The following is a 230,686-nucleotide window of genomic DNA, read 5'->3' on the forward strand; positions in this document are numbered from 1 at the left end:
CGAGCTTGCTCGCCGCGCGGTTCGGGAATTCATTCACGCACCGCATCTCCAAAAGAGCTCCCCAAAGTGAGATAGTTCAACTAGGAATTCTCTTGCCCAAGGCAGACATCACGGCGAGCAAGCTCGTCGGCTAACGACTCTCCACATAATGGCCAACCACTCGCGCAATTGGTTCTCTTGAACAACACTCCCGGCACTCATCACCTCGCGATCGGCACCGAATGTTGCGAAAAGTTCGAAGCGATACGCAAAGTGCTCAGCGACCGTGAGTGCTTGCTGGCACGGAGTGAATTGGGCTTTTCTCGCATCAACGTTGAGCATCAACTCATAGTGCCACCGGCTCAGGGTTTGGCGATGCTACGTTTCCTGCGCATTCTTTAGGTACCCCTCGAACGAGTTGTAGTATATTGGTGGTTGCCGGCCACTTGTGAGGGTTCGACGAGTCGGAGAGATGTAGTATCAGCTTGTACTATTGAGGGCAAAGCGATGAAGTCAATCTTACCATTGAGTCAGACCGTCCGAGCGGGTGTTGCAGTCGTGTCTCTGTTGCTCGCTCATGGACAAGAAGCCGATGCTGCGTTTACCGAACACGGAGCCACGGTACTTGGCGGGGCAAATTTTAATTCTCGCAGCGCTTCGCTGGCCGATATCGACAACGATGGCGATCTCGACGTCATGTTTCAGGGAGTTCCCGGCGCTCAGCAACTCTTTCGCAACAACATCATCGGCAGCGGATCGCTTTCGTTTACCAACATCTCCAACGCATTGCCCGCTGGTTTGGGGTCCTCCTGGAGCGCCGCCTGGGGCGACTACGACGGCGACGGCAACATGGATGTCTTCGTTGGTCAATCCAATCCTAGTAACGATACGGGTGATGTACTGCGCGGCGACGGCTTGGGAGGCTTCACAAACACGAGCGTCGCCGTTGGGTTAGACGATCCCGGCTTCCACCAAAATATTGCCTGGGTCGATATCGATAACGACCGCGACCTGGACCTGATCTTTGGTATGGAAGGTCCCGAGAAGCATGAAATCTACTTGCAAGGCTCAGGAGGTTCGTTCACGCCGGTTGGTGCTGCGGTCGGATTTCAAGAACCGTTCGGAGCTAAAGGCTATGGCATGGCCGTTGGAGATACGGATGGCGATGGAGATCTCGACATTTATATTTCAACCTGCATTTTTGGCGGCAACATCCGCAATAACTTCTATGAGAATCAGCTGGCACAAACCGGCTCGTTGAGCTTCATCGATATTGCCGACGGCAATGGCACACAGTATTTGGAAAATAGCTACGGCTCGGAGTTCTACGACTTCGACGACGATGGCGACCTCGATCTGTTCATGGTCGGGGCCGATGCCCAAGACAGCAAGATTTTTCGCAACGATGGCAGTAACCAGTTTACGGACGTAGACAGCCTCACGGGGCATCCCCTGCTGAGCGATAACGGCGGCGACCTCAACGGCGGCAAAGCGATCGATTACGACAACGACGGCGACCTCGATCTGTTCTTCCACGATCACCGGCCTGGCTCAGGTAGGGACGTGGCACGCAAGCTCTATCGCAACGACGGCAACTGGAGTTTTACCGATGTCACGATTCTCGAAGGTCTCAACGAAGCGAATGAAGGGGCGTACGACAGCACTTGGGCGGACATTGACATGGATGGCGATCAAGATCTCATTGCGCCCACTGACGGCGGCTCCAGCGAACGCGTTTACCTCAGTGATGCATCGACCAACGACAATCACTGGCTCGCGATCAACTTGTCTGGCCCGTCGGACAACACGAGCGGCATCGGAGCAGTCGTTTACGCGACCCTCGACGAAGGCACACCGGAGCAACGCACGCTACGCCGTGAGGCGAACACCAATGCAGGCACGTTCAACCAAAGCGATGTGCCGGTACACTTTGGCTTGGGTGACGAGACACTCATCGACGAGTTGAAGATCGCGTGGCCCGACGGGACCGTGCAGATCATAAACGACGTGACCGTGGATCAATTCCTCGACGTCAAGACGCCCGGCGATTTTGATGGCGACCACCAAGTCGACCTCGACGATCTGGCCCAGTGGCAAGCCGACTATGGAATCGGCCCCGGCAGCGACTCCAACCTCGACGGCTTGAGCAATGGCTTCGACCTGCTCGCTTGGCAGCAGCAATTCGGCAACGGTGTGAAACCTCCGACGGCTACGCAAGTTGTGCCTGAGCCTTCGATCGCAATACTTCTGCTGCTATTGGCCGCGGCAGCGGTGGCCTGCGGTAGGCGAAACTTGGCAGATAACTTTTCTTAGCCGTCGCCCTTGCTGGCCGCGCGGGTTGAGTTCTTGCAATCGACTTGACAACTGGCTTACGCATGAACAAGAAACTTAGCAGGAGAAGAGCACGACTTCAAAAGGCGAGCATTTTCCTAATCTGCGTCGTTGTATTTATTGGTGTGCCTATGTGCATTCGGAATTATGTGAGGACAGGGGACGCCTATAGCCTTGTCAATCTCGCAGCTGTGTTGGCAGCTGCTATCGTTTTGTGTGTCAGGGCTTTTCGTCGTCAATAGCAGGCTTTGGCTGTTCTCTACTTTAGATATCGCGGCAGCAAGCCCGTCGGCTAACTTCTCGCTCCACCACAGCATGCCTTTTCATGCAACGGGCTCGTTCGAGCAACACGCCTGGCAAGCATCTGCTAGGCACCACACCGATGCTCCCAGTAGTACAAAGTCTTTCAAGACGAACTGCCCCGGGGCGACCGATAGTGCAGGGAAGCCGCCGAGGGATTCTTCCCAGATGCCGGGCGTGGTGAGTAGGAAGCTGAGTGTGGTGAGGAACATGCCGATGGCGAGTAGGCTTCCCAGGGCGGCCGCTCGCGCGGAGAAGGGGCGGAGGGCGAGCAGCAACGCGATTATGATTTCGACGACCCCGAGGGCGGTCGAAAATCCGCGCACGCTCATCACAGAATACGCCCAACTCATCAGTGGGCTGTTCTTCACGAAGCCGGAGATTCCTTCCGCTTCGTACTGGGTGAATTTCATGCCGCCGATCCAAAGGACGACAATCGCCAGGCCATAGAAGGTAAGATAGCGGCCGAGGTTTTAGAGCTTGCTGAGTCTTGCGCTGTTACAGAATTGATTGGTAGTTTCGAGATTATTCATGGGGTAAACTCACTGATGAGGGGGTTGGTTCTATTGCTAGGCTCGCCTTCTCGAGCGAGTCCCGTAGTAGATTAGACTCCTGGTGTGATACGACTCTTACTTTGAAAAACGGATTCTTTCTCTCGATACTTGGTAATACCTGCCTCAGAAACCGCGTCAGAAGGAAGTAGCCGGCACGACGACCATGAAACTTGCCAACCAGCAGTGGATTGCACGACTTCGAGAGGAAGGTCCGCAGTGTGATGCTGCGTTGGCAGAGCTACGACAACTGTTGTTGCGTCGATTGCAGAATACGTTTCGGGCGCGCCCTGACTTGACTGGCAATTTCGCCGAGGACATGGCGCAGGAGGCGCTCCTCAAGATATTGAAGAGCCTCGATACCTTTGAAGGACGTAGCCAGTTTACTACGTGGGCAACCACGATTGCCATTCGCACGGCCTACTCTGAGCTACGCAAACGGCAGTGGAAAGATGTGTCGTTGGAGCAGGTAGTCGCCGATGCCGGATCGCTAGAGCCTACTAGTGAAGATCAAGCGTTACCGGAATTCGAAAGCGACCGCGCCGAGTTGGTTGATGCCATGCACGACGCGATCCGTAACGATCTGACGGCGAAGCAACAGGAGGTCCTGCTGGCAGAGCTTGCTGGCGTGCCCTTGGAGGAGATCGCTCGTCGCACGGACAGCAATCGTAATGCGATCTACAAATTAACCCACGACGCCAGGAAGCGACTGAAGCGGTCACTGGAAGAACGCGGATTTTCCGCTGAAGATTGGCAGGCGGCGAGAACCTAGCTTATGGCACTATCACGCAAACAACTTGATACTCTGCTCGGCATGTTATCGCTCACTCGACCGGACGAGATTGCGTGCGATGAGTGCACGGAGAAACTCTCCCAGTTCGCAGAGAACAGCCTTGCCGGCAAGACGGTGCCCGAGGGCCTGGAAGCGGTCGAGCATCACCTGGCCATTTGCACCGAATGTTGCGAAGAATTTGAAGCGCTGATGCATGTGCTGCGCGATAGCCAATAGTGGTGCCCTGCCCTGTCGTGTTTTTGTGGGTGGAACCGTACCAAGGATCAGAATCCGTCAGCGCAAACACAGCCAGTAGGGGCGTAGGCTAGGGGCTTAAGGTGTTTCGCTCCGAGGCGAGTTATCCACTACAATTGATTCCTCATCTCCTGAAGCCTCAGGTAGGGTAGGCTTTATTACATAGGTTTCTGTCAAACTACTAGTAGCCCGAAAACGCCATGAAGATCCTTATTCCTGTACTTCTCTTGCTGCATGCTTCGTTACCTGCCCAGGAGGTAGAGGGCGAAGCGGGTGTTCGACGTACGGTGAACGCGTGGGTTGAGTCGTTTAATAAGAACGACCCGCAGGTAATCTCGGGATTCTACGAAGTTGATGAAACGGTGGAGATGCTAGCCTCAAATGGACTGTCATTGAGGGGCCACAAGGAAATCTCTGACTCGTATGTGCGCGACATGAAAGCGGTCAAATTCTACAACTCAAAATCTCAAAAGATGAGAATTCGAGTCTTCGACAAGACTGCTCTTGTCTCGTTCATACACCGATTCAAGTACGAGATACTTGGAGATGGCACCCATTGTGAAGTCCACATCCGCACCACGACTACCTTACGTCAGACGAAAGACGGTTGGCGGATCGTGATGGAGCATTCTTCAGCCATTCAAGGAATCGAGCGCGTGAAGGTCATTGCGAAATAACAAGTTGCCAGGCCATGCGACAACTGCTTGCCATGCGACGTTCTGGTTGAGGGGTCCTATCGCTCGAAGAACGAAAGCGAAATCCGGTCGCCTCCCCCAATAGATAGTGGATAGCACCGACACTTCATCCGTCGGTGGCGTTGCCCGCTCGCCAGGATTGCTCGGATAAGTGTCGGTGTGCGGAGCACAAGAGGCCAGCCGGTTCTGCATCTCGAGCGCCTCTTGTCTTCGACACCGACACTCGGCCTGTCGTGCGAACACGCCAAATCACCCTCTTGAGGCTGGAGTGTCGGTGCTACCCGCTCGATGATCTGGGCGACTTCGCGCCCAGTTTATTTGTCGTGAAAACGAATATTTCTATGATAACCAGCATTCAATAGAAGACACCGTTAGTAGAGCAAGAATTCTTATCGGGATGTTCTTATGAGGACGACTTCGTCTAAGGGGGAATTGCTCTACTCAGCCAGGATGGCCGAGCTACTCCGCCAAATCAACTCGCACCAACTCCTCGTCATTTCGCGCGAACACGCTTTTCATCGCAAACGCGGGGTGCGACCAAATGGTCATGCGACGTTGCACCTTGCGGGTGGGCTTGATGAGGTGCGCGCGGGCGATTTCCTCGTAACCGGCGCCGGTCAGGCGGGCTTGGATGAGCTCGCCCTGCTCGTTGGCGAGGTACACGCGCTCGCCGCTCATCTTGCCGTGCGGAATGAGGAAGGCATTCCACCAGCGGCCCTTGCCGGTTGCCTTGAGGGTTTCCCACACTTGCTCGCCGGTGTCGGTGCGCACGCAGCGGAGTTGGCCATAACTGCTCATGCCGTAGATGAACTTCTCCGTGACGATCGAGGTTGGCATGATCGAGTGCAGGCTATTGTTCTTCAGATCGTTATTGCTGGGGTCAGTACGCCAGAGTTCCTTGGGTGTGAGGCCATTCTCTCCCAGGTCGAGCATCAACGGGCCTTCGTAAAAAGCAGTGAGGAACAGGCGATTACCCAGCTTTCTTGGCGTGGGAACGCATAGGGCGTAACGCACGGGGAACGGGTGCTGCCAGAGAAGTGCGCCGGTGGCCGGATCGAGCGACGACACATGCGATGCGTGCCAGATGATCAGTTGCCGGCGGCCGCCGAACTCCAGGATTACCGGCGCACAGTAGCCGACATCCGGATCGTCGAGGGCGCGCCAAAGTTCCTCACCAGTGTGTTTGTTGAAGCTCACGACCAGCGCGCCGTCTGCACCGCCGACGAGCACAATCAGCTGGTCCCCGTCCACCAGCGGAGCCCCAGCCATGCCCCACGTGGGTAGCTTGGTGCCGTAGTCCTCGACGCAGTGTTTTCCCCAAACGATATCCCCCGATTTGACATCGAAGCAAAATAGATGCCCGACCGCGCCGAGCGTGTACACGCGGTTGCCATCCACGGTGGGCGTAGCACGCGGACCGGCGGGGTAGCTGATCGAGTAGGGAGCGTCGTACTTGTGCGACCACAGTGGGTCGCCAGTGGAAGCATCGAAGGCGTGAACACGTTCGAGGTTTTCCTTCGCTAAGCGATCCGTCACGAAAACCCGCCCGTCTGCGACGGCAGGTCCTGCGTACCCTTCGGCAATCGGTGCGGACCAAACTCGCGGAAGCTCCGCGGGGAGTTTTTCTACGATGCCTGTCTCACGCCAAACGATATCACGCTGCGGGCCGCCCCATTGGGGCCAATCTTCAGCGTCGGCAGTGGATACGACTAAGAAGCTGAGAAGCAAAATCAACGCTGATAATTTGCGGTCCATCATCGTCTCTTTCGTTACTGAAAGGGGAGCACCATCTGGATGCAACGCTTCCCAATCGAGCGAATCACGACGTTATTACGATATGCATTCGTCCCGTCTTACAGCACAGACTCTGCTACCGCACAGGCTCTGCCACCGACGCAGCGGGGGCACCCGTGTTGCTGCGTTCGGCACTGGCGACTGCTTTGGCGGCGTCGGAGCGTTCTTTCCAAACCTTCTCGATGATCTCTGCACCGACCAAACCGTAGAGGCGCGGGCGAGGTGGGATGAGGCTGGTGTCGACTTCTTCGTAGGAAAGTTGTGGCTCGCCGTCAGCGTCGAGTGTGGCGATGGTGCTCTTGAGCCACTTGCGATTCTTTTCCTCGAACTTGTCGCACCACTGTTCCGCTTCGCGTTGGCGAGCGGCCGGGTCGGTGGCCTTGATGCCGGGCGCGGCGAACTCTGGTTTGAAGTGAGCGCCGCGGCATTCGTCGCGAGCGAGTGCTCCCTTGAGCAGTGACTTGGCCAGCGGGAACATGTCGCGGAGCGATTTGGTGAACACCACGTTTTGGTTGGTCCAGTTTCCGGTGTCTGAGAGCGAGCAGTTTTCTACACGCTCGCACAGCTCGTTAATCTGGCTGAGTGCGTTGCGCAGCTGGCCGTTATCGCGCACTACGGTGGCGGCCTTCGTCATGGCGTCGCCGAGCTGCTGATGAAGCACATAAGGATTCTCGCGGCCCCCTTCGCTAGTGAGCAGCTTATCGTGCTCCATTTGCTTGACGGCACGCTGGCCGCGGAGGAGTTGGTCGTATTTTTCATCGCTGGCGGAATCGTTGAGTGAACCAAGCAGGTTCTCAATGCCCGGCGCGGCGAACAGGCCGCTAAAAATGCAGGAGAGTAGCGAGTTCGCGCCTAGGCGATTCGCTCCGTGGTAGCCGTAGTCGCATTCTCCGATGGCATACAGTCCAGGGATGTTGGTCTGTTGGTTGCGTGGCGATCCCGGCACGAGTCCGCCGGCGGCGGTGCGTTCGTAGTCGGCCCATAGGCCGCCCATCGAGTAATGCACTGCAGGGAAGATTTTCATGGGGACGTCGCGCGGATTGACGCCTTGGAACTTCTCGTAGATGCTGAGGATGCCGCCCAGTTTGCGATCCAGCTCGGCCCGCGAAATGTGCGTGAGATCGAGGTACACGGCTTGGCGATCGGCATCGACGCTGAGGCCTTCATTCACGCACACGTTGAAGATTTCGCGCGTGGCGATATCGCGGGGCACGAGGTTGCCGTACTCTGGGTAGCGTTCTTCGAGGAAGTAGTAACGCTCTGCGGAGGGAATGTCTGCGGCGGCGCGGCTGTCGTGCGGTTTGCGCGGCACCCATACACGGCCTCCTTCGCCACGGGCCGACTCGCTCATCAGACGGCACTTGTCCGCACCGGGAATGGCGGTGGGGTGAACTTGGATGAACTCTGCATTGGCGTACTTCGCACCGGCTTGGAATGCGCGACTCGCAGCGGCACCGGTGCAGGCCATACTCATGGTGCTGCGTCCATAGATGAGCCCGCACCCACCGACACCCATCGCTACGGCGTCGGCAGCGAAGGAGCGGATTTCCATGGTGACCAGGTTTTGGGCAACGGCACCGCGGCAACGACCATTTTCGTCGAGAACCGGGCCGAGGAAGTCCCAGCCTTCATACTTGGTGACCATCCCCTTGGCTTCCCAGCGGCGCACTTGCTCGTCGAGGGCGTACAGCAACTGTTGGCCAGTTGTTGCGCCGGCGAAGGCGGTGCGTTTGAATAACGTACCGCCGAAACGACGTTGATCACGAAAGCCTTCTTGTGTGCGATTGAACGGCACGCCAAGTCGATCCATCAGATCGATGATGCGCGGTGCCCAGTCGGTCATTTCCTTAACGGGCGGCTGGTGCTGGAGAAAGTCGCCACCGTAGACGGTATCGTCGAGATGCAGCCACTCGCTGTCGCCGAGTTGGCGCGTGCTATCGTTGACGCTGTTGATTCCGCCCTGGGCGCAAACGCTATGCGAGCGCTTGACCGGCGTGAGGCTCATCAAGTCGACCGGAATACCTGCCTCTGCCAGCTTCATGGAGGCGGCAAGGCCGGCAAGGCCGCCACCGACGATTAGGACTCTCTGATCAGCCATCGTGAATCATTCCTCACAGCTTTGGTCTCTCTTAACGGCGCTCAGGCGCAGAGTAAGAGTCTTTTGTTTGTGGTTAATCATGCGAACAGGACCGGCTTGGCTGCTTTGCGACTTGGCGCCTTTGCGAGCACTGTACGACTCGGTACTCACTGAGATGCATCTTCCGAATCGGCCTGGGAGGCTTCGTCTTCAGTAGTTGCTTCCTCGTGTTTCCGAAATTTATGCTCATTCGGTTCGAGCTCGCGGGCTTCTACTTTCGCGTCGTACATTTCTTCTTCCATCGCTCGAACTTCTTCGAGCTTCTCTGGAGTGTCGGTCGCGCCGCGAATGCCAAACAGGGCCACGACACTTACCGCTGCCAGCCCTAAGCCAAGGGCTGTGCAAACTTTCAGGGCACGGGCTTGACCCTTCTCGCTGGTCCAAATTCCCCAAGTAATGCCCATCGTCCACAGGCCATTAGCTAGATGGAAGACGCAGGACAGCACACCGAGGAGGTAGAGTCCCACAAGTACGATGCTTTGCAGTGCCTCACTGGCGGTACTAGTGGCGGAGTAAGGTTTGAACTGCCCGCCGCCGAGCGGTTCGACCACATTCTTCACCCACGACTCCTCGTGGAACCAACCGTGCATGTGAAACACGTGTAACATAATAAACACAAAGGCAATCATGCCGGTGGCACGCTGCAGCGTGTAACGCACGTTCGAGCCGTAGCGATACTGCGTTGAGTTGGGCATGCCTCCGCCGATGATGACGAAGCCAATGGCCGCATGGAACAGAATGGGGATGAAGATGAATACCCATTCGACCAGCGGTAGCAAGTTGCCAAGGGAGTGGATTTTGTAGACGTTACCTTGGAAAGTGCTTGCGCCGTTGACCACGCTAGCATTGGTGATCAGGTGGACGACCATATAGGCGCCCACGGGGATCAGTCCGCTGAGCGAGTGCAGGCGGCGGATCAAGAAATCGTGGCGGGCGAGAAACGAATGCTGCTGGTCTGAGGGCTGGGTCTGGTCCACGACGGGCGATCCTGCGGGGGGAATTAAGGGATTGGCCGCAGGCTGATTTGCGGCGCGCTCCTAGTATAAGGTGTGTCGGGGGGGTGACAACCGGCGCGGGGTGGGGGCTAGCGACTTGAGAAGGTTCGACTCGCACGACGGCAGCAGATACTTCTTGGCCGGCATCGCCCTCCAAATCCACAGTGGTCCGGAGGGTGAGACTTGGTACAAGGGGGTCGAGATTACCGAGTTGCCTAAGTCGGCGAGGGAAACATCAGAATAATTCAACAGGCGGCAGAACCTAAATGGCAGGCTACTTGTTGTGAAGCCGACAAAGGTGGCAGCGACTTCGATCGATTGATGCCCCTTTGATTTGCGAATCGCTAAAATACTCGACGTTGTCGCCTATGCCATTGGTCTTGGGTTGAGAGCTACGGTACTTCAGGCCAACCTGTTTGCCATCCTTGACGACCCATTCCAAGAAGATTACGCTGTGGCCCGATTTTTTTCGCCAAAACTGTACGAAGTCTCCGGGCTGAGCCTCTTCTGCTTTCACGGCCTTTCCGATGCCTAGTTTCTTGAGGGCGAATACGCATTGAGTCTCGCGACTCTCCTTTGTCGTGCCGTACCAGTCTTTTTGCAGCTTACGGACTGATTCTACAGAAGCCTCACGAAGTAGTCCTCGATCGGTTGCGACCTTCATGGCCACCGTGAATGTAAATCCGCAGCAATAGGTTCGCTCACCTTTGCTAAGAATCTTCTGGCCCTTGAATCGCACTTCTTCTGGCGTCCCACTCCAGGGCAATCGCATCTAAATGACCGAATACATCGATCTCTGCGTAGAAGTCATTTCAGCGGTTGGGTCGGAATCTAACCGCCGATAGCATTTCTAGCACGGAGGTCGACGTATGGCGATTACAAAATCCCCTGTCATTCTTACACACTTCGAGGAACTTACCGATCCTCGCATGGAACGGACCAAGCGACATCGGCTCAGCGACATCGTGGCTATCGCCTTGTGCGGCGCAATCTGTGGAGCCGACTCGTGGGCCGATGTCGAGCGATTTGGCAACGAGAAGATCGACTGGTTCCGCACCTGGTTGCCTCTGGAGCATGGCATTCCCTCGCACGACACGTTGGGTCGCGTATTCTCGCTGCTGGACACCAAAGAATTCTACCACTGCCTAGCGAACTGGGTTGCCAGCCTGCAACTCGATCTGCAAGGCCAGACCGTGGCTATCGACGGCAAGACACTTCGCCGGTCTTTCGACCAAGCGTCCGGCACAGGAGCCTTGCACCTGGTCAACGCGTGGGCCAGTGATCTTCATCTCTCGCTCGGACAACTCGCGACGGAGCAAAAGTCCAATGAAATCACTGCCGTACCACGGCTTTTGGAGATACTGGCCATCGAAGGGGCAGTCGTCACGCTCGACGCGATGCATTGCCAGAAGCAAACTGCTGAGAAGATTCGCCTAGCGGGTGCTGATTACGTTTTGCAAGTGAAAGGCAATCAAAAAAAGATGCATGAGCAACTGCTCCAGTTGTTCATTGACTACGGCGATCAGGATTATCGTGGCGTGCGTCGGCATGTCACGGTGGAGAAGAATCACGGCCGCGATGAGCGTCGCGAGTATTACGTCGCTCCCGCGCCCCCAAAACTGTCTGAGCAGTGGCGTGACCTTCGCTCGGTTGGCATGGTTTTTCGCTATCGTAAATCGGGAGAGAAGCTGAGCGAAGAGACTTCCTTTTTCATCAGCAGCCTGCCCCCCAAGGTCAGGTCCCTAGCAGGACATGTTCGTAACCATTGGAGCGTGGAGAACTCACTGCATTGGTCGCTGGATGTAACTTTTTCAGAAGATCAAAGCCGTCTTCGGAAAGGCAACGGCCAAGAAATCGCTGCCGGAATGCGTCGCTTGGCGCTCTCCATTCTCAAGCGAGACACTACGCTCAAAGAAAGCCTGCGCGGTAAACGACTCCGCGCAGGTTGGAATAACCAAACACTGCAAGCCATTCTCACGAGTATTCAAGCGTAATTAGATGCGATTGCCCTGCGTCCCACTCCCCTTCCAGTTTTTGTTGTAGCCCCCGCCGTCTTTGTAGGAACGCGCTGTTTTTAGTACGTCTAAATTTTCAGACTCGGAATCCGATGGATTCACTACGAAGCCCAAGCCCATCGTTGTTGTGATTGCGAGCGACAAGGCAAGCTTGCTGACCATCTGATTCACTCCGATACAGGACGGGACCTGTAGCAATTGTTCCCGCTTCGATGGGTTAATGTCAAGTTGTTGCGACTGAGCCGATAGGGTCTCTGAACGGCGGCTAGTACAAATAACCGAGCAGAACAATTGTGTCCGTTGGCCACGGGCCGTTGGCCAAGTTGCTTGATCATAAAACAGTCGCTCAGATCACGCTGGAGTAGCGATACACTCGCGCGATGATCGGTGCGAACACACAGATCGACGATCCCGAGGATGCTGAGAACGCTTCCCCCCACCTTGATGACCCGGCACCTCACTTGGCCTACTGACTCAACTTCAACGTGATCACTCCCGAGAGAATCAGCGCCACGCCCGCAAACCGGCCGATGGTTGCGGCGTCGCCGTAGAACAGGATGCCCACGAGAAATGTCCCCGCGGCGCCAATGCCTGTCCACACGGCGTAAGACGTGCCAATCGGTATCTGTTTTTGTGCCAACCACAGCATCAATCCACTGACGGTCATGAACAGGATGGCCAGTCCGATACCCAACCAGCGGGTCCCCGATTGTTGAGACATTTTCAACCCGACAGGCCAGCCAATCTCAAAGAGGCCTGCCAGCACCAAATAGACCCACGCCATCAGTTGTCTCTCCTTATTCGTGACCAGAGCGTCCCAGTCTCAACGGTATACCGTTAAGCAGCAAGCGGGGGGGACATACTCTTGGCGATTTCTTGAACGCTCGTACGCTTAAACTCGCGCATAGAAAAGGCCGGGATACTTAAGCATATGCTTCAGCACCCAGGCCAAAAAGGTGATCTATGCGCTCTCTAAACAGTGCCTATTGCCCTGCTTGAGTTTCGTAGGTTTCGCCCAAATTCGGGTTGCCTAGCTTGCGTTGGGCTTCGCCCATTTGGCGTTGGGCCTTGGCCATGTTGGGGTCATTGAGCAGAGCGGAGCGGAACGAGTTAACCGCTTTCTTGTATTCTTCGATCTGCATGTGGCAGATGCCTCGCTTGTAGTAGTGTTCCGCATTGGTTGGCTCGTTGCGGATCGCATCGTTGAAGCTAGTGATTGCTCGCTCGTACTCTTTGAGCTGGTAGTAAGCTCGACCGCGATTCACGTAGGCAAGTGCGTAGGAGGGGTCCTTGGAGATCGCTTCGTTGTACTTCACGATCGCCTTGCGATAGTCGCCTTCGTTGGCGTAACTGAGACCCATCCACAGGTGAGGCACAGGATCGAGAAAGTTGATTGAGGCGGCTTGCTCGAAATCGCCACGTGCCAGATCGTCGTAGTCCTGGTAGTGCCAGCAAATGCCGCGTCGCAGATAGGCAGGAGCCAAGTACGAGGGCTGTTGTCCGCCGGGGACGCTCTGGATGGATTCGGTGAGTGACTTAATCGCCTCGCCGTACTGCCCGAGCATGCGCTCCGCAATTCCGCGGTTGTAGTGTGCCAAACCGGAGTAAGGGAACCGATCGGGGTACTCGGCGAGAATCTTCTTGGCGTCTCCTATGACCGCTTCGTAGGCGGCCATGCTGGCGGCCTTGTCTGTCTCGGCTTCTTCGAAGCCTAATTGCATGCGAGCATCTGCCCGTTGGAGATAGCCTTCGATGAATAGATCGAGATCAGCGTGTTTCTTGGGCTCGTAAGCCTCGATTGCTTGGCCGAGTGCTTCGATTGCTTCGGCGTACTTATCCTCAGCCAAGTAAATGGAAGCCAGCGTGGAGAAGTTCTCGTAGTCGCCTGGATCGATCTCAGCAGCTTTCTTCAGATTCGTAGTGGCATCGTCGAATTCTTGCAGACGAGCGTGAGCCAAGCCGCGATCGCGATGGGCACGGGCGTCTTCAGGGTTCAGCGCGATGGCGTCGTCGAGAAAGCGAATGCCCGTGACCGGATCGTTCTGATAGTTCACCTCGATGTGGCCGATGTTCGAAAGCACTTCCGCATTTTGACGATCGAAGTCGAGCGCCTTGAGAAAGTCGTTGTAAGCAATGTCGATGGTGCCCATTTCGAGGGAAGCCTCGCCGCTACCGTTGTAGGCCTCTGCGGATTGGGCGTCGTAATCAATGGCGGAGCGGAAAGCCTTTTTCGCCGCTTCATAATCTTCCAGCTCTAGCAGGATTTTACCCTTGGCTACGTAAGCCTCTTTGTAATCGGTTTGCATCTGCAACGCTGCGCTGAACGCGGCCAGAGCCTGGTCGTTCTCACCCGCTTCGGCAAGGCGAACTCCCTCTTCGTAGGCGGCGACGGCCTCAGGAGCGTACAGGAAGTTCGCGTCACTGGGATCGAGCGCGGTCTCTTCGTCGGCATCTTGGCCGACGGACGAAGTGCCTACAGCGAACAAGGGCAACGCGAGAAGAAGCAATAGTAGTGGAAAACGGCTCATATCGAACGCTCTGTCAGGTGAAAGAAACGATGTGGACTTGAAGCGGAGTGTATTGAAATTGGATTGTCTTACTCGACAAGCACCCGCGACGCGGAATGGTTGGAGCGGAGACAGCCCACTATTCTACTCAGTGGTGGCACAAGAGTGTAAATCCGGCACCGTGGCTTCGTAGAATCGCTATCCCAAAATACCACGAGAAACGAGGGCGGGTCGGCTGTTTGAGCCCTAGAACAGGGGCGATTCGCTAAGCCTTTTTCCCCGAGGACAGGGAAATGCCGATTGCTCCGGCTGTGCGGGGTGAGATGAACTGGCCACCAACCGTAGGGTCCACTGTGCGGACCTACAGGCCAGCAGGACCGCTACCATTCCAACCGCTACACTAGGGACAATTTTGTCGCACCTTACTTTCGACGGGCGCTAATCCTTTGGTCCGCACAGAGGACCTTACGGACCAAACGAGCTCCTACTTCAGCGAGGCCTCAGTCTCTTCTTCTTCGCCGACGGGCAGCGCGCGTCGTCCGTACGACTTGCCGGTCTTGTTGTAGGCTTCGCAGAACATGAGCGCTTCCTCGCCGGTGAACTTTCGATCGAGCGTGCGTAGGAACTCGTCGTGCAGGTAGATATGCACCACGTGGTCGGCGGGGACTTCGGGCTCCTTCTTTTCCTCTTCGGCAGGCTTCTTCTCGGCAGAGTCGTCGTCAGCCTTTTCGTCGTCGTCCTTCTTGTTGTCAGCCTTGTCGCTCTCATCCTCGTCGTTGCTGGGTTTCTTGCTCGTGGGCTTGCGTTTTGCCTTGCGTTTGGCACGCTTGGGGGTGTCCTCGTCTTTATCGCTCTTCCTGGCGGCCTTCTTGCGAGTAGGCTTCTTCTTGGGAGCTTTTTTGGCAGGCTTCTTCTTTTTCTTTTCCTCTAGCTCGCTATCTTCGTCGGAGTCTTCCAGCTCAGAGTCCTCAACGTCGGAAGCGTCCTCAACGTCCGAATCTTCCACATCAGAGTCCTCTTCCAGATCGCTCTCTTCGTCGACGAAGTCGAACTCACCGCCAAACAGATCATCTTCGTCGTCGTTAGCCATAGGAAATCGTGTTTACAAGAAAGAAGTAGGAGTCAAAAAAAGAGAGGTGAGAGCACCCCTCGCGAGAACGCCCGCAGCGTGCCTACCTATTGTGTGGCACCGGGAGAGCCCACTAGTATCGACGGGTGCGGCGGTGACGTCAATGACCCGGCGGCTTGAGCGGCATGGGCAAATTGCCTGCCCTTGAGATTTCCGTGAAGGTCGACAGTTGAAAGTGTCAGTGGCCTCGGACCTCAGGCTCCGGGCTTCAGGGCTCAGACGGTAACTTTGCGATCCCGAAGTCCGAAATTGGCACAGGAGCAACAAATTGCCCTTGTCGCGTGTTCTAAGCCTTGAAGGAGCCTAGCGGGCCGCGTCGCGGCCGCGGGCGGCACCAACGCGTCTGGTGCCTGCGGGATTGCGGGCAGCGGCGATGCCTAGCTGCAGGACATGGTCGGTGCTGGCAGCCACTGGCCCATTGATCTGGCCGTCGATCGGCTTAGCCACGGTGCGAATCGGGGCGTTGTCGGGACTTACGCCACGCTTACTGATCTTGGTGCCGTGAGGCGAATAGAACAGTGCCGTGGTCAGACGGATGCCTGCTCCGGCGTAGCCGAGCGGGAAAATGCCTTGGACAGAGCCTTTGCCGTACGACTTCTCGCCGATGATGGCTCCGCGCTTATTGTCTTTGATCGCACCAGCGAATATTTCGCTCGCACTGGCACTATCGCCATCGATGAGCACGACCAGCGGTACGCGCCAAGTGCCACCGTAATGGGCTTGGTACTTGAAATCCTCTTGAGCGTTGCGGCCGCGGGTCGAAACGATGCCGCCCTTTTGTAGGAACTTGTCGGCAACTTCCACGCTGGCAGTCAGCAGGCCACCCGGGTTACCACGGAGGTCGAGGATCAACGATCGCATGCCTTTGGCGTGCAGTCGCCACAGAGCCGCGTCAAGATCGCGAGCGGTTGTCTTTTGGAACGCAGGGATGCGGAGGTAAGCGATGCCGGCATCCGGATCGACAATCTTCTCCCCTTCCAAGCTGGGTACGTCTACGTGTTCGCGGCGCACAGTCAGCTGGCGAGGAGTTTGGCCGGGAGTTACGGCAGCCACGCGGACACTGCTACCCTCTGCGCCGGTGAGCATCGAGGCGGCTTGGTCGGTGGTCATGTCTTCGGTGGCGAGACCATCGACTGCGATGATGCGGTCGCCATCGAGAATGCCTGCCCGTTCAGCCGGGCTGCCGGGGATGACGTGGACGATTAGTAGCGCACCGTTGTCAGCTTTCAATTCGACTCCCAGGCCGACGAAGTTGCCTTCGATTTGGGAGTAAACGTCGCGAAGTTGATCGGCAGTCAAATAGGCGGAGTAGTCATCGAGCCCACCAGCCGCTGCGGTGACGAATTCCAGCACGGTGGCCGAACCGTTCAGACCGATGCGACTCTCAGCCAGTCGAGCCACCTCGCCTGCTAGGGCGGTTAGGTCCTGCGGACTGGCTACAGGCCGATTGCCGATGAGTTGGTACAACTCGCGGCGAAGTATTTCTAGTTGGTCGCGACTCACCACCATAGCGTTCGCCTTGCGGAAGCTATCGTCGGTGAGGGCAATGTCCAGTGAAGTAACGCCTCGCACGCCTAGCCGTTGCCAGGGGGGAGTGTTTACGTAATGGGTGTGAACTTTGCGGAGTAGTTCCAAGTAGAGTGATAACGACTGCTGTGTGGAGAGCGAGCGTACCGAATTTAGGTAGCTACGGTCGCTATAACGCCGGTCGAGGCTGTAGTGCAGCTTGGCGAGGTCCTGCCTACGCATGAGCGTGGTGTCACCGGGGTGCTCGCGCAGAGCTTGTTCGTAGTGCGTTAGTGCCTCGCTCCAACGGCGACCCGATTCGAGCTCCGAACCTTCCCGCAGGATCCCTTCCAAGATACTCGCCGAGGGGGTCTCCAGCAGGCGAGTTGTTGGAGGCTGAGCCATCGAAGGCCGAACCATCGGAGGAATGGCGACTTGCTCGCTCGTTGGCGCGGCGAGATTTGGTTGTCGCAGTGGTCGCTGGTTGGTCGTTTGTTGTTTGGGGCTGGAAATGCCCAGCGACTCGTATTGAGCCCAGGCAGGCGCGGAAAGGCAAAGCAGAATCGCAGCGGCAATCGGTGCGAACGACCACCAGGACGACGATCGGGAGTTCGTCTGGCGGAGCGGTGTTGTAGGGACCCGTGTCGGCATGTAATTGCTCATCGTGTTTGCATGGGGAGGTCGCGTCGCTTGAGCGGCAACGCATGCTGAGCGGACAAGTTCAGGAGGCCTGTCAGCTCGGGGCGGCCCAGACGCTCATGGCGAGTTGCGTCTGGTCCTGGCTAGGGCGTCGGGTCGAGAGCACGCCTGCTACCCCAAGTCTATGTCACAAAGGGGAGCTGGTCAAAAAACTTGCTAGCGACTTTCCGCTACGAAATAGGGGGTTTCCCCAGAGAATCGTCACAGCCGTTCTGCGCTTCGCCGGTGGTACCCCGGTAGCTCTGCCAAGGCAAACACTACCGACATTTCCAGTTATCCGGTTCAAGCAAAATGAGAACGTCGTGCCGTTTCCGAGGTGGCCCCAACCTGCTGGGTGGCTCAAGCGAGTAACCATGGGGAAGCATCATGCTTAGAGAAGCCCGGCGTCATCTCGTCGCCGGTGGACTGAGATTTATTACGGAACGGCGAGGGAATGGTTCGGGAGAAAAGTTGAATTGCCAGAGGTAAGCATGCTATCGGATTACGCCCAAATAGCCGCGGGCCAACGGCCCGCCGGAGCGTTGTCTCTGGTTTGAGGCGCGCAGTCGTCATTACCCCTTCGGGGTATTCTTAAACGCCAATTGAATCCGAGGCAAACTTCCGGCGGTGCGACGCACCGCGGCTAGGGCTGCTTACACAACCCTGCGCCTTCAAAACCACCGCACACGCTGCTATCGTGGGCCGCTTCTTACGCGTCGCCGCCAACCCTCCACCTGTGAGCCCTCGATGTCTGCTTCCCCCTCTCCCAAGATTCAACGAGCCCTACTGAGCGTCAGCGACAAGTCGGGTCTTGCACAGTTTGCGAGCATCTTGGTCGATGCCGGTGTGGAGCTCTTTAGCACGGGCGGCACCAGAAAGAATCTCGAAGAAGCCGGCCTGCCGGTGCGTGATGTGGCAGAGTACACGGGCTTCCCGGAGATGATGGATGGCCGCGTGAAAACCTTGCACCCGCGGGTACACGGCGGACTACTCTGCCGGCGCGATAACCCGGCCCACATGGCTTCGGCCGCAGAGCATGGCATCGAGATGTTTGATTTGGTCGTGGTGAACCTCTACCCGTTTGAGGAGACCATCGCCCGCGAGGAGGTGACTGTTGAGGAGGCAATCGAGCAAATCGACATTGGCGGGCCCTCGATGGTGCGCTCGGCAGCGAAGAATCACGAGTTCGTCACCGTAGCGACCGACCCCGAGCAGTACGAAGCGATTGCTGAGCAAATCAAGACGAGCGGCAGCACGACTCCAAAACTGCGTCGCCAGCTAGCCGTTGATGCATTCACCAGCACGGCCATGTACGATGCGGCCATCACGGGCTATTTATCGTTCGTGAGTGAAGAAGCGAGCGGAGAAACGGACGACGACGGGTCTCAGGAGAACGACGGAGTTCCCGAGGAAGTGTCTATCGATTTGCTCCATGTCGATTCGCTACGCTACGGCGAGAATCCTCACCAAGAGGCGTTCTTGTTTGAGTTCGCCAACGCTTCGCCCAACAGCTTGGTGAATGCCGAGCAGCTCAACGGCAAGGAACTGTCTTACAACAACCTGCTCGACCTGGACGCTGCCCTGGCGATTGCTCGCTCGCTGCCCTCCCCTGGCGTGGCGGTGCTCAAGCACAGCAACCCGTGTGGTGCGGCCACGGCAGATACCCTGGGCGAAGCAATCGAAAAGGCGTGGGCGGGCGATCCGGTCAGCGCGTTTGGCTCTGTGCTGGGAGTGAACGTGCCAGTGGATGCGGCCATGGCGGAGTGCCTCGCAGAGCCGGGCAAGTTTGTCGAGGCGATCGTCGCGCCGGAGTTCACGCCCGAGGCGCTGGAAATCCTCACCACCAAGCCCAAGTGGAAAGCCAACGTGCGGCTGCTAGCGGTCGGCGAAGTGGCACCCGGTCATGGCCAATATCAATGGCGACAAATCGACGGCGGAATGCTCTGCCAAACGGGTGACGATCTGGCCGACGATCCTACCGAATGGAATGTGGTCACTGAAGCCAAGCCAAGCGACGCCCAACAGGCGGAGCTGGAATTTGCCTGGGCGGCGTGCCGCCATGTGAAAAGCAATGCGATTGTGCTGTCGGCAGATCGGGCGCTTGTTGGCGTGGGTGCAGGCCAGATGAGTCGTGTGGACTCTGTGGAGATCGCCATTCGCAAAGCGGACGAGCGCGTGAAGGGCTCCGTGCTGGCTTCGGATGCGTTCTTCCCCTTCGACGATTCCATTCATGCCGCGGCCAAAGCAGGCGTGGTGGCGATCATCCAACCCGGCGGGAGTCGTCGCGACGACGAAGTGATCGCCGCGTGCAATAAACACGGTTTGCCAATGGTGTTCACCGGCAAGCGGCACTTTCGTCACTAACCGCTTGCGGCTTAGCAGGCCCCTGGTAGGCGGGCAGTGTTGTCTTACCGGCGAAACCGCAAGCGGCGCGGGGAACCGGCTAGCAGCGTGGTCAGGACAAGCAATCCCGTTGCAGGCTCTGGCACGGAGCTAACCTCGGGGGCGGTTTCGAGCCCGTAGTCGCCTGCCCACACGGAGAGATCGTCGCCGTCGATGACGGTGTCTCCGGTGATTTCAGTAGCGTTGCCTTCCGCGAAGGTGGTGCCGATGCCGTTGTTTTGCTGCCAGGTTAGAAAGTCCTCGCCATCAACGAGACCGCTACTGTCGAAGTCGGCTATGGGCAGATAGACGGGCGTCGTGGCATTGAACTCAGCGAGGACTTGGCCGTCGGTGAGTAGTTCGGCATAAATTTGCAGATCATCGACCATGCCATGCCAGAACCCGTCGAGTGTACCTTCGTTGTTCCGCGCACCCACAGCCATGGGGAATTCCCAGGAGGATTGCGGATCGCTATTACTAAGTAATTGGTTGGTCGTCGGAGTCAGGGGCGATCCATCGAGGTATACTTTTCCGGCACCAGGCACGAAGAAGTCCCAGGAGAAGGCCAAGTGGTGCCAAAGGTTGTCATCCCAATCGCTCTCGTTGGTCGAATCGGCAACAGTGATCGTATCGCCTTGATTGGAACCGGCGGCCAGCATTTCAAACTGAGTACCATCGTAGCCCAGCTCGAAGGCTTGCTCATCGGTCGCATTGTGGGATCCCATGAGCCAGCGGTCTTCGCCGTTGAGAGATTTGCTGGTGCGAAACCAAGCCATGACGGTTCCAGAAACGAGCCCCGGTCCGCTGAACGATCCGGCTGCCACATCACCACTCGGGTGACCGTTCACAGTGAGATCGACCCAGTCGTCCACGCCGTCCAAGCGTAGTGCGCCGTTCACATCGCCGAGGACGCCCACGCCGAACGTCGCTGTGCTTGTCACCGACTCGAGCGAACTAGTGCCTTGGCGGAACGTACCATCGGGTGCCGCAACATTGCCGTTAGTCAGATCGCCGTCGAACTGGTAGCTGGAAATTTGTGCATCCGCGCTGCCCGTCAAGCAGCTAGCGCAGACTGAGAGAATTGTGAGTATCGCAAAAAAATATCTCATAAGTGTTCCCACTTCCAAGTTCTGTTCTTAGTGCCCCTGCCCTTGCCCGTTCCCGCCGCTTGCGGCTTAGCTGCCACCTGGGAAAATGCCCCACCCAGGAAAACGACCCCGCTCTCGCAAGCGAACCGACTCGCAAGCGATTCGCTTCGCCAACGAGCCAATTCACTCATGCGAGCTGCGGATATTTGGCTCAGGGTTCGGCTAAGCCGCGAGCGGCGGGAACTTCCAATATAAATGGTGGTTTCGCAAACGTCTCGCCATGATGGGAAATCGGAGGAGATTTTTGTGCAAACTCCCCAGAGTTCGACGAGAAAACCACTGAAATAGCCGCTGCTGTGGTCCTTGCTGGTATTTTTCGCTCATTTGGGTGATAATTCACTGTTCAGGGTGCCACTTAGGACAGCATAGCGGGAAGAGGGCCAAGACTTGCCGCATTGAGACCGGAACAGAACTTTTCTTTGAGGAAGCTAGCTATGATTCAAATTTCTAAGAGATCCCCCACCCAAAACTCGACAGTGAGGCCTACAACATCGAGCGGCTTCACACTAGTTGAGTTGCTTGTTGTGATTGCCATTATTGGAACACTGGTCGGGCTGTTGCTACCTGCGGTGCAGGCGGCCCGCGAGACGGCTCGCCAGACGCAATGCACCAACAATCAAAAACAACTAGCACTCGCGATGCAGAGCTACGCGATGACTGGTAGCAAAGGGGCGTACCCGGGTTGGGCAGATACAATTAAGGTTACCAATGGCTCTGCGACTGCTGAGTTGGCGGTGACTTGGGTTGTTAAGATACTAGATCAGATCGACGAGCAAACTCTCCGCGATCAAATGCTTTCAAACAACAATGGTAACGGTTTCGACTATGCCGCACCTCCTAGAATCGAGGCACTAATCTGCCCTAGCGACGGAGGAACAAACAAGGAGCTTGGTCGCCTCTCCTATGTGGTCAATAGCGGCGTGCAAGATGCTTTGCAGCACCCACTTCCCTTCTCGGTCAGTGATATCAAAGCGAACGGCATGTGCCATGACCTGCGGAATGGTCGAAATGGCCCGCGAGTTCGCCCAGGCCAAGATGTCCCTGATGGTGCAGCCAAAACGTTGCTGATGTCCGAAAATATTGACAAGGACGAACAGGATGTCGGCTACGGTCGCAACTGCACTTGGCTCGGACCATTGCAAGACGTTGCTCTCGGCCCTGTCGGATCAACCGTGCCAGACATGATGTCCAATCCAGAACAGCGTTTTGGCATGGTTTGGCACACTGGAAATGGCAATGTTCCTCCTGGTCCTCCAGAGAATGATGCCGTATGGCAGCCGATTAGTCGCAATCTTGTGGATGCTACCGAATTTGGAACAATCTTGGGGCGCAATGGGGCTCGCTTCGCAAGACCCGCGAGCGAGCATCCTGAAATAGTCATCGCAGCATTTGCTGGCGGGAATGTCGACTCAATTAATGAGAACATAGCCTATTACGTTTATCAGCAGCTCATGACGCCCAATGGTCAGAAAATTGCCCTTCCTTCGGATCCAAGCATCTTGATTGAGCCAACGCAACAGTTCATGGCGAAACCATTGGCGGATTCTGATTTCTAGGATTTCATGCACTCAATTCTAATAACAAAGTAACCGGCCCCCTCCCCTGGGGTGCCGGTTTTTCTTTTGGGGGTGAGCGTCTAACATGTGATTCAGCACAGGCGAGGACGCCTACCGGCGGGATGTTATCCCCGCGGCTATTGGGTATTCTCTCCGCTTGCGACCTTCCCTCTAGACCTTCCCTCTAGACTCTCCCCACTAGACTCTCGACTTTCCTATGTCCGACGTCACTCCCCTTGATACTTCCCTCCTGCCGCCGCGGCAGATGTTTCGCTTTGCGGTCGATGTGCAGCGCTGGGAGCCCAAAAAGGGGCAGAGCGTGGAAAATCTCAAGCTCGACGAAAGTTACCAGCTGCCCAGCTTGGGCGAGCTCGATGGGCTGCCGCACTTTGCCGACATGCGTATGGGTTGGAGCATCAAGGGGCTGGTCTGGCAGGTGACAGTTGCCGGCAAGACGCAACTCCCCTGGTGTCGCGAATCGCGGCTCGACGAGAGCGACGGCCTTCAGCTGTGGATCGATACGCGGGCCACGCTCAACGTGCATCGAGCGAGCCGGTTCTGCCATCGCTTTGTGTTGCTACCACGCGGAGCTGGTCGCGGCGAGGGAGACCCGATTGCCGACCAATTGCTCATCAATCGGGCGCGAGAAAACGCGCGACCGCTGCGACCGCGAGAGCTACAGGTTGGCTCGAAGGTGACCGCCAAAGGCTACACGCTCACCGCCTTCGCCACGGCAGACTCGCTGGGGGGCTACGATCCCGTAGGTCAGCCACGGCTTGGGTTTACCTATGCCCTATCCGACCGCGAACGGGGCATGCAAACCCTGGGTCTAGGTCCAGGGTTTCCCTACGAGGAAGACCCTAGCTGTTGGGTCGAGTTGCGTTTGGTTGACGCGTAGTAGTGCAATTAGGTGTAGTTAGCCGTCGACCTTGGTCGCCGCGGATTTTCCAACTGAGATTGGAGCCGCACCCTAATTCAAGAGACTTAAGAGTATGGCAACTCCACGGCGAGCAAGCTCGTCGGCTAACGGGCACGTACTCGATACGGGGCAGTCCTGAGAATACTGACGCACGAAAAAACCGCCGAGCAACATTGAAGTTGCTCGACGGTTTTTGTTTTCACAGGCGTGAATCGATCAACTAGGCGACTAGTTCTTCATCGTCGTCGTGATCGTGATCTTCGCCATCTTTGTCCTTGCACTTGCCGCAATGGGCTAGAAGCGATTCTTCCCCCTCTTCTTCTTTGTCATCCTTCTTCTTGCTCTTGGCGAAGAGTTCGGATTCTTCATCCTTGTCCTTGCATTTGCCCTTGGCGAGAGTCTCTTCCTCTTCATCGTGATCTTCGCCGTCTTTGTCCTTGCATTTGCCGCAGTGGACAAGGCTGTCGTTGGCAGTGCTGCTATCGACCGTTACGTCTCCAGCGAAACAGAAGGCCGCTACGGCCATCAGTGCGAGTGAGTAGGTGAGTGTCTTCATTTTCTCTTTTCTCCGGGAAGTGGGGTGAAAGACGTGGGGTTGGACTCAATCGATCTCAATTGAACCCATTGTAGGCACTTCGGTTTCGCGCTTTTAGTGCGATTTCCCACTTTGAAGCTAAACCGGCCTATTTTCCGGCAATTAACGAGTCCTAAGAGGTGCTGGCATTGGCGGCGCGACACTTAGCGGGCCGCCAGAATTACTGAATTGCACAGGTGGAATCAGAGGAAACTGAGGTCCCCCAAGCATCTATTCCAGATTTGGACTCGATAGCCCCCCGGTAGGGGTAAGTCTAGCTAGCAATGCAATGGATTAGCCACTCAGTGAACCTCCAGCATGCGTTCCAGGGCCACCAGAGACCAGCGAGCCGTCTCTTCATCGACCTCGATGGTATTGACCGGCGTGCCGGCGGCCAGGTTTTCCAGGGTCCAGCAGAGATGTGCTAGATCAATGCGATACATGGTTGCACACATGCAGACCACCGGCGAGAGGAAGTGAATCTCTTGCTCAGGGTGCTCTTGCTTGAGGCGATTCACTAGGTGCAGTTCTGTGCCGATGGCCCATTTGCTGCCTGGCTCGGCTGCCTCGACACATTCGATGATCTTGCCGGTGCTGCCGGACTCGTCGGCCAGCTCGAATACATCGCGAGGGCACTCTGGATGCACGAGAATCTTGATGCCCGGGTGCTGCTTGCGGAACATGGCCACATGTTCGGGCTTGAACATCTGGTGCACGCTGCAGTGGCCCTTCCAGAGAATCACCTTGCTGGCTTCCAGCTGTTTTTCGGTATTTCCCCCCAGCTCCTCAGCAAACGGATCCCAAACGGGCATTTGTTCTTCGATAATGTCCATCCCTAGGGCCGTGTTGCGACCGAGGTGTTGGTCGGGGAAGAACATGACTCTGCTGCCGCGTTGGAAGGCCCACTCGAGCGCCGCTTTCGCGTTGCTACTGGTACACACGATTCCGCCGTGCTGGCCGACGAAGGCTTTCAAACTGGCGGCGGAGTTGATGTATGTGACGGGGATGAGCTTTTCGGTATCGATTACCTCGGACAGCTCGTCCCAGGCGTCTTCAATCTGTTGGATGCCAGCCATGTCTGCCATCGAGCAGCCTGCGGCTAGGTCTGGTAGCATGACACGCACGCGTTGGCCATCTCGCTGGGCGATTTTTTCCGGGCGATTAGCCAGAATGTCGGCTGTTTCGGCCATGAAGTGAACGCCGCAGAAGGCAATCGCCCGGCAATCGCTACTGTCGGCAGCCAGCTTGCTGAGCTTGTAGCTATCGCCGGTCAAGTCTGTTTGAGCGATGACCTCGTCCTGCTGGTAGTGATGGCCGAGGATGAGCAGCTCGGGCCCCATTTGTTTGCGTACGGCCTCGATACGCTCAACCAGCTGGTCGTTTTCCAGCGACTTGTAGGGCTTTAGTTCGTGCTGGGGGGCAGCTTCGGCGAGGGCGGTCATCGGCATTCAATAGTAGGATTGAAGTTGTCGGTTGGCTTCATTGTAGGAGAACGGGCAGCTCGGGGACAGCTAGCAGACGCGCATGCCCTTGCAAAAGAGGCTTGTAGGGTACTGCCGAGTGGAACGAGGCATACCGAACCCTCGCTGATGGTATGCCTCGCTCCACTCGGCAGTACCCTACTCAGCTATGACAGCTAAGCCACGTGCTAGCACCGACTTTGCCGTTATGGGAAAGTTTGCCGGCCTGGGGAGCCGATACATAGGAAGTATGAGTACTTCGCCCGCACCAACTGAGATCGCACCGAAAAGCCAGTTTTCGCAACTGCCGCCCTACACGCGCAGCTTGCTGAAAGTGAGTTTGCCGGTGCGCGTGCAGTTGACTGAAAAAAAAGAATCAGTCGGCGACGTGATAGCCATTGGTCCGGGAACGATTCTTTCGTTCACCAAAAAGTGCGACGAGCCGTTGGAACTGTTCGTCGACAATCAACTCATTGCCGTGGGTGAAGCGGTGAAGTTGGGCGAGAAGTTTGGGTTTCGCATTCACGAGATGACGCTTCCCAGCGAGCACTTTTACCTGGTGCAGCGACGGAAGGCGGCAGAGGAAGCGCAAGCGGCAACGGATGACGAAGCTGAGGAGAGTTCTGAAGGCGAGGACGCCAGCGATGCGGAGGAGTAAATCTCTCCGTGGACTCATTCCTTCTCGGCTTCACTACTGTCGGGTGAGGGCCACCAGCTACTTTCCCACAAGTTCCCGGTTTCAATAGTTAGCCGATCGCGTTTCTTGTCGATCGCTCGGTTGAGCTTCTGAGTGAGTTTTGGCCCGGTGAGTTCGCGTTCGACGTGACGGCGTAGCGCGTCGCCTAGTTCGTGAACGACGGGGCCTTTGGCGTTGCTCACGCGGCGTAGGTTAAGCTCCACGAGTTGCAGGCGCGCGTCGGAGACCTGGGGGTCGAGCGAAAAGCCGGGCTTCTTAGTATCCCCACTAGCGGTGAATCCAAGTTTGCAGTCGAGTTCCATTTTCACTTTCAAGTCGCCGACAATTTCTAAAGCAATCAGATGAACGCCGTAGTTGTAGACCTTTGCCCGGGCCCAGGCGTCGAGTGACGCGGCAACTTGCAAAGTGAACCCTACTCTGCCTGCTTCGAGCGAGCGGAGTCGCACGACTTTGACTCGCAAGTTCTTGTCTGGATCGACGAGTTTGATTTTGTAGTGTTTCCAAACGCCGTGATTGACTTCCTTCTTGCGGCGACGGAGCTTCGTCTTGAAGCCTTTTCCCTCCGTACGTAGCCCAACAGTGATGCCCTTCGTTTCGCCCCAGTCTTTTTGTTTGTCGTAGACCGGGGGGATTGCTTGGCGAATGAGGGTGCTGAAGTTCTCTGCGAGTGCCTGGTGCGCGGGATTGACGCTAGCAATTTCACTCGCCGTTGCGTTTGCCGCTCGTTCCGAGCCCAGCCGATGAGTTTCGCCCCGCGCAAGTCCAGAGCAACTGATTGCAAGAACAGCAACGATGAGTAAGCGTGTTAGCATTGGGAGCGTGTTGGCGGTTTTCCTGCGAGAGTGCTGACGGACATCGTAATCCGAAGCGTGAGCGAGGGAGAAGCTCGATATCAGTTCCCCCTCCCTCGCTTACGCTTCGGGTTACCATTGAACCACGTTCAAGCAATTCTGTTTACTTGACTACGTAATCCTCTTCCACTTCGTTCCCCCCAAAAAAAAGAACCTGCCCCAGGCTCGAAAGCCCAAGACAGGTCCTCAGAGGGGGAACCAAGTGATTCCTTATCTCGTCGAAGTTGTCCGTCGTAGTGTCGATCAGTTCGACGAGTCGTTAAACGTCTCTTATTGCTACCTGTTGATTCGTAGAGCACTACGTTTCAACAGGATAGGAGTCTCTGCAAGACAAAGTCTTAGCGAACGAAGCTAGCGGAAACCACTTTGCGAGGTTGAGCGATCCGAGCATTTGGATCGGCAACTGGCGCGGGTGGAATCGGAGCAGCTTCGGTTGGCACGTTGACTTCAGCGGGCATCGACGAAGCTGCAGGAGCGCCAGCGGTGCATCCGCTAGAGCAGCCACAGCTAGGATCGGCACCACAGCAGCCACCGTTGCAACCACAGCTGGCTTCGCAACCGTTGCCGCAGCAACCGTTGTTGGCACAACCGCAGGAAGCTTCACAGCAGCAAGACTTTTTCTTGCCACCGAACAGCTTGCTTAGGAAGCAGCTACGCTTTTTCTTGCAGCAGCAGCTCGAAGCACAACCGCAAGAGGCTTCGCAGCATCCGCTGTCGCAGCAATTGTCGCTGCAACCGCAGGAAGCTTCGCAGCAACCGTTGTCACCGCAGCAGCCATCGCCACAGCAGTCGTCAGCACAACCGCAGGAAGCTTCGCAGCAACCCTTGTCACGGCTGAACAACTTGCTCAAGCAGCAGGTACGCTTTTTCTTGCAGCAGCAGTTCGAAGCACAACCACAAGAGGCTTCGCAGCATCCGTCGTTGCAGCAATTGTCGCTGCAACCGCAGGAAGCTTCGCAGCAACCGTTGTCACCGCAGCAGCCATCGCCACAGCAGTCGTCAGCACAACCGCAGGAAGCTTCGCAGCAACCCTTGTCGCGACCGAACAGCTTGCCCAAGCAGCAGCCATCGTCAGCACATCCGCAGGAAGCTTCGCAGCAACCGTCGCCGCAGCAGCCATCGCCACAGCAGTCGTCGCCGCAGCAACCGTCGTTGGCGCAACCGCAGGAAGCTTCGCAGCATCCCTTGTCACGGCTGAAAAGCTTGCTTAGGAAGCAGCTTCTCTTCTTCTTGCAGCAGCAGTTTTGAGCTGCACAACCACATGATGCTTCGCAGCATCCATCTCCGCAGCAGCCGTCATCACAGCCACAGCAGTCGTCAGCACATCCACAAGACTTCTCACAACAGCTCTGGGAGTCGCAAGCGTCGCAGCCGCAGCCACAACCGAGCATTTTGTCCATCAAGCCGCCGTAGCTTTGGCTTGCTAGACAGATGCTCAACATCAGCGCTCCTAACAATTTCCCTTTCATAGATCAACTTCTCCTGTAGTGGGGCTATTCGAGGTAGGTGTGTTGAAGTCGTCGACTTCGCTGGTGTGCTCCGCACTCTCGCAATGGAATTGTCGTTGTGACGGTAAGCGAGCGGCGTGGCGCCTTGTGGGTTGGCAGAGCTGGCGGGAGTCGGGCTACCGGGCGGGGCCGGCAACTTCAAACGGTATCTTGTTACGGCTGTCCCCGAGCGGAGTTTCGAAGCTGGTCGAGCCAATCCATGACTCGAAACTATCTGGGCCAGTTCTTCAAAACTCGTAACAAGAGGTGGGAGTTGCCCTTTTCCTATGTCACACCTCGCTTTGAACTAACGGCGAGACACTAGGCAACAACCGGACTATCGGCCTTGTCAAATGGGGCGCTTGAGGAACCCGAAGCAATTTTCACCAAGTGGTTTAGCTCTACTATTAGGGTGACTTTGACGGTCCCGGGGTCGCTGCCTGCGGTGCTGGTTATGCCCCCGGTAGAGTTGGGCCGGTGAGTGGAAATTTGGCCGGACATCTGGTATTCTTTACCCAGGCTGCCGATTGCTGTGGTGGTTGTCCACGCTTTCCCGCAGTCCCCCGCCAAAGTCCACCGCAGTTACCACGGCCTCCCAGTCGTTAAGGCTTCCCACTGAGTCCCGCCGCTTTGCCCGACCGCAGGCGAACCACAGCTTGTTGTGCCGCTTGTCGGAGTGTTAACTACTACCGAGAAATCACACACGCCCCTCCCGCATTCCTCCCTCTTGCGAAGTAGAATTGCCCACCATGCCCTCGCTTTCCTCCCGAAATGCTCGCATGAGCTCCATGCTGGCACTGGTTCTGCTCTTTGTCGGCCCCTCCACTTGCTACAGCGAAGTGGCACCTGGCGATTGGCCAACAGTTCGTGGCCCGCAGCAGAACCGCGTTTCCACAGCGACCAACTTGCCAGAGAAGTGGGACCCCGCGGGTGGTGAAGGCAGCAATTTGCTGTGGAAGCGCGATGACTTGGGTAGTCGTAGCACGCCAGTGGTTTTCGACGGCAAGCTGTATACGCTCGTGCGAGACAAGCCCGGGACGAAGGACGAAGGCGAGAAAGTTGTTTGCGTCAATGCCGCTACGGGCGAGCCGATCTGGGAGCACCCATTTAGCGTCTATGCCGCCGACGTACCCGATACGCGCGTGGCATGGTCCTCGTGCGTGGTCGACCCGGAAACAGGCCGCGTCTACGCGATGGGCGTGGGCAATTATTTTTGTTGCCTAGAAGGCGACTCCGGCAAAGTCGTCTGGGATCGCAGCCTGCAGGAAGAGTTTGGCTTCCTAAACACATTTGGCGGCCGGACCAATTTGCCATTAGTATTCGAAGATACCGTACTTGTGAGCGCCGTAATCATCGGCTGGGGCGATACGCCTGAGTTTGGCTCGCTCGCCAAGCCGGCCCATCGGTTTGTGTGCTTTGATAAAGCTACCGGAGAAGTTCGTTGGCTCAACGGCACGGGCATCTCCCCGTACGACACCACATACAGCACGCCTACCATTGCTGTGGTGGATGGTGTGCAGCAGCTAGTCTTCGGCTCTGGCGATGGCGGCGTTTGGGCGTTGCAACCGCGCACCGGCGTGCGACTGTGGAACTACCCCTTCTCCCGACGCGGGCTGGATGCGACCCCATTGGTGGACGGCAATACGGTCTATATGAGCCAAAACCAAGAGAATACCGTCGGCACGGCGATGGGCGCTGTGGTGGCGTTGGACGCCACGTTACGTGGCGATCTCACCGGCAAAGAGCTGTGGAAGCAGTATCAGATTCAAGCCGGCAAGTGCTCGCCAGTGCTGATCGAAGATCAACTATGGGTAATTGACGATGGCGCGAAGTTACAGGCGTTCGATCCCAAAACGGGCAAGAAAATCGGCCCTAGAAAGAGCCTGGGTCGCGTACAGCGCAGTTCGCCATTAGTGGCCGATGGCAAAGTTTATATGTGCACCAACGGCGGACGTTGGTACGTGCTGAAGCCAGACGGCAAGCGTGTGAAGGTCATCGACAAGGTGCAACTCCCTGGGGCCGCCTCCAACGATGGTTCACCGATCGTGGCCCAAGGGCGGATTTATTTACCGACATCCGATGCGCTGTACTGTATCGGCACTGAAGAGAGCAGCGGCGAAGAAGCAAGCTATGGTGAAGCGCCGGAAACGGCACAGGAGAAGCCAATTGAAGATTCCACACCGGCAGTCGTGCAGGTGATTCCCTACGATGCACTGCTCAGCCCGGGCGCAGGTCTGAATTACCAAGTACGGCTCTACAACGCCGCTGGGCAATTTCTTCAAGAAGCAACCGAGGGAGCGAAGCCGGAATTCTCGGTCTCTGGCAGCGGAAGTATCGACAGCCAGGGTAAGTATGTATCTGCGAAAGACGCCGCCCACGAAGCAGCGCTGGTGACTTGCAAGGTTGGCGCAGTCGAAGGCACCGCCCGGGTGCGCGTTGTGCCGCCGCTGCCCTGGACGTTTGATTTCGAGTCGGGCGACAACATGCCTATCTCATGGGTTGGAGGCCGAGTGCGTTACGTCCCTAAGAAAATTGACGGAGAGAGCGTTGCCTTCAAGCGGACCGTGCTGCCCACGCCGCGAGATCCGAACAACAAGCTCGGCACGCGCAGCGACATGTGGATGGGCCCGTCGGACTTGAGTAACTACACGATAGCTGCCGATGTTCGCTTCGAGGAAGTCAACAACCACATCGGCGATTTCGGCGTTTACAACTGCGGGTACACTTTGACGGTTCGTTCATCCAACGATAAATTGCGACTCTATAGTTGGAGCCCGCACGATCATCGCTCCTTTGCGGAGGTGAACTTCGAGCCCAAGCCAGACGTATGGTATCGAATGAAGCTCAAAGTTGTGGCCGATGAAGAAACCGCAATAGTCCAAGGGAAAATTTGGCACCGTGATGAAGAAGAGCCTGCCGAGTGGACGGTGGAAATGACCGACGAGCGTCCCATCCGAGCGGGAAGCCCCGGCCTCTATGGCAACGCCCAAGAAGCACCGTTCTATGTGGACAACCTGAGTGTGACACCCAACGAATAGTCAATGAGCTGCAGGTGAACGCTGATAAACGCAAAGAATCAGTGTTCATTTGCGGCTAGTTCTTACCTAACTCAATTAACCAAGATACTCGCATGAATACACGTTCTAGGAAAATCGCAGCCCTGGTTATTGCCGCGGCGTTGGGCTGGGCAGCTAGTTTTGGTCTCGACTTTGCTGTGGCGAAGAACGTCGTTGCAGACGGGCCAGGCAAGACGGCGCAAGGCGACAAGTCTCAGCAGACCGGCGACAAGTCTCAGCAGACCGGCGATTGGTCGCAGTGGGGTGGTAGCTCCGCTCGCAATAACGTACCGGTCGCGTCGAACATTCCAACCGAGTGGGAAATTGGCGATTTTGATTACGAAACGGGCGAGTGGGACGACTCCAACGCACAGAACATCAAGTGGGTCGCCAAGTTGGGCTCACAATCCTATGGCAACGCGGTGGTCTCCGACGGTCGTATTTTCATCGGTACGAACAACAGTGGCGGGCACTTGAAACGCTACCCCTCGAACGTCGACCTCGGCTGTTTGCTTTGCTTCGACTTGGAATCAGGCAGGTTCCTATGGCAACATAGTAGCGAGAAACTTCCCTCGGGCCGCGTCCACGATTGGCCGTTGCAGGGTATTTGCTCCGCTAGCTATGTCGAGGGAGATCGCCTGTGGTTTGTTACCAGCCGCGGCGAAGTTCGCTGCGTGGATACAGCCGGTTTCTACGACGATGAAAACGATGGACCGTTCACTGATGAGGAATCGATCATCAAGGAGAAGGGCCAGGAGTACAATCTCAAAGAAGAAGCCGACATCGTGTGGGTGTTCGACATGATGAAGGAACTGGGCATCTCGCAGCACAACATGTGCAGCTGCTCGGTGACTGCTGCCGGCGACGTGCTGTTCGTGAATACGAGCAACGGGGTGGATGTTGAACATAACTACATTCCCGCGCCCGAGGCGCCCAGCTTCTTCGCGATGGACAAGAAAACAGGCAAGGTGCTGTGGACAGACAACTCGCCTGGACTGAACATCTTGCACGGGCAATGGTCGTCTCCCACGTATGCAGAGATCGACGGCCAGGCGCAGGTGATTTTCGGCGGAGGCGACGGCTGGGTGTATAGCTTTGATCCGGCGGGCGATGGCGAAGGCAATGCGAAATTACTCTGGCGATTCGATGCCAACCCGAAGGAGTCCAAGTGGGAACTGATGGGCAAAGGCACTCGGAACAACATCATTGCCACGCCTGTGATTTACGACAACGTCGTCTACGTAGCCGTGGGACAAGACCCGGAGCACGGCGAAGGCGTCGGTCACTTGTGGTGTATCGACCCCACCAAGAGTGGCGATGTGAGCCCCGAGTTGGCGTACAACTCAGATGACCCCGATCAAGTGATTCCGCACAAACGCGTGCAAGCGGTCGTCCCTGAAGAGGGGGACTTCGCCCGCCCCAATCCCAACAGTGCTGTGATTTGGCACTATGAGGGGCACGACAAGGACGGCGACGGCAAGCTTGGCTTTGACGAGACCATGCACCGTAGTTGCGGCACCGTGGCGATTAAGGACGACGTCCTCTACATCGCCGACTTCAGTGGACTGTTCCATTGCCTGAATGCCAAGACGGGCGAGTTCAACTGGAACTTCGACATGCTCTCAGCCGCCTGGGGTTCGCCGTTGATTGTGGACGACAAGGTATTCATCGGCGACGAAGATGGCGAGATTGCCGTGTTTAAGCACTCGGCCGATCCCACCGAAGCGATGAAACGCGAAGACCCTGACGACGAAGAGAGCGAACTGGTCCCCTACTTTGGTCAACCTTACATGGGTGCGACCGTGTACAGCACACCGATCGTCGCCCACGGGGTGCTGTACATCAGCAGCCAGTCGCATTTGTTTGCGATTCAGGCTGAGGAAAACTAACCACTGAGGCACGAAGTTAGATACTGAGTGTAGGGTGTGTGAGCGCAGCGAAACGCACCGATCATGCAATGGTGCGTTTCGCTGCGCTCACACACCCTACGACTAGCCGTCGTTCCTAAGAGAAGTGCTAGATATGCCCAAACAAATTCTCGACGTTGGCAATTGCGTTCCCGATCACTCGGCGATCACACAATTCCTCACGAGCAAGTTCGATTGCGAAATCTCCCAAACGCACGGACCTGAAGATACGCTCTCGATGCTCAAAGCACGCGAGTTTGACTTGGTCTTGATCAATCGCAAGCTTGATCGTGACTACACAGACGGTGCAGAAATACTCAAGCAGATCAAGGCGGACGCGACGATTGCCGACGTGCCGGTGATGATCATTACGAACTTCAACGAGCATCAAGAAGCTGCGGTCGAACTCGGCGCGATGCGCGGCTTCGGGAAGCTGGAGTTTGAGAAGTCGGAGACTCTGGAAAAGCTGAAGCCGATTCTTGGTTGAGTTCTCTGGAGTGGTCTCGTTAGTGAGTTCCCGTTAGCCGACGAGCTTGCTCGCCGTGGAGTTACCAACTGAGATTGTGGTGACTCAGGTAACCGGACTCAGCCAACCGGTATGGCTGCGTTTAGTACTCAATCCTCGCGTCGACCAAGGTCGGCTGCTAACACGCAAGTTGCAGAACTCGTTCGATTCATTAGAAACTTCTATGCGAAGCGTTTACTCGTCGATGATTTCTTTCACCGGCTGCACGAAGTGGGGCGATTTCTTGCTCAAGTCGGCGGCCTTCTTATCGGCCTGCTTGCGTTCGTTGTACTCGAACAACTCGACCCGTTTCAGCGATTGGCTGAATACGCCCCAGTAGGCTTTTAGGCGAACGACCTTGGCGGTGCGTTTACGCTTGGCGGCCTTTTTCTTTTTCTTGACGGGTTTCTCGTCGCCGTCGGCCGCCTTTTTCTTGGTGGTCTTCTTGGCCGCCTTTTTCGCCACCTTTTTCTTTGCGGGGGCTTTCTTGGCCGCTGCTTTCTTAGCAGGAGCCTTCTTTTTTGCGGTCTTTTTGGCCATCGACGACACTTCCAGGCGTAGGGGTTCAAACTATCAGGACGAAGCTACCCAGTTTACCCGATCACTCTGTAGACGCCTAGTGGCCGCCCGTAGCCAAGGCGTTAGGGTTATAGTGGAGATTGACAAGGAAATTCCCGGTGGTCGCGATCTCGACAAGCCGATTCGCTGAGTAACCTGCGTTAAGCCAGAGTGACGACTCCATGCCGGACCATGCTATAGAGACTCTCGAAGACGCCTCGGAAGATCGGCTGGAAGCGGAACCCTTAACGGGCTCTCTGCGATTGGGAGCCGTCGTGTATGCAGCGCTCGCGGTGTGGGCCATGAGCTGGAGCTTGGTGGAATTGATCAGTTCGCGACCCTACACAGGTGGCGCATTGCTATTGGCTACCTTCGCTCTCGCCGCGGCCGCCCTCGTTTGCATTAAGCAATGTCCTAAGTTGGCCTTCTGTCTGTTTCTTGTTGGGTACTCAGTTGCAGATATGGCTGCAATGATAAGGCCTAGTGAAATGGCGGCAAACTACCAAGCAGGTAAACTGCCCTAGGTGGCCTGATCTTCTGTTTCCTAGAGACGCACGCCCAGTCGCCTCGCTTGGAGCGTCAACGCTGGCTGGAAGTAGATGATCGGTCGTAGGCGGTGGGCCCCTGGGCGAGTCTTTGAGCGCTGCCTAGCCCAGAGAAACGTGCTATCTACTAATCGTCGCGGCAGCTTGCCCGTATGGACTTCGAGTACGACCTGATCGATGAATCGAGCGTCTGCTTTGGTAGCCGCCTTGAGGCCGACACGGAGTTGATCTCTCAGTGCGACCTGACGGCCATTCCGGCCACGGGCCCCTGCTTGGCTGATGGTCGTGCCGCGGCTCTGTTGAGCTGCGAGGTGCGAAACGCTCACCAGTGTGATCAGCGCGCCTAATAACCCCAGCGCGAACAATTGACGGCGGGTGAGGTGGGTTCTTGCCTCGGTGAACAGGGTTTTCAGTGCTAATCTTTGGGGCTGCATGCTGCTTTCCCTAGAGTTAGGTACGGAGTAGAGTGGGGGGACAGACAGTACGAAAAAAACGACTGTACGGTCAAGAGAAGATTGACCGAAAATTTTCTCGACGCGGGAAACTAGACCGGCTACGCTATTGCTGCGGCAGCAGGTCATTTTCCTACTGCCATGCTGCTTGGTACACGGTTTGCGGTGGCGAAAAAAGAAGACCTTCGCCATTTCGCGAGATAGAATTGTGGTGTAAGTTTCGCCCTCTACCCCGGTAAGAGTGTGTGACCGGGAAAGAGTGTGGCTCAGACCCGGGCCGTGCCGATACACTGGGTAGCTGAAAACTGGGTAGCAGCAAGAACAAAATTGCATTTTATCAACGTATAAGCTGGAGTCACCTCTAGCTAACAAATCAAACTTCCTGGTCACATCCGTCGGGAGGACCTAAATACCGGATAGGCCCGCTTTGGCAACATGGCAGCGCGCAGCGCTGTTCGAGGCGCGTCTTTCTTCCAGCGACTCTTCCCTGTCGCAATGAGACTGGAAGTTTGTTTATAAGAACCGCGTGTGAAGCAAACGCTTTGCACGCGGTTTTTTTATGGCGGGACTGGCGTGCTAGAGACATGAGGTGCGAAGAGACAACTCATAGAAGCGAGAGTTTTCTCTTTAAGAACCTGGGCCACGTTCCGGCTCAGGCGCTTTTCTTGAAAGCCACTGATAGAGCTTCTTGCGGACGACTTGGAACAGCACCAGTCCCACGACGATGCCTATGACATCGGCAAGCCAGTCGTGCATGTCGCCGGTGCGGCCGACGGGGATTTGGGTGATTTCGTCGATCATGCCGTAGACCGTGCCCACGAGCCAGACGGCAAAGTAATGCTTGGGCTGGAGTTCGCGCCGTAGGGTGAGTTCCCAGCCGGCGAGTACGAAGAAGGTGAGCAGCGCGTAGAGCCCCAGATGCACGATCTTGTCTTCGATGGAGACAGGTCCCAGATGTGTCTGCGGCAGGCTAATCGAGAGCGGTAGGTGAGTGCCCAGAAACAGCACGCCCAGATAGACGATGGCGAGGGTCCGCGCGCGGGCGGCCAATCGCTTCAGCCGATCTATAGGAATTCGATCCAACGGGGCCATAATTGCAGAAGGCGTGGTCGCGCAGTGGGAGCGGATGCAGCGGGATGGGAAACGGTGAGCCGGGGGAGCCAATGTCGGGGGAGGCTGTGTCGACGGTTGCACAATAGTAGACTGTTGCATTGGGGGGCGGTCCTTCGATAGTCTCTAATTCTACCCGCGCCCTGGAGGAGTGTCGTGTCGCGGCGAGAAAAGTGTCCGTAATCGCCCCTTGTTACGTAAAAAGCACCCCGAGTGTTCAAACCAGCAGTCAATTTGCGGGCTGTAAGCAAGAAAGAAGTCCCTTGTTGCCCAACGCCGAAGACCCAAGTCCCGAAGTCCAGGAACGCATTGACCAGCATCGCATGCAGCAAGCCTACGAGCAGGCTGTTGCGGCCGGTGTGCAAGGCGAGGTGCCTGTGGGTGCGGTGATTGTACACCAGGGACAGGTTGTGGGGGCTGCGCACAATCAGCGAGAGACGCTCCGCGATCCAACAGCCCATGCGGAAATGATTGCCATCACCCAAGCAGCTGAGGCGTTGGGGAGTTGGCGGTTGAACGATTGCACGCTTTACGTGACGCTCGAACCGTGCCCCATGTGCGCGGGGGCGATTGTCCAGTCGCGCCTGTCGCGGCTCGTTTACGGCGCTGCCGACCCGAAGGCGGGGGCCGTCGATTCGCTGTTTCATTTGCTGCAAGACGAGCGGCTCAACCACCAAACGGAAAGCATCGCAGGGGTTCTGGCAGAACCGTGCGGGGAGATTCTCAGCGAGTTCTTCCGAGGTCGTCGTAAATCATGAGCCTTGCTGTGGGGCGTCGAAAGCTGTCTCGTTTTCCCTGATGAGTGACTGTTGTCGAGCGGCTATGATGGACGCATGGCAGATTCACAATCCAGCGTGATGATTACCGGTGGTGCCGGCTTTATTGGGAGCACACTGGTGCGCCAATGGTTAGAGCACGAGCGTGAGCGCGTGGTGAATTTCGACAAGTTGACCTATGCAGGATTGCCAGAGTCGCTGGAGGAAGCGGCCGAACATCCCATGTACACTTTTGTGCATGGTGATGTCGCTGAGCCGGCAGCGGTTGCAGGAACTTTGCTCGAACATCGGCCCACGACCATTCTCCACCTTGCAGCAGAATCGCACGTGGATCGCTCGATCTCCGAGCCGCCGTTGTTTGCGCAAACGAATGTGCTGGGGACATGCGTGCTCTTGGATGCGGCAACCAAGTACTGGCACTCGCTTGCTGGGAAGCAGCGAGAGGCGTTTCGATTCGTGCTCATCTCAACCGACGAAGTGTTTGGATCGGCAGCACCTGGAGAGCACTTCACAACCAGCAGCCCTTTGAGGCCAAGTTCTCCTTACGCGGCTTCCAAAGCGGCAGCCGAGCATTTCGCGCAGTCGTTCGCCCACACTTATGGTCTGCCGCTATTGATCGTCAATCCCACCAACCACTACGGCCCGCGACAGTTTCCGGAGAAGCTGATCCCCAAGATGATTCTCGCTGCTGCAGCGGGTGAGCCACTCATGCTTTATGGAGATGGGTTGCACGAGCGCGATTGGTTGAATGTTGAGGACGGCTGCCGTGGAATTCGTGCTGTGGCGCGACGCGGGATACCGGGCAAGCGTTACTTGCTTGGCAGCGGAAAGTGTCTGACGAATCGCGAGGTCGTTAACGCGATCTGTGACTGTCTCGATGAGCGTCTTGGGAACAAAGAGTCCACCCGCCTCATCGCAGCGGTTGCAGATCGTCCCGGGCACGACCGTCGCTACGCTGTTGAGTCGGCTGCACCCGAGCTTCAGTGGCAGCCGGAGGTACCCTTTAACGAGGGGATTGTCCAAACTGTCGAGTGGTATCTCGAGAATACGAGCTGGATTGATGCGGCAACTGCTTCGCTGGGTTGAATTGGATTCAATCGCTTATAGCGAATATACGGGCTCGGGTGGGGCGTACGGGCTGGGCCATTGTTGAAGTAGCCCCTGGTGCTACCAATTTGTTTGGATTCCGAGCCGGGAACGAATAGAATGAAGTCATCCTCGGAGATTTCCGTTGATACTACGCGGCTCCTGACAAGGCACTTGCATCAGTAATCCGCGAGATGAGAACCTACAAGCCTTAGAGGTAGTCATGACACATTCACGCACTGCTATTATCTCTGCCGTTGCCGTCTTAGGTGGCCTCGTGCTTTCGAGTGAAGCTCACGCGCAGAGAAATCTTTTTTCTTCACCGACTTCTGACTATTTCAATAACATTAACTCTGCGAGTCAATTCAGCACTGACCGCTTCAAGAATCAAGCGGTCAACAGAGCTACTCCCAGAGGCTTCCGAAGTGTTTCTGGGAATAGTATCTTCTCGGGACCAAGCTCCAGCTCGGCAAGGACAAGCAAGCCGTTCGCTAATGTACAGCCGCAGTCTAACCTTTCGCCCTATTTGAATATCGGTGGATTTCCGACTGGGGATGTACCTAACTATCACTCCCTGGTTCGTCCGCAGATTCAGCAGCAGCAACAGGCTCAGCAGCGTCGGACCACGCAGCAGTCTCAGCAAGCTCAGTCAGCGGCAGCCCAAGCTCCTTACCAAATCACTGGGGCAGCTGACATGGTGCCGACAGGGCACGGTTCCTCCTATCAGAATTACACCGGCTCCTATCAGAATCTCTCCGGTCGGTTTCTCAATTACGGAGGGTACTTTCAGGGGCGCTAAGAATACACTTGAGGTTGGCCTCTTTGGAAGCCATGCTGCCAATCTCAATTTTGGCGGCTTTGGCGGAAGTACTTCCAGCCAGGTACCAGAAATGCAGCCGCTGCGACTAAGCCGAATAGCGTGGGACCGTACGGCCAGCCGGCGTGCTGCAGGAATGCCATGATGATGGCACATAGGAATAGCGCTGCCGCATACACATAAAAGCTGCCTGCAAGAATGCCGGCCTTCACGACGAACACCATGCCGCTGATCAGCCCCAGAATTGGGGAGAGTGTCAACACTGGCAGATCGAGTAAAGACTCGACGACGAACAGCAGCATGACGGCAACGATGCTGCCGCCCCACGCATGAGCGATCTGCCGCTCTACGGCTGTCACTGGTCCGGCTCTCCGTCGAACCGCCCAAAAAATAGGTGCCCATACGGCCAAGCCGCCTCCCCACAGCACAACGTAAGGCCATGCTGTCTGCATGCTGGGCCAAACTTCGCGCTGCAAGTGAAACCAGTTTGTAACCACGCACAGAACCAGTAGTACCGCTGCGTGCCACATCCAGAGGAGCCCCCAATTCTCAAGCACTGTGGCATGGTGCGTCTCGCCGAAAAGCCTCGCGACCACGTGCGTAATGCGACCACTTCTGGCCGTAATTGGCTCTCCTGCCAGATAAGCGGAGAGGTCGGCTGCCAATTCCTCAGCAGTGGCATAGCGCAGTTCTGGAGGTTTCTGCAAACAGCGTAAAACGATCATCTCTAAATCTCGATCAACCGTTTTATTCAGCAGTCTGGGTGGGAGGGGATCTTGTTCTAGGACCATGAGCACGGTATCGACCGGAGTGGAGCCTTGAAAAGGCGGTCGACCGGTTAGCGAGGCGTAAAGAATGGCTCCTAAACTAAAGATGTCGCATGCGGGGCCTATGTTCCCTCGACCGCCGCCTGCTTGCTCCGGCGCCATGTACGAAGGTGTTCCGAGGATTGCGCCCGTTGTGGTGAGTGTACTGTCGGCGGTTTCCTGCTTGGCGAGTCCAAAGTCGGTGATACTCGGCTGTTCCTCACGGTCCAGTAGAATGTTCGCCGGTTTTAGATCGCGATGCACCACTCCGCGCGAATGTGCATAGTGTGTTGCAGTGGCAACTTGGCGGATGAGGTTCGCCGCTTCACGCTGCGGCAGCGGACCTGAACTAATGCGGTTCGCTAGCGTGTCTCCCTCAATCAGTTTCATACCGAAGTAACGCCAACCTGTTTCGATTCCCGTTTCATAGATGGGAACGATTTGAGGATGATCTAAGTGGGCGGCTGCTTCCGCTTCGGCGCGAAAGCGTGCTTGATCTTCATTCGACGCAGCCGACCCGCCGAGCATGACCTTCACGGCTACTTCGCGATCAAGGCTAACTTGGTGGGCACGGTAAACGATACCCATGCCTCCCCGGCCAATTTCCTCAAGGAGTTCGAAGTCACCCAAACGTCGCGGCGGATGGCTAGCCCCAGCATGGGCGCCGTCGCCCGAGGTAGGCATCGTGATTGTGTTCGGCAACTGCCGATCGCTATGCTGAGCAACCGCATCAACGACCATGATGGCACCCCACAACTCGCGTAGCGGATCAGCTAGGTCAGGGTGCTGGGCAACAAGCTCGTCAAGCTGCGGACGTTTTTGCGGTGAGGCATCGGTTACCTCTTGCAGGATTTTCGCTAGCCGCTCGTCTCGCTCATTAGTGGATTGCATTTCAGGGGGCGGCTTTCAGCTATCGGATGCTTCGTTGGCATCGTGGTCTGGGTCGCGGTCTGGATCGTCGCCTTCCATGAGTTTTCGCAATCGCCGCATCGCCCGTAAGTATCGCATGCTAGTTGCCTGTGCGGAAAGCTCTAGAGTCGCAGCGGCGTCGCTGTTGGACATGTGCTCGAAGTGTCGCATAAAGACGATTTCCTGGTCCATCTCGTCAAGCTGATTGCATGCCGCCTCGAACCGAGCTTGCAGTTCGTTCCAAGTCGCTGCCGACGCTGGGGTGAGTTCTTGATCGCTCAGTTGCCCTAGCAAATCGACCGACGATTCATTCCCCGCCGCTGCCACCAAAGGCTGCTCGCGATCCATGCTGCGGCGGGCCGTTTGACGGTGGCGTCGATGCGCGTCGATGAGTCGATCTTTGGCCATTTGACGTAACCACAAGTGGAACGGCATGACGGGGTTTTCTAGATATTTTTGCAATCGACGATTCGCGTCGATCATCACTTCCTGCACGATGTCGCTAGCATCGACTCGCCGCTTGATCACTTGATCCATGCGCAGATCGATCATCCGCCGGACCGCGTCGCGATGCCGCTCTAATAGTTGGTTGACAGCTTCCGAATCACCCTCGCGAGCCTCGGCAAGCAGTTTTTGTGTTTTGTCAGATTCGGGCCACATGGCTGGGGCAATCAAGAATAAGGGCTATTGAGACTAGGGCATTCGATCGTGTTGGTCAGTTGTTGGCTTGCCTCAGTATCGACTGCTTCGTTAGTGATAGCAACGCATGAATCGCCAGACCGGCGGTACGGGATCAAAAAAGTTGCCCTTGTGGCACCCCAAGCCCTTTTGCTAGAAGTCTCGCCGTTAAACGTGTTTGTCGCGCAAATAATGCGCGATTGCTAGAGGAAAGAAACCTGCGGCCTGCAAAAACAATTCTTTGCGGGCGTTGGCAGATTCCCTGAAAACGGATGAATGATCTATGAGAAACCATGCAAGTCGCTGGACGTTTGTTCTGCTTACACTCGCACTAGCAGGAATGCTTGGTAGCGAGGTCTTCGCTCAACAGTCTACTTCTGAGCGGCGGCTCAACCGTCTGCGAGCTAGCCGTCTCAGCAATCGCGCAGCAGAAAGCGACCGCGCGGCCGGTGAATTCATTGACTCCCTGTTCGCCTCGGAAGCTCCGAGCGATCCGATCTTGCCGAATCAAAACCAGGCCAAGTTGCTCAATGGCAAACCAAGCGTCGCCCAGCGAACCGCCTCCTGGCGCGGGCGACTGATAAGCAATCCGAATACCGAAGATGGCAGCCCGCCCTACATCCTGCTTGATCGCTACGGCAAAGCAAAGCGATTTGTCGAACCCTCAGCAGAGATCGATCTCGATGCGTACCTGGGCGAAACCGTCACAGTACGTCGCGACACCGGCAGCACACTTCTAGCGAGCCAGTTGGACCTTCCAAGGGTGGGTCTCAATAGTGGCGGAGCGGATGAAATTGATTCAGCCATTCAACTTGCCCAGTATCAGGAGTCCATGGCTCCTGAGATGGACCCTCTCTATCTCGACAATGGCCTCGACTTCGGTAGCGGCACGGGAGGCTGCACCGGTTGCGGCGATATGATTTGTACGAAGCCCGGCTGTGGGTTTGGCTCGCGACCGATCTTTTATGCTCGTGGCGAGTACAGCCAATGGTGGCTCGAAGGAATGAACACCCCTCCCTTGGTTGTTCAAGACACAATGCCCGACACGGTTTCAGACCCGGACGTCGAATTCCTCCAGCCAGGTGTTTCCGTCATCTATGGGGGCGATCGTATCCTCGAAGATGGTCGTGACGGATTTCGTGCGACCCTCGGCTACTGGTTCGACGATTACGGCAATTGGGGCATCGAGGGCGACTATCTCGACTTAGGTGAGATCACGGAAACTTTCTCTGCCGGTTCGCTTGATGGTTTAGTCCCGGATACTCGCATCGGCCGTCCTTTTATCGCGGTTGCTCCCTTAGCCGGAGTACTGCCTGTTGGACGCGCTGTTGAAGAAGTTGACACCGAGGACCTTGATGGCAATGTCACGGTGCGCTCGCGCAGTGATTTCAGCACCGCGGGGGTTCGCTTCATGAACGGTCTTTGCTGCCGCGAGAGCTGCGATGTCGGATGCGGCGATTCCGTAGGTGGGTGCGATAGTTGCGGTAGCGGGATAGCTGGAGCCGCAGGCCTATTGCCCGGAGTCCGACGAACGGACTTTCTGTGGGGATTGCGCTGGGCTGAATTCGACGAACAACTGAGGGTAACCGAGGATCTGCAGGAACGTGTTACCAACGGCGACACATTCTTAGTTAATGACATTTTCGATACCGACAACCAATTCACCGGTGGCGAGGTTGGCTTTCGCTGGCAATGGGAACAGCAGCGCTGGTCGCTGGACTTGCTCTCGAAAATCGCTATCGGCAGTACACGGCAACGCGTGCGTATCAATGGCAGCACGCATGTCAATCGTGAAGTAATTGGGACAGAACCCAGCCCAGGCGGCTTGTTGGCACTACCTAGCAACATCGGCGTTTACGAGCGCGATCAATTTAGCATCATGCCTGAACTGGGAGCAAAGCTGGGCTATATGTTGACCGATCGCCTCCGCATCTCTGCCGGGTACACCTTTCTCTACTGGAGTAATGTCGTGAGGCCTGGCGATCAGGTTGATCTGCTAGTTGACCCCAACCAAGTTCCCATTTTTGACGGTGCCGACGAAGGGTTCTCACCCGCTTTTCGTTTCATCGAAACGGGCCTCTGGGCACAAGGTCTCGACTTTGGTGCGGAATACCGCTGGTAGAATCTCAGAAGCCGACTTCTCTCTCAGGTGCGTGAGCCCACATCGTCCTGATGCCGTTAGAAGCTACACGCGCCATCGGAACGATGCGGGCTAACTTCTTGGTGCTCATTCACAGCGATCCTCGCCGCAATGTTAACTTGTGCGCGTGCTAGCAGTTCTTTGCTTCGCGCTAAGTCGGCCCTGTGCTGATCGTTATTTCTGTACAAATCGAATTTGTCAGGTCGAATCGGACCGGACACGGATCTGGGTTTCTGCCGATACCAAGGCTACGGCTAATTCTGTCCCAACCGATTCATCCTGTCTGCGAGGTGCGTTCATGGCGCCCGAAGCATCGAATTCAAAACCGTTCTTTCCCCCATTTTTCCGCAGCCGCAAGTCGGTTGCGCAACCATCAGCAGCCAAGCTGGGGTTTGAAACATTGGAGTCGCGTCAGTTGCTGGCAGCGGATATGGCGGACATCGTCGGCACGCTCTACGCGAATTTGCAGGGCGACAATGATGCGAGCAACGACTTGCCGGTCGTCAATGCCGCGGCTGCGCTTTACAAGGATGGTGGCAACGGAGTCTTCGATGGGGCAGGCAGTGGCGACGATTTGCTTGTTCAATCCGGTGCTCAAACTGATTCCAACGGTGAGTACCGTTTTGAAGGCGTCGGGGCAGGCCGCTACTTCGTGCAGATCACGCCGCCCGAGGGATTGCACTTTCAGGCTGGCGACGACGTTCGCGAAGTGCTGATCACCGATCAAGAAGCCGAGTTCGCTGAAGGCCCGGCTATCGATAACTTTGAGTCGGAGCAACGCGTATCTGCCTCCCCGCCCCTACCGTCGAGCGATCCGTCGCGCATGGCCGATAGTTCCGTACTCGGTGGCGAGCGCGATCTGTTTGTAACGCTTACTCAGGGCGACGACCGCTTCTCAGCAGTTTCGCTTACCTCTGGTGATGGTTTGATTCGTTTAGCGAGCGATACCAACGTTACTGGCGATGCGAAGATCGTCTGGGATGGGTTCGACAACAGCGCTTCCGGCGTGAATGCCACAGGTTTGGGTGGTGTTGATCTCACCGAGGGAGACGGCAGTCGCATGACTGGCCTGGCGCTGACCGTCGGTGCGGATCATCCCAATTCCATTGTGAAGATGAAAATCTACACGGACGCGAACAACTGGAGTGAGTACACCACCGTCGTGCCCGAAACAGACGGTGGCCAAGCGACGAAATACCTGATCTTCGGCTTTGAAGATACACCCAACTCCAGTGCCGGCAACGGTGCCGACTTCACGAATGTGGGCGCTGTAGAGCTCACCTTCGAAGGCGTTACGGCCGTAGATGGACAAGTTTCGTTGATCGGGCTCGTGGGCCGCACCACGAAAGAGTTGGATTTCGTCGTCGAGCCTAAACTGAGCCTGGGCGATCACGTGTGGGCTGATGTGAACAACAACGGCATCTTCGATCCGGGCGAGCAAGGCATCGCCGACGTGAAGCTCAATCTGTACGAAGATGTCGACGGCAACAACGAGTACAACGCCGCGGTAGATAGCTTCCACAGTATGGACGTCACCGACTCCAACGGGCATTACCAGTTTGCTGATTTGTTCCCAGGCAAGTACATCGTTCAAGTTGCGGAGCAAAACTTCGGTGACGGTTCTCCACTAGTCGGTCTGGTAAGCAGCACGGGCAACGACCCGGCGGCCGATCCGGATAACGACGTCAACGGCGACGACAACGGCACGGGGGTCGCTGGCTTGGGCGTGCTGAGCAAGTCGGTCACGCTCACAGGCGGCCTAGAGCCTACCAATGATGGCGATAACGACCCGAATACCAACCTCACGCTAGACTTCGGGTTCTACGGCTTTGACTTGGAACTCGACAAGGAAGTAAACGCAGGCGACGGTAACCAAGTCAATCCTGAGGATCGTCTGGTCTATACAATCGACATCTTCAACAATGGCCCTTCGACGGCTTTCTACGCCCGCCTGGAAGACACTCTCGCGTCGAACACACAGTTCGTGTCGGCAACTAGTTCCAACGGCGCCACGGTCAATCATTCCAATGGGAATGTTACCTCCAATCTTGGTAACATCGCTCCAGGTGCAACGGTCACGATTACGGTGATTGTGGACGTAGCTGCCGATGCGACCGGTTCGATCATGAACACGGCGACGGTCATCGCCCCCAACGAGGTCTACCTCGGTAACAATACTGACAAGGTCACTAACTCGGTAGATCCTCTGATCGATCTCACGATTGACAAGACCGACAGCGACGATCCGGTCAAGCCAGGGCAGGTTTTCGATTACATCATCAAGGCAACCAACAACGGCCCGTCGGACGCCACGGGCGTTCAGGTGACCGATACACTGCCTGATGATGTGCAATTCGTTGATGCATCACAAACACCAGTCAGCAATTCCAACGGCGTATTGCGATTCGACATTGGTAATCTCGCGTCGGGTGCCTCACGCACAATTAACATCAGCGTTCGCGTCGATTCCGACTTTGTAGGCACCCTGCTGAACGTTGCTGAAGTGTCCGGCAACGAGACGGAGACCAACTACGACAACAACGAAGACGATGAACCAACCGTCGTGATTCCGGTCATCGACCTGCAGATCGTAAAAACCGACAGCGACGACCCCGTCAGCCCTGGCGAAGGCTTCAGCTACACGCTGGAGATTCGCAACAATGGTCCTTCGGATGCCACAGGCGTAACCATTGTCGACACGCTCCCCGCAACGGGCGTTGAATTCCAAGGCTCCGCAACTCCCAACTCAATCAACGGCCGGGAAGTGACGTTCAACGTCGGCGACCTAGCTAGCGGCGAGTCGCGCTCGGTGGATATTCAAGTCGTGGTCGATCAGTCGTTCGTGGGCACACTACTCAACAGTGCTGAGGTGTCTGCCAACGAGGAAGAGACCACTTACGCAAATAACGTGGACACAGAAGAAACCCTGGTGGTTGCCGATCCGGTGAGCATCAGCGGTAAGGTGTACGTCGATCGCAACGACAACGGTATCTTCGAGTCGAACGAACGACCCATTCCCGATGTTATCGTGAACCTCAGCGGCCGCGACTTCCAAGGGAATTCGGTGAGTCTGACAACCGTCACCGATGCCGGCGGCATGTACATGTTCAGCAACCTGCAACCTGGTCAGTACAACATTACTGAACAGCAGCCGACTCGCTATCGCGATGGTCAGGAAACCGTCGGTAACAACGATGATCCCAGCGGAAGCTCTGCACAGGGACTTGCCGCCCTCGATCAGTTCGATGCTGAAGGAGAAGTAGTTTCCAGCGGTTTCGGTGGTGTTGAACTGGTGCCCGGAGCGGATGCCTACGACTACAACTTTGGCGAGCTGGCCAATGGTGGTGGCACTAAGCAAGACTACCTCGTGCGTGCTGAGTGGTAGTCGCAAGTTCAACCTTTGTTTGACACGACAACGCCACTCCGGCTTGCTGGAGTGGTGTTTTTTTTGCAGCGTTCCGTTCTCTTGCTATTGATGCAGCCATTCCAGCAGCTGCACATGCAGCACGGTCATAGAACCGGTTCCGATTCAGCTGCAAGCCAGTCGCCGGATCGAGCCTTCTACTAGTATAGACATACTCGTAGAGCTATTCAGTCTGCGTTCTGTACGCGGATGATACCAGCGTCGAGAAAGTCACCAATTCATGGATGATTTTGCTATTTTTGTCACGAAAACGATTGCTATGCGTCATCACTAGGTTTTAAAATCGGGGCACGCGAACCACCGTTTAGATGCGTACCGCGTCACGTCGCGTGCCCTTTCTTACTGCTCTCACTAGCCGTAACGCGTTACACTGTATTCCTGCTCATGACCCCGTTGCAGGTCAAGGAGACTACTTTTCACTGGAGGGCAAGCTAACGGCTCTTGGTGGCGAGGTCGACTTCTACCACTACCTATTCGATGACTATCTTATGGCACCCACTCAACCTGGAGACCAGAAAATGAATAATCAGACAGCGAATACGTTGACCGCGGGAATTTACCTTCAGTGCTATGGCTGCATCCGACGCCTGGCACGCGGTGCAGGTGGCAGGTGCCTGGCCTGCATCGCCCTCTGCCCGGCGGCCCTGATCGCCGCGGCGGCGGTGATGGCGTTCGGGGCCTTGGCTCAACGGGCTCACGCGGCACCGGAAGACATCGTCCCGTCCGTCGTGACGGAGAACAACCTGATCCGCGGTGAGGCGGAAGGCGTTTTTGGGTATGTCAACAATGGTTTGATTGTTCAAATCAACTGGCTCGACCAGGGGCTGTATAACTATTTTCTCCCGGGCTTCATCGGCTTACCCGGACAAACCGTTCTATTTGAGACAGGGACGCACGACCGCGTGTTTACGGTGCCCCTGAGCGCAAGCCCGACCGGGGCGCTCACCTGGGTCATGGTGGCCGGTACCAACCAGGTGACGACGGATGACCCCGCGACGAGCAGCAGCGTGGTCCGTCCCTCCGACGGTGTTGACACGTTCACCTACTCGGCCGGCAGCCCGGCGCTTCCGACCGACCGGGTGGTCGTCCGCGACGGGGGCAAGTTGAACGTGGCGGCCGACCTGACCGTGGACACGCTCAGTCTGATCGAAGGCGTGGTACTCGATCCGGCGAACCCGCCGACATCGGCCGCCAACCTGCTGGGCGGCGCCTTCCGGGTCGACACGCTGCTGGTGATCGCAGATGGGGGCGAGTTCCGCGCGGTCGGCGGGACACTCGACACCAACCTAGCGATCATCGACGCTGGCGGTCGGCTGGTCGTCTCCGGCGGCGAGCACGACCTGGGCTTCGGGCTCGACCACTCGGGCGAGGCGGTCTTCCTCGACACCACGATCAATGGCAACATCACCAACAAGGCGGGCTCGGCCACGAACATCGTCGGCGACGTCGTGTTCAACGGCGACATCTCGGGCCCGGGCGCGTTCTTCGGCTCGGGCACGGCGATCTTCAACGGCAGCTTCGCCCCCGGAGCCAGCCCGGCCGCGGTGCCTGTCGAGGGGAGCATCGCCCTGGGCGACACCAACACACTCGCCATCGAACTGGCGGGGATCGAGCCCGGCGATTTCGATGCGCTGCTCGTGCAGGGCGACGCAACGCTTGACGGCATGCTCGATGTGAGCCTGCTCTCGGGTTTCACCCCGCTGGTCGGCCAGCAGTTCGAGATCCTTGATGTGGGCGGGGCGTTGAGCGGGCAGTTTCTCGGTATGGATGAGGGAGCCGTGGCTGGCACATTCGGCCAGACGGATTTAAGGATCAGCTACGCTGGCGGCGACGGCAACGACGTGGTGCTTACGGCCACTTCGACGGGGGTCCCTGAGCCGGGGACGCTGCTGTTAGGAATACTGACCAGCCTAGTTTGCCTGGCTTGCAAGCGGCGTTGATAACACTTGGCATCGCCGGCAAAGTGTGGCAGGGTGATCGGAAGATGCCGACCGATGACTACGACCAACTCCAAGCCAAGAAGCACGACGCTCACCCGATCGTCCGGCAAATCATCGACCGTGACTGCCATGGGCGAGCAGGAACCGGGACGTGATCCGGCACGTCGTCTCCAAGCTGAAAGACGGGCGCCAAACCTTCCGGAGCCTTCCCAGGACCGAGCGTCGCCGCTTGATCGAGCAGTGCATCGACGTCCACCGGGCGAACCGGGTTGAGTACGAGCCGGTCATGTGGCCACGGTACGAGAGGCCGGGTCTCCCAGAGCCGTAGACATTGAAAAGTCGCCGGACGGGTCGCTGCTGGGATCATCTCCTCGTCGAGCCTAATTTTCCGTAATCTTTAATTATCACTTTTGCGTCAGGCGTTTACGATCTGGGCAGGATTGAAGCGGCCGGAAGGCCTCCGGTCCAGGCCCACCGAATGCACCAAGTATTACCCGCGCAACTGCGTGGGGTGGGCGTCACCGTAGCCGATTCTTACGTTCAAAGAGGTGCTGGCAGGCCAACAGGACCACGGAACCACCCAGCTTGCAGCTTAATCAGCAGATAAGTGACGTGAACGCTGAATCTCGTTAAGATATGCATGTAGTGAGAGTGATCACTGAGCCGATGACATTTGCAGACCGATGGCGACCGCACAACAAGTCAAATCTCTGCTCAAGAGCTATTCCTCTGGTGACGACGAGCACTTCGTCTCAGTGGCTCTTCAGATTGCTGCGCACTCAGCTCGAAAGGGAGATACTAAGTTAGCGCAGGAATTACGGAACCTCGTCGACGATATCAAGCGACAGCAAAGTGAAGGCCGTACCAATCGAGCGGTTCCCATGGCGCGACCGTCAGGAGAGCTTGCCGGGTTGCTTGCAGTAAGCTATCCCAAGCTACGACTGTCCGAGATGGTACTTGCTGACTCTACGTGCGAGCCGCTGCTGAAGGTTGTGCATGAGTATCGCCACCAAGATAAGCTTCGAGGCCATGGTCTCTCAGCTCGCCGCAAACTACTGCTTGTTGGACCACCAGGCTGTGGCAAGACAATGACCGCCTCCGCGTTGGCTGGCGAGTTGCAGCTCCCTTTATTCTCCGTACAGCTACACGGCTTGATCACCAAGTTCATGGGCGAAGCCGCTAGCAAACTTCATTTGGTTTTCCAGGCAATGACGGAGACGAAGGGCATATATTTCTTCGACGAGTTCGATGCAATTGGTGCGAACCGAGGATCGCAAAACGATGTTGGTGAAGCAAGAAGGATATTAAATTCATTTCTGCAGTTCTTGGAACAAGACGATTCTGACAGCCTAGTCCTTGCTGCTACGAACCACGTCGGCATGCTCGACTCCGCACTTTTTCGTCGTTTCGATGACGTAATACATTACTCACATCCTCATGCTGAAGAAGTGCAGCAGTTGGTAAGGAATCGCTTGCGAACGTTCTTGAGCAAGCGGCTTGGGTGGACAAAAGTGTTGGCCGCTGCTGATGGCTTGAGCCATGCGGAGGTAAGCCGCGCTTGTGATGATGCGGCCAAAGTTTGTGTTATCGAAGATGTCGCAACCGTCAACACCAGCCGTCTAGTAGCTTTGCTAGAAGAGCGACAGCGAGCACAGGCTCCTACTAGCTAAAAATCTTATTACGTTAGGTGATGCGCCGAATGGATCCCTTGCGACACCTATTTCCTAAAAGCACGAAATCTACTGAATCTTATCAGTATCCGCACAAAGTTGGTGGTGGTGAATTCTCAGCTCCACCGCGTGACCGGATACCTCACGCAGCCTCGTTAGTCTCTCAATTGCTAACTGCGTTTGATGAAGAATCGGTTCCTGTAGGGCAGGATGCATGTCAGGGTGCGGTACTTACTTTTCAAAGTGCCCCGGAATTCAAGCTGAAACTTGAGAGTCTCGACTTCCGGCCAAGTGGCATAGAACTTCTGAATGCGAGGGTTGACGAGAATGGCGTCATGCACGCAGCAGTCTACGTGCCTACTGGCAAGGCCAGCTATTTCATTAAACGGCTAGAACAATACGCTAAAGAAGACACAGAAGGCGCGAATCCCAAGCCATTGAATCAAGCGTTAGTGGATAGCATCACCGCGATCAAGCGAGCCACTTTAGGGTCGCTTTGGTCAGACGCGGGTTTGTTTCCCGATGGCGATAAGGTGAAACGGTGGTGGGAAATCTGGCTCCGCGATACCGCTGTGCCAAAAGCATATTCTATTGCGTTCCAGGACGACGTTTATGACGTCGTAAAAGATTTCCGCCAACGGTCTACAGCCGCTGGGGTTCAGGTTCCTGATCGCCAGTTGCATTTCCCCGAACGTCGAGTGGTGTTGGGACACGCCTCGATTGAGCAGTTGCTTGCGATTGAAGGTGTCTTTGATTTCCTGGCTGAGTTGCGACTAGCCAAATTATTGCCCGGCGAAATACTTGCATTAACATCAGACGCGCAGGCCGAATTCGTCGACGAACTTCGTAGCCGAGTTGTCCCTCCTTCGATACAAGCTACAGCGGTCTGCCATCTCGATACGGGAGTTAATCGTAGTCATCCTTTATTGGAAATGGCAATTAGCGAAGAGCATGTGCAAACGATAGACCCCAACTGGTCTTCCGCAGACAGTCATGGGCATGGCACTGCAATGGCGGGGCTGGCACTATACGGCTGCTTAACTGAAGTGCTCAACAGCAGCGACCCTGTCGTTCTTAGCCATCGCCTCGAATCGGTGAAAATATTTCGACCTGACCTCCCTACAGAGCCCGAATTGTGGGGAGAGATGACTATCCAGGCGGCGGCCCGCATAGAGATCGCAGCTCCCAATTGCCTACAACGGGTTTTCTGCTTAACGGTAACCGTTGAGGGGAGAGATAACGGAGCCCCTTCTTCCTGGTCGGCCGCTGTCGATCAGATGTGCTTCGGAGCCGATGATGCCTCGCCGCCTCAGCTAATGATTGTGTCGGCAGGCAATCTGCCGCTTGAGTTACGTCATGAATACCCCAAGCGAAATTATTTGGAGGGAGTAGAAGATCCGGCACACTCTTGGAACGCCTTGGCAGTCGGAGCTATTTCTAAACACGCCTCTATTGGTCAAACCCAATACGCTGGATGGGAAGCGGTAGCGACTGTCGGCGACCAACTTAACCCTGCTAGCCGCACTTCATGCATCTGGACCAGCAAGAGCTGGCCACTAAAGCCTGACATTGTAATGAATGGAGGCAATGTTGCTCTCAACCCCGCTACTAAACGAGCAGATTACATCGACGATCTATCGCTTCTGACCACTCGAGTCAGCCCAACTGGCGGTCTACTCACTACCACTGGGGATACGAGTGCAGCAGCCGCACTCGCCTCACGATTCGCAGCACGCCTCTGGGCAGAGTACCCAGCGTTAAGGCCTGAGACAATCCGTGCATTGATGGTCCATTCAGCTCGTTGGTCCGAGCCCATGCTTGAGCAGATGGATGGTTGTAGCAAGGAGATGCTGCTCCGCTGCTTCGGCTATGGCGAGCCGAATTTCGCGAAAGCATGCTGGAGCGCACTCAACACCACCACGCTCGTAGTGGAAGAATCAATGCAGCCTTTCGAGAAGACCGCGGCGAAAGTTAAGACCAAAGATATGCACTTACATAAATTGCCTTGGCCCGTCGACGTACTCCGAGACTTGCTAGACGTAGAAGTTCGTATGCAGGTTACGCTTTCATACTACATTGAGCCGAGTCCAGGCCGAAGAGGTTGGACGAAAAAGCATCGCTACCAGTCGCATGGCCTTAGATTTGACGTGAAGCGACCGACTGACACAGATGAAGAGTTTCGCAAAAGAATCAGCGCAGCAGCTCGTGACGAAGAAGAGCAAGTTACTTCAAGCACAGATGATCGAAATTGGAAACTTGGCAAAAACCTACGCTGCAAGGGGTCTCTTCACTCTGATGTTTGGAGCGGCACAGCTGCAGACTTGGCTACTTCAGGCGTTATTGCCGTGTTTCCCGTAACCGGCTGGTGGAAAAATCGCCCGCATCTCAGACGCCATGACATGAAAACACATTATTCACTTGTTGTTACAATCGAAACCGACGCCGAAGAGGTTGATTTGTACACGCCAATCTTCAATCAAATCGACATTGAGCTCACAGGTTGAGTATCTTCTCGAACGACACACTTACAGCCTCATTCAATTCTTCTCTTCGGAAAAGGGTATGAATTCGCTGCATTCAGGCCCTCCTATCCACATTGTTGTACTGTGCCCAAGCGCATCCGGTCTGTCACACCGAGGAATCTTGTAGCAACATCCAAACCTGCCACAGACTGATACGCTGAACACAGTTTCGGGGAAACAACGCCAGAGGTTGTTTACCCAATTTGAATTGGCAGCGGGTTATCGAAAGTCAGGCCGAGGATATGATCCGCCGCCCGCTGCCCCTGCCCTGCTGCCTGCACGATCAGTTACAAGAGTTGTTCATCGACTACGGCGATCGGGATTACCAAGGCGTGCGTCGCCACGCGACGGTAGAGCAGCAGCACGGACGCGGAGAACGTCGTGAGTACTATGGGGCTGCTGCGCCGCAAGGATTGTTGGAAAAGTGGCGTGACGTCCGCTCGATCGGCATGGTTTTTCGGTATCGTCAGGTGGGTGACAAGCTGAGCGAGGAAACGTCGTTCTTCCTCAGTAGCTTGCCACCCAAGGTGAGAGCTTTAGCGAAGCATGTGTGTGGTCACTGGGGCGTGGAGAATTCCTTGCACTGGTCATTGGATGTAACTTTTTCAGAAGATCAGAGCCGGATTCGGAAAGGAAACGGTCAAGAAATCGCGGCCGGCTTCCGCCGCTTGGCGTTATCAATCCTCAAACAAGACACCACGCTCAAGGAGCCCCTCCGCGGCAAACGACTCCGAGCCGGGTGGAATAACGACACAATTCAAGCAATTCTCACCGGAATCGCAGCGTGATTAGATGCGATTGAACAGGTCGTGTACCTTCTCAATGATCTCCCGCAGCAAGGTCTGCCAAGAGAATTATTGTTCGCTCACTTTGCTTGTAAAGAAAACTAAAATGGTTGCCCAAAAACACAGAACGAGATTCTGAATGGGAAGTTGGAGCGAAGTCGGCAAACAGTATATTAACGCAACAGCGGGAATCCAAATGGCCCAATTTGAAATCAGCACCGGCAGGATTCGGGTCCTATACCATTTCGGTCCTAGCAATTTCTGTAGCTTATCAAACGAATAATCAGCATCTCGCCATAAGTAGAATAGCACCACATTTAAAAGTCCGAAGGCCGGCACATAAAGCAGCTGATCAATCGCAGTCTTGACAATGACTGTTCGACAGTTCAGCTCGGTTCCAAGCAGAGCCGCTTGAAGGCGATATAAGAAATCAATCTCGACACCTTTGAATGCCCAGAAAAGTGTGCTTGAGACCACGTAAGACAATTTTGGGAGGCATGGACGTAGGTGGAGTCTTTGCAGCCAACCCGTAATCCATGGAGCTAAGACAGGAATGGTCCCGCCAAACAAAGCTGTGGAAACAGCACTAAACTTCCATCCCCAATCTGACTTGAGCCTGCCGACATATTCGAGCCCCAGCTGGACCGATGGAAGGAAAAAATAGCCTAAAACCAGTGCTATTGTGAACAACCACAGAATAAGAATCGGCAGTTGGTTTTGAATATAGGCTTGCCTTCCTGTTTGCCAGGCTACTCGCAATGGACTAAATGACTTGGTGCCGTGCGGATTCCTCAAGTTCATAGGTTGGTGGTTGGTTCCTGGCTGGGCTTGGCGCACCGCTATCTCAGACATGCCGTCCTGTAAAAGAAGTTAATCGCCGGCTTGAGTGCGACTGTCCTGTGGCTTTGGCCTTTGCCACTTCCTCGACGGACTCAAGTTATCAAATCTGCATGAAATTGCCATAGTTCACTTCAGGAGTCGTCCACTACTTTTTGTAGAAACTATTACGTCAGCACGACCTTGTCGCCTGATTCCCTCACCTTATCGTCCATGAAACGGTGGTCTTAGAGTAATCGGTCTGCAGCTCCGTTTTTGGGGCCTCTGTATCCGGTGGCCACACATAGTCACCACCGCAAGGCCTCTCCTCGTGGAAGTAGTGACCTTCACCCCAACTTGAGTCCAGTTGGAGTGAGAGGATTCAGCTTCCATTCTTCCCGCTAGGGGAAGAATGGAAGCTGCGAACTCCTGGGGTGTCCGGTCCACCCAGCAAGTGGCACCCAAAATTTCGGCAGTGGAACCTGGCGTTTTCTTTTTAGCAGCGTTTCGTTTTCTTGAACGCGTCAGTCAGCTACGTTATGCTTACGGGCAGTTGTTTTGTGTTGAACAGTCCCCCCAGCAATATCTTCAAGGAGCGTCTCATGACCTTCAGCCTACCTAGCAGGCTTGCTTTGCTTTCGCTTGCTTTGCTTCACTGCAACGCAGTTCGCAGCCACGCTGAAGAATTTGGCGGCATCGAATTTCCTGGTGGAGCCAGTAGTTTTGCCGATAGCGTCATCCAGTACGATCCGGCCTTCAGCGGCGGCAACGTCCCAACTGCTCCATCGTTTCTCAACCCTGCTGATGCACTGGGACCGCCCGATTTCTCACCAGCTTCTGGGAATAGCGACACGGGTGCCGTCTCCCTTGGAAGCGGTGGATTGATCGAGTTGGCCTTCACTGATAACGTGCTCACGAATAGCGGCGACACGGACTTCGATTTGCATATCTTCGAAATCGGATCAGCGGTGGAAGATACCTTCGTTGCGGTGCGTCCCAACGCAGCAACTTTGGCCCTATTGGTTTCAGCTGTCGATGCCAATTCAGATGGCTTTCTTGACCTTGGTAGTGTCAACGGAGCTACTTCATCAATCGACATTGATGCGATCTTTTCTGGATTCAGTCCGGGCCAGTTGGTCTTCGATGCGGTTCAGTTGGTGGACGATCCCAACAAGGACGGCACCACAGGCGCCACGATTGGTGCGGATATTGATGCCGTGGGAGCCATAGCATCGAGCCCCATCCCCGAACCGGCGTCGCTGACCTGCGCTCTCATGTTAAGTTTCTGGCTGGCGGGACGGCGGAAGCTCAGCAGAAATAGTAAGTAGCAATCGATGAGCTACTTCGTAGGCGTTGCCCCAGGTGGCGGAGTGCCTCCTCCGTCGCGGACGTAACCACTGCGATCCGCTGCGTACTTCTCAGGGGTTGGCAACGCAGCCTGCTCAGCATCGCCCTCTTGGGTGGCTTTGAATAGGTGTTCTAAATACGGTCGGCACCAACCGCAACCGGTGCCTGCACCGTAGCAATCGGCCAACTGCCCAACGCGGCGCGGTTTCTCGATGCGTATGTAGTTCTCGACCTTGCGTCGTGTGACGTGGAAACACAAGCAGAGTTCGTCGGTTGGTTCCATCGAAAAAGTCCTCTTACGTTGTCGTTGCCAGGCGCAACGCTACGCGGCAGGCGAGTGCGTATTCGTCGAGGTTCACCCATTCGTCAATCGTGTGAATGTCGTTTTGCCCGCAGCCCAGCGACACCGTGGGAATCCCACGGGCTGACAACCAGTTGGCGTCAAGCCCGCCGTTGGCAATCGCCAGATCGGCTTCAAGCTCTTCGGCTTTTACGGCGGCTTTCGCGGCCAGTAGGCACGGCTCATTCTTCGCCAGTTGGAACGCTTCGTAATCGATTTGGCCTTCAAACATCACGCTGCCCGTTTCGCGATCGGTGTTGCGCACTTTGCGGGCTGCTCGCTGAAAGGCTTTTTCGATTTCCTTCACAATCCTCATGCGGAATTTTGGGTCGTGACTACGTGCCTCGGCGCGCAGCTCGACGTGGTCGGTCACTACATTGGTTGCTTGCCCACCCTGGATTACCCCGACGTTACTGGTGCCGCGGTTCTTTCCTTTTTCGATCAGCCCATGCCAGCCCTTGCTCACAAGGTCGGAAATGGCAAGGGCCGCGATGGAAACGGCACTCACGCCGCGTTCTGGATGCCCACCAGCGTGGCTGGCGACCCCTTTCACAATGATCTTCATGCGATACCCGCCGGTCGCGCCGATGATCAGCCGCTGGGCGTGACTGCCGTCGAAGTTGAAGGCCAGCTTCGGCTTGCCCAGCATGCCAAGCTTCACGTTGCGGGCTCCATGCAGGCCGACTTCTTCCTGCACGGTCCAAAGGAACGTAAGTGGTGGATGCGGCAGATCGCCTCGGAGGATTTCGATGGCGGTAGAAAGCACCACGCCGCAGCCGCAACGATCGTCGCCACCCAGGCCGGTGTGTTCGTCAGCGGAATCGATTCGGCGGCCTTCGCGCACGGGTCGCGCGCCTTGGCAAATGGGTACGGTATCCATGTGGGCGCTCAACATGCGGCGCGGCCCCCGCACCGTGCCGGGCAACTTCACTACGAGGTTTCCGATTTTTCCGCCCAACTTTGACTGATGATGCGCGTCGTCCAACGAAATCGCTTTCGCCGGTACGCCTGCCTTTTGGAGTTCCTTGCTGATGAACTTCACGACGGCGCGCTCATCGCCGCTGGGCCCCGGAACAGCAAGTAAACGCATAAGTAAGTTTTCAGCACGCCGCTCTGCTTGCAGTTTCGCCGTGACTTGCTTTTTCGATGTCTTCGCCATGTTACTCGTGTCGTTGCTGGAATTTTAGAATCACTCGCACTGCGATCTCGCTCACTATGCTAGCTGCAAGCTATCAATTGGGAGTCCATGCTAGCACTTTAGCCGCTAGCCCACTTCGCAAAACTTGCCAGATCGTAATGAATTTCGCTACTCGGCCCCATTTGTGGAATTCCCCACGCAAGCCACCCTGCCTATAAGGCCGATCATAACGAATACGTGCGCCTCGGCTATTGGTTTCTTGAGCGATGCACCACTCGTTATTGGAGAGTCTTCGGAAATGCGATGGAAACGCAGAAGATCGATTTGGCCACCGCTGGTTGCCCTGGTGTGCTTGCTGCTGATGACGATGGCCGCGCCGCGTGTTTGGCGTGGTTATCAGGAGCGCCTGCGCCAAGCTGCCGGGCCTGCTGCGACGGTAGTGGAGGCCAAGCCGCAAGCGGCGGTCGTTGGAAACGGTCGCGTTGAGACCCCGATCGCTCCGTTGGCAGAACCGTTACCCTCGTTGCCTCCACCGCTTCCTCCCGTGGTGCGCCAGGGAGCGCGGCACAACGCGCCGGATGAGTCGCTGGTCGCGCCGGTTGTGGGGCCGATTCTTGGCAGCGATGAGTACGACGACTACACGTTTGACGCAACGGAAGAATACACCGTGGTGGACGATTCCTCGGAGCCGACAACCCCACCGGTGAGCTTCCATCCGCTCACATCTGCCGTTTCGAATCAACTGGTGGCAGCGCCGCGCCACATCCAGCAATATGGGCTGAACACCCTGCTCGAAATGCAATCCGCCTGGGACTCGTTGATAGAGGGTGCTGAGCAAGCTAAACAAGCTGAAGAAGCCAAGCAAGCAGCCAGGGTCCGTCAGGCTCCTCGACCGCAAGTTCGCGTTAGAAGCTCCAACGATCGGCTGGCCATGTTACCTCGCGAGCGCTCGGTCCTGATCACTCCGCGGGTGAAAGAGACGCCACCGACTGGCACAAAACCTACGCCTGCCATGCTTACCCCTACCAAACCTACAGAGCACGTCCCCAGCGATACCGTGCTGATGAAGTTGCCTGAAGTGAGCGAACCGCGGCTCGCCCGGGCTGAGCCTCGCTTGTCGCAGTCCGGGCCGCAGCCCGCGCCGCCGGCACTTTCCACACGCCCTGAAGCACTGATCGCCGACCTTACAGAACTTACGAAGCTCTCGCTCAGTCACCAGTGGGCAGAGCGTACGCTGCATCGTGTCGAGGCACTCGCAACGCAGCCGAACCAGAATACGGCGCTCGAAACCATCGACGAGCTGGCTGAGTTGAGTGAGCGAGGTACTGAGCTTGCTAAGGAAACAACCGACTTGGCGCTTCGCAGTTCGTGGTTGCGAACTTCTGGTGCGCTGCAACGCCGGCTACCCTTGTGGCGAGCGGCTCTGGACGAAGAGGTTTCGCTGGCGGCCCTGGTTAGTGACGCGGCTCTCAATCACGAGCAGTTCACCGCGATCTTGCATGAGATCGCCGCACTCACGGCAGGTAGCGACGACGGCACACATTGGCGAGAGTACTTACTGCTCGATGAATTGGCTCAACTGGCGACACAACAAAGCACGAGCGAGCAAACGCAGATAACTCGCCACATGCAACGGCAGACTGCACAGCGCGTGCTCGCTCGCATGGCCGACTTGCGACTTAGTAGCGAACAACGCGATTTTCTGGCAAGCGAACCATTGGCCGCTTTGAGCTTGGAATTGCAAAAGTGGTCGGCCGGCCCGGTTCAGCTGACGCGGCTCGTTGAGCTTGTCGAAGTTTACGAGGCGAAGCCCACCATGCGTTACGCGTTGGCGATCGCACAATATCGTCAACGCTTGCTGTGGTCGAGTGACGCGAGGCTGCGTAATTTGGGCGAGCATCTCAATGCCGCGTATCGCAAGCCGAACCTCCGTTTGGCTGTCACGGGCGACTTGCTCAATCGGCTTACTCCCGAGGCACAGCCGGTCACTACACCCGTGCGCGATCGCGTGGGAGGGGCCGATATTCGCGGTCGCGCCCGCACGACCACCGACGTAAGCATCGCATTGAGTCCCGATCCCAACGCGTGGCGCATCGCCCTGAAGGCGGACGGTAAGGTGCATTCGCAAACCTATTCCGATACGTGGCCTGCCAAGGTGCATAACGCTGGCGACATGAATTTTTCCGCTGAGAAGGAAATCGTAATCTCGCGCGACGGCCTGCAAGCCGAACCTGCGGAGGCAACCGCCCGCGGACGGAACCGGCTGGTGGGAATCGAAAGTAACTTCGAACCAGTCCCATTGCTCGGCCCGCTGGTCGAGAGTATCGCACGCAGCAAACATAAGAAGTCGCAACCTTCCGCGATGAGAAAGGTCAAGAGCAAGGTCATTCGCGAAGCGGAGACGCGTATGAATCGCGTTGCCGATGAACGCCTCACCGAAATCGAATCGGGCTTCAAGAAGTACGTGCAAGGCCCGTTGGAAACGCTAGCCCTCGCGGCGGAACCGGTTGACTTGTACACGACCGAGAAGCGCGCCGTCATGCGACTACGTATGGCCGATCAGGCCCAGCTTGGCGCCTACACGCCGCGACCTTCGGCACCGTCGGACAGTTTGGCGAGCCTGCAACTTCACGAATCGGCTCTCAACAACGCCGCCCGCGGCCTTGGCCTCGACGGCCAGCGTATGACGGCTGGGGTGTTGCATGCTCTGTTGTCTATGAAGCTCACTGGCAAGGTGGCCGACTTGCCTGAAGACTTGCCCGCCCGTGCGAAGATCGAATTCGCCAAGAGCGATGCCGTACGTATCCGTTGCGACGGCGATCGCTTGGAGTTGTGCCTGTCTTTCGCAGAACTCTCCCGCGGCCGCGATCGCATCCGCAACTTCGAGGTCCACGCCTTCTTCAAGCCGCGACTCGATGGACTACAAGTGAAGCTCGTACGCGATGGGACGTTGCAATTCGCCGGCCCACGTTTGCGGACTGGCCCACGCGTAGTATTGCACAGTGTGTTCGGTCGACTGCTCAACAAAGACCAAGAGCTACCACTACTGGCCGAACGTTTGCAGGACGATTCACGCTTTACGGGTCTCATGGTAACGCAACTGGTGATCGAAGACGGCTGGATCGCAATGGCACTCGGGCCGTATCACCCTGAGCGCACGGCTTGGCGCACTCGTGAGATTGCCAAGACCAAAGTAGCAGATCATTCACAGAATGATGAGACACCGTTGCGCTAGAGCGTTCCTGAAAGATTTTGCCGCGGTCCTTGCACGACGATCCGCGTTTTTCGCGACACCGATGCAGAAGCTTAGAAACGCTCTAGAGTTTGTTCCGGTCGCTTACCCTCGCGGCTTGCGCCCTGGTGAAGAACTCAACTCGTCGCTCTTGCAAGTCGTTCGCCAGCGTAGCGCACCATCATCAGTAGTAGCACGATCGCTAGGGCTGCGTCGGCTGCTAAGCACAATCGCCAGGCCAGAGACGCGGCGTTCATGGCAATGTGTAATTCTGCGGCAACCGCAAAGACACCAAGCGGCGCGTAAACGACCAGAGCGATGACGACGCTGCTGAGCTTACGCACCGCTGCTACGCCGCCGAGGGCCACGAGTGCCACCGCGGCGGCAATGGGCACGCCTTTCAGTGCAAAGGCGATCATCACGATGCTCACGCCAAGCAGCATCAATCGCGGCGCTGCCGTTTCAAGCAGTGTACTTTTTGTCGCGTTGTTGTGTGTTTGGTGCATGCCTCCATTGTGATTGGCAGTTGGGGAATGGCGAGTCGAAAATCTGGGCAATTTGCCCTCCTAATCGTAACAAGTGCTCTTGAGTAGGTAGGCCGTAACGAGCGGTAGCGCTGTTACGGCATGGGTGCCTGGACATAGTGCCGTAACTACGCGTTGCTTGTTACGGCCTACGGCCTCCCCTAGGATCGCGATGGACGAACTTTAGGCTATGATCCGGAACCCCTTTGGGGTTGAGGTTTTTCAACAGCGAACCTGTTGATGTAGGCGAAACGTTAATAATTCCTACTGCTATCAAGCCCCAGTCATAGAACCGCCACCGGTAGACCACCCCGTTGTACGTGGCTTACCATAGAGCCCTGGCACCCTGATCAGGCAACAGGCATGTGTGGTGAGTTGCAGTGAGTAAATCCTACCCTCAACCTTCAAGTAAGTTGACGCCCGTCTTGGACGAGGTGGTGGGGTATCTCAACTTTTCCTCCGGCGGGAGCGATCCACACTTCTTGGAGAACTTGAGCACCCTCGCGGCTGCCATTGAGCACGAGCTGGAAGAAACTCAGCTTGGAGATGCTCAGTCGTCGGAAACCGCGATGGTGGACGTGCTGAAGAGCTGGCTCACCGACACGGTCACTCGGCTGCAGGCCGATGGCAAGGCATTTCGCGATGCGTCGCAGGCCACCGGCATCATCGGGCTGCTGTTTGATCACTTCCTGCCGGCTTATCGGGAGTTCCATCGCGATCTGCTACATCACCAGTCGACGAGTGATCTTTGGCGGCCCTTCTTCTTAGGCCGCGCAGTCGAGGCGCTGTTGCGGCAAGGCGGGCCGTGGACGGGTGAGTCTCTGGACCATGATGACCGCATCGTGACCAAAGCGCTCTCGCAGTTTAACGACTATGTCGGCTATCGGCCCACGCCGGCGCTCACTTCGGGCAATCGGTCGGACCCGTACCCGCATGAATTCGTGCGGCCGATTCCGCTGTACGTGCGAGGGGCCGGGGTTGCGGCGGGCACGTACGCGAAGTTGATCACCAAGACGCTCGAAGTGCTGCGTGATACCGACCCTGATATTTTGAATCGCGCTTGGTTCGATCTCGAACGGTTGGAAGAAGTGGCGCTCGATCCACGGGCGTACGATTTCGATCACCCGGTGAATCGTCGCCCAAACCATCACTTCGGGCAGTGGGATCCGCGGCATATTGATGGCTCTGGATACTACACCCGTTTTGTTATGCAACAGGTAACGCTCGACGCATTGCTGGTGCGCGTGGAAGCAGGCAGGGTTGAAGTAGATGGGGAAAGTGAACAGGAGAATCGTCTCGACGAAGCGGCAGCCGTGCTTGCGGGGACGATCCTCATGGCGTCGGGCACCAGTGGGGACTCGCCCGGCTGTCACGATTCGACGGTAACACTCTCCACGCTGTTACCGCACATTGCTGCGTATCGTGATGACTTTTACGAACAACTCCTTGCTAGCGCCGAAGGCGAGCGAGGCGAACGCCTGCGTGAGGAAGCGAAGAAACGTCGTCAACCGTTTGGCGCAGCTCGGCAGCATTTGAATCACGAACTGGCTCGTCGGCGGGCGATGCAATTGCAACGCGTTCATTTGGCACTGTTATTCGCGCGGATGGGTTACCAGGAATCGGCACTCAAGCAAGCAGATTCCGTACGTGTGGCATCGGCACGCATGCTAACCGCGCTCTATTGCCGGCTCACTTCGGGGCACGATGCGATTGACGCAGGTCGGATCGATCAGGTGAGCGACGATTTGCTCAAGATTGAAGACCTGCTGCATCGGGGAATCGAGTGCGGAGCACTGGTTGATCCGTGGAGTGTCGTGGGTTTTGCCGCGAACTTTAGTTTGTTCCCCGCGCTGGAGAACACCGTCCACGATTGGCGCGTGGACGAGCTCATTGAGTTGGTGCGGCAGATACTCGACTTAGCCGCGCGGGCGTGGAGCGAAGCGGCTGCCGTCGACAACTCGAAGCACGAGCGGCTATTCGAGTCGATCTTGCAGCGTCTCACGCAATGGTGGGACCAACATGCCACGGCGTCGGTCGAAGGGGTCGACCGATTGGTGGCCAAGGAGATTGAGGTTTCAGCAAACTTGGTTTCCGGTGCGCTCAACGCTTGGCACAAAGCGGGGGCCGCTTCGGGGGACATTGCCTTTTGGCAAATGTTTGTCGCAGAGTTTGACTCGTCGAAGTCGTTCCAATTGGTAATCGAAGCGCTATTGGATCATGGAGACACGGTTGCCTCGCGTGCGCTGATGATGCAGTGGGTGAATCAACGGGATCACACGCCGCTGGACGATGGCGACGCGGAACTCCGCCCGTTGGCGTTCCGCTGGCTCTCGACCTTAGAATCACAGCAGCACGCCGCGCAGGACAGCAGCGAGCAACCGGCGGAGGCACAAGACAGTAGTACTGTCAAAGATCTCTGGCCGCAGGTCGCGAAGTTCTTTGCTTATCTTGAGGCGAATGCGGAGGAGTATTGGCAACCGCCTGAGTTGATGATGAATGGCTCGGCAATGCGGCCCCTCTCGACTGATGCTATTCCGTTCGGTGATCCGAATGGTGACGACGACGACTTAGAGCCGGACGACTACGGCGAAGATTTTGATACCGGGGGATTAGAGGGCTCGCTTGAGGGAGACCTCGACGAGGCGCTTGGCGACCCGCTCGAAGAGGGCGAGTACGACTACGATTATGACGAGGAAAGTTCCGATGAAGAATCGTATGAGTATGAAGAGGAAGAGGAGGTCTTTGGAGCGGCCTACGAGGAAATGGTGTACCGTGACAGCACGGATGATGGTATCGAGGGGGACATCGTGGACGACGGTGTCGAGCCGTTGTACACGGAGTGGGAGTACGAGGCAGACCGCATCGACCAGCGGCTGAGTTTTTTGAACACGGTCGCACGGCTGTGGAAGTACACGGCGATTACCTGGGGTGGCAACGGTGAAGACCGTCGCGAAACGCTCGACGGTTGGCTCCACCAAACCGCGAGCAACTATCGCCAGTTGATCGAGTTGCTCGAATCGGTGCACAAGTATCGCTTCGCCAAGCCTTCGCCGTCGCACGAAGCACTCATCGAGTATGACCGACTGCGCATGATCAAAGAGCAGTTGGTGCAAACAATTATCGGCACAAGTGTTGAAACGGCCGTCGCGGCACGATTGCTGATGGCTTCGCGACTTGAAGAAACGGGCTCTGAGGGTGAGTCTTCTGCAAGCAAACTATTCGATTCCGAGATCGACGCTGCGGCGATTCCACTTTTGCGAGCGGTACTAGCTGGCGAGACTGAGAAGGTCCGTAATGTGTGGCCAAACTTTCTGGAGGCCATCTCCAAGCGGCCTCTGCTGTACGTCCCGCACTCGCGCGGAGGCGAGCCCCGTAAGATTGTGGCGACGCGCGGCCTGCAACGCTTGTTGCACGATCTGCTAGGTTGGCTACCAAAGTTGGGGCTCGTGCGTGAAGCGTGCGAGCTGCTCGATTTGGCACAGCAGCTCGAGAAAGATTTTCCGATGGAGAGCGCCGTCACCGAGTTCGATCGGCTCTTCGAAAACGGCTATCAAGCAATTGTGCGTTCGATGGTCGCCTCGGCCGAGGTATGGGACACGCGCATCCCATCCGAGCGCCCGCGCCAGGCAGATCACATGCTGGTCGATGCGCTGCAGATGCTGACCGAGCGGCAACTCGACCGTTGGTTGGGGCACAGCCGTACGTTGCGGCTCAGCGTAGTAGAACGGCTGAGTGAACCGAGCAAGTGGAAAGAGTTTGTGGAGTTTGTGGAACGCTACGGCGAGCAGCTCTTCACGCAAAAGTTTCTCGGCAGTCTTGGTAACCTACGCGGGATTTTGCACCAAGGCGTCGGCCAGTGGATCTCCCAGCTCGAAGAGAATCCTGAGGCCGTGGAGAACATTCTGCTGCTAACCGACCTCGCAAAAGGTCTGCCGCGCGAACCGGCCGAGGAGATGCTAAGCATCGCGTTGGAAGTGGTTGTGGAGAACTATCGCGAGTATCGCGATTACAATACAACGACCACGCAAAGCGACCACGGCGAGCTACTGTACAACTTTGTCGATTTCATTCGTTTGCGTGCCGAGTACGATCGCGTTGCGTGGAACTTGAAGCCCGTGATTTGGGCGCACGAGATACTCGTTCGACATGGCCGTACACTTGCTGCGGAAATGTGGCGGCAAGCATTCGTGCAACGCACGGACGATGTGGCCGAAGACCACGCCAAGCGCCTAGTGCAGATGAGCGAAGAATACGGCATGCAGCTCCCTACGATCTCCGACCGGCTGGACGAGCGTTTCATCCGCCCGCTACTCATCGACCAAGTCCGTGCACTGGTTGGCCCCGCGATGGGTGAAGAGGGCGAAGATCGCCGAGCCGCCTTTGAAGGGCTGGAACGAGAAATTTCCGGCCTTGCTAGCCAACCTCACGGTGCCGGTTTCGAAGCGCCAGACTGGCTATCGGCCCTGGAAGACGAGGTGACCGAAGCCCGCTCAAGGATGACTCATCTTTCCTCATCCGACCGACTGGCCCGCCGCATCGGCCAGGTACAGCTCACCTGGGGTGAGTTATTGGAGCAGTTGAGTACGAAAGAGGTGTGAGTAGGCACGGCGGGAGGCACTTCTGACACCCAAGTTGGGCCTGGAAAACACACTTCGACTACATAGCCGACCTGACACCTTTGCTTCCCTTTCCGCCACATCGCATGGGAAAACAGCAGCGATTGATGGAATCTCTGATCGCTGTTGACACTGAGACCAAGTCTCAGAATCACAACGCAGGATACCTTGCGAGGTGATTCAACTAGGCCTGCCCGAAATGACGAGTATACTCTTGTTGAGAAGTGCCACTCTCAGTCGGTACAGACTTCGCTAAGAAATCAGGTGCATGTAGTGGGCTGGTTACTAACATCGCGTTCGCCGCGGAACTGGACACGATACGTGACGATGCTCGTTACGTGCGTATCGCTGCTGCAATTGCCCGTACCGATGCTCCACACGCATGACGCCTACGAATCTCCGGACGTGCTATGCGAGCACGTTGGCAATCGCCATGGCGAAGTCGACGTTCTTGACGATGAGATGCATTGGCATTTTGTCTTGCCTAGGGAACTAAAGCACGAACACGACTCCGAACAGGACTCTTCAGAGGATGAGACGAGTCTCGCTTGTCTATCTACCGGTGCTTACGCAGGGTCGGTCAACAGCTCGCTCGATAGAGCACCATTCGGAAGGATTCTAATTCTTTCCAGCACGTTCGGCGCAGGCGTCAAACGACCTGTGGATGGGTTGCTCCAACGACAGCATCCGCAATCGAATCTGAGGCTCTCGGTCAGCGTATGCGCACTGTTGTGTGTCGTGCACTGCTAAGAGTTTTTCGTCGTAACGAGCGAGGTCTCCTACGCTCGTTTCTAACTAACTGCAAGCAATCTGCTTGCAACGACGAAATCCTTAGCCCCTGCATCTTCGATGAAACATTCCAAACTACTTAGCGCTGCATTTGCGCTGATTGCCATCATTTTCACTGGTTGGCTGCTTACTCAGTACCGGGTTGGCACCGAGGACAGCGAGGCGCCAGAAGAGTCATCTCTGGTTGAACCCACCTCGATCGTCCGTCTGTCCGAAGCAAAGCAGCAGGTCGCTGCCATTCAGGTCAAAAGAGTTGAGCGTGGCGATTTGTCGCTGACGCGAATGCTTCCCGCGCGGTTTGCCTACGACGACACGCGTCACGTCGCAGTGCGTGCCGCAACCGATGGTGTCTTGGTATCGGTCGATGTGAGACCAGGAGACACAGTAGAAGCTGGCCAGCCGATAGCCGTTCTCCGCAGCCCGGCAACCGGCACAGCAAGAAGCAAGGTACTCACACGGCTGGCCGAACTTGAGTTGGCCAAAACGGATAGTGATCGCTGTCTGTCGATTTACCAGGGCGTGAAAAATCTGACCGAGTCGATTCAAAAACAGATCCCAGTACATTCCATCGAGCAACAGCTGGGGGATTCCTCTCTAGGGAGCTACCGCAGAGAGTTGCTCACCGATTACAGCAAAGCTCTGCTGGCAGCAAAGCTGGCGAGGTCGGCAAGCGGAATTAGAGACTCGGGCGCTATCAGCGGTCGTGTGTTGCAGCAACGAGAAAGTGAAGTTCAGCAGGCCCGAGCCAGTCTCGAAGCTGCCATCGATCAATCTCTGTACGACACACGCCAAGCCTACAATAGAGCAGCGGCGGCCAAAGATACGGCACAACGGAGTTTGGAAATCTCACGGCAAACGCTCGCCACGCTACTCGGGACCTCCGCAGCAGAAGAGTTAACGCCTTTGAGCAAGTCCATCGAAGCGGACTTAGCCCTCTTGCAAATCCGCTCGCCGATCACAGGCACGGTTGAACGCAAGGTTTACTCAGCCAACGAGCGCGTCACGACCGGCAGTGAGCTGTTCATCATTGCCGACACCTCACAACTGTGGGTCGAGGCAGACATCCGCGACCGCGACTGGCAAGCAGTTCAGCTGCGTCCCGGTGATCGGGTCACGGTCTCAACGCCTGCCGTCAAACAAGCGGACGCGGAAGCGACTATCTATTTCGTTGGACGTGAAGTCGATCCCTTGTCAGGGGCGATCCCTCTAGTTGCTTCGATTGAGAATCATGAGGGGAGGTTCCGACCAGGACTATTTGCCCGGGTGGAAGTGCCGATCGGCGTCGTTCCTAACGTACTGATGGCACCAGACTCGGCGGTTGTCGATCTCAACGGCGAGTCCAGCGTCTTCGTCCAAACGGGAGATGGCTACTTGCCCGTTACCATCGAAACAGGCGCCAAATCGAGCAACCAATGGGAAGTGCGAGCGGGCCTCACCGAGGGTCAACAAATCGTCGTCGAAGGTGCGTTCATTCTCAAGAGCGAACTTCTACTCGAAGGGGAGGAGTAAGCCATGCTGAAAAGACTCATTGAGATTTCGCTTAAGAACCGTTTCCTGGTGATTGTGCTGGCACTGTTTGTGGCAGGGGCAGGCATCCGCAGCGCTTTGTTGTTGCCGATTGATGCGGTCCCCGACTTGACCAACACTCAAGTAACGGTCATCACGGAAGCCGGTTCGTTGCCGCCGGTAGAAGTCGAGCGGCAAGTGACCTACCCCATTGAATGGGCGATGGGCGGCTTGCCCAATATTGAAGAAGTACGCAGCGTCTCAAAATTTGGCCTCTCGGTGATAACGATTGTTTTCACCGAAGGCACGGACGTTTATTTTGCCAATCAGCAAGTCAGCCAGCGACTTTCCCAAGCAGCTACGAAGATTCCCGAGGGATACGGACCGCCTGAGCTAGGTCCGATGACAACCGCCTTGGGCGAGATCCTGCAATTTGAAGTGCGCAGTGAGGGTCGCTCGCCGATGGAGTTGCGGACCATGCTGGAGTGGGATTTTGCGCCGCGCCTGCGTGAAGTGGATGGAGTGACGGAAATCAACACGATGGGCGGATTCTTCAAGACGTTTGAGATTCGGCCTGACCCCAATCGGCTGATGGCCCACGACCTGAGCCTCAAAGAACTTTACGACCGCGTCGAAGCAGCCAACACCAATGCAGGTGGTGGCTACGTCGTTCATCACGACGAGCAGCGGTTTATCCGCGGCCAAGCGTTGATTAAGGGCATCGAGGACTTGCGAAGCATCGTCATGCGGCGCAGCAAGAACGGTTCGCCGCTGCTACTCTCCGATGTAGCTGACGTCACGATTGCTCCCATGCCAAGGCAAGGAGCAGTCAGCCGGGATGGCAGAGGAGAGGCGGTCACCGCCATGGTGATGATGCGCATTGGCGAAAACTCTCGGACTGTTGTCGCGCGGGTGAAGGAGCGACTGGATGAAATTCGCACTACATTGCCCAGCGACGTCGAACTGGACGTGATCTACGATCGCGAGGACCTGATTGGTCGCACCCTTCACACGGTAACCAATAACCTACTGGAAGGTGGCGTCTTGGTGGCCTTAGTGCTCCTAGTCATGCTAGGCAGCCTGAAGGCTGGCTTAATCGTGGCACTAGCTATCCCACTATCGATGCTCTTTGCATCAAACCTAATGTTAGCATTTGGAATCTCCGCGAGTTTGATGAGCTTAGGTGCCATCGACTTTGGGCTGATTGTCGATTCCTCAGTCATCATGGTCGAAAACTGCGTGCGGCGACTTGCACACAATACCGAAGGCAAGAGTCGACTAGCGATTATTCGTGACGCTGCCATTGAAGTTCGTGGACCAACCATGTTCGGCGAACTGATTATCGCGGTGGTCTATGTGCCTGTGCTGCTGCTTGAGGGTACCGAAGGTAAACTGTTTAGACCTATGGCGCTGACCGTCCTGTTCGCGCTACTCGGCTCGCTCATCTTGTCGATGACACTAATGCCCGCATTGGCCTCCTTGTTCCTCCCCAAGACGCCCAAGGAAACCGAAGTCTGGCCATTACGCATGCTCAAGAAAGTGTATCTCCCCTTGGTACGCCTGGCGGTGGAAACGCCGCTAGCTACGGCAACTGTCGCACTGTGTGTGTTTGCGATTAGCATTCCAGTCGCACTCGGACTAGGAGCTGAATTCATGCCTCGTCTGAACGAAGGGGATTTGTTGGTCGAGGCGGTACGGCTGCCGAGTGCGTCCTTAGAGGGCGCTGAGCAGATGGCTAAACTCATCGAGACGGAACTGGTAGCCTTCCCCGAAATTAAGACGGTTTTCACCAAGACGGGTCGCCCCGAGATTGCCAATGACGTGATGGGCGTGCATCAGTCGGACGTCTGGGTAATGTTGAATCCACCGGGCGATTGGCCTGCCCCGAAAACGCGAGATAAGCTGATTGATGAAATGGAAGCGGCGCTCACCGAGAAAGTGCCGGGCGTCGCTTTTGGATTCACGCAACCCATCGAAATGCGTGTCGATGAGCTGGTAGCGGGCGTCAAGGCGGATGTCGCGATTCTGGTCTACGGTGACGATCTCGATACTTTGGCACGTAAATCGAAAGAGATCGAACGAGTCCTCCGAGAGATTCCTGGTGCTGCGGACGTAAAAGCCGATATTCAGTCAACGCTCGCGACCCTGACGATTGAACCCCGACGTGAAGCACTCGCCAGATATGGAATCGATGCCGAAGAGGTGATGGATGTCATCGCTGCGATTGGCGGGAGACCGGTGGGCGAAGTCCTGCAAGATCGAGCACGATTTCCAATTCGGGTGCGAATACCTGAAGTTTGGCGAGCCAATACTGAGATGTTGGCTCAGCTGCCGGTTGCAGAAGCAGGAGGCAAGCCAGTTCCGCTGGACGAACTGGCGGACATTCGCTTGGAGCAAACACCTCCCACCGTGGAACATGACAATGGCCGGCGACGTACTTTTGTCTCCGCCAATGTGAGAGGACGCGATGTGGCAACGTTTGTTGGCGAGGCGAAGCGAGAAGTCGCAGTGAAGGTAGATATGCCACCCAATTACGAATTGCAGTGGGGCGGCGACTTTGAGAACCTTCAATCGGCAAGTCAACGGTTGTTGTTGATCACGCCAATTGTGCTGCTGGTGATCTTCCTCCTACTGCACACGACATTTCGTTCGCTCCGTCTGGCACTATTGATTTTCCTCTGCGTACCGATTGCAGCCAGCGGCGGCGTCTTTGGACTGATGCTGCGAGACATGCCGTTTAGTATCGCCGCTGGTGTCGGATTCATTGCCCTGTTCGGAGTCGCCGTGCTCAATGGCCTGGTCTGGGTAAGCGATGCTGAAAATCATCGCAAAGCAGGCAGTGACGCGAAGACTTCAGCTTTGGCGGCTGCGGACGATCGCCTGCGACCCGTGTTGATGACGGCCATGGTTGCCAGTCTAGGATTCTTGCCAATGGCGCTCTCAACAAGTGACGGGGCTGAGATCCAACGACCATTGGCAACGGTCGTCATTGGAGGGCTGATCACTAGCACGCTGCTGACTTGTTTGGTGATCCCATCGGTCTATGCACAGTTTGCTGGTCGAGCAAGCCAGTCCTTATCAATCGAGGGAGACAAAACGCCATGAATGGTTCTCATTCGCACGCGGAACAACATCGTAGCGACCAGATCGGATGGCTGCGGGCTGCTAATGATGGGATGGTGTCCGTCTCCAGCCTCATCATCGGCGTGGCTGCTAACACGGAACGAAGTACAATTTTGCTGTGGGTAATTGCGGGGCTCGTGCCCGGTGCAATGTCGATGGCCGCCGGCGAGTACGTTTCAGTGAGTTCTCAAGCTGATGCCGAGGAGGCCGATCGTAAGCAAGAGTTGGACAAGAAAAGGGGGGCATTCTACTTTTCAGTGGCATGTCGCTCTCACCACCAAAAAAGTGGCCAAGAATCGTTGCTGAATTTTGCCACATTGAAGAATCTCACTGCTGGGCAAGCCAGCAGCGGCACATAGCGGGAGGATTCCGAGCCTTTCGCAACTATCGAACTCGCATCTTGTTCTACGGCGGAAAACTCGACCTCCTACCTAACGGAACTACCCGCTAAAACCACCGAAGATCTCTCTTATGTTCTTCTGACTGAAGCACCGTAGCCGTTGTCTACGCTCAACAAGGCATCTCATGGGCGGCAGAGCTTGCTCGGCGTGGAAAATGCGTTCAATCCACGCGCCAACCAAGGTCGGCGGCTGACTGGGTGTATGCACAGGGTTGCCAGTGCCGTCTAAAATCGCCATATTGAGAGGGTAGACGCCTGTTCATCATTGGTGTTTTCTCCATTGCTGCGCCCATCACCGGAAGGAGCCACTGGCTATGTCGCAAACTTTGCAAGACGCTAATCGTTACCTGGAAGAGGGTACTAACTCTTCAACACTGCCGTTTGCAGTGCATCTCGACCTGAAGGTCATCGACCCAGATACGATTCGTGAACTCACGCAGCATGCCGAAGGTGCAGATCGCGATGAATTCGCACTCGAAGCACTCAAGATCGGCGTGCTGGCTTTGCGGCGGGCTTCCTCTTCGTTCGACGCCGACTATATCAAGCGCGAAACCGACCGCCTATTGGACACGATGCGCCGGCAGTTGGAGGACCACACGCGAGGTTCCCAGGAGAAGCTCGCCGGTGCATTGAAGCATTACTTCGATCCGGAGAGTGGTCAATTCAATCGTCGCGTGCAACAACTTACTGCCAAGGATGGTGAGCTTTCCTCACTGCTTTCTGAATCGCTCGACGGCGATAAATCGAAACTCGCGCAAACTTTGTTCGCCCACTTCGGCGAGCAAAGCCCGTTGATGAAAATACTGAGCCCCGACCAATCGAATGGTCTGCTCGCAACTTTACGCACTAATGTGGAGGGTGAGCTCAGCAAACAGCGGGAGCGAATCTTGCAGGAGTTTTCGCTGGATAATCCAAACAGTGCGCTCACCCGACTGATCGAGCAACTCACCAGCAAGCACGGCAGTCTTTCGAAGGATTTGCAGGGCAAGATCGACGAAGTTATCAAGGAGTTCTCACTCGATAAAGAAGACTCCGCACTGAATCGACTTGTTACTCGTGTGAACAGGGCGCAGGAAACGATCACACGTGAGTTTTCGTTAGACAACGATCAATCGTCTTTGAAGCGTATGAAGACTGAGCTGACAACCATTCTCGAAGCACATGTGAAAACCAATGCGGAGTTCCAAGAGGAGGTGAAGATCGCGCTAGAGAAGCTCGACACCAAACGTAAGACCGAACTGCGTAGTACGACGCATGGGAATACTTTCGAGGATGCGGTGCTCTCCTTCTTGCACGACGACGCAGCGCGTCGTGGGGATGTAGTGGAAGCGACGGGCAATTGCACCGGTTTGCGGAAGAATTGTAAGGTGGGAGATGCGGTTGTTGAGCTGGGGCCCGATCATGTTGCGGCAGGCGCAAAGATTGTTCTGGAGGCGAAGGAAGATGCCAGCTACACGCTCAAGAAGGCCCGCGATGAGGTGGCCGTAGCGCGTAGTAATCGCGATGCCCAGCAGGGTATTTTCGTGTTTTCGCGGCATTCGGCACCGCCAGAGTTTGAGGCGCTCGCTCGCTATGGCGACGATGTGTTCGTCGTTTGGGATGCACAGGACCCTCAAACGGATGCCTATTTGAAGGCTGCTCTAGAGATAAGCCGAGCGTTGTGCCTGCGCAGCAATCCTGAGACGCAACGCGATACGATCGACTGGACGCCCATCGACAAGTCGGTACTCGATATCGAGAAGCGAGCAGAGAACTTGGAAATGATCCGCAAGTCGGCGGAAACGATCCTCTCATCGGGCGGGAAGATCATTGATCGCGTCGACAAAGACAAGAAGGGCTTGCTCCGCCAGTTCACAATCCTCAGCGAAGCGATGTCGCACATTAAGGAATTGCTCGGTGAGCCCTAAGAGGCAACCAAGTAGAGTCCGCTGTGAGCTTGTGAATTATTCAGCCACCTACTCGGCAGCTAAGAATTTAGAATCGGTGACTGCTTTGATTCTAACATGCTTTGCGATGGAGGTTCTTGATGGAACGTACCACACAGACCGGCACGGCCCGTTTTCAGCGTGCTGAGCGACGACAGATCGAGTTTCGCCCGCTCGCACTCGATCACTTGCTTGCTGAAGATCACGCAGCGCGACTGATTTGGGCCTACGTGGAAGGACTCGACCTGACGCTCTTGTATCAGAAGATTAAGGCGGTGGATGGGAATGCTGGTCGCAATCCGATCGATCCAAAGATTCTCCTCTCGTTGTGGCTCTTCGCCACCGTCGAGGGAGTCACCTCCGCTCGTCGACTCGCTAAGCTCTGCCAAGAACACTTGGCTTACCTGTGGATCTGTGGCGAAGTGAGCGTGAATTACCATACGCTGAGCGACTTTCGCACCCAACACCATGAGTTTCTCGACGACCTGCTCACTCAAAGCGTGGCCACGCTGCTGCACCAGGGACTCATTGAACTCAACAGCCTGGCCCAAGACGGGATGCGTGTTCGCGCATCGGCCAGTTCGAGTTCCTTCCGCAGGAAGCCCACCCTCGATGAATGCCTCGCCCAGGCGGAGCAACATCTGGAAACACTTCAGAGGGAGAGCGAAGAAGATGTCGGGGTTGAGAACCGTCGTGAACAGGCAGCACGGGTGCGTGCGGCTCGTGAGCGGCAGGAGCGTATTGAAGCGGCTTTAGAAGAGCGTGAAACGCTCGTTCCGAAAATGGAGCGTCGTAAGAAGGGTTCTGGTAGCGAAGCACGCGCTTCGACCACCGACCCCGAAGCACGCAAGATGAAGATGGCCGATGGGGGCTTTCGTCCGGCCTATAACGTACAGTTTGCGACGACGACCGATACGCTGGTGATTGCTGGTGTGGATGTGGTCAATGCGGGGACTGACGGTGGTCAGATGAAGCCCTTGATTGATCAACTTGAGCGGCGCTACCAGCAGGCTCCCGAGCAGTACCTGGCCGATGGGGGCTTCGTGAAGCTGGACGACATTACTGCCCTTGAGCAGGCGGGTATCACAACGTACCTGCCGATCATGGAGCAAACACGTAAGGAGTCCAAGGGGATCGACCCGTTTGCTCCGGTGAAAGGCGATAGCGAAGAGGTCAAGCGGTGGCGTGCCCGGATGGGCACTTCCACAGCGAAAGAGATCTATCAGCAGCGCAGTGCGACTGCTGAGTTCCCCAACGCCGGCTGTCGGAATCGGGGGCTGGGTCAGTTCCCGGTTCGAGGGTTGCTGAAAGCCAGAGCGATCTGTTTATGGCAGGCACTAGCGCACAACTTCCAGAGAACACTTGATTTACGGCGGCAAGCGACCGGGTAAGCTTGTGATGATCAGGCAAGGATGCCAACGCCATCGGGTCGTCAGCATCCCAAGCAACTTTAGCAAACAGGGGTGTTTAACAACGACACAACCAACCTTTCAAGAAAGAACCCCCGAGCACTAGGACCTCAGGCCCGGTTGAGAAAAATTCACGGCCTCTGTGCGGACCAAAGTGAAGTTGGCCAAGATGTAAAGCTTGATCAACCGTCCACAAAATTGGTGGTCCGCACGTTACCGCACGTTACCGATGGTCCGCAGAGCGAACCCCTACGCTACACCGCGTAGCTCAGCGTCGCGAACGCACTCTCGATCTCTTCAGCGGTGATCTGCTGGACCCCTTCAGCCGCGCCGGCGATTAGCGCTTGCTCGGCAACGCGATTCACGCGGCGGGGAACTCCCTCGGCTAGCGCGTGGATCGCGCCGAGGGCTTCTTCGTCAAACGCGGGACGCTCGCCCCCGGCTTCGAAAAGAGCTAGCTGCAGGTAGCCGATCGTTTCCTGCTCACTCCACGGATCGACATCGATACGCAGGTCGACCGTTTCGAGTAACGACTCGTTCAACTGACGGGCAGCTTGGGTTTCCGCGACAAGCACCAACGCCAACCAGCCTAGTGAAGCGGGTAGGCGCTGCAGGCGGATCAATTGCGTTTGTAGATCGGGCCCCGCCTGCTGGGCGTTGTCCACGATGAGTACGGCGGATGAGTCACTCGATTGCGTGGCGGCAAAGTCGGCCAACCGACGGAATAACTCCACCGGCGTATCGCTCGTTCTCGGGCCGATAGACCAAGCGGAAGTTATTTGCCAAAGCAACTCAGCAGAGCTGAGCCCGGCTGCGTCGATGACGGCGACTCGTCGATTGTCGTCACGGCATTCTTGTGCGAAGCGTGTGGCAAGTAGCGTTTTCCCGACGCCAGCGCGACCCAGTAACAATCCCACTTGTCGGGCGCCACTTGCCAAGAATCGCAGTCGTGCCGCAGTTTCCACCCGCCCAGGGGTTTCGTGGAACAGTGGGGGGACCAACCGGCTGGCAAATGGTGCTGTCGAAAGTCCCCAGTGGGCTTGGTACATAGTTGGCTCGAAGAGATGGATGGCAGCGAGATTGAGGCGGCGTGATTGTGATGGCACGCCGCAGGGCTTAGATTAGTGGGCAGTGCCTCTTCTCTTACATCGGCTAGCGCTGGGGAGGAACTTTGACCCACTACTGCTAGCACCAAGAGTTGACGAATAATAAACCACTATTTCTGACATCCCGACCGAGCGACAACGACTGAGTGATAAGGACCGAAGAGAGTCGGTCTGAACCCTCAACCTGCTATGCCTACACTCCAACGCCGCTGCTACTCCGCTAAGCCCGTTACAGGCGACACGCTCGTGATCGACGGCCCTGAGGCTCATCACCTGCTGCATGTGCTACGAGTGCAACCTGGGCAGTCGCTCGTGGTGTTCGACGGTACCGGGGTGGAGTTTGCTTGCGACGTGAGCGAGTGCCGTCGGGCTGAAATCGAACTTGTCGTACGAAGTGCTGAACCAGTCGATCGCGAGTTGCCCTATTCACTCGAACTGGGGGTAGCTCTGCCGAAGGGCGATCGCACGCGCTGGATTATCGAGAAGTGTGTGGAACTGGGGGTCACCAAAGTCACGCCACTGGTGACCGATTACGGCGACCGAAAAGCGAAACTCGAATCGGCTACAAAGCTCCAACGCCACGTGATCGAAGCGAGCAAGCAATGCGGCCGCAACGTGCTCCTGGGGATTTCTCGAGCAGTGCAATTTGCGGAGTGGGTTCAAGAATCTGGTGAGCATCCGTGCCTACAACTACTCGCCCACCCGGGCGGCGTTGCACTGCACCGAGTAAAACCCACCAGTCAAGGTCCCACTCGCTTGGCCATCGGCCCCGAGGGTGGTTTTAGCGACGTGGAAGTGGCGCAAGCTCAAGCCGCCAACTGGCAGATTGTCGACCTCGGGCCGCGAATACTGCGCATCGAAACGGCAGCGCTCAAGTTGGTGGCGGCGGTGGCTGAGTAGTTGTCACCCTTGGCGATAGGTGGGGGAAAGTGCACAACGGCACCAAACCCGTCACAAGTTGTTGCCCTGATGAACAGCCTGATTCGATGAAAATCACTGCGGTGGGATTCTTGGGAGAAAGGATTCTAGTCGCGAAAACGATGTCCCAACGTCGCGCACGCGCCCAACAATAACCAGAGTGTTACCGGTTCGGGAACGAAGAGGAGACTCAAGCGGAGCCCCTGATCATCAAGCTCAAATGAAAAATTGTCTGCGGTAGCGCTGGGATACAGTTGCTGGAATTGGGAGATGTCGAATGTAAACTTATCAAGCGCAACGCCAGTATTGTAGCGGTGAACGAATTCTGCGTTCCGAGCTCCGCGAGCAGCCGTCTATGAGGCGAGTTCGCTTTCGATCCGGCCACGGCACCTGCCTCGCCCTCCCCGTTCAGAGCGATGGGTTTGATAATTAAAGGGATCGCTGGGACTCGCATCGATTATCAACTCACAGCCGACAAGCAGCATGTCCCAACCGCGTCCTACGAATGCTCCGGTAGTTCCCTCGGCGTCGATTATCTCCCACTGAAACATGCCACCGCTGCCCCAAGGCATTGCAGTAGCGCAGCATGAACGAGAAAAGGTTCCAAACGAGAAAAGGTTCCAGAAACCGAAGAGACGACGGGCCAAAAAAGTTTCTAGAACCCGATAACAAGTATCTGTACACTGGCAAAAAGGCTCGACGGGAAGACCGGCTTGCAACTGAATCGGAACCGATTTTATGAGGCTCCGCTGGGGCGGTGGGTGGATCGTGATCCGCTTGCCAGCAACGACTTGTCCATTCGTTGACTGATGTCTTGCAAGCGAGCCGCATCGCCTCCTGATACTTCAGCGGTACTCCAGCCGGTAAATCCAATCTCTCTGAGTGCTTCTCGAACGGCGGGCCAATCGACATCGCCATCACCGATCTTACAGAACCCAGCCTCGACGCCCCAGTCTTTCACATCGACTTTCACGATGCGTTTCCCTAACACTTTGATCCAATCTGCACTGGGGGAGAACTTTTGCACGTTGCCAATATCGAAGTAGGAGCCAACCCACGGGCTGTCGATTTCATCGAGATAGTCTCGCAACTGTTCGGGAGTCTCGCAGAAGCCGTTCCAGACATTCTCGATGAGGATTCTTACGCCGAGCTTGCTCGCGAGGGGCAGTGTCTTGCGAATTCCTGCAATCGATCGCTGCCACACTTGATCGTGCGTTTCCTTCTCGCCGGTCACGCGTCCAGGGACTAGGAGGACCGAGTTGCCACCAAAGGCTGCCGACTCCTGCAGGCATTGCTCCAAGATTTCGACTGCTTGTGCTTGCACTTTGGGATCAGGATCGCTGAGCCGAATCTCCCAATGGCGCATGTTCACAACACCATGCACGGGCATTCCCGTAGCTTGCGTGGCTGCTCGTACTTCGACGGGGTCGAGACCAATGGGGCTTTCGAGTTCCATGCCGTCGTAGCCCAAGCGTTTCATCAACGCAAACTTCTCTTCTACTGATCCGGGCTCGCCGATCATGCTCCACTTGGCGGACTTGTAGATGCGATCACTAAGCGCGGAACCCATTCCGGACTTCGCAGTCGCAGCTGCCTTTGCAGTCTCGGCTGCTGGTGAAGCGGCGCTCGCTAGAGAGCTTGCCCCGATGGCGACAGCTCCTGCAGCCAAGAATTCGCGACGATTCGAGTGCCTCGCAGGTGGATTTGCCTCATTGTTTATTGTCATTTGGAAGCTCCAAGAGTTAATTTGTGAGTTCTTCGAAATCCTGTTGATGCTATTACCTATTGACCTAGCGTTTGCTGCAATCGGTTTAACCCGATTTGAGAGAAAAGAGCTTTGATTCGATACGCTGGCTACAGCGCCACTAGCACCGGACCTGTAAGCATCACACAGGCAGCATCAAACGGTGCCGCCCTTACCAGGAATTGCTACCAAAGGTTCAGGGAGATCGCCGAATTCGTACTTCTCGGGGCCGAGTCGTACTTCGCTGTTAAAGCACTCGTCCCAGGTAAGGGTCTTGCCGCTGTAAGCAGACATGCGTCCCATCAACCCGATCATCGTGCTATTGCACATGTAATGGCCGTTGTTGATCGGCTCGCCATCGCGGATGCTCTTAAAGAAGTGCTCGTGTTCTACGCGGTACATGCTGGGTTTCTCGCCGCGATAGCGCCAGGTCTTGCCCTCTTGCGGATCAATCTTGTTACGCAAGACTTCCGCTTGGCCTTTGGTGCCGAGCACCAACTCATCGACATGCGTCGAGGTGCCATCTTGTTGCCGACAAGTAAAGTACACGTGCTGGCCGGTCGGGTATTTATAGAAGACAGTAAAATGGTCGTAGATGTGACCGTACTTGGGATCGGTCCGTTGCTGACGACCACCCATGGCCATGGCCGATTCGGGCTGAATATCGCCCAGTAGCCATGCAGTCTTGTCGAGCGAGTGAACCGCTTGCTCCATAATATGATCGCCCGAGAGCCAAGTGAAATACAGCCAGTTTCGCAGCTGGTATTCCATGCGACTCCAGTCAGGCTTGTCGCCCCGATGCCAGAGCGTGTTGGTGTTGTAGCTGGACTCGATGGCAACAATATCGCCGATTGCTTTTTCTTCCAAGATGCGTCGCATCGTTTCGCGAACGCCTAGGTCGTATCGCCAGCACAGGCCTGAGACAATCGACAAGCCTTTCTCTTTGGCTTTGCGACAGCTCTCGATCACGCTTCGTACACCTGGCGCATCAACGGCAACCGGCTTCTCGACGAATACGTGTTTGCCTTTCTCGACAGCATACTCAAGGTGGAGCGGGCGGAAATGAGGCGGTGTGGTAAGAATCACAACGTCGCAGGTATCGATCACCTGCTTGTAGTTGTCGAAGCCACTGAAGACGTGCTCCTCGTCGACCGCAATGCGATCAGCGAAATCCTTGTTTCCCTTCAGATCGCCGAGACACTGCTCAGCTCGGTCGACAAACGTATCGCCAATCGCAACCAGCTTGGCGTTTGGATCGGCTGCCAGTGCATCGATCGCAGCGCCGGTGCCGCGTCCACCGCAGCCAATCAGACCTACACGGAGCGTTTCATCTACGCCCGTATGCACTCCCTGGGAATCAGCCAAGGCATGCGTTGCGCCCAGCGCGAACACGCCTGCTGTTGCCGCGGAGGACTTGATGAAAGTGCGACGGGAGGAAGAAGATAACTCATTCATGGGACTTTCCTAATGATTGAAGGCCTAATGATTGAAGGCTGGTTACGGAATTCCAATGGATTGGCCAGTATAGTCGGAGGCCATTTGCAGGGGTAACACGATCTAAGAGAGTTTAGTGGATGTCGCTTGAATCATCGAAGGTGGTAATGATAGACGCACAGAGATGTAACAGAATCTGCAGCTTGCGCCTTCGATGCTAAAGCAAGCGGCTACTCAGGGGAGTCTGAACGAGGGACGAACAAGTTGCACAGAAGCGTCCCATTGACATCGACCATTATAGGCCAGAAGCGGTACGCTTGGTAGTCGAGGAGGGCACCCCGTCAAAGGCGGTCTGCGAAGCCGTTGACTTCTTTTCAGCAGTCGCTGCGAGGCTCGCCAGTATGCTTGACCAGCACGCCGGAACTGTGCGGCAACCTATTGTGACTGGCGAGAGGTGGTAGTCTGAACTGAATCGGCTCTGCAGGCATCTCACTCAGACCAGACCCGTTCGCGACACTCCGGGCCGATACACGCTCAAACCGACTCGCATTAGCACTTACGAGAGAATTCTAACCTCGATGCAGTTGAGCAAGAACTACGCTTCACGCTTTTGTATCAAGGCGAGGTCGTGCAGATGAAACGATTCGGCAACGAGGGGTACTGGCGGCGCTATCGAGAACGACGACGCCAAGCTTTGGAAAACAATGCAGGTGGAGCCAAAAAATGCGATCAAGCCGATTGCCGACTCACCAACTGAGTTGCCAAGGGTGGACGCGTTGAATTGACGAACAACGCTTTGACTACCGACGCGTTGTGTAGATAAGCACTTCTACCACTTGCTCCGGCGATTGTGCCCAAGCCATTGCAGCGGCATCCACTTCTTTAAGCGGGTGAGTAAGATCTGCACTATGGAGGGTGATGTAGGGCTTGCCTAAGGCAGCACAGTAGCCTGCATCGAAGGCGGCATTCCACTGCTTGTACTTGTCGCCGAAGCGAATCACCGCGACATCGCAGTTCTGGATAAGAGTTCGCGTTCGCAAGGCATTTACTTTGGCAGACTGGTGATCGCGCCAGTAGGCTTGATCCTGTTCGCCAAGCACATCGCCGGCTGCGTCACTCGCTTGGTGATCGGTCACTGCTGAAGTAAATTCAACCGGAAGCTGCGCCTGCTGGCAGGCCTCGACAATCTGTTGTCGCCAAGCGGTATGGATTTCTCCGGAGAGGTACACGTTCCAATTCATGATTAACTTTACCGATTGAGTCTGATGCTAATTGTCGCCGGAGGCTGGGCTTACTTGCCGTCTGATGGTTCTCCAGCACTAGTTTCGATTTGCCAAGCTGGATTGCATGCGGTGTTGGTGTACTCTCCAAGCCAAAGCAACTTACGTCAACACCCTGCTCCTCCTTGTTGCTGCCCTTCGCTGCTTTTTGCTACTTCTATCGGCCACAATCCCGCTCAGCTTCACTCGCTGAAATTCATGTGCAGCTGATTTCCTTGGGAAAGAATGCCGCAGGTGTCTTTGTCGATCTTTGGCAGGCAGGAGTAACCTGCCATGCGGTATGGTCGGATTCCAATCACTCGGAAAGTTGGGCGGTGACCTAGTGTCCAATATCCATCAGATCGTTATCGGGGGGAACCTGAATACAAGCTTTTCAATCGGCACGCCTGGGACTGCTGGAGAAGTCGATTTTGCGTTCCAACGTTTACTAGTTATTTCCTAACCGTCAGCTAGCGTCCTTGGCGTATTAGGCCAGTCTGTCATAATGCTAGCGAGACGACTCAGCAGACCTCAAATAACTCAATGAGAAAGATTGCCATGTCCTCCTTACTCGTCAGAGTCACAGTCAGTTCCGCGTTCCTGCTGGTAGCGATGTTGGGTTGCTCCAACCAAGCGGCAATGCAAGAGGCGGTAGAAAAGAGCGATAAAGCGAACGACGAATCGTCAACACAAGAAGCAACTTCTGCAAACGCGAAAACAACTGCCAAGGAAGACGGCAAGCTAACCGTTGGCATGGTCGCCCCTCCTATTGAGATTACCCAATGGATTCAAGGAAAACCAGTCGAGGGATTCAAATCTGGCCACACTTATGTCGTTGAGTTTTGGGCAACTTGGTGCGGCCCGTGCTTGGCAGGCATGCCACACATTTCTAAATTGCAAGAACTCTATCAAGACGATGTCACCTTCATTGGTGTGACGCGAGAGAAGGAGGAGGTTGTAACTAACTTCCTAGAGAAGGCGCAGGACAAGGAATCAGGTGAAACCTGGAAAGAGGTGATCAGCTACACCTTGGCGATAGATTCGGACAGCGCAACCAACAAAGCCTACATGAGGGCCGCTGGCCAGGATGGGATTCCTTGTGCATTCATTGTTGGTCCTGATTCTCATATTGAATGGATAGGACATCCTGGCCGCATTGACGATCCCTTGGAGCAGGTAGTGACCGGGAAATGGGACCGCGAGGAATACCTAGTTCGCCATGAGAAAGAACAGCGCGCCGCCAGGGCCATGGAAGCTGCGATGAGCGCCTTGAGAAACGCCCAGAATGAAGGCAACTGGGACGAAGCACTGACTTCCATTGACAAATTGATCGAGCAGCAACCCGAACAAGGTTACTTCCAAATGCTCAAATTCTCAGTACTCATGCGTGCTGAGCGAACCGGTGAAGCGGTCAAGCTTGCTGAGGCCATTGTCAAGGATAATGAGAATGAACCTCAACTACGGAATGCTCTCGCTTGGGAGTTAGTGGCAAGTGAAAACAGTACCGAGGAAAGTCTCGCATTAGCCCTTCAATTAGCCACCGAAGCCAGCGAACAAACCGAGCACAAAGATGCTGCCATCCTCGACACACTGGCGAAGGTCTACTACGAGCAAGGCAATCTTGCCGAGGCAATTGCTTGGCAGGAGAAAGCGGTCGAATTCGGAGAAGGATCAGAAGCGATTGAGGCAACCCTCAAAGCATATCAATCGGAACTTGAAGAAATCGAGTCTCCTTCAGAAAGCGACGAGGATGCGACCCCGGAGGATGAAGTGCCAGCCGAGGAGGAAGAGGCTCAGGAGGAGTCCACTTCGGAAAAGGAGTCTATGCAAAGCGATACAGAAGAAGGATCTGCTGCGGACTCTGAGGAGCCAGAATAAGAGCCAGGATCCGAGGAGCCAGAATCTGAGGAAACGAAATCTGAGGACGAAGGGTCGGAGGCTGCTTAGCTGCGACTTCTGCACTGTTCTGAAGTAACGCACCATGCGAATTTCAGTTAACAAACAAAATTGGACGCGAATAAACGCGGATTCAGCCGTTATTTACAGGCAGATTTGATTCCATAGCGACAGTTCAACATCGGCGATCATCAGCTTGATCCAAGTCTACTTGAGTAACATGTTTTCTGAGCTATTCTAAGAAACGTAAAATTCGAGTTAAGGGCGCGACTCAAGAACCAATGGTAGGCAGATTGGTTTGCCCCGCGGAATTCCCGAGGCAAGAAGGGCAACCTACTGAAGCCCAGATTGCAGAGCCAGTCGCTACGTTGGGACATTCTATTGGCTCTTGAGTTCTGTTTCCAAGTCTACAAACCGACCCCCTCAAAGAGAATGGTCTTCGCGTGCATTAGTTTTGCACATGCCTCGCCTAGCTTTGGGTCACGAGACGATTTACTCACACAGCGCTCGCTCAGTGGCAACGCTGAGGAATGTTTCCACGAGGAGGCTGCGAAGGCAAAGCTCGCGAGGCATTGTTTGAAGCAGCTGCTACTGATTTCGAGATTGCAGCACTGAAACCTGTCGTGTCGCCAAGCGAGATCCCAGGCTCTCCCTGGTTGTTTGACCGGAGCGAGAGCAGGCACGGATCCCAGGGGGATCGAGGTTTTAGAACGAACGCCTTTTGGAGCAGTATTGATCCATGGAGCAACGTATGATCTGCCGATCGACCAATGTACACAAGGTGGTAGCAACCATCGTGGTCTGCCTGCTGTTTCTTAATTCCAGTGTAAATCTGTTCGGACAACTTTCGAACCCAATTCCCGGCGCCATTACGAAGCAAGGGCTTCGCGTCGAGATAGCGGAACTGGCCACACTTCCCAATACAGAGAATACCTGGGGCCCGAAAGGGGATAGCCGCAGTGGTGATCCGACCCGAATCAACCTGGCCCGACATTCCCCGGATGGGCGGCTGTTTGTGAATGATCTTCGCGGCCAACTCTATGTTCTCGACGACAACTACCAGGCAACGACTTATTTCGACATTGACACAACCAACGGCGGTAGCAGATCAATTTTTCCAGACTCCATGTTCGACACGGGATTGTCCGGAGGATTCATTAGCTACACCTTTCATCCCGAATTTGAGAGCAACGGCAAGCTCTACACGATTCATTCGGAAGAGCCCGACGGCTCGACGCCAGCACCTCATTTCCAAGCCACCGACTTGGCTGATCCAGCTAGTCCAGTGACGTGGCACACGGTAGTTACCGAGTGGACGGCTAGTGATCCTGCTGCGAATACTTGGAATGAAGCCACTGGTGTCCGGCGCGAATTACTTCGATTGGGATCGACGACGACGGGTGGTTATATTCATCCACTGGGCGATTTGCAATTCAACCCGACGGTCGTTCCTGGCGACGCTGACTACGGCAATCTCTACATCTCAGGAGGCGACTGGGGCTATATTGCTAGAGGAACTACACCCGATGGCAGTCCAACCAATGGTCAACCAGGACAGCTTAAGCGACTTGATAACCTGCCTGGAGTTTTGTATCGCATTGACCCTGAAAGTCCAGGTGGCAGCGATCAAGCCGGCGTAGGCGACTACACGATTCCTGAGGGCAATCCCTTTGACGATGAATCGGGGAGCAATCTCGACGAGATATACGCAATCGGTTTCCGGAACGGCCATCGCATGGCTTGGGATTCCGACGGCACGCTATTTGTCTCGAATATCGGCGAGAGCAACATCGAAGAAGTCGAACGCGTTGTCGCCGGTGGCAACTATGGTTGGTCGCTGCGTGAGGGGACCTTCGTAAACGGCCACGACATCAACAGTGGCGGCAGTGGAGACGCTGGAGACGTCTTCGCGAACAATGTTTCTGACGCCCAAGACGTGGATTTTCGGGGCGAAGAATATTTGTATCCGGTGGCCCAATATGATCACGACGAAGGTAATGCCATCGCGGGAGGGTTCTTTTACCAAGGCGACGACATCCCACAGCTAGTGGGCAAGTTTGTGTTCGGCGATATCGCCAATGGTCGGGTTTTTGCAGCGGACGCTGCGGCCATGAAGAATGTCGATCTTACCGATCCGAACACGACGGCGAGTATTGAAGAAGTTCAACTCTTTACGGTCAACGGTTCGGGAGTGGAAACCAACGTGGATCTTACCGATCTGGTCGGCAGTTCGCGTGCGGACTTAAGATTCGGGCAAACTCCGGACGGCGAGCTCTATCTCACCACGAAGAAGGATGGAAAGTTACGCAAACTTGTTGGCCTCTCTGCCGACTTCAATGCTGACCGCACTATCGACAACACCGATCTCCTTCAATGGCAGACAAGTTATAGCCTGGACGCCAGCGCAGATGCGGACGAGGATGGAGAATCTGACGGGAACGACTTCCTGATCTGGCAGCGTAATTTCGGCACGCATCTAACGGGCAACAACACGGCGACCGCTGCTACCTCGCTTCTTGTGCCAGAAGCTTCTACTTTCAGCTTACTCCTAGTTCTCTCGGCACTTAACATTCTCTTTTTAAGAGGCGTGCCGTTCAAGAAATTTTGTCTTGCAAGAAGCAGCTAGTACCTTCGTCCAATACGAGATCAATACCGCTCATCCCACATCAAAAAGGTGGAGGGATACGGATACCTATCTGTGGGTTGGCGTACTCTTGGTACTGGCCGACGGAGACAGACGATTTAGGGGTGTTTGTACCTCAAAAAAAAAGCCTGAGGGCAGCACCACCGATAATGGTGGCTTTCGCCAAGTAACGAACGCCCAAGGAATTTAACAAAGTCAGGCCGACTGGCGATTCACGTTGCCCAACGACTTGCTGAGCACTCGCGTTTTAGGCCAAGTCCTCGCGAAAACTGTCCGGTTTACGGCCGAGGACTTCTACGCCTGTAAGCCGCTGGACGGCTAACCCCGTCGAGCGTCGAGCCGCTGCCAATGCCTTCTTGATGGGTGGTACTTCCAACCACCAGTCACGAAGGAAATATAGACATGATGTTTCTCGATCCACCCCTGGCCCCCAAGAATGGCCACACCTTACAGGTAATCACGATCTGCCGAGCTAGCAGCCCTGGTGAGGGCAAGCAGGATATTCGCTCGCTGGGCGATCAAGAGCAATTGCTACGGCAATGGTTGGAGGAACACTATAAAGAACCTACCGAGATTACAGTGTTCGCCGACAGTGGCAGCGGCGAACGACTAGATCGTCAGGAAACCATAGATGCCCACTCGGCTATCGAAACGGGTCGCTTCGATTTGGTTCTTGCCGAAGATTTGGGGCGGATCATGCGGCGCACGCAAGCGTTGGATTTCTGTGAAAACGCAGAGGATTACAGCACACGTGTCATCTCCCTGAATGACTCTGACGATTCAGGAAGGGAGGGCTGGCGCATGTCGGCCTTCTTCGCTGCCATGCGACACGAATTGTACAAGGCGGATACGGGAAAGAGGATTCGACGTACCCTACGCAACCGGTTTGAGAGCGGGGGCGTCGTTCAAACTGTGATCTTCGGCTACATCAAACCGCCAGGAACCGAGGATGATAGCCAGCTCCAGAAGGACCCGGAAGCGGAAACCATTTACGATGAGTGGTTTACGCGTTTGGAGAATGGTGAGACCTTCTCGGCCATCGCAGACTGGTTGAACGAGAACGAAGTCCCAACCGGTCCGCATAGCCGTCGATCAACCTGGTTTCACACGTGGGGGCACGTCACACCCACGTATACGCTTGAACAAAGCGAAGCTCGATGAGCAGATGCTGGACCTGTTCGACAAGCTCCGCGTCCAGGACAAGAAAGTAGGCCACTGGTTCGCCCGTGTACTGCGTGAGAGGACGCGAGAACAACAACAGCAGAGCCAAGTGCAAGTCGCCGAGTTGAATCGCCAGTTGACGTTAGTACGCCACCAGCAGGACCAGCTGCTCAATCTAAGACACTTAGAAGAGATCGACCCAAATACCTTCGCGTCGAAGGGAACAGAGCTACGCGACCGTGTGGCACGTCTCACGCTACAGGTCGAATCACTTGATCGGGGACGTTCTGAAGTGGGCGAGATTGCGGTCAAAGCGTTTGAACTTTCGCAAACGCTTAAGCAGCAATGGCTTACCGCCGACTATCGGGCGAAACGTCGATTGCTGGAAATCGTCCGTTTGAACTTCAAACTCGATGACGTAAACCTAGTCCCAGAATGGAGAAAGCCCTTCGACGTCTTGGCCGAAGGGCTTGATTCTGAAAACAGTCGGGCCGACAGGATTTGAACCTGCGACCTTTTGACCCCCAGTCGTGAAATAGGATTTGAATGCCTATTGAACACTTGTGGTTAAGCAGTAGCGTGAAGGCAGAATACTGGACTATGCGTTTATCCGGGAGCACTTTGGCAACAATCGAGTAACAGTAGAACGGAAGGCTCTCTCACGCATATTTTCTGATGCCACAAGCATTTGCTTGCTACGAGGGTCGATCCGCAATGTGAAAACACTAGCGATACCAAATCCGGTTGAGTCGTAGCCGCAATCAAGCGATTGCGGACTGAGCAGAATGTGGGCTCGGTTGAAGGGGGCAGCGACTGTCTTGAAAGTCAATTGTTTTAGGGGCTATTTCTCCAAGGTGTTTGGTCTCTGAGTATGGCGTTTAGCATGCAGAGTAGTTTTCGCATGCAAGCTACGAGCGCAACTTTTTTTCGTTTTCCGATTCTCTGCAGGTGTTCGTAGTGTGCCCGGATGACTGGGTTGTAGCGGGTTGCGACTAGAGTCGCCATATAGAGGGCGGAGCGTACGCTTGCCCTTCCTCCCCAGGTCGTGCGTCGTCCCCGATACGCGCCGCTGTCTCGGTTGATCGGGGCGACGCCAACCAAGGCGGCTATTTGTTGTCTGGAGCACGATCCTAGTTCTGGTAATTCGACCAAGAGGGCAAGGGCTGTTTGTGGTCCGACCCCTGGCACGCTGCGCAAGAGATTTTCCTGATCACGCCAGGCAGGTGTTTCCTCGATGGTACGTTGCAAACACTGATCGAGCTCCCCAACCTGCTCCTTGAGCGTGTCGCATACGGCCTTGATCGTATTACGAACCAACGTGTTGGTCGTCTGTTGAAGGCGATTTTTCTCGCTAGTAAGCATCCCAACAAGCTGCCGCCGACGGGCGAGTTGCTGCTGTAATTCCCGTTATTTTTTGCTCGGTAAGGGACGTTGTTCGGGACGCACTACCTGACCAAACTGGGCGAGCATTTGAGCATCGATGGAATCCGTTTTCGCGAGCTGGCCCGTGGCTCGGGCGAAGTCGCGCACTTGCCGCGGATTAACGACGATGATGGGCAGATTGGCGGCCGCCATTTCGGCTACGACCGCCCGCTCGTAGCCGCCAGTCGCTTCGACGATGATCGAGTCAATCGACCAGTTCGCGAGTTGCTTCATCAAATGGCGATGCCCTTCTGGCGTGTTGGGCGCTTGTAGCACGCCCTTGGGGGTTGCGACGTCCAATTGTTGCTTGGCAACATCGATTCCAATGACGATCGATTCCATGAGATGTTCCCTTCCTTGCAAATGCGGGCTTGCCTGGAAGTTCCAAGCAGCGGCCCAAGCGACTGTTCGGGCTACTTCTCAAAACGCCGACCGGGATCCTGCTGCCCCACGGCCTGAAGGCCCGAGGTCAAACGATCTCGCGACCGGCGAGGCTGTCCCGCTTCGTTCGCTACGCTCACTTCGCGGAACAGCCTTAGTCTCTAATGCAGTAATATTCCCTTGATATTGAAAGATACAAGGTCACTACGCCGTACAAACGATCGTTTTGAGACGACTACTTTACGCAGTGATAGTACCGAGCATCCGGTTTTCCCGTTGGCGTTTGATTCGGGGCTTATTGTAATTTGCGACTCAGGACAAGTCCTCGCGTGGATTCCAACTTCCGGTTGTTCAGCCGCACGTCGAGCTATTGGGAAGGCTTGTAGCTACGTGATGTCTAAGGCATGTGACGCTCTCGTCCACCAGTCTGTGAAACACCTTGGTGAGAGCCCCACCCACCTATCGAGTGAGCTCCGATCGCTGTGGTTTAAATCCGTAAGCCGTTGTGTGAAGGATCTGCTCGGCAAGAAAGGCATGATGGCAAGGCGACTTGGCAGAGTGCTGGAAAAAAGTTCAGACAAGGTCTGTACTGATTGTTTCCGATCGCGAGCCAGCTACATGCCAGCAGACTAGCGAAGGCAATTGTAGTAAACGTTCGGCACGACTACGGAAATCCTTTGCAGCCGTGCGCGATATCGCCAAGGCTTTTCGCCAATTTACTGGCACTGATCGGCTGGTTACGAGGATTGACGGTGGAGAGGATTCCACACAAAAACTCGAACACCAGCTGAGACATGTATCCTGGGTCGTTGTTGCCTTAACCAATGACGAAAATCTCAGCGTCACCCGAGGCGCTATACGCACCGCGCATAAGCTGGGAGTCAATGTATATATTCTGATCGCAGAGTCCCTGCTTGAAAGAGCCCATACCGACCTCGAACACTTGCAGTTCGGTGATGCTGTGGTACAGCTCAGTGCAAATTCACTTCGTAGGTTAATTGATCGTTCCAGCAGTAAGTGCACTGTAGAGGCTGTTGCATTTGCACGATCGAGGGGATACCGGAATCTAGTTGTCCTTGATGGTGAGCTAGGACCGGTTGGAGTGCTAGATGGAGCTTGGGTCTATGCACATCAGAGGGTGGAGGGCGCCGTACTGAGAACGCACGCATTTGCTGGCACAATCGTCGCCTGCCTGACAGAAGGTTTTCAACCAGGGCCGCATGTCGTCGGACTAGCGAATGCAGCTGCGGGATTGGAAAGCCAGGGGACAAATTGGTTCGGACCGAAACCACTCAAGCAACTGGCCACTCAGCCCCTGCGGCATACTCTGCCAGCAAGAACCCTTTTAAAGAAGGTTCGCAGACGGTTTGCCCTCCATAGAGCAGCTGTGTTGAGCAGCGCCATTCTGATGGGCCTAGCGATTGCTCTAGTTGTTGTTGCTTGATTCAGCGCACAGACCACAGACCCGATATGGACCGAAGTGTCGCTCATTGGCGACAGAAGTGGAGATGAAAAATATGCAGAAGCGCACCTAAGCCACTGCCAACAAATAACTTGCGTCGCTTGGAAAATATCGGTGTGCAATTGCTCTTCATAGGTGTCGTGGCTAGTTGGCCATTAGATCGTCACTTCACCCACTCTCGAGGAGCTCAGTATGCCGGAACCAACAATTACCAAGCACGCAAGAGAGCGAATGAGCCAACGCAGGATCACATTGGAGCAAATCCTTAAGGTTCTGGCTTTTGGAACTACACGTGAGACTTCAGGCAACAAAGTGACTTGTGTAGGTTGGCTGACGAAATGCCTGAATCCTGAGCTCTCACAGGACCTTTGCGATATTCATGTCGTCCACAGCGGAAGAACAATCGTCACTGTGTATCGCTAGAAAGCTGATCTTAGAAAAAACTGAAACTTAAGGGCGTCAATGATTTTACGAAAACTCTCCCTAGTGCTAGTGCTTATCGCTGTGTCGTTTGCCGTGCTATATCTGGCCGAAGGTTGCTCCGCAGGCCGAGCGCTAGTCCTAGCGAGCTTCATCGGGCTTATAAAGGCGTTCACAGTCGCGGCCAACGATCGCAAATGGGCGTCTATCGAACCTTCACTAAAGACCCGAGGTTTGAGTGTGAACGAATAACTAGGAGTCTAAAACTCTCAACAGCTAGGCTGCACAGTAGTGAAAACAGACACAAGCTTCGCACGACTCTTGCAATAGCGAGTACAAGTGAGGGCTTGATTAGCGGCCTATCGCCAAACATCAGAACTAGAACAATCCTATGCACGATTCCGATAGTATAACGCACATGTTGCAATCTAGAACACACTCGCAATGGTGCCTATTTTTCGCAGGCGTCCAGGGCGCCGGAAAATCAACGGTAGCTTTGCGAACTGGTGTCGAAATAGGTTGCCCCTATGTAGACGCTGACGACTATCACTCAGAAGCGGCGATACAACTTATGAGTGCTGGCAAGGGTGTTGACGAGTTAGGGGAACAGTATCGTGAGCAGTGGCTACAACGAGTCATAGGCGCATGTCGGACTCATCACCTAATAGGCCTGAACGTTGCCTGCGCCTGCTCGCTGCTCACCAAGTCCTTGCGAGCAGAGGCGGTTCTCAGCATCTCTGATCTGGGGGCGGAGGCAAGAGTCGTCTTTCTGGATTGCTCGAAGGACGAATTGTGCAGACGACTTACAGCACGAGACGCGAAGGGGCAACACTTCGCGAGATTGAGCATGCTCGACGGCCAGCTTGAAGCTCTAGAATTACCAATTGCTGATGAAGAGTCGAACGTAGTTGTCATCAATGCCGACGACCGTGACCCTGCTAGAGTAGCTTGCCGAGCTTGGTTGGCAAGCTCGCAGTTGCATCCCTTCAGGGACCTGGATTGAACCGCTTGAAAAGATTGATTCGCTACGTCGCTCGCCAATGGAATGCGAACGCTAGTCAAGCAATGAAGATACTTGTCGCCTATCGAGAAGAGAAAATGAAGAAATCAAAACAGCGATTGAATAGTAAAGTCCTAGGCCCAGGCAGGCCTGTACATGCTGACGTGTTCAAACTCGGTCCAAGTACAGATCGAGTGGTATTACTTTTCGGTGGAAGTGGAATAAGCGAAGAAGAATATGCAGAACGTAGTGAGACGATTATTCCAGTTTTCGACAAGCTGCTTCAGCGACTACCTGAGTCGAACACTACCTTTCTCCACGCGACAGCCCCGTATGATGTGCCATTTGCTAGGTTTGAAAACGAACCTGCACAGGCAGAGGTATGGAATCAGCACGTAGTGTCGGAGCTTCTACAGCCCTGGAAAGATCTTCCTTATTGGGCTTGTGGCTACTCGGGCGGGGCCGCATTGGCTTTAAATGGTATACACGATCGCAAGTATTGCGTAGGGGGCGCAGTCTTCGGTGCCGACCAAGTGCCACCTGACTTTACATGTCCTGCCCAATGGGCGCGGCCTCTGCTGATGTATAGAGGCAAGTTTGATCCAGTATGTCACGATCCTCGAAATCGCGACGTCGCTTCTCGACTGAACGACCAAGGACAAGCTGAAGTGATTGATTTATCTGCCGGGCATCACCGCCTGGCCGACTACGCTTGTCACGATGGCGTGGGGCACCTTCTGACACTTGCGGCCGCTATGTAGTGGTAGATACACCGAGTTTTGCCAATCACTCATCACTGACTATTGCAAACAAAACCGCACTACACCACTTTCAACAGCGATAACCAGGAATGAATACATATCAGCTGGCAGTACTGATCGACGGCGAAAATATCTCGCCGACTTGGGCAGAAGAAATCCGACGCAAGGCCGACCTCCTCGGGCAGGTCTCAATGTGCCAAGTGTTCGGTGATTTCCGCAGACCCAATACTCCGCGATGGAATTCTCTAGTAGTAGACGCTCTTGGGTTCAAATTGGTGCAGGTATCAAGGCCTTATCGAGGATCTAATTCTGCCGATGAGGCAATATTTCGAGCCGCACGAGAGATTGTCGAACAGAGAAGAGCAGATGCTGTCTGTGTCGCTAGTGGCGACGGCGACTTTTGCAAGCTGGCGGAGGAAATGATCGCAGCGTGTATACCCTGCTACGTGATCGGAAACGAATATACGTCCCGCCGTCTGCAATCCGTCTGCACTCGGTTTTTTCGTCTTGGAGCAAACGACCCAACATCTCAAGTCGGCGAACTGTGTCAATCGCAGATTTGCTTGCTGAGAGCTGCGGTTATGCTCCATGCAAACAAGCACGGTTGGGCGAACATCCAGGCTGTAGCACGCTATTTGAAGAGTCGTTCTGCCCGTTACCGAGCCGATCGATGGGGCTTTGCAAGCATTTCAAAATTAATACGAGCCACCGGCGAGTTTGAACTCAAAGAGTTTCCGAAGAGCCGACTGCGAGCGAAGGCACACGATGCACTCAACAACCTATTCACGAATGATTATGCCTCCAATCCGCCGGATTAGACCGCCCGATGCAGAGCTGACTCGGCATGTCTAGTGCCCACATACAGCTAAACACACTTGAGAGATAGGTCCACAACAGATATGCGAATAGAAACTCCACAAATCGCTTTGTTGATTGACTATCAATCACTAAACGACGATCTTGCCGAGCAGGCCAAACACTACATCAATTTTTTCCGCGAGATGGGAACGCTCAGCATCAAAAGAGCGTACGTTGACTCGCATGGGATCCAAGACAAGCGATTCCACTCGGTAAGTCGTGCAGCCATCGAGTTAGTGGCTTTACATTTCGAGATAGGTAGCGGCCGTGCGTCAGTGCAAGTTGCGCTGGCCGTAGATGCATTAGAGATTGCTCGGGTAAACCCTAATATTGACACCTTCATTCTCGTCGCCAAACAGGTCACACCTTATTTGTCTCTGGTTCAAAAGCTCCGCGAGCTTGGTAAGTACTGCTGCCTAGTTCAGAAGGACGATCACTGTTGGTCGCACGCAGCGGGGTACTGTGATGAGTACATCCCGATTCATCGAATTCTTCGAACTGAAAATGAAGCGGTTCCCGATAGTGTCGACAAGTTCTCACTACTAAAACGCGCGCTCCATTTGCTCGCCTTCGGGAGTCCTGTGCAGAAATCCGGCTTGAGATCCAAGATGCTGCAACTCGACCCGTCGTTTCATGAAAGCCTTTTTGGCTATCAAGCGTTCGATGAATACGTCTGGGCCGCAAAAGAAGCAGGAATCCTCGTGATCAATCAGAGCGAAGGAGGTGAAACTATCGCCCGAGTACAACGTGACAGCTAAACATGAATTCAGACAACGAGCAGCCGTCGAAATAGCGGCGATTAGCGAAAGCCTCGCTTGCAAACGACGAAGTAACGCATGAAACAGGACCCTGATCCTGACAATTCTCAAAGTTTTGCACGGACCAAACTAGGACGGATCAAGATTGATGGACAGGTACGCAGCGACTAGCGGCGATTCAACACTTAAAGGTGCCCTTTATCCGGCGGAATTTTCACGGCGACTTTCAGTAGTAGCGAGCATTTGTAAATCCTGTGTGTCGGATGCACTGGGAAAGGAGCGGTAGTTTTGAGTGAGATGACCAATCAGGGACAGGGGCTAATAGTGAACTTTGTAAAACTAGAGCAGGAAGCGCTGAGTCGCTATCCTGCCGCTCGAAGGAACTGGGGCAGAGTAACCGATACAGGGGAAGGGGCGTGGCGTGTCGGATACTGCGATGGCTCTGAAACGAGGTACTTACCGATGGTGTTTGCTCGCAAGCAAGACGCCAACTCTGCTAGAGATGCAATAGAAAAAGAGCTGGATTGGTCTGGTAGTTACAGCGAAATGGTAAAAAAGGCGCAGCGCTATGGATTGGCCAAGATACGCAAGGTCATGCTGGAAGCTTTGGCCTGGTAATTAATTTTGGGCAGTAAAGTACGGATCAAGTACACCACCAACAGGAGCAAGTATCGTGCAGGCAGGAGATTTAGTCTGCCCCCACTACAATGCGACGCAAAAGAAAAAGTTTGTCGAGGCAAATACGGCTCCCTCGTTTTGTAAGGCCCGCTTGCAAATATTGCAGAAACACATGCATCACATTCCAGACCCTGAAGACTTTGAATTGCGGACTCGAAATGATGGGCTGCGCGTTGAGGTAGCCGGGTATGCCCCGGTGGATGTGTCACTTCGCCCCACAGGATTCCGCATTAGAAAGGTAACAGCCGATTTCCGGCAACGGCGACTATTTTTTCAGTGCGGTTTGGATTGCGACTACGACTGCAGTTGTGAATGCAGATGTAAGTGCACGTCCAAATCATGCGACGGTTACTGCCACTTCAGCTTGAACGATCCGCAACAGTGGTTTCCGGTTCTCGGTGTCGCCCTGCCGGATTATCGAACCGTTCTTCATGAAGTTGCTGCCCATTGCTTTCTATATGGTCAACCTGAATCTCAGGCTGCTCCGATGAGATTGCTAGTTAAAGCACTCGGCAGAGCTATTGCAACTCACTGCGAAAGCCTGTTGGAGAAGGCAGACCCAAGAGTTCTTGCCGTGCAAAAAGGAGTGCTTCGAACTTGTCGTCGGGTGGATAATATCTTTCTGGATTCTCGCATCTATAGGAATCGCTATCTTGCCAAGGATGTGGCGACTTATCGTGCCGCCGCTGTTTCAGTCGCATTAGCTCCCCATGTCGAGTACGACCGTGCGATTGAAGACGGGAGAGGCTGGGGATCACGCTGCGCCTTACAGAATTGGGTTCTCGACGCACTGGAAAACTGGCAGGCAGTCCTTTCTCCTACGCGTAGAGCGTACCGAAGTCTGAGTCGTACTTTGATGCAACTGCCTAGCAACATTCCCATTGACTTACTCAAAGCACTATCAGCTGTCGAGCTGGAATGTCCCATTTTCGACCGTGTCGTGCTGATTGCAGTGCTGCAATCGCGGGATCACCTTTACTCTGTCTGCGCTGAGGAGCATTTGTCGCTCCGCAATGCGACAGCGATGGCGAGAGAAGCAAACGTGCGGCTGTTCATGCACGCATCCCGTTCAGACATCTATCGTGTGATGCAAATCATAGGAAATGAATTGCAATGCGAGCTCTCGCCTCGGCGGCTGGAAGATATTGGGTCCGCGGTCAGATACCTGATGGATTACCCCGATGCTCACCACGGTAGACTACAAGGACTGGCACGCAAATCAATCGAATGGCATCGAGATGGCGCCATTTACGAACTCGATAGGGACGCAAGTTCCCATCTCGATCAGTCGACGGCACGCCCACCGATTGAAATGCCAGCAGACCCCAACGTGACGTTCTTAGCAAGTATTCGAGAAATTTATCGTGAAGGGAAGGAAATGCATTCTTGTGTTGCCGGACTGGCTGATGCCGCATCAGCGGGTCGTGTCTATCTGTTCCACTGCGAGCACAACGGACACCGAGCGACTATTCAAGTTGGTCCAACGGGACAATTTGTTGAGGCTAGCGGTCCCTGCAACCAACAAAATCAAGCAAGCGCATATGGCAGAAAAGTCCTGTTAACTTGGGGTGAGAGGTTGGCTAGTAGGGATCACCGGGAACGTGTGCTGTAAATATTGACACAATGTTAGAAGGAAGTTGCCATGCTGAGCGATAGCGAAGTATTTAAAAAGGTGGACACACTACTGTCAGATCTTTCGCCAATGCGACGGGTACTGCTACTTGCGCCAGATGCGACGAGATCTTCTTCATTCGCCGGTGAAATTGCCAGTTACATCTACCACAAGCTGATAGATCGTACGGATGTCCACCTCACACCGACTGTCGGGACCCACGAGCCTGACGAAAAAGACTGGCGCTCTATCCGAGAAATGTATCGAGACATTCCAGAATCAGCGTACAAACTTCATGAACATGATGAAGTAGCTGGGCTCTACGACCTGGGTGTGCTCCCAGACGATGAGATATTAAGAATCTCAGGTGGTGAATTTGCTGCGCCGGTTCCTGTGCAAGTAAATCGCAATTTAGTGGAAGGAAACTATGACCAAGTATTTTCCATCGGTCAAGTTGTTCCCCATGAGGTGATGGGATTTGCCAACTATGACAAAAACGTTTTCATAGGAGCGGGCGGAAAGAATTTTATCGACACGTCGCATTGGATATCAGCACTATGTGGCATTGATAATGTTTTGGGCAAGATAGACAGTGCCCCACGCCAGCTATTGGATGCCGCATCTGCGTTAGCAAAGCGGGACCCCAGATTTCCCAGTGTCCACTATCTGCTTACGGTGCGGGGCCAATCTAGCGCAGGAGACATTGGAACACATGACTTTTTTTGCGGAACGTCTAAGGAGACTTTCTATCGTGCGGCCAAACTATCGCTTCGTGAGAACTGTCATGCAAGCAACCAGCCTTATCAGCAAGTCATAGTCAGACTGAACGAGAAAAAGTACCGCTCCTTCTGGCTGTCAAACAAGGCAATTTACCGCACGCGCAGAGCAATCGCCACTGGCGGAACGATCCACGTTATTGCCCCAGGGCTAGATCGCCTGGGCGAGAATGAAATACAAAGCAAGTTAATCGGCAAATACGGGTACTGCGGAACACAGGGAGTCAAGCAAATCTTGCAGATCGATCCTGAAATGCAAGCAAACGTGGGAGTTGCGGCTCACCTGATTCACGGTTCAACCGAAAATCGTTTTCATGTTCGCTACTACACACACCACTCCTCAGAACTACTATCTGCTTGCCGATTTGCAGATGGGCAATTGGGTTACTCGCTGGAAGACATCGAGACAGCCCACGAGCGATTTAGCGAACTCACCGTTGGCGAATCTTTCAACGCCGACCAACGTCGCCTCGTGATTGACGACCCTGGCCTCGGTCTGTGGATCACCAAAGCAAGTCCGTAAACGAATTGTGAGCTGCATCCTATGCCTCTCATGACTTCAACAGGTCTGAGGCATGCATATTGACGCACTAATTTCGCATGAACAGCATCTAGACGCAGCGGTGGCGCAGTGGACTAAACAGAGGCTAGAGAGCAGGTGGCCTGCCCCCTTCAACCGAACCCATAGTCTGAGCGATATTCTGCTCAGTCTTCGGCTCTCATATTGAAGGAGGGCATCCGATGTCACGAGGTAAGAAGCACACGGCAGAGCAGATGATAGGGAAGCTCGGGGAACTTCTGAGCCCGGAGCAATGACGCAGCTAGCCAGCGATTAGGGGCGTTACGGCTATCGTCGCATTACAGCGCTCTTGCGAGCTGAAGACTGGCGAGTGAATCACAAGCGCCTTGCCGATAAACTCTTCAGCATGCCCCAATCACTTGCTGAGTATTGCCAAACTATTCGAGGTTCACTGCCTCATTATGTTGTTGGCACAGTTGAACAGGACTTGCAAATCGTAGCCACTCAATTTGAAGTAGAGCATCTAGGGGAATAGTGGCTGCGTAAATCGGTCGGTCTTTTCGAAACCGTGGATTTGTTTCTGGACCAGCGTTGCTGAAATAGCTTCTTTCTCGAATTTCCATACCGGACAATTGCTGCTTTCTCTAAAACCCTTCGGGGTTTGGTTGAAACGTAAAACGCAAAAAGGTTCTCAAGATCAGAACGTCAATGGGGCTACTCGTCGAAGAATTCCCAGAGTGTGGGGTAGTCAGCGCCCTCGAAAAACATTGCGGTCATGCAGGATGAACACATGTTAAAAAACGACTCGGGTGGGATATGTGTAGCTTCAGAAATCGTGATCATGCAGACGTACCCACATCGTTGGCATGCTCGTTCAATACAGGGTTGCTCATCACTATGAATTCGAATGCTCATGGAAAGTTTTTGCCATTAGGTAGTGAACTTGTAGCACATGCGTACCTGCCTATTCTGATTTGCTTCGTGAGTCTAATTGCATATCGGGTGCTAATCCTGCAAATAACTCGGCATCGGTTGACGGGGGAGCAGCAAAGGTTCGGTTAAGTCGCCAGCGATCAACGGAGAAGGGCTGTTTGACTCCTCGATGATCGCTTGGACGAGAATCCGTAGCCGTATCTGACGGCTGGCTAGTGGCTGGACTGCAAGCGTCGTTAGATTCTCACCTATGATTCGTACGAGCTGGTCAGTCAGTGATTCGCTGGGGAGTTGCCGTAATGCACGCATGGGTGCCTCTTTTGTTACGGTTTGAGGATGTTTGATGCTTCTCGAATGTTCGACAAGAAGCTGATCACGAGCTGGTTGAGAACCTCGCCGCCTCCGCGTCGATCATTTCGACCCACGGACCGAAATCATCAGGCTCTCTGCTGGAACTAGAACTCGCTGTCGCGCCGGTCTCGGATCGTGCTTTCAGAACAATCCTGGAAGTTTGAAAGTGGCGGACGAGAAGTTGCACCCATTGCAAGCCGGCAGCGGTTGTTGTGAATCGCATGATTGTGCTCCTGAGAAAAGTGAACTGGGCGATTAGGATCGCCCTCACCTTCAAAGAGCATTTGTCAGCAAGTTTTTTCCTGGCGAGCACACTGCAAGTCATTTACCGCAACTCAGTAGCTGGAATACTCCACGGTAAAGCGGTATCTTTGTAGAGGCTCCAAACTTGGATTTTCCGCTTCGGCGTATCGATGACTACGACTACGACTCTTCCCACTCCGCTGAGCATTCACCCCGATGCGGTGCCACCGGGGCAGAGTTTCCTCGCTGAACATATTGCTAGAGAGCATGGCCGCGGTGACGACATCTTGGCGTTCGTCTCCATGCGCCAGCGGCTTCTCGCAGCATCGAACCAGCATGCCGAACAAACCGCCGACCGTCACCGAGATTTCACGCAGCTTCTTAAAAAGCATGAGCTTCTCCAGCCACTCTCTTTTTTCTACGAGGCACGTAGCGGCGCTCAACTCTATCGTCCTGTGTCTGTAGATTACGAGGAGAAGGCTGGCGGAGGAAAGTCTCTAACTGCAGTATTAGCTCATTCTGAGAACCAGGGTCAGCATTTGGTCTTGCGTGCTACTAGCGGGGCCGGCAAGACCATCGCAACCAGACGAGCATTCTTTGATTGTTTCTATGGGGTTGTTGGCGAGCCGAGCTTGCCTGGTTTCTCCCCTTGCAACTTAGATGTACCACCTTTGTTGGAGACACTGAGCGTAGATCTCCAATCGAATGATCCCCCCGACGATATCGTGTTACAACTACTTCTTACTCAAGCAAGAATCGCTGTGACGGCTTCGACACTTCGAGCAATGCAGCGTTGGTTGCAGTTTGGACCGCGACTTTTAATCTTTGTCGATCTCAATAGACTGCCGGAAGCGGCACGCAGAAGACTTGCTCGCAGCTTGGCGAGCTTCTTACAAGAGCATGCTCAGCAAGGCCATAGGCTAATCGCAACGTTTCGAACAACCCAATCACTAAAGGAGGATACAACTCTGAGTTCGTTACGACACCTCCGCACGAGCGGGCCACTGTTTGTTCCTTGCAACTTAGATCCGTTGCCATCGGAAAATGCGGAACACTACCTGAGGGCTTTCTGGGAGTACGACACTTGCCTCGCTGAGGAGTTCGCCCCGCACGGAGCAAAAGCCGTTGCTCCGCACCTAGTTGATGATCACTTGACATTAGTCAAACGATTCATTGACCGCAATGCACGGGGGAAGGAGAGCCTCGTTTCCACTCCACTATTGATGCAATTCGTCAGCGAAATCGAACCCGGAAATAGCCAGCACATCGAAACGGCAGCTGATTTGTATCGTGAGATTGTGAGGAATCACTTGGTGCGCGATCAAGCAGAATTCAACAACCAACTCCCCGATTTGCTGTTAGGTACTAAGGGTCGAACTCGTTCCCTTGTGGCTCTCACGCGTTTGGCGCTCGCGATGAGAAGCAGAGGAGTATCGCAACTTGACACAACTGTTGCTCGAAACTTATTGCAGCAGCCTCATGCGACCAACGTAGCCAGCTGGGCGCCCTCGGCTGGATTCTATGACTTGCTCAATCCTCAACGCTCGCACTGCTATGTCGAAGCAACTTACGATGAGGCTGAGATCAATTCGCTATTTCAGTTCAGCTTGCTGAGGACTAGTGAAGATGAGAGGGCCACTACTGGCGTAATCACGTTTCTGCACGACTCCATGATCGACTACTTCTGTGGTGCGGTCGCCCTTGGCGAGTACCTTTCCCCAGGATCTCCCGCGCAGGCTCGAACTCATGACGGGACGAACCCACAACGAAGCTTACCAGACGATTGGTATCAAGCTGTGCTTGACGTATTGGTGGGCGACGGAGTTGATACTCAGGGCTGGCTCAAACCGGGCGGTTTTCTCGCTGGGACGCTCTCAGCCGACGAACTGGAAAAACTTGTTCGGCAAATGCTTTTTAAGGTTAGTGAGAGCCAACACGTGGCTCTATCAAGAAAATTACTTGACGAGCGGCCTACCTCTGATTCGTCTTCATCAAGGCGACTGGAAGCATATTCCGCTGCCCTGGTGGGTCGCGTGCTTACCGATGCTCGCTACGAACCGCAACGGACGCGACAACTTATGATCGATGTCCTCATGGACCACCTAGAGACTATTCAATGACTTTGCCACCAAGTGACAATCAGGACCTCGATCGCAACGGCACCTCTTCCGCTGCCGCCACTTTGTTGGCAGATCAGGCAACAAACTCCAGCCCTTGGATCCGGCGTATTTGGGGCGTCTGCCCCTCGTTTGATTTGTCGATGTTACTACACGGGGGAGCGGTCACTTGCCTCGCCAAGTTGCCTGATGGTCGCATCGTGAGTGGGGGGTGGAGTGGTGAAGTCCTCATCTGGGATCCGATTGATGGAGAAGTGATCGAGTGCGTCAAACACGAGGATCGGATTGACGCCCTGAAGGTGCTGGAGGGGGGGCGTGTCGTCTCGGCGAGTGAGGATGGCGCGGTGAAGGTGTGGTCGCCCGAGCAGTTGACTGAAGAAGCGATCGGCCCCGAGCAAGTACCCACCGTCGTCAAGCACGAGAGTAGGATTACCGCCCTGAAGGTGCTGGAGGGGGGACGGGTCGTCTCGGCCAGTTACGATGGGGCGGTGAAGGTGTGGTCGCCCGAGCAGTTGGCAGAAGAGGGAATCGGTCCCGAGCAAGTACCCAGCATCGTCAAGCACGAGCGTTGGATTACCGCCCTGACGGTGCTGGCGGGAGGCCGGGTCGTCTCGGCGAGTGGGGATGGCGTGGTGAAGGTGTGGTCGCCCGAGCAGTTGGCTGAAGAGGGGATCGGCCCCGAGCAGGTCCATACCATCGTCAAGCACGCGGGGGGGGGTACCGCCCTGGCGGCGCTGGAGGGGGGACGGGTCGTCTCGGCCAGTTACGATGGCGTGGTGAAGGTGTGGTCGCCAGAGCAGTTGGCAGAAGAGGGAATCGGTCCCGAGCAAGTACCCAGCATCGTCAAGCATACGGGGGGGGGGGCCGCCCTGGCGGTGCTGGAGGGGGGACGGGTCGTCTCGGCGAGTCGGGATGGGGCGGTGAAAGTGTGGTCGCCCGAGCAGTTGGCTGAAGAAGCGATCGGCCCCGAGCAGGTACCCACCATCGTCCAGCACGAGGTTCGGGTTACCGCCCTGGCGGTGCAAGAGGGGGGACGGGTCGTCTCGTCCAGTGTCGATGGCGCGGTGAAGGTGTGGTCGCCCGAGCAATTGGCTGAAGAGGGTATCGGCCCCAAGCAAGTACCCAGCATCGTCAAGCACGCGGGGGGGGTTAACGCTCTGACGGTGCTGGAGGAGGGACGGGTCGTCTCGGCCAGTTACGATGGCGCGGTGAAGGTGTGGTCACCCGAGCAGTTGGCTGAAGAAGCGATCGGCCCCGAGCAAGTACCCACCATCGCCAAACACGAGCGTAGGATTACCGCTCTGACGGTGCTGGAGGGGGGACGGGTCGTCTCGGCCAGTGTCGATGGTGCGGTGAAGGTGTGGTCGCCCGAGCAGTTGGCTGAAGAGGGGATCGGCCCCAAGCAAGTACCCACCATCGTCAAGCACATGTATTGGGTTAACGCTTTGACGATGCTGGAGGGGGGACGGGTCGTCTCGGCGAGTGTCGATGGCGCGGTGAAGGTGTGGTCGCCCGAGCAGTTGGCTGAAGAGGGGATCGGCCCGGAGCAAGTACCCACCATCGTCAAGCATGCGGCGGAGGGGTCCGCCCTGGCGATGCTGGAGGGGGGACGGGTCGTCTCGGCCAGTGTCGATGGCGTGGTTAAGGTGTGGTCGCCCGAGCAGTTGGCTGAAGAAGGGATCGACCCCGAGCAGGTCCCTACCATCGTCAAGCACGAGCGTGCGATCAACGCTCTGACGGTACTGGACGGGGGACGGGTTGTCTCGGCCAGTGCCGATGGTGCGGTGGAGGTGTGGTCGGGGGAGGCAGTGATGTCCGACGTCTCAACGATTGTAAGTTTTTCTTACGATGTTATCAGTCTTATTGCGTTACAAAGAAAATACGTTATAGCGGCTGGTCGTGACCGCAAGTTGAGTTTGATCGATTTCGACACCGGCAAGGTGCTTTGCTCCTACCTAGGGGACTCGCCAGCGACCGCACTGGCGGTGTATCCAGACCGGCCCAACACATTTCTGGCCGGACTGCAAAGCGGGGCGATTATCATGCTGAGGGTTGAAAACTGGGGAGATTAGAGGCATTTACCCACGGTATGGAAAAAAATAGCCGTCAAATGCTCTTCACTTGTAGAGCGGCCCAGGAAAAGAGATAGAACCAGGTGATTAAGGAAGTTCAGCCATGTCATTTCGCTTCTTTGACCGAGATATCCACCGCATTCGGCTGCATGGAGGTCGCTGGGCAAAGCCTCCGTTTGACCTTCTGAATTCAATCCAAGAGCACCACACTTACTCCTTGTTCCGCATCGCGCAGGGGCTTTTTAAACACGAGGCCAAGCGGGATGAGACAGTTCTGCTGGTGCGATGCCATGAGGCTATGCTACGCGCTGAGATTTGGATTCAAAAAGGGTCGCTCTACTGGATGAGTGAAGAAAAAGCTAAGAGCTTGTTATCGCAAGTCGCCGATTCATTAGACGGGCCGCTGAACATAGATGAACGATTAGAGAGTGTTCGTGATCAGATAGACCTGGCATTATTACTCTCAACACGAGTCGGAATGGCGCGAGCGATACTTCGCGCGACGGGAAGCAAGAAGGGCTTAGCCAAACTGACAGGAGTAAACCAAGAGACAATCGATGCTCATCGGAAAACTCGAACCTCACTCGTAAACTCTCTAAACAACTTATGGAGTACGAACAACCCAGGCTTTCACAGTGCGGAAGCAAATATAGTCTTGTTGACGTGTCTCGGATGGGACGAATCATCTCTCGAAGGTGTTCGTGCAGACACGGGGAACAGGCGTGCCACGGCAAACCCTTCTGTTCTTGTGAATGGGAATCATAGCGAAGACGGCGAGAGTAAAGTCGAGGACAGCGAGGAGGACAGCGATGGCGCTGACCGGCAGACGCAAGTAGACCCTCTAATGGACTTGACCCAAATTGATGCTTGGAACTGGCTGCTAGACTCCACTATTTTGGGCGAGAGGAGAGAGACTCGAATACGCGAAGTATGTCGTCGCCTTGACAGGCTAACTCACAAATTTGCCGATGCCGGCTTGCGCAATGCCCTGCGCAGTTTTAAGGATAGTTACAAGAGAGACCCAAAGCAGCTTGTAGAACTAGTTGGGCAATTGCATGAACTTATCGAAAAACTGGAGACTCAACGCGACGAATCCTCTGCGAACATCCAAGAGGCGAGCTTCGCAGATTTGGGCCTCAAGGCGTATTTCGAAAGTCTACCGGAGGAGCAGGGTTTGAAGTGGCAGCACATAGAGGAGTTGCTCCGAGAGGTAACGACAGAAATGCATCCGACTACTCAGGATGAAGAGGACGAAAACAAGTGGTGGCCATTGCATAGGAGCACTGCCAAGTACCGCCTCGACATAAGTGATAATCGTGATCTGCAAAAGATCGCTGATATCCTCAGTCTAGGCAGCGTGGAAACCATATTGCTGAGATGCTATCGGGAGAGGCATCATCTGAAATCCCACGGGGCATTCGGGACCTGGGTGAGTTCGGAGACCGGGATGTCCAACAAAAAGGTTTCAGAGAGCGAAGCTTACCGCAACCTTCTGCTTGAAATTTATCGAAACGACGCGATGGTGCGAACTATTCTCGACGACTTTCTTGGACGTCTTCGCGAAGCTAACTTGCCGGGGGCAGAAGAAGGAAAGCCAAGTGCTAGGGAAGTCACGAAGTTGCTAGTCGATCTCCGTGCCTATCTAGAGGATTCGAGAAACGGTTTCAAGGACAACCTCGAGCGCATCAAGTCTGGCCACGAGTTGGACGTAGACGACGAGTCGAATTTTAATAAGAACATTAGGGTACTGATGAGCAAAGTTGAGAGACTATGCGGCTTGATAGACAAAATCTGTAATCAGGGAGGGGTTTCAGAAAAAATGCAGGACTGCATTGAAGAGACCATTGCTCGTCAAGGCACAATGCAGTTGCAGTGGGAGCGCTTGGAAGTCCAACTCAGCGATCTCAGTCCTACGGATAAACAGTTTCAGTGCTTTAGTGCTCTGAAGCACTTGCCGGAACCGTTGTCGGAAAGCGACTATTGGTGTGCAGAGAAGCATAGAAAACTCTATGAAGCGATTCTGCAGGCAATCGGGACTGAGGAGCAAGCTTCCTCCACGACTCCTACACAATTTGCGTTCTTTGAAACGTGCCTGGGTAGTCACACCAAAGAGGTCGCTGCTCAACTAAGGGAGCGATTTCCTGAGGCATTTCAAGATGAACGAGAGAAGATTGTAAATGAGTGGTATGAGTGCGAAGTTGCCCACGAATATCTGGTAGACAAAACCGAAGCTGATCCAAGTGCAGCGGAGATTGGCGAGCAACATTGGCTTCAGACTTGGCTTCAAGAAGAAAAAACTTGTACCCCAGAGACGGAGTACTTGACCAGGAGCGGGGAAGTCAAGGATTCCAAGAAAGCTGCGGCTTTGTACGCGGTCACGATGCAATACCTACAGGGATGCATACGGCAACTTCACAAAGTCGGAATCTTGAAATGAGAACAGCAGGGGGCCGCGCACTGCCTACTTTAGAGGGGTTAAGGGAAATAGCATGAGAACTAACAGGCATCCGATGTTCGCGAACGTTACGCCACCCGGGTATTGGAGACCCGAGTGTTTGGGCTCGCCCGACCTGGGTGACGGCTCGATACTCAGGTACTTCCATTCCCTGAAGTTTGCACATTGCCACGAAGCTTGGGCGGAGAGTGTCCCAGGCGAGCCGCAGGACTGGGGGCTCGGACCCAAAATGAACGAAGCTCTGCACGATCATCTAATTTCGAAGCGAACTGCGGAGCTCGAATCTCCTGCTATAGCAGAGCCGGCGCTGGTCCATGCTGCGGACGGACACGATGCTATCGTGCCGAGCTTTCTCGTCGTTGATACGCAGCGTGAATGGGGCATAGGCGATGGCAAGGCAATCGGTGATTCGCAGGTGTCGCCGCCAAGTTGGGCCTTCACTGGCTGTGGCAAAGCTCCTCTGGACCGCATTGACCATTTTGAAATGAATATACCTAGCGGTCAGACTGCCCATCGAAGGCGCGAAGCGATCGCTCTTGTCCTGACGCAACCGGTAGCCGAGGAACTCGGACGCTTAACCGGTTTGCTCGCCTCAGGTAAGGGGATCGAAAACCTGGATGACTACCCTGAGATTATCAATGCTGCTTTTGCACCTACGGCTCTCGATCCTGGCGACTTTCCCTCAAAGGCCGAAAAAAGGATTGCTGTCGGACTAGATCGGACACTTTATTTTGCTCCGGCCATTTGGAGTTCCACAAACTCTGATGGTCGGTTCGCGCATGAAATTGACTTGGATGGCGATTGTCCTGGGCTGGAATGGAACACGCTCGTTGTACTTTTTCTTGGTCCAGGGGTCGGTCCAGATCCAACGTAAGGGCGAGGTGCGATCAGCCCTGGTTAGCTATCCTCGCAAGAGAAAGAAACTACCATATGTGTCTCACGAATGAACAACTCGCTGGCGCAGACTTTGGCGGAACGGAGCTTCCTGCGCACGTCCCAGCCTGGTTGCAAGGATTCGACAAGGAAAAACTTCTACCTGCAATGCTCTGGGAGCTAGGGCAGACGTACTTGCCAATTCATGCGGAAGAATTCTGGGAGTTGGTCCCAAGTAACATCGAAGTACCAGATGCTCTGAAGGCTCCTTATTTTCGGATGCTGCTGCGTCAGCTGCATTCGAGCGGCTGTAGTGATCTGGAGACTGCATTTAAGGATGCCCCAATCAACTGTGAACCTGAAGAGATCAATCGCAGCTCCGAATGGCATGTTCGAATCGCTGCGACAGAAGTGCGGACACACCGGGTTTTCTTCCCGGTTGTCAATAGAGGCCATGACAAAGGCTGGATCGTGGCGGCCGTAATTTCAGCAGTGCGAGCAGTTGAGGGTGAAGACGAAGATGGTGAACGTAAAGATGGTGAAGATGAAGATACTGTCCAGCTCGCGCCTTGGTCATTCTTCGAACTTGACGAGGCTTCGTGGGACAATACCCGTGACGCGATAAAAGATATCGACGGTATAAAAGGGAAAACGTTTCTGGTGGACCTCCAGCCTCTAGTGACTGACGACGTTTCGTTGGCGGGTGACCTCGCGGCGCAACGCATCGCTGCTTGGGACCTCACCCCAGATGCGTTTGTTATTACTGGACAGTCTTTGGGATTAGCGATTGCCCTTGCTATCTCGGCAACGGGACAAGAGCTATGCGTTGAGTCCGTCGTCGCAACTGGTAAATTGAATAATAAGGGTGCGATCAACTCCGTTGACGGCATACCGGCCAAATTGGATGCAGCTAGATTACTAGTGGAGAATAGCCCGGAAGTCTCTCGCATCTTGCTCCCTGAAACAATCAGCGGTGACAAGCCTGATGACGTGGCGACCAGGCTTGAAGAACTGCGTGTAGGGTGGCAGACGGCTCGGGAACAGCGACCTGGGCTCTCATTCCAGGAGCTAGTTCTTCAGAAGAAAACCCTCAATGACCTGCTTAAAGCCGGCGTCCTCACCGATGGATTTGACCGTCTGCGGAATCAACTTCTTAGCCAAGTCTCGACTGAAATTGAGCCAAAGCCAGGTGTCGAGAGCCTAGCCGAAGATGTTGTGAGGTTGCTCGCGAGCAATTTGGTGAAGGATCAATTGGAATGGACGAGTAACTTCGGTGAATCAACGAACGAGCAGGCCGATTACTTGTTGAGCAATGCGGTTGAGAACTGGTGGAAGAGAATCAAAGAGGCAGCGCGTATCACAGCTACGAAGCTCGTGCCGATTGACGTTGAGCGGTTAGTAAAGTCTTCGCTCGAAACTAGCGTGTCTCTTCCCAAGTTACTTTGTGCTTGCATCGATTGCGATCCTCAAGCTCTGCCAACAATCGATGCACTCGAAATAGTATTGCGTCAGCCGGGTAAGTTGCTTTTCGTAGTTCACGATGCACCGTCAATCGAATTAGCTGGTTGTGAGGAGCCTGAATTCCGACGCCGGCAGGCACTTTGGCGTCACTTGCGATTGCTGGCTAGCGGCGAACATGACGAGTATCAGCAACAGTGCGTCGTGACGTTCTTCTCGGACTATCATCACAAACTCATGTGGGAGCAGGCTGCCGAGAAGCAAGAAGTCTCCTAGTCTATTTTGGACAGCCCATGCCAAGCACTCCCATTAATCCGCGCCAAACTTTCCTCGGCCAGCACATGCTGTCTGAGGCTAGTCGCATTGATGAGATCCTCTCGCTGGACTTCCTTGTGAAGAAGTTCGCCGCACAGGGTAAGGAATCAGAAGCGAACGCCCTGTTCACTCCCGAGCGGTTCTTCTACGGCTTTCAACCAGAAGATTTCCCTGATGATGCGGCCGCTCTAGGTGACTTTCAAGAACCAATTCATCTGTACAAGCCCGTCACGGTGCGTCCCGTCGAGCAGGACGATCGCCGTCGTTGGCAAGGCGGACTCTCGGAAGTAATTGCTGATCCGGATTGTCGACAGCAAGGCATCCTGCTGGTTTCTAGCAGTGGTTCTGGCAAGACTGTGGCTGGTCAGCACGCGCTCTGCGATTGTTTTCAAGCCAAGCCGCCAGAAGAACCGACTCTTGCTGGCTACATCGGGTGCAAGTTGCAGCCTAAGGGTGATGTACCTAAGAACCAGGTTCTGCTCAGGTATCTTCGAGAGACTACTCATGGCAGGAACGCTTCGCTGGCGGTAGTCCAACGTTGGCTGGATGCAAGCCCGCCACTGCTAATCTTTGTTGATCTCAATGCAGTCGCTCCTTCGCACCGCGATCAGTTGGTCATTGAACTTGCCAAGTTTCAGGAGGAACAAGCCAAGTGGGGCGACGAGGGACACCGCTGCGTGACCACCTTCCGCTCCACGGAACTCAAGGGCGGATACTACAACGAGCTTACTGGTAACCAAGCGTTCCTCGCTTGTGATCTGACGCCGCTATCGATCGATTTTGCCCAGGACTACCTAGAAGCGATTCGCAAAGTTGAGTTCTTGGCAGCGAGGGGTTGGGGGTTGCCGCTTACTCAACGAAATGTTGCTGATGACATAAGCAAGCTTCGTGAACTTGCGACTCAGATTCGCAGTGATGAACATTCAATTATCAGCACACCGCTGCTGATGCACTTCTGCACGCTCATCGAAGGTGACCAGCTAGACCAAGTCAACAACGTCACCGACCTTTACGATCGGGTTGTCGAGGCCCTGCTGAATTACAACAGCGATGCACCTGCCTATCGCAAGCGATTTACGAACCAGCTGGGCTCGCTTGCGGATAGTGGCTCGCGCAACACCATCGTGCATACGGTCATGACACGCGCGGCGCTGGCGATGCTGTCCAAGGATGCCAACAATACCCGCTTGCCCCTACAGGACTATATCAATCTCGTCAAATACCCAGTGGACTTCGCGAACGACGCGATGTGCCCCGATAAGAACATCCCTGCGGAGCAAGCAGCGTTTACTCCTTCGGAATGCTCCTACCACACGAACCCCACCGACTGGTTTGCAGAAGGAAAACCAACTCCCAGTCAGACAGATATCATTACGGAGTTCTCACTGCTAAGGCGTGAAGGAAACGATGTCGCTTTCTTGCATGATTCCCTAGCTTACTACTTTGCATCGAATGCCTTGCAATGGCCTCTTGGAAGAGATCGGCGTAAAGCCACCGCACCAAGCGAAGCTTGGTACGATGGCACTGCTTCGCGATTGTCGCGCGAACCACGGCGATGGTATCAACCGCTAAAGTTTCTCGCGAATCGACTTGAGAATAGCGAAAACCGACTTGGCCTCGTCGAGCGATTGGTTCCCGCTGATCCCAAACCTGGGCTTACTGAGTTAGTGCAAATCCTTTGTCGTGTGCAGGTCGTTGAAACTCCCACCGAGGCAGACAAGCTACTCAATGCGATCAATACCGCCACGATTCGCTATGGTTCCTGGTGTCGCGACAACTCCGCTAGGTTGTATCCACAAGTGAGCCACGAATTGCGTTGGCATTGGGGCGCCGACCATGAGTACCTGAAGGAATTCGCCCACACCAGGCTCAATACGCAGCGCGACAATCTCGAGCCTATGCATTGCACGCTAGGAGGTTGGATAGCTGACTCGAATGCATCGCTAAAACTCCCCAGAAGTATTTCGTGCTGCCGCATTCTCAATGACGAACTCATTATCATCGGCTGCGCTGACGGCTTCGTTCGGAGCTGGAATCCCAGCACTGGAGAAGAGCGGGAACTCGTCAAGCACGAGTATCCTGTTACCGCCCTGGCGGTGCTGGGCGGGGTCCGGGTCGTCTCGGCGAGTGACGACGGCGCCGTGAAGGTGTGGTCGCCCGAGCAGTTGGCTGAAGAAGCGATCGGCCCCGAGCAAGTACCCACCATCGTCAAGCACGAGCGTGGGATTACCGCCCTGACGGTGCTGGCGGGGGGACGGGTCGTCTCGGCCAGTCGGGATGGGGCGGTGAAGGTGTGGTCGCCCGAGCAATTGGCTGAAAAGGGGATCGGCCCCGAGCAAGTACCCACCATCGTCAATCACGAGCATGAGGTTATCGCCCTGGCGGTGCTGGAGGGGGGACGGGTCGTCTCGGCCAGTTGGGATGGCGCGGTGAAGGTGTGGTCGCCCGAGCAGTTGGCCGAAGAGGGGATCGGCCCCGAGCAAGTACCCACCATCGTCAATCACGAGCATGAGGTTACCGCCCTGGCGGTGCTGGAGGGGGGACGGGTCGTCTCGGCGAGTCGGGATGGCGCGGTGAAAGTGTGGTCGCCCGATGAGTTGTCTGCGGCAGGGATCGGCCCCGAGCAAGTACCCAGCGTCGTCAAGCACGAGCATTGGATTACCGCCCTGGTGGTGCTGGAGGGGGGACGGGTCGTCTCGGCCAGTTTAGGTGGTGCGGTGAAGGTGTGGTCGCCCGAGCAGTTGGCTGAAGAAGCGATCGGCCCCGAGCAAGTACCCACCGTCGTCAAGCACGCGGGGAGGGTTACCGCCCTGGCGGTGCTGGAGGGGGGACGGGTCGTCTCGGCGAGTCATGATGGTGCGGTGAAGGTGTGGCCACCCGAGCAGTTGGCTGAAGAGGCGATCGGCCCCGAGCAAGTACCCACCATCGTCAAGCACGAGCATTGGATTACCGCCCTGACGGTGCTGGAGGGGAGACGGGTCGTCTCGGCCAGTCGGGATGGCGCGGTGAAGGTGTGGTCGCCCGAGCAGTTGGCTGAAGAGGGGATCGGTCCCGAGCAAGTACCCACCATCGTAAAGCACGCTCGCGGGGTAAGGGCCCTGGCGGTGCTGGAAAGGGGACGGGTCGTCTCGGCCAGTTACGATGGCGCGGTGAAGGTGTGGTCGCCCGAGCAGTTGGCTGAAGAGGCGATCGGCCCCGAGCAAGTACCCACCATCGTCAAGCACGATCATTGGATTCATTGGATTACCGCCCTGACGGTGCTGGAGGGGGGCCGTGTCGTCTCGGCCAGTGACGATGGCGCGGTGAAGGTGTGGTCGCCCGAGCAGTTGGCTGAAGAGGGGATCGGCCCCGAGCAAGTACCCACCGTCGTCAAGCACGCGCTCGGGGTAAGGGCTCTGGCGGTGCTGGAGGGGGGACGGGTCGTCTCGGCCAGTCATGATGGTGCGGTGAAGGTGTGGTCGCCTGAGCAGTTAGCTGAAGAGGCGATCGGCCCCAAGCAAGTACCAACCATCGTTATGCACGAGCGTGGGATTACCGCCCTGACGGTGCTGGAGGGGAGACGGGTCGTCTCGGCCAGTGAGGATGGCGCGGTGAAAGTGTGGTCGCCCGATGAGTTGTCTGCGGCAGGGATCGGCGTACCCAGCGTCGTCAAGGACGAGCGTTGGATTACCGCCCTGACGGTGCTGGAGGGGAGACGGGTCGTCTCGGCCAGTGAGGATGGCGCGGTGAAAGTGTGGTCGCCCGATGAGTTGTCTGCGGCAGGGATCGGCCCCGAGCAAGTACCCAGCGTCGTCAAGCACGAGCATTGGATTACCGCCCTGGTGGTGCTGGAGGGGGGACGGGTCGTCTCGGCCAGTTTAGGTGGTGCGGTGAAGGTGTGGTCGCCCGAGCAGTTGGCTGAAGAGGGGATCGGCCCCGAGCAAGTACCCACCATCGTCAATCACGAGCATGAGGTTACCGCCCTGGCGGTGCTGGAGGGGGGAGGGGGGCGGGTTGTATCCATCGGCCAGGACAACCGCCTAAGTCTTGTCGATTGTTCTAGTAGAAGAGTTCTGTACGAACACGCATTCCCTACTACGCCGACTTGCGTCGCACTTGACCAAACTAAAGTAAATCTTTGGATTGGTTTCGCCGATGGCCACGTCGAATGCTGGCAAGTGAACATGTAGTCATCTGTTTGGAAAATTCTTCAATGCAAATGCTCTTCCTAGGTAGCGACGCAGTGCGGTGGTGAGTAACTGGACTCCCACGACGCGTTGCAGACTTCCCAGGAGAGCCATTATGGCAGTTAGCAACGCGAGAGTTTGTAAACTCTTGGGCCAGCAGCAGTTAAGTTTCAGCTTTTTTGCTGAGGCCAACATTTGGAAAGTTGCTTTTATTGATGTTGGTACAATCACGATTTCGTTGAGTGAGGAGGGCGACCAGCTGTTGCTACGCAGCGACGTACTCGCCGATCTCAGACACGTCAGTGATGCGGTGCGATATCGCACCCTAGGTGCTCTCATGCAGGCGAACAAACGCATTGCCTTGGGACGTTACGCTGGTTCGCAGCATGTCGCTGCAGAAGTTGCCCTGCCAATCTTCGACGGGCGGCTTACCAGCGATCAACTTGAGCACAGCATCAAAGTGGTCTGCTGGCTGGTTAAGAAGTTCCGCGAGGAACTATCTATTGATCGGGGAGCAGCCGTTGCCGACATCATCAAGAAGCTGCGACGGCGCGGCATGTCGGGCTTCAGTGACAACTAAGTGTTGCGTTGCTAGAAAAAAAAATTGCGTGCATTTGCTCTTCCTTTCTGGTCGAGCACTTTTTGTGCAGCAGCCTGTCCGTTTCAAACTCTAGCGTGGAGAGAAGTATGCGCCCTCAACAAGAAGCAGCCCAACAAGAAGACATTCCGTTTCAAAAAAACCAAGCGTGGCGAGGAGGTTTTTCGTCGTCAACAGTGCTGACTGGGACAATCGTCCTCATTAGCTTGCTGCTAATCGTTGCGGTGGCAGGCGTTGGCATAGTGCCGCTAGCCTGAATTCCACGGAGAGGTCCACCGCCATGGCCCTTGCTACTACTGCCAACACGCCTTCCTTGTTCGCGATCTACTTCGCCTTTGAAGAAGCAACGCACCGTGCCTACGCACATGCCGTGGAAATGGCCAGTGGTGGCGTAGTGACTTGCGAAGGCATTTTGGTCGGGATTTCCGAACTGCAGCCCGAGCATAGACAACATGTTCCAACGAGCGTGCTCAGCTACAAAGCTGTGCGAGAAGACACCAGCTTGCCACTCGTCAACGAGCCGGCTCTCAGGAACGCACTGGTCAACGCGTATCTCATCGCTGCAGCCCAATCGAGTGAGTCACGACCACAGATCACGTTAAAGGCACTACTGGCTGCTGTTTTGGCTGAGTCCCCATGGCGAGCAATAACGGCAGCACTATTCAAAGAGCTTGGGCTCGCCGTCCCGACAGGCCTGAAGATCTGTGAAGCAAGAGTGAAGCGAACTTACGTGCCTCCCGCGCCGCCCGATCCAGTAGAAATAGAACGGCAGTACCTCGCCGTGGCTAATGCATGGGTTGGACTGCAGGACAATAGCTGCGACCAGGATGAAGCGTCTGAGGCAGTACGTCAGTGGTCGCGCAGCCATCAGTATTAGATGGCTTTGGAAAAAGAAGGGCACCAAATGCTCTTCGTTGGTGTAAGAGGATCGGCCACAAGCATTGCAATGGCAGGCTACCCGATCAAAGCCCGCAGTCGCCGAGGGCCGGCTGCTTCGGCGAAATCTTTAGATGTCCTCTGGAGACAGGAAAATGAAAAAAAAGACGAACGAGATGCCTACTAAGTCGACGGCCCCTGAGAAGGTTCCCGGCAAGTCGCGTCGCCAAATCCTCAGCGAAGCGATGGAGAAGTCGGAAGGCGACGGCACGTTGAAGAGTGATCCTGTTGGCTCGCTTGAAAATCGTCGGAATCCTTCCGGCGAGTGATTTTTGATTCCTTGAAACGCAACGCGCACGTGGGGTGCAGGCGATGACAAACGATGGCCTTCCGTTTGTGATGGGCGTCGAAGAAGAGTGCCTTACTCTGGGCAGTCACATCGACATGGATCGCATGTTTGTCGCGATTCAATCGCTGGCCCCCACGTTGCGTGCTTGTCCTTCAGGAATCTTTACACCTCTTGGAAGAATCTATCTTGACGGCTCCCACCTTGAGCTCGCTTCTGCCGAAGCGGGCTCACCATGGATACTCGCTGATATCGTCGCCAGACAACAACAATTGGTTGCTGAGGCTATCCAGTCAGTAGCTGGTGCAGGCGGCAGTCTGGAGTTTGCGAACATCAACTACAGCGGACTACTGCGATCAGGAGCTTGCACTTGGGGGACTCACGAGAACTATCTGGTTAATCGTCCGGTCTCTTGGTTCGCCGAGCAGATGATCCCGTTTCTGTGTAGCCGTTTCTATGCCGGCAGTGGTGCCGTTCACTGGCCGAGCGGGCGCTATGTAGCTTCTGCACGTGTGCAATTTCTCGCAGCGGAGACAAACGGGAATACTACGCGCAATCGCCCGCTCTTCTGCACAGCGAGATCGGACCCTGGTGAAAATGGCAGGGAATTACGTCGTTGCCACCTTGTCTGCGCAGACGGTCATCGGTCGCCAATCAACTTAGCTTTGCAGTTCGGTGCAACCTCGCTAGTTCTCCATGCGTTGATCGAGAGACCGAAGAAGTTAAAATCGATTCCTCGCCCCAGCGGAGCTTCCAAGAAACTCTGGCTAGTGTGTGCCAAGCATTTTAACTTCTTGGCAAAGCCAGGAGAGCCCCTTGCAGTTCATCCGGGAGCTATCCAGCTGCAGCGATTCTATCTGCAGCTCGTGAGCGACTGGCTCGCAGGCTCGAGAGCTGCTCCTGATTGGTCCGACAAAATCGTTGCGCTTTGGCAAGCAACGCTTGACGCTGTTGAGCAGGGCAACCACCTATGGCTAAGCCAACGGCTGGATGCCTGGATCAAGTATGATCTATTGGATGTAGCACTTGAAGTGATGGGCTCTAACTGGCGAGAAGCGGCCGATAACCGACTTCTCTCCTCACATTTGACACTGATCTCACAGGACTACCATTGTTTCACAAAAAGCGATTCGATCTTCCAAGTGCTCTGCGAAAAAGAGGCAATCCTAAGATCACCAAGATTTTTGCCAGTGAACGACCGCTGGAAGATTGCTACCAAGACACGCGCAGCCGCTCGTGCAAAGATGATCTGTGAGCATGCCGGCGAAACGGACCTGGTACTCGACTGGAACGGTATGATTAACCTGCAAACGGGTGAGCGTTGGGGACTCGTGGATCCTATGGCAACGAGATTTGAACTCCTGCCGCATGCGTCTGACTTTAATCTTGACCGACTTCGCTCGCAGCTCAGTGGCGTAGTCGATTGACTTTACTATAAACTGGAAGCACTACCTGCAAGCCGCACGACGAACTGCCATGCCCTCGACCATGAATCCGCAACAGTGTTTCCTCAGCGATCATTACGTTCGAGAGCAAGATAAATTCGCTGGCGAAATTCTCGCGATCCGCAGTTTGGTCGATTCCTTTCCCAGTGAGCGTCACGACGAAGCCGCGGGATTATTTACCCCGAAGCGGTTCTTCTACGGATTTGACGATCTGTTAAACGTGCCCGCTGAGTCGTTACCCGCATCGACTTACCCTGGTGCTTGGCTTTATGCTCCAGTTAAGACCTACCCTTACAATCCCGACAAGCGCGACGGCCGAGATCGCTCTCTCCATGATGGGGCAAGTTTCAGCGAGTTGAGCGAGTTACTGTTGTGGCTTGACGAGCCATCGGGCGATTCATCGGAAATTTCATCGGCAGCGCATCCCTTTGGCATTTTGCTCACAGCCAAGAGTGGCGCCGGCAAGAGCGTGGCGCAGTTCAAGGCAATGTTCGATTGCCACCACGCTCGTGGCGAACAACAACCACGACTGGCAGGCAGACAGTGGTGTCGTCTTCGATCTCCCAAAGGATTGGGTGAAACGTTTACACTCATTGATATGCTGCCCTTTGCTGAGGACCTTGGCTCAAACAGTGCCCAGCAAGCGCAGCGTCGTCGCGCCATCAACCGTTGGTTGGAGGCGGGGCCGCCGCTACTGATCTTCTGCGACCTGAACGCAATCGATCGAGAACATGTCGAACAGGTGGCAAACGCCTTACGCGACTTCCAGAACGATCCGCTCCGCCAGCGTCAAGGGCACCGTTGCGTGGTCGCCTATCGTTCAACCCAGCGCAGCGACACCGCATTTACCACATTGCTCGGTAGTGATGCGTTCCGAGATTTCGAGATGGAGCAACTGCCCGTTCGCTTAGCGGATGAGTACGTCAGCAACTTGCGAATTATTCGCCAAGCTATAGCAGGGGAAGAATTCGAAGTCGATCTCCAGCAAACCACCAGAATCAGCGAATTCGCAAACCAGCTACTCATGGCCGATGGTAGCTCGATTATTAGCACGCCGCTGCTGATGCACTTTGCCTCGATCTTGGACGATGCCCAACTCGACCGCTGTCAGTCACTGAGCGACTTTTACAGTGCAGTCGTGAAAAAGTTGCTGGAGAATAATCACAAGAACTACAGCAATCGCATGAGTGGCGTCTTCGCCGATGAAGCAGAGTACAAGACCCGCGTCCAGCTAGCCATGTCACGTGTAGCGCTGGCTATCGTGACTTTGGGAGCTGACGAAACACGGCTAACCGACTTCGACCAACTGCTAAGGACTCCCGCTAGCTGGCTTCGGGAGAAGAGCCCACCGGGTCGGTACGATCCTCCGGAGTTGCCGCACTATCTCAGCGGCAGCCTTCTACCCAAAGATGCCAAGGAAGCCACAAAACTACGGATAGCGATCAAAGAATATTCACTGTTACGTGGCGAGGGCTCGCAACTGGCGTTTTTGCACGATAGTTTTTTGTACTATTTCGCGGCGCAAGCGCTCTGGCAACCCGAAAGTGAAGATGTCGATTGGGCCGACGATGCATGGTTCGATAAGGTAGCAGCCATCTTAGCAAGCGAACCTTTGCGATGGCGTCAGCCCTTGCAGTTTCTTGCTGGTCGCTTGGAGGATAGCGAGCAGTGTCTGCGACTCGTCGAGCGATTGATTCCTGCCGATCCCAAACCTGGGCTTACTGAGTTAGTCCAAGTCCTCTGCCGTGAACAAGCCAATGAATCTTCAACCGAAGCGAGCAAGCTCCTCTCCGCGATCCATGCTGCCACGATTCGCTACGGTTCGTGGTGCCGAGACAACTCAGCTCGGTTGTTTCCGCAAGTCTATCACGAGTTGCGCTGGCGATGGGGAACCGACCAGGAAAGCTTCCTGAAGTTCGTGGAAACAAGACTTGAATCGCGCCGCAGCCAGCCCGAGCCCATCCGCTGCACGCTGGGCGGCTGGGTAACCGACTCCAATCCATCGCTGACGCTAACTGGCGGAGTCAACTGTCTAAGCATCTTGAATGACAAGCTTGTTATCATAGGGTGCGGTGACGGCTACGTTCGCAGTTGGAATCCCAGCACAGGAGAGCAGCGGGATCTCGTCAAACATGAGAAAGTGGTTACTTCCCTGGAAGTGCTGGAGGGGGGGCGAGTCGTCTCGGGGAGTGAAGATGGTGCGGTGAAGCTGTGGTCAGCCGAGCAGCGGGTAGCGGGCGCAACCGACCCCGAGCAAGTCCCCACCATCGTTCAGCACGAGGGTGTGGTTACCTCCCTGGTGGTGCTGGAGGGGGGCCGAGTTGTCTCAGGGAGTACCGATGGCACGGTGAAACTGTGGTATGCTGAGCAGTGGGAAGCAGGCGCATTAGCCCCTGGTCAGGTCCCCACCATTATCAAGCACGATAAAGGAGTTACTTCCCTGGCGGTGTTGGAGGGAGGCCGCGTCGTCTCAGGGAGTGAAGACGGCGCGGTGAAGCTGTGGTCAGCGGAGCACTGGGAAGCGGAAGCAATCGACCTGGGGGCGGTCCCCACCATCGTCCAGCACAAGGATGGGGTTACCTCCCTGGCGGTGCTGGAGGGGGGAAGAGTCGTCTCAGGGGGGGGCGATGGCTTAGTGAAGCTGTGGTCGGCCCAGCAGTGGGAAGCAGGTGCAATCGACCCGAAGAAGGTCCCCACAATTGTGAAGCACCATGATATGGTTGACTCCCTGGCGGTGCTAGAGGGTGGCCGAGTCGTCTCGGCGAGTTGGCGTGGCGTAGTGAAGCTGTGGTCTGCCGAGGAGTGGGAAGCGGGTGCAACCGACCCGGAGGAGGTCCCCACCATCATCGAGCACCGTGCTTTTTTTAGCTCCCTAGCAGTGCTGGAGGGCGACCAAGTCGTCTCGGCGAGTAGGGACGGCGTGGTGAAACTTTGGGCCGCCGACCAGTGGGCAGCGGGTGTAATCGACCCCGAGCAGGTCCCCACCATTGTTCAGTACGGGGGTTGGCTTAACTCACTGGCGGTGCTGGAGGGGGGGCGTGTCGTCTCGGGGAGTGACGATGGCTTAGTGAAGCTGTGGTCGGCCGACCAGTGCGAAGCGGGCACAACCGACCCGGAGCAGATCGCCACCATTTTCAAGCACAAGAATGGGGTTACTTCCCTGGTGGTGTTGGAGGGGGGGCGAGTCGTGTCGGGGAGTTGGGATAGAGCGGTGAAACTGTGGTCGTTAGAACACTTCGAAGCAGTCGCAACCGAACCCGAGCAGGTCCCCGCCATCGTCCAGCACGAGCTTTGGGTTAGCGCCCTGGCGGTGCTGGAGGGGGGTCGAGTCGTCTCGGGGGGGGGGGATGGCTTAGTGAAGCTGTGGTCGGCCGAACAGTGGGAAGCAGGCGCATTAGCCCCTGGTCAGGTCCCCACCATTATCAAGCACGATAAAGGAGTTACTTCCCTGGCGGTGTTGGAGGGAGGCCGCGTCGTCTCAGGGAGTGAAGACGGCGTGGTGAAGCTGTGGTCTGCCGAGGCGTGGGAAGCGGGCGCAACCGACCCCGAGCAGGTCCCCACCATTATCAAGCACGATAAAAGAGTTAATTCCCTGGCGGCGTTGGAGGGCGGCCGCGTCGTCTCAGGGAGTGAAGATGGCGCGGTGAAGCTGTGGTCAGCCGAACAGTGGGAAGCGGGCGTAACTGAGCTCGATCAGGTCCCGACGATCGTACAGCACGAGCGTGCGGCTTGGGGAGGCATTGGCGTTAACGTATTGGCGGTGCTGAAGGGGGGCCGAGTCGTCTCGGGGGGTGACGAGGGCGCGGTGAAACTGTGGTCAGCGGAGCACTGGGAAGCGGAAGCAATCGACCTGGGGGCGGTCCCCACCATCGTCCAGCACAAGGATGGGGTTACCTCCCTGGCGGTGCTGGAGGGGGGAAGAGTCGTCTCAGGGGGGGGCGATGGCCTAGTGAAGCTGTGGTCAATCGAGCAGCGGGAGGCGGGAGCAATCGACACCGAGCAGGTCGCCACGATCGTTCAGCATGGGGGTGCGGTCACCGCCTTGGTGGTTCTGGAGGGGGGCCGCATCCTGAGCGCTGGTGCCGATAACATGTTGCGACTTGCCGAACTCACCAGCAAGAGTGTCATATGTGAGCATGCTTTTACTGCAAGACCCAGTCATCTTGCCTACGATCAATCCAACTCCATGATCTGGATTGGGTTCCATGATGGCCACGTCGAGTGCTGGCAAGTGGATCGCTGATGCCGATAGGTCAGGAAAAACTTCCTGCCCGAATGCTCTTCTCTCGTAGACACGACGCTCCAACGAAACCGTCCGGTTCGGCGTTGTGTGATCTCTACGAAAGCTACCGGCATGGCTATCTCGATTCCCCAGTTTGCAGCGTTGCTCGACCAGCAGCGCGTTCGCTACGACATTGATGAGACCAAAGGGACTGCGACGATTCATTTCAATAATCATGAATCGTTTGTTATCAGGCTCTCTCGCGACGGCAGGACGCTTCAGTTCACCAGTTCACAACTGGCCGACTTACGTTCGCTCAGTCCTGCGCAGCGACAGCAGTTGCAACGCAAGTTTGCGAGTGTGAATCGCCGCATTCGACCTGGCCGCTATCGCTGCCAGACCTCCCTAACGGCCCAAGCCACGGTCCACTTGGGCGACCAACCATTGCAGGCGAAAAGCCTTGTGAAGCACTTTGGATTGGTGCTGGGACTTACGCAGCTCTTCCATGCCGGCATGAACCCCGCAGCGATCCCCCAGTACAGCCGCCTGGCCGCACTGCGTCGCTATCTCAGCCTAACAAGGCAGCGGTTCGACATCCCCCTGAGCCAGCCCAAGAAAAACTTCTAGGCGAAATGCTCTTCAACGGTAGCCGGGTTGGGAGTGCTACCACTCTCAACCGCGGCCTCCATTCCCCCTCTTGACCCAAGGAGAGATATCATGAAATCGCATTCCACTAAGCCGCGAGTCGGAATCATTGGCACGCCCGAGGCTGATCGCCTCAAGCAAGGCAGTCTGGCGGTCGCAGCCCGCGGCTTCCGCAACTTTGTCGAGCACGAGCCTATGACTCTGGGGCTGGTTGGCGACGACCAGAAAGCTCGCGAAATGCGCTACCGACTTGACGCACGTTCCGAAGACTGGTTGCTGATGACCGGCGGCGTGACGGTGACAAAGCGGCACTGGAAGCAGCAGGGAGACAAGCTGCGTGCTGTACCGGCCATGATTTCTCAGAAGCTACCGCGGATGCTCGCTGGCTGCGATTGGTGGTACGTCCAGCCCACCCCTGGCAGTGATCTCTCCGCACTTCGGGAGATCATGGTTGCTGCGAAAGAATCTGGCACGAAGGTCTATCTGCAGCTTGATGAGCAACAGATTGACTCAGTCGACGAAGTGATCCAGCTCGCCAGTCAAGCAGACTTCGTGCAAGTCGATGAGACTACGCTGCGTGAGTTGGCCGCTGGCGAAAAGCACCCCGTCGAGGCATTAGCGATCTTGCGAGAGCGAGGGCTGCACAACATAGTCGCCACGCTAGGTCCAGCTGGCGTACTAGGCTTGGATGAAGGAGAGTGGATGTACGACTTCGGCTGGCGAGTGAAGAAAGCTCTGCGTCACGAGGCTAGCTCCGTGTTCGGCAGCATCATGGTTGCCAGCCTGGCTGAACAGCGTTCGCCGGACGAGGCGATTCTCAAGTCGAATAAGGCTGCTGCCGCTCATGTCAGCTACACGTCTTGGCGCGGCCGCAAGGGGCTCGACGCACTCAATGTTGGCAAGCGTCAACGTCCCACTTGGACGCTACCAGCACTAAGTGAAACACGACAGCTGGTCACCGCGATTGCTGCTGTAGTCGCGTGGGTGATTGCCACAACGGTTGCCGTGGGTATTGGCGGTGCGATTCTGTAATTGGAGACCGCCCGAGTGACGTCACTACCTTTGCTAAGCCAGCGGCTGTTCGCAGCTGCTGGCTTTTTCGCAAACCCGTTCCGCGGCAACTATTTCAAACCTAGTAATCTTGGATCGAAGTACTACTTTTACTCCTACCACTGGCAGAGCCCCATACACTGCAGAGCATGGAAACAAGAACGCTCGAAGTCGCCGCAGGCAGCGGTGAAAGAAGATACTTCAGCTTGGATAGTTTTTTAATCGCCGCCTCCCCCAGAACCGGCACACCTTCGCGACGAGTTATTCGTTTGCAATGCAGTCTCGCTTATTTCCTAAACTTCTCAATTTTGGGTGGTTTATGCCTGGTTTCCAGCCAGACCCAGACTAGCCTGCAGCCTGTCGGCACCTTCAATTTCCAGCCAATTTAGCACCTTGAATATGCTAGCCAAATCTCGCAGAAAGCAACACCTTCGCAGCGCACGTCAGCAGACTATGCTGCCGTTGGCCCAGACCTGTCTAAGGACTCTGCTGAGAGAGATTCGCGACCAGTACTTTCCTGAGATCACTCAGCTTCCACAGGTCTACTTCGTGCAGCAGGATACGCTGGCTGGCATCCTTATATCTACACGTCGCAAGGATTCGTGCGGTGCAGTCTGGCCACCGACTCGCAGAGATTTGGCGTGAGGGGCTAACTCCCGATGGCGACTTCAAGCAAGCAAAGTCGGAAGAACCAACGCATGTTCTCCGAGCGATCTCTCGATTGAGTCGTTCCACGGCATTGATCGTCCGTAGCCGCTTGCGTACCCTTTCCGCTGTTCGGACCGTTGGTAGGGCTCTGCTCCAAGTGCCTGGGCGCGTTCGATCTTCTTGACTTCGTTGAGCATGAGCTGCATTGCCTGGGTCATGCCTTCGGGTTGCGCCTGAAAAAAGCCGTAGCCCCTTGGGGGATAACGGCTTTGCTTAGTCGGGCCGACAGGATTTGAACCTGCGACCTTTTGACCCCCAGTCAAACGCGCTACCAGACTGCGCCACGGCCCGAACTTTAAGTCGTGTAATGATAACGACTTAATGCAACCCTTGCAACCGATCGAGCATTTGACTACCGGTCAAAATGTCACTGCCGTCTATTGCCTTAAGTCCAATTCTCATCTGTGTTTATGCTTGTGGTGCTGAACACTGGATCTGGGAGGCCTTTGGACAGACTGACCAAAAGGTCGCTGCGCATCAGGGCTAGACTATCTTCGTTATCGCTAACTTGCTTCAGATCCAGGAGTGAACCACTCCGCTGAGGAAAGATTGCGGTCCGTTGACGGTTTCCAGGATCAGAGCACCGCTGATGTCGATCCCGCGGCAGATACCTGTCACTTGAGTTGAGCCAATTTGAAGAGTCACTTGCTTGCCGGTGAGTAAGCAGTAGGCGGGCCAATCATCCAAGAACGTCTCACCCGCTGCAGTTGAGCCAAACGCTGAGTTCAGCAGGGACTCAATCTCGCGCATGAAGGTCCGAAGGATTTGGATTCGACTATGCTGCACTCCCGACTGATCGGCTAGCGAAATGCAAGTTGACGATAGCCCTTCCGGAGCATCCGAGAATGAATTGTTGACGTTTACGCCGATACCGATCACTGCGTGATCAGAAGACTGAGACGGAACTTCGATCAGCACACCTGCCAGCTTTCGTCCGGCCAGATAAACGTCGTTGGGCCACTTGAGTGCAAAATCAGCGTCAGGCAGCAGCGTTTCACCGGTATGGAGGATGGCCATCCCCGTTAGCAACGGTAGTAAGTTTTTTTGTTCGACGGAAAACGCGGTCTTGGGAAATTCGACGATCAACGAAAAGGTTAAGCTGCCGCTGGCAGACCACCATTGGTTCGCTCCTCGACCGCGACCGGCGACCTGAGATTCGGCAACCACCAAGCAAGGGGAATCAACCGAATTATCAGACGCTAGTAACTCAATGGCTTGCGTGTTCGTCGAGTCCGTTTGGGCATAGTGAATCGCACTTTGAAGAAACGTATCCTCCAAGAGCGATTCAAGGTCAGATTGGCAGATTGAATTGGGCAGGTTCAAAGAAGTTCGTTCCTCATGGAAGTTATTCCAACTCGATCATCAAGTCGCCCGCTTCAACTTGAACGCCCGCAGAAACATGAACCTTGGCGACGGTCGCGTCTACTTCGGCGTTGACGGTTGTCTCCATCTTCATCGCTTCCAGGGTGATCAGTTTCTGGCCCTTGGTGATCTTATCACCTGCTTTGACCGCCACGGTAACAACCATTCCCGGCATCGCCGATCCAATGTGCTTCAGGTTGTCGACGTCCGCTTTTGTACGTGAGGCCACTTCATTGCTTAGCGATTTATCGACCACTGAAGCGTCGCGAGGCTGCCCATTGAGCTCAAAGAAGACGGTTCGGTAGCCACTGGCGTTCCCGCCGTCGACCGTCAGGAATTTGACGATGAGCGTTTTGCCTTCTTCAATTTCAACGGTAAATTCCTCGTTGGGAACTTGGCCAAAAAAGAAGTAAGGTGTCGGGATGCAGCTGACGTCGCCGTGTTTTAGGTGGTGCTCCGCGTAGTCTTTATAGACTTTGGGGTAGAGCAAGTAGGTCACGATTTCGCGTTGGTTCGGTTCGCGCCCCAGGAATTTGGCGACCTTCTCGCCGGCGGCCGCAAAGTCGGCGGGGGGCAGTGATTCTCCCGGTCGACCGATCACAGGTTTCTGCTGTTGCAGAACGCGCTTGATCAATTTTGGATCGAATCCGCCGGGCGGTTGGCCCATCATGCCGCCGACGAGGTCGATGACAGATTGGGGAAAAGCAAACTCACGGGACTCGTCGAGCACGGTGTCGGTTGTGAAATTATTCGCGACCAAAAATAGTGCCAAGTCTCCCACCGCCTTGGACGTTGGGGTTACCTTGACGATGTCACCCAATAGTTGATTGCAGTCGGCGTAAATGCTGCAAACCTCGGACCAACGATCGGCTAAGCCTAACGCTTGCGCCTGAGCAAACAGGTTGGTGTATTGACCACCAGGCATCTCGTGGTTGTAGAGAGCTGCGGTTGACGGCAGAACCATCGTTTCAAATGGCGTGTAAAACTCACGAGTACATCGCCAATATTCAGCGATCTCATCCAGCGACTGCTGGTTCAATCCGGTGTTCCGATTGGTGAACTCCAAGGATGCAAGAATCGTGTTCATGTTCGGCTGCGACGTATTGCCCGACATGGGAGCCATCGCCGCGTCCGCAATATCGAGGTCGACTTCCGCAGCTTTGAGGATTGAGGCTGCTTGAATGCCTGCCGTATCGTGAGTGTGGAAATGAATCGGGATTCCGACCTCTTGCTTCAGCGTTTTCACCAGCAGCGCTGCTGCGTCCGGCTTGCACAGTCCGGCCATATCCTTGATGGCCAGAATGTGAGCTCCCATGTTTTCAAGTTCTTTGGCTAGATCGACGTAGTACTTTAAGTCGTATTTGGTGCGTTTTGGATTGAGAATGTCGCCGGTGTAACAAATGGATGCTTCACAAATCGCGCCGGTCTCCAACACCGCGTCCATCGCCACCTTCATGTTGGGCATCCAGTTCAGTGCATCGAAGACTCGGAAAACGTCCAGCCCAGCCTCAGCCGTTTCTTTCACAAACGCTTGGACAACGTTGTCTGGATAATTTGTGTATCCGACGGCATTGGAAGCCCGCAGCAACATCTGCAGCAAAATATTAGGCACTTTAGAGCGAATGTCGGCCAGCCTCTGCCATGGGTCTTCTTTCAAAAATCGCATTGAGGTATCGAACGTCGCACCGCCCCACATCTCCAGCGAGAACAGATCGGAGGCGAGCATCGAATACGACTGGGCAATGTTGAGCAGATCATGGGTTCGGAATCGAGTCGCATGCAACGACTGGTGCGCATCGCGAAAAGTTGTGTCTGTGATGAACAGACGTTTTTGCTCTTTCACCCATTGCGCGAATTTCTCCGGCCCCAGTTCCTTGAGCTTGTCGCGCGTTCCCGATGGCACGGGAGCGCCTCGCTCAAATTGGGGAATGGGGGCCGGATCTCGACGAGTGGCAGCCGCCCGCCCCTTCACTAATTCGTTCCCGTTGACAATCACATCGCCAAGGAACGCCAGGAGCTTCGTCGCACGATTTTTTCGAACCGGAAACTCAAACAGGGCTGGCGTTTGGTCGATAAACCGAGTCGTGCACTGACCGTCAGCAAAGGTTGGATGATCCAGTAGCTTCACTAAAAACGGAATGTTGGTCTTCACGCCACGAATTCGAAATTCCATCAAGCAACGTTTCGCACGCTGGATGGCGTCGGAGAACCTTCGGCCGCGTGCAGAAAGCTTCACCAACATCGAGTCGTAAAACGGGTTCACGACCGCTCCGGAAAACGCGGATCCTGCATCCAGTCGAACGCCTGCTCCACCGGGGGAACGGTAATGCATGACACGTCCATAGTCAGGCATGAAGTTGTTCGTGGGATCTTCGGTCGTGACACGGCATTGGAGCGCGAAGCCGTTGATCTTAATCGAATCCTGGGTGGCGAGTCCGATAGCATCGTCGGAAAGTGGAAGACCTTGGGCGACTAGGATTTGCGACTTCACGATGTCAACGCCGGTTACCTCTTCGGTGACTGTGTGTTCTACCTGAATGCGAGGATTGACCTCGATGAAGTAAAACTTGTTCGTGTCAGCGTCGACAAGAAACTCAACGGTGCCGGCGTTTTGGTAGCCAACCTGTTGGCCAATCGCGATCGCGGCATCGCACAATGCTTGCCGCACCTCTGGAAGCAAATTGGGGGCGGGCGCAATTTCGACTACTTTTTGGTGTCGCCTTTGTACCGAGCAATCACGCTCGAACAGGTGAACGAGATTCCCATGCGTGTCGCCGAGCAGCTGGATCTCGATATGGCGAGCGTGCTCAATGAACTTTTCAACAAACACTTCCGAACTGCCGAATGCGGAGAGCGACTCGCGCGACGCTTGCTCGAAAGAGGAGTCAAACTCGTCTTCACTGCGAACCACCCTCATGCCGCGACCACCGCCACCGTGAGACGCCTTCAAAATTAAAGGATATCCAAGTGAGTTGGCTTGTTTGCGACCAGCATCAGCATCGGTGATGGCCGAGTCGGTTCCATTTAGCACCGGGACGTTGGCGGCTTTGGCAATCATCCGAGCCGAGGTTTTATCGCCCAATTTCTGAAGCGTGTCGAGCGTTGGGCCGACAAAGACAATGCCGTTTTCTTGGCAGGCTTTCGCCAAATCCGGATTCTCGGACAAGAATCCGTAGCCCGGGTGGATGGCGTCGACGTTGTGGTCGAGGCATAACTCAATCAAGGCTGGAATGTTCAAGTACGATTTGATCGGCTCTCCCGGACTGCCGATCTGATAAGCTTCATCGGCCTTAAACCGATGGAGTGCATAGCGGTCTTCGTGAGCGTAAACTGCAACCGTGCGGATCCCAAGTTCCGTCGCACTACGAAACACTCGGATGGCGATTTCAGAGCGATTGGCAACAAGCAGCTTTTTTATGGGTTTCATGGAATGAGTCAGCTGGAATTATGGCGAGCGAATGAGGGAGTTTTAGAAATCAGGTGATGCTAGAGTAGAGCGACAACTTGTCCGCCAAAAGAAGTTGGTCTTCAGGCGTCCTGGTATCAAGATACTACAATTTATCAGCGTTCAGCAGTGGGGGTATGAATTCTGACTCCAGCCATTGTCCGTAAGTGTTGGGCTGCCGCAGCCTGAAAATGGCGGACAAAATCTGAGTTGGGACCGATTTTCTCAGTCGGCTAGCTCAGATTACGCCTAGCCTAGGTTACGACTTTGGCGGCGATACTCGGCAGCCAGCAAGTCTTCAAGATATTGCTGGTGATCGGGTAGCGGAGGCAGTTCCGATTGTAGTCGTTGGGCGAGAGCTGGAACGATCTTGCCTGTTAGAGCTGACTGTTCCTCTGTCGACAGGCTTGACCAGCGTTCCAAAATCGACTCGATAGCTGCAAAGTCAGCTGCTTGAGCACGCTTGAGCATGGTCACGGTGAACCGGAATTCATTGTCACTAGCTGGACGACTACTTAGTACTTCCCGAACGGAACTAACCTGATCCGGTTCCTCGGAGACAACAATCGTACCCGCAACCATGTCACCAAGTCTTTGCGAAGAAGTAGATAGGACGGGTACGATCCACAGAACGGGGATCTGGTCTACGATACGAAATAGACTTCGGATCAATATGCTAAGAGGGTCAAGAGAGAACCCGTCAGATTTGACGACTCGAATTTTTGACATTCGTTTGCCGATAGTCTGACCGCGCAGGAAAAGTTCGCTCAATCCGAAATAGAATAAGCTTCCCAGGGACCAGATCATTAGCCAGATCCCCAGGAAAACCATCGAAAACTGGGCATCGTCACCGAAGTCGGCACTCCCTGTGCCCGGCTCGAACACATCGCCCAGCACTCCGTCAAATGAGACGCCGACCGCGATAAAGACGACCAACAAGACAAGGCAGAAGAGCGTCAAAAAGATGCTGTCGGCAAACCAAGCCAAGAACCGAGTCCCTGGGCCTGCAAGCTGGTAGGATATCTTGATGTTCTCAGGTGTCTCAAAAGCAATTCGTTCATTCATTCGATTGGGTTGTTCGCTCATGCGTATTTGAATTAGATGAGTTGCGAAGATCTAACCGTACCTGTGTGGTGGGCTAGTTGCTCGAAATGATAGATTGCTTAGAATGCGAATCTATCCAATGGCGCTTACTGACTGAAAAGACGAGATCGGCTAGGGATCAGTATGAGTGGTTTTGTATCACGTAACAAGCCAATTTGGGACCAGCTTGAGCAGTTGGTCCAGCAGTGCAGGAAATCTCGACGACGCATGTCGCCCCATGATCTGAAGCGACTCGATACCCTCTATCGCCAGACGACTATCCATCTCTCGCAAGTGACGACACGTAGCACAGATAGGCGTTTAGAGGACTATCTGAACAGTTTGGTTTCCTCCGCTCATGGACTAATCTACCTGCCTCCGCGTCGTTCTATTTTCGGTGGCACGGTAACGTTCCTAAGAGAAGGATTTGCTCGTGCGGTTGTGCGGAATTGGAAATTCCATCTGCTCTCAGCAGCTCTAGTCACCTTCGGAGCACTACTCGCCTATTTCGCCTCGACCCAAGACCCTGAAGCAGCATACGCACTCATGCCGGCAGGAGATATTCGTCAGCCAGGTTCAAGCAAGGAGCAGCTCTTGACGGTTCTGCGATCAGGGCGCGACCAGGGTGGCGGCGGAAAATTCTTCTTCGCATCTTTTCTTTTCAGCCACAATCTTAAGGTCGGTATTTTGGCGCTGGGATTGGGCGTCCTCGCCGCAATTCCTACTGTCTTGCTGATGGTATTTAATGGCATGATCCTGGGGTCTTTTGCAGCGATTCACCATCAGGCTGGCATCACCACTGAGTTTTGGGCCTGGATTCTCCCGCATGGCGTGACTGAAATTGGGGCAATTGTACTCTGCGGCGGCTGCGGACTCATGCTTGGCAAAGCGGTCGTTAGTCCGGGCATCGTTTCTCGAAGCGAGAGCCTGCGACGCGCAGGGATCGAGGCTGGCATTATTTGTATTGGAGTCACTCTCATGTTGATTGCCGCTGCAGTGATCGAAAGTTATTTACGACAAAGTCACCTCTCTAGCTCGGCTCGATTGATGTTTGCGGGAGCGAGTGCCCTGTTCTGGGCAATCTATCTAGCGACAGGGGCGTTACGAGAAAAGGCCGCGAGGAATGTCGAAAACGACATTTCGGAATTAGCGTGCCCATAGCCGGTTGGTCTTATGGCTTGCTAATCACAGCAGGTTTTGGCAGCGTAATTCGATGAATTCGTTAATCAGTGGCACGGTCAAGTCACTCGGCTCAACATCAAGAACTTGGATTCCACTATGACGCAGCGAATGCAGAGCTTTCTGTCGCTGCTGAAGCAACTCAAATGCCACGGCCTGTCGTGATCCGTCGAGCAACGACGAAACGGGGGAATGGACAACTTGCTCAAGCAAAGGAGTTCGTAGGGCAGCAAATAGGAGGACATGCTTTTGTGCCAGACGAGCGAGTGAGGTACGAAACCGCGTTGAGGTTTCTACGTCAACGATATCAGAGAGTAGTACAATCAGCGAACGGCGAGACTGTCGCAATTGCAATTCTGCGAACATCGCTCCAAAGTCTGACTCTCGCCACTCGGACTGAAGATCGTAGATACTATCAGCCATGCTGTGGACGGAGCTCACTCCTGAAAGAGGTGCCCGGTACCCTCTCACTTGATTGTCGAAATAGCCTACCCCGCAGCGATCGCCATGCCTCAATGCAACCTCGGCAAGCATCAGAGCCGAATCAATAGCGCAGTCTAGCTTTGTGCCCGCGGAAGTCTTCGCACCCATGAGCCGACCGCAGTCGATGATGATCATGACGTCGCGATGTCGCTCAACCTGATAGCGACGGACGATCGGGTGCCCGAGTCTGGCTGTTGTGCGCCAGTCGATTCGTCGCGGGTCATCACCGTGTCGAAACTCAGAAAGTGATTCGAACTCGGTGCCTGCTCCGTTTTGACGTGCCCTAGTGATTTTGTCGAGCATGAGGAGCTGGGCTCTTTGATCTTCGCTGAGCCCTTCTTTAGATACGAAGGTTTCCGGCAAGATCTTGATGCTTGCTCTGCAGTCGAAATCTTTCTGTGCTTCCAAAAGCTTCCAAGGTCCCTGTGCCCTTAGCCAGACGGGACCCAGCTCATAACGTCCACGCTCAGGAATTCGCAGTTGCGTCGTCGTTGTGGCTATTCCATGAGGTGGTATCGCAATCGATACAGGGGAGTAATCAGGAATAGCCGTGTTAGGCAACACATCGCGCACAACGCCAAGGAGCTCTTGCTCTGATTGGTTAGAGATTACCAACTTCGTGAGAAAGGGAGTATCCCTGCCTACAAGAGACGTTTGCCGTCGAGAGACTTCAACCTTGGAGAGCAGACTTCGGAGAAGGCGAACCTCTCGGATTGCGAATGCTGCTAATGGAATCGTACCGAACAGTAGTACCCAGGCAGCCTGCGGCACAACAAAGGTGAGAGGCGATAGTACTGCCAATCCCAAAATTGCGCGGATGAGATTGGCACCTGGACGAAGCCTCACCGTGGAACCTCAACAACTTCCAGGAGGTTGGCTAGGACATCGTCGCTGGAGATTCCCTCAAGCTCTGCCGTAGGGCTGAGTACGACCCGATGACGCATTGCTGGCTGGAAAGCTCTTTGAATATCGTCAGGAGTGACATAATCTCGCCCATCAAAGCAAGCTAAACTCTTGGCAGCCATGAGGAGCATGAGTCCAGCACGAGGGCTGGCTCCCACAGAGAGCAAATCGTCTTCGCGTGTCGCTTGTAGCAGCTGGCAGACATAGCCAACAACCTCTTCGCGAATCTGCGTTGCGCGGATCGAGGCTCGAGCCTCCAGGATGTCGGCAGCCTTCAAGATTCGTTGTACATTCATTCGTGCTGGGTCAGATTGACCTCCCGTAGCATGATGCTCGGTCAGCACTCGTTTTTCTTCGGACATCTCCGGATAAGTCACTAGTACCTTGAACATGAAGCGATCTAGTTGGGCAAGCGGCAACGGATAGGTGCCTTCCTGCTCGACAGGATTCTGAGTCGCAAAGGTCATAAAAGGCTCTGGCAGATTGTGCGACACACCATCGTAAGTGACATGCAGCTCCTGCATCGCCTCCAATAAGGCCGACTGCGTTCGGGCTGAAGACCGGTTGATTTCGTCCGCCAGCAGGAAATTAGTGAAAACAGGGCCCTGCCTGAACTCGAATTCACGAGTATCCTCACGATAGATCGAAGAGCCGGTCACGTCGTTGGGCAGCAGGTCAGGGGTCATCTGGATACGACGGAATTTCAGATCAAGCGTAGCGGCAATGGTGCGCACAAGTAATGTTTTGGCGGTTCCCGGAGGTCCCTCTAACAAGACGTGACCACTGCTAAACAGAGCTGCCAGCGCGAATTCGATGACTTCGTCTTGGCCATAGATCACTTTGCCAATTTCATCACGTATTTTTCGGTAGGTTAAGTTGAGAGACAATCGCTCACCTTTCGAGTTGCTAGGAGTATTTCGTCTTTGTGCGCGCGAGGATTATCCAAAACCACATCAGCATTCTTGAGCGCAGCCTCAAGTTGACTTGCCTTGTGCGGCAGACGCTTGGAGAGCAACCTGAGCACGACATCTACGTTTTGTTGTTGGGGAGGAAGCCCAAGTGTCTTGCAGAAATGCCACAAGACCCCGTTACGCACTTCACTTAAAACATGCTTCGAGCTCTCCCTGCCTTTGAGAAGGAAACGCGACATCGCTTCAATATACTCGCCGAGGGTGCGACGCGAGGCGGGTTTGTCTTGCCGACTAGGACCTAAGAAGATGGCTTGCCGCCAAGCCCACAGCCCGACCACCACGAGAATAGCTACCACGATGGTTGCATAAGGGAGTTTGGACAAGAGCCAGAAAGCATTCCCGCGTATAGTCAGACCATGGTAAAACTCATCGAAAATAACCCTCGTGCGCATCCCTGTTATCAAGTGAGTGAGGAGTACGCTGTTGTCCCCACGATCTAAGCTGGCGTTACTAGCCAAATACGGATTGCTGATAATAGCGACACGGCCCTTGCCCAAGGAAAACAAGGCAGCCAGTGTTCCCGTCGTGTTATCTTCTGGATACTCCACAGTAATTCGTGCAAGTGGCTCAAGTCCATCATGCTCAATTTCCCACGACCGATCGCTAGGCAGCTCGACTCGGCTGGTTTGAGAGCTTAACGACTCCCATTCGCCTTGGCAGGTAATATCGTACACAGCGGTAGGACGCTGCTTGGTCCGAAAAGCATCGCGAACAGCCCCGCGAAGACTTTCGGGCTTTGAGTCAGAGCGACGAGAATCGTTTGGGCTCAGTAATTCGATCTGTTCGATGACGACCCTATCCAAGCCAAGTTCACCGAGTAACGAGATCGGGATGCAACTAGAACAGTTCTTCTCAGAACAGCGTCGGCAGTTCTTGTCGTCGGAATCTCTCTCGTAAATATCCATGCTCGGTGTGACGACTAGGTATCCGCCGTCGCGTACCCAATTTGCTATTGTTTTGAGGTACGCTGGCTCAGTCTGAACAACGCTGTCTCGAGGATTCCACAAAACATAGCTAGTCGGAATGGAGCTCTCAGGGATTGCTGGGATAAGAGCTCTTTCTGTCTCATAACCCAAAGCCTCCAAGAGATCGTGAACGGCACGGTAACCCTCTGTTCGTGTGCCGTAAGAATTTCTACCGAGGGTACTTTGCGTTTCACCGCCCCAAAAAAGGGAAATGAGCGCTGCCGATACCGAAATGATGGCAATAGATACAATCGCAATGATGACACTACGCGCTGTCAGCATGAGTACCTGCTTTCGTCTGAAGTCTGATTTCCGCGTAGGCGTCACGACACTTGAGATACTCTTCTTCGCGGCAGACCCCGTTTCCATACCAACTGACATCAATGGTCTCGACAAAGGCTCGCAATGAGTCCACGAAGCGTGATTGACTATAGCGTCGGAGGTATTGTCTATTCGTAAGACCCGGGCTAAGCACTCGTCCTTCCACTGCATGAAGATGGACTAGGCTCGCACGAAAGAGAAATCGCACAGAGGAAATATAGTCATGCTGGGCAACCGCCTCTTGGGCAAGTTGCTCGAATTCCTCAGCTGTTCGTTTGCGATTCGATGACAATGCCGAGATGAATTTCGAGTTCCGCGTCGTCGGTCTGAGAGCAGAGGTAAGTGAGTAGATTATGTGGCCAATTAGAAAAACAAGCAGTATGAATAAGCCGATGACGATCAACCAGCGTAAGCTCTCAGGCAAGCCCTCCATCGCGTCAAAAATCCAGTGAAAGGGAGCAACTACCCACTCGAGGAGTTGCAGCATGATATCGACAATCGTGTCACCGGCACGTGAATCTGGTTCGGTCTGAAATTCAGGGCCGCTTAGAATCTCTGCTGCGGTGCGACGAATTCTTTCTGGATCGGGAGGTGTCAAGGGAGCGGACATTCGAGGTAACCTAGGGAGAACTTGCTCACAGAGCTGCCTCTGGCTCAGTAGTGATATCCAGGCCAACATTCTCAGCGAGCAACGTGAGATCGAAGTTCTCAACTTTGCATCGACAAGAGAAATAGAACACGACTATCGCAACCGTCGAGAACACAAAGGCTACAGAGCTCAAGAAAGCCTGAGCTGCAGTGGCCACATGTTGTTGGGGGATGAAAATCGCTCCGCCGACAATACCCCACTGAATAACGCCGAGTACCAGACTCAGCGCAATGAGCGTACCAATATTGCCTTTAACCAGTTTCCTGCTTCGCGAAAGCGCAGCTTTTCCACTTTCGCCACCGATGACAACTGCATGGGTCGAAAGAAAGAACCAAAAGCTGAATATGATTCCAGGGATGATGAGCAGGATAAAGCCGCCCATGATGGCCAGCATCTGCAAGATCCAAGTTCCAATGAGGGGGATGAAAATCTTTGTCGCGTGAGAATAAGAGCTGCCGATCGACGCTTCCTTGCTGAGGTAACATCGAGAAACGGCATCGATCACCGCAGCGTTCGTGATCGGGACGATGATAAACCCAAACAAGATAACCAATGGCATCGTGTAGATCGAAGCTTGTGCAGCTGCTTCCTGATAGACCCTAAAATCTTCCATGGTCGGGCTGGCTGGCAGCTCTGGGAGAACCGCCAGTGAGACAAAGCCTTGCAACAAGGCGAACGGAAGATACAAGACGGCAACGATCCCAAACAGCAAACCGAAATGGTTCTTAACAAGCTTAACAGTCTGATCGAGGATGCCACCTAAGCCTAGAGACTTGATCTCGTACTGCATTTGATATCCCCTACACAAGAATTTGCGGGTTTGCGGACAAGGATGGGTAATTGAGACACACGTTCAAATACCCAAGGCCCATCTTATCGGAATCTACTACCAATGACATAGTCTCTTGTTTCAAAGTTTGATGGGATTTGAGGGGCATCATTGGGTGCAATTCTGATTTGCCGGCGGCAATTAGTGCCGTTGACCTTGATATTGAAAAATACAAGGTCAACTTGCCTCGGTCGTAGAGACCTGTGCCCCTAGCTGCAAAAACTTAATCGCCATTTGCAGAGCAACAAACCATTTGAAATGGGCCATCCAAACAAGCGTAGTAACCGGAAATCTCGGCCGCTCTCGCTCGGTCGCAATGACAGGAAGCGGACACGGCCGTTCTGCTTGCTCGCCCTGGTGTGTGCTCGTAGCGGCCAGCTTGGCGAACGTAGAATCGTTAGGTGATCGGCTAGTTTTCTGGAGCGAGTTGGCGGCCGCTATTAACGGCGCAAAGGATTAAGGCCGCCAGGCTTGTCCAGAGGCGGCATCGCTAACTTGGTCACTTTGGTTGCTCGCGGGCCTACCTTAGGATTGTTCATGACAAATTGAAGCTTTAGCGATTCGAGAACGTTCGAGCGGGATGCGGATGCGATGGCGTTGTTGATACGCGTGAGTAAGTAGGCCTCGGGCTTCGCGACGGCAATGCCGTACTCCTCCGACCGGATGCCCGTGTAGTCCTCAGGAAAGTCGGTTTCCTGCACGGCAATGATCGCTGCGGCATCACCGAGCGTCCGTACGTGTCCCTGGGCAAAATCGTAGTCGGTGACGATCGCGTCGACCCGGCCACGCATCAACGCGTCGAACGATTCGTCTACGTTGGTCGAACGGGATAGATTCTCAGGCTCAGTAAACGCTTCAGCCACCATTTCGCTAGAAGTACCCGACTGCACAGCCAAACGACGGCCGAGCAGGCTAGAGCCCGTGCGGAAGCCCCCTTTTTTCAACACGACAAATGCTTGTGAAGTTTTGTAGTAGGGCTGGCTGAAATTCAGGCCGAACTCTTCTTCGCGTTCTGGTGTGATAGTAATCGTCGATATGAGGAAATCGACCTCGTTACGACCCACCGATTTCAATAACTGCCGCCAGTCGTAGTTGTGAAACACAGGCTGGACGTCGGGTGTATCTGGCAAGAGATGAGCCGCTAGCCAACGCGCCAGCTCGATGTCGTAGCCCGTGAGCTGACGCTGTTGTTCGTCGTAATACGCAAACTCACCTTGCGAGGAGTACGTTACACCGACTCGCACAATTCCCGTCTGTCGGATGCGATCAATGCTGTCTGAGTAAAATTCGAAATTCCCTACGCTACTTGTGGCAATCACTTGCCCGTCGTCTGAGAGAGCATCAACGCGCCAATAGACTGGGCCGTGTGGGAAGTCGACCGGCAATTCATGGTTTGTCAGCCGCGTTATCGCCTGCTGAGCATGTTTGCTACGAAAATCCGGCTGCGTGTCGAATTGGACCTGGTACTTTACTTTACCAATTGCGTGACGTCCGAACTGCCATTTGAGCCGCGCAGTGGGTGAGAACAACACGGCTGGATGATCCGTCGACAACGACCGGGGGCTGATCAGGTCGATTTGGCTCCTCTTCAGAGGAGCCAACGCTTCGACGAGTTGATGACTCACTGGAGTTCCCGCTTGCTCGAGTGCGGAGTTGAGTTTTTCCACAGTGACGACATCATTGGCAAACGACCCCAACATATCTTCCAGACGCTGTTCACGATCGTGGCGTAGCTCTCGCTTGGCGCTGATGAATCGGTGCTCCATCTGGCCAAACTGATCGGCAAGTTTCTCAGCACGAGACTCCAGCCCTTGGCGGGCATCTTCAATCTGTAGTACGGCAGTTTCCGTTTCGCTAAGTTTGCTCTGAAGCCAATCAAACTGCGAGATGCGGTGTTGTGCTAGACGGATCTTGTCTTCCACATCGTCAAGCACTTCGTCCGATGCGTCGAGCTTCTCTTGCGTGTCTTCCAACACCGGTCCTGCGGTCTGTGCCACACGGTCAGCGACCATTTCCTCCAGTACATCCTGAAAACGCAGTAGCCCCAGCAACGCGACGATTGCCACAGCTACAAGCGATCCGCAACCGAGGCGGGTGATCCACTTTTTGATGTCGAGCACGCAGTCCTGCAACACTTCACGGCGTGCGAATTGATACGCACGATCATCCAAATCATCCAATGGCAAAGAAAAGTACTCGTGACATCGCCAGCATTTCCTTGCATTTACGCTTATCTGCTCGTTGCAATACGGGCATTGGCGCGTCTGCTCATTGGCCAGCAGTTGCACAGTCGCCGGCGGCTCGGCAGCCGGGTCGTTTCTATTTGCAGCACTGTGGTAGGAATTCATCGAATGCTTCACCAGAGAAGAATCTGCTACGAGTGGCACTTATTACGAAAGTGAGAATACTCGGCCGTCTTCTCCTACTTCGGTTGCATCTTGCCGTAAGATTCGAAAAAACGGCAGAGTCACCGAAATCAAACGAGATTCGCATTGCTAGCAATGCTGGTGCCGAGGGTTACTGCCTGACGGTGCGGAAGCGTTTGTATGATGTCGAGAAACGCCACTCGCTAGTGAGAATACAAGCAGCATTGAAGCGGATATTACATCCCATAACTATCCGTTCGTAAGAGAGGTCTATCCGGTAGGTCCCTGTATTCGGTGGCCTCAACCGATTCGCGTTGCCGTCTGACTGGCCCGGGGAACTGCAAAGTCTGAAAATGTCATTTCGAAAGAAGTCGAATCCGCCGAAGGCGGAAGGAATCTGCTCTCAACTCTGGCTCAAATTGCGAGTCCTAGTAATTTGGCACGGTCGCTGTCGCCTGGTCGAAATAACGGGGAGCGGACGTTGCCGTTGACATAGTCTCTTGTTTCAAAGTTTGATGGGATTTGAGTGGCATCATTGGGTGCAATTCTGATTTGCCGGCGGCAATGAGTGCCGTCGGTGAGATCGAAAGCACGAATAACAAACATCGGAGAAATGTGGAGGAGGAACGTTTATTGAGAGGCATCCGCGACTGTCCAAAAAGTTATAGGCTCCCGCGAACGAGGCGTCACTGCAGAAGCTCGCCTCGGCGTTGCCTGATCGCTGGCGAGACTGACCGCGAAATCTCTCTTATGCGTAGGGGTTTCAAATCAGTCATTTTACAGAGAAACTTTTCGACAGACTCGTAGCCGAGCTGCCACCTACGGAGACTTCGAACTTGCCCGGTTCGACTTGGTAATGCTCCTCTTCGCTATAGAAGCCTAGCGAATCGTAGGTCAGAGAAAGCTCGACGATTGTCTCCTCGCCGGGCTCCAATGTCACGCGTCGAAACTGCTTAAGTTCCTTCACAGGGCGCACGGTGCTGGCCACTAGGTCGCGGGTGTAGAGTTGCACGACTTCGGTGGCGGCGCGGTTGCCGGTATTTTTTAGTTCTACACGCGCTACCAGAACTTGATCCTTGCCGATGCTATCGTTGGAAATCTCCAGCTCACGGTACTCAAACTGTGTGTAAGTGAGTCCGAATCCGAAAGGGAACAGCGGGTAGGGATCGGAGTCGATGTAGTGCGAGGAGTAACGCGTGCTGCTGGCCATGGCTTTGACCTTGTCGAGTGTTGGCGGTGTGTAATCGGCAGCACTCGGGCGGCCGGTGCGCATGTGATTGTAGTAAAGCGGAATCTGCCCCACCGCCTTTGGGAAAGTCACAGGCAACTTGCCCGAAGGCGCCACCACGCCCAACAACAAATCAGCCAGCGCCGGCCCTGCCATCGTGCCTTGTTGCCAAGCATAGAGCACGGCATCGACCGCTTCAATTTCCTTACCAATCGTAAGCGGACGCCCGGCTTGCACAATCATGACCACGGGTGTTTCTAACTCGGCCAACGCATGAACCAATTTACCTTGAGAGCCAGGTAACGAGAGCTCCGAACGAGAATGGGCCTCGCCACTGAGAACTTCCTCTTCGCCCACGAACAACAGCACCACGTCCGCAGCCTTGGCTGCTTCAACCGCCGTGGCAATTTCCTCAGGGGCCTCGCGATATTTGGTTTGCAGGCAGGGCGTATGCGTAAGTTGCACTCCCTCGTGGAGCATCTCTTGCAGTGCAGCCCAAGAAGTTCGACTGTCAGAAGCCAAGCCATCCATCGTCCAAGTGCCAAGCTGGTCCTGCGGCGAATCCGCCAGCGGCCCGATGACCGCTACCTTCTTCAATGCGGCTTTCTCCAACGGCAATACACCGTCGTTTTTTAAGAGCACTACACTTTGCTGGGCCAACTCGCGAGCGACTGCTAGGTGAGCGTCGCACAGGAGCTCTGGTTGATTGGTATCTGCATAAGGTTTGTCAAACAGCCCGAGCTTCACTTTGGCAAGCAAGATGCGACTCACGGCATCGTCGACCATCGCAATGTCGATCGTTTTCTCTTCAACGAGTTGCTGGAGGTTCTCTTGGTAACAATTGGAGACCATCTCCATGTCGAGCCCGGCAAGCATCGCCTGCGTGGCAGCTTGGCGCTTGTCGGCAGAGTAGCCGTGGGAGATCATCTCCTTCACGGAGTCCCAATCGCTGACTACGAAGCCGTCGAAGCCCCATTCGTCTTTCAGCACCTCGCGTAGGAGTCGTTCGTGTCCAGTGGCCGGCACCCCGTTGACGGTGTTGAAGGCGCTCATGATAGTGATCGCCCCGGCATCGATACAACCTTTGAACGGTTTCAAGTAGACGTTTCGCAACTCGTTGCGGGAAACCATAACGCGGTTGTAATCGCGCCCGCCTTCTGCACGGCCATAGGCTACGTAGTGCTTGGGACACGCCGCGATGCCTTGCAAGTTGCCATCCTCATCCGGTTGCTGAAAGCCTTTGACCATGGCAACGCCAAGAGCGCTGGCGAGCACCGCATCTTCGCCGCAACTCTCCGCGATGCGGCCCCAACGTGGGTCTCGAGCGATATCGACCATCGGGGCGAAGGTCCAGTGAATGCCCACGCGGCTAGCTTCGTTGGCAGCAACCTTGGCGGCTTGCTCGACGAGCTCAGGGTTCCAGCTCGAAGCCTGTCCGATAGGAATGGGGAAGACCGTCCGAAATCCGTGGATCACATCGCGGGCAATGATCAACGGAATTCCCAGTCGAGAATCTTCGACGGCCACGCGTTGGGCATCGTGGACGAGTTGTTCAGTCCCTGTGAAAAACAGCGAGCCCGCTCCTCCAGTAGCAATGGTCTCCTTCACCTTCTCTGCGAGCAGGTCGCCCTCAGGATGAATCTGCTGTAACTGACCAATCTTCTCCTCAATACTCATCTCGGCGAGCAACCTGGCGACGAACTGCTCTGAGGAAAGTCCTTCGCGATTAATTCGGACTCTCGGCAAGTCTTGCTTTGATTGAGCATCGCTGCGGCTGCCTTTTTCCTGCGTGGTCGGACCGGTGGCCTGTGTGGGGCCGGTAGGGCCTGTAGCCGTTTCGGCCTGAAGCGAGCGATTTGGAAGGAAAGTCACGACACACAGAGCTAGGACAAGGAGCCCAACCGAGAGTGCTCCGGAACGCTTGAGATTGATCATGGTGGAGAGAGTTCTTTCGAGAACAAAAAACAAGATGCTGAGTTGCAGGGAAGATTGGCTAGGCACAATCATGAGAAGAGCATGGCAATTGAATGCCCATTATAGCCAACGTACTCGAACAACTGAAGGATCGAGATAGCCTAGCGCTGGCGACGAAGGAATGCTGAAAGAAGGCCCACCAAGAGCAGCAGCGAAGTTGGCTCGGGCACACTGCTAGAGTTGGCCACTACGCTGCCGTCGCCGAATTGTTGTTGCCAGAGGAGCAGATCAGCTCCGTCGCTAAAATCATCGCCATTGGCGTCGGAACCGGGGCCGCCAAAATCAGCATTCCATTTGTCTAAGTCGGCGATGTCCACAACTCCACTGTTGTCGAAATCAGCCGTCGGAGCAGTCACGAAGGTGTCGAGCACCTGGTAGCCCAAGTCCCGTAGCAAAGCGGCATCAAGCTTAGTGAGATACTTGCGTGTCGCATCGAGTGAGTTGGGGTCGAGAGTGACCTCAGAGATTATTCCGTTGGAATCCCATACTTCAGACTGCACATCATTTGCGAAATGCCCGGTACTGCTCTTGGGCACGGGCCCTCCATACTCGGCAACTAGATTTGATCCTATCAAAGTGTTGCCTGATACTCCCACATAGGTGGACATATTGCTGCTGGTGGCTCCGAGGGCATGGAGCATCTCATGCAGGGCAGTCGCGTAGAGATCGGACTGGTTGACTGCAGCGGGATCAATCGAATCGAGTTCAAATCCCTTCCACACATGTAAGCTCGTATGCCAGTCCCAGTTGTCGGAGGTGATGTCCGATGTCGGCATTTTGTTAGGATCCTGGATACCGTAGTCGTCTGTCGGGTCGATGCCAGGGTTTTGCCCGGTGTACCAAGTGTCGCCAGTGTCGAAGTACATCTTGCCGCCCCAGGTGTTGAACTCCATGCCAGCATTCCCAGCGGCGTTACGTCGATCGCTACTGTCCCAACCTGCCTTGGCATGCGAGGAGGTGCCCGAGTCGAACTCGAACGCTCCCACATAGATCACATATTCGTTGGCCCCAACCGAGGAGAGATTCGTCAGGTCGAAGTTGTAAGAAAATCCTGCTCCATCGCTTTCCGGTAAACCCGCCACGGGGTTGCCGTTCAGATCATTGAGTGAACTGGCGGCAATGTCGGTGAAGCTTAGGTCTTTGTTGAATACCGAGATCGCATCCCAGTTGTCATTGGTGATGATTGCAGAAAGAAAGGACGCGGCCGAGTTCACGGACGCACGCCTGGCGAGTCCTTCGGGTGAACCACTAAACCAACCTTCGTTCGCCTCGTCGATGCTGTAGTCGAGCACGATATCGATCGCACTGGCACGAGGCACAGCAAACAGAGCCACCACCAACATGGCTCCTACATAGATATGTTGTTTTATCGGCCCCAAGTTAGATTCCAATCGAAAAGCTAGCTTCGCCCAAGGTCCCGCGCTTAATGGCTCGACGGGAGGAGTGACGAAGCGGGATACTACAAATCGAGCCCAGTAATGATTTGATCGTCGCTCGGGTTGCCGAGATACATGTGGGTACGGTGGTCTAAGTCTTCGTTGAGGAAATGAACCGAACCATCAACGAACACGCACATGACTCCTCCCGGGTGCCACCCAAAGGCACAGTCGTTGATATCGCTGCCAGCGCGACTGTCGGGGTAGTTGTCGAGTTTGCCAAATGCTGCTTCTACTGAAGGGTCCTCATTCTGACTCCAGAGCGCTTTGATACCCGAGAACTCGCAGTTAAGCGAGAATTCTGTCTTGTACAGCATCACCTCATCCCAGTCGCCGCCGGGGGTGCCAATCCACATCGGCCAGCGCGTTCCAAAGTCGTTTGTTTCGATTGCGTACGCTCCTTCTGCCGCAGCAATCGTATTGCTCAGGCCGTCGGAAATCTGCTTAAAACTGATCTGGGTATAGGCAGGCTGGGTGATCTTCAACTCTATGGGAGTGCCTCCATCGCCGGGTCGGTACCTTCGGAGTCTCCCTGCCGCGGCGTCCTTCGGATCGGGGCGCACGAGGACGCCTTTGCGGCCAACGCCCTTTGACCCTTTGTAGGAAGTCGTGGCATATCCACTCGCTAATCGAGCTGGAGTAGAGCTTGTCGATTCCGGAACATTGAGAGGAAGGTCCGCCGACGGACAGATGAAACTGGGAATCGGTACGTCCCCGGAAGGGATAAACATACCAACCGAATAAGCGTCCTTAAAAATCTCGTAGTTCTTCCATGGAGATTCGGAATTGCCTTGTGGATCCTCAAAGGCTGAGATCGCGTCGAACCTGCTTTGCTGTTCGATGAATGGGAGCACACGCGTAAACCAGCTCAGCCCTTGGGAATTGTCGGTGGCACTAGGCCTAGGGTCGCCATACACGCCCTGGGGTAGTTTACCCTGAGCATCGTGAATGTTTTGTAGCGACAAGCCGATTTGCTTGAGATTGTTCTTGCACTGAGTACGCCGAGCCGCCTCGCGCGCTGCCTGAACCGCCGGTAGCAGCAGGCCCACGAGCACACCGATGATCGCGATCACGACCAGTAGTTCGACCAGAGTAAAAGCGAGGCGTTGAGAGCGCTTGCAAGAACGGTTTCGCAGCATTGATGTGGGGAGGGTAGTCATCTGTACGATTACTCCATTAAATCTGGCGAGTTCGGCGACCTGGGCCGCAGACACCGAAGGCGGTTAGAAGCAATGCAAGGCTTGCGGGCTCGGGAACCCCTGTCGCGTTGGGGGTGCTCAAGCTTGCTCCATAGTTGGCGCTCCAAGCAGCGACCGCCGCGGCGGGATCGGCTTCTTGCTGAGCGAGCAGAAAATCGGCACCGTCGACATCGTTATCATTGTCAAAGTCACCTGCGAGGCTCGACCCAACAAGCTTCAGGGAGGCCAATACAGAGAGCCCATCCCAATTCGTCACATTCCAAGCCGTAGGATCGTCGAGATACGACAAGCCAGTCAGGCCATTGATTACCTTAGCGCGGGCATCCGAGGCTGAGGCGTTGAGCGTGATTAACTCCGCACCCGCCGACATAAAGGTAATGGTCCCGTCAAAGTTCGAATCGACCAGATCGAAGCCTCCGATCGGATCACCCGGGTGGCCGCCTGGGTCGGCAAGCAAAGTTGCCACTGACGTTCCATCCAGCACGAGGGAAACACCCTCGTGGATGGAATTGGCTAACAAGGTCGATGAGCCATTAAGCGTTAGCGTCGAGCCTGCTGCTTGGGGACCATTGGTGAACACATCTTCGACATTTCCCCAACCCGGACCACCCGGGTGGTTGTCCAGGTCGCCGCCCATCCCTCGCGTGCTGAGTGCAGTGTCGTGAACCGTCAGATCAACCTCGTAGCGCAGACCGATACTGTCAGCAGCTTCAAACGTTGCGCCAGTGATCGAGGTAGCCGAATTCTCGAAGATCAGGTTGCAGTTGTCGGCGAGGCAGCTATTTGCACCAGTGATAAAGGTGGTACCGTTGATACTGGTCTTGTGAAAATCTTGAAACTCAATGTCATCATCGGTCGATTCAATCGTGCCACCGGAAAGGACATTTGTTCCTTCAAGGAAAATATCTTGGTGAACCTTGATCGTGGCATCCGTGAGCTTCAGCCCAGAACCGTTATTGAAGTCGAGCTCGGTTCCCAGATTGGTGAAATCGAGAAACGAACCGGCGGTGAGTTCCAGGCTGCCCCCTACTTGGAAGTCGGCCTCCCTCCCGTTTCCAATGACGCCCACTGTGTCGCCGTCGATGAGCAGTGCATGCCGGATGGGGCTACCCGGGTTGATCGTGTTAGCTGGAGGATTATTGCCTTGGGCATCTTCCCAATTGGACTCCGTGAAAAAGTCACCCCCAGATGGCCCGACAAAAGTGAAAGGGGACGGCACCAAGCCGGCTTTGGCAGTCGTATCGACGACGTACAGGTCGTTGACTTCCGCAGTGGTGAGATCGCCCAAATAGTAGATCTGGGACGAGTCATTCGAGTAAACCATTTGCCCCCCTTCGGCCGAGGGCGAAACGTCGAAAATACCCGAATTGATGGGTGCCGGCTCGCTCACCCGCACGCTATTACCAGTGCCCCCGGTGATGGGTGTCTGAAACAATTCGTGATTCGCCCCGTTGTTCTGACCTGCGGCATAGGCGACATGGGTGCCGCTAGGAGCAATGGCGAAGCTGCTTACGTCGCCCGCCCAATAGAGATCGTCGCTGATCCTCGTGGGCGTTCCGCCGGCAAGCGGCACTGAAAATAGCTCGTTCTTGCCGATCGTTTCGTAGTCCCCAATAAACAAGACATTCTGTCCGTTGGGGGTCACTTGCAGTTGGTTGGCGATGGTAAAGTCGTGGGCAGTTGCTGTTAGAGGAATCTCTGTGGAGGTACCGCCGGAGGTGGAGATCGTGAACAGTTTTGGCCGGATACCACTCTTGTCAGTTCCAACTCTTACCGGATTGTCAGGTGCGTAGACAATCGAGGAACCGTTGGGTGTTACCGCGAACAACCCGCCATCAATATCTCCGTCGCCGGGCGCGGTAACTGCCGTAACTGTCCCCGCAGAATTTCTCTTGTAGATCATGTCCCAATCTGGTGACCCATCATACGGCACAGGCGAGGCAGGAAACGTGGGAATGGAACCGCCGAAGCCGGCGTTGTTGTTCAGGAAAAAGACGTCGGTCCCGCTGTATATCGGGTGGCTGCTACCATCGCCAGGTGATGCCAAGTTCGGGGCTGCTCCAAGCAGGCCTGTAAACGCGCTGGACCCTTCTCCTGTGATGGGCATCGTGTAGATGGTGTTTGAGGCAGTTGAATTACCATCGTGAGCAAACAGAATCGTCTGGCCATCGGGCGAAATGACCGGGGCAAAAGCAACGTCGTAAGTAAATGCACCCCCAGATGTACTCAATTGGGTGACTAGTGGCATATCCACTGCGGGATTTGCTGGGACCGGTAAAGAATAGACGCGATCTTTATCTTCGGGGAAGAATGTCGCGGTCGCGACAATGGTATTCCCGTCGGGGGTCAAAGCGATATTGTCGAACTGGTCAGTCGGCGACGTTGCCGGATTGGTCATTATTCGAACAGCGTGCACATCGCCCGCCAGAGTGGCCACAGAACAACAGGCAAGCAGTAGCCTAGTGACAGATTGGCGCATCGATATCTCCTCCACAATTCCCGTGATCCAATATGACCCTATTCCGGCATGCCCTTGTTTTCGGTATGCCAGAGCGATTCTACTCGGAACAAGCGGCAGAAAATGCGCCGCCATGTTCCGTAGTAGAACCCATTCAATCAACTAGTTGGAGCTACATGGCAAAGCAACAAGAAATGGTCTCGTCGGTTCAGCAAGTAGCCGATTGTTTGCGCCGCCTATTCTAACGACGACGTCGAATGACTCCGACCGACGTGAAGCAAGCAAGAGCAAGAAGTAGGCTGTTAGGCTCAGGAATGACAGTCACGGTTGAGATACCAAAGGATTCTTCTGCGATTCCCGCGCCTGTGGTATGGCCTTCGTCGATATGGATGCCAGGGACCAGATCAGTGATTTGCAAGGTGCCAGGATCGAAATGCCCCGTGAAACTGAATGACATTTCGTCGCCCAGACTAAAGGAAATCGGAGCGTCGGTATCGAAATCGATGTCATTGTCAAAGTCAGGACCGAAGTCCTCGTCGATAGAGAAACTGATAACGTTTACTGTCGTTGAGGTGGTCACATTCGTCAATGTGCCAGACTCCGAGGCTGCACCCAGCGTCGCGCCATTATCGATCACCATGAAGTTGGTGGCAAAGTCTTGAATATCCCAGTCGTTAATATCAGTGAGCGGATCCACTCGATCAGAAAATCCGCTTCCCGTACCGACAACATCGACACCACCGTCCGCAGCGGGTGTGAAGACAAAGTCAAACCCTGCTTGCGCCGTTGAAATCGGAACAAGCCCACACAAGGCCACAGCAACAAAGTAACGCGCAAATACATTCCTCATCAGAATCACCCTCCCATAGGTACACGAAAAAAAGCAGACCAGCGCAATCAAGATGATCGCCGCCCGCCTGCCAAATAGGTTGTCTCTCTGCCTGACGTTATATTAGTCTATCGCCCCCGGATTGGGTCAAGAAATATTCCCCCATTTTTGGTCTCTGAGACGTTATATTAGACCGATCCACCAGTGGGCCTGCTGGAGTCGCGTTTTCGCCCTCAAATCCTGGTTAAGAGACTGAGAGATTGAACATGAATACATGTTATTACGACATGCCGCACCTACTTCGGGCCGCTCTCTTGAGTCTATTGGCCATCTTTGCCTTATCCGCCGGTAGCCTGCGGGCAGAGGAAGGTCAGCCGAAGGCCCGGCTAAGTAACTCTGAAAGCAAAGAGGCAGTGTCAGCTGCGAAAGCAAAATCAATGGCCCCTCCGGCAAGTGCCGTTAGCCCGGGAGCAGAGCGTTTAAAAGGAACAAGCGAGCCAACGGTCAAGAAACGCCTCGAAAACAAGCCAGCGCCACCCCAGGTGAGCGTGCCTGCGGAAGCTAAAGGCAGTACGGAGGATCGCCTAGCTAAGCGTAGTCAGAATAAGAAGCCGTCGCCCGGATCGGAAAAGCTCCTGCCAAGCGATTCTCAATCGCAAGGGAAGCTCACGATTGGGGCGATCTCTCAAGCACAGGAACAACAAAGTCAGTTGACGTTTCGGGCGCGTGTAGACACGGGTGCCAAGTCGTGCTCGATCCATGCCGTGAAATTCGTCATCAAAGATCCTGCCGAGGAGATGGAAGACAACATCGGCAAGCCGATTCGCGTGAAGATTCAGAATCATCGGGACGAATCGAAGTGGATCGACACGAAGATTGGCCGACTGGTGCGTGTGAAGACCTCCGAGCGAGCAGAGCTGCGCTACGCAGTACCGTTGCTGCTGGTTCACGGCGAATTGGAAAAGGAAGTCAGCGTTACGCTGAACGACCGCAGCCACATGGTTTATCCTTTGCTGCTGGGTCGGAATTTCCTGCATGGCGACTTTGTCGTTGATGTCGAGATACCACAATAGAGGTAGGAGCCTTTTCTCAGGCGGAAGGCACGCATCGCGTCTGCGAGTGGGCTGTGAATGTTCGCTAGGCTGAGCAATCAAGAGTCTCCTCTCCTCTCCTCTGCATTTGCCCAATTGTCTCAGCATACCAGCCGGGATGCTTTTCCGGTAAAGGACATGATTGCTACTTGCCGGTAACACGCTGGTAACATGCACTTCCTATCATACATGTCGTATCGCCCGCGTTGCCTATCCACTTTGCTAGGCTGGCCATTTAGATGCCGTGGTGCGTCCCCCGCTCTTCGAGAAAGAGCCTTTGACCAAATGGAGAAACGACATGTTCCATCCCCTCACTAGGAACCGCCCATTGAGCCTGTTGCTATTGGCCTGCTTTTGCATGGGGCTGCTCGCCATGCCGGCAGCTGCGGCTACTGCTTCGGAGCTATTGGAAAAAGCCATCTACGCACAGGAAACCGTTGGCGACTTAGATAAAGCCATCGACATCTACGAGCAAGTGCTAAACGAACACGAAAAGTCCGCCGAAGCCGCGGCTCAAGCACAGTATCGCATTGGTCTGTGCTACGAGAAGCTCGGCAAAGCGGACAAAGCGGCTGGCGCGTTTCAAGCGGTCATTGATGACTTCCCTAGTGCGAAGGAGTGGGTGAAGCAAGCCAAGGGCAAGCAACCCGGAGCGCCAGACCTGCTACCCGTGCCTTGGGGCGACGGTGACGAAATGATTATGGAGATCAAATTACCCAATGGCTTAGCCGCGGGGCAGCAAGTCTTTCGCATTGCCAAAGCAGAGCATGAAGGTCGCCCGGTTTGGGAATGCGATGCCTGGCAGACGATCACGCTCAACGGCATGGCGGGCAAGAGCCATGTGCTTGTCGATTTCGAAACCTTCGCCCCGATCGAGAGTCAGTGGAAACACACACTGCTGGGCGAAGCTCAAGCCGTCTACGGCAATGATCAAGTGGAAATTGAGCTGGCCGGCAAAGACAAACCCAGCACGAAACAACTCGACAGTCCTTATTACGATAACGAGCAAGCAGCGGAACTATTTCGTCGGCTGCCTTTAAGGGAAGGCTACAAAGCAAAGTTCGACGTCGTAGCGATCCTTAATAATGCGACTATTCCCCTAGGCTTAGAAGTCACGGAGATTGAAACCGTCGAAGTACCTGCTGGTAAGTTCGAGTGCTTCAAGCTAGAGCTCGACATAAAGCAGACGTTTTGGATTTCCAACGACGAGCACCGGTACATCGTGAAGTTTGTTGCGGGAGGTGCGATTGCCGAGCTCACGGAAATTCGCCAGGCGAAGCCCAACGAGAGCAAGCTGCTAGAGGGCAAGGGATTTCGTGTGACACTTCCGCCGGGTTGGTACGCCTACGCCCCAGGCGAAGCGGACGACGAGGGCAAAACGGGAACTACTTTGATCGGCCCTAATGCCTCAATCAACGCTCGCATCGAAACAGGCCCCTTGGGGAAAATTAAGGAGAAGCACGATTCGCCTCGCGATTGGGCGGAACACGCTCTAGAGCATTACGGCAAACAATTAGGAAACTTAAAGCTAAGCGAAAAGGGGATCGAGATCATCAAAATTGGTGATCGAGAAGCCGTGGCTGTTGAGTTTGAATACCGTGAAGGGAAGGTTGCGAAGCGGGCGAGACGGATTTGCGTGTTCGGGGAATCGACTGCTGCGAATCTGCGCTTCACGACCGAGCGGGACGACTTCGAGAAGTTAGTGCCGTCGTTCGAAGAAATCGTTTCCAGCCTCACGATTAGATAGCCCCAGGCACTAGAGGAACTAACGTTGATGCAAAACGACCGCCAAGCGTGGCTCATTCTACTACTCCTACTCACGGTACTCGTGCCGTCAGTAGGAGTGGTCTGGATGATGCGCGAGGCGGTTCGCAACGAACGGCTCGCTTCAAGCCAGCTGCTGCGAGAAGCCTACGAGGCACAACTGAAGTCAGCGGCTAAATCCGTGCAGCAGCAATGGTTTACTCAAATTAAAGAACTGGCCGAACAGGTCGACATCACCCAGCCAGCCCGCTCGTTTGCCAAGCTTGCCAGCAGGGGGAGGTGCGACAGCGTGTTGATCTTTGATCCGCTTGGTAAGCTACTTTACCCTGAGCCTATTACATCACCAGAGCCGCCCGCTGAGGATGAGTCCCAACGATGGTTTCGCGCCGAAAGATTGGAGTTCGCCGAGCAAGAATTCGATAAGGCTGCGGAGGTATTCGCCGCGATAGCACGTGAGGTACATAGTTCGGTAGAAAACGCACGTGCGCGGCAAGCTGAAGTCCGCTGCCTGCTAAAGGCTGGAAAACAAGAGCAGGCGATTAGCCTGTTGGAGTCGTTGCGTGGGCTCAATGACGTTTGCGATACGCAAGGACGCTCTTTTGCCGCGACTGCCGAACTTCGCCTGCTGGAGCTACTAAGCACCGAGTCACCTCGCTGGCAGGAAATCGCAACGACGCTCACCCGCCGGCTCAACGACTACGATGGCAATTCACTGTCCTCTTCGCAGCGGCGATTCTTAATGAGCAAGCTCCAACAGCTGTCGTCACAACCGCTGAAGTTGGCAACCGCGGATGCTGAAGCACTCGCCGCCGAAGCCGCGCCGCTAATCTCGGAAGGCATGCGTTCACATAAATTGAGAGAAACTGAGCTGCCCGGCGTGTGGAGCCAAGCCGACATCCAGGGCCGCTTCGCAGCACTGTATCGCACGGATACGGTGCGCGACAAACTCCTTGGACTTACCGCTGAGTTACCGCTCCCTAGTGGCGTTGAATTTGCTGTCAGCACCCGCGCCGAGAGCTTGGAGAAGCTCGGAGATATTTCTCTGGGGGAGAACTTAGGCCACTGGCGTTTGAATCTCGTCTCGGCAGATGGAGCGAATCCCCACGACGAGTCACTCAAGCAGCGCCGGGCTGTCCATTTTTGGATTGCGGGACTCATCGTAGCCACGACCTTTGTGTTGGCTTGGTTGCTCGCGCAGACATTGCGACGGCGTCTGAAATTGGCACAATTGAAAAACGATCTTGTGGCAACCGTCTCACACGAGCTGAAAACGCCATTGGCATCCATTCGCTTGCTCGTCGATACCTTGTTGGAGGACGACGGCAAATCCGATGAAGCTACTCAAGTCCAAACACGAGAGTACCTGGAGCTCATCTCGCAAGAGAACTCTCGGCTCACGCGGCTCATCGATAACTTTCTCACTTTCTCTCGTGCAGAGGGAGGGAAGCAGCATTTCGATTTCCAATTGATTGATCTACGCGACGTCGTGCGCGAGTCCGCCAGTGTGTTTCGAGAGCATGTCGATGAGGGCGGCTTCGAGCTTGGAATTGACCAGGGGGACCCGATCTATGTGAATGCTGATTTCGATTCACTCGTCACCGCTGTTGTGAACCTCTTAGAAAACGCCCGGAAGTACAGCAGCGATACGAAATCCGGCGACAAACTGATACATCTCTCTGCCAAACAAACGGGCAGTCGGGCAGTGCTGGCCGTTCGAGACAATGGCCTCGGGCTAAGCGCTCGCGCCGCAGGCCGTGTGTTCGAGCGTTTTTACCAAGTCGATCAGCGTGTAGCGCGCACCCAGGGCGGTTGTGGACTAGGGCTGAGCATCGTACGCGCCATTGCCGAAGCTCACGGCGGCGAAGTGAGTGTGGAAAGTCAGAGCGGTGTCGGCAGCACGTTTACCATTAGCTTGCCGCTGGCGTCGATGGGGAGCACAGCATGAACCCTACCCAACGAGTTCTTATCATTGAGGATGACCCTACTTTGTTGCGTGGTCTGAGCGACAACTTCGCAAGCGCCGGCTTTGAAGTTGAAACCGCCAGCGACGGACAAGCGGGCCTTGCCCAAGTGCTTGCCCAACCACCGGATATTGTCGTGCTGGACATCATGCTGCCGCTGCTCAACGGTTACGATCTTTGCCAGCGCGTGCGTCAAGCGAAACTCGACTTGCCGATCCTCATGCTCACGGCCAAGGGGCAAGAAGAAGAGATCGTGCGCGGCTTGGAACTTGGCGCGGACGACTACATGACCAAGCCGTTTGGCATACGCGAATTGCTCGCCCGTGTGCAGCGGCTACTTCGCCGCCAAGCAGGCGACACGCCCGAGGTGGTGGAGATCGGCGCTGCGGTGTTCAATCGTGTGTCTCAAAAACTTACGCGAGACGGAGCAGAGATTTCGCTCACTCGCAAGGAATACCTGCTACTGGAATTCTTCGTGTCGCAAACCCATCGAGCACTAACTCGCCGAGAAATCATGGACCAGGTCTGGGGCCGCTCCTTGATTGTCAGTGGCCGAAGTGTCGATCGCTGCGTTGCCACGTTGCGCAGTAAGATCGAGCCGCAGCCGGGCAAACCCCAGCCGAGCAAGCCGCAGTTCATCCATACGATTCGCGATGTGGGCTACCGGTTTGAGCTACCGTAGGACCAGCCTTTTTGACTAGTTGTTATGGCGAATATTGATTCTCACCGTTCTCAAAACGAAAAACGCCGGACTGCATTTCAGCAGCCCGGCGATTGAAGTCAGTTCTTCCAGTGAACCGGACATTGCCCGGAACACCGTTAGTGTCACTCTAAGACTGGCGACGACGTACCAAGAGTCCTAGTGCCCCCATGCCTAGCAAGGCAAGGCTGGTTGGCTCTGGGATCTCGCTAACGATGAGGTTGTCAAAGACTACGAAGTGCGGTCCTACGGACGAGAACATATCTCCGTATCCCAGGCTGACTTGGCCGTCGATGTCGGCGCTGTCCGTAACAATGATTGTTGTACCGTCGAGCAGATACGAAACCTTGGATGAGGTCGCATTGATCGTCAGTGTGGTCCAGCGGTTACCAGGCGAACCAGGGAAGTCTCCGCCAGGAAAAATCTCCTGATAAGTGTCGCCGGGTGCGTTAGTCGTATTCAAGTCATTGCGATAACTGGCATCGCCATCGGCAACGGGCGTGCCTTCAACAAAGTGCCGGTAGTCGGAACCGCTTCCCCCGTCACCAGTCATCGACAGGAAATGCCCATCGCCGGCAATGGGAGTGAAGATGGAGTTGAAGTCCAAAGCGTCTGAGCCGATGCCTGCGCTGGAGAACTCGGTGGTCCCACCAGCGGATTCAACGCCCATGTAGATATCAACTTGCAGCGAATAGCTTCCGCTGAGCACCGTGTTGTGAAAGGCTGTGATGTGATCGGCAGGTCCGGCATCGTTAGACGTTTCGTTGACGGCCATGCGCAACCCGCCGGTGTCGCCCGCTAGGGAATTTGGGGCCAGTGGAATACCCGCAGCAATGTAATCGAATGCGAAATCAATCGTGCTGTCTGGGGTACCGTCGCCGCTAGTGGCGTTCGACTCGTCGAGGACTGTGTAAGAAGCTGACGAATCCACTTCAAATGCGTCTGAGATGAGCTGTGCTGAAGCGGTGGTGCCGCTCAGCGCGACTGCCGCAAGGCAGGCCTCTGTTAGTAGAATGTTGCCCTTCATTTGACTTTTCCTTCCACTTTGCCAGAAGAGTCGGCTCGGACCCAAGGGAAAATGCGTTTCAGTATCATGATATTGCGAATAAAGGGACGAAACTCAACCACGGTTGCAGCAGAAAGTGTTAAATTTACCTATCAAGACAAGGAGAAATCGACGTGTGGGAGATGCAAGAGGTACGAGGTTTTGTGCCTAGGGATCGATTTCGCCCAAGAGTGGACAACACAGAAGCTGACAAAAGATCGCAATCAGAAATCGGCAGTGGCGAAGCGCCTAGGTAAAAAAGCGGACGCTCGTGAATTACGAGCGCCCGCTGTAGTTCAAAGTCTCAACTGTCGGTTACGCAGTTACACGTTCCGGCGGCGGCGGGCTACGAGGCCCAGGCCTGCTAGGCCCAAGAGCAATACCGAGCTGGGCTCGGGGATGCTGTTGACTTCGACGTTGTCGAAAATCCCGAACTGCATATCCGGGGCCGACGAAATCGACGAAAAGAAGTCGGTGTACGTCAGGCTGATATTGCCGTCAGAGGTGAAGGGGGCGTCGCCGGGGGCATTGATGCTAGTCAGGTGCAATCGGTCGCCACCGGGCTTTTCGATGGTGACACGCGCTTTACCGTTAGCAGACTTGATTTCGAACGTAATCCACTGGAATCCCGGCGAACCAGCAATACCGCCTTCGGGGCCCACGTACGTTTGGGCTTGACCGGCAGGTGGCAACATCGAGGGAAGGAAGTCGCTGTAGTAGGGGTCGAAGCCGTTACGGGTGCCGGCGACCATATCGCTAGTGCTAAGGAAGGCGCCATCGGCGAAGGCACGCCAGTCGCTGCCCGAACCACCGTCGCCCGTCGCGAGAACCTGGGCACCGGAGCCAACGCTGGTACCCGTGTTGTCATAGCCAAGACCGCCGCCCATGAACTCAGTCGTGCCGGCTTGCCCGTTGTTGTAGTAATTTTCGAGGTCGAAATTCATCCACGCGTCGAAGCGAAGTTCGTAGTTCCCCGTAAAGTTTTGGCCAATTGGGTAAACGGTAAACTCGTCGGCACCTGCTACCGCGAGGTTGGCTTCGGCCTTGAGGCCCGTGGTAGGAGCATCGCCCACGCGTGTGTTGGGTGCTTCGGGAATGGCGACGCCTGCGGCACCGTAGTCGAAGCCGAACGTTGCAGCGACGTCGGCACTGCTGGAGTTAATTCCCCAACTTACTCCAGATTCGAGATTGTCTCGATAGAGTTCGGTCGCGTAGGTGCTCGACGCAGCGAGCAGCATGCTTGCGGCAACGCAGCAGCTAACAATGTTCTTGACAGTCACTAGTCATCTCCCAAAAAAAAGTTCGCAGCAACGGGATTTCCCATTTAGAATTCCCTGGAACCACTCTGGCTCCTATGTCGCCCATTGTAACAGCCCAAACACCCACTTGAGTGAAGTGCGGTAAACCACACTCACTTTACTCGATCGCTATCCAGGAAAGACTACCGATGCAACTCCACGAAGTCCGAGTTTACCCGTCTGCTGAGCCGCTACCTCGCGAAGAGCAACTTGCTTGGAAGCTGGCCGCATTGGCGACCGATCCGGTGGCCGTTGAGCCTGAGGTTGCGGAGATGGTGGCCAATCGGGTAATCGACAATGCATCGGTTGCCATCGCGGCAGTGAATCGCCCTCCCGTCGCTCATGCACGGGCACAAGCACTGGCTCATCCTCGCAGCGCAGATCAAAACGGTGCTTGTCTGTTCGGTATCGAAAACTCGCGCCGCTTCGATGCGGAGTGGGCTGCCTGGGCCAACGGCACGGCGGTGCGTGAGTTGGACATGCACGACACGTTCCTTGCGGCAGACTATTCCCACCCGGGTGATAACATCCCACCCCTGCTCGCTGTTGCCCAGCAGTGTGGCGCGACGGGCGAGGCGCTGGTTCGCGGGCTCGTCGCAGCCTACGAGATTCAGGTTGCGCTCGTGAAAGCGATTTGCCTGCACAAGCACAAAAAGGATCACATCGCGCATCTCTGTCCAGCCCAAGCCGCTGGCATTGGGGCCATGTTGGGGTTGCCGACCGAGACGGTTTATCAGGCTGTGCAGCAGGCGGTGCATGTTTCATTTTCAACGCGCCAATCGCGCAAGGGTGAAATCTCTAGCTGGAAAGCGTATGCCCCTGCCCACTCGGGCAAGCTGGCCATTGAAGCGGTTGATCGTGCCATGCGTGGCGAGGCAAGCCCCTCGCCCGTTTACGAAGGGGAAGACAGCGTACTCGCTTACATGCTCGATGGCGCGGAGGCCAATTATTCCGTGCCACTCCCAGAGTCGGGCGAACCGCGGCGGGCGATTCTTGAGACGTACACCAAAGAACACTCCGCCGAGTACCAGGCCCAGGCGATCATCGATCTGGCGTTCCGCATGCGGGAGAAAGTTTCCGACTGGAGTGCTGTCGAGAAAATTACTCTCCACACCAGCCACCACACGCACTACGTCATCGGCACAGGTTCGGGAGACCCGCAGAAATTTGATCCGCATGCTTCACGCGAAACGCTTGACCACAGCATTATGTATATTCTTGCGGTCGCGTTGCAGGATGGTGCTTGGCATCACGTCGAGAGCTACCTGCCAGAGCGTGCCGGTCGGCCCGATACGGTCGAGCTGTGGAAGAAAATCGAGACGGTCGAAGACCCCAGTTGGACCGAGCGCTACCACACAAGCGACCCAAAAGAAAAGGCGTTTGGCGGGCGGGTGGAGATTCAGCTAGCCGGCGGAGAAATCCTCACCGACGAAATGGCCGTTGCCAATGCCCACTGCTATGGAGAAAAGCCCTTCGCCCGCAGGGAGTACGTCCACAAATTTGGTACACTAACAGATGGCCTGATAAATCAGGACGAGCGAAACCGTTTCGTCGGCCTCTGCGAGCGGTTGACTGAGCTTACTGCCAAGGAAGTCACGCAGCTCAACGTGCAGCTTGATCCCAATTCGATGACCCATACTCAGCGCGATACCGAAGGGATTTTTTGATGCCAGCGACTAACCTAACATCTGAAGTACTGTCACCCAGCGACAAGCGTAAGGCATTTCGCGACGCTTTGCGCAGCGACAAGTTGCTGCGTTTCCCAGGTGCCTTCTCGCCGTTGGTGTCGATGCTCATCGAAGAAATTGGTTTTGAAGGCGTGTACGTTTCCGGTGCGGCGCTGTCGGCTGATCTTGGATTGCCGGACATTGGGCTCACGACGCTCACCGAAGTCGCCCAGCGTTCCGAAGCGATTGCCCGTGTATCGAAGCTGCCTGTGATTGTGGACATCGATACGGGATTTGGCGAGCCGGCGAACGTAGCCCGCACGATTCAAGCCATGGAAGCGGCTGGCATGTGCGGCTGCCACCTTGAGGACCAACAATTCCCCAAACGATGCGGCCACCTCGACAATAAGCAATTGGTACCGTACGAGGAAATGGTCCGCAAACTCAAAGCGGCTGCCGATGCTAAACGCGACGAGAACTTCCTGCTCATCGCCCGCACCGATGCCCGCGGCGTGGACGGACTGGACGCTGCCATCGAGCGTGCCCAGCGGTATGTGGATGCCGGCGCAGAAATGGTTTTCCCAGAGGCACTTGCGGACGAGGCAGAGTTCGCGGCGTTTCGTAAAGCGATCGACGTGCCACTACTGGCGAACATGACTGAATTCGGCAAGTCGCCGTTGCTATCGACCGAGCAGTTGACGAATCTTGGTTTCAACGTGGCTATTTATCCTGTCACCGCATTGCGACTAGCCATGCAGGCAGTGGAGGCGGGCTTTCACACACTTGCCATCGAGGGCACTCAACAGGCAGCAGTTGCCAATATGCAAACCCGCCAACGCTTGTACGAATTATTGGACTACGAGTCGTACGCCAAGATCGATCAAGACCTGTTTAACTTTAAGTTGTGAAGGTTTGCTACTTTAGATTTGTTATTTGGGGAAATCCAAGAACTAGCGTACTCGTTGAATCGTTCGCACATCACGCGAACGAGCAAGTAGCGTCGACTATAGGAGCGTGATACCGAGGTCGCAACCAACCGAGCTTGCCGCCAGTTTGATTTTGACCTCGGTTGCATTCTCTTGGCGGGCGATGCTGTCCGCTCGGTCGATGAAACTGGGTGTCATCGTTTCCTAGGATAGGCCACGGCTCGCTTAGGCTCGCAAGTGGCCAACCCTAGGCTATGGTGCGTAACCCCTTCGGGGTACTTTTCGAATAAACCAAACTTCCATTTCAATTCCCGTATAACCTAAACGTAAACCTCCTCGACGAAAGAAAATGCATGGCCACTCCAGACCGTTTCGTAGCAAAGAAGGGCCTCGAAGGCGTCGTGTTCGACACCACGGCTGTGTCGAACGTGCTACCGGCAGAGAAGTCGTTGTACTATCGCGGTTATCCGGTCCACGAATTGGCAGAACAGTGCGAGTTTGAAGAGGTTGCGTACCTCCTGCTCTTCGGTGAACTACCTAATGCTGCACAACTGGATGCATTCCAAGACCAAGAGCGAAGTTCGCGCGAGTTGAGTTCAGACTTGTTGGAAGTCATCGAGCGATTTCCGGTCAAAGGGCATCCGATGGACGCAGTGCGGACTGGGGTGAGTTTTCTTGGCATGGAGGACGAATTCTCCGGTGCCGACGATCCCGAGTCGGCAGTGCGCAAGGGCATTGCCTTGCTCGCCAAGATTCCCACAATGATTGCCGCCACGCAGCGATTGCGTCGTGGGCAAGAAGTGATTCCTCCGCGCGAAGATCTCTCAATCGCTGCAAACTTTTTCAATATGTGCCAAGGCGATGTGCCTGAGGCAGAGGTGGTCAAAGCCTTCGACGGGGCGATGACGCTCTACGCGGAGCACGGCTTTAACGCATCGACTTTCTCAGCACGCGTGATTGTCTCCACATTGAGTGATCTATGTGGCGCAGTTAGCGGTGCCATTGCCGCACTCAAGGGCTCGTTGCATGGCGGTGCGAACGAAGCGGTCATGCACTTGCTAGAAGAAATTGGCACGCCCGAAAAGGCATTACCTTGGTTGGAAGAAGCACTCGCCTCGAAGCGAAAGATCATGGGCTTCGGCCATCGCGTGTATCGCAGCGGCGATTCGCGCGTGCCCACGATGAGTAAGTATCGCGACTCACTGGCTAAGTTGCGAGACGGGCAGAAGTGGCTAGAGATTTCCAATGTGTTAGAAACCGAAATGATCTCTCGCAAGAACATCTACCCGAATCTCGACTTCCCCGCCGGCCCGGCGTATTACTTGATGGGTTTCGAGATCGATCTATTCACACCCATTTTTGTCATGGCGAGAGTCGTCGGCTGGACGGCACACGTCGCTGAACAGCTCTCAGATAACCGCCTCGTCAGGCCGCTGGCAGAGTATGTTGGACCAGGGCCGCGCGAGGTGGTTGGGATAGGCGAGCGCTCGTGAGTGTTGCCAACGCAGTGTATTTAGTCACGGATGACACAGATAACACTGATGAAAGAAGCTGAGCATTCCGTGAACACCCGTGCTATCCGTGGCTAGTGTTCTGGCGCTGAAGCGCTCACGCCGACACGAGCTCTACAAAGCGATCTCGAAACGGTTCCCACCTAGCGGTTTGAGTTGGCTCAATGGTTTCTAGATCAAAGGAGCGGGCAACCGTTTGGCGAACTTCACTCAAGTTGCCCACTTCGCCGCAGCCCATTGCTTGCACCATGAGGTTGCCTACGGCTGTCGCTTCGACGGGGCCGGTGACAACCGGCTTGCTTACGACTTCTGCAGCCATGCGGTTGAGCAGGGTGTTCTGGATGCCACCGCCAACGATGTGCAGCACGTCGAGCGATTCACCGAGCACGCCCTCAAGCTGACCGATCGTTCTACCGTAGCACAGGGCCAAGCTCTCCAAGCAGCAACGGGCGTACTGGCCAGTCGTCTCCGGTACTTCTTGTTTGGTTTCCAGGGCAAACTGCCGAATCTTCGCACGCATGTCGCCCGGCGCGGCGAACTCCGCACGGTCTGGATTGATGATCGTGCGGCCTGGCTCAGCCGCTTCGGCCTCTTTCACGAGATGGGCAAAGCTAGCTTGCTGGCCTTCCTTTTCAAGATCGCGTTTCAGTTCTTGGATGAGCCACAAGCCGGCGATATTTTTCAGCAAGCGAATTGTGCGTTGGGCCCCACGCTCGTTCGTGAAAGGGGCTTCTCTGGCGGCCGTGCTATACACCGGCGTGTCGCGTTCTACGCCCAGTAACGACCACGTTCCGCTGGAAAGATAGCCCCAACTGGCGTCGCCCACTGCTGGTACTGCGGCTATTGCCGAACCCGTGTCGTGCGATGCGGGCAACACGACCTGTACGTTGGCGGCAGTGCCAGTTTCTTTGGCGATCTCTGCTCGCAGTGTTCCCAACTTTGTGCCCGGTTCGATCAGCGGTGCAAATAATTCGCTCGGCAAACCGAGTTGCTCGATCAGGCTAGTGTCCCACTCACCACTTTCGACTGCCAGCAGGCTACTGGTCGAAGCGATCGTGCGCTCGCATGATAGTTCTCCCGAGAGCCAGTAGTGGAACAGATCTGGCAAGAACACCAAACGACTAGCCGCGTCAAACAGGCGTGGCTCTGCTGCGTGGCGCGCTGCTAACTGAAAGATTGTATTCAGTGGCATCAATTGAATGCCGGTGCGCTCGTAAAGCGGCTCGAATCCGCCGAGTTCTTCGAGCACACGCTCGCAGGCCGCATCATTGGCTGGGTCGCGATAGCAGTGTGGAAGAGCGAGCAGTTCGCCACTCGCGCCCAGCAGCGTCCAATCTACGCCCCAAGTATCGACGCCCACACTTTGCAACTCAGCATCGTTTTCCTTGCACCAAGCTGCGCCTGCGCGCAGGCCCGTGAGAATGTGTTGCCAGATGCCAGTGAGATTCCAAACGGGCCCCGTGGGTGTAGGGCACGGAGAGTGCTCAAAGCGGTGGACTTCTTCAAGTTGCAACTTCAGCGGGCTACCAGCCAATACGCCAACAATTGCGCGGCCGGAACTAGCGCCGAGATCAATGGCGAGATGTGCGGGTGACGACATGGGAACAGCCTAGCAAAGACGAGAATACTAAAGTTGGCAAACTTTATCGCAAGAACGCTTCGTGCAAGCCGCCATCCACGTTAATGATTTGCCCCGTAGTTTTACTAGAGGCATCGGAGAGCAGGAACCAAGCCGCCTCGGCTTGATCTTCTGTCCTAATGGGGCGTTTGGTAAGCGTGCGTTGTGCGTAAAATTCGGCGAGCTTGTCTTGCAACGCGTCGTCCGATTCCGATTCTTCAAAGGGAATATCGTACTTCGTGAGCGAAGAGATCACCCGATCACGCGGGAACATGGTCGAGCCTGCGATGACCGTTGCCGGGGCGATCGCGTTGACACGCATGAGCGGTGCCATCTCGATAGCCAGTTCTCTTACCAAGTGGTTGGCTGCGGCTTTGGAAGTATCGTAGGCCACGGAGCCTTTTTTCGCGACTGCTGCGTTCACACTTGTCGTGAGTACGATGGAACCTTCGAGGTCCTGCTCTTCAAACAAGCTGCGAGCTTCGTCCACAAGGTTGTAACTGCCGCGTACGTTCACATCGAAGGTGAGCTTCCAGGCATCGTCGGAAAGCTTGCCGTCGCGACTTGGCGGCAGGAACACGCCAGCGGTTACCACCAAATGATCGAGGCCACCATAAGCGAGCAACGTTTGTTGGAGTGCTTCGCGAATGGATTCGCGGTCCGTGATATTCACGCTCAAACCAATCGCCGGGCCACAACCAGAGATGCCGGTGCCTGATACGCCAATGCCTTGCCCGTACTTCTCAGTCAGTTCGTTGGCGGTCGCTTCGGCCATTTCGGCGTTTAGATCAGCACAAACGATATGGGCTCCTTCGCTCGCCAGTCGGTGAGCAATCTGCTTGCCAATGCCTGAGCCGGCACCCACGACAAGCACAATCTTGCTGGCCAGTTCCTTGGCAGGAGGCATGCGTTTGAGCTTGGCTTCTTCGAGCAGCCAATATTCGATATCGAAGGCTTCCTGTTGCGGCAGCGAGATGTACTCGTCCATTGCCTCAGCACCACGCATCACTTCGACCGCACAGTTATAGAACTCCGCCGTCACGCGCGATTCGCTCTTGTTCTTCCCCCACGCGATCATGCCGATTCCAGGGATCAACACGACGGTCGGATTCGGATCACGCATGGCCGGCGAGTTGTCGTGTTTGCAAGCTTCGTAGTAGGCCGCGTAATCTTTGCGGTACTGCTCCAACCCGGCTGCCAGCTTGGCCTTCAGATCTGCAGTGGATTCCGTTTGCGGATTCCAATCGACGTACAACGGTTTGATCTTCGTGCGCAAGAAGTGATCTGGGCAACTGGTGCCGAGCTCGGCAAGCCGCTGTGCATCGTGCGAATTAACAAATCGCAGGATCGTGGTGTCGCTTTGTAGCGTGCCTACGAAGCGTTTTTGTTGGCTTACTTGACCACGCAGCCAAGGTAAGATCTCTACGAGCGTCGCATCACGTTTTTCATCGCTCAGAGTATCATACTTCTGGCCGCCGAACGTATCCGCACCCTTGTCTTTGCTCTCGATAAAATCAGCTGCTTGATCGATCAGCTTGAGCGTCAACTCGTAACATTCTTTATCATCCTCCGCCCAGTTGATCAGGCCGTGCTGACCCATGACTAGCCCGTCGAGCGTTGGGTCTGCTTCATGAGCTTGTTGCATCATCAGGCCCAGCTCGAACCCGGGACGCAACCAGGGGACCCAGCCGATCTTGTCGCCGAAGATTTCTTGAGTGAGTTCCTTGCTGCGACGACTGGCGGCAATCGAAATTACCGAGTTCGGGTGCATGTGGTCGATGTGCTTTTGTGGCAGGAAGCCGTGCAGCGGCGTGTCGATCGAGCTGGCCCGCGGGTTGAGGTTGAACGTGCAGTGTGGGAACTGGCCGACCATGGAGTCTTCCACGGGTGTCTTCGGGCCGCGATCAGCCTGCCCGTTGTAGTACTCGCGAAGGCCCAGCAGTTTGTCCATATAGAGCGACGCGAAGTTCTCGGACTTACTCGTGCGCAGGTCGCCACCAGAACCCTTCACCCATAAGACTTCCACTTCCTCACCTGTAAGCGGGTCGGTCTCCGTGAGCTTCGACGAAGTGTTGCCGCCGCCTGTATTCGTGATCCGCAAGTCGGAGCCCAGGCAGTTGGAACGGTAGACCAGACGATCGACGCCTGTGAGCTTGCTGGCGACCGAGTCGTCCCAGAGATTGTTGACACGTTGGTCTTTTGCGAGAGAAGTTGACATGGTCGACGCCCTAAAAGTGTTGTTTTGTGAGTGTTTCACCCGATTGAATCATTGATAACCAACATAATCGGTCATATAATGACGGATGTCAAGCAGGAAAACCCTAGTTCCATGGTTTATTGTGAGAGTTTACGTGGGAAAGCAGGTAAAAAACAACACGATCCCACTTGCTCGCGAGCGGAGGCTGGAGATTCTGGCCCAGCTCAACGAGCAGGGTTCAGTGCGTGTCACCAGTCTAGCAGAGAATTACCAGGTCGCGGAGGAAACGATCCGCCGCGATCTCGACAAGCTCCACGGCGAAGGTCGGCTGGCCAGGACGCATGGCGGGGCGCTGAGCGTGCGCAACGATCGCTTCGACCTTCCCGTGTCTGTTCGCAAGAACAGACGCATCGAGGAGAAGCAAGCAATCGCCAAGTGCGCTCTGCAATACATCCAACCCAACGAAGTGATCGCACTGGACGCATCGACCTCCGCCTTGGAGTTGGCTTGCCTGCTGCCCGACATGCCGTTGACGGTCATCACCAACAGCATCGACGCCGCCCGATTGTTGCTTGATAGGCCAAAGCTTCAGGTGATCTCCACCGGCGGCCAGCTCAATCCTCAATCGGCTTGCTTTCTTGGATCTTTGGCAGAAGCTACGCTGCGGCAGTTTTCCATCGAGAAGGCATTTATCTCCTGCAAGGGAATCGACATGGCCCGCGGCTACAGTGAAGCCTCCACGGAACACGCCTCACTCAAACGGCTACTCATGAAGCTTGCCGACCAGACCATCTTGCTTGCCGATCACTCCAAGTTTGGCGTGCGCTCGATGGTATATTCGGGCGAGCTACAGGATGTTGCTCATGTCGTAACGGACGAACACACCGACGGTGAATACCTTGAGGCTCTTGCCGATGCAGGAGTTAAGGCGGAAGTTGCTGCGAACGGATCATCCGCGTAGCCCACGCCTCTGGCGTGGGATGGTTTGGAATTGCTTGCCAGGTCGTTTCTCTAGCGGAAAACCAACGAAGGGACCATCCCACGGCAGAGCCGTGGGCTACGGGTTACAATACCTGCCATGGATGAAGAGTCGCCCCATGCTGAATTGCCCGAGAACGTAATCCGCTTTAGCATGCGCACGCTGCTGATTGCGCTGACGGTGTTGGCTATCGGCATGGCGATAGCGACACCTTTATTCCGTTTCCTCACTCCGGGGCAGCAACTAAGCACTGCGATTCTCATTGGCTTTACAACATTGTCGACAATTGCCAATCTATTTGTCAGGTCCATGACCTATAAGAACGCCCGGAAAAAGTATCCCAACGCGATCTTTCTGTTGAAACAATCCTTCGGGATACAGCACATACTCTTTCACATATTTTTTCTGTTCTTCCTGTCTGGTTATTGGCAGATCTTCTTGTCCAACAAACCTCCCGAGGACCACTATCTGCGCATGGCGTTTTGGGGAACTTTTATTGGTTACAGTTTATCATCCTATCTGACAGGCTCGACACATTTGGTGTCGCTCCAAGAGGACGGGGTAAGGTTCTACAAACAAACGTTTACTCAAATTCCTAAGCAAACAGTCCCTTGGGCGTACATTCGTGATGTTGAACGTGAACCGTACAGACATGGTTTCCGGCTCAAGCGTCTCGATGGAGACATACGTGTGAAAATTCCCGAGTACCAGCGCGAAAAAGTGCTCGCTTTCATCAAAGAAAAAACGGGCCACGAGTTACAACCATCTCCGTAGCCCACGCCTCTGGCGTGGGATGGTTGGCGATTGCTTGCCAGGTCGTTTCTCTAGCGGAAAACCAACGAAGGGACCATCCCACGGCAGAGCCGCGGGCTACGGGTTACAATACCTGCCATGGCCGAAGAGTTACCCCATGCTGAATTGCCCGAGAACGTAATCCGCTTCAGCATGCGCACGCTGCTGATTGCGATGACAGTATTGGCAGTTTGGCTGGCTATCGCCTCGCCCTTCTTGAGGGAGTTGCCCGCGCCGACCTGGGAGGGGCTTGCCATACTTTCTGTGAGTACTGTTTTTTTCACGGCACTACATTATTTAGTGACACGCTATCGGGAAAATAGATTTCGAGACAAGCATAGCAACGACTATCTATTGCAGGCGACCAACCAACAATCAGTATGGCAATGGACCGTCTATCTAGTGTTTATGCCACTGCTATCTATTTTTGTACTCAAAGCCGCTGCAGGGCATCCAGCACACGGACCTTCTGCATACGTTGGAATGATTGTGGGAACCATTGGCGGAGCATGGCTAGCCGAGCGACTAAAACACTACGCCATGAATGATGAAGGCATTCATTATGTCTGGGGGATGAGATCCTGGGGTGATATTCGTGGACTTTATCAAGCCAAGCAGCGAAATGTTATTTGTTTAAAGACACGCTTTAGTGAGTTTTATTTCCAACTACCTGAAGAGCAACGAGAAGAAGTCCTCGCATTCATCAAAGAAAAAACTGGCCACGAGCTACAACCATCCCCGTAGCCCACGCCTCTGGCGTGGGATGGTTTGGAATTGCTTGCCAGGTCATTTCTCTAGCGGAAAACCAACGAAGGGACCATCCCACGGCAGAGCCGCGGGCTACGATTCGTTACCCCTACGAGCCCGAGGCTTCTGCGTCAGAGCCATTCTGAGATTCCTCGCGAGCTGGTCGCTTCGGCTCGGCATCGGTACCGGGCACAACCATCGGGCCGACGGAGTTTTCTTCCATGATGCGACGGAACTCGTCGCCGTCGATGGTTTCCTCTTTGAGCAGAATCTTGGTGATTGCTTCCAAGGTAGGGCGGCGTTTTTCCAAAATGTGGCGCACCTTCTCCAGGCCCTCTTCCATGTATTTGTTGACTTGCTCGTCGATCTCGCGGGCGGTTTGCTCGCTATGACCTTGGGCACCGCCGAATTCGCCGCCGAGGAATTGGTTGCGGTTGTTCTCGCGGAATTTCACACGGCCCAGTGGGCTCATGCCGAAGTCCATGACCATGCTGCGGGCGATGCTAGTGGCCCGTTCCAGATCGCTGGTGGCTCCGTTGCCGATGTCGCCCTCATAAATGATCTCCTCAGCTACCGTTCCGCCTAGGCAGACTTGGATCTGACTCTTGAGCTGATCGCGTGTCATCATAAAACGATCGAACTCAGGCCGTTGCATCATGTATCCCAACGCGCCCATTCCGCGGGGCAGAATGGACACTTTGTGAACTGGGTCGGTGTTCGGTAGCACGTAGGCGACGAGTGCGTGGCCCGCTTCGTGGTAAGCAAGGCGGAGCTTTTCGTCGTCCTGCATGATGCGACTTTTCTTCTCCAAGCCGACGGCCGAACGCTCGACTGCTTCGTTGAGCTCTACCATGCCGACCGCTTTCTTGCCGTTGCGAGCCGCCAGTAGGGCTGCCTCGTTCACAAGGTTTGCTAGGTCCGCACCGACAAAGCCACTGGTGATCGCGGCAATGCGTTTCACGTCGACTTTCTCATCGACTTTGATGTTTTGCAAATGCACGTTAAGAATATCTTCGCGGCCACCGACGTCGGGTCGATCGACCAGCACATGACGATCGAAACGACCGGGGCGCAACAGCGCTGGGTCGAGTGTTTCGGGGCGGTTGGTAGCACCCATGACAATGACGCCGCTGTTGGTGCCGAAGCCGTCCATCTCCACGAGCAATGCGTTGAGTGTTTGTTCTCGCTCGTCATGCCCCCCCATTTGTCCACTGCCGCGAGTTTTTCCCAGCGCGTCGAGTTCGTCGATGAAGATGATGCACGGAGCGCGTTGCTCTGCCTGGCCGAACATGTCTCGCACGCGAGCCGCTCCCACGCCGACGAACATCTCGACGAAGTCACTACCTGAAAGGCTATAGAACGGCACTTCCGCTTCGCCGGCAACCGCCCTGGCAAGTAGTGTTTTACCGGTGCCCGGAGGGCCCACCAGTAGCACGCCTCTTGGAATGCGTCCGCCGAGGCGATGGTAACGCTCAGGGTTTTTCAGGAAGTCGACCACTTCGCGCAACTCATCGACCGCTTCTTCGATGCCAGCCACATCGTCGAACGAGGCATCGATGTCGTCCTGAGCGATCAGTTTGCCGCGGCTACGCCCGAATGCCATGGGCGAACCGGCACCGCCCATGCGGCGAAGCATGATGATCATTAAAAGTACAAACATGCCGGTAAGCATGAGCACAGGCAGTAGCCCCAACCACTGGCTTGGGGTTTGTTCGTAGTCCCAATCCGTGATGTTGTTTTCGGCCAACAGATTCACAAAGCGTTGTTCCGAGGGAAGTCGGTCCACGCGGAACTTGACGCGACCTTCCGTTTCTTTGAATGCAGTACTAGCCTGGTCATTCGTTGTTCCTTGATTTCCTTGGCCCGGATCGCCTTGACTGCCTTCTGTCGATTTGCCAGGTAAATCGCGATAGAACTTCTTGACGGTGCCAGTCACACCCGTCGACCCCACGACGAGGTCCTTGGGATCGCTCAGCTTAAGCTGCACGGGCTCCTTCGCCTTGGGTCGGTCTACAGTGATGTAGCGTGGGTCGTCGTCGTTTTCTGGGTTGCTCGCGACGAGCAGTTGTTCCAACTCGCTCATGCTAATTTCGAGCGCATTATTGCCGCTGAATACCGTGCCGAGCAGTAGCAGGATGATGAACATGCCCAGCACGTACCACACGAGATTGCCACCCTGAGACGCGGGCTTTTTCTCGGCAGATTGTTTCTTGTCTTCTTTGGAATTGTCCATAGTCTGCTCAGTTCTAAATTTCTATCAAATATCAATTATTTAGTTGCGGGGGCCTTGGCCCGCGCTTGCCTAACACACAAGCCTAGTGCGGGCCAAGGCCCGCAGCTCACATTTTGTATTCTTGCGATATCTCTAGAGTAGACCAGCGGTGGGGTCTCTCAACAAACTACTTTGTCTCCAGGTCCACCAGGGCTCACGGCGGTTGCCGGTGTTGCGGGCGAGACCTAGAATGCCGGTTGTAGGGTCGCGAGTCTACCATCGACTGGGCCTTCCTGTGCTTATTTTAGCGACAATGGGCCACTGGTGTAGCGGCCAAGCCGGCGGACTGCTATCAGTATCTAGCTTAAGTACGCAACTTGCATCGCTATTGTGCGGTTCGAGACCCAATGGTTCTATACGTTCCGCTGTGTTTTGCACCTAAAAAGTAGTTCCTGAGAACAGCTGCCGCCACTTTGCATTCCGATCCCCTCGATCCTCTTACCCCACCTGAACTGTCACTGTGGCCGCAGCCAAGCAAATCGCCGTGTTCGGCTCGACAGGTAGCATCGGGGTCAATGCCCTAGATGTGATCGCCAGCAGTGGCTCGGCCAATGGTACTAGCGGCAACAGTCCAGGTGGCAGCGGCCAGCAGTTGGCCGCTATCGCGCTCTCGGCCCACAGCCAGTGCGATTTGCTACTCAAGCAGGCTCAGCAACACCGTCCCCGCTGGGTCATTGTGACCGATCCAGCAGCTGCCAAGCAGTTCGATTGGCAATATCTGCCCGTCGATTGCGAACTGCTCATCGGCCCGGAGGCTCTCAACCAGATTGCCGCGGAACGGGACGTCGATGTGGTACTTGCCGCAATCGTCGGAAGTGCGGGCTTGGAAAGCACTTGGTCTGCCCTAGCCAATGGGAAAACGGTTGCCCTGGCGAACAAGGAGACGCTCGTCATGGCGGGCGAGCTCATAATGCAGCTCGCTGAGAAAAACGGCGGCAAGATTGTGCCGGTCGATAGCGAACACAGCGCGCTGTTCCAGGCGTTGCACGCAGGAAAGCCTTCAGAAGTCGAGAAACTTATCATCACCGGCAGCGGCGGACCGTTCCGCCACACCACGCCCATGGAACTTCAGCAGGTGACGGTGGCTGAAGCATTGAATCATCCCACCTGGAACATGGGCCCGAAAAACACGGTTGATTCTGCCACCTTGATGAACAAAGCCTTAGAGATTATCGAAGCCCGCTGGCTGTTTGACGTTCCCGCGGAGAAAATCTCCGTAGCCATTCATCCCCAGTCGGTGGTTCACTCGATGGTGGAATTCATCGACGGCTCAATACTCGCGCAGCTGAGCCCGCCCGACATGCGAATGCCCATCCAATATGCCCTGAACTACCCCGACCGTGTGCCCGGCGTGGCCAAACGCTTGGATTGGACGCAAGCCTTTCAATTAGAATTCGAACCCCCTAACCCCGAACGGTTCCCCGCGTTGCAACTGGGCGCCGACTGTGCAGCCAAGGGCGGCACGTGCGGGGCGGTCCTCAGTGCGGCCAACGAAGCTGCTGTTGGGGGCTTCTTAGAGGGTGAGCTACACTTTACAGAAATCGTCCCTGCTTGCCGAAGCATCCTAGGGGCCCATAATTTTGAACCAAATCCCTCGCTTGAAACATTGGTCGAGCTCGACCGCTGGTCTCGCGAGGAAGTTAGCCGTTGGGTATGTGCATGATTGATTTTTTGTTTTCAGATGTCGCGATGAACACCTTCATGCTTGCCGCCATTGATGGTAGTACGTGGGGAGGCTGGTTGCTGGCCGCGTTATATGTGGCGCTCGGGCTAGGTTTTGTGATTTTCGTACACGAGCTGGGTCACTTTGCTGTCGCCAAAATGTGCGGCGTGAAGTGCGAAAAGTTCATGGTCGGCTTCGACATCGGCGGCTACAAGATCGCCAAGCAGTGGGGCGAAACGCTCTACGGCATTGGCATCTTACCGATGGGCGGTTACGTGAAAATGCTCGGCCAAGACGACAATCCGGCCAACATTGCCGAGCAAGTCCGTGAGTCCCAAGCCTCAGCTGAAACCGAACACGTCGCCACGACCACGATCACAGGGCCCGATGGAGAGAAGTACGAGGTCGACAGCCGCAGCTACTTGGCGAAGAGCGTGCCGCAACGCATGGCCATTATCTCGGCTGGCGTGATCATGAATATCATCTTCGCGTTCATCTTCGCCGTGATTGCTTTCGGGGTGGGTGTGCCTTACGCACCAAGCATCGTCTCGCGCACTTCGCCCGGCTCGCCCGCTTGGGAAGCAGGTATCCGTCCGGGTGATGAAATCGTTCGCGTTGGCGACATCGTTAACCCGTCGTTCTCCGAACTTAGCCAGGCGGTCACGCTCGGCGATATGGAGAACGGCCTGAAGTTCGAGGTGCGCCGCGATGGAGAGACCAAGCCGATGAATCTCGCGCCCCGAAAGATTGATGGCAAACTAGCCAAGATCGGCGTGGGTCCACCCATCTCGCTCAAGATTTTCGACCGCCAAGGCATACCAGCTGCGTTCGAAGGAACTCCCGGTGCGGTTGCTCAGCCAGCATTTGAAGGGGGCGACCGAGTAGTGGGCGTCGACGGCACTGCTGTGGACACTTACGCCCAGTTCACTTCGATTCTTGCCCAACGCCCTGAGAAGACACTTACGGTAACGGTTATCCGTGGCGAGAAACCACCTAAGGGCGATCCTGAAGGCGAGCCCACTGGCGGCGAAGAAGTAAATATTGAAGTCGGCCCGAATCCCATGCGCGAGCTAGGCCTGATCATGGAAATGGGACGCATTGTTGCCGTGCAAAAAGATTCGCCTGCAGACCGCGACGGGATTTCCCCCGGCGATTTTCTCGCCGATGTGACCGACGCTTCGGGCAACCCCCTGCCCGGGCTTAGCGATGCCAGCACTGGCGATGCCGTGAACGACGAGTGGGGCCCTCTCACTTTGCCCGAAACACTCCGCCAGCTAGCCGCCACTGGTAGTGGCGAAGTCATGCTAAAAATTCGTCACGACTCAGCAGAGGGCGAAGGACGTCAACCAAGCCAAACGGTTATTGTGCCGTTGCGCCCTGTACAGTGGTCCGAAGAGTCGCTCAGCAAAAACGATCCGGTTGCCGTTCCGGCGCTCGGTATCGCTTATCGCGTACTCAACCGCGTTGCGGCCGTAGCGCCGAACAGCCCAGCGGCTGCCGCTGGCCTCAAACCGGGCGATACGGTGACTGCCGCTCAGTTTGTGTTTCCTCCTCAAACGGTTGACGGCAAGACGGTGGAAGTCGACGACTCGGAGCCAACGGAATTCAACGACCAGGACGAACACAACTGGCCCGCTTTCTTGAGCACTTTGCAAAGACAGCCCGAGGGCACCAAGGTAAAGCTCACGCTCAAACGCGAAGGCAAGGAAGTCACGGAGACGCTTGATCCGGCCATCTCTACCACGCGGTTCAATCCTGAACGCGGTTTGAACTTTGCCACTGTGCAGCGCGTTCGCAAGTCAGAGACCTTTGGTGAACAGGTCAGCCGCGGCTGGGACGAAACGGTCGGAGCGCTGGGAATGGTGTACCGCTTCCTGCACAAACTGATCGACGGCCAAGTCCCCGCTACCGCGCTCGGTGGCCCAGTAACGATTGCCAAGGCGGCCGGCTATTCCGCGATGGATGGCGTCGGCAAACTGCTGGTGTTCCTCACGATGCTCAGCGCAAACCTTGCCGTGATCAATTTCTTGCCGATTCCACTGCTAGACGGCGGCCACATGGTGTTCCTCGGCTACGAAGGAATCCGCGGCCGCCCGGCAAGCGAGAAGTTCGTCGTTGCCCTCCACACCGTTGGCTTCGTGGCGATTATCTCGTTGATGGTATTCGTGCTGTCACTCGACTTCGGATTGATTCCTCGGAATCTATAGCAGCTGAGCGATTGTAGCGCACGAGACCAAGAATAGCTGCGGGCCGACGGCCCGCCGGTGCCCAAGGGTCACTTCACAAACGCAGAAACCCCACTTCTTCACCCGCCGCCACTTCATAATCCCCAGGCGCAAACACCGCGAACCCCTGCGCCCGTGTGAGTGTCGCCAAGTCGGCCGACCCGCGCCAGTCCAACGGCGTGATCCTCGGCAATCCTTCTTCGACTAGTTCGATGCGCGAAGGAAAGTACGTCTGCCGCTTCCCGCGATGTGCGAACGCCTTCTCAAGAATCCCCCTCCGCAGTGTTGGCCGAGCAAAGGGTTCTCCAGCGAGTGCTTTCAATAAAGGCAATACGAACAAGTGAAACGTTGCCAGTGCGCTCACTGGGTTGCCCGGCAATCCGAACACGTATCGATGTCGGCCTGGGTTCGATTCATCCGGCTCTGCCACGCCAAACCAGACGGGCTTGCCGGGCTTAATGCGCACTTTGTGGAATCCTTCGCGAACACCCAGCCCCTTGAGCAAACCCGGTGCGAAATCGTGCACCCCAGCCGATACGCCGCCGGTCACAAGCAGCACGTCGGATTCGAGCCCGGCGGTAAATTTTGCTCGTAGGTCCGTTAGAACATCACGCCCGATATCGAATGCGCTCCCACCAAAGCCGGCTCTTGCGAGCGACGCCAGTAACATGGGGCCATTACTGTTGTAGATCTGCCCTGCCCCGAGCGGCTCGCCCGGTTCGACAAGCTCGTCCCCGGTTGGGAGTACCGTCACGCTTGGCTTTGGAATTGCAAATGCCGAGGTGCGCCCCAGCTCAGCCAATAACGCGATGTCCAACGGGCCAATGCGATTACCCTCGGCGAGAACTTCCTCGCCCTTGGCAAAAGACGCCCCGCGCTGCATCACTCCGCCACCATTAGCGGGTAACGTATTGGGGAGCAAGACGACTCCGCCAATCTCATCGCGATCAACTTGGCAGTCTTCCAACTTCACTACCGCATTGGCCCCAGCAGGTAGCGGTGCGCCAGTCATGACGCGGGTTGTTTCATCGGAAGCAACGCTCTTCGACGGCACTTCTCCCGCGGTAATTTGCTCAACGACGCGCCGCTCGGGATCGGTGCTCCGAGCATCAATCGCGTAACCATCGAATAGCGACTTATCAAACGGTGGCGAGTTCACCTCGCTCACCACGGGCGCAGCCAACCGCAAGTCAAGCAAATCGCCAAGCGGCACATCGCGCGCCACCGAGGGCGTGACTTCACAGGCGAGCAGTTCGTAGGCTTGGTCGACGGAGATCATTGGAAGCTACCTCGTTCCCACGCTCCCGCGTGGGAACGCAAGTTCTCGCCGCTCCTGCGGCTGATAGGGCTGTTGAACATTTCGCGTCTTAGAAGGATCAGCGCCGCGGAACGGCTAGCTAGCCCGTTCCCACGCAGGAACGTGGGAACGAGAATGCCAAATCCTCAAATCCCGACAGCCTCAATCGCCAAGAAGTTCTTCAACAAGTCACTCCCCTGGTGCGTAAGAAAACTCTCCGGATGAAACTGCAACCCAAAAACGGGGAGCGTCTTATGGGCGATGGCCATGATTTCTTTTTCTCCAGTATCAGAATTCTCGCTCCACGCGATCACCTCAAAATCATCGCTTAGCGTGCTCGGCTCAATCACCAGTGAGTGATAACGAGTCGCCTGCAGTGGATTCTCCAACCCTGCGAACAGCCCTTCGCCCGTGTGGTGAATCATGTCGGTCTTACCGTGCATGAGCCGGTCCGCCCGTACGATCTTCCCACCGAAGGCCTGGCCGATAGACTGATGTCCCAGGCAAACTCCCAGCAGTGGCAACTTTCCAGCGAGTTGCGTCACGCACTCAACTGAAATGCCCGCCTCGTTGGGTGTGCAAGGCCCTGGGGAAATGATGAGCCGGTCGGGATTCCGGGCGAGAATTTGCTCGATCGTGATCTCGTCATTACGGTCCACGCGAATGTCGAGCGAAGCGTCGATCTCTCCCAACCGCTGCACAAGGTTGTAGGTGAACGAATCGTAGTTGTCGATAATCTGAATCATGCTAGGTTGTCACTTGCGATTACAATGAGAATTGGCACTACAGTCTATCAGCTTACTGCCACTAACACACCAACCTATGAACCGCCAAGGACGCTAAGAGCGCCAAGGAAAGAAACTTGGCGCTCTTGGCGTCCTTGGCGGTTCAATCTAGAGGTTCTCAGTCGGGGGTTTCGTCATGAATGTACTAGCAATTGCAATCGGCGGTGCTTTGGGTGCCGTTTGCCGTCACGGCGTGAACGTCGCCTGCAAGGCATGGCTGGGGGTGAACTTTGCCTACGGCACGCTTGCGGTGAACGTCCTAGGCTGTTTCCTGCTAGGGCTGCTTATCCCGCTAAGCGGTACGACTCCAAGCAATGCCCGCTGGAGTCCTGCGATGCACTCGGCCCTCACAATCGGCTTCCTAGGAGCACTGACAACGTTCAGTACCTTCGGGTTCGAGACCGCCAGCCACATGGAAAACGCTCAGCACCATCTGGCGGCTACCAACGTGGCACTGAACTTAGTGCTCGGCGTGGCCGCGGTATTCGCCGGATTAATATTGGGACGGCACTTTGGCTGATGAAATCCAACCATTACGCCGTGGTGCTTGCACCGAGCTCTCGTCAAGGAAATTTCTATGTCAAATCGGGATCAGAGGTTCGTAGCAGCTCATCGAGGCGGCCCACTCTCGGCGGAACAACACTCCCTGATGGCGGCTTGGGCAGCCGACTGCGCAGAACATGTGTTGCCTCTGTTTGAGAACCACTCTTCCGACGATCGTCCTCTAAAAGCCATCGTCGCAGCACGAGCCTGGGCCGCGGGTGAAATCTCCGTCGGTGCTGCTCGGGAAGCAGCGTTTACTTCCCACGCTGCTGCGCGAGAAGCGCTCGACAAGCCTGCCATTGCTGTCGCCCGCGCTGCTGGGCACGCCGCTGCCACCGCTCACATGGCGGATCACTCCCTAAGCGCCGCCTGTTATGTGTGGAAGGCGATCGACTTGGCTCAAGGAACAACGCTGGAGGAAATAGAGTGGCAGTTGCGGCAGCTCCCCGCAGAAATTTGCTCTCTGATTCAATCGGGCCTGGAACAGAAATACCCAAAGGCGTTCCGCTCTGGGTCCAAAATTAAGTAGGCGGCACCCAGCAAGCTCGATGTGGCATCCGAGTCGTTACTGTCGATCATTCGGCTCACCCGCGGGTGCATCGGAAGGATCGATGAACGTTTCTCCCCGCTCGCCGCGAATGAAATTGCGTGAATCGCTCCTTGGCAAGTCGCCCGGCAGGCTCATCGCTGCTGCGACTTTTCTCGCGTATCCCCGCGGACTCGAAGGATCGAAGACCACATCAAACGGATTGAAGTTGCGTCGCGTCAGTGCCCAAAAGAGTTCTCTGTCCTGCTCAAGTCGGACTGCCGCCATTTCCTGCCGTTCTTGCTGTGCGTTCGCCAATTCGGCAGCCACGCTGAGATGATACTCGGCGTTCTCCGCAGCGTGCCGTTGTGCTTCCAGTTTGCTGAGGGATCGCTCGACCGCCATCTCCCGTGCCTGATCTTCGAGTTCCTGCGCGCGGGAGAGCTTGCTTTGCCGTGCCTCGTAGCGTTGGAGCCAGTCCTGCATATCCTCAGATGGTAACTGAGAGACTCGTGAAAGAAATTGCTTGCCCTCAACCTCAGTAGTGCGTGCAGAAAGCCGGCAAAACTCGAGCACCCCTTTGCGTGCTGCAATCATCTCGGAGCTATTCCAAATCTCTAGCCGTTTCTCGCGATCACTTGTGGAATTACTCTCTTCTTGGCTTGCACTTGGAGGCTTGGGAGGTGGCGTGGTACGCGGAGCCTTGTCTTCCGCCTTTGTGCTCTTCGACCGCTCAGCTGATTTGTGAGGTGAAACGGATGGTGCCCGGGGAGCCTTCAAAGGCGGTATCCGCGAATACGCGACTTGGTCTGGAGGTAGTCCGCACGCTTGCTGTCCAGAGGTAAGCGGCAAGGCGACAAATATCAGGCATAGTAGGAAGCGAGCCATAGTGCTTCCATTCTATCACTTTAGCGATTCGAAGGCGAATCTCGACAATCAGCAACTTTGCATTTCTCCTGCTTACGGCCAGAGAGCAATCGGAGGAAACCAAAGGGGGCCGCCTAAACGCAATTCGGCGGCTCGCAAGTGTGAGCATCTGTGGTATCCGACTTTGGTTCGTTTAACGACCAGAGAAGGGTAACGACTGCAAGGAATACAAGTGAGTAAACTACTAGAAACCCAGGTGCCAGCCAGTTGGCCATTTGGCCAAATTCATAGGGTGCTAGTGTCCTCATGAGCAAAACGGAGCCTGCTAGATCGAGCGCAAGCCCCAGCAACAGAACTACTCCACCAGTTACGGCCCAGGAATATGGGATGCGTTCAGGCCCCGCGATTCGACTCTTTGATTTTAGCAAGGCGAACACAAGAAAAACCGCCCAACCGATTACTGACATGACCAACGTCGCAGAAGTAACCGCCGTGGTTCCCAAACCAGTCATTCCGACGACTGCTGATACAAATTTTGCAAGCGCTTCGATCCATACGACTCCGATGTTATAAAGTAAGCAGCCGCAGAGCATCCACAGGACTCGTTTGCGCCACACGTTCATTCCATGAACCTTGGAGAACTCTTTGCCCAGTTCCGATGGATGACCAAGTCGATGCGTGGCGACCAGAAAGGCCTCGTGCTCGCTGAGTTCGTGCTTGCCAAGAGTTGTCACTAGGTCGCGCAGATGCGATTCTAGCTCAATGGCATCATCGGCGCGAACAGAGTCAATACGGCTGAGCGTTTCTTTCCACTGGGCGATTGAAGTTTCTAAGTTGAACACGGTTTAGGTCCCCATAACGAAGTAAGGGTATCATGAACGGCAAGCCATTGTTGCCGCTCCCTATCGATAGCACGTGTACCCGAAGCACTCAGGCGATAATACTTGCGTTTCCTGCCGTTATCGCCCACCTTCCACGAAGCAAGGATCAGCTTCTCCTCTTCCATGCGATGTAGCACAGGATAAAGCATGCCTTCGGACCATTCCAAGTTGCCTCCTGATTGTTCGCGAACGTGCTGAATAATCGCGTAGCCATAGCTCTCGCCTTTTGACAATACCGCTAATACTAAGGGCTTGGTCGAAGCCGCCGTAAGCTCTTTGGTAATCATGAAATCACTCCGGTTCCTTCCCCCGATCATTTTCTTAGTGATACCTAGCACTGTAATGTATCATGCCTTGCAGTGCTAGGTATGTCAACATAGTCGGGATGCCATACTGCTGATGTGAGGTGGACAGGGTGGGCCGATGCCCGCCTGCTACGCTCGATTTCATTCCCCGATACGCGAGTTTTCTCGACTTCTGTTAAGAAATGAGACTAAGGACCCGCTATTCTCCCCGCGAAATCAGCCACCCGATCCGCTAAAATGTAAGTGCCCCGGGGTGTAGCGGGTTTTGTGTGAGCATTCACGTCTCAAGTAGCGACATACTTTGGCGAAGCAAAAGTCCGAGCCAGATCATTTACTCAAAAAACCTAAACTGTTTGGTCACATGAGTCTGCGATGGATTGCATGTGCGGGGCGGACTGACTTTTGCTCCTGAGAACACGCATTCCGAGCAAAAAGCGATAGTCCTTGCGGCTCGTCTAGCGGCCACATCACTTTACTAGTCCATCCCTTATTCCAATAGTCCAACGAGAGTGTTCCTATGAGTGATCGAATCATTATGCGTACCGGCGAATGCCTTGTAGCTGGAGGGCCTCCGTTTACTGCGGCTGAGCCTGAGGTTGTGATTGGCGAACTCGACGGGCCTGTCGGTACCGCAATTGCCACGCTCACCGGCGATCAGGCCGCGGGGCACTCTAAGGTGTTTGCGATCCTCAATACCGATATACAAGTCCGCCCGGTGACGCTCATGGTGAGTAAGGTTACCGTGAAGAGCAGCGCGTACACAAACATCCTGATGGGCACGGTGCAAGCGGCCATCGCCAATGGAGTGCTCGATGCAGTTCGCGCGGGTGATCTTCCCAAAGAAAAAGCCAACGATCTGGGCATCATTTGTTCTGTGTGGTTGAACCCCGGTGTGGCGACCGACGAGAACCTTGACCACAAAGCGCTCTTCGAGATCCATCGCAAGGCGATGGCCAGTGCCATCCACAAAGCCATGAACAACGAGCCTTCCATCGATTGGTTGCTCGAAAACCAGGAAAAGATTACCCACAAGTACTATCAGCGCGGGCTCGATGGAGAGCTGTGATTTGGCTTGTTGTACTACTTTGCCCAGTAAAGGAGACCACGATGAAACGGTGCATTATTCTGTTGTTGCTGGTGGGTGTCTGTTTGGTTGCTCCGGGTATCGCTCACGCCGATGAGAACGCGGAACTCACAATGCGCGTGGCGGCATTGGAAGAGAAAATAGCTTCGCTCGAAAAAGTACTCAGGCCGTTTATCGCTAAGGCAGAGGCAGAGCAGCGGGTAAATGCGCAACGGCTGAACGCTCGCAAACGCATGCGACAGGATGCGGGAAAATACTCAGCAGACGAGCTGCGCGAGATCGAATCGCTCTATCAAGTAGCTAATAAAGAGTGGCGCACGCCCAAAGCGAAACTGAGCTTGCAGCAACTGGTCGAGAAGTACGACAAAGCGAACCGCACGGGTTGTGCTCTGCTGTACCTCGGGCAAATGTCAAAGGGCAAAGACCGCGTGGAGTATCTCACCAAGGCCGCCGAGAAGTTTGGCGATTGCTATTACGGCGATGGAGTACAGGTTGGCGCGTACGCACGCTTACTACTGGGACAGACTTACTTGCAGGAGGGGGAGAAGAAGCAAGCGGCGGCACTGTTTGAGGAGTTGCGTAAGAATTACCCACAGGCGATTGATCATCGCGGGAATCATTTGGTCGCCCAGCTGGAGAATTGACTTTACAAGAAAAAGGAGCCCGCACTTGGTGTGCGGGCCCTTTCGATTGGCGACGTTCAAAAGTGCGCGGCTAATCCGCAAGCGGCTACTGGATGTCGATCCGCTTTGGTTGCACTTCGGGGATCTTCGCGATCGTAACGCTAAGGACCCCATCAGTGAACTTGGCTTCGATCGAGTCCGCATCGACCGAATCAGGCAGCGTGACGCTGCGTTCGACTTTGCCGTATACGCGTTCCTCGACGAGGCCCGCTCGTTCACCCTCGAACGCTTTGCGTTCAGCAGCGATCTTGAGTTCGCCTTTATCAAAGGTGATCTCAACATCCTCGCGCGAAACGCCAGGGAGATCGACTTCGACATGAAATGAATTATCCGCTTCCCAGAAACTGGCGGGCGCGATCGGCGAGCGACCGGACTGGCTGGCCGCTTTGACGCCCGCATAGGTGGGACCGAAGAACTGGCCCAACAGCGCATCGACATCGTTCCAATTGTTGGGGAGGAACTCACGAACCCGGTTATTACTCACTGTTTTACTCATAGCTTTTCTCCTTGAAGAACCTGCTGTTACGAATTGACCCACATCAAACCGCCGGGCCTAAATGCCTAGCTAGCGGGATTACCGTTGTGCTGGAGATAATTGCAAGCAGCGTACCAAAATCGATGAGAGCCAGTTGAATGGACCTAAGTGAATGTTATCAAACAACTTGCAGCTGCAAAGAAGGGCATTGGTTTTTGCGAAGTGGCCATAATGGCAGCCGCCATCTTGGCAAGGGGCTTCGTGGGCGACATGACGGGGTGCCATTTTGGCACCAGGAATGAGTTTCCAGCTAATCGGGAGGGAGCTGCGTGCAGAGACGCTAAGGACTCAGCGATTGGAATGCGTGTGTGAGATGGTAGACGGGAACGAGCCGTACGAGGCCCAGTCTACGTTCTGCGTGGAATCTATAGAGTTGCAGAACCGGAAGTATCAGTTCTGAACCACGTAGGAGCCCGTAAAGGTGACGAAAGGGCCCTCATCGTCGGCGATTTCGACTGACACATCGAGCTTCGATCGGTCTTTGCTCCGCATGAGATCGAAGAAGTAATCTGAGGCATCCTTGTTAATCGGAAGCCCTGTGGCCACGAATTGAGACTCAATCACAGGGCGACGGTAGCGGATTGTGCTGCGGCGAATCACGATGTTGCCGTCGAGGCCGGCCTGTTTGAGCAGCATGAAGACGGTGCCCCAGCCGGTGATTGTGCAAAGGGCACTCAAGCTGCCGGCAAACGCAGAGTATTGATGGTTGCGATTAGGCTCCAATGGCATGCTCATCGAGAGCCGGCCATCTTCCCAGCCATCTACGCGTAGCTCCATGGCCGAGCAAATAGGCATGTGCTTGGCCAGGGTGGCTTGTAAGTCGAGGAGCAGGGCGTCGTCATCCATCGGGCGTCTCAAAAGCATAGGGCAGACGGCCACAGCTTGGGCGTCCTAGGAAGCACTATTTTAACTAATGAGTACGAAACGAACTACCCAGACGCGATGCAGAGATTCCAAATGCGGCATTCTCCATTCCCCTTTGTAAAGTCCTTGGCTAGAGGCCCCAGATGAGAAGCATCGCGTAGTCGAAGTTATTCGGATCGCTCCCATTGGGTGTGCTGTCGTAGCGATCGACGATGGAGAACTTCAAGCTGACGTTCTCAGGCTTGTCGAGATCGATCTCCCAACCGGCATCGGTAACGACGCGATAGCGCGAGAAGTCTTCCGCCTCCGGATAGTACTCGACGGTAGCCACCAGTCGCTGCGTCTTAGTAATGCGGTGCTCGTAGTCGAGTCCGAACAACACATTGCGTGCCCAATCATTATCGGGTCCGCCAAATTCTCGCGTCGAACCAGCACCAAAGCGGCCGAGCAAGTCGAGCGTTTCCGTATCAAAGATCTGATAGCCTACACCACCGGTCAGCGAAAGTTGTAGGTCAAACGCCTGGAATTCATCATAGATAACGTTATTCAAGAAGAAGAGCGTCCAGCGCGAGTCGCCCAGAACGCGATCAAGCCGCACGTCGAGCTTCGCATCGTTCTGGGTTTCGATGCTGTTGGCGACGTTTTTGTTGTATTGAAGATCAGAGTCGAACTTCCAACGTTTCGTCTTACGCTTCAAGTGGCCACCAGCACGCATGCTAAGGACATCGTTGTTGCCCTGGCTGCCGTTGAGCCCAAGCTCGACATGGCCTTCCCAGGGATTAGGCCCGAGCCAGTATCCCAGTTGATACCAATGCGGTGTGGGCGTGATGACCAAGTCCATGGGGGTGGGCGTGGTCACAGCGGTGGGATCAATCGAAGGTGGTGCAGGGACTGTTTCGATGACCACTGGCCCAGAGGCGGACGTGGGTGGGGCCATGACTGCCGGTCCGGCGGTTTGTGGCGTAACCTGTTCGGTAGGCGAGCCGTACAGGTAGTCTTCGTAGCGATTTTCGATCTCTGTTTCTGAATCGGGCGGTGCAGTAGGTAGAGTCAGTTCCGGCGTTTGGTAGGCTGGCCCGCCAGCACTTGGAGGAGGCAGGACGCCTGGACCATCTCCGGTTTGGGCATGCACAGAGCTAGCCAGTAGGAAACCAGCTAAGAGGAGATGTGAGCAGGCGATTCGTGCAGAGGTGTTCATCAATCCGAGGTCTTTTTCTTTTCAGTCGCTAGAAGCGGGCGCGCACAGGCAGCCACCTCTCCTAGAGGGCAAGCTGAGGTAATCAGGCTTGCGTTAATAGCAAAGCTTGAACGAGGCTAGCAAGGGGACTTAACGCGTACGCCTTGCTAGCACCAGAAGCCAACGGGACCCTCCGCGCATAAAAAAACCGAAAGCTGGCAGCCTTTGCAGGCGACCAGCTCTCGGGCGATTTTCGTCTTTGCTAATGGCAACCAGAGGTTGCCGTTAGTTAATTCGCTCAGTTGCAGCCACAAGGAGCTGGGGCAGCAGCGCCACAGCCTGCACAGCCATTGCTGGCAGGAACAGCAACTTGCTGCTCTTGAGCAACCATCTTGCAGACCTGAACTTCAACCTGCTTTTGGACCTGAACTGGTACACTAACCGTGTAAGTTTGGGTCTTCTCTTCAGGCACGCAGTCGTAGGTCGTTACCTCGTAGGATTGTTCGCTCTGCTGAGGAACCATCACTGTGTAAGGTACTTCCTTAGTCTTGGTGTCGCAAACCGTACGAGTGACCGTGTAGTCTTCCGACTTCTCTTCGGTCGTGTAACGAGTTACGTTAACCATGCGAGTCTTCTGCACTGGTACACAAACTGTGTAAGGCACTTCGCGTGTTCGTTGCTCCTGGGTCATGCGAGTGACCTGGTAGTCTTGCGAACGTTGCTCGGTGTCGTACTTGGTCACGTTAACCATACGGGTCTTCGTCTCAGGTACCATCTTATTGACGGTGTAAGTCCGTTGACGCGTTTCCGCCTTATAGCTGGTCTGGTTGACCATACGAGTGCGAGTCTCAGCCACCATGCGACAAGTGGTTACCGTACGTTGACGGGTTTCCTGCTTGTAAGTGGTGCGATTGACATTGCGAGTACGCGTCTCTTGCTTGTAGCTCGTTACGTTATAAGTGTAAGGAACTTGCTCAGAGGTGCGTTGGTAAGTCGTGACAGGTACTTCGCGTGTTGTCACGGAAGGAACCCAAACGCGTTTGCATACCGTACGAGTTGCGGGAGCACCGCAACCACAGCCATCAGATGCAACGGCACCGCCGTCGCAACCGCATGAAGAACCACAACCACCGCACGAACCACATGCGTTATCACAACCACCGCAAGCTGGAACTTCCGTGGTTTGCGTTTGCCAGCTGCCCGAGTTACACGTTACGGTGCGAGTGGACTGAACTGGAACGCAGCGAGTGACGGTACGATGAGCAGTACGCTGCTCAGTGACTGGCACGCATACGGTGTATTCCTGAGCAACTTGCTCAGTGACAGGTACGCTAACAGTGTAGTTGACGACCTGCTCTTCTTGCTTAGGAACCATTACCGTGTAGCTCTGCTCGACTTGAGTCGTGACAGGAACTTGAACTGTGTAGTCCTGAGTTTTGGTCTCAGGTACGCAGTTCATCACGGTGTAAGACTGCTCAACCTGCTCGGTGCGAGGAACGCACACGTTGTAGGTACGAGTCTTGGTTTCGGTAACCGGTACGCAAACGTTGTAGGTTTCCGTGCGACTACGCTGTTCACGCTCCATGACCGTGTAGGTTTGTTCAACCTGCTCGGTGTGAGGAACTTGAACCGTCCAAGTGCGCGTCTTAGTCTCAGAGACCTGACGTGGCTCCTGGTAGGTTACGGTACGAGTGCGCTGCTCGGGTACCATGGTGGTAACCGTGCGAGTGCGAGTCTCAGTCTTAGGAACGCGCTTGTAGACGGTATAAGTCCGCGTGCGTTGCTCCTGCTGATACTCCGTTGAGGTAACCGTACGCATCTCGGTAGTGGTCGTGGGCACCATAACAGTGCGAGTCTGCATGACTGTGCCACAAGCGGCACCACCATTAGCGACACCCGCGCTGTAACCAGCGGCGATTGCTACGCCACCACATCCGCCGGCGGCACCGCCACAAGCAGAGACGCTACCACCACAGCCGCAAGCAGCAGCAGGTGCAGCAGCTGCGCAACCGCAGCTCGATACGGGTGCAGAACATTCGTCACAGCTCGGGGCTGGGCAGCAAGATGCTGGTGCACAGCATTCGCTCTTCTTACATTTTTTCTTAAACAAGCCGGCATCGGCCTGTTCGGCCACGCTAGAAACCAGCAAACCTAATGCTGGTAACAAGCATATAACACAACGTAACATGGGGTGCCCTCCAAAGAAGCAAAGTAATAAATGAGCGAAATGCGCTCGCTTTAACGGTAAAGAACAATGCCTTACCTAGACAATGTACGCAATTTAGGTACTTCAAGATTCTAGTTCAGACTCGTCCATGTGCAAGGATTTTTCCGTCGAAATCACTGAATGTTCCGCACTTTTTTTAATCATCGACTAAAGTCCGACCTTGTTACCCATAGTCGGGGGGAGAGCGGCTATATCATCAGCCACCGATGCACTTGGGTCACGAGTTGCCTGCTCTGCTCCTCGTGGGATAAACGAATTCTGAATCTGGGCTATCGAAGATAATGCCAAAACATTGCAGAAATAGGGTCTCGGGGAAGGATGTCCCGAAAAGTCGCCTCGGGTAGCTGGCGACTTCTGGAGCATGCAGGCTCGCTAGGCGAACCGTTCCACGCCGTATCCGTGGCTCTCTCTAGCACAACCTTTGCGGCGAAAGACCGCAAGATTTTGCAGCTTTCCCGCAGTTTGAGTCGGGTCCAAAGAAGCCAAGCATAGAAGCCGGGCAAACAAATCAACCAGGCCAACTGGCCGGCGTGGCAATCTCTAGCGGCAAAGCTGCGTTACAAAATGTCGAGCAGTTCCAGCTCGAAGATCAGCGTCGAGTGAGGCGGGATCACTTCGCCGAAGCCTTGCTCACCGTAGGCAATGTCCGCGGGAATGAACAGACGCCAGCGATCGCCCGGTTTCATCATCTGCAGCGCTTCCACCCACCCGGAGATGACACCCGGTCGCCCGTCCGGTCTGGTGAGCGCGAACTCGGCGGGGGGGCCTCCTGCGGAGCTATCGAAGACCGAGCCGTCGATGAGCGAACCCTGGTAGTGTACTTTCACCGTGTCAGTCGCTTTGGGAGATGAGCCCTTGCCGCTCTCCAAGACTTGATACTGCAGTCCCGACTTTGTGACTTCAATTCCATTGGCTTTGCCGTTCTCTGCGAGAAACGCCTGGTTGCGCTTCTTCAATACTTCCATGCGTTCCCTGGCAAGGCGTTGCATGGCGACACCACACATCTCACGAGAGTAACGCGGTTCGGCTCGCTTTAATCCATCTTTCAGTCCGGCAACTAGACTTTCGACATCAAGTTCGATCTGATCGTTGCCAAAGCTTGCACCGATGTCCAAGCCTATAGCGTAACTATAGTGGCGCGCATCAGTTTCCGGCGGGCGTGAGGCGGGTGAGCGGCTGGGTAGCTCCTCTTCTTGGGCGGCGCTCCAGGGAGAGGTCGCTACGACGGTACAAGTTGCAAGTAATAGGAAGAGGGCTACGAGGCGAGAACTAGTCATAATAGGTGGGTCCTGATTGGTGGGATTTGTGCAACGCGACAGGCATTCGATGGAAGCTTTGTCATATCGAGGGTATCTCGAATTGCGGTGGGCATCTATTTATAAGCCCGGCGAAGAGCTTCGACAAACGGCAAAGCATCGGCAAAGAAATGAGGAAGCGACAAGAGCCTTAGCTCGAACTGGCGGATCGCAGGCCAATCCCAAAGCCAATGACTGCTAGCATACCAGCCTGCATCATACGAATGCCAAGCGTGTCTTGTTGGTAAAGAGCCTCCTGCAGCTCGCCCTCGATCTTTGCGAAGCGATCCAGGGTGATCTGGTCTGCCGATCCGTGGTCATGCTCATGAGCCTTGGAGCCATGACCGTCATTTGTGTGGTCGTGCTCGCCCGCGGTGTTTGCTAAGCCATGCATGGCTCGAGAAGCGGCCTCGAATTCTTCAGCCTGCTGCTCTGTCCACACGTCAATTGGCTTTGCGGAGAGATGCCAAGCCAGTCCTCCAAGAAAAATCGCACCACCAAGGAATAGGCCGGCCCAGCAGATACCCTCCCCCAGCGAGAGGTTCCAGGCAGGCCGAGTTGCTTTCTTTGATTCGGACAAGCCGAACCGTGCCATGCTGCGAGATCGATTGGGGGCGCTCACGGTAGCTCATCCTCAATCGAGATTTGCAGTGCCAGCGTGTGTGGGTCGACGTCGTTGCTCACGTACCTCACACTGCCATCAAGAAATGCCGCGCTGACCCCACCAATATGCAACGATCTGGGCGAGGCAGACATATAGCCAAAATGCTTGGTGCAAGGCATGCGATCAATTTGTTCGCCGATTTTATCGGGGCATTCGTAAAGGACATCGACCGTCGAAGAATTTGGAGTTTGAAATCCAGAATTCTGACTGAGCAACGGATAGTAGGGCTTGGCGGTGGTTCCCTCTTTAACCGGGTAGTTGATCGGGTGGGCGTCCAACGAAAGTAAGGTGGCGCCGGACCAGGGCAAGGCCCAGGCGCCGCGTTGATCGCCTGCGTGGTCGCGCGTGCGAACCTCAGAGAGAGCCAAAGTGTTGGACAGGCCATCGACAACTTGATTAAATTTCACTCCCAGTACATGGATGGCCCCGGGGTTGTAGCGGTCGTCGATATGGAATGGGCTGGCATAGCCTGCGTAGTTTGCCTTGCCAAACAATTCTCCCTCTTCCGCTTCGTTGTCACCGGTATCGCCTTCTTTAGATGCGAGGCTGAAGAAACGGCCTCGAGCATCGTCGCTCGGGCAAAGCAAGCTCGCGGGTTGAATGCTTTGTGGGTCGCCCGGATTGTTGCCGACAAAACGTTTCAAGCCGAATTGTTGATAGAGCGTAGACTGTTCGATATAGGGCAACAGCAGGACCATCCAGCTTTGGTTGGTTCCCGATTGCATGTCCATGACGTAGTGCGAGGTTCCCGACTTGTACGTACTCTCATGTTCGAACTCAGCGAACTTGCCGGCAGGGGGTAACTTGCCGCGATTGGATTCGTAATTCGTCAGCCCGAGAGCCAGTTGCTTGAGATTATTCTGGCACTGAATCCGCCGCCCTGCTTCGCGTGCCTGCTGTACAGCCGGCATGAGGAGCGATATGAGCGTTCCAATAATCGCAATGACGACCAGCAATTCCACGAGCGTGAACCCTGCAGGTTTGCCCGAGGAACGTGGCCGCAGCACGCGCCGCTTCGGCGCGTGTACTGTGAGCAACGTCAAGAGCGAGATCCTGTGCATCGAGTTCCGCAGTTCAATCATCCGTAGTTCAACTAGTAATGCGTTGGGTAGCGTAGGAGTCTCACGCGTTTTCAAGTTCGGTGGTACGTCCGACGTCGCGCAGCAAAGCACAACAGGCTTAATGAGAGTAGCCCCAGGGTACCCGGCTCAGGCACGGGTGCAAGGAAGGCAGCGAACTGACTTTGTGTTACGCTATTCAATCCGCCATAACCCGCGTTCAGGGCCGCTAGGTCGTCGGCGTCGACATCGCCGTCGCCATCGGCGTCGCCGTCGGCATGGGTCGCGTTCACAAATATGCCAAAGCCGCGTTGAATCGCCAGGAAATCGAGGCCATCGACGGCACCGTTCCCATCGAAATCGGCATTCACTAGGTCCGCCAAAGTTTCCGTGCGCCAGGCAATGCCGTAGTCGGTGCTAAGCGAAGTGTCTCCAATAACTTTCAGGGTGTAGTCTCCTGCGGCCAAATCTTGCAGATAGATATGCTCCACATTGTCGACCGTACTATTACTCATGCTTAGCACGCCACTGTGATCCATGATCATCGCCCCGGCATCATCCCGCAGCTCTAGGTTCAAATCGGCGAGTGTTGGGGCCGTGCCGGAAATGTTGGTGGTGGAACCGGGAGTGTTCCAAGCGAGAACAATTGACAGCTCTTGTGCTGTGATCCCGGAATCGATAGTGAATTTGTAGAAGCGTTCTTCACCACCGTCAATATTCTCGTAATCCCAGCCGTGAGCACCGGCGTCGATGGCGTTCGGCTCGCTAAGTCCCGCATCGAACTGCCCACCCGCTTGGATGAGATAGCTGTTGAATATATTCAACTCGCCGGCACCGTAGTTGGTGTCGAGCGGCTGGGTGCTTGTGTGCGACCAGTCAAAGGTGAATCTCGAGGCTTCCTTGGTAGCGCCGGCCATGAGAATTGCTTTGATGGGTTCCGAGCGATCAGCATCGGTGCCTGCAACCACTCCTCGCAAGAGGGTTGCTGCGGAGCTGACGGTTGCCGTCGCAGCGCTTGCGGTCCCGGTATCGACTACAAGATCGGGTCGAACGCGACCAGGCCCGTAGGAATTGCTGCCGGCAGATTCCGTGAGACCAGGGCTGTGGTTCCCGTCACTACGACCAACCGCGATGGCGTTGTAGCTATAGGAGAGCAAGTAAGGGAGATTTTCCCCAGTGCCGTTGTTTAAGCCAACCGCGGCAGTAAAGTCGTCGCGTTCTATTTGATAATCAAAATGAGCGAGCGTTCGCTCGTTGGACGAATGAGGTAGATCGAAACCACTCGGCGGATTTCCACTTGCTGCATAGGAAGCGACCCAGCTAAAGTTCTGGACTTTGGCGAGCGGACCACTATTGCCATTAGGGCCTACGTTCAGATCGAAGGGCTCGCCGTTAGGGAGCAAGTCAGCTAGCCACTCGTCGGTGGTGTAAATGGAAACATCTTTCGCGCCGGTAGCGAAGCTGAAGGTTTGGTTGTTGCCGTAGAACCGGCGCCCCATACTCAGCGCGTGGTTGGAGGTGCTGGTGCTTTGTCCTGCTTTGGCATCGTAGAAAGTGATGTCCGAAAACTCAGAGTTAGTAGGATCGGGGTATGCAGGTTCGATGTGAGCTACCGGTACGCCTGCGCCGTCGGGTAGGTCGTCGCCGAGCAGATCGATGAGCTTTTGGAAGTCTGCCGATGCGGTCGCGTTGTCCAACGCGAATGTTGCGACTGGGAAGCATAGCCCCAACAGGCAACTCACCAGGGCGAGATGCCGATGCCAACAACGTCGAAAACCGGCCCTGCTTGATAGCGGGCGGCTGCTGATAGTGGTCGCTTGATAGATACGAGTGCCTCTCACGACCTTCACTCGCCACAAAGGGTCTCCCCACTCGGTGAGCGTCGGTCGTAGATTCGATGTAGTTGTTCTCTGCTAGCAGTCGCTAACTCCTTAGGGGCAGCGACTGTTCCTAGAGTATTATCCCACGATATGCACTGTGCAGCAAGCAACTTGCGCCAAACCGAGGCAAACCTTTTCGCCCGAATGCGACCTGTTTCACCGCCAAAATGCGGATATCCGTGTCAACTGGCAGTTCCGCAACCTTACGCAACCTGGCTATCTGCTGGGAAACGTCGGAGCTTGACGTTGAACGTCGCTCCTCGGAAGCCTAGACTGGCGGGTTTGACCATCGCCATCTGAAAGAGCTTTCGCAGCAGGACACCTCCAGTGAGCCCTGCTATCGAAGACTCTCGCCATTAAACAGGCCCTATAGCCCAACAATGGCCGCTAGCACCCCACCTACCGACTCAGGCTTCCTAGCAGTTACCGGCTAGCATTCCGAGATCCACTAACCGTCGGCCTGACAACCTGGGCCGAGCCAACACGATGTCTTCCTACAATCTGACGCATCTCAAACAACTCGAAGCTGAGAGCATTCACATCATTCGCGAAGTTGCCGCGGAGTTCGACAACCCGGTCATGCTCTATTCCGTGGGCAAGGACTCCTCGGTGATGGTCCGCTTGGCTGAGAAGGCATTCTACCCAGCGAAGCCCCCCTTCCCGTTAATGCATGTCGATACGACGTGGAAGTTCAAGGAGATGATCGCCTTCCGCGAGAATCTCATCCGCAAAGAACTCGGCTGGGACCTGTTGGTAGAAATTAACGAGGAAGGTGTGAAAGAGAAAGTCGGCCCGTTCACGCACGGTAGCGATGTGCATACGGAAATCATGAAGACCGACTCGCTCAAGCAAGCGCTCAACAAACATCAGTTCGATGCGGCGTTCGGCGGTGCTCGACGTGACGAGGAGAAATCTCGAGCCAAGGAGCGTGTGTATTCCTTCCGTGACAAGAATCACACTTGGGACCCCAAGAACCAACGCCCCGAGCTGTGGAACTTGTACAACGGTAGGGTCCACAAGGGCGAGAGTATCCGCGTGTTCCCGCTTTCCAATTGGACGGAGCTCGATGTATGGCAGTACATCCACTTAGAGAATATCCCGATCGTGCCGCTCTACTTTGCCGCCAAGCGTCCTGTAGTTGACTACGAAGGCGCCCTGGTGATGGTTGACGACGATCGTATGCCCAAAGAGCTTGCTGACACGGCAAAAGAAAAGCTGGTTCGCTTCCGCACCCTTGGCTGCTACCCGCTAACCGGTGCCGTCGAAAGCAGCGCAACGACGTTGCCTGAGATCATCCAAGAAATGCTACTGGCTACCACGAGTGAACGCCAAGGACGAGTTATCGACCATGATCAATCTGGCAGCATGGAAGAGAAGAAACGTAAGGGATACTTCTAGGAACAAAACCCCAGGTCTCTCGCAAAGGCGCGAAGATTCAAAGCAAGATCACACCCATTCTCCTTAGCGCCTTTGCGTCTTTGCGAGAAAATTCAAAGTCATAGTCACATGAGCCATCAATCCGAACTTATCGCCACCGACATCGACGCTTATCTCAAGCAGCATGAGAATAAGGAGATGCTTCGCTTTCTCACCTGCGGCAGCGTGGATGATGGCAAAAGCACGCTCATTGGGCGGCTGTTGTACGATTCCAAGATGATCTACGAAGATCAGCTTGCCGCCATCGAGAAAGACTCCGCCACAGTCGGCACTACCGGTGGCGGGTTCGACCCCGCACTGTTGACCGATGGACTGAAGGCGGAGCGTGAGCAGGGCATCACTATCGACGTGGCCTACCGTTACTTCTCCACAGCCAAGCGCAAGTTCATTATCGCGGACACGCCTGGGCACGAGCAGTACACCCGCAACATGGCCACGGGGGCCAGTACCTGCGATTTGGCGATCATCCTGATCGACGCCCGGCACGGCGTGATGACGCAAACTCGCCGGCACTCGTTCATCGTCTCCCTGCTGGGCATTAAGCATGTGATCATAGCGGTCAATAAGATGGATCTTGTTGATTACGCCGAAGAGGCTTACGACCAGATTAAGAAGGACTACACGGAGTTCTCCAGTTCGCTCGATGGCATGGGCGATCTGCACTTCATCCCGATCTCAGCACTCGACGGCGACAACGTGGTTGATAAGAGTGAGAAGATGTCGTGGTACGATGGCTCTACGATGATGCACATGCTGGAGAATGTGCATATTGCTTCCGATCGCAACTTGATCGACTTCCGTTTTCCAGTGCAGTACGTGAATCGTCCTCACCTCGATTTCCGCGGCTTCTGCGGCACGATAGCCTCAGGACGCATCCACAAAGGCGACGAGGTGATGGTGTTGCCTTCTCGAAAGACCAGCCGTGTGAAGGAGATCGTTACCTACGATGGCAACATCGAGGAAGCCTTCACGCCGCAGTCGATCACGCTAACACTCCAAGATGAGATCGATTGCAGTCGCGGCGACATGCTCGTGCGACCCAATAATGTGCCCAATAGTACCGATTCATTCGACGCAACGATTGTTTGGATGAGCGAAAACGCGCTCACGCCAGGCAAGCAGTTCTTGTTCAAGCAGACCACGCGCCAGGCGACTGGTAGTATTAGTAAGCTGCGTTACCGCATCGATGTGAACACGTTGCATCGTAACGATGCCGACAAACTGGACCTGAACGAGATCGGTCGCTGCGAAGTTCGACTTAATCAAGCGATTGCACTTGATGGCTACAAACGTAACAAGGGCACCGGCGCGTTCATCGTGATCGATCGTGTGACAAACGTAACGGTCGGTGCCGGTATGATTCTCGACCGCAGCTCGTCTGATAAAACCGACCACTGGGACGAGGAAGCGGATTCGCACCTCACTGGCACCGTCAGTGAAGTAACGCCCACCGAACGAGCTGGTCGCTACGGCCAACAACCGGCCACCGTACTGTTTACGGGGCTTGCTGGCAGCGGCAAGACGACCCTCGTGCAGGCGCTGGAACGCAAACTGTTCGACCAGGGCCGTGCCGTGTGTGCGCTCGACGGCCAAAACATGCGGCGCGGCATCAGCCGCGACCTGGGCTTCACAGCCAACGACCGCAGCGAGAACCTGCGTCGTAGTGCGGAAGTCGCCAAAGTGGTGAACGATGCGGGCTTGATTTGCCTGGGAGCTTTTATCGCCCCCAGTGAAGACGTCCGCCAGAAAGCGGCTGACGTCGTGGGTCGCGATAAATTTCTAGTCGTCCATTGCGACGCCCCCATCGAAGTCTGCCGCCAGCGCGACACGGAAGGCCACTACAAGGCAGCCGACGAAGGAGATATCGCTAACATGCCGGGCGTCACGAGCAAGTACGAAGCACCGACCGCGCCAGACTTGGTTCTGAAGACAGCGGAGCAAGATGTCGAGGCGTGCGTTGTAGCGGTGCTGGAGTTGCTGGAGAAGCGGAGCGTGGTGGGGTAATTAATACGTATTGCAATTCTTACTAGCCCGCGAGCTACGCCTCGCCGGGAGTTTCAGCAGGAGCACCAATCATGGAAGACACCGCCAATCCCCCACGCCGTCCCAAATTTTTTTCGCTTCAGTCTGCTCGCCCTGCTCTTCTTGATCAGCTGCGTCGCAGGGTATCTCTCCGGTTATCGCTGGGGCGTTGATGAGAAGACTGAGGACCTGCGTGCCAGCACAGTTACCATCGAAACCTAGAACGTGGCTGATCTAGTCGTGCTTCCTGTTCCCGAGGGCGAGAAGCCAGACTCGCCAGATTTCGATTCGCTGATCGATCTTGTCACCTCTACTGTGGAACACGATTCGTGGATGGAAAATGGCGTCGGGGGGATGAACGAAATTCGACCTTTCCCAACCAACTTCTCTTTGGTCGTGTCAGCATCAGGCCGAGTTCACGACGAGTTGAGGGGCCTGCTGCAAACGCTGCGGGACGTGATGTACAAGCTGCCGGAAAAATATTTAGCTTCGTTCCGTGAAGCCGTCGCTAGAAAGCGAAGCTCCCCAACAATCATCACATGGAACCCTATCGTCGGTCCAAAAGAGCACCAACGCATCGAGAATCACTTTCGGTCGGCTGTTCGAGAATTGACTAACTCCTACGGCGAGCCCAATGCTATCACGAAAGCTGGGGAAGCAGATTTTCCGAAGTGGGCAACGGCACAACAGATTGCTGTCTGGAACCGGTCTGGAGGCAAGCTCTATTTCGCTCTCCAAGACGCTCGACCCACGGGAGAAGCATTAATTGCGGGTTGGTGGGAAGATTCATTCGGGCGGATGAAGCCGGTTGAGTTTAGCACCGAGCAAGTGGGGTTTCGTACTGGTAATACGGAGAAGGCCGAGCAAGAGTAGCCCTTCACCCCAGCAACGCCACAAACCGCGACTGCTCGAAATTCCGATCTACGGTGAGGGATTTACTTGTTCCGCTCAATATAAGCCTCAGCCTTTTTCTGGTATTTCTCCGATCGTAACCCGGCAGTCTTCGCTTCCTTGAGTGCCGCGTCGATGCCCAGACCGTCGTCAACCGCGCGGTGTGCCATCCACAATGCCCCGACGCGGTCGGCACCGCCGCAGTGGAGGAGCACGGGTTGCTGATCTTTGTCCTTGAGCACTGCTCGTGCCTTGTCGAAGACCTCGTCGGTAAGTTCGTCTTCCCCCCGGAACGGTATGCTGACAAACGTCATACCCGCGGCTTCGACGGCAGCCTTCTCATCCCAGGAGATCTCGCCTTCAGTGCGCAGGGTGACGATCGTCCTGATTCCTTTCTCTTTCAGCTTTGCGATGTCCTTTTCGCTCGGCTGGCCCGCCATGTAAACTTGGCCCACTACGTGGGCTGGTCGTGCAGCACCTAAGTCCGTTGGCTCTAGTTTTTCTATTTCGTTCCGCTTGCTCTGCTCTTGCTGGTTTGCATCAGGCTGTCTTGCCTTGGATTGGGGAGCTTCTTCGACGGCTTTGGCACCGCAACCGGTTTGCGAGGCAACTGACAGGGTTAAACACATCAGGGTTAGTAAGCGAAACATAGGTGAGTCCTTCGCGGAGGGTCACGGGCGGCTACAATTGGATAGTGCATTCTAGCAAGTTAAGCAAACCTCTGCCTGCCCCTCAAAGCATACCTATCGCGTAACTCATTCAATATGGATCGCATCGGCATCTCGTTCTACTCGCCGCGCTCGCCGGATCAAGTGCGCGAGTGGCTAGTACGTCCTTTACGTAAGGCTTTGGAGGATGCGCGCGGCGGAATCTTCAGCAATTACTTGCATCAAGATCAAGAAGGTGCGGATCAAGCGGCTGAACACCTGCTCGTGTTCGAAGTGAACGACTTCGAGGGAAGTCTAAGAGTGTTGCGCACCGAGCTCGAGAAGCTCGATGCACCGCGTGAGGTGCTGTTTCACAATTTGAACCCAAGTGACTTGCCGTACTAGCTTCAATACAAGCACGACGCGCAAGCGAGTGAATATTCCAAGCATCCACTCGCTTGCGCGTCGTGCTTGTACTATTGGCTTAAATACCTAGATATACCACATCGGTGCGCTGGGCAAACAAGCACGCTCGACGAGGTCGGCGAGCGTAGTCGACGCCAGTCGCTCGCGCAACGTTTGTTGCAACTCGCAACAAAGCTCGAGCACGACTGGCGCTAGTGGCGACTCCGCGGCGGCGCATGCCTCGGGCGTGTCGAGCGGCTCGAACAGTTCGACCAATTCCGCCAAGCTCAGCTCCTGTGGTGCGGTCCGCAGCTGATAGCCGCCGTTGGCTCCGCGGGTGCTGCTAACCAGTCCGGCACGCTTCAGCTCGTGCATAATCTGCACGAGAAACGTTTGAGGAATGCCGTGCTGCTCGGCAATTCGACACGCACGGACAGGCTGGCCGCTGTCGTACTCGCGAGTGAGCTGCATCAGGGCGAGGCAAGCGTATTGAGTTTTGGAGGAAAGCATGGGGGAAATAGTTTTCAGTGGGCAGTGGGCAGTCTCGAAATCGAGCTCTTTGGAGAGGCGGCGCGGTTTATGGTCGGCGAAGCAAGAGAAGATCGCTTCTCAATTGAGGCAGCTAACGTGACTGCCCACTGCCCACTCCAAACTGGTGCCTAAATACCGCTACCATCCTGTTCAGCGATCGAGTGCAGCCCGCACTCGACTTTCCCGGTGCCGCTCCAGCGGCCGGCGCGCTCATCGGTTTCGCCTTCAGAAACGGCTCGCGTGCAGGGCCAGCAGCCGACGCTGGTGTAGCCCTGGTCGAACAGTGGATTGTAGGGCACGTCGTTCTTGGCGATGTGATTCCACACGTCCTTGTTTGTCCAATTGGCGAGCGGGCTGATTTTCACGAGCTCGAACTTCTTGTCCCAGCCGACGATCGGGGCTTGAGCGCGGTCCGCGCTTTGGTCGCGACGGATGCCGCTCATCCAGGCGTGCTTGCCAGCGGCGCCGCGATGCAGGAGCTTGATCTTGCGATCAAAGCAGCACTGGTTGGGGTTGGTCTTGTAGAGTGGCCCGCCGTGCAACGCTTCGTACTCTGGTACCGAAAGTTCTGGCTTGAGCAAGTCGACCTCAATGCCGTACTTGTCGGCGATGCGGTCTCGCGTGTCGAGCGTTTGCTGAAACTGGTAGCCCGTGTCGAGATTAAAGACGTAAGTCTGCGGTGCAATGTCAGCAAGCAGCGAGAGGATTGTGCAGCCCTCCAGCCCGAAAGCGGTGGCCATAGTAAGCTTGTCGCCAAAACGCTCGACGGCCCAGGTGATGATCTCCGACGGAGCGGCGGTTTCCAGGCGCTGGCTCACCTCTGCCAGTTCGGCTAGCAGCTCCGGCGTGGCGGTTAGTTGCTTGCCAGCTCCGGTCTGCTCTGCGTCCTCTGGTCGGGCAATTTTCAATTGCGGGGCGTCTGTAGTGGGCATTGTCGTTTCTGGCATCGTGACGGTCTCACTTCGCTTGCTTTTAAGCTGTCTAGCAGAATTCATAGCTCAATCCTATGCAACTTGACCAAGATAGTCAACATTATGGCTCGATTATCATTGAGATCGGCAGAATCAGCATAAAACTCCAGGGAGAAAGCCTGGAAATAGCCCGTGAGCTAGGGAGATTTGCTTTGAATGCAACTAGCTCTAGCTCTTGTAGATTTTGTGCTGGGGTCGTCCTGAGAGGATTTGCTCTTTGCCCCAATTGGTGACTGCTCGGAAGGAGTCGCTCTGGATGAACGCTGTGAAGGCTTCCTGGTCGCTCCATTCGCTGGTGATCAGGTAGCTCGCTCCATCGGCCGTGTCTTTCCACAACGTCGACGAGTCGTGCCCGTCGGCAGCGTTGAGGGCGTCGATCACGCCGGCAAACTTGTCCTCAAAATCCTGCTGCTTGCCTTCGATAACGTGATAATTCATTCCGACAGTGATCATGGGGTACTCCGGTAACTTTCTTTTGTTGAATCGACTTGTGTTGGTTCAGTGGTTAGCCTGATTCTAACCGGTCCTGGGCAGCAACGTCTAAGGGGCAAATGAGTCGTTGGGAGGGTTTTCCGAGGCGTCCACGGGCTTGAATGTATCGTTCTGGAAGCACTCCTCCGCACGGCGAGGTGGGTTTGCTAAACTTGGCAGCGAACCACATTTCCAACAATATCGAGCCAACACGCCAGAGCCAGTTCGTGAACGATACTAACTCTCCAGCAAGTGAATCCCCTGAACCCCATCGCAGCGATGTGCGAGTCTCCGAGGATTGGCTGGCCATTTGGTGTGCGGGCATCCTGCTGATCATTTCGCTGGCAGCCGTCTGGTTGAGCGTACCAGACGAGTTTACTGCCCGCAGCACCGCCGGCGAAGAAGTTTCACTCACCAGCCCGCTCAAGGGTTGGCTCGGCAAGCCAGGCAAGTGGACTGAAAGTCCGGTCGATGCCTTCTACCGCCCTGCGACGGAAACCCTACCGGCAACCAACACGCTCTGGGGAATCGGCGGAGTGTTTGTGGTGATCGCCGTTCTATTCGCCGTCGCTACGCGAATTCACGGCGCGTCGGCTGGGGCGTTTCTCAAGGCGTTTCCGCTGGTATTCCTCTTGGCGACGCTCGCTTACACGATGGCCGGTCAAACGGTCGTGAAGGCTTACAACCTGGAGTACGCGTTGTGGGCACTACTGGTAGGACTGGTAATTAGCAACACCATCGGCACGCCGACTTGGCTGAAACCGGCGGTGCTCACGGAGTTCTACATCAAGACGGGCCTCGTGCTATTGGGGGCGGAAGTGCTGATGTCGCGATTGATGGCCCTGGGGGTGCCCGGCATCTTCGTCGCCTGGGTCGTCACGCCGATTGTGCTTGTCACCACCTACATCTTCGGCCAGAAGGTTTTGAAGATCCCTTCTAAGTCGCTCAACATGGTGATCTCCGCGGACATGTCGGTGTGCGGTGTGTCGGCAGCCATCGCCACTGCCGCCGCATGCAAAGCGAAGAAGGAAGAGCTCTCGCTGGCGATCGGCCTCTCGCTCTCGTTTACCGTCGTGATGATGATCATCATGCCCGCGGTGATCAAAGCCACTGGCATGAGCGAAATCCTGGGGGGTGCGTGGCTGGGTGGAACAATTGATTCGACTGGTGCCGTCGCGGCGGCAGGCGCGACACTCGGCGATCGGGCGTTGGAAGTTGCCGCGACTGTGAAGATGATTCAGAACATTCTCATCGGTGTCACCGCTTTTTGCGTGGCTATTTATTGGGTCACGTTCGTTGAGCGCGATCCTACCGGGCAACGCCCGGGCATTTCTGAAGTCTGGCATCGCTTCCCAAAGTTCGTGCTCGGCTTCATCGGTGCTTCGATTCTCTTCTCGCTACTTCATGCAAATCTTGCCGGCGGGCCAGAGATTGTCGATGCGATGATCAGCGGTTCAACGAAAACCCTCCGCGGCTGGTTCTTCTGCCTAGCGTTCGTGAGCATCGGCTTGGGCACGAACTTCCAAGCACTGATGCCGTACTTTCGAGGTGGAAAGCCATTGATGCTCTATGCGTTCGGACAAACGCTGAATCTTACACTTACGCTGCTGATGGCTTGGTTGATGTTTGAAGTGGTCTTCCGCGAAACTGTTCAAGGGGTGATGCCATGAGCAAGAATGCTGCCGGCGTCGTACGACTTGCTGCCGCGAGCCTAGTGCTCGGCTTAATCTGGTGTGTTGCATTGCCGCAATTCGCCGCGACACCACGCATGCACGCACGTATTGAGTGGCTCGAAGAGCGAGGCATCGATCCCAGCGCGATGTACTACACGGAGTTGGAAGCGATGCGACCGATCTTGCGCCGACTTGAAGGGCACGGAACTGGGGTATGTTCGAGGGACTGAAATTCGACGGCGACAGTGGAAGTTACACAGCTAGGAGATTGCTCTCCTTAGGCGATTTCGTTTTTCGGTCGGCTATCCATTGGCGCCCCTTCATCGCATTTCTTGCAGTCGAGTTTGTGACCTAGCATCAGAGCACGTCCCTCGCTGGTCGTCACCCAGTCGCGAACCGTCCAAGGAGGGGCGTGGCGTACATGCTGATTGTGCCCGCAAGCCAGCTGTGCGACCCAGTGTTCCTCGTCGTCAGTGTGATACCCGGTGATTGAGTGTTTCATGAGTCTATGATGAAGTCACTTCACACAGCGGCACGATTGGATTTGTCGACTCCAACAACTGGCGGATCGTCACGGCCGCAAAGGCGGCTTCGGTGGCGGCGTAGGCGCGGTCGAGTTCGGCATGCAGTGGGCATAGCGAGGAGTGCGACTTGAGTCCTAACGGGCAAGCGTTGATTCGCTCCAACGGCGCAACGGCATTGATGACATCCAGAATCGTCACCTCGTCGGTCGCGTGAGCCAGCAGGTACCCACCGCCTGGGCCACTGCGCGAAGTGACCAACCCCATCGACGCCAAGTCCTGCAGGACGCGAGTCAAATAGCGACGCGGCACCTTCGTCTTTTCCGCTAGCACGTCAGCCGACGTGGATGCTTCCGGTTCGACCGCCAGGCAGGTCACTGCCCGTAATGCGTATTCGGCTGTCTTGGAAATCATTACTTATCCTGAAAAGCGATACCGCAGAAAAGACTTGTCACGGAAGCAATAAAATGGCTTACGTGCAATCTGCACCTTGACGTGCAGATTGCTAATCAGTAACTTCGATATCTATACCTTTGGGTGTTCAATTGTAGTTTATTCCCCTGCTCTCCCGTTGGCAACCTAGCCGACAGTCGCAGGCAGTACCCTCCAGATCGCAGGCCAGGAACCGAAATGCTCAGCGAGAATACAATCGAGATTGTCAAGGAAATCACTCCTGCCGTAGCCGCCAATGCGGAAACCATCACCCGGCGATTTTACGAGCGCATGTTCGATGGCAACCCGGAGGTGAAAGTCTTCTTCAATCAAGCCCATCAACATACCGGTGGCCAGCAGAAAGCACTTGCGGGAGCAATCTGCGCATATTTCACCCATATCGACAACCCTACTGTATTGATGCCCGCCGTCGAGCTGATCGCTCAGAAGCATTGCTCGTTGGGGATCAAGGCCGAACACTACCCAATCGTCGGCAAACATCTTCTCGACGCGATCAAAGACGTCATGGGAGAGGGGGCTACTGAGGAGATCATCAGTGCCGTGGCCGAAGCCTATGGGTTTCTTGCAGACCTTTTCATCGGGCGCGAGGGTGCGATCTACGAAGAGCAAGAATCAACACCTGGTGGCTGGAATGGTTATCGCGCATTTGTGGTTGATCGCAAGGTGCCGGAAAGCGATGTGGTGACTTCGTTCTATCTGAAGCCTGAAGATGAAGGGCCGTTGCCCCCCTTTAAGCCGGGACAGTATATCACCCTTCGTGTCGATCACCCTCACACGCCCACTTCGCCACGCAATTACAGCCTGTCCGATCGAATCGGTGAGCAGCACTACCGGATTAGTGTCAAACGCGAAGAAGCGATGATGGCCGATGCGCCAGAGGGTCTGATTTCCAGTCATTTGCACGACACGATCGAGGTAGGGCATCGCCTTCAGGTCGGTCCACCCTGCGGTGAGTTCACCGTCAATCCCGAGACGGCTACTGGTAAGCCGATCGTGCTGCTCGCCGGTGGCATTGGCATCACACCGCTTATGTCGATGGCCAAGTCGATCATTCACTCCAATCCCGAAGCTCCGATTTACTTCGTTCAGGCAGCGCGCAACAGCAAGACGCATGCCTTTGCTGAGGAACTTCGCACGCTTGCCCAAGCAGGTACCAATGTGCAGACGCGTGTGCTGTACGACGCACCACTCGACGGCGATTTGGAAACGGGCAAGTGCGACGCAACCGGCTTTGTGAGTACGGCGTTTCTCCGCGACTGGACGCCGTACGACGAAGCAGACTTCTACTTCTGCGGTCCACGGCCGTTCATGAGCAGCGTCCATGCGAGCCTCGAGGAACTGGGTGTCGACGAACAGCGTATCCGCTACGAGTTCTTCGGCCCGCGACAAGAATTGGAGGCAGCACCGGCGCTCGCTTAGGCAGGATATCCAAGCCTGATTGGGCTGGAGAACTTCAGAGTCTCAATTCCTGTGATTTCGATTGGGCCTCAGTGTTGGCCGGGCCTCAGCGTCATGCGCAAATGACGAGCATTTGCCGGGAGAATCTGGTATCTATGAAAGGACTGGAAGGGTTGCCGTTCGAGGCAATCCGCCGCTGTCGCGTTCGGCTCAGTTCCTTGGTGAAGGCAAACGCATGAGTAGACGAACTCCATTCATAGCCAGTTTCCTATCCATCTCGTGTTTTTTGCTCACGACTGATCAAGTCGCCGCTCAAAACGGCGGCCAGCCGGTTCGCGTGCAGTTGCCTACGTTCCACGTATTTGGCATATCGACCACCGTGCTGGTGCCGGATCGCGGCAGCATGGTCCAGGGAGGGGTAAATCGTTCGAGCCGCGGCAGCCATCAGCTTGGGCGTGGCAATCGTGGGTACGGTAGTAGCACCTCTGCCGGCGGAGTTTCGGTGAGTGCGACGATCATCGATCATAGTGAGATCGACCGTGCTGTGCTGGCCGAAGCGGCACGTCGGCGGGGGGCCACGCATGATGTGCTGGGGCGTCTGGTTAGCCCGCAGCGTCCCGCTGTCGATTCTACAACGGCGAAACCGAGAATGCGGCAAGCGCATGCAGTGGCTAGGCCCAATTGGCGGGCGCTGTGGCGTGAGAAATAGCGTGGCACCCTGTGGCGTAAGCAGTAATCGCCTAGAATGATAGGCAGTTCGCCATGAATACGATCAGCGCCTAGCGCCCAACAACCAGCCCCTCCCCAATGCCTAACCATCTCGCTAACGAAACCTCACCCTACCTGCTTCAGCACCAGAACAATCCGGTGGATTGGTATCCGTGGGGCGAAGAGGCGCTTGCGAAATCTAAAAAGGAAGGCAAGCCGATCTTTCTTTCGATTGGTTATTCCGCGTGCCATTGGTGTCACGTCATGGAGCACGAGTCGTTCGAGAACGAGGAGATCGCAAAGATTGTCAACGAGAACTTTATTGCGATTAAGGTCGATCGGGAAGAACGCCCCGACATCGATCAAATCTACATGACCGCGGTGCAGCGCATGACCGGCCGTGGCGGTTGGCCGATGACGGTGTTCCTGACGCCCGATTTGAATCCGTACTACGCCGGCACCTACTTCCCGCCGACGCGTAAGGGGCAGATGCCCGGCTTTGATGAAGTACTCAATGCTGTGAACGACGCCTGGACGAATCGCCGCGATCAAGTGGAACAGCTCAGTGAGCAAATTACAGCCGACTTACAGCCCGAGGGAACGACCCCCGGCGAGCTCAGCAGAGAACTTGTGACCAATGCAGCCAGCAGTTTGAAACGCTCGCATGATTCCACCTGGGGCGGTTTTGGGCAAGCACCGAAGTTTCCGCACACGATGGATCTGCAACTGTTGCTGAGGCATTGGTTCCGCAGTGGTGATGAAGTGTCGTTGGGCGTCGTGCGCACCACGCTCGACCGCATGGCAGCAGGCGGAATCTACGATCACCTGGGCGGCGGCTTTGCTCGTTACTCGGTCGACGAGCGGTGGCTCGTACCGCACTTTGAGAAGATGCTTTACGACAACGCCCTGTTTACGCTAGCGTATCTCGAAGCGTATCTCGCTACCGACGACCAGAACTACTCGCGGGTTGTGCGCGAAACGCTCGACTATATCCTCCGCGATATGACCGACAAAGAAGGTGCTTTCTATAGTACTGAGGATGCGGACAGCGAAGGGGAAGAAGGCAAGTTCTACATTTGGACCGTCAGCGAATTGCAGGAAATCCTTGGAGCGGAGGCCGCCGAAACCTTTTCCCGCGTGTACGATGTGACCACCGAAGGGAACTTTGTAGATCCGCACCATCCCCCCAAGCCAGGCGCTGAGGCGACCAGCATTCTCAATCTGCCGAAGACGATTAGCCAAGCGGCCAAAGTACTGGGACGAGAGGAAAAGGACTTGCAAGCAGAACTGGCTGCCAGTCGCGCGAAGCTGTTTGCCGCGCGTGAGAAACGCGTGCATCCTGGCAAAGACGACAAAGTGATCGTCGCTTGGAATGGCTTGATGATCGATGCCATGGCCCGAGCCGGAGCGGTCCTAGATGAGCCACGCTACACGGACGCCGCTCGTCGTTCGGCTGACTTCTTGCTCGAGAATCTTCGTCGCGACGATGGCCGACTGCTGCACACATGGCGGCATGGCAAAGCAAAGCTGGATGCGTACTTGGACGATTACGCGGCACTAGCAAACTCACTGGTCACGCTTTTTGAAACTACGGCGGAATTCAAATACCTCGATTCGGCCATCGCGCTGACTGAGGTGATCGAGCAGCACTTTGCAGACGAGGGAAGTGGCGGCTACTTTTTCACTGCCGACGATCACGAGCAATTGATTACACGCAGCAAGGATTTTACTGACAACGCCACGCCCGGCGGCAATTCGCTAGCAGCGACTCTCTTGGTGCGGCTGGCAAAGCTCACCGGCAAGAGCGAGTATGCCAACTCAGCCGAGGCAACGCTCAAAGCGGCAGCGGGCATTATGCAAAGGCACCCTAGTGCAGCGGGGCAGATGCTCATCGCTTTGGACCTACAGCTTGGCCCCACGTTCGAGCTCGTCCTCTCTGGGAATCCGGCCGATGAAGCCACCCGCAAGGCGCTACAAGAAGTAAGAAGCCGCTTCCTGCCGCATATAGTCTTTGCGCTGGCCCGGGGTGCTGAAGTACCCCGACCCCAACACCTGGAGAGCCTACTCGCAGGCAAAGAGCCCGACCCGGGCCAATCGCCCATGCTTTACGTGTGCGAAGATTTCATGTGTCGCGCACCAGTCGAAGGCATTGAGGCGATTAAGGAAGCGCTCGATAAGCTGCAACCAAAGCAGCTGATGAAGCCGTGAGGTTAGGGGTGGTAGGGTATGTCGAGCGGAACCCTACCGCTTGCCACTGGTGTATGGTTCCTGTTGAGCTTCGCGCAACTCCGCGAGCAGGCGTTCCATGTGTTCGATTTGCTCGCCGCTGGTCGCAATGAGCTGTTCGAGCATTGCGATCTTCGAAGTGAGCAGGCCATTGGCGTCGCGGGCGAACTCGTGTAGCTCGACCTTTTGCCGTTCGACAGTTGCGGTGGCATCGCGGAACGAACCATCCCATGCGTTCACAGGGCGTGGCTGGCTTTCGATGGCCGCTCCGCGTCCACCGGTAAGTTGCGTCCTCCCGCGACCAATGCGCCGGTAAGTGTGGCGTACCAGGATGACGGTCACCAAGGCAATTCCGGCGAGAAACATCAGCGAAGCGCGCAGCTCCGGGCTTATGAAGTCCAGGAAAGCAAGTTGCAGGGAACTCATCATCATCAAACTAACGTTTGGATTGGTTGATGGACTTTGGGTTGGTTACATTGGCTTGAAATGCCTGTTGAACCGCAGCTAAAGCAGCTCCATATTTCTCCGCGGCCTTCGCTACTGAATCGTACTCGGGCGAACATCGCTCCGTGCCATCGGGTAGCTGGGCGACGATTCCCGCGATGGGCCCATATTCAGTATCGACCGAAACGGCCTTCCGCGGCAAGATTAGTCGCTGGAGAGTTGATCGCCGCAGCCCCAGGGTCGTAGTTTCGCGAAAAATCACCGTTGCCAAGGCGTCCACATCGTCAGGCCGGCACTGCACTGCCAGCAGTACACCTGGGCGAGATTTCTTCATTTGTAGCGGCGTTAGTGCAACATCCAGGGCACCTTCTTCCCACAATTGATCAACGCAATGGCCGAGAGCTTCGCCGGTCGCATCGTCAAGATTCGTTTCCAGAAGAGCAATGGAATCAGTCGCCGGAGAGCCGGACTGAGCGTCCGCAGCTACCGTTTCACCGACGAGAAGTCGCAACAAGTTCGGGTGGTCGAAGTCCTTCTGCCCAGCACCGTAACCAATGCGACTGATCGACATGGCGGGCAGCGGGCCGAACTCTTCGACCAAGGCGGCAATAATCGCTGCGCCGGTGGGTGTCGTCAATTCTCCATCAACGTCACTAGCCGCCAACGGGATGCCCTGCAGGAGCTCTGCGGTCGCCGGTGCGGGAATCGAACAGCGTCCGTGAGCGATCTCGACAAAGCCGCTTCCAGTGGGAACAGCTGCGCAAGCGATCTTGTCTACACCAAGTAAGTCCCATGCAATAGCGGAACCTACAATGTCTGCGATGGAATCGACGGCACCGACTTCGTGAAAATGGACCTTCTCGATGGTCGAGCCATGCACCTTTGCTTCGGCCTCAGCTAGCCGGTGAAAAATTTTAAGTGCCAGTTCGCGTTGACGTGCGGTGAGCGTGCTTCCCTCAATCATCGCCTCGATATGGTGCAAGTGGCGATGTGCGTGTTCGGGCTCATGCTCGACGGTCAGTTGCAGCGCGCGGAAGGCTTGTTTTTTAACTTCCTCTGTCTTGAGCGTGCAGCTTGGCAGCCCGAGGGAATCGACGCCCGCCTGTACGGCAGCTAGGTCAACGCCCGCATCAACCAGGGCACCGAGCATCATGTCGCCACTGATGCCACTGGCACAATCTAGGTAAGCAATCTTCATTTTAAACTCTCGAACCACAAAAGGCACGAAGAGCACAAAGTAAACTAGGCAATTGTTTCAAGCTTTACATCTCTCTCGGTCGTCGGCTGAAACTTAGTGCCCCTTGTGTTCTTCGTGGTTAATAAAAAATAAGCGACACTCATTTTAGGGTAGCGTCGCCAGCCTGGTAATAGCGCTCCTTAGATTGAACCGGTTGGCAGCTGCAGGCATCGGGCGCTATGATTTGGCTAAACAAATACTCCGGGTAATGCCGACATGAGTGACGAGAAAACGACCGTGGCCGAGCTTCGCAAGCTGGTTGGCGACTTTGTGGAAGAGCGCGACTGGCGGCAGTTTCATGCCCCCAAGAACCTTTCCATGGCGTTGGCCATCGAGGCTGCTGAGCTGATGGAGCACTTCCAGTGGATCGGCACCGAGGAGTCACGAGCCCTGCCCGACGATCCTCAAAAGCTGGCTGAAGTGGGTGAAGAATTGGCCGACGTGATCGCCTATTCACTGGCACTTGCGAACGAGTTGGGTTTGGATATCTCCGACACGATTCGAGCAAAAATGGCGAAGAACGTCGCCAAGTATCCGGCTAGCAAGTTCCGCAGCACGGCTCCCCCTTTCGACTATGGCCGACCGGATGCCAAGTAGTAACGTCCCGCCTCTACGACGACTCGCAATCGTCGGGGCCAGTGCCCGCGCTGCGGCGTACTCCGCAATTCGTGCTGGCTATGAGGTGGTGATTTGCGATCTATTCGCCGATGCGGACCTGCGAGTCCTCGGCGTTGAGGTTTCAGAAGCAGATGATTACCCCAACGATTTCTTGGGTTGGCTAGTTGAGCAATCCTGTGATGGCTGGCTCTACACCGGCGGATTGGAAAACTTTCCCGCGCTAGTCGATCGAATGGCGAGCTGTAAAAAGCTGTTAGGGAACACTGGCGATCAACTGAGCAAGGCGCGCTCACCAACAGCGCTCGCTAAGCTGTTTCCGAAAAACTTCCCGCCAACGCTAGCGACTTCGCGAGGCCTCCCAACCGACGGAAGCTGGCTCGCGAAGAGTTACTGCGGAGCCGGCGGATCAGGCGTGCGAGTACATACGGATAGTGGATCGACTCAGGCTCCCTTTTATCAGAAAAGAATCGACGGTAAGCAAAGTTCTGCAACCTTTGTTGCCAATGGCAAGCAAGCAACATTGCTGGGAGTCACTGAGCAACTCATCGGCGAGCCGTGGACCGGTGCCGACGAGTTCCAGTACTGTGGCTCCATCACGGGGCTTGAGCTTTCTAGTTCGACATTACAATTAGTCGAACGGATCGGCCAAACCCTCGCCATGGAATTCGGCTTGCAAGGCATTTTTGGTATCGACTTCATCCTGGAAGACGAGCAAATATGGCTATTGGAAGTGAACCCGCGTTGGCCTGCGTCACTGGAGTTGTTGGAACAGGCTGGTCAGTTTTCCGGAATTGCGTTGCATGTGGCAGCGTGTTGGGAGGAAGAGTTACCGGGTGAGAGCTTCCTATTCCCCTCGGAAGAGATACTCGGCAAGGCGATCCTGTTCACGCCGAGCGATATTTGCATTTCAAAGAAATTTACCTCCGATTGTCTTACCAATCGTGGCACGATCGAGGTGCCACAGATTGCTGACATTCCTAACTTCGGAACGATTATTCCTGCCGGCAGGCCGGTATGCACGGTGTTTGCCACGGGGGAGAATTGGGCAGAGGTCAGAGGCGACTTGCAGGGCAAGATCAAGCGACCTTTTGAGGGAATCTCCACGGCGAGCCAGCTCAACGGCTAGCGGTACTTTTCACATTCTCAATCACCTCTCGAACCTCACACATCTCCCATGCGTTTAGGAATTGTAAGCGACTCGCACGGCCATACGGAGCTGGTCATCCCTGCGGTGCGGATGCTGGAGTCCCTGGAAGTTGATCGTGTGTTGCACTGCGGCGATATCGGCTCGCCAGAGGTGGTACAGCTGTTCAAGCCGTGGCCGACCGATTTTGTGTTTGGCAATTGCGATGGCAATCAGGCGGAGCTTTCCAAGGCGATCACTGAGGCCGGGCTCACCTGTCATCAAGAGTTCGGCGAGCTAGAAATCGAAGGTTGTCGAATCGCCCTGCTGCATAGCCACGATCAACGGCGGTTTCGCGACGCCCTGGAGAGTGGCAGCTACGATTTGGTCTGCTACGGGCACACGCACATCGCATCGATTGATGAGCATTCTGGGCCCCATGGCACGACTCTGGCGCTGAACCCCGGGGCGCTCTATCGCGCCAATCCGCACTCGCTAGCTGTGGTTGAACTGCCAGAAATACGGGCAGAGCTGATTACGCTTTGAGCTTGGCCGCCGTCATAGTCTCCCAGGAAATTCTCTGAAGTGGCGAGAAGTAGTGCGCTGAATACCAGGACCTAAGTCTTGCCTGAGAAAGACTTTGCGGCCGAATCTATGGCCAGAGAAGTGCCTGAAGGTGCTTCTCCTAGGTGAACTCGTGTTGCGGGAATTCCCTCAGTTTTGTAGATCGGCATACAACTTGCGTGTTGTGGTAGCCGAAAACTGAAGCAGTGGGACTGATTTCTCGTGAAAACTTCACGCGGAATTCACAAGTTGTTAGCTGCTTCGACCTATCTTGGTGGGTGTTCCGTAGAACGAAAGCCCACCGAAATCACCGACAGGCGCCAGCAGGGCTCCGTCGGCCCGCCCCCTACAGGTGGAGGTCGCGCACCGCATTGAATTGCAGTACCGAGGCCTCGCCTTCTTGGAGAGAAATGATGTCAAAAGAGAAACAAGTAGAAAATGCCGAACTTCAGAGCAACAGCGATGCCTTGTTGGACGAGGCCGAGCTCTTGATTTGGGCCCTGCTGGATGATGAAATCGCCGATCAGGACGCCCAAAAGCTGGAGAAGCTGCTTACCGAGAACGACCAAGTGCGTCAGCGGTATATCGAGTGCACGCAAATGCACGTCGATCTCATGGACCACTTCGCCCCCCAGAAAGAAACAGCTGGTGAGGCCGATGGCGACGGGAGCGGCATCATCAGCAAGCTCATCGCCGAGCACCTGCCCGCACCCGGCATCAACCCGCCGGTGATGGACTAGCTCGAAAACGATCTAGTCATTGGGGCAGCAAACACAGCCGGCTAGTTCGCCGGCTGTGTTTTTCTCTGCGCTGTGGTAAGGTTTCCTACTTCGGGTGCCACTGCTGGCACCCAAGAGCGGTTTCACGGATCACATTGAAGAGGACACTCCCACGGGTAAAAAAAGTAAAAAGAAGAAGGCGGCCAAGGAAGAGAACAAGAACGAGCGGCCGATCACCAACAATCGCAAAGCCCGGCACAATTACGAAGTGCTCGATACCCTCGAGTGCGGGATACAGCTGGTCGGCAGCGAGGTAAAAAGCCTGCGCGCTGGGGAAGTTTCCATCGAAGAGGCTTACGCCCGCGTTATCCGGGGCGAAGTCTTCCTCATTCAGTGCGATATCTCTGAGTACAAGCACAGTAACGCGCTCAACCACCAACCGCGCCGCCAACGCAAGCTGCTCCTGCACCGCGGCGAAATCAGCAAGTTCGCCGGTAGTGCGTACGAGAAGAATCTCACGCTCGTCCCGCTAAAGCTCTACTTCAAACGGGGACGTGTAAAGGTGTTGCTGGGCATTTGCAAAGGTAAGAAGACCTACGACAAACGCGACTCGCTCAAGAAGAAGGACATGCAGCGAGATATTGATCGGGCGATGCGCGGACGGTAACAACGGGGCTTGCCATGCTGCGAATGCTAAGACACCCTCTAGCAGCGCTGATTCTGTTCTCGATGGCAGTAACCACATGCTTGATCGCTGCTGCTGTAGCTGGGCATCCGTTACGTGAGAGCTGGCATCGACTCGTAGGAATTGTATGGGGAGTCCTCGTGGTTCTGTGGATTCTCGCTGATTCCAAACTACGGAAGAGGACGCTCTTCTACGACTACGGTTTTCTAGCTCTCTTGCTGTTCCCCGTTTCGTTGTTGTGGTACTGCTTCTCTACACGCGGTTGGCGCGGCGGTTTCATGATTGGATTGGTACTGGCTCTCTGGGTTGCACCCTACCTGATTGCCGACCTCGTTTGGCAGTACCGTTGGCGGTGACGTCGGATTACGTTGGCACAGCTACACGGGCTAATGCCGAGGTGTAAGTCGCAAAAGAAGTCGCTCAACGGTAAGGAATCTCATCAAGGCTGAGTGGTGCCTGTCCTGGGCCGCACAATCGGAAAATGCTCACGCGTGATTCATCAATGCGGAAAACTGCGCGGTAGGTCCTTCCATAGCGAGTCTTGAACAAGAGCTGCCGAAGTTCGAATACAAAGTGTTTATTCTCGGGAGCGAGCCCGCAGCTGAGGGGGTTCGTTTTGAGGCGCTTTGTTGCGAGTTCGAAAGCTTGTCGCCAGCTCTCAGCACCCTCGGGTGAGCGCTTCCAGAGATAGCTGAACATAACCTCGAAGTCGCCCTGGGCTCGCGGCAACAATTCTATCGAGAAGGTCACTGATTCTGCTCAGAAATTCTTCGTGCGTCGAACTCTGCGAGAAACGTGTCCAAGGGGACGCCGCGCTCACCCTGCCCATAGTCCTCGGCAGAAGCCTGGATTCTTGCGAGATCGTCATCGCGGAATGCTTCTTGATGCCAGCGATCGAAAATCGCGTCGAGAGGGAGTTGCTCGCCTTCGCGTTCAACTAATTGCTTCGCGAAGCGGCTAAATTCGTCAAGCTGCTGCATGGTTGTCATGCCTAAAGTTTACCTCGTTTCTTGAGAGGAGTCAAAAACCGAGATGGTCCTTGTGACGAGCAAGCTCAACGAACAACCTTCGCTAAGCACTCTCGACCACCAGCGCCACCGCTTGTCCCATAGATTTATGATTCAACGCCATTACTGTGTTCTGGTTGCTTGCCTGCATCTCACTGACCACATTCACCGGGCAAGCGGGATCAGGCGATTCGTGGTTGAGCGTGGGGGGGATCTTCCCATGCCTGAGTGCGAGCAGGCTCACGGCAAGTTCCACTGCTCCGCTGCCTGCCCCCAGATGGCCGAAGTAGCTCTTTGGCGCAGTGACGGGCACATCGCCTAGCTTTGCGCAGATCGCTTCCGCTTCGATTCTGTCCGCATGGGGCGTACTCAGGCCGTGGGCGTTTACGTGGCCGATGTCGCCAGCAGTGAGATTGGCACTCTGGAGCGACGCATCAATCGATTGACATATGGATTGGCCGCTTGGCTTCTGCGATGCGGCGCTTGGCTCGCTACGTCGTGCGTAGCCGCGAATCGTCCCAATTATTGCCGCTCCCCGTGCTTCGGCATGTTGGCGACTTTCCAGTGTGTACATGGCGGCACCTTCGCCGTTCACGTAGCCGTCGCGGTTGGCATCGAAGGGTCGCATCGCCTCACTAGGTGATTGCACTCGCTTGGTGAGATCGACGTCGCCGTGCCACATCAGGTCCATAAGATTCAGTCGCGAACTATTGCCGCCTGCGACCATCAGGTCTGCATGTCCTCGCTCGATCACGTTGGTCGCTTCGATGAGCGCGCACAGTCCAGAGCCTTCACCCCCTACGATGGAATTGGTCGGTCCGCGTGCGTCGTGAAAAATTCCGATATGGCAGGGCGTCATGTTCGGTAGGAACTTTAGCAGCCACAGCGGGATGATCTCGGGCATACCCTCTTTGCCCCAGCGGGTAAAGTCGAAGCGACCTTGAGTATCGCACGCGTGGATGGCGGCAACCATCTCAAGCGTTTCGGGCGCAAACATGTTCGCGCCATTGATCACGCCAAAGCGTTCTGGATCGACATTGCCCTCTTCAAGCCCAGCATCCTGCCAGGCGAGTTCCGCGGCGGCGAAGCCGATCTGCGTTTCGCGGGACATAACTTTCAAGCTTTTCCGCGGCTTCACGAATTGCTTTGCTTCGAAATCCACGACCGAGCCGCAGATGGGCACCGGCAAACCTGCCTCGACTAGCTCCGGCACGGAGCGAACCCCGCTGGTGCGATTTTCGATGGAGTGCCACACCTGCTCGTTCCCGATTCCTATCGGGGAGACGATACCTACAGCGGTGATTACGACTTCGTTCACGGGGCGGTCTTGTTATTTGACAGACTCTCTTTGCTCAGCGGCCCAGCGGAAGTGGCAGGGCATGATCGGACGTACAAATCTGGGCAGCGATTGCCCAGAAATATGGCTATAAGTACCAGCCTAGCTGGTCAGTCTATCCACGCTAGGCGGGGCTCACAAGCTATTGATGTCATCCTGTCGCTGGTAAGTAGATTGTTGTGTTATTAAAATACATTCTGTAACATCAAAGACGGTTATCCGCCTTCAGAAGAGGCGATCGACTGAGAGGGCCGTCGACTGAGAGGGTTCACGACGAAGCTATCCACGGTAGTTGCCAATGCGTAATTACTGCTGGTAGCCTTAAAAAGCGTTATTCTAGGAACGTGCACTATTGTGATTGAGACTACGGCTACCAGCGAACGTAGCGCCAATACCCAGTTTTCGCTTTCGCAAGCGAGGAGCATCGTCGGCGAGTTCTTCAAGCCCAATCCGTGGATTTACTGGCCGGACTTTCTGATTAGTTGGGCCGTTGGTGTGGTGTGCTTTGGACTCGTTCTGCACCCTGAACATATCACCGACAACATTGCCTTGCACTGGCCGCTGTCGATTTTGTTTTTTGTGGTGTCTGGGCTGCTGTACTACCGGTGTGTGCTGTTCATCCATGAGCTGGTTCACATCCGCACTGGCGAGTTCACGGCTTTTCGCATTGTGTGGAATTTGCTGTGCGGAATTCCCTTCCTCGCGCCGACGTTTCTTTACTACACGCACCTCGATCATCATCGTCGCAAGCACTATGGCACGGCTGAAGACGGCGAGTATATCCCGCTTGCTCAACTGCCAGCGTGGCAGCTCCTTGCGTACCTAAGCCAAATTTTCGTAGTGCCGATTCTCGCCGTATTTCGATTTGGCATTCTCACGCCGCTTACATGGATTAGCAAGCCACTCCGAGAGTTAGTTCACCGGCATGCGTCGTCCATGATCATGGACCCCAAGTACATCCGCCCGTTGCCTACGAAAAAGGTCCGCCGCATCATGCGATTGCAGGAAGTTGGGTGCTTCCTGTTCATTTGGTTTGTGGGTATTCGCTTCTTTACGAGCTTTGGCGTTCTTGCCAGCGAGCCTCTGCCCAAGATGTTGCTCCTGCAAGTCTATCTTACCGCGGTTTTCATTCTCACGATCAACGCTTTGCGAACTTTGGGTTCGCACCGCTGGACGAACAAGGGCGAGGAAATGAACTTCGTTGATCAAATGCTCGATTCAGTGAATTACCCCAACAGCCCAATTCTTGGAGCATTGTGGGCCCCCGTGGGGCTTCGCTATCATGCACTTCATCACATCTTCCCCACGATGCCCTACCACGCACTGGCGACCGCTCACAAGCGTCTCGTGAAAGAGCTGCCTGAGGAGTCGCCTTATCGCCGCTGCGATGCCCATTCGCTGACTGGGGCCCTGTGGCTCCTGTGGAAAAGGGCCCGTAGCAGTGGGCGCGGCGTGCCGCCCACCGAAATTGCTGCCCCGGCCTGAGTTGGTTGCCACATCTTGTTGGACCACAGAGGACACGGAGGTTCACGGAGAAACAAACGATGCGTTTGACCAAATGCCGCTCCGACTCCTCCCCCAAAAGCCAAAGTACCCAGACCCGCCAGCGCTAAAGCACTCAAGAATTGTTTTCTGGGCATGTCCTATCTCGTAGTCAAACTCATGTCGATAGACCGCTCTTTTGTATAGGCTTTCGAGGAGTTACTGCCTCTCGTTCTTCTCTGTGATCTCTGTGGTTCAGAAAAAAATTGGGGCACGGCTCAATTCGCCATCGCCCCGCGCACCGCGTCGAGGTGCTCCGCGAGGAACTCGGGCAAATCGCCAAGCTGCAAGTCTTCCAGTGACGTGAAGCGGAACTTTACCTGGTCACGGGAGTCGGACTCCGTCTTGATGATTCGCTGCGAACCGATTTCAGCGATTCGTCCCGTAGCGAAGGCACCGCTGGGGCCATTGAGCAGCAGGTCGACACCAGCAAGCCGCTTCGTGTGAACTGTCGCCCACGGGTCGCTGCTACCGGGTACCATCAGGTGGATTACTTGCTGGTTGTTCCAGAGGAATTGCGGTTCGCTACTACCTGTGCCTTCGGAAGCGGTTTCCGAGACCAATTCTAGCAGCTCTTCCAACAGTTCGATCGGCCAAGCGACCTTCTTCCCCGGGGGGAAACCCTTGCGAGCGAGGTGCCACTTCTTGCCGAGCACTTTCCACGGCATGACATCTTCTGGCTTTTGCTGGACGCGATCAGTGAACTTGTTGAACCCGGCCACTGCCTTTTCTACGAACGCCCAGAACGCGGGCGTGTCGATTTCCTCCCAGCTGTGTGCGGCGATCTGCACCTCTTGGAACGGGCCTCTTAGGTTCTTGCACTTGACTCGAGGATCGCGCCCGTAGGCCTCGATTTCGGGAATGTCGTTCAGGGATTTTAGTCCAAGATCGACCACGAGTTGATCGCGCTGGAAAGTTTTCTTGGCGGTGCGGAACTTGAGCTTCAGTAACCAAGGCTCACCGGTGATCGCGTGGAAGAACCAACCGTCCGACTTCTTCTCGGCAGCGATTTCAACGACCGTGCGGGCGCTCCAGTCCGTGGCACTAAACTCCCCGAGCTCGTGGATGCGATCTGTGAGCGTCTCAAGAATCTTGCCTTCCCAGTGACAATGCTCCCCAGCACGCGTGATGCGATCGCGCGTGTGCCAGCGTCTCCCATCGGTTTCCCACGGCATATCGATTTCGGCGCCGAGATCGGAAATCGCAAGGTCCCCCTTCTGAGGGGCAGCCGCTGCCTGAAAGTCGTACAGCTCGCGTTTCTCGTGGGGGCCATCCTTGAGTACACCCGCCAAGACGCCAGCGGTGTGGGAAACAACCGCGTTCTTCTTCCCTTTTTTCGTTGTCTTCAGCTCTGCTATTTGTTCTGGCGTTCCGCAAGCTACGACGCTCCCACCTTCGGCACCTGCTTCGGGGCCGATGTCGATGATCCAATCGCATTGCTTGATCACGTCGAGATTGTGTTCGATCACGACGACCGTATTTCCTAAATCGACGAGTCGATGTAGCACGTCGAGTAGCTTGCGAATATCGTCGAAGTGCAGGCCCGTCGTAGGCTCGTCGAGCAGATAAAGCGTGCGACCCGTGTCGGGGCGCGAAAGTTCCGAGGCAAGCTTCACGCGCTGGGCTTCACCACCGGATAGGGTGGCCGCGCTTTGCCCCAAGGCAACATAGTCGAGACCCACATCGACGAGCGTTTGCAGGATCTTGCGAATCTTGGGGATGTTTTCGAACAATTCCACCGCTTCGCCGCAGGACATTTCCAGCACGTCCGCGATGGAACGTCCGCGATACTCGACTTCCAAGGTCTCTGGGTTGTAGCGTTTTCCGTGGCACGTATCGCAGGGGACCCACACGTCGGGCAGGAAGTGCATTTCAATACACAACTGCCCTGCCCCGTCGCACGCATCGCAGCGTCCACCGGGGACGTTGAAGCTAAACCGTCGAGCGGAATAGCCACGGAGCTTCGCATCGGGTAACTGGGAGAATAACTCTCGAACTAAATCAAATAGGCCGGTGTACGTTGCGGGATTGGACGTTGGTGTGTTGCCCAGTGGGCGTTGGTCCACGCGAATGACTTTATCAATTTGCTCTACGCCAGCAATGTGGTCGTGTGCGCCAGGAACGGTTTTCGCACGGTGCAACGTCCTGGCAAGCTGGGCGTGGAGCACGTCCTCAACCAGCGAACTTTTCCCGCTGCCAGAGACCCCTGTCACCGCGGTGAGTGTGCCGAGTGGGAAGTCGACCGTGATGTTCTTGAGGTTGTGATGCCGGGCTCCCTTCACCGTGAGCGCTCCGTCGAACATGCGGCGGTTTGTGGGAACGGAAATGCCTTTTTTGCCACTGAGATAGGGGCCGGTTACGCTCTTGCGTTTCTTGGAAACTTCATCAGGCGTACCGCGGGCCACGATCTCGCCACCCAGGCGACCTGCCGCAGGACCGAAGTCCAGCAGGTTGTCGGCACCGGCGATGACATCACGATCATGTTCGACGACGAGCAACGTGTTGCCGAGGTCGCGTAATTTGTGCAGCGCGGACACTAGACGGGCATTATCGCGAGGGTGCAGGCCGATGGTCGGCTCGTCCAGCACGTACAATACGCCCACGAGTCCGCTACCAACTTGGCTGGCGAGGCGAATACGTTGCGACTCGCCACCGGAAAGTGTGGGGGCAGAGCGTCCAATGGTGAGATATTCGAGCCCCACATCTACGAGGAAGGTGAGCCGATTGCCAATCTCACGCACCAATTCGCCGGCAATTTTTTTCTGGTTGGCGGGCAATTTCCACTTCTTCACGATTGCGAGCAACTGGGAGAGCGGTGTACGCGAGTACTCAGCAATCGTGCGATCTTGGAATCGTACCGCTGACGAATCGTCACGCAATCGACTTCCGCCGCATTCGCTGCACTCGATCTCACCCACTAAATGTTCCAACTTCCCGCGTAACCGCGGCGACATGCGAGACGCTTCCTCCAGTGCAGGGTACAAACCCTTGTACTGGAAATGGAAAGTAGGAACGGTCTTCGCTTTTTTCGACTTGGACTTTTTGCCCGTATTCTCCTTGCTACTTTCGACTTTCACTTCGATCCAGTCGTCGCCCGTACCGTACATGACCGTGCGGCGATGCTTAGGCGAGAGTTGATCGAACGGCATGTCCAGCGGCAGCCCAGTGTGCTTAGCCAGTGCATCGAGCATGGCGTTGAACAACGGTTGCTTGACGCCGGGCCACACAAGTACGGCCCCTTCGGCGAGAGTCATTTCCATGCTGCGGAACAACACGGCCGGATTGGCACCCAGGTCCGTACCGAGTCCTTCGCAGGCATGACACCAGCCAAGGGTGCTGTTAAACGAGAAGTGATGCGGTGAAAGAGTCTCGAAGCTGCGACCGCAATCGCCACAGACGAGGTGCTGACTGTGGATTCGCACAGGCCAGCGCTCTTCGGGCGTATCGTCGGTAGCAATCGCTAGGTGCAAGATGCCCTTGCCTAGAGCAAGTGTATTCTCAATGCTATCGGCCAGCCTTGCCCGGCTAGCTTGTTTGATTGTGACGCGATCGACGATTACCTCGATCGCGTGCTTCTGCCGGCGATCGATCGAAGGCATCGCGTCGAGTTGCTGCGTTTGACCGTCAACTCGTACACGCTGATAGCCATCGGTACGCAGCTTATCCCACAGGTCTTCGTACCTGTCACCCTGGGCAAGAGCTACTGGCGCCATTAGATAGGCCTTCGTACCTTCAGGTTCACTGAGTACTGAGTCGATGACTTCATCGGCCGACTGAGTACCCACTTCAGTATCGCAGTCGGGGCAATACATTTGCCCAAGTCGCGACAGCAAAATGCGGAAGTAGTCGTAAATCTCTGTGACCGTACCTACTGTTGAACGCGGGGTGTGACCGGCACTGCGTTGTTCGATCGCGATGGCCGGGGAAAGCCCTTCGATATGCTCGACCGCCGGCTTCTGCATCTGGCCGACGAACTGCCGTGCGTAGGAACTCAGGCTCTCCACGTAGCGCCGTTGCCCCTCGGCGTAGATGGTGTCCATGGCGAGCGAGGTCTTGCCAGAACCGCTGGGGCCGCAGAATACGGTGAATTCTTCGCGAGGAATTTTCACATCCACGCCACGCAGGTTGTGCTGGCTCGCACCCTGCACGGTGATATGCGTTGCCTGTTCAATCTGCTTCCGACGCGTGGCCTTCGCAGCTCCCACTTCAGCAACTGTGCCGTCGAGATAGGGAGCAAGGGACTTGCCCGTATGAGAAACGAGAGCGGACTTCTCTCCTTTCCGCCCACCGCCTTCTGTCTTGGAAAATGCGACAATATCCTCGGGCGTACCTGCAGTGACCAACTCCCCACCGTTCTTGCCACCCTCAGGCCCGATGTCGATGAGCCAGTCGGCCGTCTTAATGACGTCAAGGTTATGCTCGACCACCAATACTGTATTGCCTGCGTCGACAAAGTCGTGCAGCACTTTGAGTAGCAATTCAATGTCAGCGAAGTGCAAGCCGGTCGTGGGCTCGTCGAGCAGATAGAGCGTTTTGCCTGTGGACTTCTTTACTAACTCACGGGCAAGCTTGATCCGCTGTGCCTCACCACCGGAAAGTGTCGGCGAGGGTTGACCCAGCTTCATGTAATCGAGTCCCACGGCATGAAGCGTTTGCAGTTTCTCGTAAATCTTGGGGATATTCTCGAAATGCTTAAGTGCCTCTTGGATGTCCATCTCCAACACGTCTGCAATCGACTTCTCGCGATACTTTACTTGCAGGGTTTCGTGATTGAAGCGATGCCCGTTGCACACATTGCACTCGATCCACACGTCAGCCAGGAAGTCCATTTCCAGCTTGTTGGAGCCATTACCGCTACACGCCTCGCAACGTCCGCCAACCACATTGAAGCTAAATCGCCCTGCCGGATAGCCACGACGCTTAGACTCAGAGAGTTGCGTGTAGAGCTTGCGAATCTCGTCGAAGACCTTGATGTAGGTGGCCGGGTTCGAGCGTGGCGTGCGTCCGATGGGTGATTGGTCGATCGCGATCAGCTTATCGAGATGCTCGAGCCCCTCAATCGAATCGTGCTCGCCGGGCAACCCTTTGCCGTTGTTCAGATCGCGGCGTAAGGCTTCGACAAGAATGTCGTTTACTAGAGAACTTTTTCCGCTGCCGGAAACGCCGGTCACGCAAACGAATGCACCGAGCGGGATCTCGATATCGACGTTCTTAAGATTGTTGTGTTTGGCGCCGCGAATTACCAGTGACTCACGGTCATTGCCCTGACCTTCGATTCTCCTCTTCTTCGGTATTTCAATTTTCTTCCGACCGGAGAGATATGCTCCTGTGACGCTCGCCTTCTTCTTCGCAATTTGATCGGCCGTGCCTTCGCCGACAACTTGGCCGCCGCGCACTCCGGGGCCAGGGCCGAAGTCGATCACGTGATCGGCGGCGCGCATGGTGTCTTCGTCGTGTTCTACGACGACCACCGTATTGCCTTGGTCTCGCAGGCGTTCGAGCGTGGAGATCAGCCGATCATTGTCCCGTGGATGCAAGCCGATCGACGGTTCATCAAGTATGTACAGGACACCCACCAATCCACAGCCGATCTGGCCCGCTAGGCGAATACGCTGCGTCTCGCCGCCGGAAAGTGTCGGAGCGGTGCGGCCCAGCGAGAGATACTCCAGCCCCACGTTCGTCAAGAACCCGAGCCGACCGCGTATTTCTTTGAGAACTTCCGACGCGATTGTTTGCTGTGTCTTGTCGAGCTGCAGCCCGGAGAAAAAGTCAGCCGCGTCGCTCAGTGGCAAGCGATTCACTTCCGGCAAAGTGAGGCTCGCGCCACGCTCAGTAGCCGAGTCGGTGAATGCAGGGTCAGACGTTGTGAGCCGTACAGAGCGGGCTTGTGGGTTAAGTCGTTCACCCTTGCAATCCGGGCAACGGATCACGTTCATGAACTGTTCGAGTTTGGCGATTAGCGACTTGCGTTTTGCGCTGCGATACTTTTCAAGCAACTCGGGGATTACGCCATCAAACTCGCCGCCGTACTTTTGGCCCGATTTGCCGGCCCGCCACGTATAGGTAATGTGCTCGTTGCCGGTGCCCCACAGCCAGATGCTTTGCTGCTCTTTGGTGAGCTCGCCCCAGGGAGTTTCCAGCAGGAAGCCTTCTTCAAGCTCCAGCTTGCGCTCCATCGTCTCGGCAACGCCGGCGTAGATGTGGCGCTTCCACCGGCCGAGGTCTTTCCAAGGTCCGATTAGCTCAATGGCACCCTTGGCGAAGGAGAGCGACTCATCCGGCACCAACTTGTCTGGGTCGAACGAGTACATGTCGCCCAGCCCGTCGCACTCGTAGCACATGCCCTGTGGACTGTTGAAACTAAACAACTGCGGTGTGGGCGATTGAAAACTCAAGCCACATGAGTTGCACGCATAGTCAGCAGACAGGAACACATCCTTCGACTTTTGCTTCACGGGCTTGCTCGCGCCGTCTTCGGTGGGCGCTTCGACAGGCGTATCACTCTTGTCGGACTCTTCGGGAGCCACAATTAGGTTGCCTTCACCGAACTTAAGACCCAATTCCACGGCCTCGGCCAATCGGCTTCGCACGTTGGCGTTCATCGTGAGCCGATCGACGACAACTTCGATGTTGTGCCGCATCTGGCGATCTAGTGCCGGCGCTTCAGTCAGCATGACAACTTCGCCATCGACACGCGCACGCACAAATCCCTTCTTCAATAAGTCTTCAAACAGATCGCGAAACTCACCCTTTTGCCGCCGCACCACGGGTGCAAGCAACATGAATTTGGTTTTCGCCGGCTGTTCGAGAATTCGCGCGATGATCTGCTCGCGCGATTGGGCGGTAATCGGTTGCTCGCACTTCGGGCAATGGCCCTGTCCCACACGGGCGTATAGCACGCGAAGAAAGTCGTAGATTTCAGTAATTGTGCCCACGGTCGACCGGGGATTATTGCCCGAGGACTTCTGCGAAATCGAGATCGACGGGCTCAGGCCGCTAATGTGGTCGACATCCGGCTTAGGCATTTGCCCCAAGAATTGTCGGGCGAAAGTGGACAGGCTCTCGACATAGCGCCGCTGGCCTTCCGCATAGAGCGTATCGAAGGCGAGCGAGCTCTTGCCGCTCCCGGACACTCCAGTCAGGCAAATGAGCTTGTTCCGAGGCAATACGAGATCGACATCGCACAGATTGTGCTCGCGGGCTCGTTTGATGATGATATCTGAGGCGGGCATGCGTCCGTGCGGGGTAGAATTCAGCGGTGTAGGATTTACTGGGGGCGCGCGTACAATCGAGAGGTGCTCAATCTCGATATTTACTCAATCTGAAGCGAACCACCCATTATAGGGCACCACGGCCAGAGACCAAGCGACGAATTCTGGTGCGAAAGCGAACTTCTCACTCAGTGCGTAATAATTCCTGCTAGCCACGGGCCAATGGCATGCCGGGAATTTGCTCGGTAGGTAAGCATTGTTCGAGATTCCCGAAGGCCTGTTAGGCCGCGGCTATTGGGTTGCGAGCCAAAAAGGCCTCGCAGCAACGAAAAACTATGATCCAACCGACCATTCACGATTACGAACTCCTAGACTTTGGCGAGGGGCGAAAGCTAGAGCAATTCGGCCCCTGGGTGCTCGACCGCCCTTGCCCGGCAGCGGTGCGAGCAAGGCAGTCTCCCGATCTTTGGAAACGGGTAACCGCACGCTTCGAAGGAGATCGTGCCGCCGATGGCAGGTGGAAGCCTAGCCATAAGAAGTGGGTCGCCCAAGAGATTGAGCTGCCTATCACTATCGACAATGCACATGCGTTTCGCATGAAGCTCACTGGGTTACCTTCTGGACAGGTTGGAATTTTCCCTGAGCAAGTTTCCAACTGGCAATGGATCGCCAAGCAGATTGCACGCGCTGGATCTCAATCGGGGCTCGGTGAGCTTCCAGCGGTGAAAGTGCTCAATCTTTTTGCCTACACCGGTGGTAGCACGCTGGCAGCCGCGGTTGCTGGAGCAGAAGTCACCCACGTAGATGCCGCAAAGAGCATGGTTGCGCGGGCTCGGAAAAATGCCGAAATCTCAGGCCTAGCCGAGCATCCAGTCCGCTGGATCGTGGAAGATGCGGTGAAGTTTTGTCAACGTGAAGTGAAGCGAGGCAATCAGTACGACGCCGTCATCCTCGATCCGCCGAGCTACGGCCACGGTCCCAAAGGCGAAGCCTGGTCAATCAGTCGCGACCTATTGCCACTACTAAAGCTCGTTGGGGAGCTTACGAGCGATCGCCGCGCGTTCATTCTTACCACCTGCCATACCCCCAACATCGGCCCCGCTGAGTTGGAAGCAATGCTCGCCGAGGGAATCTTCGGTCAGTGCGGCCAAGGCGGAAAAACGGGCAATCTGTTTCTCGAATCCGCACAAGGTAAGAAATTGCCAAGCGGCGTTTTTGCTCGTTGGCCCAATTAACGTAGACCCCACCATCTCACTCAATAGCCGCGGGCCAGCGGCCTGCTGAAGCAAGAGAGTACGCTTTTCAGCAGTGCAAATTCCCGGCGAGCCGTTGGCTCGCGGCTATTTTCCTTCGTGCTAGCAAGCTTATTGCGCTGATCTGTTCCCACTGGCTAGCGTGTTGTACGCTTCGCTCCTCAAGAGATGCCCCTGCGATTGAGGAGATGAAACCATGCTACTTGCCCTACAAGAATTCAACACCACTCAAGGCATTGTGCTGGACGATTCGGCGCAGCAAATGGTGAATGACGTGCTCGTTTGGATTGGCTTTGGTACGGTCATCGGGCTGTTGGCCAAGGGCCTCATGCCGGGGCGCGATCCGGGAGGTGCTATCGCCACGGTGATCATGGGCATCGGGGGCACGATCCTGGGCTGCGGTGTGGCGAGCTACTTTCGCGCGGGCGTGCGTGTGATTCCGATCAGCCCAATGGGCATGCTTGTGGGTACGGCCGGCACGCTGATAATTCTGTTCTTCTACAAAATGTTAGGCGGCTATTACTTTGTCGAAGGTGAGTACGTCACGCGTTCGCATCGCAGGCGTCGTGGGTACGGAAGCCGCAAGCGGTACGACACTGCTGCGTATGAGGATTAGCTAGTAGGTTGTTAGGGAATGGGATTTGTTGCAAACCCCGATTCCCTAACTCACTAGTATCTCATCCCCTCATACCTATTCCCCCTACAGAATGACAGCCGGCGACATCTAGCGCGGTCCAGGACACGGTAACCGCGGTTCGACGCCGCCAGCTGTCTTGGGGCGAGTCAGGTTGTGAAGCCCGAGGTCCTAAACCATATTTTCTGTCTACTCTGCTGTCAATTCGAAGACGAGTTTCGGTGGCGGAACTTTTGCTGCAATCTGACGGAAGGCACCCATCAGGTCGCCTTCCATCTCCGCAATGGTCGTTCCGCCGGGTACATTAATGTAAACACCTTGGCCGGCATGGGCGATAGCCTTCATGAGGTTGCGATCTGCACCGGCACCCACGGCCATCGTGTGCAGCGTGATGCCACGCTTGGCCGCTTCGGTGGCTTCCCAAAACGCGTATTGCTTCTTCCAGTCGTTGGTTGAGTAGTCGGCATTGCCATCGCCGTCGTAGTCAGTCCAATCGTCCCATTCAAAGCTCGAAGGCAAGCTCCATCCCGAGGGGCCTTGGTTGGTTTGACCATCGGTCATGATGAGCATCGTTGGCCGAGCACCGTAGCGTACATGTCCATCGTCCTGAGGATCGCTCGATGACCCGATCAACAGTTCATGCGCTTTGAGCACACCATCGCCCATGCCTGTCCAGCCGTCGTAGTCACCCGCTTGATGACGGCGTTGGATGGTATCGATCGTGGCGTAGTCGTTGGTGATGGGATCGTCGCTAATGTCGATGTCTACTTCACCATCGAAATGGCTCCACTCCTTAACGGCGTAGGCACCGTAGCTGACAAGGCCCAGTTCATCGCCAAAGTCGAGCTCGGTGAGGAAATCGCAGAACAGCGACGCACCGTTCTTGATCGCATTGAACGGATAGTGAGGCATCCGCCACATGTCCTCCGAATGGGTACGACTGTAGCGATTTTCCTGCAGGTAATTCATCATCGTGCGATAGCCGTACTTCTTGCGGTAAGGCCCACTTATCCGGCGGGTGTGATTGATATAGTCCTTCCAGAGGGAATCGCTATAGCTTGCACTAGGCTGCGGTCGTGGCGAACCATCGCTGTAGCGGCCAGCTTGTGGGAACGGGTACTTGGGGGTGCCATCCGAATAGCGCGCACCGACTTGGAGGTAATTGAATATGGTGTTAGTATTGCTGCTGTTGTAGTAAATGCCGGCGTGGGAATCGATCCGCCCGAATGCCGACAAGCACTTGGGATTGCCGGTGTTACTCCACCGAACGTCCGCAGCGACCAGCGAATCCCACATCGCGTCGAGCGAGTCTTCCACGGCCGATTGCCCGAGCGAGTTGATGCTATTTAGCGAGCTGTCGTCGTTCATCGAGGCAGAGAAGTCGAGCACGACCACGAGGTCACGCGCCTCAACAAACGCCGTGGCTGAGGTTTGCAGTGGTACCGTCGAACGACCCACCGCCCAGCCGAAGGCCAATGGCAACTGGCCATCGGGGGCCTCCACATCTTCGTCCGTACGACGGGCGACCACTTGCACGACGTTGTAGGGTGAGGCGTCCCATACAATGGGCCACGTGTGTGTCGCTTCGTTGTAGGCTCGCTTGCCGAATCGCACATCGGTAGCAGGGTTAATGTAGACGCCATTTGCAGCAGCGACTTGCTCTGCCATGGCGCGTGCCGCATCCGCAGCAATAGAGTTCGCGTCGAGATCGACCGAGCCATCGCCCGAACCAGCAGCGTAAACCGCAGCAGTGATTTCCTGAGCAGCAGCCAAGGCGGCAGCGTCCACGCCGTTTTGCATACGCGTTTCTGTGAGAACCATGCGGCCCGTATCGACAGACATGGCCACGAAGGCGAATACGACGCACAAGCAAAAGCCGGTAAGCACCACGGCGATGCCGCGACGAGGGGCCCGTGCGAGCCCCAATATCATGTTGTTCTTAGTCGTGATGTTCATAGGTGCCTCCAACGGCCAGCTGCGTATAACTGTGACAAAGTCCTGTAAGTTTCGATCAATAGTTGCATTGGCTATTCGGAATAGGTCAACCGTCCATTTCGAAAGGTGATCGAAGCGGTCAAGGTGTAGTCGTTGTCCTCCGGGACTGGCGTATAACTTACCGAAGAGTAAGGGGTTTCCACGGTCACATCGAATAGCTTCAAGTCGTTTGCCGGATCGTCGAGATTGAAATTCAGGTCAGGATTATTGTGATCGCGGATAAGCACATCGATCGAATCGCGATCCATCCCTGCCGAAGCAAGGTAGTTCTTCACGTCATTAGCGATCTTACTGTTGGCAGTTTCACCACCAGTGAGCATGCCGACGCGATCCATCGACGCGAAGCGAGCCCCTTCGCGAGCGGCCGTTTGCAGCAGGTTTTGAGCGTTGTAGACGCGGCTTAGCTCAATGAGCCCGACGGCAATCGCCAGCAGAACTGGCGCAACGACGGCAAACTCTACCGCCACGGCCCCGAGTCGCGAGCCATTTTTCATTGGTTTAATACGGTACATTTTTGAGACTCCAAGAGGGGACGAGGCGATTAGGTAATGGATAGGTGAGCGGAGGTTGTTAGGTAGGTCTCTAGAGCAAAAAGAATTTCGTAGTGGAATTATTCGTGACGGATAAACGATTGACCGCCCAGCACAACGCCACTCATAAAGGGCATCGGCACTAGCGCGATGTCGTTATAAGGAATCGTCGCACGCACAACGATTAACTGACGCGGCTCGGCATTGGCGACTTCCACGCCCGGCATGGCTTCGATTTCACTAGCGTCGGATCCATCGGAGTCGGGCGTGTCCATGCTGCTGGCATCGTTCACAAACACGTTGAGCGAATCCGTCGAAATAGCTGAGCCGAGAGTCTGGTGCACGCGTTGCGAGACTTGGGCGGTGGTGGTCCCTTCGGTCGAACCGAGCCGGGCGCCACTACGACAAGCACTTTGCATCAGATTAGCTACCATCTGCGCGTGACCCAGCTCGATGAGCGCAAGCACGAAGAAGAACAGGATCGGCAATACGAAAGCTGCTTCCACGGCAGACGTGCCACGGCAAATCTCGCTTTGTTTGCGACTTAGCAAGGTGCGACGGGATTCGCTGTGTATTGGATGGGGCATGGCAGGAAACTCCCGCGATTGTCATGCGCAAGCCTCAGCGCAGGCAACTTGGGTGGCGGTTCGAATTCAGTGAAATGGACTCAGGAAAAGTGTTGCGCCACTCGTGCTTTCTTGGCAGTCGTGCCGCGGTAGCCGAAATCGTTGAAAAGGGCAGATGGAATTGTCTGTGGAGTTCCGGCTATTAGAATCCTATGTCAATAATCTCAGGCCGGTCGGAAGATTCCTAGAAAACTAATATTGGGGACTTTCCGCCACTGACGCCCAATGAAAGTCGAGGCGAGAATGCAACAGTAAGTGCAACAACTCGGCATTTTTTCGGACATGCGAACTCGAAAGCCCCGCGTAGAAACGCTCGGGACACAGGATTGCGTAGGCTAGAACGAGTTGTACACGTTCCGGCCTACCTCTTACCGACCTCTGCGCCTCCCCGTGAAACTACAATTGCCTACCTATTTTACTTGTCCCTCGCTCTCTGGCGTGTTAAAAACAATGATCGGGGAGTGGGCGGATTGGGTCGGGCATCTTCAGGTGGACAGGCGACACTGGCGTGACAAACGGCGAAATCACTCTGCGCGTGCTCGATGGCGCTGACCGCGGGGATGTTTACGAAACCCTCGAGACGCCGATCACGATCGGGCGGGAGGAAGGCAACACCGTCCAGTTGCATGACGAACGCATTAGCCGCTTCCATCTCAAAATCCAGGAAGATCGCGACAAGCTGGTTCTCACCGACCTGGAAAGCACCAACGGCACGCGAGTCAACGGCGAGGATACGCACCTGCGGATTCTGCGTTACGGCGATGTGATTACTCTGGGCCGTTCCGTATTACTCTTCGGCACCCGCAAGCAAATCGCAAGTCGTTTGGAAGAACTTCGCGGCGGTCTGGGCGACACGAACGAGATCACCGCGGACGAAATCTCTGCTCAGGCAGCCGACTCGAAATCCATGAGTTTTGCCTTCCGCCTAGGTTCTTCAGAAGACCTGCAAAGCACGCTTCACATCCCCAGCCCGCCTGACTTGCCGGAGTCGCTCAGTCCGGGCCAAGCGGCGCAAGTATCCGAGTTACTGGAATACCTCCACCTTCGTGCTCGTCAGCTTTTGCAAAACGCCGTGGTCGAAGAAAACACCGGCCGCGTCGTGATCCCGCTCGCCTACTGGCAAGATCTCTTGGAAATGCAATCGCAACTGGCAGAGTACATGCGCAGGATTGGGGAGCCCGGGCAGAAGTAGCTTTATGGTCCTCGTTCCCACGCTCCCGCGTGGGAACGCAAGAGCCAGCCGCTCTGCGGCGATTGCACTCCATTTCGCTATGAATCTTCAACTTCATCCTAGCGACGCCCAAGGGTTCTCTACTCTATCCTCATCCTCAATCTCAATCGTTTGGCTAGATGACCCTACCGGTAAGAACGCAACTGCCATCAGTAAAAAGTAGGCACCGTAAATCGCTAAGAACACTCGGAGGTCCCCTGGCTGAACCTCTACTCCACTCAGGCCGATCCCTATTCCTCCCGCCTCAAACAACGCGAGTATCAATAACGCAGGAACGAAGAAAAAAAGCCTCCAAGAGATAGTTTGACCAGCAGCCAGCTCGTGTAAACGTCGCCTTCCAACTAAAATACGAAGCACGAAGAAGGCCAAGGGCAGCCCAGCGATAAGCATGACATCCAAGAATGCGTTCCTATTGATTAGTCCCCCTTTTCCAAAAATTGCGTCTGAGAGGGCTGTCACCAAGATCACAAAGGCAGGCAGTACGCCGTCCCAGAAAACAAGCGGTGCAATCCACTTCAGATATCTCATGCCCCGACCTATCACGTTGAGTTCAACTCATTCCACGATTATACAACGTCAGTGCCGCTGAGCGGCTGGATATTGCGTTCCCACGCAGGAGCGTGGGAACGAGGCTTGGATTCTTTGGTCGGCGAGCCTCCCGTCGGAATGACATGAGCCCCGTGACATCACGGCAGGGCAGTAGGTACAATCACGGTTCACGTGTAATGACTACCCCATGGATCGGGGTCGGGGACGACCCGGCTCTCTAGCTGCTCCTCACTGTTATGCCCGCTCCCTCGTTCGTTCATCTTCACTGCCATAGCCATTACAGTTTGCTTGACGGAGCGAGTCCCATCGGCGGGCTGGTCAATCGGGCGAAAGAGCTGGGCATGAATGCGCTAGCGCTGACCGACCACGGCAATCTCTATGGCTCGCTGCAGTTTTACAAAGCGGCCAAAGCGGCAGGCATCAATCCGGTACTCGGTTACGAGGCATACGTGGCACCGGGCAGTCGGCACGACCACAGCGGCGCCGCCTCCAGCAAGGCGGCCAGCTATCATCTGACGCTGCTTGCCAAGAATGCCACCGGGTTTCGTAACCTCGTAAAGATGGCTAGCAGTGCTTACTTGGAAGGCTTCTATCACAAGCCTCGCATCGATCGCGACTTGCTAGAAGCGCACAGCGAAGGAATCATCTGCTTGAGCGGTTGCGTATCGGGTGAATTCTCCCGCTCGCTACTCAATGGGAACGAGGGCCCGCTGGAGGAGCAAATCGTTGCCGCGAAAGAAATCGCCGGCTGGTTTCACGGGGTATTCGATGATCGCTACTTCATCGAAGTGCAAGACAACGGCGTAGAGATCCAGCGTCTCGCGAAAGAGGCAGCAGTCATCGTGGCCAACCAAATGGGCTTGCCGATGGTTGCCACTAGCGATGCTCACTATGTGAACCAAGAAGATGCCGAGGCCCAAGACGTACTGCTGTGCATCAATACGGGCAAGTTCCGCACGGACACAAACCGCATGAAGATGGAGGGCGATCAGTTCTTCCTGCGCAGTGCGGACCAGATGTTTGAAGCGCTGCCCGATATGGCAGAAGCTTTGGGACGCTCGCAAGAGATTGCCGATTCGGTGGACATCGACCTGGAACTAGGCAAACGCCATTTCCCCACGTTTAAGCCGCCCGAAGAAAAGAACTCTCAGGAGTATCTGCACGAGCTGTGCGTGGAGGGGCTCAAAGAGCGCTATGCGAAAGCGACGCATCGCTGGAAGGACGAGGATCCGGCCACGGGAGAGCTCTCCCAAGAAGTACATGACCGGCTTGATCGCGAGCTGGGCGTGATCAACAAGCTAGGATTTCCTGATTACTTCCTCATCGTATGGGACTTCGTGCGATTCGCTGTACGCGAGAGTATACCCTGCACGGCACGCGGTTCGGGCGTGGGCTCACTGGTTTGCTACGCCCTGAAGATGAGTCACGTCTGTCCGCTGGACTACGACCTGCTGTTCGAGCGGTTCCTCGACGAAAATCGCTTAGAAGCGCCTGATATCGATATCGACTTCTGCAAGGAACGCCGCGGCGAAGTCATTCAATACGTGAAGGATAAGTACGGCGAAGCGAACGTCGCACAAATTGGCACGTTCGGCACGCTGGCTGCACGGGCGGCCATCCGCGATGTGGGCCGTACGATGAGTATCCCGATTTTCCGCGTGGATCAAATCGTCGGCATGGTGCCTGATCAGTTGGGCATTTCGATCGACAAAGCGTTGGAAACCTCTGACGAACTCAACAAGACCTACGAAGCCGACCCGGAAATCCACGAGCTGCTGGACCTCGCCCGCAAAATCGAAGGCCTAGCACGCAACGTAGGCACGCATGCCGCGGCTGTGGTCATCGCTGAAAAGCCGGTCGACGAGTACGTGCCCCTACAACGCGTGAAGGGCAAGACGGAAATCATCACTCAATGGGCGATGAACGACGTCGAAGAGGCCGGCCTGCTGAAGATGGACTTCCTGGGATTGCGGAATCTCACGATCCTTGCCCGCACCGTCGATCTCGTCGAGCAATCGCAAGGCAAGCGAATCGACCCGCACGATTTCCCGCTCGACGACCAGGAAAGCTACGCACTGCTGTGTCGTGGCGAAACGAAAGGCATCTTCCAACTTGAGTCGGGCGGCATTCGCGATCTGCTGCAACGCATGAAGCCCGACCACTTCCGCGACATTATCGCTACCGCGGCACTTTATCGTCCTGGCCCGCTCGAAGGGGGCATGGTCGATCAGTACATCGAGGTCAAGCATGGTCGCAAGCCGGCGGAATACCCGCACCCGTTGATGGAAGACATCCTGGAGGAAACTCATGGCGTGATGGTTTACCAGGAGCAGGTCATGCGGATTCTCAATCGGCTTGGTGGCATTCAGCTCTCCAATGCGTACACGTGCATCAAAGCAATCAGCAAGAAAAAGCTGCCCATGATCGCGAAGTATCGCGAGGAGTTCATCAACGGTGCAACGGAACAAGGGCTCGACAAGAAGAAGGCAGTTGAACTGTTCGAAATGATCGAGAAGTTCGCCGGCTACGGTTTCAACAAGAGCCATTCGACGGCCTATGCCTTGATCGCCTACCAAACGGCCTACCTAAAAGCGCACTACCCGGTGGAGTTCATGGCGGCACTCCTCTCCTGCGATATCCCGGGGAGAAACTTTAAAAGCAAGGATGCGCTCGTCGAGCATCTGGAAGACTGCCGGCGTATGGATATTGAAGTCGTACCCCCGAGTGTGAACGCCGGGGAGCCTGAGTTCCGAGTTGAGGGTGAGAAGATTCACTTCGGCCTGAGCGCTGTCAAGGCGTGCGGTGGTGCGGCTGCGGAGTCGATCCAACGAGAACGAGAAGCAGGTGGCCCGTACAAAAGTATCTTCGACTTCTGTGAACGCATCGACGCAGCCGATTGCAATCGAGCCACGATTGAGGCACTCGTGAAAAGTGGTGCATTCGATGAATTGGGCGGCAATCGGGCCCAGTACCTCGCAGCACTCGACCGCGCCATGCAAGCCGGAGCCGCAGCCGCCGACAATCGCAAGAGCGGTCAGAAAGGCTTGTTTGACGACGTTGAGGAAGAGGAAACCGTGACCGACGCCTCGCTCGATCTACCGGCAATGACTGCGTGGCCAGAGAAAGAACAACTTGTGTTGGAGAAGGAAGTCCTCGGCTTCTATCTCAGTAGTCATCCGCTGGCTGAGTTCGAGACGACGCTGCGAACCTTTTGTACGCACTCCAGTAAGTCGATCGGTGCGCTAGAGCATCGCGACGAGGTGCTCATGGGCGGCATGCTGGCGGCGATCAAGCTTTCGCACACCAAGAATCCTCGCCCGGGACAAGTTCACACCAAGTACGCCATGTGGGATTTGGAAGATCTCGACGGCATTACTCGCTGTATCATGTGGCCGGAGCAATTTGCTGAATTCGGCGAGCATGTCGAGGGGGACGCCATTCTCGCGATCAAAGGCAAAGTCGATCGTCGCCCCGGTGCGGAAGAAGTAAACCTGATCGTTGACGAGCTCATTCCTATCGCTGAGCTGCCCGAAAAGTACAGCAGCGGCGTCGTTATTCGCGTGGAAGAGGAGAAGCACGGTGAACAGGCACTCAAGCAATTACGGGAAATCCTAAGGGGCTACCCGGGCCGCAAGAAACTCAAGCTACGACTCGACCTAGCACGCGGCGGGCACTTGTGGCTGGACAGCCAATGGCAAGGCGTGGACCTGACCAGCGAATGCCGCGATCGGGTCGATGGACTTCTCGGCCCAGGCAACCTCCAACTACAGACCGCTCGTCCGCAGCCTTCCCAAAGAAACGGCAACCGACAAAAGAAGTGGCAGAAAGGGCGTGGCTAGCGGGTGTTCGCTGACTATGATGGAAGCCTTAGTATTCGAACCACAGAGGACCAATGGGACGCGGATGAATGCAGATTGGCCTGATAAACGCCGATCAAAAATCGAGAAAGAAGAAAATTACTGCTGGCGAAATTAACTGATTGAGAAAGCCGCAAGGATCCGCTCAATCAGCGTCTGTCCGTATTGCATCTCTAGGCCATGCTCAGACAGATTGCCCAATTTATTTCTCTCCGTGATCTCTGTGCCCTCTGTGGTTCAAATACATTGTGTTACCCAACACTCATTAGGCAACTATTACTAGGCAACTATGTCACTCATTAAACGCATTCTCGTTACCGGCGGTGCCGGTTTTCTTGGCTCGCACCTTTGCGAACGACTCGTGGGCGAAGGTCACGACGTGTTGTGCCTGGATAATTTCTTCACGAGCCAAAAGTCGAACGTTGAGCCTTTACTAGACTCGCATAACTTTGAACTCATTCGACATGACATTACGCAGCCGATTTTTTTGGAAGTCGACGAGATCTACAACTTTGCTTGTCCAGCCGCTCCGGGACACTATCAGTACAATCCGATTAAAACGATGAAGACCTCCATCCTCGGAGCGATTCACACGCTGGGGCTCGCTAAACGTTGCAACGCGAAAGTTTTGCAAGCTTCGACAAGCGAAGTCTACGGCGACCCAGAGGTTCACCCGCAAGTGGAAAGCTATCGTGGATGCGTAAATCCGATAGGCACGCGGGCTTGTTACGACGAAGGCAAGCGTGCCGCGGAAACGCTCTTCTGCGACTACCATCGTCACAACGGAGTAAACGTGCGGCTGGTTCGCATTTTCAATACCTACGGACCGCGCATGCATCCTTATGACGGCCGCGTCGTATCGAACTTTATTCGCCAAGCACTCGCGGATGAGGATATCACCATTTTCGGCGACGGTAGTCAGACGCGTTCGTTCTGCTATCGGGACGATCTGATCGAAGGCATCGTGCGCATGATGAATGGCCCCAACGACTTCATTGGCCCCGTGAATGTTGGCAACCCAGGTGAATTCACGATCCGTGAACTGGCCGAGTTAGTGATCGAGCTTACCGGTGCCAAGTCGAAGCTTATCGAAATGCCACTTCCGGCGGACG

178 protein-coding genes, 1 tRNA gene and 3 pseudogenes (1 of these 182 cut by a window edge) are annotated in these 230,686 nt (G+C 55.4%); 102 read left to right on the forward strand and 80 right to left on the reverse strand.

The window, feature by feature from the left end; translation table 11 throughout:
* The first annotated feature begins 177 nt into the window (after window positions 1–177).
* Together HG15A2_RS01780 and HG15A2_RS01785 are read left to right on the forward strand one after the other, a co-directional pair.
* Entirely contained in the window at window positions 178–381 is a 204-nt protein-coding gene (locus tag HG15A2_RS01780) for a hypothetical protein (protein WP_145057239.1), read from the forward strand.
* A gap of 105 nt (window positions 382–486) precedes the next feature.
* Complete coding sequence (locus HG15A2_RS01785) at window positions 487–2,292, forward strand: CRTAC1 family protein (RefSeq protein WP_145057241.1); 1,806 nt, start codon at window positions 487–489, stop codon at window positions 2,290–2,292.
* Between the two features lie 341 nt (window positions 2,293–2,633).
* Here HG15A2_RS01785 and HG15A2_RS01790 read toward each other — a convergent pair.
* A pseudogene (locus HG15A2_RS01790) lies at window positions 2,634–3,068 on the reverse strand (YkgB family protein); the annotation flags it as partial.
* A 259-nt stretch (window positions 3,069–3,327) separates the two neighbouring features.
* Here HG15A2_RS01790 and HG15A2_RS01795 point away from each other — a divergent pair.
* The 3 genes from HG15A2_RS01795 to HG15A2_RS01805 all read left to right on the forward strand — a co-directional run bounded on the left by HG15A2_RS01795 (window position 3,328) and on the right by HG15A2_RS01805 (window position 4,865).
* Window positions 3,328–3,933, forward strand: coding sequence for an RNA polymerase sigma factor (locus tag HG15A2_RS01795; protein WP_145057245.1), 606 nt, complete (start codon window positions 3,328–3,330; stop codon window positions 3,931–3,933).
* 3 nt (window positions 3,934–3,936) lie between these two features.
* The gene (locus HG15A2_RS01800; protein WP_145057247.1) at window positions 3,937–4,170 is read left to right on the forward strand and encodes a hypothetical protein; all 234 of its coding nucleotides are present in this window, start codon (window positions 3,937–3,939) and stop codon (window positions 4,168–4,170) included.
* Between the two features lie 218 nt (window positions 4,171–4,388).
* Complete coding sequence (locus tag HG15A2_RS01805; RefSeq protein ID WP_145057249.1) at window positions 4,389–4,865, forward strand: YybH family protein; 477 nt, start codon at window positions 4,389–4,391, stop codon at window positions 4,863–4,865.
* A 477-nt stretch (window positions 4,866–5,342) separates the two neighbouring features.
* Here the strand turns inward: HG15A2_RS01805 and HG15A2_RS01810 are convergent, their stop codons facing one another.
* The 4 genes from HG15A2_RS01810 to HG15A2_RS01825 all read right to left on the reverse strand — a co-directional run bounded on the left by HG15A2_RS01810 (window position 5,343) and on the right by HG15A2_RS01825 (window position 10,581).
* A complete protein-coding gene (locus tag HG15A2_RS01810) occupies window positions 5,343–6,641 on the reverse strand; it encodes a PQQ-binding-like beta-propeller repeat protein (RefSeq protein WP_218932264.1) in 1,299 nt (432 codons plus the stop codon).
* Window positions 6,642–6,753: 112 nt separating this feature from the next.
* A complete protein-coding gene (gene sdhA / locus HG15A2_RS01815) occupies window positions 6,754–8,775 on the reverse strand; it encodes a succinate dehydrogenase flavoprotein subunit (protein ID WP_145057253.1) in 2,022 nt (673 codons plus the stop codon).
* A gap of 146 nt (window positions 8,776–8,921) precedes the next feature.
* Complete coding sequence (locus tag HG15A2_RS01820) at window positions 8,922–9,791, reverse strand: succinate dehydrogenase cytochrome b558 subunit (RefSeq protein ID WP_145057255.1); 870 nt, start codon at window positions 9,789–9,791, stop codon at window positions 8,922–8,924.
* Window positions 9,792–10,083: 292 nt separating this feature from the next.
* Window positions 10,084–10,581, reverse strand: a complete 498-nt coding sequence (locus HG15A2_RS01825; protein WP_145057257.1) for a hypothetical protein — start codon at window positions 10,579–10,581, stop codon at window positions 10,084–10,086.
* A gap of 97 nt (window positions 10,582–10,678) precedes the next feature.
* Between HG15A2_RS01825 and HG15A2_RS01830 the strand changes: the two genes are divergently transcribed.
* The gene (locus HG15A2_RS01830) at window positions 10,679–11,803 is read left to right on the forward strand and encodes an ISAs1 family transposase (protein WP_145057260.1); all 1,125 of its coding nucleotides are present in this window, start codon (window positions 10,679–10,681) and stop codon (window positions 11,801–11,803) included.
* Here the strand turns inward: HG15A2_RS01830 and HG15A2_RS01835 are convergent, their stop codons facing one another.
* From HG15A2_RS01835 to HG15A2_RS01855, 5 genes are all read right to left on the reverse strand, one after another.
* Complete coding sequence (locus tag HG15A2_RS01835) at window positions 11,804–11,986, reverse strand: hypothetical protein (RefSeq protein ID WP_145057262.1); 183 nt, start codon at window positions 11,984–11,986, stop codon at window positions 11,804–11,806.
* Window positions 11,987–12,290: 304 nt separating this feature from the next.
* A complete protein-coding gene (locus HG15A2_RS01840; RefSeq protein WP_145057264.1) occupies window positions 12,291–12,608 on the reverse strand; it encodes a DMT family transporter in 318 nt (105 codons plus the stop codon).
* A 199-nt stretch (window positions 12,609–12,807) separates the two neighbouring features.
* The gene (locus HG15A2_RS01845; RefSeq protein ID WP_145057266.1) at window positions 12,808–14,352 is read right to left on the reverse strand and encodes a tetratricopeptide repeat protein; all 1,545 of its coding nucleotides are present in this window, start codon (window positions 14,350–14,352) and stop codon (window positions 12,808–12,810) included.
* Between the two features lie 463 nt (window positions 14,353–14,815).
* Complete coding sequence (locus HG15A2_RS01850; RefSeq protein ID WP_145057268.1) at window positions 14,816–15,421, reverse strand: hypothetical protein; 606 nt, start codon at window positions 15,419–15,421, stop codon at window positions 14,816–14,818.
* A gap of 342 nt (window positions 15,422–15,763) precedes the next feature.
* Window positions 15,764–17,629 (reverse strand): S41 family peptidase, encoded by a 1,866-nt coding sequence (locus tag HG15A2_RS01855; RefSeq protein WP_145057270.1) that lies wholly within the window; start codon window positions 17,627–17,629, stop codon window positions 15,764–15,766.
* A gap of 762 nt (window positions 17,630–18,391) precedes the next feature.
* Here HG15A2_RS01855 and purH point away from each other — a divergent pair.
* Complete coding sequence (gene purH, locus HG15A2_RS01860; RefSeq protein WP_145057272.1) at window positions 18,392–20,008, forward strand: bifunctional phosphoribosylaminoimidazolecarboxamide formyltransferase/IMP cyclohydrolase; 1,617 nt, start codon at window positions 18,392–18,394, stop codon at window positions 20,006–20,008.
* 44 nt (window positions 20,009–20,052) lie between these two features.
* Here purH and HG15A2_RS01865 read toward each other — a convergent pair whose 3' ends face one another.
* Complete coding sequence (locus HG15A2_RS01865) at window positions 20,053–21,135, reverse strand: LamG-like jellyroll fold domain-containing protein (RefSeq protein ID WP_145057274.1); 1,083 nt, start codon at window positions 21,133–21,135, stop codon at window positions 20,053–20,055.
* A 515-nt stretch (window positions 21,136–21,650) separates the two neighbouring features.
* On the opposite strand from HG15A2_RS01865, the gene HG15A2_RS01870 reads away from it, so the two are divergent.
* Complete coding sequence (locus HG15A2_RS01870) at window positions 21,651–22,730, forward strand: DUF1559 family PulG-like putative transporter (protein WP_218932265.1); 1,080 nt, start codon at window positions 21,651–21,653, stop codon at window positions 22,728–22,730.
* 217 nt (window positions 22,731–22,947) lie between these two features.
* The gene (locus HG15A2_RS01875; RefSeq protein WP_145057278.1) at window positions 22,948–23,628 is read left to right on the forward strand and encodes a DOMON domain-containing protein; all 681 of its coding nucleotides are present in this window, start codon (window positions 22,948–22,950) and stop codon (window positions 23,626–23,628) included.
* Window positions 23,629–23,869: 241 nt separating this feature from the next.
* On the opposite strand, the gene HG15A2_RS01880 is transcribed toward HG15A2_RS01875, so the two are convergent.
* Together HG15A2_RS01880 and nadA are read right to left on the reverse strand one after the other, a co-directional pair.
* The gene (locus HG15A2_RS01880) at window positions 23,870–24,205 is read right to left on the reverse strand and encodes a hypothetical protein (protein ID WP_145057280.1); all 336 of its coding nucleotides are present in this window, start codon (window positions 24,203–24,205) and stop codon (window positions 23,870–23,872) included.
* Between the two features lie 320 nt (window positions 24,206–24,525).
* Entirely contained in the window at window positions 24,526–25,665 is a 1,140-nt protein-coding gene (gene nadA, locus HG15A2_RS01885) for a quinolinate synthase NadA (RefSeq protein WP_246117856.1), read from the reverse strand.
* Window positions 25,666–25,852: 187 nt separating this feature from the next.
* Here nadA and HG15A2_RS01890 point away from each other — a divergent pair, with 187 nt between their 5' ends.
* Entirely contained in the window at window positions 25,853–26,341 is a 489-nt protein-coding gene (locus tag HG15A2_RS01890) for a FliM/FliN family flagellar motor C-terminal domain-containing protein (protein WP_145057284.1), read from the forward strand.
* Window positions 26,342–26,355: 14 nt separating this feature from the next.
* Here HG15A2_RS01890 and HG15A2_RS01895 read toward each other — a convergent pair whose 3' ends face one another.
* Window positions 26,356–27,192, reverse strand: a complete 837-nt coding sequence (locus HG15A2_RS01895; protein ID WP_145057286.1) for a hypothetical protein — start codon at window positions 27,190–27,192, stop codon at window positions 26,356–26,358.
* A gap of 480 nt (window positions 27,193–27,672) precedes the next feature.
* On the opposite strand from HG15A2_RS01895, the gene HG15A2_RS01900 reads away from it, so the two are divergent.
* The 4 genes from HG15A2_RS01900 (at window position 27,673) to HG15A2_RS01915 (ending at window position 34,168) form a co-directional block, all read left to right on the forward strand.
* Window positions 27,673–28,479: a hypothetical protein gene (locus tag HG15A2_RS01900; RefSeq protein ID WP_145057288.1), complete on the forward strand. Its 807-nt coding sequence runs from the start codon at window positions 27,673–27,675 to the stop codon at window positions 28,477–28,479.
* Between the two features lie 988 nt (window positions 28,480–29,467).
* Complete coding sequence (locus HG15A2_RS01905) at window positions 29,468–31,756, forward strand: PQQ-binding-like beta-propeller repeat protein (RefSeq protein ID WP_145057290.1); 2,289 nt, start codon at window positions 29,468–29,470, stop codon at window positions 31,754–31,756.
* Between the two features lie 92 nt (window positions 31,757–31,848).
* Complete coding sequence (locus tag HG15A2_RS01910) at window positions 31,849–33,663, forward strand: outer membrane protein assembly factor BamB family protein (protein WP_145057292.1); 1,815 nt, start codon at window positions 31,849–31,851, stop codon at window positions 33,661–33,663.
* Window positions 33,664–33,796: 133 nt separating this feature from the next.
* Window positions 33,797–34,168: a response regulator gene (locus HG15A2_RS01915; RefSeq protein ID WP_145057294.1), complete on the forward strand. Its 372-nt coding sequence runs from the start codon at window positions 33,797–33,799 to the stop codon at window positions 34,166–34,168.
* Window positions 34,169–34,381: 213 nt separating this feature from the next.
* Here HG15A2_RS01915 and HG15A2_RS01920 read toward each other — a convergent pair whose 3' ends face one another.
* A complete protein-coding gene (locus HG15A2_RS01920) occupies window positions 34,382–34,726 on the reverse strand; it encodes a hypothetical protein (RefSeq protein ID WP_145057296.1) in 345 nt (114 codons plus the stop codon).
* 200 nt (window positions 34,727–34,926) lie between these two features.
* On the opposite strand from HG15A2_RS01920, the gene HG15A2_RS01925 reads away from it, so the two are divergent.
* The gene (locus tag HG15A2_RS01925; RefSeq protein WP_145057298.1) at window positions 34,927–35,268 is read left to right on the forward strand and encodes a hypothetical protein; all 342 of its coding nucleotides are present in this window, start codon (window positions 34,927–34,929) and stop codon (window positions 35,266–35,268) included.
* A 20-nt stretch (window positions 35,269–35,288) separates the two neighbouring features.
* On the opposite strand, the gene HG15A2_RS01930 is transcribed toward HG15A2_RS01925, so the two are convergent.
* Window positions 35,289–35,723, reverse strand: a complete 435-nt coding sequence (locus HG15A2_RS01930; RefSeq protein ID WP_145057300.1) for a hypothetical protein — start codon at window positions 35,721–35,723, stop codon at window positions 35,289–35,291.
* A 645-nt stretch (window positions 35,724–36,368) separates the two neighbouring features.
* On the reverse strand, window positions 36,369–36,833 hold the full coding sequence (locus HG15A2_RS01935; protein ID WP_218932266.1) for a VanZ family protein: 465 nt from the start codon (window positions 36,831–36,833) through the stop codon (window positions 36,369–36,371).
* A gap of 281 nt (window positions 36,834–37,114) precedes the next feature.
* On the opposite strand from HG15A2_RS01935, the gene tadA reads away from it, so the two are divergent.
* From tadA to HG15A2_RS01950, 3 genes are all read left to right on the forward strand, one after another.
* Entirely contained in the window at window positions 37,115–37,609 is a 495-nt protein-coding gene (gene tadA / locus HG15A2_RS01940; RefSeq protein ID WP_261342148.1) for a tRNA adenosine(34) deaminase TadA, read from the forward strand.
* A gap of 75 nt (window positions 37,610–37,684) precedes the next feature.
* Window positions 37,685–38,713 (forward strand): dTDP-glucose 4,6-dehydratase, encoded by a 1,029-nt coding sequence (gene rfbB / locus HG15A2_RS01945; protein WP_145057304.1) that lies wholly within the window; start codon window positions 37,685–37,687, stop codon window positions 38,711–38,713.
* Window positions 38,714–38,936: 223 nt separating this feature from the next.
* On the forward strand, window positions 38,937–39,512 hold the full coding sequence (locus tag HG15A2_RS01950; RefSeq protein WP_145057306.1) for a hypothetical protein: 576 nt from the start codon (window positions 38,937–38,939) through the stop codon (window positions 39,510–39,512).
* Between the two features lie 44 nt (window positions 39,513–39,556).
* Here the strand turns inward: HG15A2_RS01950 and HG15A2_RS01955 are convergent, their stop codons facing one another.
* Complete coding sequence (locus tag HG15A2_RS01955) at window positions 39,557–41,227, reverse strand: serine/threonine-protein kinase (protein WP_145057308.1); 1,671 nt, start codon at window positions 41,225–41,227, stop codon at window positions 39,557–39,559.
* Between the two features lie 15 nt (window positions 41,228–41,242).
* Window positions 41,243–41,905 (reverse strand): sigma-70 family RNA polymerase sigma factor, encoded by a 663-nt coding sequence (locus HG15A2_RS01960; RefSeq protein WP_145057310.1) that lies wholly within the window; start codon window positions 41,903–41,905, stop codon window positions 41,243–41,245.
* A gap of 301 nt (window positions 41,906–42,206) precedes the next feature.
* On the opposite strand from HG15A2_RS01960, the gene HG15A2_RS01965 reads away from it, so the two are divergent.
* From HG15A2_RS01965 to HG15A2_RS02000, 7 genes are all read left to right on the forward strand, one after another.
* Complete coding sequence (locus HG15A2_RS01965) at window positions 42,207–44,045, forward strand: BBP7 family outer membrane beta-barrel protein (RefSeq protein WP_145057312.1); 1,839 nt, start codon at window positions 42,207–42,209, stop codon at window positions 44,043–44,045.
* Window positions 44,046–44,361: 316 nt separating this feature from the next.
* Entirely contained in the window at window positions 44,362–47,448 is a 3,087-nt protein-coding gene (locus tag HG15A2_RS01970) for a DUF11 domain-containing protein (protein ID WP_145057314.1), read from the forward strand.
* Window positions 47,449–48,005: 557 nt separating this feature from the next.
* On the forward strand, window positions 48,006–49,427 hold the full coding sequence (locus HG15A2_RS01975; RefSeq protein WP_145057316.1) for a hypothetical protein: 1,422 nt from the start codon (window positions 48,006–48,008) through the stop codon (window positions 49,425–49,427).
* Entirely contained in the window at window positions 49,403–49,582 is a 180-nt protein-coding gene (locus tag HG15A2_RS01980; RefSeq protein WP_145057318.1) for a hypothetical protein, read from the forward strand. Before HG15A2_RS01975 ends, HG15A2_RS01980 begins: the two co-directional genes overlap by 25 nt.
* A 528-nt stretch (window positions 49,583–50,110) precedes the next feature.
* Window positions 50,111–51,097, forward strand: a complete 987-nt coding sequence (locus HG15A2_RS01990) for an AAA family ATPase (protein WP_145057320.1) — start codon at window positions 50,111–50,113, stop codon at window positions 51,095–51,097.
* Window positions 51,098–51,126: 29 nt separating this feature from the next.
* Window positions 51,127–53,601, forward strand: a complete 2,475-nt coding sequence (locus tag HG15A2_RS01995; RefSeq protein ID WP_145057322.1) for a S8 family peptidase — start codon at window positions 51,127–51,129, stop codon at window positions 53,599–53,601.
* 221 nt (window positions 53,602–53,822) lie between these two features.
* On the forward strand, window positions 53,823–54,407 hold the full coding sequence (locus tag HG15A2_RS02000; protein WP_145057324.1) for an ISAs1 family transposase: 585 nt from the start codon (window positions 53,823–53,825) through the stop codon (window positions 54,405–54,407).
* Between the two features lie 66 nt (window positions 54,408–54,473).
* On the opposite strand, the gene HG15A2_RS02005 is transcribed toward HG15A2_RS02000, so the two are convergent.
* Window positions 54,474–55,256 carry an Mpv17/PMP22 family protein gene (locus HG15A2_RS02005; protein WP_145057327.1) on the reverse strand — a complete coding sequence of 261 codons (783 nt, stop codon included), beginning with the start codon at window positions 55,254–55,256 and terminating at the stop codon, window positions 54,474–54,476.
* 566 nt (window positions 55,257–55,822) lie between these two features.
* Between HG15A2_RS02005 and HG15A2_RS02010 the strand changes: the two genes are divergently transcribed.
* Entirely contained in the window at window positions 55,823–56,548 is a 726-nt protein-coding gene (locus HG15A2_RS02010; RefSeq protein WP_145057329.1) for a PEP-CTERM sorting domain-containing protein, read from the forward strand.
* Between the two features lie 11 nt (window positions 56,549–56,559).
* Here the strand turns inward: HG15A2_RS02010 and HG15A2_RS02015 are convergent, their stop codons facing one another.
* Both HG15A2_RS02015 and HG15A2_RS02020 read right to left on the reverse strand, forming a co-directional pair.
* Window positions 56,560–56,850, reverse strand: a complete 291-nt coding sequence (locus tag HG15A2_RS02015; protein WP_145057331.1) for a (2Fe-2S)-binding protein — start codon at window positions 56,848–56,850, stop codon at window positions 56,560–56,562.
* Window positions 56,851–56,863: 13 nt separating this feature from the next.
* On the reverse strand, window positions 56,864–58,066 hold the full coding sequence (locus tag HG15A2_RS02020; RefSeq protein WP_145057333.1) for a M20/M25/M40 family metallo-hydrolase: 1,203 nt from the start codon (window positions 58,064–58,066) through the stop codon (window positions 56,864–56,866).
* Between the two features lie 277 nt (window positions 58,067–58,343).
* Here HG15A2_RS02020 and HG15A2_RS02025 point away from each other — a divergent pair, with 277 nt between their 5' ends.
* On the forward strand, window positions 58,344–61,280 hold the full coding sequence (locus HG15A2_RS02025) for a hypothetical protein (protein WP_145057335.1): 2,937 nt from the start codon (window positions 58,344–58,346) through the stop codon (window positions 61,278–61,280).
* 134 nt (window positions 61,281–61,414) lie between these two features.
* Here the strand turns inward: HG15A2_RS02025 and HG15A2_RS02030 are convergent, their stop codons facing one another.
* On the reverse strand, window positions 61,415–61,783 hold the full coding sequence (locus HG15A2_RS02030) for a hypothetical protein (protein ID WP_218932267.1): 369 nt from the start codon (window positions 61,781–61,783) through the stop codon (window positions 61,415–61,417).
* Window positions 61,784–62,181: 398 nt separating this feature from the next.
* On the opposite strand from HG15A2_RS02030, the gene HG15A2_RS02035 reads away from it, so the two are divergent.
* The 7 genes from HG15A2_RS02035 (at window position 62,182) to HG15A2_RS02065 (ending at window position 75,551) form a co-directional block, all read left to right on the forward strand.
* Window positions 62,182–66,399 carry a hypothetical protein gene (locus HG15A2_RS02035; RefSeq protein ID WP_145057339.1) on the forward strand — a complete coding sequence of 1,406 codons (4,218 nt, stop codon included), beginning with the start codon at window positions 62,182–62,184 and terminating at the stop codon, window positions 66,397–66,399.
* A 339-nt stretch (window positions 66,400–66,738) separates the two neighbouring features.
* Window positions 66,739–67,167 carry a hypothetical protein gene (locus tag HG15A2_RS02040; protein WP_145057341.1) on the forward strand — a complete coding sequence of 143 codons (429 nt, stop codon included), beginning with the start codon at window positions 66,739–66,741 and terminating at the stop codon, window positions 67,165–67,167.
* A 99-nt stretch (window positions 67,168–67,266) separates the two neighbouring features.
* Complete coding sequence (locus HG15A2_RS02045) at window positions 67,267–68,715, forward strand: efflux RND transporter periplasmic adaptor subunit (protein ID WP_145057343.1); 1,449 nt, start codon at window positions 67,267–67,269, stop codon at window positions 68,713–68,715.
* A 3-nt stretch (window positions 68,716–68,718) separates the two neighbouring features.
* Window positions 68,719–71,817 carry an efflux RND transporter permease subunit gene (locus HG15A2_RS02050; protein ID WP_145057345.1) on the forward strand — a complete coding sequence of 1,033 codons (3,099 nt, stop codon included), beginning with the start codon at window positions 68,719–68,721 and terminating at the stop codon, window positions 71,815–71,817.
* Window positions 71,814–72,194 (forward strand): VIT1/CCC1 transporter family protein, encoded by a 381-nt coding sequence (locus tag HG15A2_RS02055; protein ID WP_145057347.1) that lies wholly within the window; start codon window positions 71,814–71,816, stop codon window positions 72,192–72,194. The genes HG15A2_RS02050 and HG15A2_RS02055 overlap by 4 nt, the downstream gene beginning before the upstream one ends.
* Before the next feature lie 355 nt (window positions 72,195–72,549).
* The gene (locus HG15A2_RS02060) at window positions 72,550–74,142 is read left to right on the forward strand and encodes a hypothetical protein (protein WP_145057349.1); all 1,593 of its coding nucleotides are present in this window, start codon (window positions 72,550–72,552) and stop codon (window positions 74,140–74,142) included.
* A 119-nt stretch (window positions 74,143–74,261) separates the two neighbouring features.
* Window positions 74,262–75,551: an IS1182 family transposase gene (locus HG15A2_RS02065; RefSeq protein ID WP_145056780.1), complete on the forward strand. Its 1,290-nt coding sequence runs from the start codon at window positions 74,262–74,264 to the stop codon at window positions 75,549–75,551.
* A 272-nt stretch (window positions 75,552–75,823) separates the two neighbouring features.
* On the opposite strand, the gene HG15A2_RS02070 is transcribed toward HG15A2_RS02065, so the two are convergent.
* Window positions 75,824–76,618 (reverse strand): ExeA family protein, encoded by a 795-nt coding sequence (locus HG15A2_RS02070; RefSeq protein ID WP_218932268.1) that lies wholly within the window; start codon window positions 76,616–76,618, stop codon window positions 75,824–75,826.
* 246 nt (window positions 76,619–76,864) lie between these two features.
* Here HG15A2_RS02070 and HG15A2_RS02075 point away from each other — a divergent pair, with 246 nt between their 5' ends.
* Window positions 76,865–77,575: an RsmE family RNA methyltransferase gene (locus HG15A2_RS02075; protein ID WP_145057353.1), complete on the forward strand. Its 711-nt coding sequence runs from the start codon at window positions 76,865–76,867 to the stop codon at window positions 77,573–77,575.
* Between the two features lie 371 nt (window positions 77,576–77,946).
* Here HG15A2_RS02075 and HG15A2_RS02085 read toward each other — a convergent pair whose 3' ends face one another.
* The 3 genes from HG15A2_RS02085 to HG15A2_RS02095 all read right to left on the reverse strand — a co-directional run bounded on the left by HG15A2_RS02085 (window position 77,947) and on the right by HG15A2_RS02095 (window position 80,792).
* On the reverse strand, window positions 77,947–78,165 hold the full coding sequence (locus HG15A2_RS02085; protein WP_145057355.1) for a hypothetical protein: 219 nt from the start codon (window positions 78,163–78,165) through the stop codon (window positions 77,947–77,949).
* A gap of 164 nt (window positions 78,166–78,329) precedes the next feature.
* A complete protein-coding gene (locus tag HG15A2_RS02090; RefSeq protein WP_246117857.1) occupies window positions 78,330–79,319 on the reverse strand; it encodes a sugar phosphate isomerase/epimerase family protein in 990 nt (329 codons plus the stop codon).
* A gap of 174 nt (window positions 79,320–79,493) precedes the next feature.
* A complete protein-coding gene (locus HG15A2_RS02095; RefSeq protein ID WP_145057357.1) occupies window positions 79,494–80,792 on the reverse strand; it encodes a Gfo/Idh/MocA family oxidoreductase in 1,299 nt (432 codons plus the stop codon).
* A 613-nt stretch (window positions 80,793–81,405) separates the two neighbouring features.
* Here HG15A2_RS02095 and HG15A2_RS24745 point away from each other — a divergent pair.
* Window positions 81,406–81,528: a hypothetical protein gene (locus HG15A2_RS24745; protein ID WP_261342149.1), complete on the forward strand. Its 123-nt coding sequence runs from the start codon at window positions 81,406–81,408 to the stop codon at window positions 81,526–81,528.
* Between the two features lie 43 nt (window positions 81,529–81,571).
* Here HG15A2_RS24745 and HG15A2_RS02100 read toward each other — a convergent pair whose 3' ends face one another.
* Complete coding sequence (locus HG15A2_RS02100; protein WP_145057359.1) at window positions 81,572–82,012, reverse strand: YtoQ family protein; 441 nt, start codon at window positions 82,010–82,012, stop codon at window positions 81,572–81,574.
* A gap of 576 nt (window positions 82,013–82,588) precedes the next feature.
* Between HG15A2_RS02100 and HG15A2_RS02105 the strand changes: the two genes are divergently transcribed.
* From HG15A2_RS02105 to HG15A2_RS02120, 4 genes are all read left to right on the forward strand, one after another.
* The gene (locus tag HG15A2_RS02105; protein WP_218932269.1) at window positions 82,589–83,908 is read left to right on the forward strand and encodes a TlpA disulfide reductase family protein; all 1,320 of its coding nucleotides are present in this window, start codon (window positions 82,589–82,591) and stop codon (window positions 83,906–83,908) included.
* A gap of 769 nt (window positions 83,909–84,677) precedes the next feature.
* Window positions 84,678–86,552 (forward strand): PQQ-dependent sugar dehydrogenase, encoded by a 1,875-nt coding sequence (locus tag HG15A2_RS02110; RefSeq protein ID WP_218932270.1) that lies wholly within the window; start codon window positions 84,678–84,680, stop codon window positions 86,550–86,552.
* 420 nt (window positions 86,553–86,972) lie between these two features.
* Window positions 86,973–87,731, forward strand: coding sequence for a recombinase family protein (locus HG15A2_RS02115; RefSeq protein ID WP_145057364.1), 759 nt, complete (start codon window positions 86,973–86,975; stop codon window positions 87,729–87,731).
* Window positions 87,709–88,236 (forward strand): hypothetical protein, encoded by a 528-nt coding sequence (locus HG15A2_RS02120; RefSeq protein WP_145057366.1) that lies wholly within the window; start codon window positions 87,709–87,711, stop codon window positions 88,234–88,236. The genes HG15A2_RS02115 and HG15A2_RS02120 overlap by 23 nt, the downstream gene beginning before the upstream one ends.
* Before the next feature lie 329 nt (window positions 88,237–88,565).
* Here HG15A2_RS02120 and HG15A2_RS02125 read toward each other — a convergent pair.
* Window positions 88,566–89,495, reverse strand: a pseudogene (locus HG15A2_RS02125) (IS110 family transposase).
* A 1,693-nt stretch (window positions 89,496–91,188) separates the two neighbouring features.
* On the opposite strand from HG15A2_RS02125, the gene HG15A2_RS02130 reads away from it, so the two are divergent.
* The 10 genes and pseudogenes from HG15A2_RS02130 to HG15A2_RS25010 form a co-directional block, all read left to right on the forward strand.
* Window positions 91,189–91,419 (forward strand): DUF4258 domain-containing protein, encoded by a 231-nt coding sequence (locus HG15A2_RS02130; RefSeq protein WP_145057368.1) that lies wholly within the window; start codon window positions 91,189–91,191, stop codon window positions 91,417–91,419.
* A 39-nt stretch (window positions 91,420–91,458) separates the two neighbouring features.
* Window positions 91,459–91,668 carry a hypothetical protein gene (locus HG15A2_RS02135; protein WP_145057370.1) on the forward strand — a complete coding sequence of 70 codons (210 nt, stop codon included), beginning with the start codon at window positions 91,459–91,461 and terminating at the stop codon, window positions 91,666–91,668.
* Between the two features lie 166 nt (window positions 91,669–91,834).
* Window positions 91,835–92,419, forward strand: a complete 585-nt coding sequence (locus tag HG15A2_RS02140) for a shikimate kinase (protein WP_218932271.1) — start codon at window positions 91,835–91,837, stop codon at window positions 92,417–92,419.
* Window positions 92,420–92,424: 5 nt separating this feature from the next.
* Window positions 92,425–93,177, forward strand: a complete 753-nt coding sequence (locus HG15A2_RS02145; RefSeq protein ID WP_145057374.1) for an alpha/beta fold hydrolase — start codon at window positions 92,425–92,427, stop codon at window positions 93,175–93,177.
* A gap of 89 nt (window positions 93,178–93,266) precedes the next feature.
* The gene (locus tag HG15A2_RS02150) at window positions 93,267–93,995 is read left to right on the forward strand and encodes an NYN domain-containing protein (RefSeq protein ID WP_145057376.1); all 729 of its coding nucleotides are present in this window, start codon (window positions 93,267–93,269) and stop codon (window positions 93,993–93,995) included.
* A gap of 81 nt (window positions 93,996–94,076) precedes the next feature.
* A complete protein-coding gene (locus HG15A2_RS02155) occupies window positions 94,077–94,793 on the forward strand; it encodes an NYN domain-containing protein (protein WP_145057378.1) in 717 nt (238 codons plus the stop codon).
* Window positions 94,794–95,081: 288 nt separating this feature from the next.
* Window positions 95,082–95,411, forward strand: a complete 330-nt coding sequence (locus HG15A2_RS02160) for a hypothetical protein (RefSeq protein ID WP_145057380.1) — start codon at window positions 95,082–95,084, stop codon at window positions 95,409–95,411.
* Between the two features lie 547 nt (window positions 95,412–95,958).
* On the forward strand, window positions 95,959–97,083 hold the full coding sequence (locus HG15A2_RS02165; protein WP_218932272.1) for a PcfJ domain-containing protein: 1,125 nt from the start codon (window positions 95,959–95,961) through the stop codon (window positions 97,081–97,083).
* A gap of 30 nt (window positions 97,084–97,113) precedes the next feature.
* Window positions 97,114–98,382, forward strand: a complete 1,269-nt coding sequence (locus tag HG15A2_RS02170) for a lactate racemase domain-containing protein (protein ID WP_145057384.1) — start codon at window positions 97,114–97,116, stop codon at window positions 98,380–98,382.
* A gap of 322 nt (window positions 98,383–98,704) precedes the next feature.
* Window positions 98,705–98,914, forward strand: a pseudogene (locus HG15A2_RS25010) (hypothetical protein); the annotation flags it as partial.
* A gap of 470 nt (window positions 98,915–99,384) precedes the next feature.
* Here HG15A2_RS25010 and HG15A2_RS02180 read toward each other — a convergent pair.
* Window positions 99,385–99,621 carry a hypothetical protein gene (locus tag HG15A2_RS02180; RefSeq protein ID WP_145057386.1) on the reverse strand — a complete coding sequence of 79 codons (237 nt, stop codon included), beginning with the start codon at window positions 99,619–99,621 and terminating at the stop codon, window positions 99,385–99,387.
* Window positions 99,622–99,685: 64 nt separating this feature from the next.
* On the reverse strand, window positions 99,686–99,886 hold the full coding sequence (locus HG15A2_RS02185; RefSeq protein WP_145057388.1) for a hypothetical protein: 201 nt from the start codon (window positions 99,884–99,886) through the stop codon (window positions 99,686–99,688).
* A gap of 190 nt (window positions 99,887–100,076) precedes the next feature.
* Here HG15A2_RS02185 and HG15A2_RS02190 point away from each other — a divergent pair, with 190 nt between their 5' ends.
* From HG15A2_RS02190 to HG15A2_RS02245, 14 genes are all read left to right on the forward strand, one after another.
* Window positions 100,077–102,026, forward strand: a complete 1,950-nt coding sequence (locus HG15A2_RS02190; RefSeq protein WP_145057390.1) for an NACHT domain-containing protein — start codon at window positions 100,077–100,079, stop codon at window positions 102,024–102,026.
* Window positions 102,023–104,095: a WD40 repeat domain-containing protein gene (locus HG15A2_RS02195; protein ID WP_145057392.1), complete on the forward strand. Its 2,073-nt coding sequence runs from the start codon at window positions 102,023–102,025 to the stop codon at window positions 104,093–104,095. Before HG15A2_RS02190 ends, HG15A2_RS02195 begins: the two co-directional genes overlap by 4 nt.
* A gap of 103 nt (window positions 104,096–104,198) precedes the next feature.
* Window positions 104,199–106,532 carry a hypothetical protein gene (locus HG15A2_RS02200; RefSeq protein WP_145057394.1) on the forward strand — a complete coding sequence of 778 codons (2,334 nt, stop codon included), beginning with the start codon at window positions 104,199–104,201 and terminating at the stop codon, window positions 106,530–106,532.
* Between the two features lie 52 nt (window positions 106,533–106,584).
* Window positions 106,585–107,424, forward strand: a complete 840-nt coding sequence (locus HG15A2_RS02205) for a hypothetical protein (protein ID WP_145057396.1) — start codon at window positions 106,585–106,587, stop codon at window positions 107,422–107,424.
* 56 nt (window positions 107,425–107,480) lie between these two features.
* Window positions 107,481–109,157: a hypothetical protein gene (locus tag HG15A2_RS02210; protein WP_145057398.1), complete on the forward strand. Its 1,677-nt coding sequence runs from the start codon at window positions 107,481–107,483 to the stop codon at window positions 109,155–109,157.
* A gap of 17 nt (window positions 109,158–109,174) precedes the next feature.
* Complete coding sequence (locus tag HG15A2_RS02215; RefSeq protein WP_145057400.1) at window positions 109,175–113,365, forward strand: hypothetical protein; 4,191 nt, start codon at window positions 109,175–109,177, stop codon at window positions 113,363–113,365.
* Between the two features lie 112 nt (window positions 113,366–113,477).
* Window positions 113,478–113,942 carry a hypothetical protein gene (locus HG15A2_RS02220; RefSeq protein WP_145057402.1) on the forward strand — a complete coding sequence of 155 codons (465 nt, stop codon included), beginning with the start codon at window positions 113,478–113,480 and terminating at the stop codon, window positions 113,940–113,942.
* 107 nt (window positions 113,943–114,049) lie between these two features.
* A complete protein-coding gene (locus HG15A2_RS23745; protein WP_218932274.1) occupies window positions 114,050–114,217 on the forward strand; it encodes a hypothetical protein in 168 nt (55 codons plus the stop codon).
* Between the two features lie 23 nt (window positions 114,218–114,240).
* Complete coding sequence (locus HG15A2_RS02225) at window positions 114,241–114,837, forward strand: hypothetical protein (RefSeq protein WP_145057404.1); 597 nt, start codon at window positions 114,241–114,243, stop codon at window positions 114,835–114,837.
* Window positions 114,838–114,991: 154 nt separating this feature from the next.
* On the forward strand, window positions 114,992–115,165 hold the full coding sequence (locus HG15A2_RS23750) for a hypothetical protein (RefSeq protein WP_218932275.1): 174 nt from the start codon (window positions 114,992–114,994) through the stop codon (window positions 115,163–115,165).
* Window positions 115,166–115,208: 43 nt separating this feature from the next.
* The gene (locus tag HG15A2_RS02230) at window positions 115,209–116,609 is read left to right on the forward strand and encodes a proteasome accessory factor PafA2 family protein (protein WP_145057407.1); all 1,401 of its coding nucleotides are present in this window, start codon (window positions 115,209–115,211) and stop codon (window positions 116,607–116,609) included.
* A 49-nt stretch (window positions 116,610–116,658) separates the two neighbouring features.
* On the forward strand, window positions 116,659–120,870 hold the full coding sequence (locus HG15A2_RS02235; protein ID WP_145057409.1) for an NACHT and WD40 repeat domain-containing protein: 4,212 nt from the start codon (window positions 116,659–116,661) through the stop codon (window positions 120,868–120,870).
* Between the two features lie 111 nt (window positions 120,871–120,981).
* A complete protein-coding gene (locus HG15A2_RS02240; RefSeq protein WP_145057411.1) occupies window positions 120,982–121,476 on the forward strand; it encodes a hypothetical protein in 495 nt (164 codons plus the stop codon).
* Between the two features lie 90 nt (window positions 121,477–121,566).
* Window positions 121,567–122,526 (forward strand): carbohydrate kinase family protein, encoded by a 960-nt coding sequence (locus HG15A2_RS02245; protein ID WP_145057413.1) that lies wholly within the window; start codon window positions 121,567–121,569, stop codon window positions 122,524–122,526.
* Window positions 122,527–123,469: 943 nt separating this feature from the next.
* Here the strand turns inward: HG15A2_RS02245 and HG15A2_RS02250 are convergent.
* The 4 genes from HG15A2_RS02250 to HG15A2_RS02265 form a co-directional block, all read right to left on the reverse strand.
* Window positions 123,470–123,543 (reverse strand) — tRNA-Pro (locus tag HG15A2_RS02250).
* A gap of 222 nt (window positions 123,544–123,765) precedes the next feature.
* On the reverse strand, window positions 123,766–124,575 hold the full coding sequence (locus HG15A2_RS02255; RefSeq protein ID WP_145057415.1) for a biotin--[acetyl-CoA-carboxylase] ligase: 810 nt from the start codon (window positions 124,573–124,575) through the stop codon (window positions 123,766–123,768).
* Window positions 124,576–124,597: 22 nt separating this feature from the next.
* Window positions 124,598–128,041, reverse strand: a complete 3,444-nt coding sequence (locus HG15A2_RS02260; protein ID WP_145057417.1) for a pyruvate carboxylase — start codon at window positions 128,039–128,041, stop codon at window positions 124,598–124,600.
* A 267-nt stretch (window positions 128,042–128,308) separates the two neighbouring features.
* Window positions 128,309–129,145 (reverse strand): RDD family protein, encoded by an 837-nt coding sequence (locus tag HG15A2_RS02265; protein WP_145057419.1) that lies wholly within the window; start codon window positions 129,143–129,145, stop codon window positions 128,309–128,311.
* Between the two features lie 225 nt (window positions 129,146–129,370).
* On the opposite strand from HG15A2_RS02265, the gene HG15A2_RS02270 reads away from it, so the two are divergent.
* Complete coding sequence (locus tag HG15A2_RS02270) at window positions 129,371–130,303, forward strand: stage II sporulation protein M (protein ID WP_218932276.1); 933 nt, start codon at window positions 129,371–129,373, stop codon at window positions 130,301–130,303.
* Window positions 130,304–130,327: 24 nt separating this feature from the next.
* On the opposite strand, the gene HG15A2_RS02275 is transcribed toward HG15A2_RS02270, so the two are convergent.
* From HG15A2_RS02275 to HG15A2_RS02325, 11 genes are all read right to left on the reverse strand, one after another.
* Entirely contained in the window at window positions 130,328–131,650 is a 1,323-nt protein-coding gene (locus HG15A2_RS02275) for a DUF58 domain-containing protein (protein ID WP_145057424.1), read from the reverse strand.
* The gene (locus HG15A2_RS02280; RefSeq protein WP_145057426.1) at window positions 131,647–132,594 is read right to left on the reverse strand and encodes an AAA family ATPase; all 948 of its coding nucleotides are present in this window, start codon (window positions 132,592–132,594) and stop codon (window positions 131,647–131,649) included. Before HG15A2_RS02280 ends, HG15A2_RS02275 begins: the two co-directional genes overlap by 4 nt.
* Window positions 132,579–134,024: a DUF4350 domain-containing protein gene (locus HG15A2_RS02285; protein ID WP_315851213.1), complete on the reverse strand. Its 1,446-nt coding sequence runs from the start codon at window positions 134,022–134,024 to the stop codon at window positions 132,579–132,581. The genes HG15A2_RS02280 and HG15A2_RS02285 overlap by 16 nt, the downstream gene beginning before the upstream one ends.
* The gene (locus HG15A2_RS02290; protein WP_218932277.1) at window positions 133,909–134,574 is read right to left on the reverse strand and encodes a DUF4129 domain-containing protein; all 666 of its coding nucleotides are present in this window, start codon (window positions 134,572–134,574) and stop codon (window positions 133,909–133,911) included. Before HG15A2_RS02290 ends, HG15A2_RS02285 begins: the two co-directional genes overlap by 116 nt.
* 25 nt (window positions 134,575–134,599) lie before the next feature.
* Window positions 134,600–135,403, reverse strand: coding sequence for a hypothetical protein (locus HG15A2_RS02295; RefSeq protein ID WP_145057432.1), 804 nt, complete (start codon window positions 135,401–135,403; stop codon window positions 134,600–134,602).
* Window positions 135,404–135,882: 479 nt separating this feature from the next.
* The gene (locus HG15A2_RS02300; RefSeq protein ID WP_145057434.1) at window positions 135,883–137,790 is read right to left on the reverse strand and encodes a transporter substrate-binding domain-containing protein; all 1,908 of its coding nucleotides are present in this window, start codon (window positions 137,788–137,790) and stop codon (window positions 135,883–135,885) included.
* Window positions 137,791–138,580: 790 nt separating this feature from the next.
* Window positions 138,581–140,971: a beta-glucosidase BglX gene (gene bglX, locus HG15A2_RS02305; RefSeq protein ID WP_145057436.1), complete on the reverse strand. Its 2,391-nt coding sequence runs from the start codon at window positions 140,969–140,971 to the stop codon at window positions 138,581–138,583.
* Window positions 140,972–141,111: 140 nt separating this feature from the next.
* Entirely contained in the window at window positions 141,112–142,389 is a 1,278-nt protein-coding gene (locus HG15A2_RS02310; protein ID WP_145057438.1) for a PEP-CTERM sorting domain-containing protein, read from the reverse strand.
* An 80-nt stretch (window positions 142,390–142,469) separates the two neighbouring features.
* Entirely contained in the window at window positions 142,470–143,606 is a 1,137-nt protein-coding gene (locus HG15A2_RS02315) for a DUF1559 family PulG-like putative transporter (RefSeq protein ID WP_145057440.1), read from the reverse strand.
* Between the two features lie 16 nt (window positions 143,607–143,622).
* Complete coding sequence (locus HG15A2_RS02320) at window positions 143,623–146,124, reverse strand: TolB-like translocation protein (RefSeq protein ID WP_218932278.1); 2,502 nt, start codon at window positions 146,122–146,124, stop codon at window positions 143,623–143,625.
* Between the two features lie 220 nt (window positions 146,125–146,344).
* A complete protein-coding gene (locus HG15A2_RS02325; protein WP_145057445.1) occupies window positions 146,345–146,953 on the reverse strand; it encodes a hypothetical protein in 609 nt (202 codons plus the stop codon).
* Between the two features lie 245 nt (window positions 146,954–147,198).
* On the opposite strand from HG15A2_RS02325, the gene HG15A2_RS02330 reads away from it, so the two are divergent.
* The 4 genes from HG15A2_RS02330 (at window position 147,199) to HG15A2_RS02345 (ending at window position 152,430) form a co-directional block, all read left to right on the forward strand.
* The gene (locus HG15A2_RS02330) at window positions 147,199–148,005 is read left to right on the forward strand and encodes a putative ATP-dependent zinc protease (RefSeq protein WP_145057447.1); all 807 of its coding nucleotides are present in this window, start codon (window positions 147,199–147,201) and stop codon (window positions 148,003–148,005) included.
* 316 nt (window positions 148,006–148,321) lie between these two features.
* Window positions 148,322–149,770, forward strand: a complete 1,449-nt coding sequence (locus tag HG15A2_RS02335) for a DUF3108 domain-containing protein (RefSeq protein WP_145057449.1) — start codon at window positions 148,322–148,324, stop codon at window positions 149,768–149,770.
* Between the two features lie 27 nt (window positions 149,771–149,797).
* Window positions 149,798–151,732 (forward strand): sensor histidine kinase, encoded by a 1,935-nt coding sequence (locus HG15A2_RS02340; RefSeq protein WP_246117858.1) that lies wholly within the window; start codon window positions 149,798–149,800, stop codon window positions 151,730–151,732.
* Entirely contained in the window at window positions 151,729–152,430 is a 702-nt protein-coding gene (locus tag HG15A2_RS02345) for a response regulator transcription factor (protein WP_145057451.1), read from the forward strand. Before HG15A2_RS02340 ends, HG15A2_RS02345 begins: the two co-directional genes overlap by 4 nt.
* A gap of 148 nt (window positions 152,431–152,578) precedes the next feature.
* Here the strand turns inward: HG15A2_RS02345 and HG15A2_RS02350 are convergent, their stop codons facing one another.
* Both HG15A2_RS02350 and HG15A2_RS02355 read right to left on the reverse strand, forming a co-directional pair.
* Window positions 152,579–153,475 (reverse strand): PEP-CTERM sorting domain-containing protein, encoded by an 897-nt coding sequence (locus tag HG15A2_RS02350; RefSeq protein WP_145057453.1) that lies wholly within the window; start codon window positions 153,473–153,475, stop codon window positions 152,579–152,581.
* Window positions 153,476–153,816: 341 nt separating this feature from the next.
* Window positions 153,817–154,773 carry a PEP-CTERM sorting domain-containing protein gene (locus HG15A2_RS02355; RefSeq protein WP_145057455.1) on the reverse strand — a complete coding sequence of 319 codons (957 nt, stop codon included), beginning with the start codon at window positions 154,771–154,773 and terminating at the stop codon, window positions 153,817–153,819.
* 167 nt (window positions 154,774–154,940) lie between these two features.
* Here HG15A2_RS02355 and HG15A2_RS02360 point away from each other — a divergent pair, with 167 nt between their 5' ends.
* From HG15A2_RS02360 to HG15A2_RS02370, 3 genes are all read left to right on the forward strand, one after another.
* A complete protein-coding gene (locus HG15A2_RS02360; RefSeq protein WP_145057457.1) occupies window positions 154,941–156,458 on the forward strand; it encodes an MmgE/PrpD family protein in 1,518 nt (505 codons plus the stop codon).
* Window positions 156,458–157,366: a methylisocitrate lyase gene (prpB, locus tag HG15A2_RS02365; RefSeq protein WP_145057459.1), complete on the forward strand. Its 909-nt coding sequence runs from the start codon at window positions 156,458–156,460 to the stop codon at window positions 157,364–157,366. The genes HG15A2_RS02360 and prpB overlap by 1 nt, the downstream gene beginning before the upstream one ends.
* 371 nt (window positions 157,367–157,737) lie before the next feature.
* A complete protein-coding gene (locus tag HG15A2_RS02370; RefSeq protein ID WP_145057461.1) occupies window positions 157,738–158,877 on the forward strand; it encodes a bifunctional 2-methylcitrate synthase/citrate synthase in 1,140 nt (379 codons plus the stop codon).
* 115 nt (window positions 158,878–158,992) lie between these two features.
* On the opposite strand, the gene HG15A2_RS02375 is transcribed toward HG15A2_RS02370, so the two are convergent.
* Together HG15A2_RS02375 and HG15A2_RS02380 are read right to left on the reverse strand one after the other, a co-directional pair.
* Complete coding sequence (locus HG15A2_RS02375) at window positions 158,993–160,495, reverse strand: rhamnulokinase (RefSeq protein ID WP_145057463.1); 1,503 nt, start codon at window positions 160,493–160,495, stop codon at window positions 158,993–158,995.
* 43 nt (window positions 160,496–160,538) lie between these two features.
* Window positions 160,539–162,731 (reverse strand): bifunctional rhamnulose-1-phosphate aldolase/short-chain dehydrogenase, encoded by a 2,193-nt coding sequence (locus HG15A2_RS02380; RefSeq protein ID WP_145057466.1) that lies wholly within the window; start codon window positions 162,729–162,731, stop codon window positions 160,539–160,541.
* A gap of 121 nt (window positions 162,732–162,852) precedes the next feature.
* Between HG15A2_RS02380 and HG15A2_RS02385 the strand changes: the two genes are divergently transcribed.
* From HG15A2_RS02385 to HG15A2_RS02395, 3 genes are all read left to right on the forward strand, one after another.
* Window positions 162,853–163,671, forward strand: a complete 819-nt coding sequence (locus HG15A2_RS02385) for a DeoR/GlpR family DNA-binding transcription regulator (RefSeq protein WP_218932279.1) — start codon at window positions 162,853–162,855, stop codon at window positions 163,669–163,671.
* Window positions 163,672–163,788: 117 nt separating this feature from the next.
* Window positions 163,789–164,463, forward strand: coding sequence for a pilus assembly FimT family protein (locus HG15A2_RS02390; RefSeq protein WP_145057470.1), 675 nt, complete (start codon window positions 163,789–163,791; stop codon window positions 164,461–164,463).
* Window positions 164,464–164,580: 117 nt separating this feature from the next.
* The gene (locus tag HG15A2_RS02395; protein ID WP_145057472.1) at window positions 164,581–165,225 is read left to right on the forward strand and encodes a hypothetical protein; all 645 of its coding nucleotides are present in this window, start codon (window positions 164,581–164,583) and stop codon (window positions 165,223–165,225) included.
* A 112-nt stretch (window positions 165,226–165,337) separates the two neighbouring features.
* Here the strand turns inward: HG15A2_RS02395 and ftsH are convergent, their stop codons facing one another.
* The gene (gene ftsH, locus HG15A2_RS02400; RefSeq protein ID WP_315851214.1) at window positions 165,338–167,461 is read right to left on the reverse strand and encodes an ATP-dependent zinc metalloprotease FtsH; all 2,124 of its coding nucleotides are present in this window, start codon (window positions 167,459–167,461) and stop codon (window positions 165,338–165,340) included.
* 499 nt (window positions 167,462–167,960) lie between these two features.
* On the opposite strand from ftsH, the gene dxr reads away from it, so the two are divergent.
* Both dxr and HG15A2_RS02410 read left to right on the forward strand, forming a co-directional pair.
* Entirely contained in the window at window positions 167,961–169,163 is a 1,203-nt protein-coding gene (dxr, locus tag HG15A2_RS02405; protein WP_145057474.1) for a 1-deoxy-D-xylulose-5-phosphate reductoisomerase, read from the forward strand.
* The gene (locus HG15A2_RS02410; protein WP_218932280.1) at window positions 169,160–171,370 is read left to right on the forward strand and encodes a site-2 protease family protein; all 2,211 of its coding nucleotides are present in this window, start codon (window positions 169,160–169,162) and stop codon (window positions 171,368–171,370) included. The genes dxr and HG15A2_RS02410 overlap by 4 nt, the downstream gene beginning before the upstream one ends.
* 73 nt (window positions 171,371–171,443) lie before the next feature.
* On the opposite strand, the gene HG15A2_RS02415 is transcribed toward HG15A2_RS02410, so the two are convergent.
* Together HG15A2_RS02415 and HG15A2_RS02420 are read right to left on the reverse strand one after the other, a co-directional pair.
* Window positions 171,444–172,667 (reverse strand): molybdopterin molybdotransferase MoeA, encoded by a 1,224-nt coding sequence (locus HG15A2_RS02415; protein ID WP_145057478.1) that lies wholly within the window; start codon window positions 172,665–172,667, stop codon window positions 171,444–171,446.
* Between the two features lie 164 nt (window positions 172,668–172,831).
* Window positions 172,832–173,431, reverse strand: a complete 600-nt coding sequence (locus HG15A2_RS02420; protein WP_145057480.1) for an anthranilate synthase component II — start codon at window positions 173,429–173,431, stop codon at window positions 172,832–172,834.
* Window positions 173,432–173,606: 175 nt separating this feature from the next.
* Between HG15A2_RS02420 and HG15A2_RS02425 the strand changes: the two genes are divergently transcribed.
* Both HG15A2_RS02425 and HG15A2_RS02430 read left to right on the forward strand, forming a co-directional pair.
* Window positions 173,607–173,990, forward strand: coding sequence for a fluoride efflux transporter FluC (locus HG15A2_RS02425; RefSeq protein ID WP_145057482.1), 384 nt, complete (start codon window positions 173,607–173,609; stop codon window positions 173,988–173,990).
* Between the two features lie 57 nt (window positions 173,991–174,047).
* On the forward strand, window positions 174,048–174,542 hold the full coding sequence (locus tag HG15A2_RS02430) for a putative immunity protein (RefSeq protein WP_145057484.1): 495 nt from the start codon (window positions 174,048–174,050) through the stop codon (window positions 174,540–174,542).
* A 36-nt stretch (window positions 174,543–174,578) separates the two neighbouring features.
* Here HG15A2_RS02430 and HG15A2_RS02435 read toward each other — a convergent pair whose 3' ends face one another.
* The 3 genes from HG15A2_RS02435 to HG15A2_RS02445 form a co-directional block, all read right to left on the reverse strand.
* On the reverse strand, window positions 174,579–175,427 hold the full coding sequence (locus HG15A2_RS02435) for a hypothetical protein (RefSeq protein WP_145057486.1): 849 nt from the start codon (window positions 175,425–175,427) through the stop codon (window positions 174,579–174,581).
* 113 nt (window positions 175,428–175,540) lie between these two features.
* Entirely contained in the window at window positions 175,541–176,248 is a 708-nt protein-coding gene (locus HG15A2_RS02440) for a hypothetical protein (protein ID WP_145057488.1), read from the reverse strand.
* Entirely contained in the window at window positions 176,236–176,574 is a 339-nt protein-coding gene (locus HG15A2_RS02445) for a PadR family transcriptional regulator (protein ID WP_145057490.1), read from the reverse strand. The genes HG15A2_RS02440 and HG15A2_RS02445 overlap by 13 nt, the downstream gene beginning before the upstream one ends.
* A 535-nt stretch (window positions 176,575–177,109) precedes the next feature.
* Here HG15A2_RS02445 and HG15A2_RS02450 point away from each other — a divergent pair.
* Together HG15A2_RS02450 and HG15A2_RS02455 are read left to right on the forward strand one after the other, a co-directional pair.
* Window positions 177,110–177,658, forward strand: coding sequence for a formaldehyde-activating enzyme (locus HG15A2_RS02450; RefSeq protein ID WP_145057492.1), 549 nt, complete (start codon window positions 177,110–177,112; stop codon window positions 177,656–177,658).
* A gap of 41 nt (window positions 177,659–177,699) precedes the next feature.
* On the forward strand, window positions 177,700–178,320 hold the full coding sequence (locus HG15A2_RS02455) for a tetratricopeptide repeat protein (RefSeq protein ID WP_145057494.1): 621 nt from the start codon (window positions 177,700–177,702) through the stop codon (window positions 178,318–178,320).
* Between the two features lie 85 nt (window positions 178,321–178,405).
* Here the strand turns inward: HG15A2_RS02455 and HG15A2_RS02460 are convergent, their stop codons facing one another.
* The 8 genes from HG15A2_RS02460 to HG15A2_RS02495 form a co-directional block, all read right to left on the reverse strand.
* Window positions 178,406–178,855: an Hsp20/alpha crystallin family protein gene (locus HG15A2_RS02460; RefSeq protein WP_145057496.1), complete on the reverse strand. Its 450-nt coding sequence runs from the start codon at window positions 178,853–178,855 to the stop codon at window positions 178,406–178,408.
* Window positions 178,856–179,284: 429 nt separating this feature from the next.
* On the reverse strand, window positions 179,285–179,740 hold the full coding sequence (locus HG15A2_RS02465) for a YiiD C-terminal domain-containing protein (protein ID WP_218932281.1): 456 nt from the start codon (window positions 179,738–179,740) through the stop codon (window positions 179,285–179,287).
* A 148-nt stretch (window positions 179,741–179,888) separates the two neighbouring features.
* On the reverse strand, window positions 179,889–180,956 hold the full coding sequence (locus tag HG15A2_RS02470; protein WP_145057500.1) for a DUF481 domain-containing protein: 1,068 nt from the start codon (window positions 180,954–180,956) through the stop codon (window positions 179,889–179,891).
* Between the two features lie 277 nt (window positions 180,957–181,233).
* Entirely contained in the window at window positions 181,234–183,123 is a 1,890-nt protein-coding gene (locus tag HG15A2_RS02475) for a hypothetical protein (protein WP_246117859.1), read from the reverse strand.
* Between the two features lie 596 nt (window positions 183,124–183,719).
* The gene (locus HG15A2_RS02480) at window positions 183,720–184,439 is read right to left on the reverse strand and encodes an FKBP-type peptidyl-prolyl cis-trans isomerase (RefSeq protein WP_145057502.1); all 720 of its coding nucleotides are present in this window, start codon (window positions 184,437–184,439) and stop codon (window positions 183,720–183,722) included.
* Window positions 184,440–184,608: 169 nt separating this feature from the next.
* On the reverse strand, window positions 184,609–185,079 hold the full coding sequence (locus tag HG15A2_RS02485; protein WP_145057504.1) for a hypothetical protein: 471 nt from the start codon (window positions 185,077–185,079) through the stop codon (window positions 184,609–184,611).
* Window positions 185,076–186,164: a DUF1559 domain-containing protein gene (locus HG15A2_RS02490; RefSeq protein ID WP_218932282.1), complete on the reverse strand. Its 1,089-nt coding sequence runs from the start codon at window positions 186,162–186,164 to the stop codon at window positions 185,076–185,078. Before HG15A2_RS02490 ends, HG15A2_RS02485 begins: the two co-directional genes overlap by 4 nt.
* Window positions 186,165–186,253: 89 nt before the next feature.
* Window positions 186,254–187,876: a PEP-CTERM sorting domain-containing protein gene (locus tag HG15A2_RS02495; RefSeq protein WP_145057508.1), complete on the reverse strand. Its 1,623-nt coding sequence runs from the start codon at window positions 187,874–187,876 to the stop codon at window positions 186,254–186,256.
* A gap of 651 nt (window positions 187,877–188,527) precedes the next feature.
* Here HG15A2_RS02495 and cysD point away from each other — a divergent pair.
* The 3 genes from cysD (at window position 188,528) to HG15A2_RS02510 (ending at window position 192,391) form a co-directional block, all read left to right on the forward strand.
* Entirely contained in the window at window positions 188,528–189,457 is a 930-nt protein-coding gene (gene cysD / locus HG15A2_RS02500; protein ID WP_261342164.1) for a sulfate adenylyltransferase subunit CysD, read from the forward strand.
* Window positions 189,458–189,565: 108 nt separating this feature from the next.
* The gene (gene cysN / locus HG15A2_RS02505; protein WP_145057512.1) at window positions 189,566–191,500 is read left to right on the forward strand and encodes a sulfate adenylyltransferase subunit CysN; all 1,935 of its coding nucleotides are present in this window, start codon (window positions 189,566–189,568) and stop codon (window positions 191,498–191,500) included.
* Between the two features lie 243 nt (window positions 191,501–191,743).
* A complete protein-coding gene (locus tag HG15A2_RS02510; RefSeq protein WP_145057515.1) occupies window positions 191,744–192,391 on the forward strand; it encodes a hypothetical protein in 648 nt (215 codons plus the stop codon).
* Between the two features lie 62 nt (window positions 192,392–192,453).
* Here the strand turns inward: HG15A2_RS02510 and HG15A2_RS02515 are convergent, their stop codons facing one another.
* Entirely contained in the window at window positions 192,454–193,059 is a 606-nt protein-coding gene (locus HG15A2_RS02515) for a fused DSP-PTPase phosphatase/NAD kinase-like protein (protein WP_145057517.1), read from the reverse strand.
* Window positions 193,060–193,173: 114 nt separating this feature from the next.
* Here HG15A2_RS02515 and HG15A2_RS02520 point away from each other — a divergent pair, with 114 nt between their 5' ends.
* Complete coding sequence (locus tag HG15A2_RS02520; protein WP_145057519.1) at window positions 193,174–193,461, forward strand: hypothetical protein; 288 nt, start codon at window positions 193,174–193,176, stop codon at window positions 193,459–193,461.
* Between the two features lie 87 nt (window positions 193,462–193,548).
* Here the strand turns inward: HG15A2_RS02520 and HG15A2_RS02525 are convergent, their stop codons facing one another.
* From HG15A2_RS02525 to HG15A2_RS02535, 3 genes are all read right to left on the reverse strand, one after another.
* The gene (locus HG15A2_RS02525; RefSeq protein ID WP_145057521.1) at window positions 193,549–193,971 is read right to left on the reverse strand and encodes an RrF2 family transcriptional regulator; all 423 of its coding nucleotides are present in this window, start codon (window positions 193,969–193,971) and stop codon (window positions 193,549–193,551) included.
* A 149-nt stretch (window positions 193,972–194,120) separates the two neighbouring features.
* The gene (locus HG15A2_RS02530) at window positions 194,121–194,987 is read right to left on the reverse strand and encodes a phosphoadenylyl-sulfate reductase (RefSeq protein ID WP_145057523.1); all 867 of its coding nucleotides are present in this window, start codon (window positions 194,985–194,987) and stop codon (window positions 194,121–194,123) included.
* Between the two features lie 144 nt (window positions 194,988–195,131).
* Window positions 195,132–195,416: an antibiotic biosynthesis monooxygenase family protein gene (locus tag HG15A2_RS02535; RefSeq protein WP_145057525.1), complete on the reverse strand. Its 285-nt coding sequence runs from the start codon at window positions 195,414–195,416 to the stop codon at window positions 195,132–195,134.
* A 140-nt stretch (window positions 195,417–195,556) separates the two neighbouring features.
* Between HG15A2_RS02535 and HG15A2_RS02540 the strand changes: the two genes are divergently transcribed.
* Window positions 195,557–197,104 (forward strand): YeiH family protein, encoded by a 1,548-nt coding sequence (locus HG15A2_RS02540; protein WP_145057527.1) that lies wholly within the window; start codon window positions 195,557–195,559, stop codon window positions 197,102–197,104.
* Window positions 197,101–197,337 (forward strand): hypothetical protein, encoded by a 237-nt coding sequence (locus HG15A2_RS02545; RefSeq protein WP_145057529.1) that lies wholly within the window; start codon window positions 197,101–197,103, stop codon window positions 197,335–197,337. Before HG15A2_RS02540 ends, HG15A2_RS02545 begins: the two co-directional genes overlap by 4 nt.
* Before the next feature lie 47 nt (window positions 197,338–197,384).
* Here HG15A2_RS02545 and HG15A2_RS02550 read toward each other — a convergent pair whose 3' ends face one another.
* Together HG15A2_RS02550 and HG15A2_RS02555 are read right to left on the reverse strand one after the other, a co-directional pair.
* Complete coding sequence (locus HG15A2_RS02550) at window positions 197,385–197,609, reverse strand: DUF3565 domain-containing protein (RefSeq protein ID WP_145057531.1); 225 nt, start codon at window positions 197,607–197,609, stop codon at window positions 197,385–197,387.
* Between the two features lie 4 nt (window positions 197,610–197,613).
* The gene (locus tag HG15A2_RS02555; RefSeq protein ID WP_145057533.1) at window positions 197,614–198,042 is read right to left on the reverse strand and encodes an RrF2 family transcriptional regulator; all 429 of its coding nucleotides are present in this window, start codon (window positions 198,040–198,042) and stop codon (window positions 197,614–197,616) included.
* Window positions 198,043–198,258: 216 nt separating this feature from the next.
* Here HG15A2_RS02555 and hmpA point away from each other — a divergent pair, with 216 nt between their 5' ends.
* The 3 genes from hmpA (at window position 198,259) to HG15A2_RS02570 (ending at window position 202,395) form a co-directional block, all read left to right on the forward strand.
* Window positions 198,259–199,500, forward strand: coding sequence for an NO-inducible flavohemoprotein (gene hmpA, locus HG15A2_RS02560; RefSeq protein ID WP_145057535.1), 1,242 nt, complete (start codon window positions 198,259–198,261; stop codon window positions 199,498–199,500).
* Between the two features lie 214 nt (window positions 199,501–199,714).
* Window positions 199,715–200,188 (forward strand): hypothetical protein, encoded by a 474-nt coding sequence (locus HG15A2_RS02565; protein ID WP_145057537.1) that lies wholly within the window; start codon window positions 199,715–199,717, stop codon window positions 200,186–200,188.
* Between the two features lie 98 nt (window positions 200,189–200,286).
* Window positions 200,287–202,395 (forward strand): thioredoxin domain-containing protein, encoded by a 2,109-nt coding sequence (locus tag HG15A2_RS02570; RefSeq protein WP_145057539.1) that lies wholly within the window; start codon window positions 200,287–200,289, stop codon window positions 202,393–202,395.
* A gap of 33 nt (window positions 202,396–202,428) precedes the next feature.
* On the opposite strand, the gene HG15A2_RS02575 is transcribed toward HG15A2_RS02570, so the two are convergent.
* Together HG15A2_RS02575 and larC are read right to left on the reverse strand one after the other, a co-directional pair.
* Entirely contained in the window at window positions 202,429–202,845 is a 417-nt protein-coding gene (locus HG15A2_RS02575; RefSeq protein ID WP_218932283.1) for a hypothetical protein, read from the reverse strand.
* A gap of 4 nt (window positions 202,846–202,849) precedes the next feature.
* Window positions 202,850–204,055, reverse strand: coding sequence for a nickel pincer cofactor biosynthesis protein LarC (gene larC, locus HG15A2_RS02580; protein WP_145057543.1), 1,206 nt, complete (start codon window positions 204,053–204,055; stop codon window positions 202,850–202,852).
* A 255-nt stretch (window positions 204,056–204,310) separates the two neighbouring features.
* On the opposite strand from larC, the gene HG15A2_RS02585 reads away from it, so the two are divergent.
* The 6 genes from HG15A2_RS02585 (at window position 204,311) to HG15A2_RS02610 (ending at window position 208,159) form a co-directional block, all read left to right on the forward strand.
* Window positions 204,311–204,691, forward strand: coding sequence for a nucleotide pyrophosphohydrolase (locus HG15A2_RS02585; RefSeq protein ID WP_145057545.1), 381 nt, complete (start codon window positions 204,311–204,313; stop codon window positions 204,689–204,691).
* Window positions 204,669–205,838: an ATP-grasp domain-containing protein gene (locus HG15A2_RS02590; RefSeq protein ID WP_145057547.1), complete on the forward strand. Its 1,170-nt coding sequence runs from the start codon at window positions 204,669–204,671 to the stop codon at window positions 205,836–205,838. The genes HG15A2_RS02585 and HG15A2_RS02590 overlap by 23 nt, the downstream gene beginning before the upstream one ends.
* A gap of 48 nt (window positions 205,839–205,886) precedes the next feature.
* Complete coding sequence (locus HG15A2_RS02595; protein ID WP_145057550.1) at window positions 205,887–206,381, forward strand: YfcE family phosphodiesterase; 495 nt, start codon at window positions 205,887–205,889, stop codon at window positions 206,379–206,381.
* A 431-nt stretch (window positions 206,382–206,812) separates the two neighbouring features.
* The gene (locus tag HG15A2_RS02600; protein WP_145057552.1) at window positions 206,813–207,139 is read left to right on the forward strand and encodes a hypothetical protein; all 327 of its coding nucleotides are present in this window, start codon (window positions 206,813–206,815) and stop codon (window positions 207,137–207,139) included.
* Between the two features lie 94 nt (window positions 207,140–207,233).
* Window positions 207,234–207,785: an SsrA-binding protein SmpB gene (gene smpB, locus HG15A2_RS02605; RefSeq protein ID WP_246117860.1), complete on the forward strand. Its 552-nt coding sequence runs from the start codon at window positions 207,234–207,236 to the stop codon at window positions 207,783–207,785.
* Window positions 207,786–207,847: 62 nt separating this feature from the next.
* Window positions 207,848–208,159: a hypothetical protein gene (locus tag HG15A2_RS02610; RefSeq protein WP_145057554.1), complete on the forward strand. Its 312-nt coding sequence runs from the start codon at window positions 207,848–207,850 to the stop codon at window positions 208,157–208,159.
* A gap of 64 nt (window positions 208,160–208,223) precedes the next feature.
* On the opposite strand, the gene HG15A2_RS25015 is transcribed toward HG15A2_RS02610, so the two are convergent.
* The 3 genes from HG15A2_RS25015 to HG15A2_RS02625 all read right to left on the reverse strand — a co-directional run bounded on the left by HG15A2_RS25015 (window position 208,224) and on the right by HG15A2_RS02625 (window position 210,128).
* Window positions 208,224–208,553, reverse strand: coding sequence for a type II toxin-antitoxin system RelE/ParE family toxin (locus tag HG15A2_RS25015; protein WP_145057556.1), 330 nt, complete (start codon window positions 208,551–208,553; stop codon window positions 208,224–208,226).
* Window positions 208,550–208,792 (reverse strand): hypothetical protein, encoded by a 243-nt coding sequence (locus HG15A2_RS02620; RefSeq protein WP_145057558.1) that lies wholly within the window; start codon window positions 208,790–208,792, stop codon window positions 208,550–208,552. The genes HG15A2_RS25015 and HG15A2_RS02620 overlap by 4 nt, the downstream gene beginning before the upstream one ends.
* Before the next feature lie 82 nt (window positions 208,793–208,874).
* Window positions 208,875–210,128 carry a beta-ketoacyl-[acyl-carrier-protein] synthase family protein gene (locus tag HG15A2_RS02625; RefSeq protein ID WP_145057560.1) on the reverse strand — a complete coding sequence of 418 codons (1,254 nt, stop codon included), beginning with the start codon at window positions 210,126–210,128 and terminating at the stop codon, window positions 208,875–208,877.
* 372 nt (window positions 210,129–210,500) lie between these two features.
* Between HG15A2_RS02625 and HG15A2_RS02630 the strand changes: the two genes are divergently transcribed.
* Window positions 210,501–211,631 carry a fatty acid desaturase family protein gene (locus HG15A2_RS02630; RefSeq protein ID WP_246117861.1) on the forward strand — a complete coding sequence of 377 codons (1,131 nt, stop codon included), beginning with the start codon at window positions 210,501–210,503 and terminating at the stop codon, window positions 211,629–211,631.
* A gap of 275 nt (window positions 211,632–211,906) precedes the next feature.
* On the opposite strand, the gene uvrA is transcribed toward HG15A2_RS02630, so the two are convergent.
* Window positions 211,907–218,920, reverse strand: coding sequence for an excinuclease ABC subunit UvrA (gene uvrA / locus HG15A2_RS02635; RefSeq protein ID WP_145057562.1), 7,014 nt, complete (start codon window positions 218,918–218,920; stop codon window positions 211,907–211,909).
* Window positions 218,921–219,234: 314 nt separating this feature from the next.
* On the opposite strand from uvrA, the gene HG15A2_RS02640 reads away from it, so the two are divergent.
* Both HG15A2_RS02640 and HG15A2_RS02645 read left to right on the forward strand, forming a co-directional pair.
* Window positions 219,235–220,134, forward strand: a complete 900-nt coding sequence (locus tag HG15A2_RS02640) for a class I SAM-dependent methyltransferase (RefSeq protein ID WP_145057565.1) — start codon at window positions 219,235–219,237, stop codon at window positions 220,132–220,134.
* Between the two features lie 214 nt (window positions 220,135–220,348).
* Window positions 220,349–220,768 (forward strand): GlsB/YeaQ/YmgE family stress response membrane protein, encoded by a 420-nt coding sequence (locus HG15A2_RS02645; protein ID WP_246117862.1) that lies wholly within the window; start codon window positions 220,349–220,351, stop codon window positions 220,766–220,768.
* Window positions 220,769–220,975: 207 nt separating this feature from the next.
* Here the strand turns inward: HG15A2_RS02645 and HG15A2_RS02650 are convergent, their stop codons facing one another.
* The 3 genes from HG15A2_RS02650 to HG15A2_RS02660 form a co-directional block, all read right to left on the reverse strand.
* Window positions 220,976–222,742, reverse strand: a complete 1,767-nt coding sequence (locus tag HG15A2_RS02650; RefSeq protein ID WP_145057567.1) for a VWA domain-containing protein — start codon at window positions 222,740–222,742, stop codon at window positions 220,976–220,978.
* A gap of 71 nt (window positions 222,743–222,813) precedes the next feature.
* A complete protein-coding gene (locus HG15A2_RS02655) occupies window positions 222,814–223,293 on the reverse strand; it encodes a TadE family protein (protein ID WP_145057569.1) in 480 nt (159 codons plus the stop codon).
* A 98-nt stretch (window positions 223,294–223,391) separates the two neighbouring features.
* Window positions 223,392–223,898, reverse strand: a complete 507-nt coding sequence (locus tag HG15A2_RS02660) for a TadE/TadG family type IV pilus assembly protein (protein ID WP_145057571.1) — start codon at window positions 223,896–223,898, stop codon at window positions 223,392–223,394.
* Between the two features lie 547 nt (window positions 223,899–224,445).
* On the opposite strand from HG15A2_RS02660, the gene HG15A2_RS02665 reads away from it, so the two are divergent.
* A complete protein-coding gene (locus HG15A2_RS02665) occupies window positions 224,446–225,129 on the forward strand; it encodes an FHA domain-containing protein (protein ID WP_145057573.1) in 684 nt (227 codons plus the stop codon).
* A 93-nt stretch (window positions 225,130–225,222) separates the two neighbouring features.
* On the opposite strand, the gene HG15A2_RS02670 is transcribed toward HG15A2_RS02665, so the two are convergent.
* Entirely contained in the window at window positions 225,223–225,696 is a 474-nt protein-coding gene (locus tag HG15A2_RS02670) for a hypothetical protein (protein WP_145057575.1), read from the reverse strand.
* A gap of 257 nt (window positions 225,697–225,953) precedes the next feature.
* Here HG15A2_RS02670 and dnaE point away from each other — a divergent pair, with 257 nt between their 5' ends.
* Both dnaE and HG15A2_RS02680 read left to right on the forward strand, forming a co-directional pair.
* Window positions 225,954–229,556 carry a DNA polymerase III subunit alpha gene (gene dnaE, locus HG15A2_RS02675; protein WP_145057577.1) on the forward strand — a complete coding sequence of 1,201 codons (3,603 nt, stop codon included), beginning with the start codon at window positions 225,954–225,956 and terminating at the stop codon, window positions 229,554–229,556.
* A 307-nt stretch (window positions 229,557–229,863) separates the two neighbouring features.
* Window positions 229,864–230,686 carry the 5' portion of a UDP-glucuronic acid decarboxylase family protein gene (locus tag HG15A2_RS02680; RefSeq protein WP_145057579.1) on the forward strand. The gene runs 155 nt beyond the window's last position, so 823 of the gene's 978 nt are visible here — the first part of the coding sequence; it begins with the start codon at window positions 229,864–229,866; the stop codon falls past the right edge of the window.

The organism is Adhaeretor mobilis (assembly GCF_007741515.1).
GTDB classification, from domain to species: domain Bacteria; phylum Planctomycetota; class Planctomycetia; order Pirellulales; family Lacipirellulaceae; genus Adhaeretor; species Adhaeretor mobilis.

Coding starts and splice junctions, on each gene's coding strand:
- HG15A2_RS02410 (WP_218932280.1), top strand. CDS start 169,160: ATGATTGATTTTTTGTTTTCAGATGTCGCGATGAACACCTTCATGCTT.
- HG15A2_RS02150 (WP_145057376.1), top strand. CDS start 93,267: ATGAATACATATCAGCTGGCAGTACTGATCGACGGCGAAAATATCTCG.
- HG15A2_RS02105 (WP_218932269.1), top strand. CDS start 82,589: ATGTCCTCCTTACTCGTCAGAGTCACAGTCAGTTCCGCGTTCCTGCTG.
- HG15A2_RS02050 (WP_145057345.1), top strand. CDS start 68,719: ATGCTGAAAAGACTCATTGAGATTTCGCTTAAGAACCGTTTCCTGGTG.
- HG15A2_RS02215 (WP_145057400.1), top strand. CDS start 109,175: ATGCCAAGCACTCCCATTAATCCGCGCCAAACTTTCCTCGGCCAGCAC.
- HG15A2_RS02005 (WP_145057327.1), bottom strand. CDS start 55,256: ATGTCTGAGATAGCGGTGCGCCAAGCCCAGCCAGGAACCAACCACCAA.
- HG15A2_RS23750 (WP_218932275.1), top strand. CDS start 114,992: ATGAAAAAAAAGACGAACGAGATGCCTACTAAGTCGACGGCCCCTGAG.
- HG15A2_RS02220 (WP_145057402.1), top strand. CDS start 113,478: ATGGCAGTTAGCAACGCGAGAGTTTGTAAACTCTTGGGCCAGCAGCAG.
- HG15A2_RS02360 (WP_145057457.1), top strand. CDS start 154,941: ATGCAACTCCACGAAGTCCGAGTTTACCCGTCTGCTGAGCCGCTACCT.
- HG15A2_RS01995 (WP_145057322.1), top strand. CDS start 51,127: ATGGATCCCTTGCGACACCTATTTCCTAAAAGCACGAAATCTACTGAA.
- HG15A2_RS01930 (WP_145057300.1), bottom strand. CDS start 35,723: ATGCAGCCCCAAAGATTAGCACTGAAAACCCTGTTCACCGAGGCAAGA.
- HG15A2_RS02090 (WP_246117857.1), bottom strand. CDS start 79,319: ATGACAATAAACAATGAGGCAAATCCACCTGCGAGGCACTCGAATCGT.
- HG15A2_RS02085 (WP_145057355.1), bottom strand. CDS start 78,165: ATGCCTTGGGGCAGCGGTGGCATGTTTCAGTGGGAGATAATCGACGCC.
- HG15A2_RS02210 (WP_145057398.1), top strand. CDS start 107,481: ATGTGTCTCACGAATGAACAACTCGCTGGCGCAGACTTTGGCGGAACG.
- HG15A2_RS02435 (WP_145057486.1), bottom strand. CDS start 175,427: ATGGCTCGCTTCCTACTATGCCTGATATTTGTCGCCTTGCCGCTTACC.
- HG15A2_RS02290 (WP_218932277.1), bottom strand. CDS start 134,574: ATGTCCGCTCCCTTGACACCTCCCGATCCAGAAAGAATTCGTCGCACC.
- HG15A2_RS02180 (WP_145057386.1), bottom strand. CDS start 99,621: ATGCGTGCATTACGGCAACTCCCCAGCGAATCACTGACTGACCAGCTC.
- HG15A2_RS02010 (WP_145057329.1), top strand. CDS start 55,823: ATGACCTTCAGCCTACCTAGCAGGCTTGCTTTGCTTTCGCTTGCTTTG.
- HG15A2_RS02450 (WP_145057492.1), top strand. CDS start 177,110: ATGAGTGATCGAATCATTATGCGTACCGGCGAATGCCTTGTAGCTGGA.
- HG15A2_RS02470 (WP_145057500.1), bottom strand. CDS start 180,956: ATGAACACCTCTGCACGAATCGCCTGCTCACATCTCCTCTTAGCTGGT.
- HG15A2_RS23745 (WP_218932274.1), top strand. CDS start 114,050: ATGCGCCCTCAACAAGAAGCAGCCCAACAAGAAGACATTCCGTTTCAA.
- HG15A2_RS02020 (WP_145057333.1), bottom strand. CDS start 58,066: ATGGCGAAGACATCGAAAAAGCAAGTCACGGCGAAACTGCAAGCAGAG.
- HG15A2_RS01890 (WP_145057284.1), top strand. CDS start 25,853: ATGACAGCTAAGCCACGTGCTAGCACCGACTTTGCCGTTATGGGAAAG.
- HG15A2_RS02380 (WP_145057466.1), bottom strand. CDS start 162,731: ATGTCAACTTCTCTCGCAAAAGACCAACGTGTCAACAATCTCTGGGAC.
- HG15A2_RS02030 (WP_218932267.1), bottom strand. CDS start 61,783: ATGCACCAAACACACAACAACGCGACAAAAAGTACACTGCTTGAAACG.
- HG15A2_RS02455 (WP_145057494.1), top strand. CDS start 177,700: ATGAAACGGTGCATTATTCTGTTGTTGCTGGTGGGTGTCTGTTTGGTT.
- HG15A2_RS01830 (WP_145057260.1), top strand. CDS start 10,679: ATGGCGATTACAAAATCCCCTGTCATTCTTACACACTTCGAGGAACTT.
- HG15A2_RS01825 (WP_145057257.1), bottom strand. CDS start 10,581: ATGCGATTGCCCTGGAGTGGGACGCCAGAAGAAGTGCGATTCAAGGGC.
- HG15A2_RS02550 (WP_145057531.1), bottom strand. CDS start 197,609: ATGAAACACTCAATCACCGGGTATCACACTGACGACGAGGAACACTGG.
- HG15A2_RS01955 (WP_145057308.1), bottom strand. CDS start 41,227: ATGCAATCCACTAATGAGCGAGACGAGCGGCTAGCGAAAATCCTGCAA.
- HG15A2_RS02585 (WP_145057545.1), top strand. CDS start 204,311: ATGAGTGACGAGAAAACGACCGTGGCCGAGCTTCGCAAGCTGGTTGGC.
- HG15A2_RS02165 (WP_218932272.1), top strand. CDS start 95,959: ATGAGATTGCTAGTTAAAGCACTCGGCAGAGCTATTGCAACTCACTGC.
- HG15A2_RS02465 (WP_218932281.1), bottom strand. CDS start 179,740: ATGGATGACGACGCCCTGCTCCTCGACTTACAAGCCACCCTGGCCAAG.
- HG15A2_RS02595 (WP_145057550.1), top strand. CDS start 205,887: ATGCGTTTAGGAATTGTAAGCGACTCGCACGGCCATACGGAGCTGGTC.
- HG15A2_RS02475 (WP_246117859.1), bottom strand. CDS start 183,123: ATGTTACGTTGTGTTATATGCTTGTTACCAGCATTAGGTTTGCTGGTT.
- bglX (WP_145057436.1), bottom strand. CDS start 140,971: ATGATCAATCTCAAGCGTTCCGGAGCACTCTCGGTTGGGCTCCTTGTC.
- HG15A2_RS01990 (WP_145057320.1), top strand. CDS start 50,111: ATGGCGACCGCACAACAAGTCAAATCTCTGCTCAAGAGCTATTCCTCT.
- HG15A2_RS02590 (WP_145057547.1), top strand. CDS start 204,669: ATGGCCGACCGGATGCCAAGTAGTAACGTCCCGCCTCTACGACGACTC.
- nadA (WP_246117856.1), bottom strand. CDS start 25,665: ATGACCGCCCTCGCCGAAGCTGCCCCCCAGCACGAACTAAAGCCCTAC.
- HG15A2_RS01935 (WP_218932266.1), bottom strand. CDS start 36,833: ATGGCCCCGTTGGATCGAATTCCTATAGATCGGCTGAAGCGATTGGCC.
- HG15A2_RS02425 (WP_145057482.1), top strand. CDS start 173,607: ATGAATGTACTAGCAATTGCAATCGGCGGTGCTTTGGGTGCCGTTTGC.
- HG15A2_RS01810 (WP_218932264.1), bottom strand. CDS start 6,641: ATGATGGACCGCAAATTATCAGCGTTGATTTTGCTTCTCAGCTTCTTA.
- HG15A2_RS01855 (WP_145057270.1), bottom strand. CDS start 17,629: ATGAGCAATTACATGCCGACACGGGTCCCTACAACACCGCTCCGCCAG.
- HG15A2_RS02230 (WP_145057407.1), top strand. CDS start 115,209: ATGACAAACGATGGCCTTCCGTTTGTGATGGGCGTCGAAGAAGAGTGC.
- HG15A2_RS01800 (WP_145057247.1), top strand. CDS start 3,937: ATGGCACTATCACGCAAACAACTTGATACTCTGCTCGGCATGTTATCG.
- HG15A2_RS24745 (WP_261342149.1), top strand. CDS start 81,406: ATGAAACGATTCGGCAACGAGGGGTACTGGCGGCGCTATCGAGAACGA.
- HG15A2_RS02645 (WP_246117862.1), top strand. CDS start 220,349: ATGCTACTTGCCCTACAAGAATTCAACACCACTCAAGGCATTGTGCTG.
- HG15A2_RS02340 (WP_246117858.1), top strand. CDS start 149,798: ATGCAAAACGACCGCCAAGCGTGGCTCATTCTACTACTCCTACTCACG.
- HG15A2_RS02650 (WP_145057567.1), bottom strand. CDS start 222,742: ATGAACATCACGACTAAGAACAACATGATATTGGGGCTCGCACGGGCC.
- HG15A2_RS02315 (WP_145057440.1), bottom strand. CDS start 143,606: ATGACTACCCTCCCCACATCAATGCTGCGAAACCGTTCTTGCAAGCGC.
- HG15A2_RS02600 (WP_145057552.1), top strand. CDS start 206,813: ATGTCAAAAGAGAAACAAGTAGAAAATGCCGAACTTCAGAGCAACAGC.
- HG15A2_RS01875 (WP_145057278.1), top strand. CDS start 22,948: ATGTCCGACGTCACTCCCCTTGATACTTCCCTCCTGCCGCCGCGGCAG.
- HG15A2_RS02415 (WP_145057478.1), bottom strand. CDS start 172,667: ATGATCTCCGTCGACCAAGCCTACGAACTGCTCGCCTGTGAAGTCACG.
- HG15A2_RS02185 (WP_145057388.1), bottom strand. CDS start 99,886: ATGCGATTCACAACAACCGCTGCCGGCTTGCAATGGGTGCAACTTCTC.
- HG15A2_RS01880 (WP_145057280.1), bottom strand. CDS start 24,205: ATGAAGACACTCACCTACTCACTCGCACTGATGGCCGTAGCGGCCTTC.
- HG15A2_RS02110 (WP_218932270.1), top strand. CDS start 84,678: ATGATCTGCCGATCGACCAATGTACACAAGGTGGTAGCAACCATCGTG.
- HG15A2_RS02515 (WP_145057517.1), bottom strand. CDS start 193,059: ATGTTTCGCTTACTAACCCTGATGTGTTTAACCCTGTCAGTTGCCTCG.
- HG15A2_RS02065 (WP_145056780.1), top strand. CDS start 74,262: ATGGAACGTACCACACAGACCGGCACGGCCCGTTTTCAGCGTGCTGAG.
- HG15A2_RS02660 (WP_145057571.1), bottom strand. CDS start 223,898: ATGCCCCATCCAATACACAGCGAATCCCGTCGCACCTTGCTAAGTCGC.
- cysN (WP_145057512.1), top strand. CDS start 189,566: ATGAGCCATCAATCCGAACTTATCGCCACCGACATCGACGCTTATCTC.
- rfbB (WP_145057304.1), top strand. CDS start 37,685: ATGGCAGATTCACAATCCAGCGTGATGATTACCGGTGGTGCCGGCTTT.
- HG15A2_RS02100 (WP_145057359.1), bottom strand. CDS start 82,012: ATGAATTGGAACGTGTACCTCTCCGGAGAAATCCATACCGCTTGGCGA.
- HG15A2_RS01835 (WP_145057262.1), bottom strand. CDS start 11,986: ATGGTCAGCAAGCTTGCCTTGTCGCTCGCAATCACAACAACGATGGGC.
- prpB (WP_145057459.1), top strand. CDS start 156,458: ATGCCAGCGACTAACCTAACATCTGAAGTACTGTCACCCAGCGACAAG.
- HG15A2_RS01950 (WP_145057306.1), top strand. CDS start 38,937: ATGACACATTCACGCACTGCTATTATCTCTGCCGTTGCCGTCTTAGGT.
- HG15A2_RS01850 (WP_145057268.1), bottom strand. CDS start 15,421: ATGGCTAACGACGACGAAGATGATCTGTTTGGCGGTGAGTTCGACTTC.
- HG15A2_RS01960 (WP_145057310.1), bottom strand. CDS start 41,905: ATGTGGCCCGAATCTGACAAAACACAAAAACTGCTTGCCGAGGCTCGC.
- HG15A2_RS02265 (WP_145057419.1), bottom strand. CDS start 129,145: ATGAGCGAACAACCCAATCGAATGAATGAACGAATTGCTTTTGAGACA.
- HG15A2_RS02565 (WP_145057537.1), top strand. CDS start 199,715: ATGAGTAGACGAACTCCATTCATAGCCAGTTTCCTATCCATCTCGTGT.
- HG15A2_RS02295 (WP_145057432.1), bottom strand. CDS start 135,403: ATGCAGTACGAGATCAAGTCTCTAGGCTTAGGTGGCATCCTCGATCAG.
- HG15A2_RS02640 (WP_145057565.1), top strand. CDS start 219,235: ATGATCCAACCGACCATTCACGATTACGAACTCCTAGACTTTGGCGAG.
- hmpA (WP_145057535.1), top strand. CDS start 198,259: ATGCTCAGCGAGAATACAATCGAGATTGTCAAGGAAATCACTCCTGCC.
- purH (WP_145057272.1), top strand. CDS start 18,392: ATGTCTGCTTCCCCCTCTCCCAAGATTCAACGAGCCCTACTGAGCGTC.
- HG15A2_RS02375 (WP_145057463.1), bottom strand. CDS start 160,495: ATGTCGTCACCCGCACATCTCGCCATTGATCTCGGCGCTAGTTCCGGC.
- HG15A2_RS02525 (WP_145057521.1), bottom strand. CDS start 193,971: ATGCTTTCCTCCAAAACTCAATACGCTTGCCTCGCCCTGATGCAGCTC.
- HG15A2_RS02520 (WP_145057519.1), top strand. CDS start 193,174: ATGGATCGCATCGGCATCTCGTTCTACTCGCCGCGCTCGCCGGATCAA.
- sdhA (WP_145057253.1), bottom strand. CDS start 8,775: ATGGCTGATCAGAGAGTCCTAATCGTCGGTGGCGGCCTTGCCGGCCTT.
- HG15A2_RS01970 (WP_145057314.1), top strand. CDS start 44,362: ATGGCGCCCGAAGCATCGAATTCAAAACCGTTCTTTCCCCCATTTTTC.
- HG15A2_RS02620 (WP_145057558.1), bottom strand. CDS start 208,792: ATGACAACCATGCAGCAGCTTGACGAATTTAGCCGCTTCGCGAAGCAA.
- HG15A2_RS02530 (WP_145057523.1), bottom strand. CDS start 194,987: ATGAATTCTGCTAGACAGCTTAAAAGCAAGCGAAGTGAGACCGTCACG.
- HG15A2_RS02170 (WP_145057384.1), top strand. CDS start 97,114: ATGCTGAGCGATAGCGAAGTATTTAAAAAGGTGGACACACTACTGTCA.
- uvrA (WP_145057562.1), bottom strand. CDS start 218,920: ATGCCCGCCTCAGATATCATCATCAAACGAGCCCGCGAGCACAATCTG.
- HG15A2_RS01965 (WP_145057312.1), top strand. CDS start 42,207: ATGAGAAACCATGCAAGTCGCTGGACGTTTGTTCTGCTTACACTCGCA.
- HG15A2_RS01910 (WP_145057292.1), top strand. CDS start 31,849: ATGAATACACGTTCTAGGAAAATCGCAGCCCTGGTTATTGCCGCGGCG.
- HG15A2_RS02015 (WP_145057331.1), bottom strand. CDS start 56,850: ATGGAACCAACCGACGAACTCTGCTTGTGTTTCCACGTCACACGACGC.
- HG15A2_RS02270 (WP_218932276.1), top strand. CDS start 129,371: ATGTCGCCCCATGATCTGAAGCGACTCGATACCCTCTATCGCCAGACG.
- HG15A2_RS01905 (WP_145057290.1), top strand. CDS start 29,468: ATGCCCTCGCTTTCCTCCCGAAATGCTCGCATGAGCTCCATGCTGGCA.
- HG15A2_RS02445 (WP_145057490.1), bottom strand. CDS start 176,574: ATGATTACCAAAGAGCTTACGGCGGCTTCGACCAAGCCCTTAGTATTA.
- HG15A2_RS02200 (WP_145057394.1), top strand. CDS start 104,199: ATGTCATTTCGCTTCTTTGACCGAGATATCCACCGCATTCGGCTGCAT.
- HG15A2_RS02095 (WP_145057357.1), bottom strand. CDS start 80,792: ATGAATGAGTTATCTTCTTCCTCCCGTCGCACTTTCATCAAGTCCTCC.
- ftsH (WP_315851214.1), bottom strand. CDS start 167,461: ATGGACAATTCCAAAGAAGACAAGAAACAATCTGCCGAGAAAAAGCCC.
- HG15A2_RS02370 (WP_145057461.1), top strand. CDS start 157,738: ATGGCCACTCCAGACCGTTTCGTAGCAAAGAAGGGCCTCGAAGGCGTC.
- HG15A2_RS02335 (WP_145057449.1), top strand. CDS start 148,322: ATGTTCCATCCCCTCACTAGGAACCGCCCATTGAGCCTGTTGCTATTG.
- larC (WP_145057543.1), bottom strand. CDS start 204,055: ATGAAGATTGCTTACCTAGATTGTGCCAGTGGCATCAGTGGCGACATG.
- HG15A2_RS02235 (WP_145057409.1), top strand. CDS start 116,659: ATGCCCTCGACCATGAATCCGCAACAGTGTTTCCTCAGCGATCATTAC.
- HG15A2_RS02025 (WP_145057335.1), top strand. CDS start 58,344: ATGCGATGGAAACGCAGAAGATCGATTTGGCCACCGCTGGTTGCCCTG.
- HG15A2_RS02540 (WP_145057527.1), top strand. CDS start 195,557: ATGTATCGTTCTGGAAGCACTCCTCCGCACGGCGAGGTGGGTTTGCTA.
- HG15A2_RS01865 (WP_145057274.1), bottom strand. CDS start 21,135: ATGAGATATTTTTTTGCGATACTCACAATTCTCTCAGTCTGCGCTAGC.
- HG15A2_RS02545 (WP_145057529.1), top strand. CDS start 197,101: ATGAGCAAGAATGCTGCCGGCGTCGTACGACTTGCTGCCGCGAGCCTA.
- HG15A2_RS02140 (WP_218932271.1), top strand. CDS start 91,835: ATGTTGCAATCTAGAACACACTCGCAATGGTGCCTATTTTTCGCAGGC.
- HG15A2_RS01795 (WP_145057245.1), top strand. CDS start 3,328: ATGAAACTTGCCAACCAGCAGTGGATTGCACGACTTCGAGAGGAAGGT.
- HG15A2_RS02345 (WP_145057451.1), top strand. CDS start 151,729: ATGAACCCTACCCAACGAGTTCTTATCATTGAGGATGACCCTACTTTG.
- HG15A2_RS02350 (WP_145057453.1), bottom strand. CDS start 153,475: ATGAAGGGCAACATTCTACTAACAGAGGCCTGCCTTGCGGCAGTCGCG.
- HG15A2_RS01785 (WP_145057241.1), top strand. CDS start 487: ATGAAGTCAATCTTACCATTGAGTCAGACCGTCCGAGCGGGTGTTGCA.
- HG15A2_RS01845 (WP_145057266.1), bottom strand. CDS start 14,352: ATGAGCCGTTTTCCACTACTATTGCTTCTTCTCGCGTTGCCCTTGTTC.
- HG15A2_RS02655 (WP_145057569.1), bottom strand. CDS start 223,293: ATGTACCGTATTAAACCAATGAAAAATGGCTCGCGACTCGGGGCCGTG.
- HG15A2_RS02325 (WP_145057445.1), bottom strand. CDS start 146,953: ATGAGGAATGTATTTGCGCGTTACTTTGTTGCTGTGGCCTTGTGTGGG.
- HG15A2_RS01920 (WP_145057296.1), bottom strand. CDS start 34,726: ATGGCCAAAAAGACCGCAAAAAAGAAGGCTCCTGCTAAGAAAGCAGCG.
- HG15A2_RS02300 (WP_145057434.1), bottom strand. CDS start 137,790: ATGAATTCCTACCACAGTGCTGCAAATAGAAACGACCCGGCTGCCGAG.
- HG15A2_RS02535 (WP_145057525.1), bottom strand. CDS start 195,416: ATGATCACTGTCGGAATGAATTATCACGTTATCGAAGGCAAGCAGCAG.
- HG15A2_RS02070 (WP_218932268.1), bottom strand. CDS start 76,618: ATGTACCAAGCCCACTGGGGACTTTCGACAGCACCATTTGCCAGCCGG.
- HG15A2_RS02555 (WP_145057533.1), bottom strand. CDS start 198,042: ATGATTTCCAAGACAGCCGAATACGCATTACGGGCAGTGACCTGCCTG.
- HG15A2_RS02190 (WP_145057390.1), top strand. CDS start 100,077: ATGACTACGACTACGACTCTTCCCACTCCGCTGAGCATTCACCCCGAT.
- HG15A2_RS02420 (WP_145057480.1), bottom strand. CDS start 173,431: ATGATTCAGATTATCGACAACTACGATTCGTTCACCTACAACCTTGTG.
- HG15A2_RS02240 (WP_145057411.1), top strand. CDS start 120,982: ATGGCTATCTCGATTCCCCAGTTTGCAGCGTTGCTCGACCAGCAGCGC.
- HG15A2_RS02320 (WP_218932278.1), bottom strand. CDS start 146,124: ATGCGCCAATCTGTCACTAGGCTACTGCTTGCCTGTTGTTCTGTGGCC.
- HG15A2_RS01925 (WP_145057298.1), top strand. CDS start 34,927: ATGCCGGACCATGCTATAGAGACTCTCGAAGACGCCTCGGAAGATCGG.
- HG15A2_RS01895 (WP_145057286.1), bottom strand. CDS start 27,192: ATGCTAACACGCTTACTCATCGTTGCTGTTCTTGCAATCAGTTGCTCT.
- HG15A2_RS02045 (WP_145057343.1), top strand. CDS start 67,267: ATGAAACATTCCAAACTACTTAGCGCTGCATTTGCGCTGATTGCCATC.
- HG15A2_RS02390 (WP_145057470.1), top strand. CDS start 163,789: ATGGATGAAGAGTCGCCCCATGCTGAATTGCCCGAGAACGTAATCCGC.
- HG15A2_RS01915 (WP_145057294.1), top strand. CDS start 33,797: ATGCCCAAACAAATTCTCGACGTTGGCAATTGCGTTCCCGATCACTCG.
- HG15A2_RS02430 (WP_145057484.1), top strand. CDS start 174,048: ATGTCAAATCGGGATCAGAGGTTCGTAGCAGCTCATCGAGGCGGCCCA.
- HG15A2_RS02570 (WP_145057539.1), top strand. CDS start 200,287: ATGCCTAACCATCTCGCTAACGAAACCTCACCCTACCTGCTTCAGCAC.
- HG15A2_RS02075 (WP_145057353.1), top strand. CDS start 76,865: ATGCCTACACTCCAACGCCGCTGCTACTCCGCTAAGCCCGTTACAGGC.
- HG15A2_RS01805 (WP_145057249.1), top strand. CDS start 4,389: ATGAAGATCCTTATTCCTGTACTTCTCTTGCTGCATGCTTCGTTACCT.
- HG15A2_RS01840 (WP_145057264.1), bottom strand. CDS start 12,608: ATGGCGTGGGTCTATTTGGTGCTGGCAGGCCTCTTTGAGATTGGCTGG.
- HG15A2_RS02285 (WP_315851213.1), bottom strand. CDS start 134,024: ATGTCAGTTGGTATGGAAACGGGGTCTGCCGCGAAGAAGAGTATCTCA.
- HG15A2_RS02610 (WP_145057554.1), top strand. CDS start 207,848: ATGGCAGTAACCACATGCTTGATCGCTGCTGCTGTAGCTGGGCATCCG.
- HG15A2_RS02260 (WP_145057417.1), bottom strand. CDS start 128,041: ATGAAACCCATAAAAAAGCTGCTTGTTGCCAATCGCTCTGAAATCGCC.
- HG15A2_RS02225 (WP_145057404.1), top strand. CDS start 114,241: ATGGCCCTTGCTACTACTGCCAACACGCCTTCCTTGTTCGCGATCTAC.
- HG15A2_RS02130 (WP_145057368.1), top strand. CDS start 91,189: ATGCCGGAACCAACAATTACCAAGCACGCAAGAGAGCGAATGAGCCAA.
- HG15A2_RS02245 (WP_145057413.1), top strand. CDS start 121,567: ATGAAATCGCATTCCACTAAGCCGCGAGTCGGAATCATTGGCACGCCC.
- HG15A2_RS02395 (WP_145057472.1), top strand. CDS start 164,581: ATGGCCGAAGAGTTACCCCATGCTGAATTGCCCGAGAACGTAATCCGC.
- HG15A2_RS02205 (WP_145057396.1), top strand. CDS start 106,585: ATGAGAACTAACAGGCATCCGATGTTCGCGAACGTTACGCCACCCGGG.
- HG15A2_RS02460 (WP_145057496.1), bottom strand. CDS start 178,855: ATGAGTAAAACAGTGAGTAATAACCGGGTTCGTGAGTTCCTCCCCAAC.
- dnaE (WP_145057577.1), top strand. CDS start 225,954: ATGCCCGCTCCCTCGTTCGTTCATCTTCACTGCCATAGCCATTACAGT.
- HG15A2_RS02060 (WP_145057349.1), top strand. CDS start 72,550: ATGTCGCAAACTTTGCAAGACGCTAATCGTTACCTGGAAGAGGGTACT.
- HG15A2_RS02135 (WP_145057370.1), top strand. CDS start 91,459: ATGATTTTACGAAAACTCTCCCTAGTGCTAGTGCTTATCGCTGTGTCG.
- HG15A2_RS02195 (WP_145057392.1), top strand. CDS start 102,023: ATGACTTTGCCACCAAGTGACAATCAGGACCTCGATCGCAACGGCACC.
- HG15A2_RS02575 (WP_218932283.1), bottom strand. CDS start 202,845: ATGATGATGAGTTCCCTGCAACTTGCTTTCCTGGACTTCATAAGCCCG.
- HG15A2_RS02155 (WP_145057378.1), top strand. CDS start 94,077: ATGCGAATAGAAACTCCACAAATCGCTTTGTTGATTGACTATCAATCA.
- HG15A2_RS01975 (WP_145057316.1), top strand. CDS start 48,006: ATGAATAATCAGACAGCGAATACGTTGACCGCGGGAATTTACCTTCAG.
- HG15A2_RS02115 (WP_145057364.1), top strand. CDS start 86,973: ATGATGTTTCTCGATCCACCCCTGGCCCCCAAGAATGGCCACACCTTA.
- HG15A2_RS02480 (WP_145057502.1), bottom strand. CDS start 184,439: ATGACTAGTTCTCGCCTCGTAGCCCTCTTCCTATTACTTGCAACTTGT.
- HG15A2_RS02055 (WP_145057347.1), top strand. CDS start 71,814: ATGAATGGTTCTCATTCGCACGCGGAACAACATCGTAGCGACCAGATC.
- HG15A2_RS02670 (WP_145057575.1), bottom strand. CDS start 225,696: ATGAGATATCTGAAGTGGATTGCACCGCTTGTTTTCTGGGACGGCGTA.
- HG15A2_RS02330 (WP_145057447.1), top strand. CDS start 147,199: ATGAATACATGTTATTACGACATGCCGCACCTACTTCGGGCCGCTCTC.